Genomic DNA, 226156 nt, shown 5'->3' with positions numbered 1-226156 from the left:
AGGACCTGACCGGGCCGCTCGGCGTGCCCGAGGCCGGCCCGCCGCCCGCGCGCGGCGGGGGCGACCCGGTGTACGTGCTGCGCGCTCAGGTGTTCGGGCGCGAGCGCTCGTAGAGCCGCCGCACCACGTCCTCGATGTCGGGCTCCTCGACGGTGAGGTCGCGCACGGTCGCGCGCTCGGCGACGGCCGCGAGCACCTGCGGCAGGGGCGCGGACAGCTCCAGCCGTTGGCGCAGGCCCCCGCCCTCGCTGGCGAGGTGCCGCGCACCGTCGACCTCGAGATCCGGTGTGGGCCGGTCCAGGTCGAGCACGAGGACGCGCGCGGCGCCGACGGTGCCGACCAGGCCGTCGAGCGTGCCGTCGAACGCGGTCCGGCCGTGATCGACGACGAGGATCCGCTCGCACAGCCGCTCCACGTCGCCCATGTCGTGCGTGGTGAGCAGCAGCGTGAGGCCGCGCTCGGCGCGCTCGGCGATGAGGAACTCGCGCAGCCGCTGCTTGCTGAGCACGTCGAGGCCGATGGTGGGCTCGTCGAGGATCAACAGCTCCGGTGAATGCATCAGCGACGCGGCGACTTCCGCGCGCATCCGCTCGCCGAGGCTGAGCTGTCGCACCGGACGGTCGAGGTAGGCGCCGAGTTCCAGCTGCTCGATCAGCCGGTCCGCCCGCTCCTTCCCGACCGCGTCGGGCAGGCGGTGCACCGCGGCGAGGATCTCCAGCGACCGCCCGGTGGGCAGGTCCCACCACAGCTGCGACCGCTGCCCGAAGACGACGCCGACGCGGCGGGCCACGTCGCGTCGCCGGGCCAGGGGATCGAGCCCGACGGTGCGTACCGTGCCCGACGTGGGCACGAGGATGCCCATGAGCATCTTGATCGTGGTCGACTTGCCGGCACCGTTGGCGCCGATGTACCCGACGGACTCGCCCGGCGTGATCGTCAGGTCCAGGTGGTCGACGGCGGTGGTGACGCTCTTGGTACGCCCGTTCCAGCCGCGCTTGACGAAGGTGCGGGTCAGGTCCCGCGTCTCGATGATGTGCCCGGTCATCCGCCCGCTCCCCGGTAGTGTCGCAGTCCCCAGCGCCACGTCGCGCCGGCCAGGAGGACGACCCACGCGGTGGCCAACGGCAGCGCCCACGCCAGCTCCGGCCGGAACGGTCCATCGCCGGGCAGGCCCAGGATGGACAGGGCCGGAAGGTAGCCGGTGAAGGCGAGCGGGAGCACGAAGCCGAAGGTCACCTTGATCGCGCCCGGCCACACCGACGCCGGTTGGGAGGCGGCGTACCTGCCGCCGTAGACGAAGGAGCTGGTGAACTCGGCGCCGTTGACGAGCACGAACTGCAGGCCCGCGGCGATCACGAAGACCGCCGAGTAGATGATCGGCCCGCAGACGAGCGCGAGCACCAGCATGCCGACGGTGCCGGGACCCCACGCGATCGCGTTGTGGGTGAGGGCGTAGCCCAGCGCGAAGAGGCTGACCGCCGGCCGGGTGAGGCGGTGGACGCGGATGTCGCTGGTCATGAGCTGCAGCAGGATCGGCTGCGGGCGCAGGTAGAAGACGTCGATCGTGCCGGCCCGCACGTACCGGGGCAGCTTGTCGAGGTGCCCGAACAGGATGTCCGCCGCGCAGAACGAGAGGTCGGCCAGCGCGAAGACCAGCAGCACGGCCGAGAACGTGAGGCCGCCGATGACCTTCGCGTTGTGGAACAACAGCCACACCTCGGCGAGCTCGACGAGGCCCAGCAGCAGCGCCGCGACCAGGTCCATCGCCAGCGAGGCGCGGTAGCTCACCTGCGCCTGCACGCGTGAGGTCAGCACCGCGCGGTACGGCGCGAGCGGGTCGGGGCGCGCAGCGGACACGGTGTCAGCCACCCTGCACCTCCAGGCGCCGCCGGCCGGCCCTCGTGAGCAGGGCGCCCGCCGCGAGCACGGCCACCGTCCACCCCGCCTGGATCCCCACGGCCGTGAGGCCCGCCGCGGCGTCGATGCGGCCGGACAGGATGTCGCACGGCGGCATGAGGATCCACCCGAAGGGCGTGAACTCAGCGATGCGCGCCAGCCAGCCGGGGAACAGGCCCACCGGCACGAACATGCCCATGAGGAAGGTTCCCGCGACCATGTGGAACATCTGGATCCCGCGCGTATCCACCACCCAGAAGCCGAGGACCTGCACGCAGTAGAGCAGCGCCTGCGCCAGGACGATCGACAGCAGGACGCTCAGGGCGGCCAGCGGATACGCGGCCGGCTCGCCCGCCCAGGCCATCATCGAGGTCGCGGCGCCGATCGCCACGAGTGGCAGCGCCCGCGGGATGAGCGAGTAGACGGCGCCGCCGAGCACCGTTGCGAGCGTCGCGAACTGGACGTTCACGGGGCGCAGGAAATCGACGGCGATGTCGCCGGTGCGGATTCGCTCGGCCAAAGCGCCGTCACCGCCGAAGGCGCCGATCGCCGTGAGCATGCCCTGCGACAGGAAGATGTAGCTCACCATCAGCTCCGGCGTGTACCCGCCCGCGACCCCTCCCGCGCCGGCGAGCGTCGCGAGCAGGATCGCCATCTTGACGAAGCCGAAGACGGCGTTGGTGAACACGCCCGCGGCCGCCGCGCCCAGATAGGTTGACTGCTGGCGGAAGCCGGCCACTGTCAGGCGGACGTACGGGCGGAGAACGGCGGAGGGGGCGGCACGCCCGGGAGCTGCGGCCGCGGTTGGCGACGACACAGCTACCGGACGTTACCGCCCCCGGTCGCTCGAAGCGAGGTGATTCAGCTCCGCTGCTTGCGGATGTTCTCGAAGACCGTCGGATCCACCAGCGTCGAGGTATCGCCCAGCTCGCGGCCCTCGGCCACGTCGCGCAGCAGGCGGCGCATGATCTTGCCGGAACGGGTCTTCGGCAGCTCGGGCACGATGTTGATCTCGCGTGGCTTGGCGATCGGCGAGATGTCCTTGGAGACCTGCGCGGTCATCTCGGCGATCAGCGTGTCGGGATCGGAGTCGTCGACGCCCTGGCGCAGGATGACGAACGCCGCGATGGCCTGGCCCGTGGTCGCGTCGGAGGCACCCACGACGGCGGCCTCGGCCACGGCCGGGTGCCCGACGAGCGCCGACTCGACCTCGGCGGTCGAGATGCGGTGGCCCGAGATGTTCATGACGTCGTCGACGCGGCCCAGCACCCAGAGGGCACCGTCCTCGTCGTACCGCGCACCGTCGCCCGCGAAGTACCAGCCCTGGTCGGCGTAGCGCGACCAGTAGGTGTCCACGAAGCGCTCCGGGTCGCCCCAGATGCCGCGCAGCATCGCCGGCCACGGCTTGTCGAGCACCAGCAGGCCGGATTCGCCGCGGGGCAGGCTGTTCCCGTCGTCGTCGACGATGTTGGCGCTGATGCCGGGCACGGGCTCCATCGCCGACCCGGGCTTGAGCACCGTCGTGCCGGGGAGCGGCGCGACCATCGCGGCGCCGGTCTCGGTCTGCCACCAGGTGTCGACGATCGGGGCCGTGCCGGCGCCGATGACGTCGCGGTACCAGCGCCAGGCCTCGGGGTTGATCGGCTCACCGACGGAGCCGAGCACGCGGATCGAGCTCAGGTCGTGCGCGTCCGGGATCTCCCGTCCCCACTTCATGAACGTGCGCACCAGCGTGGGCGCGATGTAGTAGATCGAGACGCCGTACTTCTCGATGACCTCGAAGTGGCGGTGCTCGTTGGGCGAGTTCGGCGTGCCCTCGTAGACGATCTGGGTGGCGCCGTTGGCCAGCGGGCCGTAGACGATGTAGGTGTGGCCGGTGACCCAGCCGATGTCGGCCGTGCACCAGTACACGTCCTTCTCCGGCTTGAGGTCGAAGAGGTAGTAGTGCGTGTACGCGGCCTGGGTGAGGTAGCCGCCGGAGCTGTGCACGATGCCCTTGGGCTTGCCCGTGGTGCCGGAGGTGTACAGCAGGAACAGGGGGTGCTCGGCGTCGAACGGCTGGGGGGTGTGGTCCGACGAGGCCGCGCCCACCGACTCGTGCCACCACACGTCGCGGTCGTGCCAGTCGATGTCGTTCTTGCAGCGCTGCACGACGATGACCTTCTGGACCGACGTGGCCTTCGCACCGTCGACGTCCATGTCGAGAGCCTCATCGACGTTGGCCTTGAGCGGGGCGGGCTTGCCGCGGCGGAACTGGCCGTCGGTGGTGATGACGACCTTGGCCTCGGCATCGTCGACACGCGAGCGCAGGGCCGCGGCCGAGAATCCGCCGAAGACGACGGAGTGGGTCAGGCCCAGACGGGCGCACGCGAGCATGGCGACGATGGCCTCGGGCACCATCGGCATGTAGATCGCGACCCGGTCGCCGGGCTCGAGGCCCAGCGAGCTCAGGTAGTTGGCCGCTCGGCTGACCTCGTCCTTGAGGTCGCTGTAGGTGAGGTCGCGGCTGTCGCCGGGCTCGCCGATCCAGTGGATCGCGACGCGATCGCCGTTGCCCGCCTCGACGTGGCGATCGACACAGTTGTACGCGACGTTGAGCTCGCCACCGACGAACCACTTCGCGAACGGGGCGCCGCTCCAGTCCAGCACCTCGCCGAACGGGGTGTTCCAGTGCAGGCGGTTCGCCTGCTCGGCCCAGAAGCCCAGGCGATCCGCTTCGGCACGGTCGTACAGGTCGCGGCCCTGCGTGTTGGCCTGAGCTGCGAATTCTGCGGAAGGCGGGTATGCGGCGGTCGCGGAATCAGTCATGGGTCAATCGTAGGGAGGGCAGGAAGGGGCGGCAGCGGAAAGTCGAAATTCGACGGTGCCGAGGGCGGGTTGCAACGGGTTGCGCTCGGCCGGAGGGGAAAATCACTGGCGCTCGGCGCGCGAGTCGGTTAGCAGTGCTGCCGGTTACCGGGACACAGCGGGCGGGCGGACTTAAAGTGCTGTTCACCGAAACGGCCAACACAAGGCGGAGGTAGTTGTGGGAATACGAAGTAGGCGGTGGCCGGCGGCGCGAGCGATCCTCGCTGTCGCCGTCGCCGCGAGCCTGGCGGTGTCCGGGTGCAGCATGGACGGTGCGAAATCGGCCGATACCAAGGGGCCTGACGCGACCGTCCGGGTGAACTCGACCGAGCCGCAGAGCGGCCTCGTCCCGAGTGACACCAACGAGAAGGGCGGCGGTCAGGTCATCGAGATGCTCTTCGACGGGCTCTACGACTACCGGCCCGACGGTACCCCCGAGCTGGCCAACGCCGAGTCGGTGGAGACCACCGACAACCAGAACTTCCTGGTCAAGCTCAAGCGGGACTGGACGTTCACCGACGGCACGCCGGTCAAGGCCTCGAACTACGTGCGCGCCTGGAACTTCGGCGCCTCAGGGAAGAACCTGCAGAAGCAGCAGGACTTCTTCGCCCCGATCGAGGGCTTCGACGAGGTCAAGGGGAAGGACTCGCCGGCCACCGAGATGCGGGGCCTGAGGGTGATCGACGACTACACCTTCTCGATTCGGCTCGCGGCCCCGAACATCGATTTCAAGCTGGCGCTCGGTTTCTACCCGTTCTCGCCGCTGCCCGACGTCTTCTTCACCGAGGGGAAGGAGAAGTTCGGTCAGAATCCGGTGGGCAACGGCCCGTACAAGCTCAAGCAGTGGCGGCACAACGTCCAGCTCGAGGTCGTGCGCAACGCGGAGTACAAGGGGACGAAGCCGAAGAACGGCGGGATCACCTTCATCATGTACGAGTCCTACGACGCGGCGTACACGGACATCCTGTCCGGAAACCTGGATCTCCAGGACGAACTGCCCGACAGCGCGCTGGGTTCCTTCCGCAAGACCTTCGGCGACCGGGCGATCACCCGGCCGACGGCGCAGACGCAGTCCTTCGTGATCCCGCAGTTCCTCGAGCACTTCGGGCCCGACGAGGAGGGCCGCCTGCGGCGCCAGGCCATCTCCATGTCGATCAACCGGCCGCAGATCATCGAGAAGGTCTTCCGGGGCATGCGTAATCCGTCGGTGGACTTCACCGCGCAGGCGATCCCCGGCTGGCGGGCGGACCTGCCCGGCAACGAGACCGTCAAGTACAACCCGGAGCTCGCGAAGCAGCGCTGGGCCCAGGCGAACGCGATCAAGCCGTGGACCGGAGCGTTCCAGATCGCCTACAACTCGGACGGCGGCCACAAGGTGTGGGTCGACGCGGTGACGAACCAGGTCAAGAACACCCTGGGTATCGAGGCCTCGGGCAAGCCCTACGCCACGTTCAAGCAGATCCGCGACGAGCTGACCAAGAAGACGCTCACCGCTGCGGGCCGCAACGGCTGGCAGGGCGACTACCCGACGCAGCTGAACTTCCTGGTGCCGAACTACGTCACCGGCGGCGGCTCGAACGACGGCGACTACAGCAACCCGCAGTTCGACGCGCTGATCGACCAGGCGGAGAGCACCCTCGATCCGGTGAAGTCGACCGAGCTGGTGAACCGGGCGCAGGAGATCCTGCTCCGCGACCTCCCGATCGTCCCGATGTGGGACTACATCCAGGCCGCAGTGCTCGGCGAGGGCGTCCGCGGCGAGCTCACCTGGAACGGCCGTCCCGACTACCCGAACATGACGAAGGAGTAGGCCCATGGCGAGATATCTGCTGAGCCGCCTCGGGCAGCTCGTGATCGTCTTCTTCGGGGCGACGCTGCTCATCTACGCGCTCGTCTTCCTCGTGCCCGCCGACCCGATCGCCGCGCTCGGCGGTGACCGCAAGTTGCCGCCGGAGATCGTCGAGGGCCTGCGCGCGCAGTACCACCTCGACCAGCCCTTCCTGGTGCAGTACTGGTACTACATCAAGGGCGTGTTCTCGCTCGACTTCGGCACCTCGTTCTCGGGCCAGCCGGTGTGGGACGTGATGAAGCGGGCCTTCCCGGTCACGGTGAACCTCGCGCTCATCGCGCTCGCGGTCGAGACGATCCTGGGCATCTTCTTCGGCGTGATCGCCGGCCTGAAGAAGGGCAAGCTGTTCGACACGTCGATCCTGTTCGTCTCCCTGATCATCATCGCCGTGCCGATCTTCGTGCTCGGCTTCGTCGCGCAGTTCGTCTTCGGCATCAAGCTGGAGTGGTTCCCGGTCACCGTCGGCGGCAACCTGGACTTCTACCACCTGCTGCTGCCGGGCATCGTGCTCGGCCTGGTGTCCTTCGCCTACGTCGTGCGGCTCACCCGGTCGCAGGTCTCGCAGAACCTGACCGCCGACTACGTGCGGACCGCGACGGCCAAAGGCCTGCCGCGCTCGCGCGTCGTCCTGGTGCACGTGCTGCGGAACTCGCTGATCCCCGTGGTCACGTTCCTGGGCGCCGACATCGGGGCCCTCATGGGCGGTGCGCTCGTCACGGAGGGCATCTTCAACATCCCCGGCGTGGGCGGCACCATCTACCAGGCGATCATCCGCGGCGAGGCCGCCACGGTGGTCTCCTTCGTGACGGTGCTCATCGTCATCTACCTCATCTGCAACGTGGTGGTCGACCTGCTCTACGCCGCCCTCGACCCGAGGATCCGCTATGCCTGACATTCACACCTACCCCGGACAGGAACGTTTCGTCGCCGCGGCCGACGACGTCGTGGTCGGCGCGATCGACGCCGTCGACCAGGACGCGGAGCCCACGGGCTTCTGGAAGACGGCGTGGTTACAGCTGAAGGTGCGCCCCCTGTTCTGGGTCTGCATCGCGCTGCTCGCGCTCATCCTGCTCGTGGTTCTGTTCCCCAGCGTCTTCGCCTTCGGCAAGGACCCGCACTACGCGACCCTGGAGCGGTCCATGCTCCCGGTGAGCGGCGAGCACTGGTTCGGCACCGACATGCAGGGCCACGACATCTACGCCCGGACCGTCTACGGCGCACGGGCATCGGTCATCGTCGGGGTACTCACCACGGCCGCGGTGGTCGTGATCGGCGGACTGCTCGGCGCCACCGCAGGCTTCTTCGGCGGCTGGCTCGACTCGCTCATCGCGCGCCTGTCGGACGTCTTCTTCGGCGTGCCGCTCATGCTGGCGGCCGTCGTGGTCATGCAGATGGTCACCTCGCGCACCGTCTACTCCGTGGTGCTGGTCCTCGCGATCTTCAGCTGGCCGCAGATCGCCCGCATCGCGCGGTCGGCGGCCATCTCCATCCGCAACGAGGAGTTCATCGACGCCGCGAAGTCCCTGGGTGCCTCCAAGATCCGCACGCTGTTCACGCACGTGATCCCCAACTGCCTCGGGCCCGTCATTGTGGTCGCCACCGTCGCGCTGGGCGTGTTCATCGTCACCGAGGCCACGCTGTCGTACCTCGGGATCGGCCTGCCGGAGAGTTCGATCTCCTGGGGCATGGACATCGCCTCGGGGCAGCCGCGTCTGCGTGAGGGCAGCCCCATCCTGTTCTTCCCCGCGGCCGCTCTGGCGATCACCGTGCTCACGTTCATGATGCTCGGTGACGTCCTGAGCGACGCACTCGATCCGAAGGCGAGGAAGCGCTGATGTCCGACGAGCACAAGCACGGCCTGAGCAAGGTCAAGGACAAGGTCGCCTCGGCGCTCGGCAAGACGCCGTCGCCGCTGCTCGAGATCCGCGACCTCGTCGTGGAATTCGACGTCCAGGGCAAGCCCGTCCCCGCGGTCCGGGGCGCCAACCTCACGGTCTACCCGGGCCAGACGGTGGCGATCGTCGGCGAGTCGGGCTCGGGCAAGTCCACCACGGCCGCGGCCGTGATGGGCCTGCTGCAGGGCACGGGCAAGGTGGCGAGCGGGAAGATCGTCTTCGACGGTCAGGACCTGTCGAAGGCCTCCGAGAAGGACTTCCAGAAGATCCGAGGCAACGGCATCGGCCTGGTTCCCCAGGATCCGAACACCAACCTGAACCCGCTGTGGCGCGTGGGCTTCCAGATCCGGGAGACCCTCAAGGCCAACAACGCCGAGGAGGGCGACGCCAAGAAGCGGGCGATCGCGCTGCTCGCCGAGGCCGGGATGAAGGAGCCCGACAAGCGGGTGAACCAGTACCCGCACGAGTTCTCGGGCGGCATGAAGCAGCGCGCGCTCATCGCGATCGGCCTGGCCTGCCGGCCGAAGCTGCTCATCGCCGACGAGCCGACGTCCGCGCTCGACGTCACGGTGCAGCGGCAGATCCTGGATCACCTGGACACCCTGACCTCCGACCTCGGCACCGCGGTGCTGCTCATCACGCACGACCTGGGGCTGGCCGCCGAGCGCGCCAGCCACCTCGTGGTGATGTACAAGGGTCGTGTCGTGGAATCCGGTCCCGCGCTGGAGATCCTGCAGGATCCGCAGCACGAGTACACCAAGCGGCTCGTCGCCGCGGCGCCGTCGCTGTCGGCGCGGCGGTCCGAGATCCCGCCGGTCGCGGCCGCGGTGACGGACGTGATGGAGTCGGGCGTCGGCGGCTCGGACGTGGCGCTGGAGACGGTCAAGGGCGAGCTCAAGGACTCCGCAGCGAAGGGGCCGGCGGAGGTCGTGGTCGCCGCGAACCTGGTGAAGGACTTCCCGATCCGGGGCTCGCTGCCGTTCCAGAGCAGCGACTTCCGTGCGGTCGACGACGTCAGCTTCACCATGCTGCGGGGTACCACCACCGCGGTGGTGGGCGAGTCCGGCTCGGGCAAGTCGACGGTGGCCCGCATGGTGCTCGGCCTGCTCGAGCCGACCAGCGGCACCGTCGAATTCGACGGGAAGGACGTGACCACCATCCGCGGGGCGGAGGCGAAGGAGTTCCGGCGGCGGGTGCAGCCCGTCTTCCAGAACCCTTACGGCTCTTTGGATCCGATGTACTCGATCTACCGGGCGATCACGGAGCCGCTGGTGGTGCACGGCATCGGCGACAAGGCGTCGCGGGTGGAGCGGGCGAAGGAACTGCTCGAGATGGTGGCGCTACCGGTGGACACCATGCACCGCTACCCGAACGAGCTGTCGGGCGGTCAGCGGCAGCGCGTCGCCATCGCGCGGGCGCTGGCGCTCAATCCCGAGGTGATCGTGCTCGACGAGGCGGTCTCCGCGCTCGACGTGCTGGTGCAGGCGCAGATCCTCACGCTGCTCGAGGGGCTGCAGCAGGAGCTGGGCCTGACCTACCTGTTCATCACCCACGACCTGGCGGTGGTCAAGCAGATCGCGCACCAGACGCTGGTGATGGCAGGCGGCAAGGTCATGGAGCAGGGTCCGACGGACCAGGTGTACGACAACCCGTCGTCGGATTACACGCGCAAGCTGATCGACGCCATCCCCGGCGGTTCGATCGAGCTGGCGGGCTGACCCGCAGGGACTCGCGGCGAGCGGGCTAGGGTGGGGCGTGTGAACGACCCGCTGAGCCCGCTCGTCGCCGTCCCCGCTGTCGCGGAGGCGGCGGCCGCCGCGCGGGAGGCGCTCGCCAAGGTGCACCGCCATCCCGCGAACCGGCGGGAGTGGCGGGCGACAGCGACGGAGTCGTCGTTGCGCGGCGCCCGCGCCTCGGCGGCCCTCGACGGCGCGGCCGTCGCGCTGAGCCGTGACGAGCTGATCAACGATCCGGTGCTCGCCGGCTCGATGCGCGCCTATCAGGCGATCGACGGCGACCTGCTGGACGCCTCGGTCGGTGTGTGGCGGCGAGCGCCGCTGCAGGTGCTCGCTCGGTTGCACACGCTGGCCGCCGCGGATCTCGTCGACGGGGACGACTCCCGCCTCGGCCGGCCCCGGCCCGGGACGGGGGAGCGGCTCGGGCTGCTCGCCCAGCTCGTGACCGGCGGCACGGAGGCGCCCGCGCCCGTGGTGGCCGCGATCGTGCACGGGGAGTTGCTCTCGCTGCGGCCGTTCGAGGTCGCCGACGGCGTGGTCGCGCGCGCCGCCTCGCGGCTGGTGACCGTGGCGTCGGGTCTTGATCCGCACGCGCTCGGCATCCCGGAGACCACGTGGTTGAAATTCGCGCCGAGCTACGCGGACGCCGCGGACGCGTTCGGGATGGGCGAGCCCGACGGGGTGGTGGCGTGGGTGGTGCTGTGCTGCCAGGCGCTGGAGGCCGGCGGGCTGGAAGCGCTGGCGCTCGCGGAGCGCTGACGGAGGAATTCGCCTGCGGCGGTGGATGTCCGGCACACTTCGTCCGGACATGCGCAACGGCGACCCGGCCTGAGCTGAGGAAGGGGCACTCTGGGTGCTTTCCTCAGAACGGGTCCGAATCGCCGTTCGCTAGCACGGATCCCGGTTACCAAGCGTGCGTGAGGGTGGGCTGTATTACGGCCTCGGCGTGCACCGGTGGAGAGATCCACTATCCGCGGATCTTGTGCTGACCACTGAAGTTCCCCGGTGACGCAGGCTCACAGCGCTTTCCGCCATAGGTGGCGAGCTCCGCGTGGGTGCCTGGTGTCCGTGCTGGGAGCCTTGACGCTCAGGAACCCTCGACCTTCTCTTCCGGTGGGGGTTTGGCTTTGCGCCGCTCCGTGACTCCTTTCTACCCTGTGAGCGCCATCACATCAAGGGGTAGGCCGGAAAATTCTCGGATCTCTTGCTACCGGCGAGTATCAGTGCTTCTTGCGGTGCAGCACAAGGTAAGTCGCCACGCCGGCGCCGGCGGCGACCACGCCCAGGCCGGCGCTGGCGAGCACGGAATTGCGCGACGGTGTGGGTATCCGGTCGCGCAACGGTGTGGGGTTCGAGAACGAGACGACGGGCCAGCCGCGCTCCGCGGCCTCCTTGCGCAGGCCGCGGTCGGGATTGACCGCGGTGGGGTGACCGACGGCGGCGAGCATCGGCACATCGGTGATCGAGTCCGAGTAGGCGAAGCACTGCTCGAGGTCGTAGCCGTGCTCGGCGGCGAGCGCCTCCATGGCGACGACCTTGTTCTCGCCGTAGCAGTAGAACTCGACCTCGCCGGCGTACTTGCCGTCCTCGACCTTCATCTTCGACGCCACCGAGTAGTCGGCGCCCAGCATCTCCGCGATGGGGCGCACCATCTCCTCGCCCGAGGCGGAGACGATCACCACGTCGTGCCCGCGCGCGTGATGGCCCGCGATCAGCTCGGAGGCTTCCGCGAACACCAGCGGGTTCACGACGTCGTGCAGCGCCTCGCGCACGATGGTCGAGACCTGCTCCACGTTCCAGCCCTCGCACATCTGCGTGAGGTGGTCGCGCATGCGTTCCATCTGGTCGTGGTCCGCGGCCGTCAGCATCATCAGGAACTGTGCGTAGCTCGACTTGAGCACGGCGCGACGGTTGAGCAGGCCCTCGTCGAAGAAGGGACGCGAGAAGGCCAGCGCGGACGATTTCGCGATGATCGTCTTGTCCAGGTCGAAGAAGGCGGCGACCCGGCGCACCGGGGCCTCGTCGGGCGCGGTAGGGCTCACGGGAATCAGCCTACCGGTGCCACACGGCTTCGCACCCCGCAAGAGCGGACACCGGATTCCTCCACAGCTTTCTCGAATCGGACACCTTCCTCCACAGGTGGCCGGCGGATCGGGCGAACCGGACACGGTCGTAGGCGACGCTGGTGCCATGCAGGGGATCGAGATCGGGATGGCGGTGGCCGACGGGGCCCTGGCCGACGACGTACGACGGGCCGCGGCCGCCGCCGCACGGTCGGTCACGGTCATCGACCGTGGCCGACCGCGCGCGTGCTGGGCCTCGGCTGCGGGGTTGGTGCTCGATCTCGGCGCTGCGACCGCGATGGCGGAGGCGGCGCGAGCGGGCGGCCTCCCACGTCGCGACGGGGTGGCGATCGTCGCGGCCGAGGCGGGGATGGCCGAACTGGCGGCGGCCGTCGAGGTCGGCGCGGCACAGGTCTTCGTGCTGCCCGCGCAGGTCCGTGAACTGGCACGATTTCTCGCGGCCCGGGAACAGGACGACGGTGCGCGGTCCCGCGTGGTCGCCGTCCTCGGCGGGCACGGCGGAGCCGGCGCCTCCGTCCTCGCGGCGGCCGTCGCCGTGACGGCGCCCGGCCGCGGGATCACCGCGCTCGCGGTCGACGCCGACCCGTGGGGCGGCGGTCTCGACCTGCTCCTCGGCTGCGCGGACATGCCCGGCCTCCGCTGGGGCGACCTCGCGCTGCGCGGCGGGCACGTGCCGTCCGACGCCCTGGTCGCGGCGCTTCCGGGGCGTGCCGGGGCCGTCGCGGTGCTGTCGGCGGGCGGGGCGGTCGCCGGGACGAGCGACGCCGTGGGCGGGGCGTCGCCGCCCGAGATCCCGGTCGAGGGCCTGCTCGCCGTGATCGACGCGGGCCGCCGCAGCGTGGGCGTCACCGTCGTCGACCTGCCCCGGCGGGACGACCCGGCGACCTCCGCATGCCTCGAAGTCGCGGACGTGGTGCTCGTCGTCGTCGGCGCCACGGTGCGGGGGTGCGTCGCCGCGCGTTCCGTGATCGACGGGGTGGCGCGCCGCGCGCGACGGGTCGGGCTGGTGGTGCGCGGTCCCGCGCCCGGCGGGCTCTCTGCGCGCGACGTCGAGCGGGCCGTCGGTGCGCCGCTGCTGGTATCGATGCGCCCGCAGCCGGGCCTCGCCTCCCAGCTCGACGACGGTGGGCTGCGGCTGCGGCGGGGAACGCCGCTGGCCGTCGCGGCCGGGCGTGTGCTCGACGGCGTGCGGAGGGGAGCGGCATGACGTCCCCGGACGGTGACCTGCTGGCGCGAGTGCGGGAGCGGCTCGCGCACACGGCCGCGGTCCTCACCCCCGATGTCATGGCGGCGGCGCTCCGCGCGGAATGCGGAGGGGTCCTGGGGGATACGGACCTGCTCGACGGCCTGGCCTACCTCGAGACCGAGCTGGTCGGAGCCGGCCGGCTCGAGCCGCTGCTCGCTGACCCGGATGTCGCGGACGTGCTCGTCTGCGGCCCGCGCACGGTGTGGGTCGACCGCGGCGCGGGTCTCGAACCCGCTGGCGTCCTCTTCGAGGACGACGATGCCGTGCGGCGACTGGCCGCGCGCCTCGCGTTGGCGGCCGGGCGGCGGTTGGACGACGCGCAGCCCTGGGTTGACGGCCACCTGCCCGCCGGGCCCGGCGGCCGCGCGGGAAGCGGGATCCGGTTGCACGCGGTGCTTCCTCCCCTCGCGCACGGCGGCACGTGCATCTCGCTGCGCGTACTGCGGCCCGCCACCCAGACGCTCGACTCCCTGATCGAGGGCGGTGCGGTGCCGGCGGAGGTCGCCGGCCTCGTGCGCCGCGTGGTGGCGGCGCGGCTCGCCTTCCTCGTGGTCGGCGGCACGGGCAGCGGTAAGACGACGCTGCTCAACGGTCTGCTCGGCGCGGTGGATCCGGCGGAGCGGGTGCTGTGCGTCGAGGATGCGCACGAGCTCGATCCGGTGCACCCGCACGTCGTCTCCCTGCTGGCGCGGGGCGCCAACGTCGAGGGCGTCGGCGAGGTGACGGTGCGCGATCTGGTGCGGCAGGCGCTGCGGATGCGGCCCGATCGGATCGTCGTCGGCGAGGTCCGTGGCGCCGAGGTCGTCGACCTGCTCACGGCGCTGAACACCGGTCACGACGGCGGTGCCGGCACCGTGCACGCCAATTCCCCGCGCGAGGTGCCGGCCCGGCTCGAGGCACTGGCGGCGCTCGGCGGCCTGGGGCGGGAGGCGCTCCACGCCCAGCTGGCCGCCGCCTTCTTATCTGTAGCTATCGGTTCGGTGTCCCACTCTGTAGCGGACGGTGTTCTGGGGTCGTGCTGTGTTCGTCTGCGTCAGTGTTATCTGGGCTGTAGCGGATGGTGGGGTTTCAGTCGATGCCGAGTTGGTGTTCCCAGCGGTCCCAGTCGTCGCCGGCGGGGTGGCTCTCGCCGCGGGCTTTGCGGTGGCGTGTGCGTTCCTGAGCGAACCAGGCTTCGACCCAGGGCGGCAGCACAGTGACTCCGTCGTAGAAGTCGTCCCGGATGTCGCTCTCGGTGCCGTCGGGTAAGTCGCGATTGGTGCTCACTCCTATTGGGACGCATCGGCTCGGTGATCGGTTCCCTGCCTTCTCCTCAAATCGGTCGGAGCCGTCGAGTTCGATGGTTGCGCTGCGGCGTGTCCGAACGTCAGGATCGTTACCCCCTCTGCAAGATGGACAGCAAGTTTGGTAACGATTTCTGGGGAGGCGTCATGGTGCGGATCGAAGGGCTGCGTCCGAGGGCGCCGCGAACGCAGGCATTGCGAATGCTGCGGCCGCATATGGTGCCGATCGCTGCGATCGCGCTCGCTGCGGATGAGGCGTGTGCGCAGTTGTGTGAGGCGTTGTACCTGGATCCGGCGTCGCGACGTCGGTACGACTCGAAGTCGCGGGGGCTGCTGACGGCGATGGTGTGGTCGGAGGGGCTGCGCGAGTGGACCAACGCGGTGAACCCGCCGCACGTGCGGCTGCACGAGCCGCACAACTGGACCGAGCTGATCGTGCACGGCAACCTGCACGTGAAGGTCGAGCGGGACACCCCGTGGCGGCAGGTCTCGCAGAGTGAGCGCCAGCGGCTGCGCAAGCAGCAGTGCCAGGACTACACGCTGCCGTTCGACGTGGTGAGCACCGCCGAGTTCGCGGTGACCAACGTCGACCTGTCCGGAACGCTCAACGACGCGAACCGGATCATCGGAGTGCAGGCCCGCACCCGCCTCGGCGAGCGGTACCTGTGGGCCCCGCACGAGGTGGACATCGAGTCGGCGCGCCGCATGCTGGTGGCCTGGCGGCGCCGCAGGGTGCCGTGGCTGATGACTTCCGAGCGGGCGTTGGTGCTGGCCGCAACGGACGAAGCCCGTGAGGAAGCGGCCCGCCTGCGTGCCGAGAATGAGGACCTTCAAGACCGCCTCGCCCGCGCTGAGGCCGACATCGCCGTCCTCGCCCGCAGTGCCGGCCTGGCCGCGGAGCGCAGCCGCTTCGAGGTCCCCACCAACCCGAACGCCGCCGAGGATGCCGAAGCGGACGAGTAGAACCCCAACGGCCGTTCCTCCTCCGTGGTGCGGGTGTGACGGTAGGGATTACCGGTGATCGGGGAATGATTGCGTGGTGTTCGGCACGTCAGCGTGATCCGTGAGGGTGGGAGGGTCTAAGATTTTGGCCATGGGAACGGTGACGGATCTTGATTCGCGGGCGTCGCGTTCGCCGCTGTCGACCGACCGCTGCGCGGTGGCCGCCACATTGAGCGCCACCCGTGAGCGCCGCGGACTGACGGCCAAGCAGGTTGCTGATGCCTTGGGGCGTTCCCCGAGTTACGTCTCGCGCGCTGAGAGCGGCGACGGATCGGTCAGTGGTGCGGATCTGACGTTGTGGGCGCAGGTGCTCGATGTGACCGAGGAGCTGCTGTGCACGGTGTTGCCGCAGGAGCCGCCCGAGGGTGTGCACTTCCGTAGCCAAACTGTCACTAAGCGGTTGCAGGACAGGTTGATTCAGCATGCGAACTTCGCCGGTTGGATGCTCAACCGGTTGCATGAGGACACGTTGGCGACCGCGGTGCATCCGCGGTCGGTGCCGCAGCTGGATGTGGACCTGCTCGATGAGGGGTCGGAGGAGGCCGCGCAGCTGGTGCGGCAGGCGTGGCGCATCCATGGCCCGGTCTCCGACATCGCCGGCCTGCTCGAGAGCGCCGGGATCATGATCTTGCCGATGCCCGCCGATGTGGACAAGGTCGACGCGATCAGCGTCCGCACCACCGGCCCGGTGACCGCTGTGATCCTGCTCAACCCCCACGCGCCGGAGGATCGGCAGCGGCACACCCTCGCCCACGAGCTGGGGCACCTGGTGATGGATGAACTGTCGGGTGTGTCGTTGGGGCTCAAGGAGATCGAGAACCGGGCGGATCGGTTCGCCGCGGAGTTCCTCGCCCCATACGGGTCGTTGCGCGACGAGCTGCGGGGGATCACCCCGGCCCGGATCGACACCCTCGACGATCTGCGGCGCCGGTGGGGGGTAAGCCTGTCGGCGCTGGTGCGCCGCGCGCACGTGCACGCCGACATCACCGAATCGCAGTACCGGTACTGGTTCCGCACCCTCAACGCCCGGAACCTGCTGCGGGACAAGCGGCGATCGACGTACCCGGTCCGGCCGCAGGCGGCCGCGGAGTTCTTCGCCTCACTGCGGAACAGTCGCTACGCCGTCGCCGATATCGCTGCGATCACCGCGACCAGGCCCCGGGAGTTGCAGGACGTGTTCGGCGACTCGTGGCCGTTCCCGCGGCTGCGGCCGCAGCTGAGCAGCGTCTAACCCCGTCCAGGTCGCTGTGCGGGCTATCCGCCGGACGTGGCGTCCGGCGCCGCTTCCACCGGACGCGGTGCATTCGGCCGCAGCCACGCTGCGTGAGCACCAAACCGAGCAGGACGTCGCCGCCGGCGGCGAGGTGCGCCGCCGCGTCGTCTGCGACGACGGCAGGGTCGCGCTCGGCCGCGTCAAGCTCAACCGTCGCCGAAAGGCCCGCCGCACCTACGCGTTCCTGATCTGGCGTGAACACGGCGAGCGTCGTGAGCTGATGCTCGGCGAAGCGACCGCTCGCACCTTCCCGGCCAACCTACGCGCCGCCTGGGATCTGGTGCACGCGCACCGGCTCACCACCGCCGAAGGACGACGCACCTGGCCGCAGACCCGCCACCAGCTCCATGCCCAGGCCGTCCATGACCGCAACGGGAGCGAAGGGCCGGACTGCGCAACGCCCCGCGAAACGCACTCGTGATAGCCACCTACGCCGAGTTGCGGGTGGCGCCGCTGAACACGATGCTCCGTCGGCCCGGGACATCGAGCCGGGCTGTCCGGCCGGCGATCATGCCGACCGGGATCTCGTCCAGTCGGTCCGCGAAGGGTGATCGCGAACGCGTGGCCGTGGCTTGCCTCCTACTTCTTGGCCCGGTCCAGGCCGAGTACGTCGGTGATGTAGAAGAACGGGTCGGTCTGGTCGGTGACGCCGACGACGTTGGCGGCGCCGGGGCCGTACGCGGCGATGCGGACCTGGCCGCCGGTGTGCTGCTCCTCGCCCGGGTCGAGCGACGTGCCGTAGTTGACCGTGAGCAGGCCGCCGTCCTTGGTGTTGAGCGTGCGGGTCAGGCCCGGGGTGACGGAGCCGGTCTCGACGATCTGGCTGGTGTGCGCGTGATCGCCGGTGACGATGACCAGGGTGTCCTTGTCCTTCTTCGCGAAGTCGAGCGCCGCGGTGACGGCCTCGGACAGCTGGACGGTCTCGCCGATCTGGCCGCACGGGTCGGCGTCGTGGTTGGCCTTGTCGACGGAGCCGGACTCGACCTGCAGGAAGAAGCCCTTGTCGCCCCCCAGCAGGTCGATCGCCTTCTTGGTCATGGTCTCGAGCTTCGGGGTCGCGGCGAACTCGGGGTTCGGCGAGCAGGTGACGGCCGGCTCCTTGCCGCCCTCCTTGGTCGCGGTGGCCTTGCCCCACAGGCGGGGCAGGTTGCCGTCGGCGAAGACGCCGAGCAGCGGCTTGTCCTGGCCCGCGTCCTTGACGGCGTCGAGCTCCTCACCCGAGCGGACCATCTGGTAGCCGCGCTCCTTGGCCTGCACCTCGAGCGTCTTGCCCGCGTACTGGCCGGCGCCGGCGACCTCCTGGAAGGTCTTGAAGCCGCCGCCCAGGGTGACGTCGGCGCGGGCCGCCAGCAGCTGCTCGGTGATCGACCCGAGGCCGCCGTTCTCCAGGGCGTCCGACGCGCACTTCTCCTTGGTGGCGACGGGGCCGTAGCACTTGCGCTGCGCGACGTGCGCGACCTGCACGGCCGGGGTCGCGTCCTGCAGCTCGGTGGTGGTGACGTTGCCCGTCTTGCGGCCGTTGGCCTTGGCGATCTCGAGGATCGAGCGCTGCGCCTTGCCGTTGACGTCCACGCCGACGGCGCCGTTGTAGGTCTTGGTGCCGGTGGCCCACGCGGAGCCGGAGGCGGCGGAATCGGTCGTGTAGTCGGGCTTCTTGGTGTTCTTGTCCAGCGCGTACGTGGTGTAGTCACCCGACAGCGGCAGCTGGTCGATGCCGGGGATCTGGCCGCCGGCGCCCCACTGGTAGTCACGGGCCAGCGTGAGCTCCTGGTTGGCGGTGCCGTCACCGATGATCAGGATGACGTTCTTCGCCTTCGACCGCTGGATCGAATCGGCGATCGCCTGCGTCTGGTCGCCGGCGAGGCGCTTCGCACCCCCGTGGGCGGTGATGTCGCCCGCCGCGGACCGGGTGATGTCCACCTTCGACGCGGTGTCGCCCGAGACCCCCGGGCCCCCGTCGTTACTGGCTCATCCCAATCGGGGGTGTAGGAGTTGGGGTCTGAAGCCGCCGGTCTCGAGCAGGCTTCGGGCGATGTAGTTGGTCAGGTTGCGGAACCCGAGTGCGGAGCCGCGCAGGTGTTCGAGCCGTCCGTTGAGCGCCTCGGTCGGCCCGTTGCTGGTGCCGGGTCGTTCGAAGTAGGCGAGCACGTCAGCGGCTCGCTTCTTCAGGGTCCGGCTCAGGGTGGTGAGCTCGGTGAGCACCTTGGGGACGCCGGCGCTGAGGTCGGTGATCAGCTTCTCCATGAGCTCGCGGCCACGTTGCCGGTCCTCGTGGCGATAGGCGGCGATCATGCGCTGGTAGACACCCCAGGTCGCCTCGACCTCGACGTGAGCGTCATCAACGAACAGCGCGCGTAGCCTGTCGCTCTGCTTGTCGGTGAGCAGGTCCGCGCCGGTGTGCAGCGTGCGCCGCGACTTGTAGAGCGGGTCGTCCCTGAACCCACGGTGCCCGTGGATCGCGAGTTGGACCCGGCGCCGGCACCTGTCGAGGGCGTCACCGGCCAGGCGCACGACGTGGAAGGGATCCATCACCGTGACCGCGTCCGGGATCTCCTCCGCAGCGGCGGTCTTGAACCCGGTGAAGCCGTCCATCGCGACCACCTCGACCGCGTCACGGAAGGCGTCGTCGCGGTCGGCGAGCCAGGTCTTGAACGCCGCCTTCGACCGGCCCTCGACCATGTCCAGCAGCCTTGCTGGGCCGGCGCCATCGCGGACCGGGGTGAGGTCGATGATCACGGTGACATACTTGTCGCCACGCCTGGTGTGGCGCCAGACGTGCTCATCGACGCCAATGACCTTCACGCCCTCGAACCGCGTGGGGTCGTTGATCAGCAGCCGCTTGCCTTCAGCCAGGACCGCGTTGTTGGCGGTGTCCCACGCGACCCCGAGTCCCTCGGCGACACGGGCGACGGTGAGGTGTGCGACCACGATCCCTTCCAGCGCCCACCGCAGCCCGGTGCGCGAGAGCTTCGCGCGTGGCTCCGCAGCGGCGCTGGTGTCTTGGCGCCACACGTGTCCGCAGTCGGCACAGCGGTAGCGGCGCACTACAACTTCCAGCACGGTCGGTCGCCAGCCCAGCGGCTCGTGGGCCAACCGCCGGATCACGGTGTCACGAGCAGCGCCTTCGCTGCCGCACCGTCGGCACCACTGATCTGGTTCCACCACGCGGCACGCTAGGACCGCACGATCCGGTTCAAGTCGTTGTCCGGTCACGCTCAGACCGAGGCCGTCGAGTCGAGCGAAGGCGGTGAGGTCAGGGCGGCCGAAGCCGGCCGGCGGGGTTGTGTCGGTCACGTCGAGGTCTTTCGGATGGATGGCGTAGGAACCTCCGTCGTCGGGAGACCTCGACGTCTATCTGCGGACCGACGCGCCCGGCCGACCTACACCGGCATCTGAGAAGACCCCTGAAACGTCTTCGACGAAGACGGGACCGGCGAGGAGGAGGGCGCGGTGAGCTAAAAGAATGGAGCTTGCTCGGCTTCGACGCCGCCGCAAGCTCCGGTGAAACGGTCGGTACTAGTCGGTCGTCGTCGGTCACCACCGGATGGCGGCGTCCCCCACGCTCGGCGTTCGCGCAGGTCAGCGGCTCGTTCGCCCAGTGGGCGCATCAGGCGATAGACGCAAAGCCGACGTGATTAGGTCGTCGGTTCGATTCCGACAGGCGGCTCCGGCGAACAGCCCCTGACCTGCGGAAACGTAGGGCAGGGGCGGTTCGGTTCTGATGGTCGCGCGATGCGCTGGCCTCACGGCTCTGCCCGACACCCGACGTCGCTCTCCTCTGCGACGGACCCCTCGCCGGATGAACGCTCGGACATCCTGTCCGTGTGCCGATAGGCCTCGCACCGCTCGGCAACGCAGCGTGGCGCTGCGTCGCGACCTGGCGACGGCTCGGCGGGGCGCGATCGTCTCGTGCGTTGGCGGACTACGGAAGCTTGGACGCGAGGACGTCGGCCGCCAGGATCTCGGGTGCTGCGCCGAGGAGGTGCTGGTTGGCCATCAGGGCTGCGACGATGGCGCCGTTGGCGTGGGCGTCGCGAGCGGCCTCGTCGGGGAATGCATCGAAGATCCAGAAGGTGTCGGCGTGGGTCCTGACCGCGAACCAGACAATCGTTCCTACTTCTTCGTTGGCGAGCGCGACAGCGCCGGCGAGCAGATCGGCGAGCGCGTCGTGCTGTCCATCGGCCGCGACGATCTTGGCGACGAAGGCATACGGAAGTGATGCGGGTGTGGACATGAGGGGTTCTCCTAGGTGTCGAGGTTTCTTGGTGAAGCGAGTTCAGCGTATGACGAGCAAGGGCATGTGAGAAGTGGCGTATACGGCAGTATTGCTATTGTTGGCGCCATGCGTATCGGACTGATCGCGATCGACGGCTGCTTCGGTTCGGCTGTCGCGTCGATCATCGACATCGTGCGGGTGGCCGACGGAGCCCGCAGCGATGTCGACCCGCGGATCGACGCGATCGAACTCGCCATCCTCGGACCGAAACGGCGAGTGACCACGACGGCATCGATGACCCTGTCGGTGGACCACCCGCTGTCGGAGTCCGGAGAGTTCGACGTGGTCGTCGTCCCTGCGCTTGGAACCCTCACGGCCGCCGCGACCCACGACGCCCTCCAGAGCCGAGATGCTCGTTCGGTCATCGCCTCGCTCGGGCGCCTCGACGAGGCGACCACCCGGATCGCCGCGGCGTGCACCGGCGTGTTCGCTGTCGCCGAGACTGGACGGATGCATCATCGGCGGGCGACGACCAGTTGGTTCCTGGGGCCGGAGTTCCTGAAGCGCTATCCGACCGTCGCCCTCGATCTCGACACCATGGTCGTGGTCGACGGGAACCTCGTCACCGCCGGCGCCGCGTTCGCCCACATCGACCTCGCGCTCTCACTCGTGCGATCGATCAGCCCCGACCTGGCCCAACATGTCGCCAAGCTCCTCATCATAGACGAGCGTCCGTCGCAGGCGGCCTTCGTCGCCTACGAACATCTCCGGCACGAGGACCCGATCGTCGTCGAGTTCGAACGCTTCGTGCGCGCCCGCCTGGACGAACCGTTCAACGTCGCCTTCGTCGCGCAGTCGCTCGGCACCAGCCGGCGCACCCTCGAACGACGAGTCCGTGCGGCGCTCAACCTCACTCCGCTCGGCTTCGTCCAACGGCTTCGCATCGAACGAGCTCGGCACCTCTCAGCAACCACGGACCTCACCTCCGCCGAGATCGCGCTACGGGTCGGCTACGCGAACGCCGAGACTCTGCGCTCCCTCCTGCGCAGGGAGCGACGCCGTTCCTGACCTATCGCCATGCCTGTAGCCAGTGTCCTAGCGCTCGGTTGGAACCACCTCTCAGCACGTCGCGTCGACGCTCCTGCGTCGCCCCTGGACGACCCACTCGACACGCCCGCAGCACAGGCCGTGTGACGTGCCCCAGCTTCCCGGACGGTCGGGGTTGGGTGGCTGTGATGTCGCTGCGTTCTCGTCGAGGGGGTCAGCAGACCCGATCAGGGTCGATTGGGATGAGCCGCGAAGGCGGTGAGGTCAGGGCGGCCGAAGCCGGCCGGCGGGGTTGTGTCGGTCACGTCGAGGTCTTTCGGATGGATGGCGTAGGAACCTCCATCGTCGGGAGACCTCGACGTCTATCTGCGGACCGACGCGCCCGACCGACCTACACCCTCATCTGGGAAGAGCCTCGTTACTGCCGCACGCCGCCACGACACCGAGCACCGCCACCACGCTGACGGCCGCCGCGACGCGCGTCTTTCCACCATCGATCTTCGTCATTGCAGCATGGGATCACACGTCCTTGAACGATCCTTACTGTCGAGGTGAACACTCTGTGCCGATGTCGAGTTGAACTGGCGAGATGCCAGATCGGATTGACCGCAGTCGCCATGAGCCGAAATGGTGCAGGTCCGGTAACGCCAAGGCGTGCACTTGTCCTGCGGTCCATCACGGGGCCGCAGGTGTGTCACTGTGTACCGGAGTACCGGAGGGTGGTCATCATGCCCATCTCCATGTGATAGATGTTATGGCAATGCAGGGCCCAGCTGCCGGGGTTGTCCGCGTCGAGGTCGACCTCGACCGAGCCCATCGGTTTGAGGAGCAGGGTGTCCTTGCGCAGGCCTCTGCTGCCGGGCAGGGCCCAGGTGTGGCCGTGGATATGCATGGGGTGCAGCATCATCGTTTCGTTGGTGATCTGCATCCGCAGGCGCTGGCCTTTCCGGACTATCAACGGTTTGTCTTCGCCGTGCTTCTTGCCGTTGATGCCCCACGCGTACGGGTCCATCTGGCCGTTGAGCGTGACCTTGAGCGTCGAGTCCGGTTCGCGGTCGGGTAGGCGCGCGGAGTCGGCGGCGGTCAATTCGGACGCCCCGAGCAGGACGGGGCCGTCCAGTTCAGCGGGGCGAACGTCGGCAGCGGGTGCGTCGCCGGATCCGGTGCGCAGGACCGCCAGTGCCTGACCCTTCTTGCCTTCCGCGGCGGCGACGAGAGGGAACGCGCCGGCGCCCGCGGTGACGGTCACGTCGTACCGTTCGCCCATGGCGACGAACAGTGCCCGAGCTTGCTTGTCATTGACCCGGTGTCCATCGGTGTGGGTGACGGTCATGGTGTGGCCGCCGAGGGCGACCCGGAAGACAGTGTCGGAGCCGGCGTTGATGATCCGTAAGCGGATCCGCTGTCCTGGTTTGGCGCGGAACTCGGTCGGCGCCGCGGGGATCCGGCCGTTGATGAGGTAGTGCGGGTAGATCACGTCGCCGGCATCGCCGAGCGGTGAGCTGCTCATGCCGGGCATCGAGGAGTGATCCATGCCACCCATATCCATTCCGGGTTTGAGTGACCCGGTCTTGGCCTGGAAGTCGGCCAGGATCTGGTCGGGGTTCTTGCCGACGCCGTCGGTCCAGTCGTCGAGGACGACGATCCACTCGTCGTCGTAGGCGCCGCGTTCGGTGGGATCATCGATGATGATCGGGGCGTAGAGGGCGCGGTCGAGTTGGGCGCCGACATGCGGATGGAAGTAGTGGGTGCCCGGGTCCGGTGCGGTGAACTCGTAGACGAACCTTCTTCCGGGACGGATCGCGTCCTGGGTGACGCCGGGAACACCGTCGGCTTCGTTGCGGAGCCGGATCCCGTGCCAGTGGATGGTGGTGTCGGCGGGAAGCTTGTTGTCGAGGGTGACGCGCAGGAAATCGCCGGCCTTGGCGCGGATGACTTTGCCCGGTAGGGCGTCGTCGTACGCCCAAGTCCGGGCGGTAATGCCGCCGAGGTCGACGGTGCTCTCCCGCGCGGTGAGCGTCGTTTCGACGACCTTCTGCCCGGCCTGGGGTGTCGCCTGCAGCGGCGGGCCCTGTATCGATCGCGAGCCGCCGCCCGGCTTGCTGGTGCTCGTGCCGCCGCACGCGGCGAGTACCCCCGACCCAACCAGGCCCAGGCCAGCCGCAATCACCGCGCGCCGTGATGCGTACACCATATAATCGCACCTCTCGTAGATAACCCGATGATACCCCATGGGGGTATCATCAGGTGGGGGTTCCATTCGGGGATGTTCGCTCGGACGTTAGGCGCAGCAGGACAGCTTCGAGACGTCGGTGACAAAGGACTTGGCGGCGATCTGGATGCCTTCGGCCATGGTCAGGTAGGGCGTCCAGGCGTTGGCGATCTCGGTGACGGTTTTGCCCAAGATGTGAACGCCGGTGGCGACCAGTTCTCCTGCGTTCTCGGCGACGGTGGTCAGGCCGAGGACCTCGCCCGTGGCGGCGTTGGTGACGATCTTTATGAACCCTCGGGTGTCCCGGTTCACCACCGCGCGGGGCACGTGGTCGAGCGGCAGGACGCGACAGGCGCAGCGGATCCCCGCTGTACGTGCCTGCTCTTCTGTGATGCCGACTGTGCCGATCGCCGGGTTGGTGAAAGTCACTCGCGGCAGTCGAGTGTAGTCGACGGACTTGGCGGCGCCTGCGAGTGAGTTGTCGGCGACCAGGGTGCCGTGGCGGGCGGCGACGTAGACGAACTGCGGATGGCCGGTGACATCGCCTGCGGCCCAGACCCGGGGGTTGGACGATTGCAGGTGGTCGCTGACGAGGATCTGTCCGGAGTCGCCGGTGTGGACTCCGACCGTGGCGAGGTTCATTGCATCGGTGGCGGGGCGGCGGCCGAGGGCAACGAGAATCTGGTCGGCGCGATCTTCCTGCAAGCGTCCGGACACATCGCTGGTGACGGTCACCGTGCCGTCTGCGGTGCGGGTGACATGGAGGGGTACCGCTCCTCGTTTGACTTGGATCCCTTCATCGGCGAAGACCTCGGCCAGCGTCCTGGAGACCTCTGGTTCTTCTTTCGACGCTAGTTGCGACCGGGCCAGCAGCGTGACCTGCGATCCTAGGCGGGCGAACAGCTGTGCCTGTTCCAAGGCGACGTAGCCGCCGCCGAGCACTAGCAGTGACTGGGGAAGCTGTGTCAGGTCCATTGCCGCGGTCGAGGTCAGATACCCCGCCTCGTCCAGCCCGGGTATCGGTGGTGCCCAGGGGCGGGCGCCGGTGGCGATCAGGTAGTGCTCGGCCGTGACGGTTTCGACGTTGCCGTCGACGTCGGTGATGTCGAGGACCGGCGCATCCGGTGTGCCGGCGAATGACGCGAAGCCCCGCCGGGTCTGCCACCCGTAAGAGTCGGCGATCTCGGCGTATTTCGCGGTCCGCAAGATGTCGACCAGCGACTGCTTTCCGGCGACTGCCGTGGGCATGTCCACCGGCCCTGCGGCCGTTGTGATGCCTGGGAACCGGCCGGGAGCGTCGGCAGCGGCGTGCCGTGCTGCGGCGGCCGCGATCAGGGCTTTGGACGGTACGCAGCCGGTGTTCACGCAGGTCCCCCCAAGCGTGCCGCGCTCGATCATCACCAGCGACTTCCCGAGTGTGCTCGCGCGGATTGCGGCAGCGAACGCGCCGCCGCCGGACCCGATGATCGCGAGGTCATAGTTGGTGGGCATGGTTGCTCCTGTCGCCGCGCGGGGCTTCTCGTCTGGTCTTATCCATACCCCCGTCTACGGCTTGCGTGTCGCAGTCGGCAGGTGCAGACCGGGCGGCGCGTCGGCGTTGGTCGTCGAGCTTGTCGTCGATCAGCGGTGGATGGCTTGCGCGACTAGGGCGCCAGCGTGGCCGGGTATCCGAGTTCGGTGATGGTGGTGATCACGTCGTCGGCGGTGGTGCGTGTGGGGTCGAGGTCGACGGTTGTCTCGCCCTTTTTGCGGGAGGTGGTGGAGGTCAGCACGCCGGGGAGGTCTTCGAGGGTGTCGTCGATCAGCAGTGAGCAGCTGCCGCAGTGCATTCCGGTGACGCTGATGGTGATGGTCGTGGGCATCGGGTCGATACCTTTCGTTGGACAGTGGGGTGAGACGGGAAGTTAGACGATGGTGAGAGTGCCGGTGTACATGCCCATGCCACACACGTACGGGAGGGTGCCGGGGGTGAGGGCGCCGAGGTCGAGGCGAGTGTCACCGGTCGCGGGGAGAGTCTTCTCTTCGCCGCGGCTGGGGATGGTGAACGTGCGGGTGCAACCGGCGTCTCTGCTAGCGCGGAGGATCAAAATGGTGGGGATTCCGGCTTTGATCTGCACGTTCTTCGGGCTGTAGCCGGCGGAACTGGCGGTGATGACTACCTGCTGTTTGCCGTCGGTGATGGTCGCGGCGGTGGTGTCGGCGGCCGCGGCGCTCAGGCCGATGTTGCTGCCGATGCGGCTGGCGGCCCACGGGGATCCGGCGAGCTCGAGGCCCCCGTTGAGGGTGAACAGGCCGAGGGCGACGACGACGATCCCGGTCGCGACAGCGAGGCGGTTGTTCCAGACGCTGGCGGCTTTGCGCGCTGCGTAGCCCAGCACGGCGAACAGTGGGCTGGTGCCGACGACGAAGACGGCCATGATCGCCGCGCCTTGGACCGCTGCCCCGGAGGCGAGGGCGAGCGCTTCGACGGAGAGTGTGACCCCGCACGGGATGAGTACGGTGGCGACGCCGAGCAGTGCGGGTGCGAACGCTTGGCGCGAGCGGGCCCGGCCGCGCACGAAGCTGGCCCACGAGGCCGGGGGCTCGATGACGATGCCGCGGAATCCGGGGACGCCGAGCTGGGCGAGGCCGAGCACGATGATCAGCACGCCGGCGCCGATCTGCAGCCACGTCCGCGCCCCGACGGACAGCTGCACGACTGAGCCTAAGGCGCCGAGGAGGGCGCCGAGCACGGTGTAGGCGAGGAGTTTCCCGGCGAGGAAGCCACCGACGGGGGTCAGGTCCTCACCGAGAGTGGCGAGCACAGACTGCCGCGGGCTGCGGCCGCTGCTCGGAGTGGTGGCGTGGGCGCGTTGCCGGGTGATCAGGCCGGTCAGAAGGCCGCCTTGCACCGCGGCGCACGAGACGCCGCCGGCGAACAGGCCGGTGATCAGGACAGCGGTGAGGTTCACGGTGTTGCCTCTCGAGAAGAGTCGGGTGTTATCGGTATGGACGTCGGTGCAGGGGACGGCGCGGATGCTGGCTCGGTCATGGGTTGCGGCGTCCGGCGATCAGGAATCCGACGATCGCACCGCCGAGGCCGATGATCCCGCCCAGGCTCAGCAGCAGCAGGGCCGGCGCGAGGTCGCCGAAGTCGATGTCGCGGACCGTGAGAGCGCCGACGGCCAGGGCGATGATGACTGCGAGGACGACCGCGACGAAACCCAGCAGCGTGCGCCGCCCGGTGGGGCGGGACCTTCGCTGCGGCCCGCCGGTTTCCACGGCGGTGATGGAGCTGCGGAAAGTGCGCAGCCGCAGGCTGTTGGAGACGACGAAGACGCTGGAGAACGCCATGGCGGTGCCGGCGACGAGCGGGTTGAGCAGCCCAAGGGCGGCGAGCGGTATCGCGGCGATGTTGTAGGCGAATGCCCAGAACAGGTTGCCTTTGATGGTGCGCAGGGTGCGGCGGGCCAGTCGGATGGCATCGACCGCCGCACGTAGGTCCCCTCGGACCAGGGTGAGGTCGCTGGCCTCGATCGCGGCGTCGGTGCCGGTGCCCATCGCCAGGCCCAGGTCGGCTTGGGCGAGGGCGGCGGCGTCGTTGACGCCGTCACCGACCATGGCGACGACGGCCCCGTCGCGCTGCAGCGCGGTCACCACGTCGACCTTGTCCTTGGGGAGGACGTCGGCGATGACGTCGGCGATACCCACGTCGGCGGCGACCGCGCGGGCGACCCGCTCGTTGTCGCCGGTCAACAGGATGGGCCGTAGGCCCAGCCGGCGGAGCCCGGCGATGGCCTCGGCGGAGGTCGGCTTGACGGTATCGGCGATCACCAGAACCGCGCGAGCGAGGCCGTCCCAAGCGACGACGACGCAGGTGCGGCCACCGGATTCCGCAGCTTCCTTGTGCGAGCGAAGGTGCTGCGGCAGATCGATGCCGAGATCGGCGAGTAGTCCGGTTCGGCCGACGACGACGGTATGCCCCTCGACCGTGCCGGTGACTCCGAGGCCTTCCCGGTTCGTGAAGTCCTGCACCGCGGGCAGCTCACCGAGGCGGTCACGGGCACCGGCGGCGATGGCGCGGGCGATCGGGTGTTCGGAGGCGTCCTCGAGCGCGCCGGCCAGACGCAGCGCCTGCTCCTCGGTGACGCCGGCGACGGTGTGAACGCCGACCAGACTCATCTTGCCCGTGGTAACAGTGCCGGTCTTATCGAGCACGACGGTGTCGATCCGGCGGGTCGATTCGAGGACTTCCGGTCCTTTGATCAGGATGCCCAGCTGGGCTCCGCGGCCGGTGCCCACCAGCAGCGCTGTCGGTGTCGCCAGCCCGAGCCCGCACGGGCAGGCGATGATCAACACGGCGACCGCGGCGCTGAACCCGGCGGCGGCGCCGTATCCGGCGCCCCACCAGAATCCGAGGGTCGCCAGCGCAAGCAGTATCACAATGGGCACGAACACCGCGGATACCCGGTCGGCGAGACGTTGGATCTCCGCTTTCCCGTTCTGCGCATCCTCGACAAGCCGGGCCATCTGCGCCAGCTGGGTGTCTGCGCCGACACGGGTGGCCCGCACTACCAGTCGGCCGCCGACGTTGACGGTGGCGCCGGCGACCAGGTCACCGGGTGCGACCTCGACCGGGACGGATTCTCCGGTCAGCATCGCGGCGTCGACAGCAGAACTGCCTTCGGTGATCTCGCCGTCGGTGGCGATCTTCTCGCCTGGGCGCACCACGAACAGGTCCCCGACCGCCAGCTGATCGGTCGGGATGCGCTCTTCGCGGCCATTGCGTAGGACCGCGACGTCCTTCGCGCCGAGCTCGAGCAGGCTGCGCAACGCCGCACCGGCGCGGCGTTTGGAGCGAGCTTCGAAGAACCTGCCGGTCAGGATCGCCGCGGTCACTCCGGCGGCGACTTCGAGGTAGATGTTGCCGGTGGCGCCGCCGCGGTCTACGACCAGACCGAAGCCGTGCCGCATCGCCTTGTCGCCGGCGGTGCCCAGGAACAGCGCGTACACCGACCAGGCGAAGGCTGCGCTCACACCGACCGAGATCAGTGTGTCCATCGTCGCCGTGCCGTGCCGTGCACCGCCCACGGCTGCGCGGTGAAACGGCCACGCACCCCACACCACGACCGGCGCGGCCAGGGTCAGTGAGAGCCACTGCCAGTAGTCGAATTGGAGTACTGGGATCATCGCGAACGCGATCACCGGAACCGCCAGCGCACCACAGATAACGGCCCGCTGGCGCAGCGACTGCGCGTGCTCATCACGGTCCGGGCCATCGCCCCCCTCGCTACTGTCCACTGGGTGGGTGGGGGGACCGACGAGGGCGGCCGTGTAACCGGCTGCTTCGATCACGTGGGTGATCTCGGCGCTCGGCATCGCAGCCGGGTGTTCGACGAGCGCCTTCTCCGTCGCGAAGTTGACCGTCGCATGCACGCCGTCGAGCTTGTTTAGTTTGCGTTCGATGGTCGCGGCACACGACCCACAGGTCATGCCCCCGATCACCAGCGTGAGCTGCTGCGAGCTGCCGGTGATCGGGTCACCGTCGTGCAGGTCTGTACTCATCGTTCGCTCTTGTCCTTCGCCGTCGATGTCGAGGTGTGCCCGCCGGGAGGAGCCTGCGGTTCCGACCCGTGGCCGGCATCAGGGATCGCCGGATGCGGGTTCGGCCGTGCCGCAGGGCCCACTGACAAGTCGCCGCCTACCGTCGGCGCCACCACCACGATCGGCGGCACCTGCACGGGGACGGCTCCGCTGCCCGTACCACCGCCGGGCACCACGCCTGCCGCTCCTGAGGCCACTGGGACCGCCGGGCCACCCGGAGCGGCGGAGGCAGATCCAGTCGGGGCCGCGACCGCACTCACCACCGTGCCCGCGCCGTCACCCGTGCCCGTGTCAGGCGTCGGTGCAGGCCCGGTCGCCGAAGGCGGTGCAGGCGGTGCGGGTGCACCCGACAGCCCTACGAACGGCTGTCCCACCGGCAGCGGCGCCGAGACCGGCAGCCCAGCAAGGGTCGGCGACGGCGTCCCGCCGCGTGATTGCCCGGCCGTCGCTCCACCGACCGTCGGCGACGGCGGGGCACCCGCGGCCAGGGGCACCGTCACGGCCGCGGGTGGAGCTGCGGCACGGTGGCCCGATGCCGCTCGTTCGTGTGATGACGCGCCGGTCACCGGACCCGAACCGGCCGGGCCTGGGCCGAAGATGCTGCCGAGCCACCACGCTGCCGCAGCGACCATCGCCGCGATGACGCTGAAGCCCACCAACCTGCTCGCTGTGCCCATACCGATCCAGCTGCCTTCCACATTTCTGACTCCACACTCAGACCGTGCTCTGGCGTGGCGCCGGACAAGGTGGCAGACCATCACCGCATCGCCCGGGCACCACCCATCGTGAACCTTCCAGTAAGGTGGAAGGTCAAGGAGGCGTGATGAAGATCGGCGAACTCGCCCGTCAGAGTGGCATCGCAACCAAGACACTGCGGTTCTACGAACACAGTGGGCTACTCCCGGAACCGGCCCGCACCACATCCGGGTACCGTGACTACGAACCGGAATCGATCGAACGACTCCACTTCATCCGCAGCGCCCAAGCGGCAGGCCTGACACTGCGCGAGGTCCGCGAAATCCTGAACCTCCACGACCAGGGACTCACCCCCTGTGACCAAGTGGTCAGATTGCTCACCGAACGACTCGCCCACGTCCACAACACCCTGCAGGAACTGCGGTCGCTGGAGGGAACACTGACCTCGCTGCTCGACCGCGCCCAACGCGGCGGCCCCGCGCAGGACGCCGGGGTGTGCTGGATCCTTGAACCGGAGATTTCCTGACGGATTCGGGGCGAACCACACCATGGCGCCAGACGGGGACTGTCTCTTGCCGGCGTGATCGACCTGACACCGACGACGATCGGGTGCGCCCGACGAGCATGCGCCCCGACGACGCGGCGCCGACCAGCACCGGTGGGAGGTCGACTCCGGGACGCGGTGAGCTGGAAACAACGCGTGCGCCGTGCCACGGCCGGGGTGCGAAGTCGCCGCCGCTTCCACCCGACGGAGCTACTATGGTGCGTAGTAGGAGCGGGTGGATGGGTTCGACTTCTCGGGAGGCCGAAAGATGGATGTGCGATGGCGAGCTGCGCCGATACCGACGGCGGCGGTGCGTGGGCCCGCTCGCGGGGGCAATCATCATGTCGGACGCCGCAAGGGTGATGTCGTACGGTCTCGGTCTCGGCCCGGTCGTGGTGCGCGCGGTAGCGAAGGCTTGGGCGCGCGGCCTCGACCCGAACGGCCGAGCCTCGCCCGGTGGGCTGCTCCACAGCGGTGCAGCGCGTGAGGTCCCGGAGACGGATGCTAGGTGTCATCCTCGTGGCCGCATTCCTGCTGGGTGGTTGTGTCCAGTACAGCGACCAGGCCCCCAAAGGAGGGGTCATCGCCCCCGCTGGCAAGCTCACGCAGTTCTACCCGCCAGCTGAACGCAGCGTGGTCAGTGATCTCAAGGGACGCAGCGTCACTGATCCGAACGTGAGCGTGTCCCTCGCGGACTTCCGGGGCAAGATAGTGGTGATCAACGTCTGGGGATCGTGGTGCGCGCCGTGCCGAATCGAGGCACCCGAACTGGAGAAGGTCTACCGCGCCACCAAAACCAAGGGAGTGGAGTTCCTCGGCATCAACGTCCGTGAAACCGCCGGGGACGCCGCCGCTCGCGACTTCATCTCCGCGAACAAGCTGAGTTACCCGTCGATCTACGACCCTCCGGGAAGGACGCTGCTCGCGATCGGCGAGCAGTACCCGACCACGGTCGTACCGATGACTTTCGTCCTCGACCGACAGCGCAGAGTGGCCGCGAGCTTCCTGACCACCGTGGGTGAGAAGGATCTCACCGGGGCCATCGACAAGGTTCTGGTGGAGCGCTGATGGGGCAGGCATTCGCAGACGCGGCCGTCTCGGGACCGCTACTGATTGCGCTCGCCGCGTGCGCGCTCGCCGGCTTGGTCTCATTCGCCTCGCCGTGCATCGTGCCGCTGGTCCCCGGGTACCTGTCGTACCTCGCGGGCCTGGTCGGCGCTGAGGCGCCGGCGGCCGCTGTCGAGGAGGCCACGGCCGGCGCTCGTGCAGGGCGCTGGCGGGTGATGGGGGCCGCGGCGCTGTTCGTGGCCGGCTTCACCGTCGTGTTCTTGTTGATGACGATGTCCGTCTTCGGGCTGGTCAGCTCGATTCGTCTCAACTCCGAGGTGCTGATGCGGATCGGTGGCGTGGTCACCATTGTCATGGGCCTGGCGTTCATCGGCCTGGTGCCGGCTCTCGAGCGCGAGGTACGGTTCGCGCCACGGCAGTGGACCACCCTCGCCGGGGCTCCGTTGCTGGGCGGAGTGTTCGCGCTGGGATGGGCGCCGTGCATCGGGCCGACGCTGGCCGGGATCCTCTCGATCGTGGTCGGCACCAACGCGGACCCAGTACGGGGCGCAGTGCTCATCATCGCCTACTGCGCCGGACTGGGCCTGCCGTTCGTGATCCTGGCCCTGGGCTCGACGGTGGCAGTTCGCGCCGTCGGATGGCTCAGCCGCAACTCACGTCGCATACAGGTATTCGGCGGAGCTCTCATGGTGCTCGTCGGAATCGCCCTCGTCACCGGCTACTGGGCGGTGTTCGTGGACCTGGTTCGCCGCCTGTTCATCACCAACACGGTCATGCCGATCTGATAGCTGCCTACCGTACGGTTGCTCGTGTGATCCGACCTCGCGCACAACCGCCTTTGCCGAGGAGGAAATGTCGCTTTCGCTGGATGTTCGGGCAGAGCGAAGGGGCGTGATCGCGGAAGCGAGAACTGCGCTGATCGCGACGTTTGGTGGGGAATACCGTCGACATCGGTACGGCCGCGCCACGCGTAAGTCAGAGCCTGCGGTGGCAGAAGTGTTTCGTGCTCACGGCGTCGCAGCTTCAATGATTTGGAATGGTTCGGTCCAGCTGGTCGCCGGTTGATGGGCGTTGATCGTTAGGCGGTGGGCGCTGAACTGATCGATGAGACTGAAGTGGCTCTTCCCAAGCGAGAGTGCATGAGCGGGTCCGCCGCTGACGTGGCGCGGCACAAGATGTAGAGGGCCCCGGGGTGTGACGATGAAGGTTCCTACGCCATCTCGATCACACTCCGAGGACCTGTGTCTGAGCCTACGTCGTCTCTGCTTGCCGATACCATCTGCCGTGCCATCGATCTGGGGGTCAGCGTCGTCGACGCTGCCACCGCCGATGACGTGACGCACCTGTGGTGCGAGGTCCTCACGCCTGACCTGGAATGCCCGGGCTGCGGCGAGGTCTCGGCGTGGTGCGCGATCACATCGTCCGCGAGCTGGTGGACCTGCCGGTCTGCGGTGCCCGTTCGGTGCTGCACGTGGCCCGCAGCATCTCACGGGTGTTCGGGAACTCGGCGTTGATGAGCACAAGTGGAAGCACGTCCGCGGCAACGGCGATTCCTCGTGGGTGACGGTCCTGGTGGATCTGACCCCCGTGCGTGAGGGCACCGGTCCCGCCCGGCTGCTGGACATGGTTGCCGGCCGCTCCGCGCAAGCCCTCCGCGGCTGGCTTCAAGAGCGCGATCAAGCGTTCCGGGACCGGATCAAGGTCACCGCGATGGACGGGTTCGGCGGCTACCACACCGCCGCAGCGCAGGTACTCGCCGCAGCGCGAACGGTGATGGACCCGTTCCACGTCATCCACCTGGCGGCGGACAAGGTCACCGGCTGCCGGCAGCGGCTGCAGCAGGCGATCTGCGGGCACCGCGGCCGCTCCGGGGACCCGCTCTATGGGATTCGCCGGATCCTGCTCACCCGGCCTGCTCTCCTCGCCGACAAACAGCAGGTCAAGCTCGATTCGGCGTTGGCTGCTGATGAGCGTCACGTCGCGGTCGAGGTCACCGCCCAGGTGTATCAGGATCTGATCGCCGCCTACGAGCACCCTGACCGACGGGCAGGGAAGATCGCAATGTTCAAGACTCTCAAACGAATCCACACCGGAGTCCCCGCCGGGCTCGACGAACTCGCACAGCTCGGCCGCAGCCTCTTGAAACGCCGCCGAGAGATCCTGGCGTACTTCGACACCGGCGTCAGCAACGGCCCGGTCGAGGCAATCAACGGACGACTCGAGCACCTGCGTGGCATCGCCCTGGGCTTCCGCAACCTCGAGCACTACATCTTGCGGTCGCTACTGCACTCCGGTCAGCTCGCCGACCGGGTCAACGCACTCTGAAATGAGAAGAGCCACTGAAGTGCCCGGGTGAGGTATGGCGGTCGTCGGCCACGCCGCAGGCAGGGCTTGGTGCTTGATGATCGTCATTGGTGTGGATCCGCATAAGTCGACGCATACGGCGACGGCGGTCGATTCGGGAACAAACAAGGATCTGGGGTCGCTGAGGATCTCCGCCGACCTGAACTCCTATCGCGAGTTGATTAAGTGGGCGGGGCAGTGGCCGGAGCGGATCTGGGCGGTGGAGAACGCGTCCGGGTTGGGGCATCACCTGACGCAGTGGCTCGTGAGCCAAGCGGAGGCGGTGGTGGATGTGCCGGCGACCGCCACAGCCCGGGTGCGGGAGCTCTCCCGAGGCGGGCGTCGAAAGAATGATCGAATCGACGCGGCCGCGGCGGCGTGCGTCGCCTTCTCGCAAGGCGACTTCCGGCCGGTGGGCGCCGAGAAGCATTCGGATGGGTTGCGGGTCCTCGATGAACGCCGGATTGACCTCGTGCGGCACAAGGGGAGGCTGACGAACCAGCTGCATGCTCTACTGCGGGAACTGCTGCCGGGCGGTTTGGATCGGGCGTTCACGACGGAGGAGGCATCGGATGCGCTCCGCAGGCTTGCGCCGGCTTCGGGCGCGGATGCGATGCGCAAGGAGGTGGGGCTGGCGATCGTCGGTGATCTGCGCAGGCTGCGCTTTCAGATCGATGACATCACCACCAGGATCGAGGTCGAGTTGAAGGCCTCGGGGACGAGCCTGTTGGAGATTGAGGGCGTCGGGACGGTGACGGCGTGCCGGATTCTGTCCCGGACGGGCGACCCGGCTCGGTTCCGGGATCAGTCGGCATTCGCTTCCTATGCTGGGACCGCGCCAATCGAGGTGGCCAGCGCCGATAAGCAACGACACCGGGGCCTACCCCTTGAGGGCGACAGATCTTTGAACGCGGCGATCTACATCGTTGCCGTTACCCAATCCCGGATGGCGGGCAGCGCTGGTAACGCGTATTACCGGCGCAAGCTTGACGAAGGCAAGACGTCACGTGAGGCGATCCGATGCTTGAAGCGACAGATCGCGAAACGCTTGTGGCGCACAATGATCAGCGATGCGGGAGAGGCCGCGGATGGATATTGTAGCGTGAGTGCGTGCTGATCGGTGCGGCCGGTGAGATCGGCAGCTTGAGCGACCGATGGGCGCAGCGTTCGGAGATCGACCTGCGATCGACAACGTTTGTTCCCGACTAAACGGGACTCTACGGCTTGTTCGATTTGGCCGCGCAGTCCGCTGTCATTCCCAGTAGGCGCGCCAGTCGAGTTCTTCGCGGATCTTTTCTTGGTGCAGCTGTTGAGATGCGGGTGTGAGCGCGACGTCGGGGTGTGGTTCGGCGAAGAAGTTGCCCTGGCCCCGGGCTGATTCGTGGGCTCCGGTATCGATGTAGCAATAGCCTTGCCCTGATAGAGACGCTGGGGATTCGGCGAGCCCGAGGTAGTGCAGTACGTTTTGGGCCACGGCGGCGGCGCCGTTTTTGGCGAAGATGGCGGCCTTAGGGAGGGGCCTGTTCGTGGGGGAGGTGACTGCGGAGAGGTCGCCGATCGCCCATACGCCGTGGTGTTCGGTGAGCATTGAAGCTCGGTCGACTGGAATCCATCCCGGTGTGTCCAGGGTCAACGCGGGTTCGTGCGGCGGGACGAAGACCAGCAGGTCGAAGGTGTCGTGCACGCCGTTGGTGAAGTGCAGGGTTTTGGTCTGATGGTCTACTCGCTCGACCTGGTGTAGTGGATGCAGGTCGATTCCCGACGCTCTGACGCGGTTCGCCAGTTCCATGCCGACGTCGGGCCCGGCGGAGGGCATTGGCTGCGGTTCCGGGGTGTATACGGCGATATCTGTATGGTCCCGCACGCCGCGTTCGGTCAGGAGATCTGCCGCGAGAAAGGTGCCCTCGTAGGGGGCGACGGGGCAGCGGAAGGGCATCGATGCGACGAGGAAGACCAGTCGGCCGCCCTCGAACGCGGTCAGTGCCCGGTGGGCACGTGCGGCGTCGGCGGTGGCGTAATAGTGCACGGCGACGCCTGCGTCGGCCGCCTCTTGGAGGCCGGGCACTTGCTGCGTTGCATTGCGGGCTCCCAGCGCGAGTACGAGCGCGTCGTAGTCCACGTGCGCACCGTCGTCGAGGATGACGGTGCTGTTGGCGGCGTCGACACCGGAGACAGAGCCGCGCACCGTCCGAATTCCAGCGAGGCTCTTCTCGGACGGGCGGATCGGGACGCTCTCTGGAGTGCGCCAGCCCCGCATGACCCACGGCAGAGTGAAGCCAAGGTAGTGCTCGAAGTTTTCGTCGATCAATGTGATGTCGGTGTTGTCGAGGGGAGTGCCGGATTCGCGCAACTCTTTGATCACGCTGAGTCCGCCGATTCCGGCGCCGGCGATGACGATTCGTTTGCTATTCATGATCTCGATTTGCTCCGTTCTCAGAGGTGAGCTGCTACAGGGTGTGGAAACCGTTGTACGGATGCGAAGGTCTTGACGGTGGCGAGTGTTTCGAGAGCGGTGAGAAGGTCGCGTGCGGCGGTGGGAGTCGGTATCGCGGTGAGCACGGGACCGTGGAAGACGGTCTCGCCGATCCCGATCAGGGGGCTTCCTGCGCTTTCGCCCGCGGCTTCTTGACTGAGCGAATGCGCGTCGCGCACCGCGACGTCGAAGGTCGGGTCGTCGATGCTCGAGATGTGGTGTGCGGGCAGGTCGAGCTCGAGTAGCATTTCGCGCACTGACTGACCGTCGATCGTGCCGCCGTCTCGGTGGTACTGGTCGCTGAACGTGCGCAGGGCCTGCCACATCCGCTCGCTGTCTAGTTCGCGCTCCAGCGAGGCGAACAGTCTGCCCGCCGCTCGGGAATCCTGCATCCGCTTGCGGGCACGTTCGGGCAGTTCGCGTCCCTCGTTGAGGAGGGCCAAACTCATCAGCTTCCACTGTAGTTCGTTGGGATTGCCGACAGTGGCTAGCAGCCACTGTGCGGTGGTCCACGAATACGGGCACACCGGGTCCAGCCAGATCGTGAATGCGGGCCGTTGGTTCACTCGTAGCTCCTTCCGTCGTTTCCACTGGATTGATCGCTGATCGCATCAAGTCCGTCCGTAGCGGCCTACCTAGAATGCCCTTCCCGATTGCAGTCCCATCTTCTTGAGAAGTACGGCGGCGGGGCAAAGTCCGGTGATGCTTGATTGGATCAGGTTCAGTGAAACAAGCCCCGATAGGAGGGCCCAACAGGGTGAGACGGTGACGCTGAGGGCGACTCCGGTGAGGTTCAGTGTTCCGGCGAGGAGCAGGACGGCTTGGTCGATGTTGGGTTTGCGCATGCGGTGAGATCGTTTCGTGTCTTCAATGTACACGTCGGGGATCGCTTTGCGCAGGTCACGGTGCTGCGGTTGGAGTCGCCGCAGGGTGTCCGCTCCTGATTCGGTGGAGTGATCGGGTGCTGTGGTTTCGGGCTTGTCGGTCATGGTTGTGCTCCTGTTTTCACGGGTTAGTCGTGGGCGAAGCTGATGTTCGGCAGTATCCGGGCGAGCCACGCGGGACAAGCCCACGCTGCGCGTCCTGCCAGGCGTAGTGCGACGGGGAGCAGGACCAGCCGGATAAGGAAGGTGTCGAGGAGAACAGCGACGCCGAGGATGACGCCCATCTCCTTCGGGGGCAGTGGCCCGGACAGGGCGAAGGTGAAGAAGACGGCGACCATGACGCCGCCGGCGGCGAAGATGACGCGACCGGAGTGGGCGACGGCTCCGATCATCGCTTCTTTCGGGTCACCGGAGCGTTCCCAGTGCTCCTTGGCGGAGGAGAGGAGGAACACGGTGTAGTCCATAGCGATCGCGAAGATCATCGCGAAGAAGAACACCGGCGCCCATGCATCGAGGAAGCCCTGCGGTTCGAAGCCGAACAGGTTCGCGCCGATACCGTCCTGGAACACCAAGCGGGCGACACCGAACGCAGCAGCAGTCGACAGCAGGCTCACCACGGTGCCGATCAGGGCGATCAACGGTGCACGCAACGCGACCAGCAGCAGCGCGAAGCCCAACAGGAGGACCACAGCGATCACCATCGGGGTGGAGGTGTCGAGTTGCGCCTTCAGGTCGAGATTCTCCACCGCCGCGCCGCCGACCAAGGTGCCGTCTGGAAGGTCGGAGCGGAGCCGGTCGACTGTCGCGCTCAGGCTCGGGTCGGAGGGATCGACCTTCGGGATCGCGGAGATCAGCGACAAGCCGCTGTCGTCGGTTGCTGCGGCGGGCGGCATCGCGCCGGCGATTCCCTCGTCAGCGGCCAGCACCTGGTGCGCCTGCGAGGCGGCCGAGGACGGGGTGATGATTTGCAGTGTTCCGGGAGCGCCGGGGCCGAAGGCCCGCTTGACCTGGTCGTAGCCGACTCGCGCGTTGGCATCGGACGGTAGCACCGCGATCGAAGGCATCGCGGTCTTCAGTCCCGCCAGGGGGATCGACAGCGCGATCAGGATCGCCAACGCAGCGGCGCCCCACGCGAATGGGCGCTTCCACAAACGCTGCCCCCATCGCTCGAAGGCTGGTGAGCGGTGTTCACCGACTCGGGCCCACGGCAGCGCCAGCGCGTTGATCCGCTTGTCGAGCTTGACTAGCACCAGCGGCAGCAGCGTCAGCGTTGCCGCGAGGACGAACACGACAGAGAGCATGATCCCGCCAGCCATCGACCGGAACGACGGCGAAGGCACGAGCATCACCGCGGACAGGGAGATCAGCACGGTCGCCCCGGACAGCAACACGGCCTTACCGGCGGTGTTCATAGTCTGCGCGATCGCCTCCCGCGGCGACACGCCGTGCCCGAAGCGCGCTGCCCGGTACCGCACCACCAGGAACAACGCGTAGTCGATACCCAGCGCGAGGGAGAACATCATCGCGAAGTTCATCGCCCAGATCGACACGGGCACGATCTCATTGATCAAGACCAGCGCACCGGCCGAGGCCACCAGCCCGGCCAAGGTGAGAAGCAGCGGCAGGCCGGCAGCGACCAGGGTTCCGAAGGCGATCACCAGAATCGCGAGAGTCACCGGCCACGACAGCATCTCCGAGGTGAGCATCGCCTCCAGGTTCGCCGCGTTGAAGTCCGACCACAGCACCGACGAGCCGGTCGGATTCACCGACACCGCATCCGTCGAGAGCGCACTCAGTGGCCCCTTGAGATCGGTCGCCGCCCGAACCATCTCGTTCGTACCTGCCCCGGCACCGGCGAGGACGATCGCCGTCTTACCATCGGCGCTCAAGGTCACGCCCGGCTGTGGCGCGACGACCTGGGCGATCCGCGGATCCGCCTTCAACTCCGAGGTCACCCGCTCGAGGATCTGAGGCCCCTGGCCTTCGGTCAACGCCGCAGTGTCGCTATGCACGACCACCTGGATCGCGTGACTGGCGTTGCCACCGAAGTGCTTCTGCGCCAGCTCCCGCACCTGCACCGACTGCGAACCGTCGGCCTGCCAGCCCGCGCCGGAGAGATTCTTCTCCACAAACGGCGCGAAGATCCCCAGCCCCACAACCAACAGCACCCACACCGCCGTGACAACCCGGCCGTGCTCGCTGACCCACACGCCAAGGCGCCCCAACGCGCCGGTCAACGACGAACTCGTTGCACCGGCTGCGGATTTCGGCGCGTCTCCGACTGTCTCTGCCATGTCTTCACTCCTCACCATTAACCCCCCAGGGGGATCGGATGCAGCGAACCTAGCATCCCCCCAGGGGGTTGTGCAATACTGGGTGCACAGCCTCCTCGGGTATCGAAGAAGGATGAGTCAATGAACGAATTCACGATGACCAGGTCACTCCCGACGCCGTATGCGCAGGCTGTGGCGCAGGTGCGGGAGGGGTTGGCGCGCGTGGGATTCGGGGTTCTCGCGGAGATCGACATCGCAGCCACCCTCAAGGCGAAGCTTGATGTGGATGTGCCGGCGAAGTTGATCCTCGGCGCGTGTCGGCCGCAACTCGCCCATCAAGCGCTACAGGCGGATCCGCGGGTTGCCTCCCTGCTTCCGTGCAACGTGGTCGTCAGCGCAGACGGCGACGGCTCCGTCGTTGAGATCATGAACCCCGACGTGATGCCGGGATTCACCGGCAATCCCACGCTCACGGCTGTCGCTACAGAGGCCCGGGAGTTGCTGACCGTTATGCTCGACGCGCTCACCGACGGCGGCGCCGAGTGAAGATTCCAGAGCAAGCTGCCAAGCCGATCCTCACCAGGCTCAAGCGCGCACACGGACACCTCGCCACCGTCATCCGGATGCTCGAAGACGGCGACGACTGCGAAGACGTCCTCACCCAACTCGCCGCCGTCAACAAGGCCCTCGGACGCAGCGGCTACGCCCTCGTAGCCACCGGCCTTCAGCACTGCATGGCAACCGAAGGCCCCGACAACGTCGACCAACAGAAGCTAGAAAAACTCTTCCTAGCCCTTGCCTAGGCTGCGCGGACGCCGTGTCGGTTCATGATGTCGGCAGAAGCGTCGAGACAGGACGTCCCAGGCGCTATTTTTTTTCGAGTTCGGCAGGCTGTTGACAAACACACAGGAACCCTCCGCTATGGCAGGATTTTCCCGTCGTGCGGGGAGGCGCAGGGCGATGAGCGCGGCGAGTAACGCACTGACCACGGCGCTGGCGAGAAATACCGCGGACATCGCCGCGGTATAGGCGTGCGCGCTGGCAGCGGCGAGGTCGTCTCCGGCCGGTCCGGGCAGGTCCGCCGCGATGAGTTGTGCGGCGGCGATGCCCTCGCGGGCTGCGGCGGCTACTGGTGCGGGTAGGCCGGTCAGATGCGGGTCGAGGTCGCGGCCGTAGGTGAGATTGAGCAGTGTGCCGAGGATGGCGACGCTGAATGCGGCGCCGATTTGCCGGATGGCCATGAGAAGCCCTGAGCCTGCAGCGCTGCGGTGTTCGGGAAGGGTTGCCATGACCGCGTCGACTGCCGGTGCCAGGGCGAGTCCGGCTCCTAGCCCCACGACGGCTAGGCAGGCGGCGATGAAGCCGTACTCGGAATCTGCGGTGATGCGGGAGGCGAGGACGAAACCCATTGCGGTGATGAATAACCCGGCGACGATCGGGATCTTCGCACCGATGCGGGTGACGATGCTGTCGACGGCGGCGGCCGCGACGAGGATCGCCAACACCAGCGGGACGAGTCGCAGTCCGGTGCCGAGAGCGTCGTGGTGGCGGAGGATCTGCAGGTACTGGGGAAGAACGAACAGCACACCGACGAGGGTGAATGTTCCCGCGGTGGCCGCGAGGGTGGGCCAGGTGAATCCCGGATTGGAGAATAGTCGCAGATCGATCAACGGATGGCTGGCCCGTCGCTCCCACACCAGGAATCCCGCGATGAGCACCACTCCCGTACCGAGGGTCGTCAACACAACAGGGTGAGTCCAGCCGTCGTCGGGAGCCTGGATGACCCCGAACACGAGGGCCGCTGTTCCGGTCACAGCGGTGACAATGCCCGGCCAGTCCAGCGGTGGTGCGTCAGGGTCGGAGGACTCGGGAAGTAGTGCAATACAAGCGATGAGGGCGGCAACACCGACCGGGACATTGATCAGGAACACAGAGCCCCACCAGAAATGCTGCAGGAGCCAGCCGCCGACGATCGGGCCCAGGGGCAGGCCGATGCCCAGAGCGCCCACCCACACTGCAATCGCGCGGCGCCGCTGGTCGGGTGGGAACAGGATCGGCAGAATTCCCAGCGATAGTGGCACGATGATCGCGGCGCCGACACCCATGACTGCGCGCGCGGCGATCAAGGCGCCTGTGGTCCCGCTATACGCAGCCCACGCCGACGCGGAGACGAACGCCACGAGGCCGAACAGTAGGAGTCGTTTACGGCCGTACCGGTCCCCGAAACCGCCAGCGGGTAACATCAGCGCGGCGAATACGAGGGTGTATGCGTTGACGATCCACTGCAGTTGGGTGGTGCTAGCACCGAGGTCCTGCGCCAGGGTGGGCAGGGCGACATTGAGGACCATCAAGTCCAAGCCGACGGTAAGCAGGGCGATGACCAGCGCTGCCAACCCGGCCCAGCGCCTGATCGGGGGCAGCTCAGCGCTCAGGTGAGTGTGCTCGCTCATCGGAACTCCTCGATACGGTGAGGGTGATCAAGATGGCAGCGCCGCTGACGATGAAAGTGTCAGCGAGATTGAACGTCGGCCACCAGCCGGTGTGCAGATAGTCGGTGACGACCCCATCGGGGAACCGATCGATGAGGTTGGCGCTTGCCCCACCGAGTATCGCTGCCAGCCCCAGCCGCCCGAGGCGCCCGGCGCTCGGCGCCATCCGCCACGCGATGGCCGCAACGGCGAAGGTGATAACGCCGGTGACTGTGAGCAGCACCCACGCCGGGGCATCGGCGGCGAGCGAAAACGCCGCACCCGGATTGAATGCCAGCCGCAGCTGCACCAGCCCAGTTCCGATGACTGTGTCGCCCGCCAGCGCACTAGCGGCCCAGGCCTTGATGGCGAGATCGGTGGCCGCGAGTCCGGCGGCGATGGACAGCAGCCCGCACCGCCGCGCGAGGCGTGCGCGACCGGTCGCCGCCGCCGGAACCGTCGCGGTGATCACTGACCGACCGCCACCATGGTCGGAGTCCGCTGGCCAGCACCGCTCCCCGCCTGGGCAAGCGCCCTGATTCGCCCGGCGCGGACGCCGTTGGCGATGACGACGATCTCGGCGAGTTCGTGGACGGCGACGACGGCGGCGAGGCCGAGGATCCCGAACAGCGCGAGGGGGATGAGGATCGCGATCAGCCCGAGGGATAGGCCGACGTTCTGCAGCATGATGGTTCGGGCTCGGCGGGCGTGGTCGAGTGCTTGGGGGAGGGTGCGGAGGTCTTCGCCCATGAGGGCGACGTCGGCGGTTTCGATCGCGACGTCGGATCCCATGGCGCCCATGGCGATGCCGAGGTCGGCGGTGGCCAGGGCGGGGGCGTCGTTGACGCCGTCGCCGACCATCGCGGTGAACGAATCCTGGCGGAGGTCGCCGATGATGCGGGCCTTGTCCTCGGGGCGCAGGTCGGCGTGCACATCATCGATGCCGGCGATCTTCGCCAGGGCGGTGGCGGTGGCGGTGTTGTCGCCGGTGAGCATCGCGACAGTGGCGCCGCTGCGGTGCAGATGGGCGATCACCTCGCCGGCTTCGGGACGCAGCTCGTCGCGGACGGCGACCGCCCCGATGACCTGCCCGTCGTATTCGACCAGCACGGCGGTGGCGCCGCCGGCCTGCATCGCCGCGACCCGCTCGGCGAGGGGGCCGGGTTCGATCCAGCCGGGACGCCCAAGCCGTGCGGGGCGGCCGTCGACGAGACCGGTCAAGCCGGCCCCGGGAACGGCCTGCACATCGACCGCGGCGGTGGTCTGGCCGTGGGCGGCGAGGATCGCGCGGGCGAGGGGGTGTTCGCTGTGCGCTTCGAGCGCCGCTGCGACGGCGAGCACCCACTCCTGCCCCGGAGAGCGGCCACCGTTGTCGGTGCCGCCCGGGCCGCTGCTGTCGACGCTGGGCGCAGCGGTGTCGGTGGTGGGTTCGGTGGTGGCGATGTCGACGACGGTGGGCCGGTTCGCGGTCAGGGTGCCGGTCTTGTCGAGGGCGACGGTGCGGATGCGGCCGAGGGCTTCGAGGGCGGCGCCGCCTTTGACGAGGACGCCGATCTTGCTGGCGGCGCCGATCGCGGCGACCACGGTCACCGGTACGGAGATCGCCAGCGCGCACGGGGAGGCGGCGACGAGCACGACCAGTGCCCGTTCGATCCAGGTGGCCGGGTCGCCGAGGAGGGATCCGAGGATGGCGATGGCGGCGGCGAAGATCATGATCGCCGGCACCAGAGGTTTGGCGATCGTGTCGGCGAGGCGTTGCGCGTCGCCCTTGCGGGACTGTTCGGCCTCGACGATCTGCACGATCTTGGCCAGCGAGTTGTTCTCCGCGGTGGTGGTGACCTGCACGGTCAGGGCGCCGGTGCCGTTGATCGACCCGGCGTACACCTGCGTGCCGGGTCCGGCTTCGACGGGCACCGATTCGCCGGTGATCGCGGAAACATCCAGCGCGGTGCGGCCTTCGGTGATGAGGCCGTCGGTGGCGATCCGCTCACCGGGTTTGACCAGCATCAAGTCCCCGACGGCCAGCTCGTCGGGGGAGACGACGGTCGGGGTGCCGTCGCGCAGGACGGTCGCGGTGTCCGGGACCAGGTTCAGCAGCGCTCGTAGGCCGCGGCGGGTGCGGGAGACCGCGTACTCCTCGAGGCCTTCACTGATGGAGAACAGCACAGCGAGCATCGCCGCTTCGCCGACCTCGCCGAGGATCACCGCGCCGACCGCGGCGATCGTCATCAGGGTGCCGACGCCGATCTTGCCCTTCGCCAACCGGCGCAACGTGGAGGGGACGAACGTCCACGCCCCGATCAGCAGCGCCACCCACTCCAAGGCGAGGGCTATCGGTTCGGGGCCGCCGGTCCAGCCGACGATGTACGCGGCGAGCAGAAACACTGCGGCCGCGGCGGCGGCCTGCAGCTCCCGCACCTGCCACCAGTGCTCCGGGGCCTGCTCGTCCTCACCGGCGGGTTCGTCGTGCCCGCAGCCGCATGCGTCGCTCATCGCCGCACCGCCTTCGCCGCCGAAGCTTCCTCGGTCCCGGCCGCGGTCGTGCCGTCGCTTCCGCAGCACGGTACGGCGGTGTCGGTGCCGTAGTTCGGGCACAACGCCACGGCGTTGCCCGTCGCCGCCAGCAGCGTTTCCGCCGCTGCGAGTAGATCCATCAACTCCGGCCGGGCCAGGCTGTAGAACACCTGCCGGCCTTCCGGGCGGCCCTCGACGAGCCCGCAGTCCCGCAGGCACGCCACGTGCGCCGAGACGGTCGACTGCGCCAGGCCCAACTCGGCCATCAGGTCCGCCACCCGGGCTTCGCCGCCGTGGGCGAGGCGGGTCGCGATCGCCAGCCGGGTGCCGTCGGAGAGACTGTGGAACAACGCCACCGCCGGATCGAGGTCCGCCCCGGTCGCCACCGAACACTCATTCATCGTCATACGACGATGATACCTGTATTGGTCGGTGTAATCGAGCCCCCTCGAACGATCCGGGAGTGACAGCATTGAACGCTCGGTACAACAGACTGGAGGCTGGCGCTCATCAAGCCGACTGCGACCAATGTCCTGCTGTTGCTTAGGCAGGCAGGCCCAGGCGGCGGCTGATCCAGTCGAGTTCAGCCGTGAGACCTCGCGACCAGACGGTGAAGTCGTGCCCGCCCGGCAACCGAAGGGTCCGCACGTCCATGCCCGCGCGGGCAGCCGCAACGGCCACGCGCTGTGCGGCGGCGGTCGACGCAGCATCATCGGTGCCGGCGACGAGAACGCCAGCAGTGTCGGGGAACTTGCGCCAGGACAGCAACGTCATGGGATCGGCGCGGGCGTAGTCTCCTCGGTCGCCCGCGAAGGCCTCCCGGAGGGTGCGCTCGCGCCCTCCGCCGAGGTCGGGCTCGGATTCCGGCGACAAGGCGAGGAACGTGCGGAAGACGTCTGGAAACCGCGTCACCAACTGAAGGGCGCAGGTGCCGCCGTACGAGTAGCCGCCGACCGCCCACGCCCGCGCCGCCGGGGCGACGGACAGGTTCTGACGTACCCAGGCGGGTACGTCCTCCGCGAGGTAGGTGGCCGCGCGCGTGCGCCGGGTATCGGCGCATAGTGGATTCTCGAACTGACCACCTGTCGCGTCCGGGACCACCACGACGGGTGTGACGCCGCCTTTGCGCTGCGCGTAGGTGTCCATGATCCGTGCGAGCCTCCCGCCCGAAAACCAGTCACGGGGCGCGCCGGGCTGGCCGTGCACGAGCATCAGGACCGGCAACTGTTCGCGGGCGCCGGATAGGTACGCGGGCGGCAAGTACACCAACGCCTGCCGAGCGGCGAAGCGGGACCGGACGGAGGGGATGTTCGTCCTGACCACCACCCCGCGCTGGACTGTCGAACCGGGGGATGGCTTGGGCATCGTTGCCGGGTAGTCAACAGGAAGGAGGTCCTCCACCGACGGGTAGGCCGAGTACAACGAGTTGACCTGACCGGCCCCCATCAGCATCACGACACCGACAGCCGCGCTACTCAACCCGGCGGACCGCCACGACGGGGCGCCCGCCACACGCGCTCCTGCCAGCAGCAGCGCCAACACTCCGAGAGCGATCCACAGCAACACCAGCGGGTCGAGGCGATCCGGGAAAGGTTTCCACACGAACTCCACGAGGTAGTCCACCACCGCCGTCACAACGAGGGCGGCGCCGACGCAGGCGAGGACGATCCGTGCAGACCCCGTGCGACGGGACGCGCCGATCAGGCCAGCGAGAGCAGCACCGCCCGCGACGAGCAACAGAAGGGGTACGGGACCTGCCGTGAGCTGCAGATTCCGCAGAGGATTCACCGTCTGCACTCCCGTTCGCGCACGCGCCCCAGGAGAGGCGTCTTCAGTGAGGCAGATCTGAGGGCAACATCGTCCGGACTAATGACGGTTTGGCGATCGCACCGAGCCGCAACAAACCTGACTCTCATCGTTCGTGGACGATGATAGCGGGATTCTGTGGTGTAATCGAATCGTCACGAAGAATTCCCGGGTCACACTCCGTGGCCGGGCGAGCATGGTGGGAGCTGGTGGTATGCCGTCGATGTCGACGATCGAATCCTGGTTCTGCCGCAGCACCCCGTGGGAAGCGGCGACCGGCCGGTGGGTGCTGCCATGGGCGCTGCAGGGCGTCAGCCCCCGCGGGCGGGTCCTCGAGATCGGCGGCGGGGGCGGTGCGATGGCCGCACAGATCCTCACCGCCAGCCCCGGCGACGTGGAGGTGACGGTCACCGACTTCGACCCGGTGATGGTCGCCGCCGCCGCTGACCGGCTCCAGGGCTTCGGCGATCGTGCCCACGCCCAGGTCGCCGACGCCACCGCCCTGCCGTTCGACGACGGCACCTTCGACACCGTCGTCTCGTTCATCATGTTGCACCACGTCGTCGACTGGGAACGCGCACTCGCCGAGGCCGCCCGGGTGCTCGCGCCCGGCGGAACGCTGGTCGGCTACGACCTGCTCGGCAGCGCCCCGGCGCGGCTGCTGCACCACCTCGAAGGCGCACCGCACCGGTTCATCACCCGCGGCGAACTCCACCCGCACCTGGCGTCCCTGCCGCTGGCCGACGTCACCGTCCGCGAGAACCCGATCATCACGCGGTTCCGTGCCCGCCGCGGCGGTGGCCGATGATCACGCCGCCGCCGCACGGGCATCATCACGGTGACCGGGCCGACGAGCTCGCCGGGCTCGATCGGTGTGAGGTGGCGGTGGCGTTCGTCGACCTCGCCGGATACAGCGTCCTGACCGAGATGTGCGGCGACCAGGAAGCCGCGGAACTGGCCATCCGGTTGGCCGCTCAGGCCCGCCGGGCGCTGCAGCCGGGCACCCGGCTGGTCAAGACCATCGGTGATGCGGTGATGCTCACCGCCGACACCCCCGAGGCGATGCTCGCCACGATCACCGCCCTCGCCGACGCGGCCGCCGGCCAAGACGGATTCCTCGCCCTGCGCGCCGGGATCCACTACGGCAGTGCGGTCGGCCGCGACGGTGACCTGTTCGGGCACGCCGTCAACGTCGCCGCCCGCATCACCGCCCTCGCCGGCGCCGGCCACGCCGTGATCACCGACCCGATCCTGCCCGCCACCACCGGCGCCGGACTGACCGCCACCGCGATCGGGGAACGCAACCTGCGCAACATCAGCACCCCGATACAGCTCCACACCCTCGACCTCGCGGCACCACCGCACCCGGCCGACCCGGTGTGCGGGGTCCGCGTCGACCCGGCGACCGCGCCAGCGCACCGAATAACCGCCGGCGGCCAGAGGTGGTGGTTCTGCTCGACCGACTGCGCCGACCGGTTCGACCCGACCCTCGCAGGAGGTCCGCGGTGATGCTGTCATCCGTTCTACAAGCCATCGGCCTGTTCGTGGCCACCAATATCGACGACATCATCGTGATCTCGCTGTTCTTCGCCCGCGGCGCCGGCCAGCGCGGCACCACCGTCAAGATCACCGCGGGCCAATACCTGGGATTCGCGGGCATCCTGGCCGTGGCCGTGCTCATCGCCCTCGGCGCCGGCGCGTTCTTGCCGGTGTCCGCGATTCCGTACTTCGGTCTGGTCCCGCTGCTGCTCGGACTGCGGGCGGCGTGGTCGGCCTGGCGGAGCCGCGACGACGATGACGACGGCGACGGAACCGGGGCGGGCAGCGGCAGCCGGATCGGTGTCCTCGGCGTCGCGGGCGTGACCTTCGCCAACGGCGGCGACAACATCGGCGTCTACGTGCCGGTGTTCGTCAGCATCAGCGGCCAAGCGATGATCGCCTACTGCGTGGTGTTCCTCATCCTCGTCGGTGCCCTGGTCTTCGTCGCCCGGTTCGTCGCCACCCGCCGCCAGGTCGCCGAGATCCTCGAGCGGTGGGAAAGCGTGCTGTTCCCGCTGGTCCTGATCGGCCTCGGCGTCGTCATCCTGGTCTCCGGCGGCGCGTTCGGCCTATGACAGCTCGCGAGCAGAAAAGATCCATCCTGGTCGGGGTCGTTTCGCAGAATCCACTACCACCCGGCAGCGGCGAGCGGCATCGCAATGGTCGCGAACCGGGCCGCGATTGCGGGGACGATCCCGTTTCGAGTCAGTTGAACCTAGGAGAGCCGATCATGGAACACCGATCTGGGCTCTCCCCCGCCGTCGAAGACGTCGACGACGGGGTTGGGAACACCGCCCGCCCGGTGTCGGGGCCGCGGTTCGGGAGGGCGCACGCTGTTGTGGCGCTGTTGTCGATCGTCACGCTCGCCGTCACCGGGGCCGGATGGTGGATGCTCGGCACGGCGATCGGCGGATTCTCGTTGTCCTCGGCGATCGAGCGGGCCGGCGGCCAGCGTTCCAGCGATGGTGGCGAGAACATCCTGCTGATGGGCCTCGATAGTCGTAAAGATCGCAACGGGCAGCAGCTTCCCGCCGCGGTCCTGTCGCAGTTGCACGCGGGCGACGGCAGCCAGGGCGGTTACAACACGAACACGCTGATCGTGGTGCACCTGTCGGCGGACAAGTCGAAGGCAGCCGCTGTGTCGATTCCGCGTGACGATTACGTGCCAGTCACCGGCATCGCTGACAACGACCACGTCAAGATCAAGGAAGCTTACGGGCTGGCGAAGGCGCAGGCAGAGGCGTCGGCGCGAGCCGACGGAGTCACCGATCTCGCACAGCTCGAGAACATGGGTCGCGAGGCCGGGCGGACGGCCACCATCAAGACGGTGGAGGCCTTCCTCCAGATCCCCATCGACAGGTTCGCCGAGGTCTCGCTGGTAGGCTTTTACGACGTGGCCAAGGCGCTGGGCGGCGTCACGGTATGCCTGAACAGTGCGGTCCGAGACTCCTACTCTGGCGCTCGGTTCCCCGCGGGTGTACAGCACCTCAATGCTACGCAGGCGTTGGCGTTCGTGCGGCAGCGCCACGGGCTCGACAACGGCGACCTGGACCGGACCCACCGGCAGCAAGCTTTCCTGGCGTCAGTCATGCACGAGCTGCAACAGGACGGAACGCTGTCGAAGGCGGGCACCGTGCAGCGGTTGCTCGCCGCGACGAAGCAGGACGTGGTGCTCTCGTCAGGGTGGGATCTGGTGGCGTTCGCGCAGCAGATGAGCGATTTCCGCCTCGGCGGACTGCGCTTCACCACCCTCCCTGTGAGGGCCTACTCGACGATCGACGGGCAGGCAGTGAACCTGGTGGACACTGCCGCCGTGCGGGCCGCGGTGCGGCAGGCCTTCGAGTTCCAGACACCAGCACCGGCGACAGTGGGCAGCCGCAACACCGGTTCGCGGGCCGTGCCGCTGGGGAAACCGGGTGTGACCGGCTCAGCGGGACGGGCGTCAGTGCAGGTAGCCGCCGACGCGCCCGCCCCGGATACCGGAACCGGTGTCGGGGCCGGTGGTGTGCCCTGCGTCAATTGACGCGATGGTCACGGCGGGTTGACCAGCTGTGGATGTGCGCGCCGTCGCGGGACCTGGACGGCCAGACCGCGATCGCCTACCTCGTCGGCAGCAATAGTCCCCTGGGGGTTCGGTTCAGTCCGGGGACAGGTCGTCGATGACGCCGTGCAGCCGGGCGATCGTCGCTTCGAGGGCCTTGACTTGACCGGTCAGTTCCGCGATCGTGGCGTCCTTCTGCCGGATCCGCAGATGCAGCGCCGCGGCGACTCCGCGCGATGGATCCACCCCAGCATCGGATGCGGCAGTGCCCTGCCCGGAGGCGGCGTGATCAGAAGGCACGGCGGTTGCGGTGCGGCGCTGGCGGTGGATCTGTCCGAGCAGATCCTTGTGCCGGTAGACGGTGGTGCGGGCCAGCCCGGCCCGCCGGGCCACGGCCTGGACGTTGATGGCTTCCCCGTTGCGTCGCATCGCCTTGAGCGCCTTGTCGATTCTGCGTCGCGACGCCTCGGACCGGATCTCCGCGCTCTCGGCGAGCGCAGCGAGGGAGGCGTCGTTGGCCGTCACGACGCACCACCGCCCGCGCCGGCGCTGTGTGCGGCATCGCCATCCCCACCGGTGCCCGCAGCAGTGCCTGACGCGGCGCCTGCCGTGGTGCCTGCAGTGGTGCCTGCTGCGGTGCGCAGGGCTGATTCGTGGCTGCCGCGGGTCTGGATCTGCAGGATCGGCAGCCGATTCGCGGCGCCGGCACCGGTCACCGCCCCAGCGGCGCTCTGGCCCGGTTCGCCGCCCGGCTCTTCGGCGGTGAGGCGGGTGATGATCTGCTCGAGGGAGTGCAGCTCCCGCAGCCGTTGGTGCACCCAGATGTTGTCGTCGGTCAGCGTGCGGCCGGTGCGGGCGTGGAACTGCTCTCGGCGGGCCTGCAGCAGCGCGGTGGTGGCCGCATGCTGCGCGCGGAGCTCGTCGAGGTGGGTGGCGTCGGTGGCGAAATGCCCACACGAGAGGCAGGCGTTGCCCTTGTCGCAGGTCTTCACCGGCGGCAGCAGGCACACACCGTTGGGCAGGACCCGGTCGGTGCGCTTGGCCAGCTGGGTCATGTCGTAGATGTCGCTGGGGCTCAGGGCGATATCGACGCCGCCCGCGCCGATCTTCTTGTGCTTGAGGAACTCCGCCTCCGAGGTCGCGGCCAGGGTGGCGGCGTACCGGAGGGTCATCTCGGGGCTCTTGTGCCCGAGGTAGCGCTGCACCACGTGCAAGGGCACGCCGTCGTTGAGCAGCTCGGTGGCGCGGGTGTGCCGCAGCCGATGGGTCTGGGTGAACCGCAACGGCCGCCCGGTGGAGTCGGTGAGCCCATGGATCCGGTCGAGGCCACTGAGGGCTTGCCGGTAGCTGTTGTAGGGGCGGTGCCGGCGGCCCTGGTGGTGATCGCGCAGCGGCACGAACAGGTACCGCGGCGACCAGTCCGGGTGCGCCGCGGCGAGCCAGGCCTGCTGCTCGGCGATGACGTTGACCACGGCCTGCTCGATCAGGATCGTCGGGATCACCCCGTCGACCTTGGTCTGCTGGTACCGCAACTTCGCCACGAACACCCCGCTATCCTCGCCGTCGCCTGCGTCGTCGCTGGCCACAGCCTCCGTGCCAACCCCGTCCCCAACCCGGCCCTCAACCCCGCCGGTAACCCGGTCGTTAACCCTGCTGGTAACCCTGTTGTCGGCCCTGTTCGCGGGGTGCTCTGCCGGGGCTGTGGGTGGGCGTTCGAAGCCGGGGATGGGCTCGATCGGGTCGACGTCGAGCATGAGGATCTCCGAGGCCCGCCGGCCGGTGAGCGCCTGCAGCAGCCAGATCCGTGCCGCCTGCGGGTCCCCGAGGCCGGCGACGAGGGAGACGGTGCCGTCGGGGTGGGTGAGCGTGACGTGGCGGCCGCGGTCGGCGGCGAGGACGTCGAGGTAGCACAGCATCCGCTGCAGATCGCCGGTGCTGTACCAGGTCAGTTCGCGATTCCTCGGTGCGGCGCGGCGGCGGAACGCCGGACCCCACAGGCGGGTGTGCGCCGGGCCGACCTCGCCCCAGCGGGCGATGCCGGTCGCGGCGGCCGCCTCGGGGGCGTGGTCGACCATGAACGTGTAGAACACCTGCGTCTGGGAGACGGTCGCTTCGATCGCCGAGCCGGTCAGCCGCCGGTCCGGGCGGGCGGAGGCGGCCGGGCTGCGCAACCACGCGGCGAACTCGGTGAAGATCATCCGCAGCCGGGCGGGATCATCGGCGAGGACAGGGTCGTCGGTGTGTCCGGTGTCGGTGAGGAACCGCCCCAAGTGCCGGGTCGCCATCCTCGAGCGTTCCACCGCGGAGGACCAGCGCAGCAGCTCCGCCGTGATGGACACGCGCAGCCAGAACCGCACTCCTTCGCGCAGCCACGCTGGTTCGATGCCGCCGAGGCGGGCGCACATGTCGTGGCTGGGTTCGTGGTCGCGTTGCGGGATCCGTGGATCGACCCGCAGGTCCCAGATGTCGTGTTCCCACCAGGAGCGGTCGGTGCACCGCACCGACAGGTACAGGTGCAGCTGTTCGATCAGGTGGGTGATGCTGCGGCGGGTATTCACCGGCGGGAGCCGCTTGTTGCGGGCTTGGTACGCGAGCAGGGCGTGCCGCACCAGCGCCGCCGAGGTGAGGTCGGTGATCGACACCGGTGGGTGCCCATGCTCACGGGTGTAGCTGTGGGTGGCGAGGGAGATCGCCTCGCAGCACCACCGCAGGTACGCCGGTTCGATCTTCGCGATCTGGTCGGTGGCGCACAGCCACACGTACCAGGCCACCTCCCGGGCGAAGCGCGGCGGACACCCGGGCGGGGTGAAGTCGAGACGGCGGCCGAGGTAGCGCGAGTTCTGCCGGAACACCTGCCGGTGCTCGGGGGCGTCGATCTGGTAGATCGGCTCGCGCCATGCCGCTGGCACTAGGGCCGCCTGGGCCTGCCAGGTGAACGCGGTCGCCGCCGCCGCCGACAGTCGTGGCGTGTGCTCAGGGGTGGTCATCGTGCAGGCCTTTCCATCCGGCGACGTAGTTGCGCCACTGCGCGATCGACCGCATCTCGGCGTCCTCGGTGACCCACCCGTACGTCGACAGGGTGGTCTGCACATCCGCGTGACCGAGCCTGCGCATCACCACATGCGGCGCGACACCGGAGAGCAGCAACGCCGTCGCGTGGGTATGGCGCAGCCAGTGCGGCGTCCACCCCGGCTGCAGCACCCGCTGCCCAGGCTCTGTATCGGTGTGGGTGGCTGTGTCCGGGGCGTGGTGGTTGCAGCGGCGGGTGATCGACCGGACCGCCGCGTACACCGTTTCCGGCCGTATCGGCGCGAACCGTGTGCCGTGGGTGAGATTGACGAACACGAAATGCGTACTGAAACCAGGCACTTCCAGGTCGGCGCCGTCATCGATCAACGCCCACACGTACTCCGAGTACAGGGCGGCGAGATCATCGCCGACGTAGATCCGCCGCGGCCCGGTCTTGCATCGCACCTCGTGCGGGTGGTCCTGGCGACCGGCGACCTCCACATACGGGGTACCACCGCCACCGATGTGGAAGTCGTGATGCCGCAACGACAACGCCTCACCGAGCCGCATCCCGGTCTCGGCGAGGATCGCGAACAGCAGCCGGTTCCGCAACCCGGGACCGGCTCCGGACCAGCGGGTGCCGTCATGGGTGGCGCACGCGTTGAGGATCGCCGCGACTTCCCGGGGCAGCAGCACCGGGGTGGCGGACCGGTTGGGTTGCCGTACCCGGTAGATCGGGTGATCCGAGGGTTGGCTGGGGCCGACACCGTCGAGGAACCCGACGTACCGGGACCGGCGTCGCCACTGCCTGTGCGAGGTGAACAGCTTCTCGTACGGGCCCAGCAGATGATGCGCATCCGCGTGGAACCGGTAGAAGCTGAGCACCGCGGTCGCCCGCAGCTGCACCGTCGCCGTCGACGACCCGCCGAGCACCTCGGGGCCGATCCGCCGGGTTCCGGGCAGATCCCCGGTCCGCAGGAACGTCAGGAACTGCCCGAACAAGGTGGTGGGGAACTCATCCCACCGGTGCCCGCTGTGCTCGAGCACCGTCCACCACTGCGCTAACCCTGCTGCGTACGCGCGAATTGTGTTCGGCGACGCCGCGCTCGCGGTCAGGAACCGCAGGTACTCGCGGGCCGGTGCGATCGGCCGGTCCAGCTCGTCGACCACGATGAAGGTGCCCGGCCGGTCCGGGTACCGCACCCGCTGCACCTTCGCCACCGACTCGCGCCCCTTCGCTGTTCGTTCCGGGTCAGGCTCGCCGGGAGCGTTGCTGGAACCGACGGAAGTCGATCACATCCGCTGAACCGTCACCGGCGCCCCGATCCCCGGCCCGCGCACCCGCAGCCGTATCGGCCGCCGGGGCGGACGACGACGCCGTGGACGACGTGGTGGGGGCGGGGCGTTGCCCGACCAGGAAGTCCGCGAGGATATCGCCGGGGAAGATCAGATCGTAGGTCGCCAGCAACTGCGGTGACTGCACCGAAAAGCCCAGCTCGATCCACTTGCTCAGCAACCGTGGCCGTTCCACGACACGGTCGTTCCACCCCGGCTCGGTCCGACCCCAGGTCCGCCCGGTATCTGGGTTGACCCGCTGGTAGAGCTGCTTTTGCAGACTGCGGAACCGGTCGTCGTCGAGGACACCGCCGGTGTGCAGATGCCGCAGCAACGCACCGATCGAGATTCCCCACTTCTGTTTGACCGGCACCAGCGACATCAGCGACGGAGTCGCCGTCACCTCCTTGCGCACCTGCGCCAGCGGAGCAAGCAACTCCGAGGCGAACCTCGACGCCTGCTCCTCCTTGTCCTCAGTAACATCGCCGCTCCAATGCAAACTCAAGTGCCCCAGCTCATGGGCGAGAGTCCACCGCGTCCGCTCCCACGACGTCGACTGACGCACCACGATCAACGGCCGCGCCTTGAACTCACCGACCCTCGTCGAATACCCCAGATGCTTCTCCGACGCCGCCGCACCGGCGTCGCCGTCGCGCAGCGTCGCGGCCGCGAACATCCGCCGCATCACGATCGGCACACCCGCGTGCTCGATGTTGTGGGTCAGGTAGTCGATCGGCTCATCCCGACCCACACCGAGCGCATCACGTACCCGCCCAGCTGCCTCCGCGACCGGCACCGACGGATCGACCATCGGGACCTTCACCGCTGGCAGCTGCCACCGCGAATGCAGCTCATCGAGGAACTCACCGATCATCGACGCGAAATCAGCCAGGTACTCCTGCTCGGTCTTCGTCGTCGACTGCGGAGCCCGAAACAGCAAGTCCGACGCATGGATCCGCATCGGCGGCTCCGTGATGAAAAACCGCGGAGGGAACCGCAGAATCGTCGTCAACGCCTCCAACTCATCAGTGCCGATCTCGCTCGTGATCGACTTCTCCAAACGCGTGAGCCGCGCAGCTGACGGCCAATTCAACTCAGCCGCCAACGCTTTCGCGGTCATCTTCCGCATGATCCGGGCTTGACGCACCCGGCGTCCGTATACGTTCACCGTCGCCCTCATTGCCCATCCGATTCAACGCTGCAGGTCCCCGCATCCCAGTTTCCCCCTGCCGTGACGGCTACGCAGGCGTGAACTCCGGCCCGTCGTCGTCCTCGTCGCCCGTACCCTGAACCGGCTTGTCGTAGCTGCCGAAGTCGTCTGCCGGGGGCGCACCGACGGGCTTGGCCGCCGGAAGCCCGTAGAACGGGGACTCCTCCGCCGACGGGAACGGCACCACCGCCAAGATCTCCGCACTGGCCGGGTTGTCCACCCCGCGCACCACCGCCAGGTGAAGCGACTCCAACGTGGTGTTGTCCGTCGTCGACCACAACGCGAAGATGCCGTCGTGCTCGCGTTGCTCCTCGTCGTCCACGCTGGCGCTGCGCTTCGCGGGCTTGGGAATCCGGCCCGGGCCGGCGAACAGATTCATCTGCTCCGCCTGCAACCCGCCGCTCGCGATCGCCTGCTCGGCCTCCGGCGGCAGCACCACCTCCCGGTCGATCGCCGCCTGCAAGTGCTTGGACAGGAACTTCCGCAGCCGAAACTCCGTACCACCCAGATCGGAGAACACTGCGCCGCCGCCCTGGCCGCGACCGCACCGCAGATTCATCCCAGGCTGGTCGTTGCGGTCGTTCCTCCAGATGTCGCGCATCGTATGCCGAACCGCCGAGCAGAACGCATCGCCGGACACCTCCACCGGATCCGCGTGCCGAGGCGACCACATTTTCCCGACCTCGGTGATTGCCGTCGGCAGATCGAGACGAACCGTCGCCAACGCCGCGCGATGCTGCTCGACGAACACCTCGAGCGTCTTCTGAAGCTCCCCATGGAGTGCCATAGCGAAATAATTGCACGGAAACCCTCCACTCGCAACAGGCCCGCCGACCACCGTGTCTCACGGTAGATCCGACCACTGACATGCATCTAATCCTACATGTAGCGAATGAATAAACCAGTTCTGGCATGCGGATAGATGCGTGTTAGACGCACCAATTACTGATAAATCTCCCAGGTGGTGTTCGCGGTGCACCGCTGGCCGTCGGGGCGGCGCGGCCTGCGCAGTATCGGCGTCGTCGATCGCGGTGGTGACGGCTACGTGCGGGTGCTGCCCGCGTGGGACCGCGACGGCGGGTTCACGGCGGAGGTGGAGCGCGTGCAGGCGCTGCTCGCGGAGCGAGGTGTCCCGTGACCGCGGCGATAGTCCTGCTCGCGGTCGCCGCGTTGGCCTGGCCCGGCGGTCCCGCCGCAGCGCGACTCCGGGCGTCGCGGGCGTCCGCAACCTCGCCGGTCGCGCTGCGCTGGGGCTGGCTGGCCGTCGCGGTGCCGGTCGGCGCGCTGCTCATCGGACCGGGTCAGGCGCTGGCCGCGGCGCTCGCGGCCGGCACCGTCCGCGATCTCCGGGCGCGGAACCGCGCGGCGCAGCAGCGGATGTCCCGGCTCTCGGCGATCCTGGCCGGCGTCGACGCGATGGTCGCCGAACTGTCCGTCGGAGCGCACCCCGCGGCCGCCTGCACCACCGCGGGCCGCGACGCCGAGGACCCGCACGTCCGCGCCGTCTTCGCGGAGATGGCCGGCCGGGCCGAGCTGGGTGGCGACGTGGCCGCGGGCCTGCGGACGCACGCCGGGGAGAGCGCCGCGTGGTCGCGGATCGCGGCGGCCTGGGAGGCGGGCACGCGGCACGGCATCGGCATGGGCGAGCTGCTCGCCTCCGTCCGCGAGGACCTGCGGGCACGCGAGCGGTACGAGCGGCGGGCGCACTCGTCGCTGGCCGGGGCCCGCGCGACCGCGCAGGTGCTCGCCGCGCTCCCGGTGCTCGGCGTCGCGATGGGCCAGCTGATCGGCGCCGACCCGCTCGGCACGCTGCTGGGCACCGGCGCGGGCGGTGTCCTGCTGGTCGTCGGGACGTGCCTGACCTCTGCCGGGCTGCTCTGGTCCCGTGCCATCGCCGACGGTGCCGCCGGCCGCGGATCGGACGAACGGTCGTGAGCGGGCACGGTCCCCTCGCCGCGGCGCTCGCGCTGCTGGCGGCGGCGCTGCTCGTGCTCCCGGTCGCGGCCCGTTCTGCGGTGGCGGCCACCGCGTGCGGGGAGCCGGCGCGGCTGCGCGGGATGCGGCTGCCGCGGCGGGCCGCCTCTCCGGACCCGTTCGAGGCTGCCGCGGCCTACGACCTGTTCGCCGTCTGCCTCCGCGCGGGGATGCCGACCGCCGATGCGGCCCGCGCCGTCGCGGTGGGTGCGCCGCCCGCGCTCGCGGAGGTGCTGACCCGTGCGGCGGAACTGCTCGCACTGGGCTCCGACGCCGAGACCGCGTGGCGGACGGGATCCGTGGACCCGCAGGTCGTCGGGCTCACCCGCATGCTCCGACGGTCCGCCCGCGCGGGCTCGTCGCCCGCCGCCGGGCTTTCGGACCTCGCGCGCACCGAGCGCGCGCAGGCGGAGGACCGCGCGGTCGCGGCGGGCGAGCGGGCCGGCGTCGCGGTCGCGGGACCGCTCGGGCTGTGTTTCCTTCCGGCGTTCGTGTGCTTGGGCATCGTGCCGGTCGTGATGGGACTCGCGGGCACAGTGCTCGGGGAGGGGCTGCTGTAGCGGCTCGACGGAAGGGGGATGGAATGTGGATTCGATTGCGATGCAGGATGACCGAGCTGCTGCTGGAGGACGACGGCATGTCGACGGTGGAGTACGCGATCGGCACCATAGCGGCGGCCGCGTTCGGCGCCGTGCTGTACGGGGTCGTCACCGGCGACAACATCGTCAGCGGCCTGACCGACATCATCGGCAAGGCGCTGGGCACCTCCACCGGCTAGCCGGCGAGGCGGGCGCGGTCACCGTGGAGGCCGCGTTCGCCGTCGCCAGCCTCATCGCCGTGCTGGTGCTCAGCGTGGGTGCGGTCGTGGGCGTCACCGCACACGTGCGGTGCGTGGACGCCGCCCGCGAGGCGGCCCGCCTCAGCGCCCGCGGCGACGACGCCCGGGTGGCGAAGGCCGTCTCCGAGGTGGGGCCGCCGGGCGCGACGTCGACGGTGAGCCGGGACGGGGACACGGTGACGGTGGTGGTCCGGGCCCCGGTGGCGCTCCTGCCCGGGCTGACGGTCTCCGCTTCGGCGGTCGCCGCCGTCGAACCGGGTACTGCGCCGTGACCGCGAAGGCGCGCGCCGGCCCGGCAGCCGGGCGGACCGGTCCGCCCTGCTGCCCGGGGCGCCGCCCGGGAGCCCTCTCCCGGGCCGGGCGCGAGGACGGCGTGGCGACGGTGCTCGCCGCCGTGATGGTCGCGGCGATCGTCGTGGTCGCGATCATGGTGATCGACGTCGGCGCTGCGGTCTCCGCCCGCCACCGCGCGCAGGCCGCAGCAGATCTGGCGGCGCTCGCCGGTGCCGCGAGCGCGATCGACGCGGAGGAGGCCTGCGGGGCGGCGGACCGTCTGGCCCGCGCGAACGCCGGATCGCTCCGGGCGTGCGGCGTGGACGGCTTCGAGGTGGCGGTGCGCGTGAGCGTCCCGGTCTCCTTGTCGGTCTTCGGATCCGACGAGGCTGTCGCGGTCGCCCGGGCCGGTCCGGAGTGAGCGAACTCAGCCGGCTAGGAAGCCCCAGTCCGGCGCCAGCTCCGTCCACGGCCCGATCGCGGCGATCCGCCCGTCGACCAACACCACCACCCGGTCGGCCCGGGCCAGCGCGGCCCGTTTGGACGTCGCCCCGATCACGGTGGCGCGGCGCTCGCGCAGTGCCTTCCACAGCTCGATCTCGGTGGTGGCGTCCAACGCGCTCGACACGTCGTCCGCGAGCAGCAGTTCCGCGTCGGTCGCCAGCGCCCGCGCGAGGGCGAGCCGCTGCACCTGGCCGCCGGAGAGCCGAACGCCCCGGTGCCCGACCAGTGCGTCCCGGCCGCCCGCTGCGGCGACGTCCGATCCGAGGCGGGCATCGGCGACGGGTTGGTCGAAGGCGCGCTGGTGCCCGAGCCGCACGTTATCGGCGAAGGTCCCGGACAGGACCCGGGGCACCTGGGCGATGTGCGCCACCTGTCCGGGGCGCAGGAAGACCTCCGCGTCGGAGACCGGGCGGCCGTTCCACAGGATCTCGCCGCGGTGCGCGACCAGGCCGGCCAACGCCGCCAGGAGGCTCGACTTGCCCGAGCCGACCTGGCCCACCAGCAGCACCAGCTCGCCCGCCGAGACCCGCAGGTCGACGTGCTCGACGCCGATGGTTCCGTCGTCGTGGACGGCGGCGACGTCCCGCAGCACCACCTCCTCCAGCCGCACCCGGGCCGCCGTGAGCGGCGCCGGCGCGGCGCCGGTGACCAGGTCGACGCCCGGCGGCACGGTCATCAGGTCCACGCCGCCCGCGAAGCGGCTCGTCTCCGCCTGCCAGGCCCGGGTGCCGGGGGCCTCGGTGACCACGCTGCCGGCGACCCGGCCGAACCAACCGAAGCCGCTGACCGCGTTCGCGACGAGCAGTGCCGTCGACAACTCCCAGAGCCCGCCCGCGTACGCCGCCCAGGCGGCGACCACTCCGGCACTGACCATCACGACGGGGACACCCTCGAGCGCCGCCTGGATCCGGTGCTCGGTGACCGCGGCGTCGACGCGTCCCGCGTCGACCCGTCGCAGGTGGGCGAGCACCGACGGGGTCGTCGCGGCGAGCTTGATCGTGCGGGCCGATTCCAGGGCCGACACCAGTGCCCGCCCGAACCGGGCCCGCGCGCTCGAGGCGGCGGCCGCGGACCGTCCGGCGAGGGGACGTCCGACGCTCGATGCCACCGCCGACGCGACCAGGACGACGAGGAGTACCGCACCTGCGAGCCACGTGCCGCCGAGGACGGCCGTCGCGGCGGCGATCACGATCCCGTTACCGAAATCCACCCAGCGGTCGGCGTACCGGGCGAACCTGTCCGCGTCCATGGCCCGGGCGACGACTTCGCCGGCCGGTGTCTTCGCGAGCCGGCGCGGCTGCGTCTGACCTCGGAGGACGGCCATCCGCACCCGCAGCATGACCTCGATCCACCACCGCGGATACCGACGGAAGGCCTCCGCTATCGCGAACGGTGCGGCCATCAGCGAGATCACCACCCCGAGCAGCAGCCACCCCGGGCGCTCGCCCGCGCTGACGGCCTGGACGGTCTCGCCCCACACGAGGCCGGTCACGGCGCCCTGCGCGCCAGTCAGCGCGGCGAGCAGGAAGAGGACCGCGCCGAGCACGCCCCAGGCCGGCATCACCAGCAGCGCGTGCACGATGCCGCGGGTCAACGTCGGCCCGTCGCCGACCTCCCGGAGTGCCGGCGCTGGCCCCGTCCGGCGTCGCCCGCCGACGCCGGCGCTCGGCGTCGCGGGGAGCGCCGCAGGGCTCGATTGTGCCGCGGACGCCGGACGACCGCGTCCGGAGGTGGGACCCCGACCAGCCGCAGCGGCACCGTCGGACTCCGTCCGACCGGCGGCGAGGAGAGCGGCGAACGGCCCGGGCGCCGCGGCCACTTCGTCGCGCGGACCCTGCTGCACGATCCGCCCGTTGTCGAGCACCGCCACCAGCGGCGCCCGCTCGATGGTCGTGAGCCGGTGCGCGATCAGGATCCCGGTGCGGCCCGTCAGCAGGCGGTCCGAGGCGGCGATCACCAGCCGCTCGGTGAGCGGGTCCATCCGCGCGGTGGCTTCGTCGAGGACCACCACGTCGACGTCGCGGACCATGAGGCGGCAGAACGCCACCAACTGCTCCTCCCCGGCCGACAGGGTGGTCCCGCCCGGGCCGAGACGGCTGTCCAGGCCGGCGGGCAGGCCGTCGACCCACGAGCGCAGTCCGAGCCGCTCGATCGCGTCCCTGATCCGCTCCGGGGTGATCGCCGGATCGAACAGGGCGATGTTGTCCGCCAGCGAGCCGATCAGGATCTCGGTGCGCTGCGTGACCACGCCGACCCGCGACCGCAGTCGCTGCAGGTCGATGTCCATGATGTCGCGTCCGCCGACGAAGACGGTGCCGCGCGGGGGATCGACGGCCCGCGAGAGCAGCGATGCCAGGGTCGACTTGCCGGAGCCGGTGCGCCCGACGAGCGCCACGGTGTGCCCCGCGGGGACCGTCAGGTCGATCCCGGTGAGAGCGAACGGGCCTTCCGCATAGGCGAAGTCGAGGCCGCGGATGTCGATCTCGAGCCCGGACACCGAGCCCGGGCTGGACGGGACGTCGTCGCCGCCCTCGGGCTCCGGGGGAGCGGCGAGCATGTGCCGGATCCGGATGACGGCACCCATCCCGGCCTGCAGATCGGGGAGCTGCTCCGCCAGCTGCGCGACCTGGCCGACGAACATCGACGTCACCAGGAACAGGGTGACCAGGCGGGCGACCGACATCGAGCCGTCGATCGCGAGGGCGACGCCCGCGACCGCGATCGCGGCGAGCAGCGCGTGCAGCAGCACGCCCGCCCGGCGGGCCAACCGCGATTCCACCTGGATGACCGCGAGGAACCGCGAGTGAATGACGGCGGACAGTCCTGCCAGCCGGGCGATCACGTGCGATTGTCCGAGGCTGGTCCGCAGGTCGTCGCGCCCGGCGATCCCTTCCTCCAGCGCGGCGGCCTGGTCCGTCCACGCGATCTCCTCGATCACCTTGCGGCGGGCGATCTCCCCGAGCAGGCGCCGGATCGCGAACCAGGTGATGATCGCCAACGTCGGGAACAGGATGGCCGCCGGCCACCAGGCGACAGCGGCCACGATCCACATCGGGAGGCTCGACGAGACGGTGCGGAACAGACCCCACAGCTGCCAGCGGGCCAGATTGCCGATCTCGTGCGTATCGTCGTCGACGCGATCGAGGATCTCGCCGACCGCCTGTTCGTTCAGTGCGGCGAGGGGCTGACGCATCGCCGCCTGCAGCACGTCGTCCCGCAGCCGGCCCTCGGCGCGATCGACGACGGCGACCCACGCGATCTTGCCCACCGACTCGATCACCGCGGCGCCGATCAGGCAGAGCGCGAGAACGCCGATCAGCCCGCCGGCCGGATCCTGTGCCACCCGTCCGGCGACCACGGTCCCCGCGGTGGCCCCGATCGAGGCCACGCAGACGGCCGCGATCGCGCCGAGAGCCACGGGGCTGCGGAGCCGCCGCCAGGTCACCCGGCGTTCGGGGCCGGTCGGCGGCAGCGGTGGCGTCGGAGCCGGCGCGTCGGACAGGGTCGAACTGGACATCGTGCTTCACGGTAGAGCGCGCCGGTGACCGCTGTCGCGTCCTTTTCCGGCCGGTCGGGCGTCTGTCGCGCGGCCCTCGCCGCCTTCGCGGTCGGCGGTGAGGTCGCTCAGTCCTCGATCAGACCGTCCGCGTACCGGCGTGCTGAGATCCGGTAGCGGGGGAGATGGTTCGCGAGGGCGTGGATCGTGGCGGTGAGAGCCTCCCGGTCGCGCCCCAGATCCGCGAGCATCAGCGCGCGGAACACGACGACGGCGTCGTCGAGCCCGTCCCCGCGGTCGATGTCGAGGGCAGCGAGCAGTCGGAGGCCCTCGTCCGGTTCTCCGAGATTGCGCAGGGAGCTCGCGAGCTGGATCGTCGCCTGGCGCGCGCGGTGGTCGTCGAGTCCGGCCTCCAGCGCCGCCCGGTAACCCGCTACGGCGAGGTCGGGGTGGTCCAGTGCGTCGTGCGCCCCGGCCGTCTCGAACAGGCGAACACCCTCGGGAACGTCGGTGCCGGCGACGGCGCGTTCCATCCGGGCGAGGAACGCGCCGGGCTCGTCGGTGTCCACGTGTCGCCAGACCGCGTCGACGTCGTCCTCCCACGCCATCCGACCAGTCGTCACCCCGCCACCGTAGTTCCCGATCGCCGGCGACGTGCTGCGCGCCGCGGAAGACCGGCGCACACTGGGACGATGGCGTACGACGAGGGGCTGGCGGACAGGATCCGGGACGCGATCGACGGGCAGCCCGGCGTGGTGGAGAAACGCATGTTCGGTGGGCTGGCGTTCCTCGTCGACGGGCACATGGCGATCGCCGCGAACAGCAAGGGCGAGGCCATGGCGCACCTGGACCCGGACGTCGCAGAGGAACTGCTCGGGCCGCACGTGACGCGCACCGTCATGCGGGGGCGGGAGATGCGGGGCTGGCTGGATCTGGACCAGGAGGCCACCGCCTCGGACACCGAGCTCGCCGAGTGGGTGCGGCGCACCGTCGACTACGCGCGGTCCCTGCCGCCGAAGTGACCGGGCCCGGGGCTCAGCCCGCGGCCACAGCGGCGAGCACCAGGTCGAGCACGAGAACCGCGCCCTCCTTGTCGAGCGGGTCGTTCCCGTTGCCGCACTTGGGCGATTGCACGCACGACGGGCAGCCCGACGGGCACTCGCACGCGGCGACGGCGTCGCGCGTCGCCACGAGCCACGTCGCCAGCGATTCGTAGCCGCGCTCGGCGAAGCCCGCGCCGCCGGGGTAGCCGTCGTAGACGAAGATCGACGGCAGGCCGGTGTCGTCGTGCAGCGCCGTCGAGAGCCCGCCGATGTCCCAGCGGTCGCACGACGCGACGAGCGGCAGCAGGCCGATCGCCGCGTGCTCGGCGGCGTGCAGCGCACCCGGCCACCGCTCCGGGACCAGACCGGCGCCCTCCAACACCTCCGGCGTCAGGGTGAGCAGGGCGGCGCGGGTCGCGAGTGTGGTCTCCGGCAGGTCCAGCTCGACGGCGTCCATCACCTCTCCGCTGCGCAGCGTCCGCAGGTAGCCGACCACGCGGCTGGTCACCTCCACCGAGACGAACCGCGCCGTGACGTCGCCGAGCACCTCCGTCGAATGCACCGCGGTGACATGCACATCCAGGTCCTCGCGCGCCGACGTCGTCCACTCCGGCTCCTCCGCGTGCACCAGCGCCAGCCCGTCGTCGAGGTCCAGCTCGTCCACGACGTACGACTCGCCCTGGTGCACGTGCACCGCGCCCTCGTGCACCGTCGACAGCGCCCGCGTGAAGTCGACGGTCCCCAGCAGCCGGCCGCTCGCCTCCTCCACGATGAGGATCTCGCTGCCCGCGCCGCCCCGGATGTTCACCCCCGCATGCGGATCGATCCCGGCCGCCAGGAAGTAGCCCGCGGGCCGCTCGCGCAGCAGCCCGTCGGCCACCAGTCGGCCCACCACGTCCACGGCCCCGAGCGTGCCGACCTCCGCTCTGGTGAGCGGGATCTCGCTCGCCGCGCACAACAGCTGCGGCCCCAGCACGTACGGATTCCACGGATCGGTGATCGTCGCCTCCACCGGTCGGCCCAGCAGCGACTCGGGGTGGTGAACCAGGTAGGTGTCCAGCGGATCGTCGCGCGCGATCAGCAGGATCAGCGAGCCCTGCCCGCGCCGCCCGCTGCGCCCGGCCTGCTGCCAGAACGAGGCGACGGTGCCGGGGAAGCCGGCCATGAGCACCGCATCGAGCCCCGCGATGTCCACGCCGAGCTCCAGCGCGTTCGTCGTGGCCACGCCGAGCAGCGCACCGTCGGTCAGCCCCTGCTCGAGGCGGCGCCGGTCCTCCGCGAGGTATCCCGCCCGGTAGGCGGCGATGCGCTCGGCGATCTCGGGCGTCGCCTCGGCCAGCATCCGGCGGGCCGAGAGCGCGACGGTCTCGGCGGACCGTCGGGACCGGACGAAGGCGAGCGTGCGCGCTCCCTCGACCACCAGGTCGGCGAGCATCCGCGCCGCCTCGGTGGTGGCGGCGCGCCGGACGGGCGCCCCGTTCTCGCCCTCCAGGTCGGGCAGCAGCGGCGGCTCCCACAGCGCGACGGTCCGCGGCCCGTGCGGGGACGAATCCTCGGTGACGGCAACGCAGTCCGCGCCGATGAGCCGCGACGCCGCTCCCGCCGGATCGGAGGTGGTGGCGGAGGCGCAGATCACCGTGGGCGTGCTGCCGTACTTCGCGGCCACCCGCAGCAGTCGGCGCAGGACGAGGGCGGTGTGCGAGCCGAAGACACCGCGGTAGTGGTGGCACTCGTCGACCACCACGTACTGCAGGCCGCGCAGGAAGCGCGCCCACTTCGCGTGCCGCGGAAGCAGTCCCACGTGCAGCATGTCCGGGTTGGTGAACACCCAGCGGCTGTCGGAACGCGCCCAGCGCCGCATCTCCTGCGAGGTGTCGCCGTCGTACATGGCGGGGGAGGCGTCGGCGGGGCCGTACTCCGTGGTCAGGCGGACCGCGGCGCGGTGCTGGTCGGTGCCGAGCGCCTTCGTCGGCGACAGGTACAGCACAGTGGCCCGCGGATCCTCGGCGAGCGCCGCGAGGACCGGCAGCTGGTAGGCCAGCGACTTGCCGGAGGCGGTGCCCGTCGAGATCACGACGTGTCGGCCCGCGCGGGCGTGCTCGGCGGCCTCCGCCTGGTGCCGCCAGGGCTCCTGTACGCCCTCGTCGACGAGCCCGTCCCGCACGCGGGCCGGAATCCAGGTCGGCCAGGGGGCGAATTCCGCTCGGCGTGACGGGATGTCCGCCACGTGGGTCAGGCTCTCGGCGCCGGACCCCGAACCGGCCATGACACGGTCCAGCAGTTCCCTGCCGAAGGTGTTGTGCTCCACCGTGATAGCCCCCGAATCGACCCGGCGTCCGCGCGGCCGAAGGGGCCGCGGACGCGCCGATCGTCCAGTCTAGCGGCGACGGTAACGGACCGTCGTCCGGTGGGACGGCGGGTGAACGGAAGGCGAAATCGCTCCGCCCGCTGTCGCTCGATGGGAAATCGTGATTGACTGTATGCGGTCGCAGCTCCCGCCGGGGGTCCGTCAGGGACCATCGGGGGATCGATGTTGCGGGCGTGGTACTGAAGGTTTTTGTGTGCGGTCTCCGCAAACGGCTCCAGAAAGTATGGCGGCCGGAACCGGCCAGGAGTCGCGCCCCACTCGGGGAACGGTTCCTACACCGGTAGAAAGACAAGTTAGGAAACATCTCAATGGCACAGGGAACTGTGAAGTGGTTCAACGCGGAGAAGGGCTTCGGCTTCATCGCACCGGCCGACGGCTCGGATGACGTGTTCGTCCACTACTCGGAGATCCAGGGCAACGGCTTCCGTACCCTCGAGGAGAACCAGCTCGTGGAGTTCGAGGTCGGCCAGGGCACCAAGGGCCCGCAGGCCACCGGCGTCCGCGCTCTCTAAGAAACCCCGCACCACGCGATAAGAGTTTCTCGCAGCACCCCTCCGCCTTCTCGGCGGAGGGGTGCTGTGCATTTCACAGCCCGTTCGACGTGTCGACGGTGTCGCGCCGCACCACGGCCCTCTAGGCTCATCACGTGTCCCAATTGTCACTCTTCTCCGCCGAGCAGACCGAGCCGTCGCCCCGCGACCTCGCCGGCCTGCTCGCTTCGACGGGGCAGATCGTGCAATTGGGCGGGAGCGCGCGGGTCTCGGTGGTCGTCGCCGATCAGTGGCGGGCCGAGGCGATCGCCGTGATGATCGAGGAGGCGGGCCTGCGCGCCCAGCTCGACACCTCGGAGGAGGGGAATCCGCTGGTCCGGACCCTCGCCTCGCCGGAACTTCAGCCGATGGCCGTCGCCTGGACGCGCGGCGCGGCGAAGGCGGCACCGTCGACGTGGGTCCCCGGCCCGCGTGCGCTGCGCGCCTGGGCGCTCGCCGGTGGCGACGTGGACGGCGTGCACTACCTCCTCGCGCTCGACCAGCACGCGCCGGAGAGCGCGCCCGTGCTCGCGACGGCCCTCATGCGCGCCGGCGTGGCGCCCACCTTGGTGGGCACGCGCGGGACGAAACCGGCGCTGCGGGTGTCCGGGCACCGTCGCCTCCTGCGCCTGCGGGAGAGCATCGGCGACCCGCCCGCGCACCCCGACGCGGCCGCGCACTGGCCGCAGCCGTAGATCTGGCGGCCGCGCCGCGCCGATGGGTCCGCCGCAACCACAGCACGATCGCGATCTCCGCGGCGAGGTACACGGCCCCGCTGACCAGCGCCAGGGTGTGGTCCGCCGGCGTGTGTCCCCACATCCGGATCGGGGCCGACCAGCCGTAGGTGAGGAGTCCCGCTGTGATCACCGCCAGGCGGTGGCGGTCCGCCCACTGCGGCGACGGTGCCCACCGGGCGAGAGCGATCACGGCCACGACGTTGCCGGCCGTCATGGTCACCAGGCCGGCCGCGGTCGGGAGGCGCACACCGCCCAGCAGTGCGGCACCGCAGGCGAGGAAGAGGGCTAGGGCGATGCCGGGCGAGGGCGCCCGCGCAGCGTCGGGCCTGCGGACCGGCAGGCAGAGGGCGAGGATGACGAGCGCCACCGCGACGACGGCGGTACCGGCGAGGCGCGGCCACGTGGCGACGAAGTGCCCCCACGTGTGGTACGCCGTCGAGAAGGTGACGACCGCTCCGACCAGGAGCAGGGCCGTGCACACGAGGATTCCGCGGCGGCGCAGCAGAGGTCGATGGGGCTCGCCCATGCCGAGCTCGACGATCGCGATCGGCAGGCAGATGCTGAAGGCGACGTGGATCGCGAGGACGAAGACGGTCCACGTCGCGCCGATGCCGAGCCCCGGCAGGAAGCCGTGGTCGAGCAGGTGCGCGTCGGCGTAGCCGGGGTTGAACAGCGACTGCCCGAGCAGGCCTTCGCCGATCAGCGCCCACGCGAGAGCGAGGAGCGCGATCGTGGGCCAGCCCCGGCCTCGCCGGCGCGCGACTTCCCGGATCAGGAGCGCGCCCGCGCCGTACCAGGGCGCGAGCACCACGATCAGCGGAAGCAGCACGAAGGGGAAGTCGCCCAGGAAGAACTCACCGATGAGCGGGGGGAGGACGTACAGGGCCAGTGCGGGACTCCTGATAATCTTAGTCACTCATATAACTTAGCAACTAAGATGATCATCCGCTGAGATAACATTGCGCCATGTCGGAACCGACGCAGGGTGAGCTGCTGGGACGCGAGTTCATCACCGCCGTGGTGATGTTCCACGAGGCGGTCGGGCGCTCGATGGGGTTGACGGCCGTGGAGCGCAAGACGCTGGACGTCCTGCGGCGCCTCGGTCCCGTCTCGGCCTCGCAGCTGGTCGAGCACACGGGTCTCACCTCCGGCGCGGTCACCGGCCTCGTCGATCGGCTCGTGCGGCGGGGCTTCGCGGTGCGCGAGCCGGACCCGCAGGATCGTCGGCGGATCGTGGTCACCCTGGCGCCCAATCCGACCCTGGACGCGCACGTCGCGGAGGTCTTCGGTCCCCTCGGCGTCGACATGGCCGCGATGCTCGACGAGCGCTTCACGCCCGAACAACAGCGGGTGATCGCCGACTTCCAGCGTGCGACCACGGACGTCCTGCGGCGGCACACCGCGCGGGTGTCTGGGATGGGTGAGACGCACTGACTGCGCGAATTCCGGGAGGCGTGCAGTGGACCCTGTATATAAGGTGGGGCGAAAGGTGCGGCAGAATGAGCACCCGAGTGACCACCGACGTCGCAAGTGACGCGAGGGGTCGAGGTGGTGACGCAGGTGCCACCGGAACAGATCAGGAGGGTCCATGGCGGCACGAGGGAAGGCAGCAGCTGGAGACGGCCTGCATCGTCTGGTGATCGTGGAGTCCCCCGCCAAGGGCAAGAAGATCGGCGACTTCCTCGGCCCGGACTACACCGTCCGCGCGTCGATGGGCCACATCCGCGACCTCCCCAGCCGCGACAACCCGCTGCCCGAGGCCGACCAGGGTAAGCCCTGGGCCCGCCTCGGCGTCGACGTGGACCACGAGTTCGAGGCCCACTACGTCACCTCCGCCAGCAAGCGCTCCACCGTCTCCGAGCTGAAGTCCCTGCTCAAGCAGGCCGACGAGCTCTACCTCGCGACGGACGGTGACCGCGAGGGCGAGGCCATCGCGTGGCACCTGCAGGAGGTGCTCAAGCCCAAGGTCCCGGTCAAGCGGATGGTCTTCCACGAGATCACCCAGCAGGCCATCCAGGCCGCCGCGGAGGAGCCGCGCGAGCTCGACATGAACCTCGTCGACGCGCAGGAGACCCGCCGCATCCTCGACCGCCTCTACGGCTACGAGGTCAGCCCCGTGCTGTGGCGCAAGGTCAACCAGGGCCTGTCCGCCGGCCGCGTCCAGTCGGTCGCGACCCGCATCATCGTCGACCGGGAGCGCGAGCGCATCGCCTTCCGCACCGCCGGGTACTGGGACATCGCCGCCCAGCTCGACGCCGGCGCCGAGGCCACGCCGCGCACCTTCGGCGCGCGCCTCGTGACGGTCGACGGCGACCGCGTCGCCACCGGCCGCGACTTCGACGCGCAGGGGCAGCTCAAGAAGCCCGCCGGGATCACCGTGCTCGACGGTGCCCGGGCGAACGCCCTGGTGGCGGGCCTGCAGGGCGCCAGCCTGACGGTGACCTCCGTCGAGGAGAAGCCCTACACCCGCAAGCCCTACGCCCCGTTCATGACGTCGACCCTGCAGCAGGAGGCGAGCCGCAAGCTGCGGTTCAACACCGACCGCACCATGCAGATCGCGCAGCGCCTCTACGAGGGCGGCTACATCACCTACATGCGTACGGACTCGACCACGCTCTCGGAGACCGCCATCGCCGCGGCCCGTGACCAGGCGCGCCAGCTGTACGGCGCCGAGTACGTGCACCCGACCCCGCGGCAATACACCCGCAAGGTCAAGAACGCGCAGGAGGCGCACGAGGCGATCCGCCCCGCGGGCGAGACCTTCCAGACGCCGGGCGCGCTGGCGTCCGTGCTGAACAGCGACGAGTTCCGGCTCTACGAGCTGATCTGGCAGCGGACCGTCGCCTCGCAGATGGCCGACGTCAAGGGCACCACCCTGAGCCTGCGGATCGGCGGCGCCGCCTCGACGGGCGAGAGCGTCGAGTTCGCCGCCTCGGGCCGCACCATCACGTTCCCCGGCTTCCTCTCCGCGTACGTCGAGACCGTCGACGACCAGGCGGGCGGCGAGGCCGACGACGCCGAGTCCCGGCTCCCGCAGCTCACCAAGGGCCAGGCCATCACGGCCGCCGAGCTCAGCGCGGCCGACCACGTCACCAGCCCGCCCGCGCGGTACACCGAGGCCTCGCTGGTCAAGACCCTCGAAGAGCTGGGCATCGGCCGACCGTCGACCTACGCCTCGATCATCAAGACCATCCAGGACCGCGGCTACGTCGTGAAGAAGGGCAACGCCCTCGTGCCGCAGTGGGTGGCGTTCGCGGTGATCGGCCTGCTCGAGGGCCACTTCGGCGGCCTCGTCGACTACAACTTCACCGCGTCGATGGAGGACGATCTCGACGAGATCGCCGGCGGCCGCGAGGGCCGCGTCGACTGGCTCACCCGCTTCTACTTCGGCGACGGCGGGCCCGAGGGCGACGGTGCCGGGGTCGCCGGTGCCGACGGCCCCGGCCCGGACAGCCCCGGCCTGAAGAACCTCGTCGCCGCGAACCTCGACGCCATCGACGCCCGCGCGGTCAACTCGATCCCGCTCTACACCGACCCGGACGGCAACGTCGTCTACGTGCGCGTGGGCCGCTACGGCCCGTACCTCGAGCGCACCGTCGGTCCGAAGGACGGCGAGGCGGGGGAACCCCAGGTCCAGCGCGCCAACATCCTGGCGTCGATGACCCCCGACGAGCTGACCGAGGAGGTCGCGGAGAAGCTGTTCGCGACCCCGCAGGACGGCCGCCCGCTGGGCATCGACCCGGCGACGGGCAACGAGATCGTCGCCAAGGAGGGCCGCTTCGGCCCGTACGTCACCGAGATCCTGCCGGAGCCCGAGAAGGACCCCGACGCGGAGGACCTGGACGCCGAGGCCGCGAAGCCCAAGTCGCGGAAGAAGAAGGCCGACGCGCCCAAGCCGCGCACCGGTTCGCTCCTCAAGACCATGGACATCGAGACCGTGACCCTCGAGGACGCGCTGCGACTGCTGTCGCTGCCCCGCGTCGTGGGCGTCGATCCCGAGTCCAAGGAGGAGATCACCGCCCAGAACGGCCGCTACGGGCCGTACCTCAAGAAGGGCACCGACTCCCGGTCGCTGGCCACCGAGGACCAGATGTTCACGGTGACCCTCGAGGAGGCGCTCAAGCTCTACGCGGAGCCCAAGCGGCGGGGCCGCGGCGCCGCCGCCGCGCCGCCGCTGCGCGAGCTGGGCAACGACCCCGTCTCGGGCACCGCGATGGTGATCAAGGACGGCCGGTTCGGCCCGTACGTCACCGACGGCGAGACCAACGCCTCGCTCCGCAAGGGCGACGAGGTCGCGACCATCACCGACGAGCGCGCCTCCGAGCTGCTCGCGGATCGTCGCGCGCGGGGACCGGTGAAGAAGAAGGCCACCAAGAAGGCGGCGGCCAAGAAGGCACCCGCCAAGAAGACGGCCGCGAAGAAGACGCCGGCGAAGAAGGCCGCCGCGAAGAAGACCACGGCCGGCAAGAAGACCGTCGCGAAGAAGACCACGGCGGCGAAGAAGGCTCCCGCGAAGGCCGTCGAGGCGCCCGCGGACGAGACTGTCTGATCAGTCGTCGACGGGGCGCGCCAGCCGGGTGAGCTGGCCGCGCCCCCGCAGCTCGATCGCCTCGCCGAGCACCCACAGGGCCTGCTCGGCGGGCGTCGCGGCCTCGACGGCCCGTCCGGCCGCCAGCAGCGACGAGGGCTCCGACTTCGCGATCTCGGTGATCCGCGCCGCCTCGTTCACCGGATCGCCGATCACGGTGTACTCGAACCGGGCCTTCGCGCCGATGTGCCCGGCCACCACCTGGCCGGCGGAGACGCCGATGCCGAAGCCGGTGCCGCCCAGGACGTCGCCGAGCTGGATCCGCATCTCGCGTGCCGCGGCCAGCGCGGCACCCGCGGCGTCCGGGTGGGGCAGCGGGGCGCCGAAGATGGCCAGCGCCGCGTCGCCCTGGAACTTGTTGACGAAGCCGCCGTGCAGGTCGACGAGGTCGACGACCACCTTGAAGAAGTCGTTGAGCAGGTCCACCACGGCCGCGGGCTCCTCGGTGACCGCGATCTTCGTCGACCCCACCAGGTCGACGAAGAGCACGCTGACCTCGTTGATCTCGCCGCCCAGGTGCGTGCCGTGCTCCAGCGCCTGCCGCGCGACGTCCTGACCGACGTACCGGCCGAACATGTCGCGCATCCGCTGCCGCTCCGCCAGGTCGTGCACCATGTCGTTGAAGCCGGCCTGGAGCAGCCCCAGCTCGCTGGAGTCGTAGATCTTCACGGAGGCGGTGAAGTCCCCGTCGCGCACCTTGCGCTGCGCCTGGAACAGGTCGCGGATCGGGTCGCCGATCGACTTCGCCGCCCGGACCGTGCCCAGCAGGCCCGCGCCCAGCGCGACGACCGACAGCAGCAGCACCGGGTTGACCAGCGTCGGGGCGTCGGGATCGATGACCCCCGACTCCTGCGAGACGACGACCATGATGATGCCGACGATCGGCGTGGCCGTGCCGAGCACCCAGCTGAGCAGGATGCGGGTGGTCACGGACAGGCCCGCGGAGCCCTGCGGCTCCTGCGCCAGCGCCGCGACCGTGATGGGCCGGAGCACCCGCTCCGTCTGCATGTAGCTGAGCGCGCACGTCGTGATGGCGCCCAGCAGCACCGTCAGGGCCACCACCACGCGGATGCCGCCGGGCGAGTTGAAGTTGATCACCACGAAGATGGCGCCGCCGATGAGCCAGAAGATCGCCTGCATGAGCGCCATGCGCAGCGGAATGGCGAGCGCCCGGCGGGAGATCTCGGGGTCGTACGGGGCGCTGCGACGGTGCCAGCGCAGGACCGGCAGCACGAGGCGGAGCCCGATCAGCATGCCGAGCACGCTCGCGGCGACCAGATAGGTGATGAAGACCAGCAGGTTGACGCCGCTGATCTCCTGCAACTGCACCGACTGCTGCACGGGCAGCGCGAACCGCAGGAAACCGAAGACGAAGACCGCGCCCAGGATGTTCGACCGCAGGATGTCCAGCGCGAAGATCGGCCAGGGCGTCTTGGCGAGCCACCGCGCCAGTCGCAGTGCGCGACTGAGTCTGCTCTTCGGTGCTGCCACCGCTCCAACTTAGCCTGCGCTCGGCGTCGGACGGGAGGGCTAGGGTGTGGGGGTGAGCTCAGTGTTCGATCGCCTGGTGGGGCAGGAAGCGGTGGTGGTGGGCCTGCGGGCCGCCGCGGACGCCGCGCGGGAGGTCGTCGCGAGCGGGGGCACGGTCGCCGATCTGGCGGGATCGTCCATGACGCACGCCTGGCTGTTCACCGGACCGCCCGGCTCGGGGCGGTCCGTCGCGGCCCGGGCGCTCGCCGCGGCCCTGCAGTGCGACGATGCCGACGAGCCCGGCTGCGGCCGCTGCCGAGCCTGCACGACGGTGCTGGCAGGCACCCACGCCGACGTGCGGTCCATCGCCCCCGACGGCCTGTCCATCGCCGTCAAGCAGATGCGCGAGGTGGTGGCCGACGCGTCGCGGCGGCCGTCCGTCGGGCACTGGCAGATCGTGCTCATCGAGGACGCCGACCGGCTCACCGAGCAGGCCGGCAACGCCCTGCTGAAGATGGTCGAGGAGCCGCCGGGGCAGACGATCGTGCTGCTGTGCGCGCCGACCGTCGATCCCGAGGACATCTCGGTGACGCTGAAGTCCCGGTGCCGGCACGTGCCGCTCGTCACACCGTCGGCGCCCGCGATCGCCGCGGTGCTGGAGCGGGACGGCATCGAGGCCGAGCGCGCCGCCTGGGCCGCGGGCGTTTCCGGTGGCCACGTCGGCCGGGCCAAGCGCCTCGCCACCGACCCGGAGGCGCAGAAGCAGCGCAAGCAGGCGCTGGGCCTGGCGCGGGCGGCCACGTCGGAGGGCGTGTACGGCGTCGTCGAGCAGTTGCTGCGCGACGCGGAGAGCACGGCCAAGGAGCTCAACGCCGACCTCAACGAGCGGGAGACCGAGGACCTCAAGACGGCCCTCGGCGCCGGCGGCGTCGGCCGCGGCACCGCGGGCGTCATGCGCGGCTCGGCCGGGCAGCTCAAGGACCTGGAGAAGCGGCAGAAGGCGCGCGGCACCCGCGCGGTGCGCGACGCCCTCGACCGCGCCCTCATCGACCTCGCCGCGCTCTTCCGCGACGCGCTCGTGCAGGGCGCGGGCGCGCAGGTCACGCTCATGCATCCCGACGAGGCCGAGCAGACCCGCCGGCTCGCCGGCTATGCGCGGCCCGAGGGCCTGCTGCGCTGCGTCGAGTCGGTGCTGGAGTGCCGCGAGGCGATCGACCTCAACGTCAAGCCCGTCGTCGCGCTGGACGCGATGGCCGCGGGCGTCTCGTCGGCGCTGCGGGAGAACCGCCGCTAGTCGCCCTTGAGCTGCACCTGCTCGAGGGTCGTCGACCACTGGCCGTTGTCGACCTTGACCAGCCCGGTGATCCACACCAGCACGTACCTCGACGACGGTGCGTCGCTCGCGGTGAATTCCGTGTCGCCGTTCGACAGCGTCCCGCTCCACACCCGCTGCGTGTCGTCGATCGAGCTCGGCGACGCCGAGTCGGCGATCCGGATCTCGACCGTCGAGCCGGAGCTCGGCGACGCGATGGTGCCGGAGGTGATGCGCGTGGCCTTGTCGAGGGTGATGAGCAGGCCCGTGCCCTTCTTGAGACCGCCGAAGCCGGGGCCGGAGAAGTAGTAGTCCGTGCGCCACGAGGGCTTGTCGCCGGTGAGCACGTTCGCGGCGCTCGAGGACTTCTCCGCGCCGCCCTGGAAATACACCTGCTTGACCGAGGAGGCGGTCACCGTCGAACCTCCCCCGGATCCGCCCAGGTCGCCGATCGTCGGCTTGACCAGGTAGAAGACTCCCGCGGCGAGGGCGACGATGACGACGGCGGCGAGCGCGGCCACGGCGCGGCCCCACTTGCGGGGCTTCGCGGGCGGCGGCGCGACGGGCGCGTCCTGCCGCGCGGACGCGGGCAGCTGCTCGGCGCGGGTGGGCGCGGGCTGGGCGGCGGTGTGCGGGCCGGGGTACTCGCCGGTCGGGACGTACTGCCCCGTCGGCGGACCCGGGTAGGGCGCGGTGCCGGGACCGGCGTGGGCGCCCGTGTGCTCGCCCGTGTACGCGGGCTGCTGGGCGGTGCCGGCGGGCATCGACGACGGTGCCTCCCCGCGCAGCCCGGCGACGAACTCGGCGCACGTGGCGTACCGGTCCTCGGGCCGCTTGGCGAGGGCCTTGCGGAAGACGGCGTCGAGGTGGCCCGGCAGCGACGGGTTGCGCGCGGTGATCTTGGGCGCGGGCTGGTTCAGGTGCGCCGCGATGACGGCGGCGGGGGAGTCGCCCGGGAAGGGCGGCTCCCCCGTGAGCAGCTCGAAGACGGTGCAGCCGAGCGAGTAGAGGTCGGCCCGGTTGTCGAGGATCTTGTTGTCGAAGGCCTCGGGCGACATGTACGCCATGGTCCCGACGGTGATCCCGGTCGACGTGACGCCGACCGCGTCGCCGGCGGCCTTGGCGATGCCGAAGTCCGCGAGCTTGACCTGCGGCGCACCGTCGGAGTCGAAGGCGACGAGGATGTTGGCGGGCTTGACGTCGCGGTGGGTGATGTTCGCGCGCCGGTAGGCGTAATCGAGCGCGGCGCCGGCACCGTCGGCGATGTCGATGGCGAGGGACAGCGGCATCGGGCCACGCTCGGCGACCATGCGCGCGGTGTCCGGCCCGGCGACGTACTCCATGGTGATCCACAGGCGGCCGTCGACCTCGCCGCGGTCGTACAGGTGGATGATGTTGCGGTGGTTGAGCTGCGCGAGCACGTAGGCCTCGCGGTCGAACCGCGCCTTGTACTGCGGATTGCTGCTGACTGAGGTGTGCAGCAGCTTCAGCGCGTCCTGCCGGGGCAGGCGCGGGTGCTGGACGAGGTACACCTCGCCCATTCCGCCGCCGCCGAGCTTGCGGACCACCCGGTAGCCCGCGATCTGCTGCTCGTTCATCCGCTCCCTCCGCCGCGGCCGGGAAGTCGACCGCATCGAGTCAACGGTAGCGGCAGATGCCGGTGGTGCCACGTTTGCGCTGGTCCGCGCCGGATGAGCGCCTAGCGAACGGGGTCGATCACGAGGACCACGCCCGGGCCGCCGGCGCGTCGCCGACGGCCCAGCAGCAGCGTCGCGCGGAAGACCACGTACTGGAGGCCGTACTTGCGGCGCAGCGCGCGACGGGCCCGCCCGGCGGCGGGCCCGTCCACGATGCTCGCCCGGCCCGCGGACCACGGCCCGAGCGCGGTGCCGGCGAAGTCGGCGTCGGCCGTCTCGACCCGCGGCTCGGCGCGGACCCGCCGCGCCTTGCCCGACCGCGCGGGCGTGAGCACGTACCGGCGCCCGTCGAGCTCGACCGACCACACCGGCGTCACGACGCCGGTCCCGTCCGACCGGAACGTCCGCAGCGCCAGGAACCAGCCCGGCGCCGGGCGTTCGTCGAACCGGAGCAGTCCCATCGGGTCAGACGGTGACCTTGGCGTGCTTGCTGGAGCTCAGGCGCAGCCCGGACTCCTCGCCGAAGGAGAGCTCGCTGTTCAGGCGCTTGGCGTCCTCGAAGTAGCTCATGGACATGCGCCAGTCGTCGGCCTCGCCCTGGCGGGGGAGCTCACCCAGCGCGCGCTGGACGTAGCCGGCCTCGAAGTCGAGGGCGGGGCGCGTCGCCATGTCGGGATCGGCGACGGCGACCGCGGTGTCCAGGCCCTGCGCGTCCATCGTCGCGATCAGCTTGGTGACGTACTTCCACAGCATCCCGATCTTGAGCGTCCACGACGAGTTCGTGTAGCCGATGGCGAGCGCCGCGTTCGGGACGCCGGAGAGCATCGCGCCGCGGTGGATGACGGCGTTCGGCACGTCGACGTCGCGGCCGTCGACCGACAGGGTCACGCCGCCGAGCAGCTTGAGCTTGAGGCCGGTCGCGGTGACGATGATGTCGGCGTCGAGGTGCTCGCCGCTCGCCAGCTCGATGCCGGTCTCGTCGAACGTCGCGATCCTGTCGGTCGCGACGTCCGCCTTGCCCGAGCGGATGGCCTTGAACAGGTCGCCGTCGGGGACGGCGCACAGGCGCTGGTCCCACGGGTTGTACGGCGGGTTGAAGTGCACGTCCACCGGGTAGCCCTTGGGGAGGCGCTTGGCGTTCTCGTTGCGGATGATCTTGCGCGCGAGGTCCGGGAAGCGCTGCGCGAAGACGTACACGCCGCGCTGCTGCCAGATGAAGCGCTTACGGCTCAGGTCGTGGCCGATCTTGTGGCCGAAGACGCGGTGGAAGACGTTGGTCAGGGGGTCCTGCTTGGGCACCGGCATGATGTACGTCGGCGTGCGCTGCAGCATCGTGACGTGCCCGGCCGGCTTGTCGCTGGTCAGCAGCGACGGGACCAGGGTCACCGCGGTCGCGCCGGAGCCGATGACGACGACCTTCTTGCCGCTGTAGTCGAGGTCCTCGGGCCAGAACTGCGGGTGGACGATCTGCCCGGCGAACTTCTCGCGGCCCGCGAACTCGGGCGTGAAGCCCTGGTCGTAGTCGTAGTAGCCGCTGCCGAAGAGCACCCAGTTCGCGGTGAGCGCGATGCGCTCGCCCGCGTGGTCCACCTGCACGGTCCAGCGGCCGTCCTCGCTCGACCAGTCGGCCGAGACCACCTGGTGGTCGTAGCGCACCTTGTCGACGAGGTCGTTCTCGACCATCGTCTCCTGCAGGTAGTCGAGGATCTTGTGCGCGTCGGCGATGGAGTCCTTCGCCTCCCACGGCTTGAACTCGTAGCCGAAGGTGTGCAGGTCGGAGTCCGAGCGGATGCCGGGGTACTTGAACAGGTCCCACGTGCCGCCGAAGGTCGCGCGCCCCTCGAGGATCGCGAAGCTCTTCCCGGGCAGCGCGGTGGTGATGTAGTGGCCGGCGCCGATGCCGGAGATGCCGGCACCGATGACGATGATGTCGAGGTGCTCGGGGGTGGTGCTCGTCATGCGTGTCTCTCCTGGTCCGAGGGCTCAGTGATAGAACCGATGACCTACTCTCTCGCTCGGCGGGGGCGTGCGGCCAGCGCAGAATGCACCCGGTTGCTCCCCGCTCTGGTGCAGATCGTCACGCGGGGCCGTCGGGGCCCAGCCAGCGCAGCACGTCGAGCGCGACGGCCACGCCGGTGGGGTTGTCCGCGAGGGGGCGGGGCAGCAGCTCGTCCGCCCTGGTCAGGCGGCGGATCACGGTGTTGCGGTGGGTGTAGAGCCGCTCGGCGGTGCGCGACGTGTTGAACTGCTCGTCGACGTACGCCGCGACGGTCTCCCGCGTCTCCTGGTCGGCCGTCAGCAGCTCGCCGAGGGTGTCGCGGACGAACTCGTCGGCCTTGCCGGTGTCGCTGGTCACCAGCGAGATCAGCGCGATGTCGTCGTACCGCGCGACCCGCCGCCGGGTCTGCAGGCGCGTCATCAGGCGCTGCGCCGTGCCGGCGTCGAGGTGGCTGCGGCGGAAGCCCTCCAGGTCGTCACCGGGCCGTCCGATCGCGACGCGCACCTCGGGGTGGTCGGCCAGTTCGCGGGCCAGGTCCCCGGAATCCAGGACGACGGTGCCGGGGAGCCACAGCCACAGGGCCGAGGCGCTCGCGACCACGGTCAGGGGCCGCGGGGTGCCGGCGTGCCGCGCGAGCGCGTGGGCCGCCGCGTCGAGGTCGCCGACCGCGCCGGTGGTCCAGATGACCGCCGCGGTGTGCGGGCCGGTCAGGCGGTAGCCGAGCTGCTGCTCGGCGCGGGGTCGGGTGATGGGGGCGCCCTCGAGGATCAGCGAGACCGCGGCCAGACGGTCCGCGTTCGTCCCGGTGGTCAGCTGCTCGCGTTCGCCGGCCATGCGAATCGTGATGGCGTCGATGGTGTCGTCGACGTAGGTCGACATCGACGCCCACGTCACGGCCAGCAGCTCCCGCAGCTCCGCGGGGTCGTCGGTGAGCTCGAAGCAGACGTTCATCCACAACGTCCAGGCGGTGTTGAGGCCCTTGCGGTAGGTGTCGATCCCGTGCAGGTCGAGGCCCCGTCGGACCAGGTCGCGCGCGACGGCGAGGGCGTCCGCGGAGTCGATGTTGGGCGGCACCCGGCGGCCGGGGTGGGCCAGGTTGTGCGCCGCCCAGTGCAGCATGACGGCGGTGTCGGAGTTGCGGACCAGCTCCGCGAGGGTCGGGTCCGCGGCGATCGGGGAGAGGATGACTCCGGTCAGGGTCGCGTCCTGCAGCGAGGTCACCCACTCCTCGGGGGCGTTGCTCGCGAACTCCGCGGCGCGCCGGATCAGCTCCTTCACCCGGTCCGAGGGTTCGGGCCAGCTCTGCTCCGTCGGCGCACCCATGGGTGGAACCCTACTGACCCTGGTGCCGAACTAGGGTGTGCGCGTGACGGGAATGCGGTCGGCGGCCGGCTGGGCGGAGGCCCATCAGGTCCCGCTGTACCTCGCCGGACTGGTTCTCGGGGCCGTCCTCGGGCTCGCCGTCCCGACGGTGGCGGGCCCCGCCGAGGCCGTCATCAACCCGGTGCTCTCGCTGCTGCTGTACGCCACCTTCCTCGGCATCCCGTTCGCGCGGATGGGCGAGGCCCTGCGGGACGTGCGCTTCCTCGGCACCGTGTTGGCGGTGAACTTCGTCGCGGTGCCGGTCGTGGTGTTCGCTCTGTCGCGGATCGTCGCGCACGACCGGGTGCTGCTCGTGGGTGTGCTGTTCGTGCTGCTCACGCCGTGCGTCGACTACGTGATCGTGTTCAGCGGGCTCGCGGGCGGTGCGAAGGACCGGCTGCTCGCCGCCGCGCCGCTGCTCATGCTGGTGCAGATGGTGCTGCTGCCCGTGTACCTGTGGCTGTTCGTCGGCGCGGACGTGGTGCGGACCGTCGAGTACGGGCCGTTCGCGGAGGCCTTCGTGTGGGTGATCGTGGTGCCGCTGCTGCTCGCGGGGGCGACGCAGTGCGAGGCGGACCGGACCCGATGGGGCGCTGCGCTGGCAGCGGGAGTGGCCGGCGCGATGGTGCCGATCATGGTGCTCACGCTCGCGGTGGTCGTCGCCTCGCAGATCGCGGGCGTGCGCGACCAGCTCGCGTCGCTGCTGCTCACGGTCCCGGTGTACGTGCTGTTCGCGGTGGTGATGACGCCCGTCGGCGCGGCCGCGGGGCGACTCGCCGGCCTGGACGTGCCGAGCCGGCGGAGCGTGGTGTTCAGCGGCGTCACGCGGAACTCGCTGGTGATCCTCCCGCTCGTGCTCGCCCTGCCCGCCGCCTACGCGCTGGCGCCGCTGGTGGTGGTGACGCAGACCCTCGTCGAGCTGGTGGTGATGGTGCTCTTCGTCCGCCTGATCCCGCGATTTATCCGTTAGCCGAGATTCGCCGACCGCTATCCTGACGTGATGGGTGCGGATTCCGGTCAGATCGTTGCGCGGCGGGCGACGCCCCTCGGCGTGGTCGGCGCGGTTCTTGCCGTCCTCGTCGCGATCGAGGTGCTCGCGTGGCTGTGGGGACAGACCGTCGGCACGGACATGCTGTGGCAGGCGTTTTCCCTATTGGCCGGCGGCGTGCTCGTTGTGGCGTGGCTCATCTACCTCGTGACCTGGGCGGCCCGCCGCAAGCGGTTCGCCTGGCACCTGCTGATCATCCCGGCGATCGGCCTGCTCGGGATCGCCGCCGCGTTCACCGGTCTGCCGCACAAGGCACGGTGGGCCTACGACGAACCCCGGCTCACCGCAGCAGCGCAAACGGCGCTGGCCGATCCGCGGACGGAGTTCAATGATCCGAGCGACCGGAGGATCGGCAGTCAGGACGTGTACTCCACCAGTAGGTCCGGCGGGGCCGTCACCTTCGCCGTCCACGGAGGAGGATTCATGACAATCACGACCCTTGTGTTTCGCCCGGACGGGAGCCGTCCGGAGCGGTGCGCCGAAACCTGGTGCCGGCGTCTGTCCGACGACTGGTGGCTCGTCCTCATCGACTAGTCATCGCCGTGCGACGCGGATCGGCAGCGACGAGAGTCCGCGCACGTTGAGCGAGTGCACCCGCTCGACGTTCTCGAAGTCCACGTCGTAGCCGCGCACCGTCGATACCACCTCGCCCAGCGCGATGTCCGCCTCGAGTTTCGCCAGGTGCGAGCCGAGGCAGAAGTGGCTGCCGAAGCCGAAGCTCACTGAGGCGGAGGTGTCGCGCCCGATCCGGTAGGCGGCGGCATCGTCGAACACCCCCTCGTCGCGATTCGCGGACGCCACCAGCAGTAGCACCCGATCCCCCTGGGGGATCACGGTTCCCGCGAACTCCACGTCGACGGCAGCGCGCCGCAACAGCATCTGCGTCGACGTGTCGTAGCGCAGGGTCTCCGCCGCCCAGTCCGGCACGGCCGACGGTGCGCCGAAGGGCTTCGCGCCCTCGTCGGGATGTCGTGCACCCCAGTAGATCGCGTTGCCGAGGAGTTTCGTGGTGGTCTCGTTGCCGGCCACGATCATCAGGATGAGGATGCCGACGATCTCCGCATCGGTGAGTGATTCCCGTGCGCCGCTCTCGTTCTCGACTTGGGCGGCGATCAGTGCGGAGATCAGGTCGTCGGTCGGCCGCGCGCGACGTGAGGCGACCAGGTCGACGTAGTACTGGTACAGGCCGAAGAACGCCTCGGCCGCGGGCTGCGGCACGTCGAAAACCCCGTCCTCCCTGTGGATCAGGACGTCGCCGAGGCGGCGCAGCTCGTCGCGGTCGGCGATCGGGACGCCCATCATCTCGGAGATCACCTCCATCGGTACCAGCGCGGCGAAGTCGGCGACGAAGTCGAACTCGGTGCGGTCCAGGCACGCGGCCCAGTGCTCGCGCACGCGTTGCTCGATCCACGGCCGCAGCGCGGCGACGCGTTTCGGGGTGAAGGCCTTGGCGACGAGCCGGCGGATCCGCATGTGCCGTGGGTCGTCCATCGCGAGGAAGCTCATCGCGTACTCGGCGTCGGGCGTGTACGCCGCGGGCTCCAGCGTGACGCCCCACGCGCTGGAGAGTCGCTCGGTGTCCCGGAAGGCGGCGCGCACGTCGGCGTACCGCGACAGTGCCCAGAAGTCGCGCTCGGCGTTGAAGTACACGGGCTGCTCCGCGCGCAGCCGCTCGAAGACCGGGTACGGGTCGTCGTGGAAGGCGTAGGAGTACGGATCGAGAGTTGGACTAGACATGTGTCCAGACATTAGTCCAGGAGTGTCCGGAAGGGAACAGGTTCTTCGGTCAGTGCGACATCATCAGGTCGACGGCGCGCGTCAGCGCGGCCTTCGAGGACGCGAGGTCGAGGTACCCCATGCCGGCCTGGACGAGCGCGCCGGAGTACGCGAGCTCGACCGACTCCACCAGGCCCGACGGTGCGCGGCGCCCCAGGGCGTCCGTCAATCGGGCGCGGAGGAGCAGGCCGACCCGCAGCCGCGCGGCCTGCGCGTCCGCCTCGTGGCCGAGGAGGGCCGTGTTCACCGCGGTCGCGAACTGCGGATCGGTCAGCACCAGCTCGACGAGGCCGGTGAGCACCTGCAGCACCCGGTCTCGAGGCGTGGCGCCCGGGTCGGGCTCGACGAGCTCCGCCTCGACCCGTCGCGCGAAGACCTCCGCGATCAGGTGGTTCTTCGACGAGAAGTACGTGTACGCCGTCGCCGGCGAGACGCCCGCGGCCCGCGCCGCCAGGCGCACGGTGAACCCGTCGACGCCGTGCTCGGCCAGCACGGCCGGCACCGCGGCGCACAGCTTGGACACCGTCTCGGCTTGGGCGGGGGACAGTCGCCTGCGGGGGAGTTCCGTCGGCTTGGACATGGGTCCAGACGTTAGTCCATCCTGACCCGGGACCCGGAGACGACTCAGGCCGGGTGGAGGACCCGGCCTGATCTGGAGAAATGGAGCCGCCTGGGGGAATCGAACCCCCGACCTTTTCATTACGAGTGAAGCGCTCTACCGACTGAGCTAAGGCGGCGTGGCCCCACACGGTGCAGGACCGAGGACCAAGTGTACTGACCGGCCCGGCGACCACCAAATGCACCGCTCAACTGGGGCCTTAGCGCCGGGGCGGGCCGCGTTCCCGCCCGCCCCGGCACCGTCGACCTACTTCCCCGAGATCCACGCCGGGATCACAGGACCGGGCACGTCGAAGGCCTTCGCGAGGTCCGCGAGGATGTGGTACGCGCCCTGCACGCTCACGGCGCTCATCCACTCGGCGTCCTTGACCTCCACGGTATTCGGCTCGAGCGGCGCCCACAGCGGGTTCTGCCGGTACGTGTTGAGCGAGTCGGTGCCCTTGTCGCCGTTGGTGGTCACGAAGATCTTCGTGCCGTCGGCGGCGGGGATGCGCTCGGCGCTGATCTCGGTCATGAACTCGTCGATGTTCTGCGACTCCGGCCGCGCGAGCCCGGCGTCCTGCAGCACGATGCCGGAGAAGGACTTCTTCGCGTAGAGGCGCGTGGGGCCGTCGAGGAAGCGGACCACGGAGATGGTGGTGTCGGGCCCGGACTTGGCCTTCACCGCGTCACCGACCTTCTTCGCCTGCGCCTCGTACTCGGCCAGGCGCTGCTCCGCGAGGGTCTCCTTGCCGAGGGCCTTCGCCAGCAGGCGGATGTTGTCCTTCCAGGTCGGGCCGGTGGTCTCGCTGAAGACGGTCGGCGCGATGCCGCTCAGCTGCGCGTACTCCTTGGCGTGCCGCACCTTGGCGCTCACGATGAGGTCGGGCTTGGTCGCGATGATCTTCTCCAGCGACGGCGCCGCCAGCTTGCCCACGCTCTGCGCCTCGGCGCCGTAGTTCGTCGCGGACGCCCCGAGGTAGTCGGGGAGCTTGCTCCCCAGGGTGTTGTACTCGGTGAACGCGACCACCTTGGTGTCGAGCATCAGGGTCGCATCGGTGAACGAGGCGTCCAGCGCGGCGACGCGCTGCGGCTGGCTCGGGATGGTCGTGCTGCCCATCGCGTGCTCGACGGTCCGCGGGAACGCGCCGCCGGCGGTGCTGCTGCTGGTCGTCGTGTCCGACGGTGCGCCGCTGCCGCACGCCGTGAGCGCGCCGATCGTGAGCGCGGCGAGCGTCACGCGCGCCAGGGAGAGCTTCATGGGTTCCGGGTTTCCTTCCTCCCCGCGGGCACCGCGGGGATCGCAAGGGAAGGTTACGCTGGCCTTACCGTCGGAGCCAACAGTGATTAGCGCTGGTCAGGGTTTGCAGGAGGCCGTCCAGGGCCCCGCATCGGCCGCGCCTTCTGCGGCATCCGGCCCGCGTCGTCGAGCGCCCGGCGCAGCAGGAACTCGATCTGCGCGTTGACGCTGCGCAGATCGTCCGCGGCCCATTTGGCGAGCGCCTGGTAGACGGCGGGATCGATCCGGAGCGGGACCGCCTTGCGGCCCCGCTCCGGTCGGTCGCCCGCGGCGGGGCGCTCGGGGGAGTCGGTCGAGCCCACTAGCTGTACAGGCTCCCCGTGTTCACGACGGGCGTGGTGCGGCTGTCGGAGCACAGCACCACCAGCAGGTTCGACACCATCGCCGCGCGCCGGTCGTCATCGAGCTCGACGGTGCCGTTGTCCTCGAGCCGGGTGAGGGCGTTCTCGACGATGCCGACCGCGCCCTCGACGATCTTCTCCCGCGCCGCGAGCAACGCGGAGGCCTGCTGCCGCTGCAGCATCGCCTGGGCGATCTCGGGGGCGTACGCCAGCGACGAGATGCGGGCCTCGAGGATCTCCAGGCCGGCCAGCTCGACCCGGGCGGCCACCTGCTCGGCCAGCTCCGCGGCCACCTGATCGGTGGACCCGCGCAGCGAGGTCGCGCCGGCGACGGCGTCGTCGGCGTCGTACGGGTGGCTCGTGGTCACGTGCCGCAGTGCCGATTCCGCCTGAGAGATGATGAATTCCTCGTAGTCCTCCACGGCGAAGGTGGCCCGCGCGGTGTCCGCGACCTGCCACACGATGATCGACGCGATGTTGACCGGGTTGCCGGTCGAGTCGTTGACCTTGAGCTCGGCGGTCTCGAAGTTGTGCACGCGCACCGAGACCCGCTGCCGGGTGGTCAGGGGCAGCACGAGGCCGAGGCCCTGGGTGCGGACGGTGCCGACGTACCGGCCGAAGAGCTGCACCACGAGGGTGTGCCCGGGCGCGACGATCACGACCATGCTGACGAGCAATAGTGCCGCGATACCGAGTAGCACGCTCAGCACGATCAGGGCCGGCGTCTTCGCCGCGATCGAGAGCACCACGAGGCCGACGGCCCCGGCGACGAGCACGAGGAAGCCGAAGAACGCGCCCACCGCGGCGCCGGCCCCGGCGTGCCACGCCGCTCGCTCCGTGATCGCCACCTGGGTGTCCTCGGGTTGAACGATGCCTGTCATCACCCCTCCTTATTCTGATATCACTTAACTAAGTGATATCAGTTTTCCGTTCGCGACGTCAAGGACGCGTCAGGGTCCCGTCAACACCTCTTCCGGGCGGCGCGGGCCGGTCATAGCGTTCCGGTCCATGACCTTCCTGCTGATCGTGACGGGTGTGCTGCTGCTTCTGCGCCTGGTCAACGAGCTGTACTACCGTCACGCCGATCGCCTTCCGATCGAATCGCTCTGAACCGAACGCTTGACCTCAACCGGGGTTGATAAGCGAGCCTGGAGGCATGGCTGACGACCTCTCGCGGGAGCCCATCCGCGACCTTCCGGACATCCTCGGCGACGGCGCACCCGGTGACGCCGCGGCGATCGTGGACTTCGTCGTCGAGGTGCTCGAGGCGCAGCGCGCCGGCAGCGTTCCGCGCGTGCGCTCGCTGTTCCGCGACGACGCGGTGTGGACCACGGCGCACGGCCGCCGGCTGCACGGTCGCTCCGCGATCGACGCCTTCCTCGCGCGCACCGTGAGCGGCTCGATGGCGCGCGGCGCCGCCGACTACGTCGTGGAGCGGGTCCTGTTCATCCGCCCGGATGTGGCCGCAGTGAGCGTCCGGGTGCGGCCCCTCGGGCCCGACGGTGCGCCGCACCCCGCGGTCCCCGACGCGGCGCCGTTGTACGTCCTGTCCAAGGACGACGGTGCCTGGCGCATCGCCGCCGCGCAGTCCACCGCCGTCTTCGACGATCCCGCGGTGCAGCACCGGCGGGCCGGGTAGCCTTCGGTCGTCCTCCGGCGGTGACGCGCCGCTCGCGCAATCGCGCGATCGGGTCCCGCGAAAAATGGAACGTGTTACAGTTCTGCCCACGAGACCGTGAGCGTCGAGTTGTCCTGCCTGGGCTTTTCCGACGGCGCTGCGGGAGAGGGGTAGCACCATGGCGACATCACAGCCCGAGACCGACGACGTGACGGCCGAGGCGGTCGACGAGCCCGACACGGGCGCGAGCGGGTCCGAGGCGGCAGGATCCGAGGCGTCCGAGACCACGGCGAAGATCACCACCGCGAAGGCGTCCAGGCCCGCGCCGAAGGCCGCGAAGCCCCGGCCGGCGGAGGAGGCCGACGAGGCCGCGCCCGGCGGCATCGTCGTCACGCCGCTCATGCTGGCCCTCTCGGCCGTCGTCGTGCTCCTCGCGGTGGCCGCCACCGCCTTCGGCTTCCTCTGGCAGTCGGCCGCGTCCGACCGCGACGACGCCCGCGATCAACTGGCCGCCGTCACGGAGACGCAGGAGACGAACGCCCGCGCCGAGGACATCGCGAAGAAGTACGCGATCGGCGCCGCCACCATCGACTATCAGAACCTGGCCGGGTGGCGCACGGCGCTCACCGCGGGCACGACGGACGAGCTCGCGAACCAGCTGCGCGAGGCGTCCACGCAGTTCGAGCAGGTCGTCGTGCCGCTGCAGTGGCAGTCCACCGCGACGCCGCTCGGCACCATCGTCGCGTCCAACAAGGACGGCCTGATCACGCTCAACGTCTTCGTGAACATGGTCACCAAGAGCACGCAGCGCCCCGAGGGCATCCCGTCAACGGCCACCTACACGCTGACGATCGACACCAAGCAGGACTGGAAGATCAGCGACGTGCGCGGCATGGACGCCGCTCTGTCCGGCAAGTAGCGGCTCCACGGGAAACGGCGCGGACCTGCGGGTCCGCGCCGTTTCGTCGTATCAGGGGCCGCTGGTCAGGGCTGGCCGGGCAGGAGCTGCACCATGAGGCCCTCGCCGTCGGCGAGGAGAGTGCCGTCCTCCTCGGTGAGGCGCGCGGTGATGAACGTCTTCCGTCCGTCCACGCGGTCGACCTTGCCCTCGATGACGAGCGGCACGTCCAGCGGTGTCACCTTGCGGTAGTTGACGTGCAGGTACGCGGTGCGGCTGATGGGCCGCTTCGCCGCGTAGACCACGTTGCCGAAGTTGTCGTCGAAGATCAGGGGCAGCACGCCGCCGTGCGCGACCCCGCCGCCGCCCAGGTGGTAGCGCCGCAGCACGCCGCGGGCGACGACGGACTCCTCGTCGAACTTCTCCACGCGGAAGGGCGGCATCAGCAGGCTGCCGCGACCGGGCAGCGACATGCTGCGGTTCGCGGGCCCCTTGCCCTCGCGCGCGGCGTGGGGCGCCAGCAGTTCGACGAGCTCGGCGGCCCGGTCGCGGGCCGCGGCGTACACCTCGTCGGGGGCGTCGACGCTGACCGCGAGGTCCTGCAGCCGCCGCATGTTCTCGACGAACTCGCCGAACGCGGGCGGCGGTGTGGCCTCCCTGAAGCGCGGGATCTCGCTCCGCAGGTCCACCTTGTCCGCATCCGACTCGCTCATCCGTCAGACCTTACTCAGTACCAAACCGCTGGTCGGAACCCCGGTCCCGGCGGTGACCACGGCGCGCGCGGCGCCCGCGATCTGGTTGGCCGCCGTGCCGCGCAGCTGGCGCACCGCCTCGGCGATGCCGTTCATCCCGTGGATGTACGCCTCGCCCAGTTGCCCGCCGTGCGGGTTGAGGGGGAGGGCCCCGTCGAGCTCGCAGGTCCCGGCCGCCAGGTACGACGGTGCCTCGCCCCGCCCGCAGAAGCCCAGCTCCTCGAGCTGCATGAGCACGTACGGGGTGAAGTGGTCGTAGAGCACGGCCAGGTCCATGTCCGACGGTGCCATCCCCGCCTGCGCCCACAGCTGCCCGCCGACGACGCCCATCTCGGGCAGCCCGGTGAGGCCGTCGCGGTAGTAGCTGGTCATCACGTACTGGTCGGGGCCGCTGCCCTGCGCCGCGGCGGCGATCACCGCGGGGGTCTGCTTCAGGTCGCGGGCGCGCTCGGCGCTCGTGATCACCAGCGCCACACCGCCGTCCGATTCCTGGCAGCAGTCCAGTAGGTGCAGCGGTTCGGCGACGAACCGCGACGCCTGATGCTCCTCCAGTGTGATCGGCTTGCCGTAGAACCAGGCCTGCGGGTTGGTCGCGGCCCGCGCCCGGTCGAGCACGGCGACGCGGCCGAAGTCCTCGCTCGTGGCGCCGAAGTCGTGCATGTAGCGGCGCGCGGCCATGGCGACGGTGGCCGCCGGCGTGGCGATCCCGGCGGGGTAGTGGAAGGCGTTGTCGATGCCGTTCGTGTTCACCTGCTGCGCGGCGGCGTTGGAGACCTGGCCGAACCGGTGCCCGGACCGCTCGTTGAAGGCGCGGTAGGCCACCACCACGTCGGCGACGCCGGTCGCGACCGCCATCGCCGCCTGCTGCACCGTCGCGGCGGCTGCGCCGCCGCCGAAGTTGATGCGGCTGAAGAACTTCAGCTCGGGGATCTGCAACTCGCGGGCCACAGCGATCTCGGAGTTGGTGTCCATCGTGAAGGTCACCAACCCGTCGACGTCCTGCGGCGTGAGCCCGGCGTCGTCGAGCGCCGCGCGGACGCACTCGACGGCCAGGCGCAGCTCGCTGCGACCGGAGTCCTTCGAGAACTCGGTGGCGCCGATCCCGGCGATCGCGGCCCTGCCGCTCAGCCCGCTCATGCCGGCAACACCACGGTCGCGGTGCCCGAGATGTGGTCGCCCAGGCTGTCCTTCGCGGTCACGGCGATGGTGACGGCGGCACCGTCGACCGCGGTGACGGAGCCCGCGAAGTGCAGAGTGTCGCCCGCGTAGCAGGGCGCGCCGAGCCGGATGGAGATGTTCCGCACGAAGGCCTCCGGGCCCGCCCAGTCGGTCACGTACTTCTGGACCAGGCCGTTGTCGGTGAGGATGTTGACGAAGATGTCCTTGCTTCCGCGCGCGTGCGCCGCGTCGCGGTCGTGGTGCACGTCCTGGAAGTCGCGGGTCGCGATGGCGGTGGTCGCCACGAAGGTGGTGCTCGCGTGGATCGTCATGGGCGGCAACGCGGTGCCGACGGCGACCGCGCCAGCGCGCAGGGTGGTGGGGTACGTCATCGTGCCTCCCAAGCGGGCAGGGTGAGGTCGTCGTCAACGCGGAGGAACACACTCTGCACGGGCATGCCGATCTCGACACCCGCGGGGTCCACGTCGATGAGTTCGCCGAGTACGCGCACGCCCTCATCGAGTTCCACGAGTGCCACCACGAAGGGCAGGCGCTTGCCGGGGACCTTGGGGTGGTGATGCACCACGAAGCTGAAGACGGTGCCGGTGCCGGGGGAGACCGCGTAGTCGGGGACGAGCCCCAGGTCGCCCCCGGGGTCCATCGGCCCCGGCGGGTGCCGGAGCGTCTCCCCCCAGCGCTGGATCCGCAGCTCCCCGAGCTTGGCGCCCTCCCAGTAGAAGGCGGTGTCGCGCGACATCACCGGCCGCAGGACGCCTCCCGCGTAGGCGGGGGCGTCGACGATGCGGCCGCTCGGCCCGGCGTCGGGCACGGTGGCCTCAGGCGCATCGGCCGACGGCGGGCGGAACTTGAGGATGCGGAAGACCATCTCGGCCACCACCTCGTCGCCCACGCGCCACAGCGTGCGCGTCGTGAAGAACCAGCCCTCGCCGAGCCCGGTCTTCTTGGGGCCCACGACGTCCTCGAGTCGTGACGATGCGGTGATCTCCTCGCCGGGCCGCACGTGCCGGTGGTAGGTCTGATCCGAGTTGGTCGCGACGACCGAGGTGAAGCCGAGATCGTCCAGCGCTTCGGTCATGAGGCCCAGCGGGTCGTCGCCGGCGCGCTCCCCGTGCAGGCCGCGCATCGACCACACCTGCGCCATCGCGGGCGGCGCGACGGGCCCGCCGAACACCGACTGCTCCGCGAACGCCGGGTCCGCGTACAGCGGGTTGGTGTCGCCGATGGCCTCGGTCCAGTTGTTGATCATCGGCTGGTTCACCGGGTCCCGGCCGGCGCGCGGCGCGGAATCGCCGAGCGCGCGGATCCGTTCCGCCGCGGCGAGCACGGCCGCGGTCGTGTCCGGGGCGGTCATCGCGGCACCCGCGGCAGCTGCAGGCCCATGAGGGCGATGAGCTCGCGCTGGATCTCGTTGACGCCGCCGCCGAAGGTCAGCACCAGGTGCCGCTTGGCCTGCACGTCGAGCCAGTGCAGCAGCTCCGCCGTGGCCGGCTCGGCCGGATCGCCGTGCGTCCCGACGGTCTCCTCGAGGAGGGCGGTGAGGCCCTGGATCCGGTCGGACCCGAAGACCTTGGTGGCCGAGGCGTCCGCGACGTCGACGGGCCCGCCCGCCTCCGCGGCCGCGACCTGCCAGTTGAGCAGCTCGTTGATGAGCTCGGCCGCCCGCACCCGGGCGAGCGCCTCGGCGACATCGGGCTCGCCGAGCAGCTCCTGCTCGTGCGCCCAGGCGTCGACGCGGTCGTACAGCGCGCCGATCCGGCCCGACGGTCCGAGCATGACCCGCTCGTGGTTGAGCTGGGTGGTGATGAGCTTCCAGCCCTCGTTCTCCACCCCGACGAGCATGTCGACCGGTACCCGGACGTCGTTGTAGTAGGTGGCGTTCACGTGGTGCGCGCCGTCGGCCGTGATGATCGGCGTCCAGCTGTAGCCGGGGTCCTTGGTGTCGAGGATGAGGATCGAGATGCCCTTGTGCTTGGGCGCATCGGGATCGGTGCGGACGGCCATCCACACGTAGTCGGCGTCGTGGCCGCCGGTGGTGAAGATCTTCTGGCCGTTCACCACGTAGTGGTCGCCGTCGCGGACCGCGGTGGTGCGCAGCGAGGCGAGGTCGGTGCCCGCCTCGGGTTCGGTGTAACCGATCGCGAAGTGCACCTCGCCCGAGAGGATCTTCGGCAGGAACTTCGCCTTCTGCTCCTCGGTGCCGAAGGCCTGCAGCGTCGGCCCGACGGTCTGCAGCGTGACCGAGGGCAGCTGCACATCGGCGCGGGCCGCCTCGTTGACGAACAGGTACTGCTCGATCGGGCCGAAGCCCTTGCCGCCGAACTCGGTGGGCCAGCCGACGCCGAGCCGGTCGTCGCGGCCCATGCGCAGCACCACGTCCCGGAACACGTCGCCGTGCCGTTGCACCAGCATCGCGGTGCGCTCCTCCGGCGTCATCAGGGTCGAGAAGTAGTCGCGCAGTTCGGCCTGCAGAGCGCGCTGCGCGGTGGTCAGCGCGAGGAACCGGCCCGACTCGTCCGCGCTCGTCGCGTCGTCGCGGTGCGCGGTCGCCAGAGCCCGCACCGTCTGCGGGACGCCGCCCACGAACCGGGTGAGGTCCTTGATCGCCGAGTAGAACCGGTGCAGCGGGTACGTGGCGTCCACGCCGATGCCGCCGTGCAGGTGGTGGCAGGTCCGCACGGCCGACGGTGCCTCCGCGGCCAGCCAGTGCGCCGCGAGCGCGGTGGCCTCCTCGGCCGGCGAGCCGGTGCCGATCCGCCAGGCGGCCGAGGCCGCCGCCAGATGCAGTGTGCGGGAGGCGATGTAGACGTCGGCGACCTGCTGCGCCACGGCCTGGAAGGCCCCCAGGGGGCGCCCGAACTGCTCGCGCTTGCGCAGGTGGTCGACGGTCAGGGCGAGGGCGCCGGCGAGCGCACCGTCGGCGACGGCGGCCGCGCCGGCCAGCCCGCACTCCCGCACGAACTGCGCGACGGTCCCGTCGGTCGACCCGCCCAGCACGGCCTCCGCCGGTACCTCGACGCCCGCGAGGTCGACGGTGCCCTCCGGCGCGCCCGTCGACGTGGGGCTGGGCGCGACGCTGACGCCGGGCGCGGACGCGGGCACCACGAAGACGGCGGCGCCGTCGTCCGTGGCGGCGCTGACCAGCAGGTGCGCGGCGTGCTGCGCGTAGCCCACGGCGACCTTCCGACCGGTCAGCGCCCAGCCGCTGGCCGTCCGCACCGCACGGGTCGACGGGGCCGCGGGCACGGCGGCCCCGGCCTCGCCCAGCGCACCCACGATGAGCTCGTCCCCGGTCAGGGCCGCGGGCAGGAGTCGCTCGCGCTGCTCGGCGGTGCCGTGCGCGGCGACGGGCAGGACGCCCAGCGCGAGGGCGGGCAGCACCGGCGCGGCGATCGCGAGCCGGCCGGCCTCGGTGAGCACCGCGGCCACCTCCTCGGCACCGAGCCCGGCGCCGCCGAGGCTCTCGGGCGCCGGGAGGCCGAGGAGGTCGGCCCGAGCGAGGTCCGCCCAGGTCGTGCGCCAGGCGTCCCCGGTGTCGGCGCCTCCGCTCTCGCGCGCGGCGGCGTGCCCGAGCACGTCGGCCGCGAGGCCGGCGACGGCCACCTGGTTCTCGTCCGGACGGAAGTCCACGCGCACTCCTGATCTCGATACCGCGTACAAACGGTGAAACGTGTTCTATTTTTAGCAAGTGGAGTGAACGCTCGCAAGCAGTTCGACGAAAGGGTGACCATGCGATTCACGTACGCCGAGGCGATGACGGATCCGTCGTACTACGTCCCGCTCGCGCAGGCGGCGGAGGAGGCCGGCTACCACAGTATGTGCGTCGCCGACAGCATCGCGTATCCCGAGGTCTCCGATTCGACGTACCCGTACACGCCCGATGGGAGCCGGGAGTTCCTCGACGGCAAGGAGTTCGTCGAGACCTTCGTGCTGGCGTCGGCCCTCGCCGCGTCCACGAAGACCCTCCGTTTCACGCCCTTCGTCCTGAAGCTGCCGATCCGCCCGCCGGTGCTGGTCGCGAAACAGGCGGCGTCGCTGGCCTCCCTGAGCGGGAACCGCTTCTCGCTCGGGGTGGGCATCAGCCCGTGGCCCGAGGACTTCGAGATCATGGGCGTGCCCTTCGCGCGCCGCGGCAAGCGGATGGACGAGTGCATCGAGATCATCAAGGGCCTGTCGACGGGTGAGTACTTCGAGTACCACGGCGAGTTCTTCGACATCCCGTCGATCAAGATCTCCCCCGTGCCCACGGAGCCGCTACCGATCCTGGTCGGCGGCCATGCGGACGCGGCGCTGCGCCGCGCGGTGCGGCTGTGCGACGGCTGGATGCACGCCGGCGGCGACGGCGAGGAGCTCGACCGGATGCTCGCGCGGATCGACGAACTGCGCGCCGAGCACGACAAGAAGGAGTTCGAGATCCACGTGATCTCGCTGGACGCCTACACCGTGGATGGCATCAAGCGACTCGAGGACAAGGGCGTCACCGACGTGATCGTCGGCTTCCGGCTGCCGTACCAGGTGGGGCCCGACACCGAGCCGCTCCAGCCGAAGATCGACCACCTGCGCCGCTACGCCGATTCCGTCATCAGCAAGTTCTAGGAGGGCTCATGAAGGACGATCACCCCGCAGTCCTGGCCGGCCGCGCCTCGCAGGCCGCGGCGAGCGGCCGCCGCAAGGAGGAGTGGCTCGACCTGTTCGCCGCCGACGGCGTGGTCGAGGACCCCGTCGGCCCCTCCGGCTTCGACCCCGAGGGCAAGGGGCACCACGGTCGCGAGGAGATCGCGGCCTTCTACGACAAGACCATCGGCGTCGCGGAGTCGCTGGAGTTCCTCTTCGGCGACGGCTTCGCCTGCGGCAACGAGGTGGCGTTCACCGGCCTCATCCGCACCGTCATCGGCGGACACGTCATCGACGCCGAGGGCGTCTTCACTTACAAGGTCGATGACGCGGGGAAGATCGTGGCGCTCCGCGCCTTCTGGGAGGTCGACCGCGCCATGGCCACCGCCCGCCCTGTCTGAACGCCCGGCCCTCGGTCTGTGAATCCACGGCTCAGCTCGACAGGAGGCCGGATCTGGCCGTCTGTTCACCTCAGCCGTGGATTCACGGAGCCGGTCATGACACAGCACGAACCGATCGGGGGACTGCGATCCGGCATCGCCGTGGGGCGCTACAGCCGGCTCAGCGCGCGGTGAACACCGCGTCCGCGAGCACCGGAGCGGCGCGCTCGACAGACTCCGCGGTCACCAGGTGACGATCGCCGTCGCGCCAGATCCGCACGCGCAGTGTCTCGCCGGGCAGCATGATCCCCGCGAACTTGGCCGACCACGAGCCCACCGCGGAGGCGTCGCCGTCCAGCACGGCATCGGTCACGGCCTTGGCGACGATCCCGTAGGTGCACAGCCCGTGCAGGATCGGCGCGTCGAAGCCTGCGGCCCGGGCGAACGCGGGATCCGAGTGCAGCGGGTTGCGGTCGCCGCACAGCCGATACAGCAAGGCCTGCTGGGGCAGCGTCGGCACGTCGATGGTCACGTCGGCGTCCCGCGCGGGCAGCTCGATCTTCTCCGACGGTCCGCGCTCGCCGCCGAAACCGCCTTCGCCGCGGGCGAAGATGGACGACCGCGCGGTCCACAGCGGCTCTCCGGCCCCGTCGACCACCTCGGTCTCCTGCCAGATGACGGCGGCCTTGCCCTTGTCGTGCACGTCGCTGATCCTGGTGCGGGCCACAGCGGTTCCGGAGGTGGGCAGCGGCCGGTGCGCGGTGACGGACTGGCTGCCGTGCACGACCTTGGCGAGGTCGATCTCGACGCCGGGGAACGAGACCTTCGGCGGCTCGGTGGCGTGGAAGTTCTGCGCCACGGTGGCGAAGGTCGGCAGCACGACGGTGTCCTGCTCCGTGGCGTAGCGCAGCTCGCGGGCCGACAGCGGGTCGGCGCCGGCGCCCAGCGCCAGTTGGTAGAGCAGCACGTCCGAGGAACTCCAGGAGAACTCGGCGGTGCCGAGCTCGGCACCGATCGCGACCGACGGGTCGATGGGCATGGGACTCCCTCAGCAGTGGGCCGTCGTGGGACGGACTATTCGTAGGTGATGTGCACGGCCTGCGTTCGGCGCATCGACTGGCAGGCCAGGATGAGGCCGTCGTCGAGGTCCTCCTGGTCGAGCACCTCGTTGTGGGCGAGCTCGACCTTCCCCTCGACGAGGCGGCAGGCGCAGGCGCTGCACGCGCCCTCGCGGCACGAGTAGGGCGCGTCGAGGCCTGCTTCGAGCATCACGTCCAGCAGCTTATTCTCGGCGGGCCAGGCGAGCTCGGTCGTCGTCCCGTCCAGCTCGACGGTGACGGTGCCCCCGTCGTCCGCGGGAGCGGGGGTATCGGCGGTGGGCTCGGGGAGGTCCTCCGCCTCGGCGATCGCGGCCTTCTCCTCCGCCTCCTCCTGCGCGGCCTCCACCTCGAAGGGGTTGCGCGGCAGGGAGCGGAACTTCTCGATGTGCACCTCGCGCCGACCCTTGCCGAGCGAGGTCATGGCTTCGGAGACCGCGTCCATGAACGGACCGGGGCCGCAGACGAAGACCTCGCGGGAGGCGTAGGGCGCGGCGAGCGCGGCGAGGTTCGCTGCGCTGGGCAGGCCCTGCACCGATTCGAGCCAGTGCACCACGACGAGGCGCTCCGGGTACGTCCGGGTCAGCTCGGCGAGCGCGGAGGCGAAGATGACCGACTGCGCATCGCGGTTGGCGTAGATCAGCGCGACGGACCCGGTGCCAGTCTCCAGCACCGAGCGCAGGATCGAGAGGATCGGCGTGACGCCGCTGCCGCCCGCGAAGAGCAGCATGTCGACGTCCACCGACTTCGGCGTGAAGATGCCCGCGGGCACCAGCACGTCGACCTCCATGCCGGGGGTGGCGTTGTCGCACAGCCAGTTCGAGGCGTAGCCATCGGCGGTGCGCTTGACCGCGACGCGCAGCGGGCCGCCGTCGTGGGGCGCGCTGCACAGCGAGTAGCACCGGGCCACCGACCCGGTCTGATCGCTCGGCACGCGCAGCGTCAGGAACTGGCCCGGCTTGTAGGTGAACTTCGCCGCCAGGTCATCGGGCACCTCGAATTCGATGGAGTGCGCGTCGTGCGTCTCCGCGACCACCTTGGCGACGAGTAGTCGGTGGATGCTCACTTCTTCTGCTTCTCCTGGTCGGTGTCCGGCGGGGCGACGTCCGTCTGGACGGGTACCTCGCCGAGTTTGGCGGCGCGCGTGATCGATTCCATCAGCCGCGGGCAGGTGGCGCGCAGGGCGGACCCGGCGCCGTCGGTGGCGAAGACCTCGCACTCGCGCGCGGAGCCGCACCACTGGATCGAGGTGTGCTCCCGGCTGTTCTTGCGGACCTGCACCGCGACGCCGCAGGTGCCGCAGTTCAGCGGGGTGAAACCGTCGGTGAGGAAGCCCTCCCGATCGGACACCGTCGACGGCAGCGTGACCGGTTCGCCGAACATCGTCACCGTGGGGGACATGGGGTCAGGCCTTCGCCGTCTCGTCGGAGGACGCCTGAGCGGAGGCCTTCTCGGACTCCTGGCGCGCGATGTTCTGTGCGACCTCGGCCTCCCACGCCTCGACGGCGTGGGTGGTGTCGATCTCGAACTCGAAGCGCTGGGTCATGTCCTCGGAGACCTCGGCCGCGTCGACGTAGAACTGCTCGTACCAGCGGCGCAGCTGGTAGACGGGGCCGTCCTCCTCGCAGAGGAGGGGATTGTCGATGCGGGTCTTGTTCTTCCAGATCTCCACGTCCTGCAGGAAACCCAGGCCCACGTTCTTGGCGAACTTGCCGGCGAGGTAGTCGGACTTCTCGTCGTCGAACCCGGGCAACTTCTTGACCTTGACGCCGTACATGAGCTTGAACGAGTGCTGATCGATCGGGTAGTGGCAGTTGATCAGGATGTTCTCGATCTGGAAGCCCTTGTAGTCGTTGTGCAGGTAGTTGATCATGTACGACGGCCCGAAGTAGTGCGCCTCGGACTTGAGCAGCACGTCGTCGCCGCCGGAGAGCCCGATGTCGGTGACGTCGTTGCGGCCCTTGGTATCCAGGTACTGCGAGGCGATGTGCCCGTCGAAGACGTTCTTGAAATACGTGGGCAGGCCGTAGTGGATGTAGAAGAAGTGCGGCATGTCGACCACGTTGTCGACGATCTCGCGGCAGTTGCTGCCCTCGATGATGATCTCGTTCCACACCCAGTTGGACCACTCGGGTCCGTCGACGTCCCCGTCGATCTTCGGGATGTCCAGTTCCGCAGGCGGCTTGGAGTTCTCGACGTCGTGCCAGATGAAGAGCTGATCGTTCTCGATCATGGTGGGCCAGGTGCGGGTCCGGGCCCGCAGCGGCACGCGCTTGGCGTACGGGATGGCCTTGCACTTGCCGTCGCCGCCCCAGCGCCAGTCGTGGAACGGGCAGGCGATCTCGTTGCCCTTGACGGTGCCCTGCGTCAGGTCACCGCCCATGTGCCGGCAGTAGCCGTCGAGGACGTTGACCTTCCCGTCCTCGCCCGCGAACACCACGAGCTTGGTGCCGAAGGCCTCGACGGAGTGGGGCTTCCCGTCGGCGAAGTCCTTCAGCAGGCCGATGCAGTGCCAGCCGCGGGCGTACCGGGTCGGCGCGGTGCCGCTGTCGATGAGGCGGGCTGTCGCCTCGGTGGTGGTGCTGCTCATGCGATCTCCTCTTCCGCGCGGGCGGGGGCTGCCGCCGCGGGGGCTGATTCCTTACCGGCCATGTCCTCGACCGCGAGGTAGGCGAACACCATGGCGGGCCCGATGGTGGCGCCGGGGCCCGCGTAGGTGTGGCCCATGACGGGCGAGCTGGTGTTCCCGGCGGCGTACAGGCCGTCGATGACGGTGTCGTCGGCGCGCCGGACCCGGCCCGCGACATCGGTGCGCAGGCCGCCCTTCGTGCCGAGATCGCCGGGGACCATACGTGCAGCGTAGAACGGTCCGGTGGTCAATTCCGCGAGACTGGGATTCGGCTTGTTCCGCGGATCGCCGTAGTAGTGGTCGTAGGCGCTCTCGCCGCGGTGGAAGTCCTCGTCGCGTCCCGCGCGGGCGAAACCGTTGAACCGCTCGACGGTGCCGGTCAGGGCGTCGGCCGGGACGCTCATCTTCTCCGCCAGCTCGGCCAGGCTGTTCGCGCGCACCAGGTTGCCGGACTCGTACCAGCGCTTGGGCAACGGCTGGCGCGGCGGCTGGCCGGCGAACATGTACCGGTTGCGGTAGCGCTGGTCGAAGACCAGCCAGCACGGCACGTTCTCGCCGGGGCCCTCGCCCTGGCCGTTCTCGCCGCCGTACATGGCGTGCACGGCCTCGACGTAGGGCGCGGACTCGTTGACGAAGCGCTCACCCGCGGTGTTCACCATGACGCTGCCGGGGAGCGAGCGCTCGGACAGCGCGAACCAGGCCATCTTGGGCAGCTGGATGGACGGGCCCCACCAGGCGTCGTCCATGAACTCGAGTGCGCCGCCCACGGCCGCGCCGGCGCGGATCGCGTCGCCGGTGTTGGCGGGCACCCCGTTGGTCCACTCGATGCCGATGGGCTGGCGCTGGTACTGCGCGCGCATCTCCGCGCTCGACTCGAAGCCGCCGGCCGCGAGGATCACGCCGCGCCGGGCGGTGAGCCGCAGCTCGGTGCCGTCCCGCTCGACGGTGACGCCGGTGACCCTGCCTCCCTCCTCGGTGAGTCCGACGAGCGAGGTGTTCAGCCACAGCGGGACGTTCGCGCGCTGAAGGCCGACGCGGAGCGCGGCGATGAGCGCCTGGCCGCGGCCCAGCAGGTGCTTGCCCCGAGCCTTCGCCGCGTAGAAGCGGCCGCCGACGCGCAGCGCGCGCACGATCCCCTTCGGGTGCCGCATGATCAGGTTGAGCCACTTGAAGTCGGCCTGCGTGACCACCAGGTTCATGGGGGCCTTGGTGTAGTCGGGCTCGAGGTTCTTCAGCTCGTCGCCCAACTGGTTGCCGTCGAAGGGCTTCGGCTCGCAGGAGCGTCCGTGCGCCCGGCCGCCCGGCGCCTCGGGGTAGTAGTCGGAGTACCCCGGCACCCAGGTCAGCTCCAGCGGGCTCATCCGGTGCACCATCGAGATGACCTCGGGGCCGCGGTCGATGTAGGTGTCGATCCGCTCCGCCGGCACCACGTCGCCGATGATGGCGTGCAGGTACTTGCGCGCCTCGTCGGGGGTGTCCTGGATGCCCGCCTTGACGAGCGACTCGTTGCCGGGCACCCAGACGCCGCCGCCCGAGCGGGCCGTGGACCCGCCGTAGTGCGCCGCCTTCTCCACGACCAGGACGCTGAGCCCGGTGTCCGCCGCCTTGAGCGCAGCGGTCATGCCCGCTGCGCCGCTCCCCACCACGATCACGTCGTATTCGGTGGTCTCCGCCGTCATCGACTCTCCTCGCTGATGAAACAAGTTCTCTAGCCTCACCTGCGCCGATGGGCAGCAGGTACGCGCTACAACTGCAGCATAGACTAGAACAGGTTCCACTTGCCAGGGTTCGGCGGTGATCGGGCCACGGCGCCGTGCGTGCGCCGTCGCCCAGGGGGCGAGCTTCAGGTGCTCAGCAGGGGAGGGTGATCCGCTCGTACGTGCCCGTGCTGGGGCGGAAGACCCACTTCGGCTGCGGTGTGCACCGCCGTGTGGCCGGCGCGGTGGTCGTGACCCGTGGTGCGGTCCGGACGGGCGCCGTCGTGGTGGGTTCGGGCGGTGCGACGGTGGTCGTCGGCACGGGCGCCGCGCTCGTCGAGGGCGTGCCACTCGCGGTGGCGGAGGTCGACGGTGCCGTCGTGGACGGGGTGATGCTGCTCGGGACGACCTCGGTCGACGGGATCGAACCCGACGGTGCCACGACGGGGCGGGGGTCGGTCGACGGGCCGCTGCACATGCTCACGGTGACGGCTATCGCGGCGACGCAGAGCGCGGTGGCCGCGGCGATGGCGAGCACGCGGCCGGTGAAGCCGCCGATGCGCGCGGAACTCGAGGAATTCACCCGGTGGGTCATCCCGCGCACCCGCTCCGGTCGGTCGCGGGCGCGGCGGACGCTGTCGCAGTCATGCCCTTCATCTTCGCAGTCCGCTCTCCTTTTCGGGAGAACCGGTACCACCACGAGTGTGATTGGCGCACAGCGAATTCGATGCCGTGTCCGTGGTCCGCGGAAGCGGATCTGCGGATTCGTTCGTGATCGCGACAACGGCCAGGTGAGAGCGCGCCGAAGCAGTGAGTTACTGCAAATCCAACGACTGTTCGGTTGCGGCGGACACGCCGGCGCGTCGGCCGAAGAAGCTCCCGTCGCCGAGGCTGGTCCCGCTGGCGTAGCCGCCCGCGCACACGCCCGAGGTGCACCGGCCGGCGGCGAACAGGCCGGGGATCGGTGCACCGTCGACGTGCAGCACCCGGGAGTCGGCGTCCGTGCGCAACCCGCCGAGGGTGAACCCGGCGGTGAAGCCCCGCATGTCCCAGGCCGCGACGGGGCCGTCGAGCGGACGCACCCACTGCGGCTTCTTGTGCAGCAGGGGATCGGCGCCGTCGGCGGCGTGCCGGTTGTACGTGTCGACGGTGCCCGTCAGCGCCCCGGCCGGCAGGCCCATGTCGGATTCGAGCTCCGCCACGGTCTCTGCCGCCCAGGTCGGCGGCTGCCGGAAGTACGGCGTCGAGGTCTCGGTGGCGAGCGCCTCCTCGTGCGCCTCCATGTCCATGACGAGGTAGGCGGCGTTGTCCTGCTGGATGAGCACGGCCTGGCCGATCCGTCCGCCGTAGGTGTCCTCGGCGATGAACCGCTGGCCACGGCCGTTGACCAGGATCCCGCGGGCCATCATCTGCGGGTCGCCGAAGAAGGCGACCTCCGTCGCATCCATGTGGGCCAGGGCCGCGCCCACGGCCTGCGCCATGAGGATCCCGGCCCCGTCGTGCTCCTCGATGGCGGCGGCCGGCCGGCCGAGCAGCCGCGGCGCGTAGGTCTCGATCATCGCGGCGTTGTAGGCGAAGCTGCCGGTCGCGAGGACCACGCCCCGTCGGGCCCGCACGTGGACGTCCTGGCCGAACCGCCGGGCGACGACGCCCTCGACGCGCCCGTCCGGACCGGTCACCAGGGCGTGTGCGCGGATGTCGTACTCGGCGCGGACCCCGAGCGCCTCCGCAGTCTCGACCAGCGGTTTCATCAGCATGTACCCGGCGCCGCGCACGCCGGTCCGCTTGTCGGCCATCTGCGGGACGTGCCCGCGCGGCGCCGGCGTCGCGACGGTGTTGAAGGGGGCGGCGTTCTCGCCGCCGGAGTAGCCGAGGCCCTCGTCGTGCGGCACCTCCCACCCCGGCTCGCCCCAGAACTCCTCCTTGAAGACCACGCCGCAGCCGGTCAGCCAGTCGTAGTGCTCCGTGCTGCCGTGGGCGTACGCGTGGATCTTCGCCGCGTCGACGCCCGGGCCGAGCGCGGCGGTCAGGAAGGTCTCCATGTTCTCCGCGGTGTCCTCGAAGCCCAGCGCGCGCTGAAGCGGTGTGCCGCCGCCGAGGTAGATCCATCCGCCGGAGAGGGCGGCCGCGCCGCCCCACCCGCCGGTGCGGTCGAGGACCAGGACGTCGGCGCCCGCGCGGGCGGCCTCGATCGCGGCGCACACCCCCGCGATGCCGTAGCCGGCGATCACCACGTCCGCCTCGAAGTCCCAGGTGGAGACGGTGGCGGACGGGACGGGGCGGCGGCTCTCGGGCATGGCTCTCCTCGGGCGGTCTCGAAACCGGTTACATCAGCAAGATAGGTCGATCCGAACCTTTGATGTAGCGTTTCGCGTCAGAAAATGAGAACGTGTTCTAGTATCGATCCAGCGGCGGGCTTCGGGGTTCGCCAGAGGGTCTTCAGGAGGCGAGGAAAGATGAGCGATCAGAGCGTCGACACGGTGCTGGCTGAGGTGGCGGAGCTACTGCCCACACTCCGGGACCGGGCGCAGGAGACCGAGGACGCGCGCCGGATCCCGGCCGAGTCCATCAAGGCGCTGCAGCAGAGCGGCTTCTTCCGCCTGCTGCAGCCCAAGCGCTACGGCGGCTTCGAGGCCGACCCGGTGGCGTTCTACACCGCCGTCAAGATGCTGGCCGGCGCCTGCGGCTCCACCGGGTGGGTCTCCTCGATCCTCGGCATCCACCCGTGGAACGTCGCGCTGTTCGACGACCGCGCGCAGCAGGAGGTGTGGGGCGAGGACCAGGACACGCTGATCTCCTCGTCGTACGCCCCGATGGGCAAGTCGGAGATCGTCGAGGGCGGCTACCGTCTGTCGGGCAAGTGGAGCTTCTCCTCCGGCTGCGACCACGGCACCTGGGCACTGCTCGGCGGGCCCGCCTTCAAGGACGGCAAGCCGGTCGACTTCCTGACCTACCTCGTGCCGATCAGCGACTACACGATCAACGACGTGTGGCGCACCGTCGGCCTGCGCGGCACCGGCAGCAATGACATCGTGGTCGACGACGTCTTCGTCCCGGAGCACCGCGCGCTCAGCTTCCAGCTGGTGAGCAAGTGCAAGGGCCCCGGCCAGGAGGTCAACACCAGCCCGCTCTACAAGCTGCCCTTCGGCTCGGTGCACCCGTCCACGATCACCGCCCCGATCATCGGGATGGCGCAGGGCGCGTACGACGCCCACGTGGAGCACCAGCGCAAGCGCGTCCGCGCCGCCTACGCGGGCGAGTCCGCGAAGGAGGACCCGTTCGCCATGGTCCGCGTCGCCGAGGCCGGTAGCGAGATCGACGCGGCCTGGCTCCAGCTCATCTCCAACATCAACGAGGAGTACGCGCTGGTCAAGGCCGGCGAGAAGATCCCGTTCAACCTGCGCCTCAAGGTCCGTCGCGACCAGGTGCGCGGCACCGAGCGCGCGATCTTCGCCGTGGACCGCATGTTCGAGAACTCGGGCGGTCGTGCGCTGGCCGAGGGCACGCCGATCCAGCGGTTCTGGCGGGACGCCCATGCGGGCCGCGTGCACGCCGCGAACGATCCCGAGCGCGCCTACAAGATGTTCGGCACCGGCGAGTTCGGCCTGCCCGTGATGGACGGGATGGTCTAGCCGTGACCGACCTCGACGTGGACATCCTCAAGGAGGGGAAGTTCGCCACCACTGCCGCGGGTCTCACGCTGCACTATCACGAGGCCGGCGAGGAGAACCGCGCCAACGGCACCGTCGTGCTGCTGCACGGCAGCGGCCCCGGCGTCTCCTCGTGGAGCAACTTCGGGCGCAACATCCCGGTGCTGGCGCAGCGCTTCCGCGTGCTCGCCGTCGACCAGCCGGGCTTCGGCCGGTCCGACAAGCCGACCGAGCACCCGCAGTACTTCGTGCACAGCGCTACCGCGCTCGCCGGACTGCTCGACACGCTCGGCATCACCGAACGCGTGCACCTGGTGGGCAATTCGCTCGGCGGCGGCACGTCGGTGCGGTTCGCCCTCGACTTCCCGGAGCGCGCGGGCCGGCTCGTGCTCATGGGCCCCGGCGGCCTCAGCGTGAACACCTTCGCGCCGGACCCCACGGAGGGCCTGCGCACGCTGCAGAAGTTCTACGCCGCACCCAGCAAGGAGCGGCTCGAGGACTTCCTGCGGATCATGGTCTTCGACCAGAAGATGATCACCCCCGAGCTCGTCGAGGAGCGCTTCGAGCTCGCGCTCGATCCCGAGGCGATCGCCGCGTTCAAGGCCATGGGCAAGTCCTTCGCCTCCGCGGACTACGAGAAGGGCATGCTCTGGCGCGACGCCTACAAGCTGCGCCAGCCCGTGCTCATGATCTGGGGGCGGGAGGACCGGGTCAATCCGCTCGACGGTGCCCTCCTCGCGCTCAAGCAGATCCCGCGCGCGCAGCTGCACGTCTTCGGGCAGTGCGGCCACTGGGCGCAGTTGGAGAAGTTCGACGAGTTCAACCGTCTCACCGCCGATTTCCTCGCCGGCTGACAAGGAGAAGTAGGTACATGGCGATCAAGGCGCTCGGGTACATGCGCATCGAGGCCACCGACATGGCGGCCTGGCGCGAGTACGGGCTGAAGGTGCTCGGAATGATGGAGGGCACGGGCAACGACCCCGATTCCCTCTACCTGCGCATGGACGATTTCGCGGCCCGCCTGGTGATCGTGCCCGGGGAGAAGGACCGGCTCCTGGTCTCCGGCTGGGAGGTCACGGACGCCCTCGGGCTGCAGGAGCTCCGCGACACCCTCACCGCCGCGGGCGTCGCCTTCGACGAGGGCACCAAGGACGAGAAGGCCGAGCGCCGGGTCGAGGGCCTGATCCGCTTCCAGGACCCGGCCGGCAACACGCTCGAGGCCTTCCACGGCGCGCAGTACCTCGGCCGCCGTTTCGTCAGCCCGTACGGCCACAGGTTCGTGACCGGCGAGCAGGGCCTCGGGCACGTCGTGCTCACGTGCACGGACGACGCTGCCGCGCAGGAGTTCTACCAGGGCGTGCTCGGCTTCCGGCTCCGCGACTCGATGCGCCTGCCCCCGCAGATGGTGGGGCGTCCCGCGGACGGCGACCCAGCGTGGCTGCGCTTCTACGGCTGCAACCCGCGCCACCACGCGCTCGCCTTCCTGCCGCTGCCGAACCCGACGGGGATCGTGCACCTCATGGTCGAGGTGGAGAACTCCGACGACGTCGGCCTCGCCCTCGACCGCGCGAACCGCAAGAAGGTCAAGATGTCCGCCACCCTCGGCCGGCACATCAACGACAAGATGCTGTCCTTCTACATGAAGACGCCGGGCGGCTTCGACATCGAATTCGGCTGCGAAGGGCTGGAAGTCGAGAACGACGACTGGATCGCGCGGGAGTCGACCGCGGTCAGCCTCTGGGGCCACGACTTCTCCATCGGCTTCAAGGAGCAGTGATGACCGCCCCCGTGATCGAACCGCTGGACTACCGCACCGCGATGGGACACTTCTGCACCGGCGTCACGGTGATCACCGCCGCCGACGAGGAGGGCCCGGTCGGCTTCGCCTGCCAGTCCTTCTCGGCGCTGTCGCTCGATCCGCCGCTGGTCCTGTTCTGTCCCATGAAGACCTCGGGCGCGTGGCGCACCATCGAGCGCACCGGCCGGTTCGCCGTCAACGTGCTCGGCGAGGGGCAGCAGGACGTCAGCTCGGTTTTCGGCTCCCGGCACCCGGACAAGTTCGGGGCGGTCGCGTGGAAGCCCTCCCGCAGCGGTTCGCCGCTGCTCGACGGTGCGCTCAGCTGGATCGACTGCGCTGTCGAGGCGGTGCACGACGGCGGCGACCACCACATCGTCATCGGACGGGTGCTCGAGCTCAGCGCGCCGAATGCGGGACGGCCGCTGCTCTTCTACAAGGGCCGGTACACGCAGACGGTGACCGATCCCGGCGAGGCGATCCCGCGCGCCCTGTCACTGGACTCGTTCCTCACCTGGCCCGTCGGCGACGACTGGATCTGACCCGAACCCGCCGTGGCGCAGTGCCCTTCCTGGTAATCAGGAAGGGCACTGGCGTTCGTACGAGGAGATGACATGACGGAGCGGATCACCGCGCTCGACCTGCCCGCGGGCGAGCTGAGCGAGGGCACGCGGAAGTACTTCGAGGTCTGCCGCGAGAAGCTCGGCATGGTGCCGAACGTCCTGCAGTCGCTGACATTCGACGAGGCCAAACTGCGCGCCTTCAGCGACACCTACAACGACCTCATGCTCGGCGACTCGGGGCTCAGCAAGCTGGAACGCGAGATGATCGCCGTGGTGGTCTCGTCGGTGAACAAGTGCTTCTACTGCCTCACTGCGCACGGCGCCGCCGTGCGGGAACTGTCCGGTGACCCCGTGCTCGGCGAGATGCTGGTGATGAACTTCCGCGCCGCGGAGCTCCCGCCGAAGCAGCGGGCCATGCTCGAGTTCGCGGAGAAGCTCACGGAGGCACCGTCGAAGATCGACGAGCCCGACCGGCAGCGGCTCCGCGACGCCGGGTTCACCGACCGGGACGTCTACGACATCGCCAACACCGCGGCCTTCTTCAACATGACCAACCGGCTCGCCTCGGCGATCGACATGCGGCCCAACCCGGAGTACCACTCCGCCGCACGGTGACTCAGCCGGCGGGCAGCGCCGCGGTGAAGTAGCCGATCGTGTCGGCCATGAGCGACGCATCCGCGGGGACGGTGTCCTGCACGCCGTAGCTGCGGCCCAGTTCCACCGGGTTCCCCGCCCGGGTGACCGTCCACCCCTGCGCGGTGAGGAATTCGGCCGGATCGGAACGGTCCTCGTCGGCGACGAACAGCGAGGTCACGTCGAAGTCGCCGAGGGGATTCCCCTTCTGCGAGTACTTCGCCGTGATCGCGCGGAAGCCGTCGAGGTCGAGCGGTCCGTTCTGGCCCTCCACAGCAACCCGGCTCCCCGGCGCGGAGAGTTCGACGATCCGCTCGAAGAGCAGTACCTGCGCTGCGGCGGGCAGATAGGGGAGCAGGCCCTCGACCAGCCACGTCGTGGGCGCGGCATCGTCGAATCCGGACGACCGCAACGCGGCAGGCCAGTCGTCGCGCAGGTCGACGGGGACGTGCCGCAGGCCCGCCACGGGTGTCGCGCCGCGCGCCGCGAGCGTCTCCTCCTTGAACGCCAGGACCTCCGGCTGGTCGAGCTCGTACACCACGGTGCCGGCGGGCAGGTCGAGGCGGTACGCGCGGGAATCGAGCCCGGCCGCGAGGATGACGATCTGCCGCGCACCCGCGGTGACGGCGCCGCGGACGAAGTCGTCGAAGAACCGCGTGCGCACGCCGAGGTGGCGGGTCGCGGCCATGGGATTGCCGGCGCCGTCGCCGGCGTCGGCCAGCGCGATGGCGCGGGGATCGCCCGCCGCCTCGAGGAAGACCCGCGCGAACGGGTCGTGGGCGAGCGCGTCGGGACGTTCGTTCTCCACGGCCCGCGCCGCGGCGACCAGCAGGGCGGTGAAGCCCACACTGGTCGTGATCGTCCAGGTATCGCCGTCCGTGCGCGTGCTGTCCGTCATCCGCGTTCCCTTCACAAGTAGTTCGCCTACGAAAGTACCGCGCCGGAGGACGCCCGGCAAGAACATGTTTCAGGAGTGGATGAGCTCGCGGCGGGCGAGGTGATGCGCCGGATCGCCGAACAGCTGCGACGACGAGTGCGCGCGCTTGAAATACAGGTGTGCGTCGTGCTCCCACGTGATGCCGATGCCGCCGTGCAACTGGATCATCTCCGCGGCCACGGCACTGAACGACTCGGAGCAGTAGGCCTTCGCCGTGGCCACCGCGATCGTCGCGTCGTCGTCGCCGCGGTCGAGCGCCTCGCCCGCCGCGAGGGCCGCGGAGCGCGCGGACTCGACCAGGACGAACAGGTCCGCCATGCGGTGCTTGAGTGCCTGGAAGGAGCCGATCGGCCGGCCGAACTGCACCCGCGAGCCCGCGTACTCGACGGTGACCGCGAGGGCCTGCGCCGCCGCGCCGGCCTGCTCGGCGGCGAGGACCGCGCACGCGACGTCGAGCGCGCGCTGGAGTGCGGCGGCGGCACCGTCCCGGACGAGCCGGGCGGGTGCACCGTCGAGGACGATCTCCGCGAACCGCCGCGTCGGGTCCATCGACGGGGTGTGCCGCCGAGCCGCCGCGGCGCCGTCGACGAGGTGGAGCCCATCCCCGGCGACGACCAGGAGGTCGTCCGCGAGGTCGCCGTCGAGGACGAAACGCGCCGTGCCGGAGAGCCGCCCGTCGACCACGGTGACGGGGCGGTCGGCGAAATCGGCGCCGGCGAAGGCGACCGCCGCGATCCGCGCGCCGCTCGCGAGGCCGGCCAGCAGCTCCGCCTCGTCCGTCTCCGCGAGCAGGGTCGTCGCGAGCACCGCGGAGCCCAGGAAGGGCGACGGGATCAGGTGCCGCCCGAGCTCCTCAGCGACGACCTGCAGCGCGCGCACCCCCGCGCCCACGCCGTCGTGCTCCTCGGGGACGGCGAGCGCCGCCACCCCGACCTGCTCGCACAGCACGGACCACAGTCCGCGGTCGAAGCCGTCGGGCGCGTCGATCGCGGCGCGGAGCGCGGCCGGCGACCACCGCCGGTCGACGACGCTGCGGACGGCGCCCGCCAGATCGTCCAGTTCCGAGGTCATCGCGCCGCCTTCCGGATCGCGTCGAGCACCGTCGCGCGGTGCTCGGCCTGGGTTCCCCAGGCCGACTGCAGCGCCCGGACTTTGGTGATCCACAGTCCCAGGTCGTACTCCGCGGTGTAGCCGATCGCGCCGTGCACCTGGAGTGCCGTCCGTGCCGCCAGGTAGGCCGCGTCGGCGGCGGCGACCCGCGCCGCCGCGACGTCGCGCGCGGGTTCGAGATCGACGCCGCGCGAGGCGCTCCCGGACAGGGCCACTGCCGCGCCGCTCAACAGCGGCGCCGCCAGTTCCAGGCGCGTCGCCACGTCGGCGAGGAGGTGCTTGATCGCCTGGTACTCGCCGATCGCCTTCCCGTATTGGGCACGGGCTTTCGCGTACTCGACGGTGTCGTCGAGCAGGCGCCGCCCTGCGCCGAGCAGCTGCGCCGCCACCGCGAACGCCCCGGCCACCTCCGCCGATTGAACACCGTTCACGGCAGCGCGACCTGGGCTTTCTGTGTCAGGAACAGTGTTCAATTCCGTGGCGAAGAGGCGGCGGGTCCGGTCGACCGAGCCCAGAGGGGCGGTCGACGGTGCGGGAACCTCCGCGATCGCCCCACCCGGGTTGACCACGAAGCGGAGGTCCGCGACGTCGGCGTCGAGCAGGTACGGCGTGCGCGGAGCCAGCGCGACGGTGCCGATCGCACCGTCGGCGAGGGCCCGGAGCCGGGCGGCGTCGCCGAGCAGTGCGGGCAGCACCGCGATCGACTCCACGACGGGGCCGGGCACGCCGTGGTAGCCCAGCGCCTGGAAGGCGACGGCGAGGTCCATGGCGTCGCCGCCGACGCCTCCGTGCTCCTCCGCGATCGCGAGGCCGGTGACGCCGAGATCGGCGAGCGCCGCCCAGACCTTCCGTCCGGGGCCGCTGTCGCCCTCCGCCCAGGCGCGGGCCGCGGCCACCACGCCGGCCCCCGAGAGCAGGTCGTCGAGCGACTCCGCGAAGGCCTCGTTCTCTTGCGACGGTGCGAATCTCATCGGGCTCCCCGGGGTAGGCCGAGGAGACGCTCGGCGATGGTGTTGCGCTGGATCTGGTCGGTGCCGCCGTAGATGGGGCCCGCCAGTGAGAACAGGTACCCGGCCGGCCAGCGGCCCGCGTCGGGCGCGGCGTCGCCGGTCAGTTCGCCCCGCGGGCCGAGCAGGTCGAGGGCGGTCTCGTGGAGCTCCACGTCGAGATGGCTCCAGAACAGTTTGTTCACACTGGATTCCGGCCCGAGCTCGCCCCCGTCCTGCAGGCGGGTGACGGTGCCGAAGGTGTACAGCTGGTACGCGCGGGCGCCGATCCAGGCGTCGGCGACGCGCTGGGCGTCGGCGCTCGCGGTGTCGCCGTCCTCGCGCTCCCAGAGGTCGACGAGGGCATCGGCGGCCGAGAGGAACCGGCCGGGACTGCGGAGCGAGAGTCCGCGCTCGTTGTTGGCGGTCGTCATGGCGACGCGCCAGCCCTGGCCGGGCTCGCCGATCACGTCGGCGTCGGGCACGAAGACGTCGTCGAGGAAGATCTCCGCGAAGCCCGGCTCACCGTCGAGCTGGGGGATGGGGCGCACCGTCACGCCGGGCGCGCGCAGGTCGAACATGAGGTAGGTCAGGCCCCTGTGCCGCTCCGAGCCGGGTTCGCTGCGGAACAGGCCGAAGGCGCCGTCGGCGAAGGCGGCGCGGGAGCTCCACGTCTTCTGGCCGGAGAGCTTCCACCCGCCTTCGACGCGGGTGGCGGTCGAGCGGAGCGAGGCGATGTCGCTGCCGGCCTCCGGCTCCGACCACGCCTGCGCCCACACCCGCTCGGAGCGGGCCATCGCGGGCAGGATCCGCGCGCGCTGCTCGTCGGTGCCGTGGCTGAAGAGGGTGGGCGCCAGCATGAACAGGCCGTTCTGGTTCACCCGCAGCGGCGCGCCCGCGGCGTAGTACTCCTCCTCGAAGACGACCCACTGGAGCAGGGTCGCGTCGCGGCCGCCGAACTCCGCGGGCCAGGAGACCGCGGCCAGGCCGGCGTCGGCGAGCTTCGACTCCCACACGCGATGCGCGGCGAAGCCCTCGGCGGTGTCGAACGAGGGGAGGGGCTCGGCGGGCACGTGCGCGGCCAGCCAGGAGCGCACCTCGTCGCGGAAGGCGACGGTCGCGTCGTCGAACTCGAGGTCCACTACTCGGCCTTCCGTGCGCCGGATGCCATCGACTTGGCGCTCTGCCCGCCCAGGGAGTCGCCGCCCGAGACCTCGGCGTTGTGGGCGTGAGCGAAGTGGTGCAGGCCGAAGACCGAGTCCATGCCCGCCCGCATGCCCATGAGGTCCTCGCACTGGTTGACGGCTTTCTTCGTCAGCGCCAGGCCGAAACTCGGCATGTCCGCGATCCGCTCGGCGAGCGCGAGCGTCTCCTCCTCGAGCTCGCTGCGGGGCACGACGCGGTTCACCATCCCCCACTCCTTGGCCTGCTGCGCCGAGAAGCGATCGCCCGTGAACAGGAACTCCTTGGCCGCGCGCGGGCCCATGACCCACGGATGTGCGAAATACTCGACGCCCGGGATGCCCATGCGCACCACCGGGTCCGAGAAGAACGCGTCGTCCGACGCGACGATGAGGTCGCAACTCCAGGCCAGCATCAGCGCACCGGCGATGCAGGCGCCCTGCACCGAGGCGATCACGGGCTTCGGGATCTCCCGCCACCGCCGGCACATGCCGAGGTAGACCTCGGACTCGCGGGCGAAGCGCTGGTCGCCGCCCTCCCGGCCCACGTGGTCCCACCACAGGACGGCCTTGTTCTCGAAGTGCTGATCCACGTCGCGGCCCGGCGTGCCGATGTCGTGGCCGGCGGAGAAGTGCTTCCCGTTGCCCGCCAGCACGATCACCTTGACCGCCGGGTCCTCGACTGCGCGCACGAAGGCGGCGTCGAGGGCGTAGGTCATGGCCGAGTTCTGGGCGTTGCGGTACTCGGGGCGGTTCATGGTGACCACGGCGACGGGGCCGCGGACCTCGTAGGTCACCACCTCCGTCTCGGGGGTCGCGTCGGGGGCGGGCGTGCTGTCGGTCATCGCTTCTCTCCTGCTGCAGGGTCGGGCTCGCCGCGCAGGACGCGCTTGAGCACCTTTCCGGTCGCGTTGCGCGGTAGCTCGCTCACGAACTCCACGCTGCGGGGGACTTTGAAGTTGGCCAGGAACTCCCGGCAGTGCTCGATCACCGCGTCTTCGGTCAGCTCGCGCCCGGCGGTGAGCACGACGAAGGCCTTGCCGACCTCGCCGAGGCGCGGCTCGGGGACCCCGACCACGGCGCTCTCCGCGATGCCGGGGATCCGTGCGATCACCTGCTCGATCTCCGCCGGGTAGACGTTGAAACCGCCGTTGGTGAACATGTCCTTGATGCGGTCGGTGATCCGCAGGTTGCCCGCGTCGTCCATCGATCCGGCGTCGCCGGTGTGGAACCAGCCGTCGGCGTCGAAGGCCTTGGCCGTCGCGTCGGGATCCTCGAAGTACTCGGCGATCACGTTGGGGCCCCGGACCAGGATCTCGCCGTCGTCCGCGATGCGTACCTCCATGTCGCGCACGGCCCGGCCGGAGGTCGTGGCGATCACGTCGGGGGCGTCGTCCGCTCGGCACATCGTGACGACGGGGGCCTCGGAGAGGCCGTACGCGGTGAGCACGCGCTCGTACAGTTCCGCGCGCATCCGCTCGATCAGGACGACGGGGATCGTGGCGGCGCCGGTGGTGGCGGCGCGCAGGCTCGACAGGTCGTACCGCCCGCGGTCCGGGTGGTCGAGCATCATCTGGTGCACGGTGGGCACACCGGGTAGGACCGAGATCCGTTCCCTCTGGATGAGTTCGAAGGCCGCCACGACGTCGAAGGTCTGCGCAGGATAGATCGCCGCGCCGCTCTGGAGCGCCGCCAGGATCCCGGCCTTGAAGCCGAAGATGTGGAAGAACGGGCTCAGGATCAGGTAGCGGTCCGCGTCCGTGACGCCCACCAGTTCGGCCCAGTTCGCGGCGTTCGCCAGGGTCTGGGCATGGGTGCTCATCGCGCCCTTGCTCCGACCCGACGTGCCGGAGGTGAAGAAGATGTCCGACGGGTCGTCGGGGATCACCGCGGCAGCCGCACCGTCGAGCTCGGCGTCGGTGATCCGCGCGCCCAGGGCCGGGACCCCGTCCCACTCGGGGAGCCGCAGGACGGTGACGATATCGCCCGGCAGGCCGCCGGCCGTCTCGACGACGAGGTCGAGCCGGTCGACGCCGAGGAACGGGCCCGCCACGACGAAGCCCCGTGCCCGCGTGCGCACCAGGAGGTCGACGATCTCGGGACCCGTGTACCGGGTGTTCACGGGGACCAGCACGGCGCCGATGTACGCGGCGCCGAGGGCGGCCTCGATCCATTCGTGTCCGTTCGGCGCGCAGACCGCGACCCGGTCGCCCCGTCGGATCCCCTCGGCGAGCAGCGCCCGGGCGACGTCGCGGGCGCGACCGTGCAGATCGGTGTAGCTGATCCGCAGGTCGCCGTCGACCACGGCGGTGTGCTCACCGAATCGCTCCGCGGCGTCGCGCAGAGCCGCTCCGATGGTGCGTGACATGCGCAAACCCTTCTGCCTAGCAAGTGCTTGGTAGAACACGTTACAGTGCGAGTCGAGTCTGTGTAACCTGATTCCACCAAGCAACTGCTTGGTGGATGGCGAAGGGAGTGCCGTGGGCACGGCGAGCGGCGAGACGGACGCGGAATTCCGGACGCGGATCCGCGACTGGCTGGCGACCAACCTGTCCGGTGAGTTCGCCGGTCTCCGGGGCGCGGGCGGCCCGGGTCGCGAGCACGAGTTCTTCGACGAGCGCGTCGCGTGGGAGCGCCACCTGGCCGCCGCCGGACTGAATTGCATCGGCTGGCCGGCCGAGAACGGCGGCGGCGGAGCGTCGCTCGCGCAGCAGGTGATCTTCCACGAGGAGTACGCCCGCGCGGGCGCGCCCGCCAAGGTCTCCCACCTCGGACAGGAACTGCTGGGGCCCACGCTCATCGCCTTCGGCACCGACGAGCAGAAGGCCCGCTTCCTGCCCGCCATCCGTGACGTCCGCGAGCTGTGGTGCCAGGGCTACTCCGAGCCCGGCGCCGGCTCCGACCTCGCGAACGTCAGCACCACCGCGCGCCTGGAGGGCGACGAGTGGGTGATCTCCGGCCAGAAGGTCTGGACCTCGCTCGCACACGTCGCCGACTGGTGCTTCGTGGTCGCCCGCACCGACCCCGGCTCCGCCCGGCACAAGGGCCTGTCCTACCTACTCGTCCCCATGGACCAGCCGGGCGTCGAGGTCCGGCCGATCGTCCAGCTCACCGGCACCTCGGAGTTCAACGAGGTCTTCTTCGACGGTGCCCGCACCGCCGCCGCCAACGTGGTCGGCGCGCCCGGCGAGGGCTGGCGCGTCGCCATGGGCACGCTCGCCTTCGAGCGCGGCGTCGCCACCCTCGGCCAGCAGATCGGCTTCCGCCGTGAGCTGCAGGCTCTCACCGACCTCGCCCTCGACAGCGGCGCCGCCGACCGCCCCGAGGTCGCCGACGCCCTCCGTCGCGCGTGGACCGAGCTCGACGTCATGCGGGCGCACGCGCTGCGCACGCTCGGCTCCGCCGAGACGGGCACCGCCGAGGTCGCGAAGCTGCTGTGGGCCAATTGGCACCGCCGGCTCGGCGAGATCGCGATGACGGTGCGCGGTGCCGCCGGGCTGCTCGCGGACCCCGAGCTCGACGACTGGCAGCGCCTGTACCTGTTCACCCGGGCCGACACGATCTACGGCGGCTCGAACGAGATCCAGCGCAACATCATCGCCGAGCGCGTGCTCGGCCTGCCGAGAGAGGCCCGCCCGTGAGCGCCATCCCCGCACCCCCGTACCCCCAGGGACGCAACCTCGTCGAGGACAAGGTCGTCGTCGTCACCGCGGCCGCCGGCACCGGCATCGGTTCCGCCACCGCACGTCGCTGCCTCGAGGAGGGCGCCCGCGTCGTCGTCTCGGACTGGCACGAGCGCCGCCTGGGGGAGAAGCGCGACGAGCTCGCCGAGGAGTTCGGCGACCGCGTGCACGCGATCACCTGCGACGTGACCGTCGAGGAACAGGTGCAGGCGTTGCTCGAGGGTGCCGCCGAGCGGTACGGCCGGATCGACGTGCTGGTCAACAACGCCGGCCTCGGCGGCAGCGTCGCCGTGCAGGACATGACCGACGAGCAGTGGTCCCGCGTGCTGGACGTGACGCTCACGGGCACCTTTCGCGCCACCCGAGCCGCGATCAATCGCTTCATCGCGCAGGGCGGGGGCGGCGTCATCGTCAACAACGCCTCGGTGATCGGCTGGCGCGCCCAGGCCGAGCAGGCGCACTACGCCGCCGCGAAGGCGGGCGTCATGGCGCTCACCCGGTGCTCGGCCGTCGACGCCGCGCCGCACGGCGTACGGATCAACGCCGTCTCGCCGAGCATCGCCATGCACGCCTTCCTCGCGAAGGTCACCTCCGACGAACTGCTCGATGAACTCTCGCGCCGCGAGGTCTTCGGTCGCGCCGCCGAGCCCTGGGAGGTCGCGAACGTGATCGTGTTCCTGGCCTCCGACTACAGTTCCTACATGACCGGTGAGGTGGTCTCGGTGAGCAGTCAGCATGCCTAAGCCGGACCCCTCCGCGCGGCGCGCGGAGGTCCTCGCCCTGAGCGCGAAGCTGTTCGCTGAGAACGGCTACCGCGCGACGACGGTGCGCGACATCGCCGACGCCGCGGGCATCCTCTCGGGCAGCCTCTACCACCACTTCGACTCCAAGGAGACGATGCTCGACGAGGTCCTGCGGGACTTCCTCGACCGGCTCTTCGGTGAGTACCGCGCCGTCCTCGCCGCCGCCGACGCGCCGCGGGAACAGCTGCGCGGCTGCGTCATCGCCTCCTTCGCCGCGATCGACGCGCGCCCCGACGCCGTCGCGATCTACCAGGCGGAGGCCCGCGGGCTCGCGCAGCAGGAGCGCTTCGCCTACATCGCCGACTTCCTGCAGGAGTTCCGCTCCATGTGGCGCGGCATCATCACCCGCGGCATCGAATCCGGCGACTTCCGTGCGGATCTCGACGTCGATGTCACCTACCGCTTCCTCCGCGACACCGTCTGGGTCGCGGTCCGCTGGTACCGGCCCGGCGGGCAACTGCCCGTGGGCGCGGTCGCCGACCAGTACCTCACGATCCTCGAGCACGGGATCGCCAGCCCCGAGAAGGAGCAGCCATGACCGACCTCGCCCCCGGCGCCTACATCCTCGACGCCGTCCGCACCCCGTCCGGCAAGCGCGGCGGATCGCTGTCGACGGTGCATTCCGCGGACCTGGGCGCGCACGTCCTGCGCGCCTCGGTCCTGCGCTCCGGCGTCGACCCGGAGCTCGTCGACGACGTGATCATGGGCTGCTGCGACACCATCGGCCCGCAGTCGGGGAACATCGCCCGGACCTCCTGGCTCGCCGCCGGCCTGCCCGAGCACGTCCCCGGGGTCACCGTCGACCGGCAGTGCGGTTCGAGCCAGCAGTCGGTCCACTTCGCGGCGCAGGCGATCCTCTCCGGTACCGCCGACGCGGTGGTCGCCGCGGGCGTGCAGAACATGAGCGCGATCCCCATCAGCGCCGCCATGCTCGCCGGCCGCGAGTACGGCTTCGACGACCCGTTCTCCGGTTCGGTCGGCTGGCGCGAGCGCTACGGCGACGTCGAGGTCTCCCAGTTCACCAGCGCCGACATGATCGCCACCAAGTGGGGCGTCTCCCGCACCCGGATGGAGGAGTTCGCGCTCGCCAGCCACGAGCGGGCGATCGCCGCGATCGACGAGGGCCGGTTCGCCGCGGAGATCGCCCCGGTGGAGGACTTCGCGGCCGACGAGACGCCCCGTCGGGGAACGACGCTGGAGAAGATGGCGGGACTCGCGCCGCTCGCCGAGGGATCCGCCATCACCGCCGCCGTCGCCAGCCAGATCGCCGACGGTGCGGCCGCCGTCATGGTGGCGTCGGCGGACTTCGTGCAGCGCCACGGGCTGCGACCCCGGGCACGGATCCACCACATCTCGGTCCGCGCCGCGGACCCGGTGTGGATGCTCACCGGTCCGATCCCGGCCACGCTGTACGCGCTGCAGAAGACGGGGCTCACGGTGGACGACATCGATCTCTTCGAGTGCAACGAGGCCTTCGCCTCCGTACCGCTGGCATGGATGGACGAGCTCGGAATCCCGCACGAGAAGGTCAACGTCAACGGCGGCGGCATCGCCCTGGGTCACCCGCTCGGCGCCACCGGCGCCAAGCTCATGACCACCCTGCTGCACGAGCTCGAACGGCGGGGTGGCCGGTACGGACTCCAGACGATGTGCGAGGGCGGCGGCACCGCCAACGTCACGATCATCGAGCGGATCTAGCGGAGCACGTAGCCGAATCCCCGGACGCTGTGCACGTGGCGCCACGCCGGGGTATCGATCTTCCCGCGCAGGCGTTGGACCGCGTTGTCCACGATCCGTGACTTGCCGTGGAAACCGTGCCCCCACGCGAGAGTCAGCAACGACTCGCGCGACTGGGGCACGCCGCGCCGCTCCGCGAGCGCGATCAGGAGCCGGAACTCGGTGGCGGTGAGGGGGATCTGCTCGCCCTCGCGAGTGACCGTCTGCCGGCGGGCGTCGATGCGGAGGCCGCTGGGCTCGACGACGATCTCGGATCCGGACGCCTCGTGGGTGCCGCAGCTCAGCGTGCACGCGGAACCGGTGGTCCGCGACCGCCTCAGGATCGCGCGCAGGCGCGCGTCGATCTCGCGCGCCGACACAGGAAGTGCCACGACGTCGTCCGCGCCGACCGCGAGATCGGTGATGGTGTCGACCTCGTCGTGCCGCGAGGCGAGGACCAGCAGCGGGGCGCCGGTCGCCCGTCGGACCTCGCGACACGCGTCGGTGCCGGCCGCGCCGTCGGAGGCGACGACGACGGCGTCCGCGGCTGCGAGCGCCGGGGCGGCGGCCGGCGACGACAGTGTCGACTCCGTGACCTGATGTCCGAGCATGCGGAGGGCGTCGGCGCCTCGTCGCGCCTGGTTCCCCGCCGGCGGCGTGAGGAACAGGATCTGCACAGGAAACCCCCTCGTTCTATGCGGGATAGCAAAGTGACTATACCCGGGTTACCTGCGTTGCTCGCCAGCGCAACACCGTTGCCGCAGGATCGAGGGGGTATCGGTTGTCACTGGGAGTCGCCTGAGTGCGCCTCATCGAAGTGAGCAGGTGTTCTCTCGGGACGAAGGTAAACATGCAGCACACCGCCGCAGTAGGCGATGTCTGCCGAGGATGTCGATTGCGTGAAGTTTGTCGCAGAATCGTCGCGGACAGCGCGCTTCTGTCGCAAGGTTCGGCACTGGGGATGATTCGGGTTGGTGAATATTCCGTCGAAGTGCTTCGGTGGGGCAACTCGATCGAGTTGGACATGAAGGAGTCGAACAGTGAGACGTATCAGCGTCGTTGCAGCGGGGGCGGTCATGGCGACCGCGATGATGTCGGCGGCCGTCGCCGGTCAGGCCACCGCGCAGATCACCCCGCAGAACCCGTCCGGGCCGGTGAAGGGCGCGACCCAGAACCTGAGCTCGCCCGAGGGCCTGCGGGCGAAGATCGCCCTCAAGGACCTCAAGGCGAAGCTGTTCCCGCCGCTCGCGGGCGACAACAAGTCGCGCCTCGCGTACGTCGACGGCAAGGCGGAGGCGACGATCCTGGCGAGCGGCGCCGGCGCCGAAGCCGCCTCGGTCGAGGTCGGCTACGTCGTCGCGTGCGGGGTCAAGGACGGTGGATTCGAGTCGTGGATCGGGAGCAACCAGACCATCGGCGCCGCCGGAGCGCTCGCGGGGAGCATCCCTGCGGCGGGCGCCGCGCTCGTCGGTGTCGGCGGGTCGCTGGGCCTGACCCAGAATCAGGTCATCAAGACGGCGCCGGGTGCCATCGTCTACCTCCCCGTGGGGACCAAGGAGATCCAGAAGCCGAAGGCGGACGAGGCCTTCGGCGTGCGCTTCGGTGAGAAGCGGGTCAGCATCGAGGGCTGCATCGGCAGCGTCGACGCGGTGGCGTACGCGACGCTGAAGGTGTCGTCGCGGACGTTCGACGATTCCAAGACCGTGTACAGCGAGGTCATGCGCTTCGCCTGAGGGTGAGAAGGGGCCGGCGGCGGGATCCTCCGCAGAATCCGCCGCCGGCCCGCGTCCCTGTCCCCGGCCGCGACGCCATGGCCGGGGACGGGTTCAGGCGCGCAGCCGCGCGAGTTCGTCGAGCCGCTGCTCCGCCTCGGCGACGATCCGCTCGATGAGCTCGGCCACCGTCGGGAGGTCGTCGATGATGCCGGCCACCTGGCCCGAGGCGAGGACGCCGGCGTCGGTGTTGCCCTCGACGAGTCCGGCGCGCAGCAGCATCGGCGTGTTCGCCGACATCATGAGCTGGCTCCACGTGCGGTCGCCGCCCTTCTTCATGGCCAGCCCCTCGCTCACGAGGCCCTTCCACGAAACGCCCGTGAGGGCCTGGAAGCGGACGGTGTTCACGGCCGCGTGCGCGAGCGTGGACACGCCGTGCGAGCGCTCGAGGGCGTCCACCAGGGCGGTGCGCAGGACCCGGTGCGGCATCCCGTCGACCTTGGTGGTGACGACCGTGTCACCGAGCCCGCGCTGCAGGTACTCGGCCTTCACGGATTCGGGGACCCGGCTGTCGCGCGTGAGCAGGAAACGGGTGCCCATGGCGACGCCGGCGGCGCCGTAGGCGAGCGCCGCGGCGAGGCCGCGGCCGTCGAAGAAGCCGCCGGCGGCGACGACCGGGATGTCCACGGCATCGAGGACCGACGGCAGGAGCAGCGTGGTGGCGACGCCGCCGGTGTGGCCGCCGCCCTCACCGCCCTGCACGATCACGGCGTCGGCGCCCCACGAGGCGACCTTCTCCGCGTGCCGGGCCGCGCCGACCGACGGGATCACCGCGAGCCCGGCGTCCTTGAGCTTGCCGATCATGTCCGGCTTCGGGGCGAGCGCGAACGAGGCCACCTTCACCCCCTCGCGGATGAGCAGGTCCACCCGCTGCGGCGCGTCCTCCGCGTCGGCGCGGAGGTTCACGCCGAAGGGCTTGTCGGTGCGCTCCTTGGTCTTGTGGATCGCGGCCTCGAGCTCGGGGTACGTCATGGTGGCGGACGCCAGGATCCCGAGGCCGCCCGCGTTCGCGGTGGCCGCGGTCAGGTGGGCGCCGGAGACCCAGCCCATGCCGGTCTGCACGACGGGGTGCTCCACCCCGACCAGTTCGGTGAAGCGGGTCCGCAGCGTCATGCCGGGACCTCCTTGCTGCGCAGCCCCTTCGGGTCCACCACCGTGCGGATGAGGTCGAGCTCCTCGGCGGTCGGCACCCGCGTCTCGGGAACGTCGGTGCCGGCCAGGGCGAACCCGGTGGCCTCCCGGACCTGGTCCGCGGTGACGCCCGGGTGCACGGACAGGAGCGTCATCGCCCCGTCGTCGCCGAAGCCCAGCACGGCGAGATCGGTGACCACACGGTGGATGTCGTGGAACCGCGACGCCGACGGCCCCGCCGCGTGGGCGCGGTCGTAGCCGACGCCGCTGACGACGTCGACCGACTCCACGAAGACCCGCGTCGAGTGCTTCGGGATCCAGTACGAGGTGCGGTTGTTCACGGTGTTGCCGGGCCCGCCGCGCACCCCGAGCAACTGGCGCGACGGTGCGCGGTGCTCACCGATGGCGGAGATGTTCTGGTTGCCGTACCGGTCGATCTGGCTGGCGCCCATGATGACGTGGCGCTTGCCGTTCGGGACGACGACGTCGAGCACCTTCTTGAAGGGCTGCCAGCCCTCGATGCCCGCGGACGGGTTCGCGGCGTCGGCGATGAGGTAGGCCTCACCGTCCGAGAGCAGCAGGTCGGGCGCGAAGGTGAGCCGGGCGAGGCGCCCGCCGAGCGACGGGATCAGCCCCATCGGGCTGGCGGTGATCTCGCCGTCGCTGCGGAACAGGTCGGCGATCGCGGTCACGCAGACCTCGGCGCGGGTGATGTCGGTCATTTCGCCTCCTGGGCAGCCGATTCGGAGGCCCAGGCCGCGACCTGGGACTGGTAGTGAGCCTCGTCGCCGGAGAGGAACCGCTGCTCGAACTCGGCCCAGGCGGCGGGGTCCTTGGCGCTCGCGGCGTAGTGCCGCTGGAACTTCTCGTCGCGCCCGTAGTCCGGGACGGCGGTGGTGAAGTGCGCGCCGTTCGGCGTCTCGACCACGCCGGTCACGGCACTGCGGTTGATGAGCAACGACTGGACGGGGCCGCCGGCCACCAGTTCCTCGGTCGGCACGATCCGCTCGCACGAGACGTAGCAGCGGTCGGCAGCGAGCGCGAAGTCGTCGTCGAAGTAGGGATCGGGACCCAGGTACTGGGCGTTGCCGCGCGCGTCGGCGCGGTTCATGTGCACGAGCGCGACGTCGAGGCGCAGCGCCGGAACCGCGACCAGCTCCTCGCCGTCGGCGTAGGGCGAGACGACGGTGCGGAGGTCGGGGTTGACGTCCATGACCGACGAGCCGAGGCCCGCGCGGATCGGCTGGAAGGGCAGGCGCTGCACCGCGGCCTTGAGGCCGGCGGCGAACATCCCCTCGTCCCACTCCGCGACCTCGATCGCGCCGGACTGCCGGGCGCGCGCGAAGTTCGGGTCGATGGGCACGGTGTCGAGGGTGACGAAGCCGAAGACCAGCTTCCGGATCTTCCCCGCCGCTGCGAGCAGACCCACGTCGGGCCCGCCGTAGGACACCACGGTGAGGTCCCGGAGGTCGGAGCGCAGGATCGCGCGGACCAGGGCCATCGGCTTGCGCCGCGAGCCCCACCCGCCGATGCCCAGCGTCATGCCGTCCTCGAGTTCGGCGACCACCTGCTCGGCGGTCATGGTCTTGTCGCTCATGCGTTCTCCTGTGCTGCGTCGTCGGAAACAGGTCGCCCGCTCGGTCCGCTCCCGGCGCCCGACGCCTCGCCGACCGTGCGGCCGGTGGAGACGAACTCGCGGCGGTGCTCGTCCGAGTAGCCCGCGAGATTGAGTTCGAAGGTGAAGCCCTGCTCGAACCGGTAGCTGGTGTGGACGTTCACCGGGTCGATCCCGTTGATCGCCTCCTTCGCCCTGCGGATCACGCGGGTGTCCTTGGCGGCGATGGCGCGTGCCACCTCGAGGGCGGCGTCGTCGAGCTCGGCGCGGGGCACCACGCGGTACACCGAGCCGAAGTGATGCAGTTGCTGGGCGGTGATGGTCCCTGCGGTGAAGTACAGGGTGCGCATGAGGTGCTGCGGCACGAGCCGGGCGAGGTGCGTCGCGGCGCCGAGCGCGCCGCGGTCCACCTCGGGCAGGCCGAAGGTCGCGTCGTCGGACGCCACCACCACGTCCGCGTTGCCCACGAGGCCGATGCCACCGCCGAGACAGAAGCCGTTGACCGCGATGATCACGGGGACCGCGCAGTCGTAGACCGCGGAGAAGGCCGCGGCGCACCCCTGGTTGGCCCCGATGAGGGCGCCGTAGCCGTCGCCGGCCGCCTGCGCCGCGTCGATCTCCTTGATGTCGACACCGGCGTTGAAGCCGCGGCCCACCGCGCGGACCACCACGACGTGGCACGACGGGTCGCGGCCGGCCTCGGTGATCGCGGTCGCGAGATCGAACCAGCCCTGCACGGTGAGGGCGTTGACGGGCGGCGCGTCGACGGTGATCGTATGGATCCCGGGCTCGTCGACGGTGGTCGTGATCGGTGAAGGCACACCGACTCCTTCGAGGTAGACAGGTAGAACGTGATCTAAACCTAGCAATTGCTTGGTACGCTACCACCGAAGCCCGGTCAGCCGGAATGGGAAGTGGGGATTCTTGTGTCGAACGCACCTGCAGGGCCTGGTCTCGGACTCGACGGCGCGGTGGTGCTCGTCACCGGCGGCGTCCGGGGGATCGGTGCGGGCATCGCCCGGGTCTTCCTCCGGCAGGGCGCCACCGTGGTGGTGTGCGCCCGGCGCGAGCCGGAGCGCCCGGTGGAGGCCGACGGTGCCGTCGCCGAGTTCGTCGCCGCCGACGTCCGCGAGCCCGACCAGGTCGAGGTGTTGGTCCGCGGCATCGTGGAGCGGCACGGCCGACTCGACGTGCTCGTGAACAACGCCGGCGGCGCGCCCTTCTCGGACGCGGCGACCGCGTCACCCCGCTTCCACGACAAGGTGGTCGGGCTCAACCTGCTCTCGCCGCTGCTGGTCGCGCAGCACGCGAACGCCGTGATGCAGGAGGCGGGAGCCGGGGCGATCGTCAACGTGTCCAGTGTCAGCGCCACGCGCCCGTCGCCCGGCACCGCCGCGTACGGGGCCGCGAAGGCCGGACTCGATTCGCTCACCGGCAGTCTCGCGGTGGAGTGGGCGCCGGCCGTGCGGGTGAACGCGCTCGACGTGGGCATGGTCCGCACCGAGGCCGCGGAACAGCACTACGGCGACGATGCCGGGATCGCTGCGATCGGCGCGACCGTGCCCCTCGGCCGGCTCGCCGACCCCGAGGAGGTGGGAGCGTGCGCCGCCTTCCTCGCCTCGCCGCTCGCGTCCTATGTCACGGGCGCGACCCTGCTCGTCCACGGCGGTGGCGAGCGCCCCGCCTTCCTGGCCGCGGCGACCGCCTCGCGCGGCGCGCGGTAGACCCGAACCACGAACGAGGAGAAGAACAATGACAGGAATCGTCGACGGCCGTGTCGTCATCGTCACCGGCGCGGGCCGCGGTATCGGCCGAGCCCACGCACTCGCCTACGCAGCGGAGGGCGCCGCCGTCGTGGTCAACGACTACGGCGTCGGGCTCGACGGCGCGGACGCCTCGTCGGGCCCCGCGCAGCAGGTCGTGGACGAGATCCGCGCCGCCGGGGGCCGGGCGATCGCGAACGCCTCCGACGTCGCGGACTGGGACGGAGCACAGGCGTTGGTGCGCAGCGCGATCGACGAGTTCGGCCGGCTGGACGTGCTCGTGAACAACGCGGGCTTCCTGCGCGATCGGATGCTGGTGAACATGTCCGAGGCCGAGTGGGATGCGGTGACCCGCGTGCACCTCAAGGGGCACTTCGCCATGCTGCGGCACGCGGCCGCCTATTGGCGCGACGAGTCCAAGGCCGGGCGGCAGCCCGACGCCCGGGTGGTCAACACCAGCTCCGGCGCCGGCCTGCTGGGCAGCGTCGGCCAGGGCAACTACGCCGCCGCCAAGGCGGGGATCGCCGAGATGACGATCCAGGCCGCCGCCGAGATGGGCCGCTACGGCATCACCGTCAACGCGATCGCGCCCGCCGCCCGGACCCGCATGACCGAGGTGACCTTCGCCGACGACATGGCCGCTCCCGAGGGCGGCTTCGACGCGATGGCCCCCGAGAACGTCTCGCCGCTGGTGGTCTGGCTCGGCAGCACCGAGTCCGCCGACGTGACGGGCCGCGTCTTCGAGGTCGAGGGCGGCAAGGTCTCCGTGGCGCAGGGCTGGAGGCACGGCCCGCAGCGCGACAAGGGCGCCCGCTGGGCCCCGTCGGAGCTGGGTGAGGTGGTGCGCGGACTCCTCGACGAGGCGCAGGCGCCCGAGCCCGTGTACGGGGCCTGACCCGGAAACGACGATGCCGGCCGCACGGGGAGGGGATCTCCGTGCGGCCGGCCGCGTCTCGGCGAGGGGAGGTGCCGAGTCGGTGGGGTCAGGCCTTGGCGCCGAGCCGGCCGGATTCCGCGAAGAAGCGCACCAGTTCGGTGGCGGTCGTCGCCATCGAGCGCGGTGCGTAGCCGAGTTCGTTGCGCGCCTTGCTGATGTCGACCAGGGGCGACGCGAACAGCGGGCCGAGTGCGGCCTTCGAGAGGACGTCCGAGCCGAGGCGCGCATTGATCGGCTCCAGCACGGGCATGATCGCGGCGAGCGCGCCGATCGGCACCGCCACGCGCGGTCCCGCCTTCCCGGCGGCCTGCGCCGAGAGCCGCATCGCGTCGATGATCGGCGCGAACTCGCCGCCCAGGAGGTAGTTCTCGCCCGTGCGCCCCTTCTCGGCGGCGAGCATCACGCCCGTCGCCACGTCGCGCACGTCGACCAGGTCGAAGCCGGCCTTGGAGACGAACGCGGGCATCCGGCCCCGGGCCGCGGTGTGCGCGAGCCGGTTCAGGCGCGAGAGCGCGGCGCCGTGATCGGCGGGACCCCACACGCCCGTGGGGTTGCAGACCGTGGCGTCCAGGCCGTCGTCGACGACCTTGCGCAGCTCCTGCTCGCCCGCCCACTTGGACCGGTCGTAGACGGGGATCTCGGGTCGCTCGGACCGCGGCGCAGTCTCGTCGATGACGTCGACGAGGTCCTGGTCGAAGGCGTGGATGGAGCTGAGGTGCACCATCTTCCGCACTCCGGCATCCAGGGCCGCGCGTGCCACGACGCGTACGCCCTCCGTGTTGAGCCGCCACGCGGCCTCGTCCTGCATCCGCAGCGTGATCATGGCGACCAGGTGATAGACCACCTCGACGCCGTCGAGTGCCGCGCGCATCTCGCCGGGCTCGAGAACGCTGGCCTGCACCCAGCGCACGCCGTCGGGGGCGTGCGGCGAGGAGGTGCGGTCGATCGCGACCACCTCGTGCCCCTGCTCGACGAGCTGTTGCAGGAGGTTCCCGCCGACGAATCCGGCCGCGCCGGTGACTGCTACGCGCATCGTGTCAGATCCGCTCGATGATGGTGCCGGTGGCCATCGCGCCGCCGCAACACATCGCGATGAGGGCGGTCGACGCGTCGCGGCGCTCCAGCTCGTGCAGCGCGGTGGTGATGAGGCGCGCGCCGGTGGAGCCGACGGGGTGGCCGAGCGCGATCGCGCCGCCGTTGACGTTGACCTTGTCCGGATCGGGGCCGATCACCTGCTGCCAGGACAGGACGACGGAGGCGAAGGCCTCGTTGACCTCGAACAGGTCGATGTCGCTCAGCGCGCGGCCGGAGCGCTCGAGCACGCGCTCGGTCGCGCGGATCGGGCCGTCGAGGTGGTAGTAGGGCTCGCCACCGACGAGGGCCTGCGAGACGATGCGGGCCCGCGGAGTCAGGCCGAGCGCGGCGGCGCGGTCGGAGTCCATGAGCAGGACGGCGGCGGCACCGTCGGACACCTGCGAGGAGGTCCCGGCCGTGTGCCGGCCCCCGTCGAGCATGGGCTTGAGCTTGGCGAGCCCCTCCGCGGTGCTCTCGCGCGGACCCTGGTCGCGCGAGACCTCGATCGTCTCGCCGGTCGGCGCACCGTCGGCCATGGCGGGCGCCTTGAGTGACACGACCTCGCGGTCGAAGCGACCCTCCTGCCAGGCCTGCAGGGCCTTGCGCTGCGATGCGAGGCCGAAGGCGTCGATGTCCTCGCGGGTGAGGCCGCGGCGCTCGGCGATCCGCTCGGCGGCGAGGAACTGGTTGGGCATGTCGATGGTCCACGACGGGGGCCGGGAGTTGCCGAGGCCCTCCGGCCGGTTCGCGCCCAGGGGGATGCGGCTCATGGACTCGACGCCGCACGAGATCCCGACCTCGATCGCGTCGGTGGCGATGAGGCCCGCGATGAGGCCCGTGGCCTGCTGTGCGGAGCCGCACTGCGCGTCGATGGTGGTGGCCCCGGTCATTTCGGGCAGGCCCGCGTTGAGCCAGGCGGTGCGCGTGATGTTGCCGGCCTGCTCGCCCGCCTGCGTGACGTTGCCGCCGATGATCTGCTCGACCCGGTCGGGATCGACACCCGCGTGGTCGAGGAGCGCGGACACGGTGCCGCCGAGGAGTTCGGCGGGGTGCAGTCCGCTCAGCCAGCCGCCCCGCTTGCCGATGGGGCTGCGGACGGCGTCGACGATGACGGGGATGCCCATATCGATCGTTCCTCACATTCTCGGCTCGTCCCGATTGGGTAGAGCACGTTCTCGATTGTGGCGCCGATCTCCGGCTCTGTCGAGCCTCATCGGGTGGCGCCCCGACTGATTCGTCCCTGTGTAACTGCTGTGCTGCCAGCGTCCTCCGCAATCTAGCTCACGAGCGGACGGTGTGTGCTTCAATGAGTAGAACATGTTTCAGATACGCCTGGCCAGAGACCGGGTGGAGACGCTTGAGGAGGCGGCGTGAGCGTGCACTTCCCCGCGGGGTTCGATTTCACCAGCCCCGACCTGTGGTCGGAGCGGCGGCCCGAGGCCGAGTTCGCCGAGCTGCGGCGATCGGCGCCGGTGTGGTGGCAGGACATCCCGCCCGGCACCACCGGGTTCGACGACGGCGGCTTCTGGGTGGTGTCCAAGCTGGAGGACATCAAGGCCATCTCCCGGAACCCGAAGCAGTACTCGAACTGGGAGAACGGCGCCATCGTCCGCTTCGGACCGGAGATCGAGCGCGAGCAGATCGACATGCAGCGCATGCTGCTGCTCAACATGGACCCGCCGCAGCACACCAAGACACGGCGCATCATCTCGCGTGGTTTCACGCCGAAGGCGGTGCAGTCCCTGCACGACGCGCTGGCGGAGCGGGCCGAGCAGATCGTCCACGAGGCCCGCAAGGCCGGCGGCGGTGACTTCGTCGAGCAGGTCGCCTCCGAGCTGCCGCTGCAGGCGATCGCCGAGCTGCTCGGTGTTCCCCAGGAGGACCGCAAGAAGCTGTTCGACTGGTCGAACTCGATGATGGCCTACGACGACCCGGAGTTCGAGGGCGACTACCTCACCGCCATGACCGAGTTCACCGGATACTCGTGGAACCTCGCGGAGGAGCGCCGCAAGTGTCCGATGGACGACATCGTGACCACCCTCGTGCAGGCGGACATCGACGGCGACGGGCTCGGCAGTGACGAGTTCGCGTTCTTCGTGCTCCTGCTGGCGGTGGCCGGCAACGAGACCACGCGCAACGCGATCAGCCACGGCATGAAGGCCTTCGTCGACTACCCGGAGCAGTGGGAGATCTACAAGGAGCAGCGGCCGCGCACCGCACCCGACGAGATCGTGCGCTGGGCGACGCCGGTGTCGGTGTTCCAGCGGACCGCGCTCGAGGACGTCCAGCTCGGTGAGCAGACGATCAAGAAGGGCCAGCGCGTGGCGCTGTTCTACGCCTCGGCGAACTTCGACGAGGACGCCTTCGAGGATCCCTACACCTTCAACATCCTGCGCGATCCGAACCCGCACGTCGGTTTCGGCGGTTCGGGCACGCACCACTGCGTGGGCGCGAACCTCGCCCGGCTGGAGATGGACCTGATGTTCAAGGCGATCGCCGACGTCATGCCGAACCTGCGCGAGCTGGAGCCCCCGCAGCGCCTGCGGTCCGGCTGGCTCAACGGCATCAAGCACTGGAAGGTCGCCTACGAGTAGGCGCACATCCTCTGCGAAGCCCCCGGGACGTCCCGGGGGCTTCGTCGTGTGCGGGGCGCCGCGTTATCCGGTGGCGCTCGCCGGCGGCCCGGGGCTAGCGTGGCCGACGTGAGCACGCCGGAATCGCATGAGGTCGGGGTCGCCGGTCCCGCCGTCGGCCCCGTGCAGAGCCGCGCCGTCGTGCGCTGATCCGCCGGTCCGAGTCGGCCGCGGCGACCGGAGACGATGTCCTCGTTTCCCTCGTCCCAGGAGTCCTCCGTGCCCCGGCTCGTCCTGTTCCTCGCCCTCGCCGTCTTCGCGATGGGTACCTCCGAATTCATGCTCGCCGGCGTGCTGCCGGCACTCGCGACCGACCTATCGGTCGCGCCGTCCGCCGCGGGGAGCCTCGTCTCCGCCTTCGCGGCCGGGATGGTCCTCGGTGCCCCCGCGACGGCCACGTTCGCCCGACGGTGGCCGCCCCGCGCCGCCCTGCTCGGCTTCCTCGCGGTGTTCGCGGCGGCGCACGTCGTCGGCGCGCTGACCGCGTCCCTCCCCGTGCTGCTCGGGACCCGCGTGGTGGCCGCGTTCGCCAACGCCGGCTTCCTCGCCGTCGCGTTCACCGTGGCGGCCGCGGCCGTCGGTCCCGAGCGGCGGGCGCGGGCGCTGTCGCTGCTGCTCGCGGGCACCACCGTCGCCATGGTCGCGGGCGTCCCCGCCGGCGCTCTCGTCGGCGCCGCCGCGGGGTGGCGCGCCCTGTTCTGGTCGGTCGCGGCGCTGTGTGTGCCGCCCTTCCTCGCGATCCTCGCCGCCGGCCCGATCGACCCCGGCGGCGGCGAGCGACCCTCTCTCCGTGCCGAACTGGTCGCGCTGCGCGCCGGACGGACGGCGTCGCTGCTCGGCCTCACGGCGCTGGTGAACGCGGGCACCTTCGGGGCGCTGACCTTCCTCGCGGTCCCGGTGGAGGAGGTGCTGTCGGCGGGGTGGATCCCGTTGGTGCTGATGCTCTTCGGTGCCGGGGCGTGTGCCGGTGTGGCGCTCGTCGGTAGGGTCGCCGACGCGAGCCCGTGGGCCCTTCTCGTCGTGTGCGCCCCGCTCCTGCTGAGCGCGTGGACGGCGCTCGCCGTCGGCGGTGGCGACGCGATCGTCCTGCCGGTGATCGTGCCCGTCGCCGGCCTGCTCGCGTTCGCGGTCGGCGGGACCCTGATCACCCTCGCGATCGGCTCCGCGGCGGACCGTGCGCCCACGATGGCCGGGTCCTACGCCACCGCGGCCCTCAACGTGGGCGCGGTGGCGGGTCCCGTCGGCGCGGGCGTCGCTCTCGACCGGTTCGGTGGGATCGCGGGTCCCGCCGGATTCGCCGCGGTCGTCGTGGCCGCGGCGATCCTTGGCGGCGCGGTGCTCCGCCGACCGGGGGCCCGAGCGCTCGCGCTCCGCCGGTCAGCGGACGGGCGCGCCCGGGCCGAGCGGGATTCCGAGCCCCCACCACACGAAGAACAGCGCGGTCCAGGACACCGTCATGGCGATGGCGAGGGGCAGGGTGTACGACGCGAGGGTGCCGATACCCGCCTTCTTGCGGTACTGCTGCAGGAAGCCCAGCGCCATGATGAAGTACGGGCTCATCGGTGTCACGGCGGTCGATCCCGAGTCGGCGATGCGGAACAACGCCTGGGTTGTCTCCGCAGGGATCGAGACCAGCATCAGCATGGGAACCAGCACCGGCGCGGCGATGGACCACATCGCGGAGCCGCTCGTGACCATGATGTTGACGACGGTCAGGAGACCGAGGACGAGGAGGAAGACGACCGCCACGGGGACACCGCTGTTCTTGATGAGCTCCGCCGCCTCGACGGCCAGCACGTCGCCGATGTGTGTCCAGTCGAAGTACGCCAGGAACTGGGCGATCGCGAAGAACAGCACCAGGACCGGGGCCATCTGCTTGACGCCCTGCGCCATGAGGGCGGGGACGTCGGCGGGCTTGCGGATCGTGCCCGCGATCACGCCGTAGACCACGCCGGTGGCGCCGAAGAGGACCGCGACGAAGCCGGCGATGCCCTCCATGAACGGCGAGTCGGTGATCGAACCGTTGTCGCCGCGCAGCGGGGACCCCGCGGGCAGCATGATCAGCGCCGTGATCAGGAGGATGCCGACCAGGGTGGCGCCGGCCAGGCGCAGTGCCCGCCGCTCGGCGGGTTCGAGCGCGAGCGTCCCCATGTCGCTGAGGTCCGCGTCCGGATCGGCGTCCAGGTCGGGGCGCTTGGCCAGGACGAGCTTGGTGACCAGGGTGATCACGATCGCGAGCAGCAGCGAGGATCCGATGTTGAAGTACCAGTTACTCACCGGCGTGACCACGGCATCGGGGTCGATGACCCGCGCCGCCGCCTGCGTGATGCCCGCGAAGATCGCGTCGTTCGGGGTCGGCACCGGGCTGGCGTCGTAGCCGGAGGCGATCGACGTGTACGCGACGACGATGCCCAGGATCGGCGACTTGCCGACGGCGCGGAAGGCGAGACCGCCCAACGGCACCAGGATCACGTACGCCGCCGCCGACGCGACGTGCGAGACCGTGCCGGTGAACGCGACGGCGAAGATGACCCACGAGGCGGGGACGCGGGAGACCCCCGCCTTCATCCCGGTGGCGAGGAAGCCGCTCCGCTCCGCGATCGCCACGCCCATGATGACCACGACGATCGTCGCCATCGGCGGGAAGCCGGCGAAATTCTCGACCATCGTCGACGCGGCCATGGCGAGGCCGTCGCCCGAGAAGAGGTTGCGCACCACCACCTCCTTGCCGTCGGCGGGGGAGACGACACTGACGTCCAGTGCTGCCATCACAGCGCTGACCACGCCGAGGATCGCGGCGAGGATCCAGAACAACCAGAACGGGTGCGGCAGTGCGTTGCCCACACGCTCGATGACCCCCATCGCCCGGATGATCCGGGGGAGGCGTTCCGGCGCGACGGGCGGCTGCTCGAGGGAGTCGGGCGCGGTCATCGGATTCCTCCGTTCGACGGGGCGAGGCGCTTGTTCTCGAAGAACGACCAGGCGAGGGTGGTGGCCCGGACCGACTGGGTGACGTAACCGCCGCCGCTGTAGGCGAGGGCGCCGGGCCAGGTGTGGCCCCCACCGCGCACCGTGATCATCTCGACGGGAGTGTTCCCGCATCCGCGGTACCGGGTGAGCAGGACGTCCTCGGCGAGGTTCTCGGTCCGGGGCTCCGCCGCGCAGGCGGCCCGCGCGGCCCACTGACCGGCCCAGCGGTCGATCGCCGGGAGGCCCCGATCGGCGTCGCCGCCGTACGGGATCGTGGCATCGGCGTCACCGTGCATGATGAGGACGGGTTTCGGCGTGGCCCCGTCACATCCGGCGTTCGCGCCGGGGTACACCGCGGCGGCGACGGGCGCGATCGCGGCGAGTCGGTCGGGCAGTCGGCACGCGAGCAGGTTGACGAGGCCGGCGCCGTTGGACTTGCCGGTGGCGTAGATCCGGTCGCGGTCGACGCACGCGCGCCGCTCGATGTCGTCGAGCAGGTCCCGGGTGAAGGCCACGTCGTCGACGCCCGGCGCCGCGTACGGCGCGCCCTGCCAGGCCTGGCGTTCGCCGCCGCCGGTGCCCACGACGCCCTCGGGGAAGACGGCGATGGCGGGGAGAGCCGAGAGGCCGGAGTACTCCTGGAGCTCGGCCCCGGTGCTGCCGCGGCCGTGGTAGGCGACAACGACCGGGAGCGGGGTACGGCCGTCGGAGCCCTGCGGGACGTGGATCCGGTAGCTGCGCAACCGATCGCCGCTCGCGACGGTCCGTACGGCGGTGGTGCCGGGCCGGACGTCGCCGGCACCGTCGCACCGCGGCTGGTGGGCGGGGCGCGGCGCCGAGGCGGGTTGCGCACCGGCGGGAGCGGAGACGGTGGCGACCGCCGCCGCGGCGAGGAGGGCGGCCCAGCGTGTGGTTCGACGGTTCTGCATGGTCTTCCGTTCCGCGCGACCGGGTCTCGGGCGCGCTCGTCCGACGTCCGGCGGCGGTCGCCGGGCGTGTGGGTGGCTGATCGGGGGAGGGCTAGGCGCGCCACTCCCGGACGAGACGGGTGAGGTTCGCGACGGACTCATCGATGATGCGTCGTCCGTCCTCGGCGCTGACGCGGGTCGGGTCCCCGAGGACGCCGTTGGGACTCAATCGCTCCCAGGCGAGTGCGAGATTGAAGTCGGGCGTGCGGGACAGGCGCGCGACGGGCTCCATCTGCGCGAGGGTCGTGGTGCCGGGCTCGAGGAGCTCGGACCGGACGAGATCGGGTGCCACGTGGAGCATCTGCGCCGTCTCGGACTCGCCGCAGTGGCCGTGGACCTCGCTCACTCCGAGGCGCGCGACCGCGTCCTTCGCCAGGGCGGACACGCCGACCCAGGCGAGTTCGACGTCCGGATGGGTGCGGAGCAGGTCCTGGGCGGTCGTGCCGAGGACGGCGTTGTTGCCGCCGTGCCCGTTGACCACGAGGAATCGACGGAATCCGTGGTGGGCGAGGCTGTCCACGTACTCCGTGAGGACCGCGGCGAAGGTCGCGGTGGACAGCGTCATGGTGCCGGCGAACCCGCGATGGTGCGGCGAGACGCCGACCGGGATCGTCGGGCCGACGACGACGGCGTCGCCCAATTCGTCCGCAACCCGCGCGGTGACGGCCTCGGCGCGGACGGTGTCCGTACCCAGCGGCATGCCCGGCCCGTGCTGTTCGAGCGCGCCGGCGGCGAGGAGGACGACGGGGCCGGCGGCTGCCGCGTGCCGCGCCTCGGCGGAGGTCATGGAGGCGAGTCGGTTGGTCATCGGCCGGCCTCCTGCGCGGCGAGGGCGTCGGCGACGGCATTGCGGATGTGCTGCAGGTGGTCGCGGGCGAGGCTCTCCGCGAGGTGCTCGTCGCGGTCCCTGACGGCGTTGACGAGGCCGAGGTGTTCGGCGTGGTCCCGGGGACGGTCGGCGTACTGGTGCCGGATCTCGACCTGGTCCAGGCGGCGGCTCTCGAGGAGCGACTCGATGGTCTCGCCGAGGAGCCGGTTTCCCGAGGCCTGCGCGAGGACGACGTGGAAGTGCAGGTCGGGCGAGGCGACGCCGGCCGGTGGCCGGAGCGCGTTGTCGGTCGCCGCGGCGAGTCGCGCGAGGTCGGCATCGGAGCGATGCCGAGCCGCGAGGGCGGCGATCGACGGTTCGAGCGCCAGGCGGGCGTCGGCGAGTTCCAGGGCGGCGCGGAGGTCGCCGCGCGGGGCGTGCGGGTTTCCGATCACGCGCCGGCGGACGCCGTCGCCGACGTAGGTGCCCGAACCGTGGCGGAAGCGCACCACGTCGATGGCCTCGAGTCGGCGGAGCGCCTCGCGCACCGTCGGCGTGGTCACGCCGAAGCGCTCTGCGAGCTGCCGCGAGGACGCCAAGGCGTCGCCCGGTTGGAGCTCCTCGGTGCGGACGATCTCCACGATGCCGTCCGCGATCCGCTCGGACAGGGACCCCGTCGTCTGATTCATAAAGTGACTAAATCACTTAGTCGGAGGATGTGTCAAGGGTCACATCGGCGAGCTCCGTACGCGGCGGCGGCCGCGGGGGTGTCAGGCGGGCTTGTCCGCACCCACCAGCCCATCGGGGGATAGGGGGAACGCTGCCGGGCGTCAGGCGGGCTTGTCCGCACCCACCAGCCACATCGAAAAGTATTGCGATCCGCCGCCGTAGGCGTGGCCGAGGGCTTTCCGCGCACCGTCGACCTGGTAGTCCCCGGCGCGGCCCATGACCTGCTTGGCGGCCTCGGCGAACCGGATCATGCCGGACGCGCCGATGGGGTTGGACGAGAGCACGCCGCCTGACGGGTTGACCGGCAGCGTGCCGCCGATCTCGGTGCCGCCCGACTCGGTGAGCTTCCACCCCTCGCCCTCGGGGGTGAAGCCGAGGTTCTCCAGCCACATCGGCTCGAACCAGGAGAAGGGCACGTAGATCTCGGCGGCGTCGACCTCGCGCAGTGGATCGGTGATGCCGGCGTCGCGCCACAGCGCGGCCGCGGCGTCCTGGCCCGCGCGGGGGCTCACGTGCTCGCGGCCCGCGTAGGCGAGGGGCTCGGTGCGCATGGCGGTCGCGAGGACCCAGCCGACCCGGTTGCCGGTCGCGGCCTCCGACGCGGCGGCGGCCTCCTCGTCGCCGAGCACGATGGCGCAGGCACCGTCGGACGACGGGCAGGTCTCGTCGAATCGGATGGGATCCCAGAGCATCTGGGACGCCTGCACGGACTCGAGCGTGATGTCGGGCTGGTGCAGATGCGCGAAGGGGTTGCGTGCGCCGTTGCGCCGGTCCTTCACCGCGACCATCGCGCCGACGTGGTCGGGCGCGCCGGAGCGCCGGATGTAGGAGCGGACGTGCGGCGCGAAGTAGCCGCCCGCGCCGGCGCCGACGGGCACGGTGAACGGGACCGGGATCGACAGCGCCCACATGGCGTTCGACTCCGACTGCTTCTCCCACGCCACCGTGAGCACCCGCTTGTGCACGCCCGACTTGACCAGGGCGGCAGCGACGGCGGCCGTGGACCCGCCGACCGAGCCCGCGGTGTGCACGCGCAGCAGCGGTTTGCCGACGGCGCCGAGCGCGTCGGCGAGGAACAGCTCGGGCATCATGACGCCCTCGAACATGTCCGGCGCCTTGCCGATCACGATGGCGTCGATGTCGGCCATCGTGGTGCCGGCGTCGAGCAGCGCGGCGTCGACGGCCTCGCGGATCATTCCGGCCATCGAGACGTCGGTGCGCTTGGCGCGGTGACGGGTCTGGCCCGTTCCGAGTACGGCGGTGGGCTTAGCCATCACTTGGCCTCCATCACGGCGATCAGGTTCTGCTGCAGGGCGTGCCCGCCGGTGGCGTGCGCGAGGACGCGTTCCGCGTCGCCGTTCCACACGGCGCGGGCTGCCTCGCCGATCCGGGCGAGACCCGCGGAGAACATCGGGTTCCCCACGAGTGCACCGCCGGACGGATTGATCCGTACGTCGTCGCCGAGCCCGATCGCGCTGCGCAGGATCAGTTCCTGGTGCGTGAACGGTGCGTGCAGCTCGGCGAGCTGCACTCCGTCCGCCCCGGCGGCGCGCGCCGCGGCGGTGGTCGACGGCGACCGGGTGAGATCTCGTGAGCCCAGTGCGGGCGAGTCGATCCGGTGCTCGAGGCCCGTGATGAACGCGGGGTTCTCCCGGATCTCGCGCGCCCGGTCCGCCGAGGCCAGGATCGCGACCGCGGCACCGTCGGTGACGGGCGCGATGTCGTGCCGGCGCAGCGGATCCGCCCACAGCGGTTCCTCCAGCAGGGTCTCCGCGTCGACGGTGCGCGACACCTGCGCCGCCGGATTCGCGGTCGCATCGGAGAGGTTGCGCGCGGCGACCGCGGCCATATCGGCTTCGGTCCACGCGCCGGAGTCGATGCCCGCGCGGGCCTGAAGGGCGGCGACGGACACCGAGTCGGGCCACAGCGGCGCGACGGTGTACGGGTCGAGCTGCATGGTCAGCGTCCGTCGCAGCACGCCGGCCGAGGACTTGCCGAAGCCGTAGACGAGGGCGGTGTCGATCTCGCCGGTGCGGATCTTCACCCACGCCTCGTACAGCGCCCACGCGGCGTCCATCTCCACGTGCGACTCGTTGATCGGCGGCACGGCGCCGATGGAGTCGATCGCCGCGATGAACGAGAAAGCCCGTCCCGCCAGGTAGTCCGACGAGCCGGAGCACCAGAAACCGATGTCGGACTTGGTGAGACCGGTCTGGGCGAAGACGTCGGCGAACAGCGGGATCAGCATCTCCACGCCGTTGGTGGTGGTCTGGGCGGCGCGCAGCCACGGGGTGGCGGCGTAGCCGACGACGGCGACGGAGCCGTCCGGATCGGTGCAGGTGCGTGTGCTCACAGGTGCTTCTCGTAACTGGAGTAGGGGGCGTCCGGCTCACCGGTCGGTTCGAAATGCGAGATGTTGCCGGGACTCTCGGTCCACTCCTCGCGCGGCTTCCACACGGCCCGCACCCGCATGCCCATCCGCACCTCGGACGGATCGCAGCCGAGGACGAGGTGGAGGAACGGGATGTCGGCGCCGTCGATCAGCACGTAGGCGGCGACGTACGGGGGCTTGATCCGCTGGCCCTGGAAGGGCACGTTGACCACGCAGAAGGTGGTGACCACGCCGGTGTCCGGCAGGTCGACCTCCTCGGTCGTGGGGATGCCGTCGATCGGGCAGGCGTTGCGCGGCGGCACGTAGACGTTGCCGCACGTCCCGCATCGCTGGCCCAGCAGCCGGCCCTCGGCGAGGGCCTGCAGGTACCGGGTCTCCGGCACGGAGGCCGAGTGCTCGAGCCGCAGCGCGACCGGGGTGACGAGGACCTCGATGGGCTCGCCCGACGGTGCGGCGACCTCGGGGACGCCGTCGCCCTCGCCGGGCACGAAGTGCGTGATGTCGCCGATCGCGCCGGTCGTCTCGGCGGCCCAGCGGGCGTGCACCCGCATGCCGGTCGAGATGTCCTCGGGGCCTGCGACGTCGACCGCGTGCAGGAGAGCGGTGTCGGCACCGTCGAGCCTGATGAGGGCGTACGCGAAGGGCCGGTCGAAGGGCTGTCCGTCGACGGGGTGCGCGTTCCAGCTCCAGCTGGTCACCGTGCCTGTGTCGGAGACCGGCACGATCTCCGTGAGGGCGGCCGTGGTGTCGGGATCGAACTCCAGCGGAGGCACGTGCACCCGCCCGGCAGCGTCCCGGGTGCCGACGATGCGGCGCTCGCGGAGGTTCGTCATGAACGCGCCCAGGACCGGTCCGAGCGACCGGGTGTAGTCGAAGGACAGGTGCATCGGCGCCGAGAGGGTCTGCGTTTCTGCGGTCACCTCACGAGTGAAACATGTTCTAACTTTTTGGCGCAAGGGTATCCCGGAAACGGCGGTCAGCCCTTACCGTGGAAAAAGTTCCCACCGCGTTACGCGCGGGTATTCCGCAACGATCCACGAGGTGTTCCATGGACGATCTGCACCGCGAGCCGCTGGCCGGAGACATCCTGCTCGGCTCCCTCGCCGCCTATCCCGACCGCGTCGCCGTTCACGTCACCGGTGCTGACGGTGACTCCGTGCTGAGCTACGCGCAGGTGCGCGATGAGGTCAGCCGCTACGCGCAGGCGTACGCCTCCGTCGGGCTCGGCGTGGGCAGCCCCGTCGCGATGCTGTCGGGCAACCGGCACGAGGTGCTGATCGCCCAGTCGGCCAACCTGATCACCGGCGTCCGCTTCGCGGCGCTGCACCCGATGGGCTCGCTCGACGACCACGTCTACGTGATGGAGGACGCGGGGATCGAGACCCTGATCTACGACCCGCGGCTGTACGAACAGCGGGCCGCGGAGCTGCGGGAACGGGTACCGGGACTGAAAACCCTGCTGTCGCTGGGGCCCACGGAGACCGGCGTCGACCTGACCGCCGTCGCGGCCGGCTTCGAGCCCGGACCACTCGCGGCGCACACCGCCGACCCGTCGTCGACGGCGAGCCTCGCGTACACCGGCGGCACCACCGGCAAGAGCAAGGGCGTCATGCTCAGCTACTCCGGCGGCGCGGCGCTGCTGCGCATCCAGCGCACGGAATGGGAATGGCCGGAAGAGATCCGGTTCCTCGTGTGCGCACCGCTGAGCCACGCCGGCGGAGCCTTCTGGAACCCGACATCGATGTCCGGCGGCTCGATGGTCGTGCTGCCCCGGTTCGAGCCGGAGGCCGTGCTCGCGGCGATCGAGAAGTACCGGATCACGGCGACGATGCTGGTGCCCACCATGATCTACGCGCTGCTGGACCACCCGAAGTTCGACGAGTACGACCTCTCCAGCCTGGAGACCGTCTTCTACGGGGCGTCCGCGATCTCGCCGACCCGGCTGACCGAGGCGATCGACCGGATCGGCCCCGTGTTCTTCCAGTTCTACGGCCAGGCCGAGTGCCCGATGACCATCTCCGTGCTGCGTCGCGGCGACCACGATCCGTCGAAGCCGGAGCGGCTGGCGAGCTGCGGCAAGCCCGTCCCGTGGGTGAACGTCGCCCTGCTCGACGACGACGGGCGCCCCGTCGAACCCGGTGCGCCGGGGGAGATCTGCGTGCGCGGGCCGCTGGTGATGCAGGGGTACCTGAACAAGCCGGAGCAGACCGCCGAGGCCACCGAGCACGGCTGGCTGCACACCGGCGACGTGGGGCGGTTCGACGACGAGGGCTACCTCTACATCGTCGACCGGAAGAAGGACATGGTGGTCACGGGCGGCTTCAACGTCTTCCCGCGCGAGGTCGAGGACGTGATCTCGACGCACCCGTCCGTCGCGTCCGTGGCGGTGATCGGCGTGCCCGACGACAAGTGGGGCGAGGCCGTCAAGGCCGTCGTGGTGCCGCGCGCCGGCGCGACCGTCGACGTCGAGGAACTGCGCGACCTGGTCCGCGACCGGAAGGGCGCCGTCTACACGCCGAAGACCGTCGACCTCGTCGAGTCGATCCCCGTCAGTCCCCTCGGCAAGCCCGACAAGAAGGCGCTCCGCGCCCAATACGCCTGATCATCCCGATTGAACACCGTTTCTGTTCGGAGAAACCGCAGGTCGGGGTGAACAGAAACGGTGTTCAATTGCAGGGTCAGCGGCCTTCGAAGACCGGGGTGCGCTTTTCGGCGAAGGCGCGCGGGCCCTCCTTGGCGTCGCGGGAGAGGAAGACGGGCAGGCCCTCCTTCGCGTCGACCTTGAAGGCCTCCTCCTCGTGCATGCCCTCGGTGGCGCGCATGGTGCGCAGCATCGCCTGCACGGCGAGGGGGCCGTTCGCGTTGATGAGCTCGGCCAGTTCGAGGGCCTTGTCGAGCGCGCCGCCATCGGGCACGACGTGGCCGATCAGCCCGTACTCCTTGGCCTCCGCCGCGGTGATGTGCCGTCCCGTGAGCAGGAGGTCCGCCGCGACCGTGTACGGGATCTGCCGCGGCAGGCGGACTGCCGAGCCGCCCATCGGGTAGAGGCTCCACCTCGCCTCGGAGACGCCGAATTTCGCGCTCTCGCCGGCGACGCGGATGTCGGTGCCCTGCAGGATCTCCGTGCCGCCCGCGATGGCGGCGCCCTCGACCGCCGCGATGAGCGGCTTCCCCGGGCGGCGGCCCTTGATGAGGCCGGGGATCCGGGCCGGGTCGAAGGCGCTGCCCTCCTTCATCGCCTCGCCCGGGTTCGACTTCGCCATGTTCTTCAGGTCCGCGCCGGCGCAGAAGGCGCCGCCAGCGCCGGTCAGGACGGCGCTGCGGATCTCCGGATCGTCGTCGATGCGGTCCCAGGCGTCGCTGAGGATCTGCAGCATCTCGCCCGTGAGCGCGTTCTTGCGCTCCGGCCGGTTCATCGTGATGAGCAGCGTGTGGCCGCGCTGTTCGACGAGGGCGTGCGGGGCGTCGGTCATGGCCTGAGGCTCCTTCGGTCGAGGACCTCGCCGAAACGAGGATCGGCAAATGCGGGAATCCGCTTCCGAAGAACAGTAACAGGTTCTAGTTTGGAGGAAAGAAGTCTTCAGGAGGATTCATGCGCACACCCCTGTGCGAGGACCTGGGCATCCAGTACCCGGTCATCGCCTTCACCCCGTCGGAACACGTGGCCGCGGCGGTCTCCCGGGCCGGCGGCCTCGGCGTCCTCGGCTGCGTCCGGTTCAACGACCCCGACGAGCTCGACGCCGTCCTCGACTGGATGGACGCCAACACCGACGGCCGGCCCTACGGCGTCGACATCGTGATGCCCAACAAGGTGCCCACCGAGGGCAGCGCGGGCGATCTCACCGAGCTCATCCCCGCGGAGCATCGTGCCTTCGTCGAGCGGACCCTCCGCGAGCTCGGCGTGCCGGAGCTGCCCGACGGTGCCGCCGGCGCGGGGGTGCTCGGCTGGCTGCACTCGGTGGCCCGATCGCACGTCGACGTCGCACTCAAGCACCGGATCTCGTTGATCGCCAACGCCCTCGGCTCGCCGCCGAAGGACGTCATCGACGCCGCACACGAGCACGGCGTCAAGGTCGCCGCGCTCGCCGGCCGCGCCAAGCACGCCCGCGCCCACGTCGACAACGGCGTCGACATCGTCATCGCGCAGGGCTACGAGGCGGGCGGCCACACCGGCGAGATCGGCTCGATGGTGCTGCTGCCGGAGATCGTCGACGAGGTGGGCGGCGACGCGACCGTCGTCGCCGCGGGCGGCATCGGCTCCGGCCGACAGATCGCCGCGGCCCTGACCCTCGGCGCCGAGGGCGTGTGGATGGGCTCGTACTGGCTCACCACCACCGAGTACCTCGAGACGCACACCAAGTCGCAGACCATGCAGGACGCCCTGGTCGCCGCGACGAGCGCCGACACGGTGCGCACCCGGATCTTCTCCGGGAAGCCCGCCCGCCTGCTCAAGACGCGGTGGACGGAGGCGTGGGAGCAGCCCGGCGCACCGTTGGCCCTGCCCATGCCCCTGCAGAACCTGCTGGTGGGGGAGGCGCACAGCCGGATTCACGCCTCGGGGGATCCCTCGGTCGTCGCGATGCCGGTCGGCCAGATCGTGGGCCGGATGAACGCGGTTCGCCCGGTCGCCGAGATCATGGCCGAGCTGGTCGGCGAGTTCGAGGATGCCGTCGACCGACTGAACCTGGCACGCTGATCCCATGGGAACCAATCAGCGCGGCCAGATCCAGATGACCGAGGCGGAGATCGAGGACTTCCTCGAGCGCAGCCGCACCGCCACCATCGCCACCCTGGGCGCGAGCGGGGCGCCGCACCTCGTCGCCATGTGGTACGCCGTGATCGACGGCGACCTCTGGATCGAGACCAAGGCCAAGTCGCAGAAGGTCGTGAACCTGCGCCGCAACCCCGTGATGAGCGCGTCGATCGAGGCAGGCCAGTCGTACGACCAGCTCCGCGGCGTCACCGTTGAGGGCACCGCCGAGATCGTCGAGGACGAGGCGACGGTGCGCGCGGTCTGCGAGCAGGTCTACGAGCGCTACTTCGGCCCGTACTCCGATGAGCTCAAGCCCGCCATCGACGAGATGATGAAGAAGCGCGTCGCCGTGCGCCTGCGCGGCGACCGCGTGCGTTCCTGGGACCACCGCAAGCTCGGCATGCCCGGGCTCCCCGTCGCCGGAAGCACCGCGGCGTACCTCTAGGGGCGGACGATGCCCGGATCGCACGCGCAGCCCGAGGATCCCGAGGGATTCGTCGAGATCAGCCCCTGCGTCGGGGGCCTCGTCCGCACCTGGTCGGACGACGGCGCCACCCGACTCTGGTCGGTGCCCGACGATGCGTGGCTCCGCGAGGTCCAAGCGACCGGCCGGATCGGCCGCGTCTCGCGCAAGGAGGGCCGGTACCGCGAGGCGGCCCGGCTGTCCGAGGCCGACGGTGCGCTCCTCGTGCGGCCCCGCGTCCCGCTCCGGGCGGACGACGGGAGCCTGACGATGGAGGCCCAGTCCATCGCGCTCGCGCCGGAGAAGCGGCCGTCCCGTTCCACCTTCGAGGACTTCCGCGAGGTGCTCACCCGGGCCGTCGAGCACTGCGCCGCCACCGACGAGTACCTCGTCGTGGAGCGCGGCGCGCGCGACGCCGGGCGCGAGCCCTTCTGCCTGTTCGCCGTGCTCCCCGCGGGCGCCGAGCCGGGCGTCTTCGTCACCGTCGTCGAGACGGCGCCGCCGCCGCGGGAGTCCGACCTCTGGGCGCCCTACGTCGACGAATGGGACCGGACCGCGACGATCAGCGCACCGTCGGGCCCCGAGACCGTGGCGACCGCCCCGACCGTGATGATCGAGGCGATCAGCCGGTGGGACGCCGATCCCTGGGACCTCGCCTTCACCTTCGGCCGACGGTGACGGTCAGCCCCGGGCGGCTTCGACCAGCGCGCGCAGCGTGGGCTCGTCGCGAACACCGCTGAACAGCACCGTCGTGACGGGGGAGTCCCGCCATAGCGCGAGCCGCTCGGCGATCCGGTCGATCGGCCCGAGCAGGGCGATGGAGTCGGCGAGCTCGTCGGGGACGGCGGCGATGGCGCCCGCGCGATCGCCCGCGAGGAACTTCTCCTGCACGGCGACCGCAGCGTCGGCGAAGCCGAGCCGGCCGATGAGGTCGAGGTGGAAGTTCGTGGACTTGTGCCCCATCCCGCCGATGTAGAAGGCCAGCGGGATCTTCGCCTGCGTCAGCGCCGCGTCGAGGTCGTCGGAGACGATCACCGAGACCGTCGCGGCGATCTCGAAGTCCGCGGATCGACCGGCCAGGGACGCGCCGAAGACCGCCTCGACCTGCTGCGGATCGACGAACAGGGGCAGCCAGCCGTCGGCGATCTCGGTCGACAGCGCGACGTTCTTCGGCCCCTCCGCGCCGAGGAAGATCGGGATCCGCGGCCGCACGGGCAGGGCGATGGACTTGAGCGGCTTGCCCAGCCCCGTGCCGCCCGGCAGCGGCAGCGGGTAGTGCGGGCCGGCACTGGTGACCGGCTCCTCCCGGGCGATCACCTGGCGCACGATGTCGACGTACTCGCGGGTCCGGGCGAGCGGTTTGGGGAACGGATTCCCGTACCAGCCCTCGGCGACCTGCGGCCCGGACGCGCCGAGGCCGAGCACCATGCGGCCGCCGGACAGCCCGTCGATCGTCAGGGCGTGCATCGCGGTCGCGGTGGGTGTGCGCGCGGGGATCTGCGCGACGGCGGTGCCGAGTTTGATCCGCTTCGTTCGGGATCCGTACCAGGCCAGCGTCGAGAAGGCGTCGGAACCGTACGCCTCGGCGGTGAAGACGTAGTCGTAGCCGAGCTCGTCGGCGGCGACCACCGCCGCGGTGTGGTCCTCCGGCCCACGGGTCCAGTAGCCGAGGTTGATGCCCAGATTGAGATCGTTGACCATTCCTCGAATCTAGAACAAGTTCTAGGGTTTGGGTTACAGTTCGGTATGGCTTCGCCCACGCAGATCGACAGCACCCTGCCCGCGCGCGTCACCGACGAGCTGATCGAGCGCCTCACCGCACTGGTGGTGGCCGACGGCAGTCGCGAACCGTTCACGATGAGCGAGGTGTTCACCGGCGCCGCCACCGGCGCGCTCCCGCAGTCCACCCCGAGCGACGTGGTCGCGGCCTTCGCCACCGCCCGGGAGGCCCAGCGGCAGTGGGCCCAGCGGCCCCTCGAGGAGCGCCTCGCCGTCTTCCGGCGCCTGCACGAGCTGATCCTCGAGAACAACGAGCTGCTCGTGGATCTCATCCAGAGCGGCACCGGCAAGAACCGGCGGATGGCCTTCGAGGAGTCCTGCGACGTCCCGATGGTGATCAGCCACTACCTCAAGTCCGCCCCCAAGCTGCTCCGCTCGCGCCGCCGCGGCGGCCCTGTCCCCGTGGTGAGCAACTCGGTGGAGCTGCACCGCCCCAAGGGCGTCATCGGCGTGATCGCGCCGTGGAACTTCCCCTTCGCGATGGCCCTCTCCGACGCGATCCCGGCCCTCATCGCCGGCAACGGCGTCGTCCTCAAGCCCGACAACAAGACCGCGCTCGCCGCGCTGTACGGCGTCGAGCTGCTGCGCCGCGCCGGCGCGCCCGAGGGCCTGTTCCAGGTGGTCTGCGGGCAGGGGCCGGACGTCGGCCCCGCCCTCATCGACGAGTCGGACTTCGTCATGTTCACCGGTTCCAGCGCCACCGGCGTCACCGTCGGCGAGCGGGCCGGGCGCAACCTCATCGGGTGCAGCCTCGAGCTCGGCGGCAAGAACCCGATGATCGTGCTCGACGACGTGGACCTCGACGAGGCGATCCCGTCGGCGATCTTCGCGGTCTTCGCCAACGCCGGCCAGGCGTGCATGCACATCGAGCGGATGTACGTGCACGAGAGGATCTACGACGAGTTCTCGCGACGGTTCGTCGCCGCCGCGGGCGCCCTCAAGCTGGGCGCGACCTACGACTTCGAGCCGGACATGGGCTCGCTCGCCTCGCCCGACCAGCTGCGCCGCGTCTCCGCGCACGTCGAGGACGCGCGGGCGAAGGGCGCCACGGTGTTGTGCGGCGGGCGGGAACGCACCGACGTCGGCCCCGCCTTCTACGCGCCGACGATCCTCACCGGCGTCACGCCGGACATGCACCTCGCGTCCGCCGAGACCTTCGGGCCCGTCGTCGCGCTGTTCCGGTACTCGAGCGACGACGAGGCGATCCGCCTCGCCAACGACACCCGCTACGGCCTCAACGCCAGCGTGTGGGGCAAGGACCTGCGCCGCGCCGCGCGGATCGGCGCGCAGCTCGAGGCGGGCAACGTCAACGTCAACGACGGCTTCGCCGCGTCCTTCGCGAGCAAGGGCACCCCGTCGGGTGGCTGGAAGGCCTCGGGTGTGGGCGTGCGCCACGGCGACGCGGGTCTGCTCAAGTACACCGACACCACCAACCTCGCGACCTTGAAGCAGCAGGTGTACAACCCGCGCCCGGGGCAGAGCTACGAGCAGTACGCCCAGCAGACCAAGCAGGTCCTGCGCTGGATGCGCAAGCTGCGCATCCGCTGATCCGCCCACCGCGAGGGCGGGCCGGCGGCCCGGCCGCGACTACGCTGGCCGGGTGCACGACGGCAACGCCCATGATGACGCGGCGATGATCGGCGTCCTCGGACCGGTCGTCGCCGGCGGTCGGCCCGTGCCCGGGGTACGGGCCCGGCGGCTCCTCGTCGCGCTCGTCCTCGCCGACGGTCGGCCCGTCAGCGCCGACCGCCTCGTCGACGAGGTGTGGGGCGACGCGCCGCCCAAGTCGCCGCACGCCGCACTGCACACCCAGATCTCGCGTGTGCGCGCAATCGTCCGCCCCGCGGCGCTCGAGGCCGTGGCCGGCGGCTACCGGCTCGACGCGGACACCGACCTCGCCCGCGCCGAGGCGGCGCTGCGCGATGCGGGCGACGAGGCGGACGCGCTGCGGCTGTGGCGCGGCGTCCCCGGCGACGACCTCGACGACGGCGGACCGGCGGACGAGCTCGCGCGGCGCGCGGCCGCCGTCTTCGACCGGCTCGAGGCGAGGGTGGCCGCCGCGGCGCTCACGGCGGGGGACTACGCCGCGGCCGCCGCGATCGCCGAGCGACGCATCGCCGCCGACGCCCTCGACGAGCCCGCCCGCGTCGTCCTCATGCGGGCCCTCGCCGGGGCCGGCCGGGTCGCCGAGGCCCTCGCCGCCTACGCCGACCTGCGGCGCACGTCGATCACGGAGCTCGGAACCGAACCGGGCGACGAGGCGACGCGGCTGCACCGCGACCTGCTCGACGACGCGGCGCCGGCACCGTCGACCTCGGGACGGGCCGCCGCCGTGGGGATTCCGGCCGAGATCACGCCGCTCATCGGCCGCGATACCGAACTCGCCGAGCTGGTGCGCCTGGTCGGAGAGGTACGGGTCGTCACCGTGCTCGGCCCGGGCGGTGTGGGGAAGACCCGCATCGCCGAGGCCGTCGGCGCCGCCGTCGCGGATGCGGGAACGGCGGTCTACTACGTGCCGCTCGCCGCGGTCCGCTCGGCGGAGGGCGTACTGCCCGCGATCTCGCGCGTCCTCGGCCTGGCCGAGTCGGACCTCGGCGCGGACGGCATGCCGCGCAGGACGATCCGGGACCTGGGTGCGCGCGTGCTGGAGACGCTCGGCCGCCGGCGCTGCCTCGTGGTGCTGGACAACTGCGAGCAGGTCGTGGACGCCTGCGCCGACGTGGTCGCCGACCTGGTCGCCGGCGCGCCCGGCGTGAGCGTGCTCGCGACCAGCCGCTCGCCTCTGCAGATCCGGGCGGAGCGGGTGCACCCGCTGCCCGTCCTGGCGACCGCCGGCGCGAGTTCCGCCGCCGTCGAGCTGTTCGTGCAGCGCGCCCGCGCCGTGCGTCCCGGCGTGCCGCTGCCCGAGGCCGCCGTCGCGGAGCTGTGCCGGCGGCTCGACGGCCTGCCGCTCGCGATCGAGCTGGCCGCCGCCCGCGTACGCACCCTCAGCGTGGAGGAGATCACCGACCGGCTGGAGCAGCGGTTCGCCCTGCTGCGCTCCACCGATCGCTCCGCGCCGGACCGCCACCGCACGCTGCACGCCGTGATCGACTGGAGCTGGGAGCTCCTCGAACCCGACGCGCAGCTGACCCTGCGGCGGCTGTGCCGGTTCCCCGCCGGCGTCGACGCCGCCGCCGCGGCCGCGGCGACCGGACTGGATTCGGTCGCCCTGGACGATGCGCTGATCTCGCTCGCGAACCAGTCGCTGGTGCACGTCGCCGAGAGTGGTGGCCGTACCCGGTACCGGATGCTGGAGACGGTGCGCGAGTTCGGCGAGGAGCGCCTGAGCGAGGCCCCGCCGGCGGCGGACGGGACGCCCGAGGGCACCGTCGTGGACCGTGCGATGGCGTCGTGGGCGGCGACGCTCGCGGCCGGGATGTGGCGCGAATACCGCTCCGTCGGAGGGCACGCCGTGATCGGCCGACTCGCCGAGGACCTCGAGAACCTGGCCTTCGTGCTCCGCGGCGCCGTCGACGCCCTCGTCGCCGGTGACCGCGCCGCGCTGTGGACCGTGATCCGCGTCTTCCCGCTCCTCGCGGGCCTCTGGTCCATGCGGAGCCTGCATGCGCAGGTGCAGGAGCTGGGCATCCGCATCGTGGACGCCCTCCCCGACCCGCGGGCCGCGCTCGCCGCGGGGCTCACCGACGAGGATCGGGAGCTGTGGCAGGCGACGGTGCTCGCCGCGTGCGCCGCCCCCGGGGCTGATCCGAAGGCACGACACGTCGTGCGCGGCCGCACCATGATCCGCCGCTTGCACCGGCCCGAGCGGACGCTGCTCGACGCGGTGGACTACTTCTGCGCCGCGTTCCTCCAGTCCTCGGTCTTCGGCCTCCTCCGGCTGGTGCTCGCGGGGGTGACCGCACCCGCGGACGACGTCCGCCTGCACGCCCACGCGGCGCGGATGAACCTGCGGGAGAACGGCGGCGATCTGTCCGGGGCACTGGCGGACTCGGAGGCGATCGCCGCGATCGGCGGGCCGGGTGACGCCTGGACCGAGGCGATGCTCGCGATGAGCACCGCGAGCATCTTCGGCCAGCAGGCCCGGTGGGAGGAGGCGGAGCGGCGCTACCGCACGGCAGCGGAGAAGCTGGCCTCGATCGGCGCGGACGAGGACGCGAAGCAGGCGACCGCGTACCTGGTGGCGAGCCTGTGCTCCCTCGGCCGACTCGACGAGGCGGAGGCACTGCACCGCACCCTGCAGGGGCCGTGGGCACCGTCGGACCCCGACCCGGACGGAGGCCCCGAAGCCGTGGCGGCGATGATGATCGGCACCGCCGAGCTGGCGCGGCTGAGGGGTGCGCCCGACGCCGGGCTGTACCGCCGGGCGGGGGAGCTGCTGGTGCGCCGGATCCCCAACGGCAGTAGGGATCCCGGCGGCGAGATGCTCGTCGCGATCGCGTTGCTCGGCGTCGTGGCGTGCGGTGCCCCCGAGACGGGCGGCGAGCTCGTGTCCGCGTTGATCGCCGGCGACGAGGCGATGTTCGGGGTCACCGGCTACTGGGACCTGCCTCAGGCGGCGACGATGGCCCTCGCCGTCGGAGCTCGGCTGGCGGCCGTCGACCCCGCCTCCGAGGAGGCCGCGACCATGGTGGGGCTCGCCCGCAGGCTCGGTGCGCGCCAGGACTATCCGGTGATGTTCGAGACGATGCGACGGCTCGCCGTCCCGCCCGCGGGCGCCTCCGCCGAGGCCTGGCGGGCGGAGACCGAGCGCATCGCCGGCCTCTCCCGATCGCGTGCGGTGAGTCTGCTCCGCGACACCACCGCCGCGCTACGCCGGAGGGCGTAGCGCGGCGGGTGCGGGGCTGCGTCGGCGACGCGGGGTCAGCGGGCGTTGCGGATGTAGGCCCGCACGGCGAGCGGCGCGAAGATCGCGATGATCACCAGCGCGCCGACCAGGCTCCACACCACGTGCACGCCGGCGTGGCCGGAGTTGCACAGCTCGCGGATCGCCGAGACCAGGTGGCTGATCGGGTTCACGTTCACGAAGGCCTGCAGCCAGCCCGGCATGGTCTCGACCGGGACGAAGGCGTTGGACAGGAACGTCAGCGGGAACATGATCATCATCGAGACGCCCTGCACCGCAGTGGCCTTCTGCATGAGGCAGCCCATGAGCGCGAAGATCCAGGACACCGCGAAGCTGCAGAACAGGATCAGCGCGGTGGAGGCGAGGACGCCGACCGGATCAGGGCGCCAGCCCATCGCGATGCCCACGATGAACGTGATGATCGTGGCGATGAGGTAGCGCACGACGTCCGCGAGCAGCGCGCCGGCGAGGGGGCTGATCCGGGCGATGGGCAGCGACCGGAATCGGTCGAAGACGCCCTTGTTCATGTCCTCGCGGAGCTGGGTGCCCGTGACGATCGAGGCGACGATCACGGTCTGCACCAGGATGCCGGGGATGATGACCGGCAGGTAGCTGTGCACGTCGCCGCTGATGGCGCCGCCGAAGATGTACGTGAACATGAGCGTGAAGACGACCGGCTGCAGCACGACGTCGAAGAGCTGCTCCGGGTTGTGCCGGATCTTGAGGACGCCGCGCCAGCCCATCGTGAAGGACTGGCGGACGGTCTCGGCGAGGCCGATGTGATCGGGGGCCGCGCGGTCCGGCGTGCGGCCGGGGGCGCGGGTGAGGGTACTGGTGGTCATGACGCCTCCTGGGCGGAGTCGGTGGTGGCCGCGTCATCAGGGCGGCCGGTGAGGGTGAGGAAGACCTCGTCGAGGCTGGGCTTGGAGACGGTGATCTCCTCGATCGCGACACCCTGCTCGCGCAGGGCGATGAGCAGGTCGGGCACGAGGTCGGGGCGGTGCAGCGGGGTGGTGACGCGGGCCGCCTCGGGGCTGAACGCCGCCGTCTCGGCCAGGACCTTCTCGACGGTGCGCGCGACGATCGGCGCGTCGGCGCGGTCGGCGGGGGTGAGCTGCAGCGTGGAGGAGCCGACCGAGGCCTTGAGCTCGTCGGCGGTGCCGTCGGCGATGACGAGGCCGTGGTCGATCACCGCGATGCGGTCGGCCAGCTGGTCCGCCTCGTCGAGGTACTGCGTGGTGAGCAGCACCGTCGAGCCCTGGGCGACCAGATCGCGGATGGTGTCCCACATCTGCGAGCGGGTCCGCGGATCGAGGCCCGTGGTCGGTTCGTCGAGGAACAGCAGCGGCGGCGTGTCGATGAGGCTGGCGGCCAGGTCGAGCCGCCGCCGCATGCCGCCGGAGAACTCCTTGAGCGGGCGGTTCGCCGCGTCCTCCAGGCCGAAGGCGCCGAGCAGTTCCTCCGCCCGCGTCCGGGAGGCGGCGCGGCTCTTGCCGAGGAGCCGGCCGAAGAGCACGAGGTTCTGCCGGGCCGTGAGGTCCTCGTCGACCGAGGCGTACTGCCCCGTCACGCCGATGAGCGAGCGCACGGTGGTGGACTCGGCCACCACGTCGTGGCCGAAGACGCGGGCGCTGCCGGCGTCGGGCCGCAGCAGTGTGGCGAGCATGCTGATCGTGGTCGTCTTGCCGGCGCCGTTGGGGCCGAGGACGCCGTAGACGGTGCCGGTGGGCACCTGGAGGTCGACGCCGTTGACCGCGCGGGTCGCACCGAAGTGCTTGACCAGGCCGCGGGCGTCGATCGCGAGGTCGGTGGGGGAGGACGGGCTCTGGCCGGTCCTCATCTGGGTGATCGTCATGGCCACCACGATGCATCGCCCCGCTGTCGTGGGACTGTCGTGACGCTGGCGCGGTCTGTCGCCGCCGGTCGTGCCGCACCTGTCAGGGGTGTGCGCCACAATGACGGGGTGCTGTTCGTCGAGGTCGTCGTCGTTTCCGCCGAGGTCGCGGGCACGCGATCGCGCACCGCGAAGGTCGCCACGCTCGCCGCGGTGATCCGCGCCGCCGGGCCGGGGGACGTGCGCCCCGTCGTCGCCTGGCTGTCGGGGGAGTTGCTGCAGGGCCGCCTCGGCGCCGGGTGGCGCACCGTCGCGCGGACCGTCGACGCTCTCGAAGCCGCCGCGGAGCCGTCCCTGACGGTGGAGGAGGTCACCGCCGCACTCGACGAGCTGGCCGGGACGTCGGGCGCCGGGTCCGTCGCCCGACGGGACGCCGTCCTCACCGGGCTGTTCGGGCGCGCGACCGCGGCGGAGCAGCGGTTCCTCGTCGGACTCGTCACGGGTGAGCTGCGCCAGGGCGCCCTCGCGGGCGTGGTGACCGATGCGGTGGCGCGCGCCGCGGAGGTGCCGCTGGAGACGGTGCGCCGGGCGGCCATGCTGTCCGGATCGCTGCCCGACACCGCCGCGGCGGCCCTGCGCGGCGGGGCCGAGGATCTCGCCGGCTTCGGGCTCGAGGTGTTGCGCGGCGTCTCGCCGATGCTCGCCTCGCCGGCGGACGGCGTCGCCGCCGCGCTGGCCGACCTGGGACCGGAGGTGAGCGTCGAGTTCAAGCTGGATGGTGCCACCTGTGGTTTGTGACTCAAGTCCTACATACCCAATGTGACCTGCTGTTATGTCTGAGTTTACGTCGGTCGTGACGTGCCGTCGCCGGGCTACTGCACGTAGAAACCTTGCTCGCGCAGGCGGCGTTTCTGCAGGGCACGCGCGGAGAGCTCCCGGCGCTTCGTGGCGCCGTCGCGGGGGTCGCCGTCCCGTCGGCTCTGGGCCGTCTTCAGCGCGTGGTGCCGATCGCACAGCAACTGGAGGTTCGAGGGCCGGTTGTCGCCGCCGTCGGCGATCTCCGTGATGTGGTCGACCTGGTGCGCCGGTGCGCCGCACTCTGCGCAGACGTGCCAATCCCGCTCCCGGATGTGGTCCTTCTCGGCCGTCGTGAGCGGCTTGATCCGACGGCGCCGGGCGCGCTGGTTGGCGTCGAGGTTCTCTTTCACGGGGTGCTGCTCGCACCGGTAGTCGCGGCCCCGGTGCTCGACGGCCTTCCTAGGGCACGGGCCGCGCCCGTACGGGGTGTCGATGATCTGTGAGCACGTTTTCGGGGCTCGTCCGGTCATGGTCGTCTTCCTCCCTAGTTCTGTACGAGGCCCGAGTACCCGAGATCGTTGTACCGGTCGTTGCCGGTGCCGACCTTGAAGGCCAGTGTGTCGCTCTCGTGCACGAGCTGGCCCTTGACCAGCATGGGGTTGAGCTGCCGCCACTCGGCGGCCGTGCGCGTCGGGATGATCGCGCCGATGTTCGTCGCCATCTACTTGCCCTTCCCGAGATCCGGGGCAAGCCACGCGGAGAGCCGAGCAACGGCCTCGTCGTGGTCGAGCTGCTCGTCCCATCGCACGAGGGCCGTGAGGCCGTTGGCGGGGTCGCCGTCGGCGTCGATCGCTGTGCCGTGCTCGTCGGCGAGGAACACCTCGGTGTGCTGCGCGGTGTAGAAGTCAGCGCACAGCACCGCGAAGTGCTGGCCGTCGTCGGCCCGGTAGAGCTTGGTCACCGGGCACCACCAATCGAGATCCGCGACGTGCTGCATCGTTGCTCCGTTCATCATCGGTAGAAGACCCACAGGACACCGGCCGCGCCGAGGCCCGGCGTGCCGTCAGAGCCAAACGCGCCATACTTGGCCCCGGCGTTGCCGCCTGCCCCGCCGGGGAAGCCGCCGTTGCCGCCGTTGCCGCCGCTCGTCTCGCCGAGACTGTTTCGGCCGGACGCGCCGCCACCGCCACCGGCGCCCCCGCACTTGGTCGGCACGGAAGCGTCGACCGAGGCGCCGGGCTGCCCCGAGGCGCCCCGCGAGAGGCCCGGCGACCCACCGACCGCGAGCGGCGTGCTCTCGCCTGCGGTCCCGGGATTGAACTGGGAGTCGTTCGGGAGACCTCCGAGACCGCCGTTGCCGGGCATCGACGAGGTCTGCGAGTAGCCGAACTGCGTGGCAATGCCACCCGCGCCGGGCGTCGTCTGGAAGTCGGTGTGGAACTTCGTCGGGTTGCCGTTCGTGCCGATCACGACGGCGACCGACGTGGGGAGGCTCGCGGGGTCGTAGGCCTTCGTGAGGAAGCCACCGCCGAGCGGGGCGACGGCGTTGCCGACGGTGCCGTTCTTCCCCGATCCGATGCCGACCACGACCAACTCCATGAGGGTGCCCGTGGGCTTGGCCCAGTTGCCGGAACTCGTGATCGTCTCGACGGTGTACCCGTTGAGGATCGCGGTGCGGATCGCCTGCATGGTGTCGAACACCTCGCCGTTGCTGGTGCCCGCTCCGGCCCAGCCGTCCACCACGCCCACGACGATCTCGTCGGCGGTGCCCTGGGCCGCCACGGCCTTCGTGTCGGCCGTGATCGCGGTGGCGTTCGCGGTGTCAGCCGTGCTGCGGAGACCCGCGACGTCGTCGAACAGGTCCGCGAGGCCCGCGCCGACGACGGGGATGCCCCGGATCGCCTGCACGATCTTCTCCAGGATCGCCTGCGCGAAGCCCTGCACGCCCGACACGACTCCGCGTAGGCCGTTGTCGAGGGTCGGGAAGATGCCCGAGCCAACGGTGCCGCCGGAGAGGATCGTCTTCAACTGCCCGGCCCAGGACTGGAGGTCGGCGATCGTGGTGCCGATCTTGCCTGTGAGCTTGTCGAAGAAGTTCCCCATTGCCTCCACGGCGGCAGCGATCCCGGCCCCGAGGTCGCCGAGCGCAGACACCAGGCCCGCGACCATGCGCTGCGGCAGGTTGCCGTACTTCGTGACGCTCAGGTCGTCCCAGTTGATCGTGCCGCCGGTGACCGTGGCGGCCACCTCGATCTGAAGGCGGATCTTCGCGGCGCCCTCCGGCACGGTGTACGTGCCGAGTAGCCCCGTCCACGCCTGCGCGCCGGACGGCGAGTCGATCGACGCAACCACGGTCTCGCCGACGTGGGAGTCATCGGCCGCGTAGGCCACCGCCGAGAGCTTGAAGGCCCCCGCGCCGCCACCGGTGAGCATGGACCACGTGACGAACCCGCCCACGTCGAACTGCTGCCCCGGCGTGCACAGCACCGCGTTGGACAACAGGACCCGCCGCGTGCCCTTGCCGGTCGTCTGCGCGCTGCCCGGCTTGGTCCGACCGATGGCGGGGTTGAAGGTCCACCCCTCGGTCTGCTCAATGGGGTCGTCCCCGTCGAAGCTGCCGTTCTCCAGCAGGTTCGGGCTGGCCTCGCCGATGTGGGAGAGCGGGATGAGCGGCAGGCGCGACGGGTCGATGATGCCCGTGGCGAACCGGCGGATCGTCCCCACCACGGTCTGAATCGCGTTGAGGGCGGGGTCCGTGCCGACGTACTCGCCCGCGATGGCTGCGCGCAGGTCGTCGAAGTCGAACATGTCCTGCCAGTGCTCCAGGTCGAACCCGAAGAGCGCCGCGATCTGGCCCGCGATCTTCAGCACCTCGTCCGGGGACGAGATGTCCCGCTTCAGTGCTAGCTGCCCGCCCGCGTCGAGTAGCTCCCGGGGCGTGTGCCGGTTGGCGGCGTGGACGTCGAACGGGGCCATGTGCGGGGATGCCTAACTACGCGATGGTGGACCTCCCCGGTCCCGGGCGGGTGCCCGGCGCTTGCGTCCATGATCCCACAGCCGGTCAAAACTCCGCTCAGGCGTGGAACCCGAAACCCGTTGGTGTGCTTCGCTTGACACCATTCCTGACGTCTACCCGTGTGAGGCCGGAGCCGGTGAACGGCGGCCGGTTACGGCGTGTCCTCGTGGTCTGCCCGCGCTTGTGGTCGCCGCGCACGATCACGAGCGGGCGCGGGGCATCCTCGTCATCATCCAGCCCGAGATCCGTCTCGACGGGGAGTGTCTCGCTGGTCAGCTCGTACGCCGGGCCGTCGTCGAAGTCGGTCTCGGAGGCCTCCCCGGCGTCTCCGAGACCGATCTCGACGGCCACGATCTCGTAGCCGAAGATCAAAAGCGCTAGGCGCACGGGGAAACCTCCGAAGTCGCGGGGCGATCCTGGGTTTCGCGCGAGCTCTGGCGAGCTTCAGAGGTTCGTCCCCCACGATACCCGCTCATACCGCGACCCCGCCTCGTGCGGCCGTCATCGCGGCCCGGATCGCGGCCCGGATCGCGGCCGTCGCGGCGTTGGCGTCCTGAGCGCGCTGCTCTCGGCGGGCTCGTGCATCCTTCAACTCCAGCTCGTCGAGCTCGGCGGCGATGCGGGCCGTCTCGGCGGCTTCCCGCTCGTCCTGTTCGGCCTTGCGCGCGGCCTCCCGGGCGGCGCGCAGCTCCGGCGTGGGGTCCGGGTCGCAGAAACCCCACCCCGACGCGAACTCGACGCGCGTCCACCACCCCGCGCCGGTGGGCCACGGCTCCGCACGGCGCGAGACATGGCCGGTGCCGCACGGCTGCCGCATGAACTCGCCCTCGTCGAGGATCTCCGGCGGCACGGGGGCGGCGGCGCTCAACCGGTAGTGCGCTCGGTAGCAGTCCTCCCGGAGGCACCGGATGCACTCGACGCCGCCGGGCACCGTCTCGCCGTCGACTACGCGGGTCGTGACGTGCACCGTGCGCGCCGTGAGCTCGTGCTCACGGCGGCACGCCGCCGGAACTCGCACGAGCGGGTCAGCGATCGGGAACGGCCCCGCCGCGACGTGCGCGTGGTCGCGAGCGTGTGCCATGAGTGCCTCCTGGTCGTCGTGCCGGTTCTGCTCTGCCAGCTCGTCCCGTTTCCGCCGGGTGTGGACCTTCGCGGACTCGGCGCGACCCGCTCGTTCTCGTTCCCGCCGGGCGGCGAGGTGGTCCTCCCACTTGCCGGATTCCCGTTTGCGTTCGACGGCGCGGCGCTGCGCCTCCGCTGCACAGGCGCGGCACCGTAGCTGTCGGAAACTACCGTCCGCGTTGCGGTCGATCCGCGTGTTCATCTCCGTGAACTCGTGGCCGCCCTTGCAGTGCGTCGGCCGCTCCCGCGTGGTGCCGAGCGTGGTCATGCGGTGATGCCACGCGGGATGTAGCTGAAGAACCGCCGGTGCGGCCGGAGGTGTCGCTCGATCGCGGCCCGGTGCTCGACCCGGCGTAGCGCGGCGTGCGGCCACACGAACTCGCACGGCGCGAACGGCCGGAATCCATCGCCGTCCTCGCCCGCGAACGGGTTGAGCACCCCACCGCGCTCCAGGTCGTCCGCGCGTAGGCCCAACGTCTCCAGGACGGCCGCGAGCTCGTCCTCGAAGGCGGGGACCGGGGCCGCCGGTGCGGTGCGGGTGGCCCGCTGTGGGCGGGGCTGCGCCTCGTGCTGCGCGCGCTTGATGCGGCGTCCCATTACGTGTTCCTCATCCGTCGACCGCCTGCGCTGCTGTGCTTCGGTGCGGGGCGCGGCATGGCGACGACGTTGCCGCCGTCCGTGCCGGTGGCGCGGGGCTTGTACTCGCCTCGGAACCCCTTGGGCGTGCCCGGCTTGGGCCCCGTGGTGCTGGTCGCGGGCTCGATCCCGCTCGTCGCGGCAAGGCGCCGGTCAAGGGTCGCGATGATCTTCCCGAAGTCCTGCACGAGCCCCCGGTGTAGCGCGACGGCCGGGTTGGCCTTCGTGTCGCCGGTGACGGCCGACTTGACCAGCGGGCCGTTGCGCTCGATGTCCTTCTCCAGGATGAGAATCTCGTCGGCGATGACGGCGAGGCGGTCGATGAACGCACGGTCGGCGTCGTCGAGCTCGAACCCGTCCTCGCCCCGCTCGTCGAGCTCGTCATTGAGCCGCTCGACCTCCGCGTCGTAGTGCGCGCGGAGCTGCGCGCTCGTAACCTTCGCGGGCATCCCGCGCCGGGCGGCCATCGTCAGTCCGCGATCGTCGCGAGGGTCGCGTGCAGCTGGGCGAGGGCCACGTACTGGTCGAACAGACCGAACTTGCGCTCGGCCAGTCCGGCCTCCGCTGCGGTGAGGTGCTGCTCGGCCTGGGTCTTGTGCTCTGCGGCGGTTGCCATGTCGTCTCCCGTGGTCGTGCCCGCGAGGGGCGGATGAGTGACCGGCGGGCCCGGGGGACCGATGTTCTTGGGAGGTCAATCGAAGACACCCCGGGCTCGCCGATGGCTCTAGTAGAGCACGCGGAGTCAAATGTTCCGACGACGAATCAGGCTGTGATGCAAGGATTTACGTCAATACGAACGTTCGGGTCGGCGTCAATTCTGACGAGGCCGGCGGCGCAGCGGCCTGCCGGTTCCCGCTGGTCAGACCTACCGGGTGTTGCGACGGGGACGCGGGCGGATCTTCTGAGGTGGGACCGGGGCGCCGATGCCGAACACGCGCCATTGCCCCATCTCCGCGCCGGGGAGGTCGTCCAGGTCGGGGCACCGCTGCATCGTGGCGTAAATGGTGTCGTCCGGGAGCCGAATCTCGTCGGTCGCGCGAAGGTTGACGCCGGGATCTGGTGGCAACTTCAGGTGTGCGATGTCGGGCGATGCGTAGTCCGGCCGCGTAGTGATTCCCCGATTGAGAACGTTCTCCCGGAGCCATGCGAGGTCCCGGCGGAATGCCTTCAGCGTCTCGGGGACGACGACGTAAGGCAGCAACTCGTGCGCGTTCGGTTGCTCCAGCACCGTGACGAAGGACGAGTAGGCCGCGAAGATCCCCCTGTTGCCCTCATCCTCGATCTGGGCGAACGATCGTTCCTCGGAGCCCTCTAGGTAGCCCTCGCCCCACTCGTGCGTGAACGTGAGCGCGGCGAGGGCCTCCGCTGGCTTTCGCACGTCGAGGCCGGGGTACTCGATCGCCAACACCGCCTTGTCGCCGCTCACCAGGATCGCCGCCTGTGCGTCCTGGAACAGGGCCACGAGGAAGTTGTCGTCCGGGTCGGTGCACACGTGCGGGGTCTCGTTCTCGGGCCGGTCGTCGACCATGTCGGCGAGCAGCGTGAGGGCGTCGACGAAGTCGCGGACGTCGTCGAGGGTGAGCCACCGGCGGAACTTCTCCCGCGCGAGGCGCGTCTCCAGCTCGTCGAGTAGGTGCGGTGACACCACGAGCCGGACGCGGCCCTGTCGGGCGAGTTCGACGAGCTGTGCGCACGTCCCGCTGGGGCTGATAGCTGCGCTGATGTAGGTGTTCGTGTCCAGCACGAATGTGATCGCCAACGGAGGGGAGACCTACCAGGTCCGGGCGTAGGCGCCGTGACGGCGTTCGTCCCGGATCGCCTTGGTCTCGGCGGCGGCGACGGCGAAGGCCTCGCCCTCGGAGACCTCCCCGCGCTCGCGGACCTTGGCGGCCACGTCGGCCAGTGCAGCCCCCGCGAGATCGGTCTCGGTGCCGCGATCTCCGTAGCGCGCAGACAACCGCTTCAGTGCTGCGGCGCGCCGATCTTGCGTGCTCATGCGGTCCCCTTCCCGGTGCTGCGGTGTCCATCCAGCCTACTCGCCGCGCGGCGAGTAATGTAGTGGTTGGCGTCAACCCCGACTGTGCCTGTGCCGGTGTGCTGTGCGCTGGGCGGCTCTGGGAGGGCGTGGGCGCGATCCCCGCGAGGCGTCCCGCTGGTGCCCGCGAAGGGCGGATCTGGAATCGACTGCGCGGGAACGGATCTCGTGCTCTATCCCGCGACTGGGGGCCGTGGATGGCGCGCGCCGTGGACCGCTCCGGGCTCGCCCGCGTCCGGCGCTGACGGTAAAACCGCAGGCCAGGGGCGTATTCGACCCTCCGGCTTGCTGTATCGAAGGATTTAGTTAGGTGAACGAATCATTCCAGACAGCACGATGGGGGCTCCCTCGTGGCCGTGGGGGAGGGGCCCACCCCCCGAGTGTCTGCTCGTCCGTCGTCCTCCGTGCTGGCGTGCGTGCTGCCACGCCCTCACGTCCACGCTGAGCGATCGGCACGCCTTCGGCGCCTCCGTGTCCGTCTGGCGGCCCTCGATGGCGCATAGGGCTCTTGTGCTGGCTCTGCGCTGCCCTCTTGGTGCTGGTATCACCACCTGATACCAGGTATCACCACCGATTCGGGGATGTGATACCACTCAAAAACCATTCTTGAACTGCATAAATAACGTCAACTCTCACATTTGGTATCAGTGGTATCACCTGTTTTGTCGCTCTTACGGAATCCCTTGGAATCGGACATGGTCAACACAACCCCTCATGTCCACTATGTCCGTTTGGACCCCTGCGTTGAGGGGAGAATAGGGGTCGAGCTGATACCTGATACCAAACGAGGGCCGATAACGCTCTGACCTGCGGTGATATGTTGGGCATCTGGTATCACCACTCACCTGTTCCTGGTGATACCAGCTCTAGACCCCTGGGTTATTAGGGACCCCTATGTGCGTGTTCACGCTAACCCCTATTGCTATCTCACACACCATTCACGCCAACACTGACATGCACCCGGCTACACCCGTACCGCACATAGGCCCCTCCTGTGTGCAGACCCCTCCTGTGCCCGTGCCGCCTCATGTCCTCGTGCGCGTGCAGACCCCTGCCCCCGTGCTGTGCCCCGGACACGAAGCAACCCCGCACCGGAGCGGTACGGGGTTGCGGATCGAGCGGGTCAGTACACGGGGATTCCGAGCCGACGATCTAGGCGATCGGTCGCACGAGCGTCCGCGTCCGCGAGGCTCTCGTCGTCCGCGTACTTGTCGTAGATCGCCGCGAGCTGCCGGTGGACGTCAGCGTGAAGCTCCAGTAGCTGCGCCTCGGCGGCGTCCACCAGGTCCGGCGTCACAACGTGCATGTGCTCGACGTAGCGGGAGTCAGCGGGCCGGATCTCGCACTCGTCGTAGTCGTAATAGACCGGGGTCGCACCGGCGAAGTCGCCGTGCTCGTTTCGTCTGGGGGCCCAGCCGATCACTGGCGTCTGCACGACTCTGGGCTTGGTGCTGCTCTCGGCGTTCGTGAGGTACACGACGACAAGTCCGGAATCGCGGTCGATGGTGAGGGACATGTGGGTTTCTCCTACTTCTCGGTGGGGTTGACGGCCGGGACGAAGATCTTGTGCGAGGGCTGGGCCTTCTGCTTGGCCTTGCGGGGGTTGTCGGTGCGCCACTGCTCCAGGTGGTCCGTCGAGATCCGCGTGGGCTCGTCGTCGGCCTCGATCCGTCGGGCGCCGGTGTCCTCGTCGGCCGTGAGGCCATAGACCCGCGTGTGGACGCTCCGGCCGCCGCCGGGGATCTTCCCGCGCACGTCGTCGATGCGGACGCCGCTGTGCCTGCTGAAGTGCGCGAGGATCTGCGCTCGGAGCTGGTTCGCGTTCTTCACGCCGACGGCCCGCGCGCCGCCGGTCTCGTCGCACTCCGCGAGATCATGCACGAAGGCGTGGATACCGGCGAGGCTCAGGATCGGCCCGTCGACCTCGTCGGGGCCCAACGGCCGGAAGTGCGCAAGGGCCCGCCCGATGAACGACGAATGCGACCAGAGCTCGTCGGTTGCCGCTGCCAGCTCAGCGGGAATCTGGAGCGGGTCGGGGGTGGCAAGCTGCATCCCGGCCCGGACCTCGTCGAGGGCGTCGAGGTACAGATTCAGCACGCCGGGCCCCTCGCTCGCGAACAGCGCGTTGAACTTGCCGGACGTGTCGGCGTCGGCCGCGCCTGCGCCCCCACTGACCCGGAAGTCGTAGCCCCACGGGAGCTCGACCGCGACGACGCGCCTCCGGACACCGGAGTCCTGCTTGCCGAAATTGAGGTCGTCGTCGTTGGTCATGAACGTGACCAGCGGGCGAGGGGCCTTGCGCGGCTTCCCGCCCTTCGGCTCGACGTCCATCTCCGCAGAGCCGACAAAGCCCTTGTAGAAGTCGGTATCAACCATCGCGTCGTGTCCCAGGCTCTCGTCCACGACGGCAAGCCCGGCGCCCTCCATGTAGTGCGCGAGGTTGCCCCGGTGCTTCCCGGCGGCACTCTTCTTCTCGAAGTAGCCGCGCTGCATCTCGACCACGAGCACAGGGCCGAAAACAGCGCGCGGCAGATCAAGGCCAAAGGTGCCCTTGCCGGACCCGGCGGGCCCGTGCATCGCGAGCGATCGTTGCACCGTCGAGCACACCGCCGGTACCTGCGAGGCGACGTGGAACCGGCGCACGAAGCGGGCGTACTGCTGTCCCCGCGCGAGGTCGGGCGTGCCGTCGTCGTTCCTCGGCGCCATCGCCCCGGACATCCACGCCTCGATGCTCGGCGCTGTCGCACCCGCGACGAAGTCGACGGCGAACCGCTTGGTCACCAGGTCGGCCGCAGTGTACGGGCGAAGGGAGCGTGTCACGGTGTCGAGAATGCCGTTCGCGCAAGGCCACTCGTTCTCGGGAAGGTTGTCGAAATCGCGGAGCGACGATGCAAGGGCGGCCTTCTCCTGCGCGGACTCGATGACGTGCTTAGCAGTCGCGAGGGACCCCGGGACCGGGATCACGGCGCCGTCGCCGCTGAGACACGTGAGGGTCCGGGACTTGCGCAGCTCGTGCCAGAGCGCGCGCACCCTCGGATGCGGGACGCCGAGCGTCCACGCCTGCGCGGTGTCGTCGTACTCGGCCCACTGCTCGGTGTCGGTGAGCCAGCGCAACCGGTCGCTGTAGGCGTCCGCGAAGATCTCCGCGAGGTCGGACTCGGACGCCCCGACGGTGCCGTCGACATGGCTGGGGCCCTCGGTGTCGGTGTTCATCAGGTCCTCCCGCCTAGCGCGGATCGTCTGGAGATGGTCAAGAAACACGCGCGGATCAACCTCGAAGCTCTGGGCGTCGAGGCCGATAGGGGAGAGCTGCCGGAGGCCGTTGTCCAGCTCCGCGCGGAGCTTCTCGATGTCGTCTGTGAGCGAACGATGCCACTCGCCCTCGGCCGTCGTCGTGTCGCGCCGGGCCTCCCCGTCGTTGGCGCCGAGCACCTCCTCGAAGTAGATCCGGCGGGCCTGCTCCAGAGCAAGGCCGGTCCCCTCGTGGCCCTCCGCGCCGAGACGCACGATCTCGTGCACGGCGAGGATCATCGCGTCGTACGCGCCGCCGATCACGTTGTCGGAGAGCTTGCGCACCACGCTGTCGAGCACGGGCGTCATCGGCTCGCGGAATCCGTGCACGGTGGCCTCCAGCCACTCCAGCGCGGCCGTGTCATCGGCGAACTCGACCACGTCGAGCGCCGCGACGGCGTCACCCTTGCGCAGGCCGTCCTGCCACTCCTCGGGCAGCACCGCGAGGGCGGCGACGGGCGGCGGATCGCACGGGGAGCCGTCGGGCGCGTACCACTGATAGACCCTCGGCGGCTCGACGGGGCCCTTGTCCCAGGTCACGACCGACGGCCACGCGACGGCGTAGCGGTGGGTCCGCTGGATGATCTCGATGTCGGGGCCGGGCTTGCCGACCCACTTCTTCCCGGCCGGGACGAGGAAGAACCGGATGCCGCTACCGGTCGCGGGGTCGCGCGAGGTGGACATGTACGTGTCGGGCAGCGGCCCCCACTTCGCCACGAGCTCGCGGAGGGTGTCGGCGCCGGTCTTCGCGTCGTAGTGGTCGACGTCAACGCCGATGACCTCGTGTGGCACTCCGTGGATGTCGGCGACGGGCATCCTCAGCGCGAGGTTGTCCCGCTCGTCCGCGTCGGCCCAGAGCGCGCCGAGCCCTTCGCGGGTGGGGTACGGCTTATTGCCGGTGGTGTCGTCCGGGGGAGTCGCCTTGCGGCCCTGCGGAAGCGGAAGCGGCGAGGTCCATCCTCGGTCGACATAGATGCTCGCCGCATCCTGTGCGCGCGTGGTACTCTCGGGACTGGGTTTCCCGTTGTTGGTCGCCAAAAAAAGCTCGGACTCAGCCTCATCGCTCGCAGCGGTGGGGCTGTTTTCGTGGTCTGACATGCGGTTTCGCCTCTGTGAGTCGAGCCAACCATCCCGCCTCCCCAGGCAAGGCCGCCGTAGCTGGCCGGGACGGCTGGCTCTCGTTGTTGGTGCTCGCGGAGCTACCCGCGCGACACCGTCACCATAGCATCGAATCTTCGAACGAAGACTCGAATACTGTTACGCCACTTGCTGATTGACGCCAATCGGAACGTCCCGCTCGGGCGTCACGAACGCGAGGACGACGTCCTCGGCGATCTCGCCGACGATGCGCGAGCACCGGCTCGACCAGTGGGCGACCCCGTCGGGCCGGGTCTCGACCCACACCCGCCCGCCGACCGGCGCGAAGCACCTCGCGCACGTCGCCGTGGTAATCACGAGGCATCCCCGCCGAACTCGTCGCGCCACGCCTTCTCGATCGCGGCCTCGTCGCCGGTGAGCGGGTCGATCGGCGCGCCGTTCTTGCTGCCCCACGCCTCGCCCTCGTATCGGACCGTGCCCGCGTCGATCGACTCGCGAATGCGCTGGCGCCGGAGCTGGGCGAGCTGTTCCCGCTTCTCGTTCGCGGCCGTGGTGGTGGGGTCGAGGTACCGGCCCACGCCGCGCTTGTAGCCGGGCGTGGCGCGGCGCTGCGCGTCGGTCTGCTCGCCGCTCAGGTACTTGCCGAAACCGTTGTTGCTCATGTGTTTCTCCGTTCTGTGAGTGGTGTTACCGGCCGACCAGCAAGTCCGTCGCCGCGTCGGTGGCGTTGAGGTCCTCGATCCACTGATCGAGCAGCTCCCAGGTCGACGAGATCCGCTCCGTATCGAGGCCCGCCTTGCCGAGCTGGTCGGGGGAGCCACCGGCCAGCACGTACTGGAAGCCGTCGGCGCAGGCCCGGTGCACGAACCGGGCGGACGCCGCGACGGTGAGGAACCGCTCCCGGAGGCCCTCGCGGGCACCCCACGCGATGACGGCCGACTCGCCCCGGCGGATCGCGGTCTCCGCGTCGGTGATCCCTTCCAGCGCGCGGGCGAGCTGGTGAGCCTGGGCGACGACCTCGCGCAGGTCAGCCTGCACGGCGGCGAACAGGTCGCGCTTCTGGTCCTGCGCGAGGCGGGTGAGTCGGTCGGCGACCATGCTCCCCGCGAGCTGGAGGCCCGCGCGGTTGGCCTCCGTGAGCGCGTCCCGCTGCTCGACCCGCGCGAGCTGCTCGCCGAGATCCTCCGGGATCGCCTCCCTCTTGCGGCCGCTCTCCAGCGCGGCGGTGAGGATCGCCTCGCGGGTCTGCCCGGCCTCGCGGGTCCCGTCGAGGCGGGAGCGGACGCGGGAGAACGCGCCCACCTCGCGGGCCCTGATCGGCTCCCAGAGCTCCGCGACCCGGCCGGAGGCCACGGCCTTCAGGTGCGGGCGCGTGGGCGGTCGTTGGGCCTGCGCGGCCTGCGCGCTGAAGTTCGTCTCCTGCGCGATCTTCGCGGTGCGGGCGTCCTGGTTCTGCCGCTCGATCCTGGCGTTCCGGTCGCGGCTCTCCTTGCTCGCGAAGTGCTCCGGCATGGTGCCGGGCTCGTAATCGAGACTCGCGGGCGGCGCCATCGGGTCAACGGGGCCGCCGGTGCCGGGGGTGGTCGTGATCTTCATGGTCATGTGAATGTCCTTCTCTAGCTGGTGTTTCAGGGGACGAACGAGATCATCTCGGCGAGCTCGTCGGTGAGCGCGCCGTGGGCCTTCAGGAACTCGACGTCGGCCGGGTGCGGCTGCTCGCGGCAGCAGCAGGCCATGCGGACGCGGATCTGGGCCGCGTGGATCTCGTCGGTGGTGGTGCTGTGGTGGTGCATTGAGGACTCCCGTTTCGGGCTGGTCCTCCCCGGGCCCGCCTCGGCGAGGCGGGGTGTGAATCAGGTGGTTACGGGGCCGGTGCGGCGCCCGGCTCGTCGGCGAGCAGGTCTCGCCATTGCCCGGCGGCGTCCGCGACCTGCGCGAGCAGGGCCGGGAACACGATCGCCGACGGCACGCCGGACGGTGGATCGGCGGTGAGCCGCACGCCGACGAGGGAGAGCAAGTTCACCGCGAGCGACCGCGCGGCCTCGGTGTCCAGCGTCATCACCTGGTCGCCGAAGCTGGCCTCGATGAGGCCCACCGGCGTGAGGTTGACGACAGGAAGGATGTCGGTGTCGTGGTTGTGGCTCACGCGGCGGCCCTCCGTGAGGTCGGCTGGCACACCGGCCGCGCGGCGAAAGCTGCGCGGATGAGGGCCCGCTGCTCGGGCGAGAGCGGCGGCGCGCCCTCGGCCGCCCTCGCACCGGCCGCGCGGATCTCGTCCCGGGTCATCGTGCGCCCCGGACCTTCAGGGACGCGACCCAATCGTCGATGTCCTCCGGGGCGAAGTAGTGGCGGCCCGCGATCTCCAGGTGGGGCAACTCGCCCTCGTGGGTGGCCCGCTTGATCGCACGAAGGCCGACGGGCATACCGAGCGTGTCGCGCAGGTAGGCGTGGACGTTGCTGAATCCGCGCAGGTGGCGGGGCCCGGTAGTGGGCGGTGATGGCATAGCGGTCTCCTGTGGAAGAAGACCACCGCTTAGCCGGGGCGCGTGGCCCGCAGACTCTCGTTCGTCCCGCTCAGCTTGTGCCGCACGGTATCCGATGGTGTCGGCTCGTTACCGACAAGAAGAACTGTATCGGACTGTTCTGCTCCGTGCCAGAGTGTGCGACAAAGTGCCTGTTCGGCGTGGGGCTCGGAATCTGTTGAGTCATGCCAGAATTGGCGATCAAAGCCACTCGATGTCGACGCACTCCGGCTTGAACGTGCGCTTCACGCCCTTCACGGTCATCTTGTGAACCGTCACCCGCGCAAGGGATTTGATGAGCCGGGCGCGGGTGTCCACGTGCAACCCGTTGGGGCCGTCCCATGCGGCGCGGATGTCATCGGCGCGGAGCAACTCGGCCAACTCCGGGTCTGCCGTCGCCGCGTCAAGCTGCGCGTCGATCGTGTCGAGCTGGGCGCGCAGGTCGGCCGTGATCTCGGTGAGCTGCGCGCCGGTGATCGCGCCGGACGAGAACAAGCTCGCCGCCTCCCGGAGACGGGCGTCGAGGGCCTCCCGTTGCCCGCTCAGGCCGCGAGTATCGACCTCCGGGGCCGCGAGCAGCTCCCGGGCGTCCGGCTGGCCCAGGCGGGCACACACGGCCGCGCTCACGTACTCGTCGAGATCCACGGCGACCACGGACGCGCACCCCGCCGTGCGGGCAGCGGGACGGTAGACCGGCGTGGGGTTGGTCCCGCTGCTCTTGGTGCACACCATCGGGTCGCCGGTGTACGCGTCGATGTAGACGCCCGCGCCCTGCCACCGTCGCTGATTCCCGGGGCTCACCCGCCGCGCGGGGTTGGCGAGCACGGCCCGCACGGCGAGCAGCTCGTCCACGGTCACGATCGCGGGCCACTGCGCATCCGCGACCGGCTCGCCCTCGCGCTCGACCTTGCCCGCGTTGCGCCACCGCGTGAGCACGTTCCGCACGCCCGGGAGCGACCACTCGCGCCCGCTGGAGGTGCGGATCTCGGCGGCGTTGAGCTCCCGCCGTACGGCGCTGATCGTCTTGCCCGCCGTCACGTCGGCGATGGCGCGGCGGATGATCGCCGCTTCGTGCTCGCGGATCGTCATCCCGTCGCGCTCGTAGCCGAACGGGCGCATCCCGCCCCGGTACCCGCCCGCTGCGGCCGTCTGCGCCTTCTGGGCCTTGATCCGGGCCGTCGTGTGCTCGACCTCCTGCTGCGCGACGGCGCCAAGAATCCGGGCGGTCATCCGGCCCGACGGTGACGCGAGGTCCACGGGGCCGGATTGCACCGTCGCCACCTGCGCGCCGGTGCGCTCGACGATGTCGAGAAACGGCTCCAGCTCCGTATTGCGCCGGTGCAACCGGTCGCTGTGCCACGCGATAACCGCCGACGCTTCGCCGGACTCCAGTGCGGCGAGGGTCCGCTCATAGCCGGGGCGCCGCTTGCCTGAGTACGCGCTGATGTCGTTGTCGGATTCGACGCGCAGCACGGTCCAGCCGAGCCGCTCGGCGAGGGCGCGGCAGTCCTCGGCCTGGCGCTCGACGCCGAGCCCCGCGCCTGTGCGGTCCTTCGAGATGCGGGCGTAGATGATGGCGTTGGCGCTGGTCATGGCGCCAAATACTACATGAGTCATGACCAACTATTGGCTGGCGCCCGGATCCAGGTCCACCGGCTCGGCGACGAGGTGCGCGTCTACACCCGCACGCTCCGCGACATCACCGACGCCGTGCCCGAGATCGTCGCGCTGGCGCGGGAACTCCCGTGCCGGTCCGTCGTGCTCGACGGGGAGTCGCTGGCCCTGACCGATGCCGGCCGGCCGCGGCCCTTCCAGGAGACGATGAGCCGGTTCGGATCGTCGGAGTCCGGCGAGACGGTGCTGCGGCCGTACTTCTTCGACTGCCTGCATCTCGACGGCCGCGACCTGCTGGACGAGCCGCTGTCGGTCCGGCTCGACGCGTTGCAGTCGGTGGCGGGCGGGCTGCGCATCCCCGCGCTGGCCCGGCCCGCCCCGGACGAGGCCGCCGCCCACTACGAGGCCGCCCTCGCCGCGGGGCACGAGGGCGTCATGGTCAAGGCGCTCGCCTCGCCTTACGCCGCGGGCCGCCGCGGCCGCGCGTGGCAGAAGGTCAAGCAGACCCACACGCTCGACCTGGTGGTGCTGGGCGCGGAGTGGGGCTACGGCCGGCGCACCGGGATGCTGTCGAACCTGCACCTCGGCGCCCACGACCCGGACGGCGGCGATCCCGTCATGGTGGGCAAGACCTTCAAGGGGCTCACCGACGCGCTGCTGCGCTGGCAGACCGAGGAGTTCCCGCTGCACGAGCGAGCCCGCGACGAGCACACCGTGTACCTGCGGCCCGAGATCGTGGTCGAGATCGAGCTCGACGGGGTGCAGGTCTCGCGCCGGTACCCCGGCGGCGTCGCCCTGCGCTTCGCCCGCGTGCTGCGCTACCGGCCGGACAAGACCGCCGCCGAGGCGGACACGATCGACGCGGTGCGGGCGCTACTGCCCGGGTAGCGGTGCGGTGACGTCGATCCCGTCCGCGACGAGGGCGCGGCGGAGCACCTTGAACGACGGGGTGCGCGGGAGCTCGTCCACGATCCGCCAGCGGCGCGGGTGCTGTCGTGGGCCGAGATCCGGCTGCGCGCGCAGGAAGGCGGCGAGCTCCGCGGGGTCGAGCTCCGCGCCGGGCGCGAGGACGAGCGCCGCCGCCACCTGATCGCCGACGCGATCCGGCAACCCGTAGACCGCCGCGTCCGCGACGGCGGGATGGCGCAGCAGCGCCCGCTCGATCGGTGCGACGCCCAGGTTCTCCCCGCCCACCCGCATCCAGTCGCCGGTGCGGCCGGCGAAGTGGACGTAACCCGCGTCGTCGACGTACGCCAGGTCGCCCGTGCGGTAGACGCCGCCGTCCGCGCGCGCGGCGTCGGCGGCGGGATCGTTGTAGTAGCCGGAGAATCCGCCGGTGCCGGCGGTGTTCACCAGCTCGCCGATCGCCTCGTCGGCGTTGAGCAGGGTGCCGTCCGGGGCGGTCTCGGCACGCGGGCACTCGATCGCCGTGCCGGGCCTCCAGACGGCGACACCATCGGGCAGGGGCCCGAGCGCGCCGGACGGGGTGTCCGGGGTGCGGGCGATGGCGACGCCGTTCTCCGACGAGCCGTAGCCGTCCTGGACGTGGCAGCCGAAGCGCCGGGAGAAGGCGGCGATGTCGTCGGCGCGGCCCTCGTTGCCGTACAGGACGCGCAGGGGATTGTCGGCGTCGTCCGGGCGTTCCTCGGTGGCGAGGATGTACGACAGGGGCGTGCCCACGTAGTTCGCGTAGGTGGCGCCGTACCGCCGCACGTCACCGAGGAAGCGTGAGGCCGAGAAGCGTTCGGCGAGAGCGATCGTCGCCCCGGCGGCGAGCGCCACCGCCCAGCCCGCGAGCAGCGCGTTCGAGTGGAAGAGGGGCATCGCGATGTACGCGGTGTCGGCGCCGCTGAGGTCGAACCGCTGCGCCAGCATGATTCCCGCGCCGGTGAACTTGCCGTGCGTGGCCCGCACGGCCTTCGGTTCGCCGCTGGTGCCGGAGGTGAAGACGAGGGCGAGCAGGCTGTCCGCGGTCACCTCGGCACTCGGGAGCGGGGCGCCCGCGTGTGCGCCGAGGAGCGCGGCCCACCGCGGACCGTCGAGGTCGATCACGGGTACGCCGAGGTCGAGCCGGTCGACGAGCGCCGCGTGCCCGCCCTGCGTGAGCACGACGCCGCAGTCGGCGAGCGCGGCGTCCCGGGCGAGGGCCTCGCCGCGGCGGGTGGGATTGAGCCCCACGACGACCGCCCCCGAGAGCGCCGCGGCGCCGAGCAGCAGTGAGAACTCGGGGACGTTGTCGGCGAGCACGCCGACGTGCGGCGGCGCGCCGTCGGGGAGGAGCTCCCGCAGGACGGATGCGCGGACCGCGGACGCCGCGACGTGCTCCGCCCAGCTCCACGTCCGGTCGCCGGCCCGCAGGCCCGCACCGGGATCGTCGGCGCGGGCGCGGAGCAGGTCGGCGACCGTCGGGAGCGGAGCCGTCATATCAGGCGCCGAGGAACCGCGCGCACATCTCGCCGATCATGTACGACGGCGCGTTGGTGTTGCCGCCCGTGATCGACGGCATGATCGAGGCATCCGCGACGCGCAGACCCTCGACGCCGATGACCTTGAGCTCCGGGTCGACGACGGCGCGCTCGTCGGTGCCCATCCGGCAGGTGCCCACCGGGTGGTACACCGAGTGCACGCGGTTCGGGAGCTCGCGGCGCAGCGCGGCGTCGTCCATGTAGGCGGCGCCGGGGGTGAACTCCTCGCTGACCATCGGTGCGACCGACGGGTGGCGCATGACCTCGCGGATCATGCCGATGCCCTCCATGAGTACCTCGGTGTCCTGCGGATCGGAGAGGTAGCCGGGGTCGATCAGTGGCTGCTCCAACGGATCCGCCGAATTGAGGCGCAGCTCGCCGCGGCTCTGCGGGTAGATCAGCGTGGGCAGGATCGTCAGGCCCGGGCGGGGGTCCACCATGTGCAGCTTGTCGGCGTCCTGGTTGGGCGTCGGGTAGTTCCACGGCAGGCAGTGGATCTGCAGGTCGGGGATGTCCTTCGCGTAGGACGTGCGCACGAAGGCGGCGGCGTCGAAAACCGTGTTCGCCATGAAACTCTCACCGGGACTGCGCCACTCCTGCGCCAGGCCCTTCGCGAAGTAGGCGGGAGTGCCCTTGTGCACCGCGTCCTTCATCAGGAAGGTCAGCGGGACGAAGAGGTGATCGTGCAGGTTCTGCCCCACGGGGAGGTCTGCGTGGACGTCGATCCCCTTCTCCCGCAAGTGGGCGCCCGGCCCGATGCCGGACAGCATGAGGATCTGCGGGGTGCCGATGACGCCGCCGGAGACGATGACCTCGCGATGCGCGCGGATGGTGGTGACGGAGTTCCCGTCGAGCACCTCGACGCCCGTGGCGCAACCGTTCTCGATCACGACCCGCTTGACGTGCGCGTTCACGTGCACGCGCAGGTTCGGCCGCGCGCCGCGGAGGTAGCCGTGCGCGGAGCTGAACCGCGTTCCGCCCGAGGCACTCTGCTGGAAGACGCTGACGCCCTCCTGGGAGGGGCCGTTGTAGTCCTCGATGACCGGTGTGTCCAGCGCGGAGGAGAGGGCCTGCATGTACGACCGGGTCGCCGCCGTGAGGTGTTGCTGGCGCGTGACCTCGATGGGGCCGCCGGTACCGCGGAGGTCGGTCGCGCCGTCCTCCCAGTTCTCGAGCCGCTTGAATGCCGGGAGGACGCCCTCGTAGTCCCATCCGGTCGCACCCTCGGCGGCCCACGAGTCGTAGTTCGCGCGGTTGCCGCGCACGAAGAGCATGCCGTTGATCGAACTCGAGCCGCCGAGGATCTTGCCGCGCGTCATCGGGATCCGGCGATCGTTGGCGAACTTCTGCGGGACCGAGTACTGCTTCCATGCGACCCGGGCCTTGAGCTGCGGCACCGTGTGCACCATCGAGATCATCCCCGGTACCTGGGCGAGCCGGGTGTTGTCGTTGCGGCCGGCCTCGAGCAGCGCGACGGTGGCACCGGTGTCGGCCAGCCGGCCGGCCACCACCGAGCCGGCGCTGCCGGAACCGATGACGATGTAATCGACGGCCTCGTTCGGCGCGAGCGCGGTGGTCGCGGTCTTGTACGACTTGCGGATCATGCGGGGTTCCTTCCGGCGAGGGTCGCGCCGAGGGCGCGGAGATGGGCCGTCGCGCCGCCGAGCGCGAACTCCGCGCGCTTGGCCGCCACGAAATAGCGATGGGTGGGGTGATCGGTGTCGATGCCGACGCCGCCGTGCACGTGGACGGTGGTGTGCGCCACCCGGTGTCCGGCCTCGGCGGCCCAGAACTTGGCGGTGGCGATCTCGGCGACTGCATCGAGTCCCTCGGACTCGCGCCAGGCCGCCTCGAGCACGGTGAGGCGGACGGCCTCGACATCGATGTAGGCGTCGGCGAGACGCTGCCGCACGGCCTGGAAGCTGCCGATCTGCTTGCCGAACTGCTCGCGGGTGCGGGCGTAGTCGGCGGTCATTTCCAGGGCCCGCTCGGTGATGCCGGCCTGCAGGGCGCACCAGCCGATGGTCGCGAGGCGGCGCGCGCGGGCAGGAGCGCCGTCGCCCGCGAGCCGGGCTTCGCGCGGCAGCGGTACGGCGGCGGCCTCCACGAGCGCGGCGTCGGAGCTGTTCACCACGTGCTGCCGGGTGATGCTGATGCCCTTGGCGTCTCGGGGGAGCACGAACAGCGCGGGTCCCTCCGGCGTGGTCGCCTCGATGAGCAGGGTATCGGCGAAGGCGGCGGACGAGACCGCGGTCTGGGCGCCGTTGAGCCGCCACCCGTCGGTGGAGTTCGTCGCGGTGAAACCGGTGTGCTCGTCGCCGAAGACGACCGCGATGGTGTCCTCGCCCCGCAGGACGGGGACGAGCCACGTCTCGATCTGCTCGGGCGTGCCGTACGCGGCGAGGGTCTCGGCGCCGACGAGGACCGTGTCGAGGTACGGCGCGGGGGCGACGGTGCGTCCGAGCTCGGCGAGCACCGCGGTGTGCGCGGTGACGCCGAGATCGCCGCCGCCGACCGACGCGGGCAGCGCGGCATCGAGGACGCCGGACCGGGCGAGCACGGCCCACAGCTCGCGGGAGAAGCCTGAATCGCCGGGGCTGGGATTCTTGGCGGACCAGTCCTCGGCGATGCGCCGGGTGAGGGCCGCGAGGTCGGTCTGTGCCTCGGGAACGGTGAAGTCCATGGGTGCCTCCTTCGCTCAGCGGCTCACGGGCAGGTGCAGTCCCGCACCCGCGATCAGGTCGCGCTGGATCTCGTTGGTGCCGCCGCCGAAGGTGAGGATCAGCGAGCTGCGGTGGAGCCGCTCGATCCGGCCCCGCAGCAGCGTGCCCGGCGACTTCGCGCGGACGATGCCCGCGCTGCCGAGCACCTCCATCAGCAGCCGGTACCCCTCGGTGGCGTACTCGGTGCCGAAGACCTTGGTGGCGGAGGCGTCGGCGGGGCCGAGCTCGCTGTGGTCGGCCGCCCAGGCGATCTTCCAGTTCCGCAGCTTGAGGTACTGGGCGTGTGCGTAGACGCGGGCGAGGTGGGTCTGCACCCATTCGGCGTCGATCACGCGCGTCCCGTCGGCCAGCTTCGTGTTCTGCGCCCAGTGCCGCACCTGCCGTTCCGAATCGAGCAGGGGCGCTGCGGAGGTGAGGGCGACGCGCTCGTGGTTGAGCTGGTTGGTGATGAGCTTCCAGCCGCCGTGCAGATCGCCGACGACCGAGGTGACCGGCACCCGGACGTCCTGGTAATAGGTGGCGGAGGTGCCGGGGCCGGCGACGGTGTGCACCTTCGTCCAGGAGAATCCCTCGACGTCGGTGGGCACGACGAGGATCGAGACCCCGCGGTGCCGCTGCGCCTCGAGATCGGTCCGCGCCGCGAGCCAGATGTAGTCCGCGTACTCGATGAGCGAGGTCCACATCTTCTGGCCGTTGATGACGAAGTCGTCACCGTCGCGGACCGCGCGCGTGCGGAGCGCGGCGAGGTCGGTGCCGGCCTCCGGCTCGGAGTAGCCGATGGAGAAGTGGGTCTCGCCGGCGGCGATGCCGGGCAGGAGCTCGGCCTTCTGCTCCGCGGTGCCGCCGGCCATGATGGCGGGGCCCACGGTGTTCACCGTGAGGAACGGCACGGGCACGCCGGCGACGGCGGCCTCGTCGGTGAAGATCAGCTGGTCGAGCATGGGCCGGGCCTGGCCGCCGAACTCCTCGGGCCAGCCGATGGCGAGCCACCCGTCCTTGCCGAGGGTGCGGGTGATCTCCTTGTAGACCTCCCCGTCGCCGTACTCGCCGCCCGGCCCGAGGAGCGCCTCGCGGCGCTCGGGCGTCATCAGCTGGGCGAAGTACGCGCGCAGCTCGGCGCGCAGCTCCTGCTGTTCCGGCGCATAGTCGATCCGCATGGCGTCACTGTAGAACAAGTTCTAGAAAAGTGGAACGAAACCGCGCTCTCGGCAGTATTTTCCTGTGGAGAGGGAGCGCATGCTCCGCAGTGAACAGGTTCTTACATCGAAGGGTGGCACATGACGCAGGCAGAGGTGGCGAACCTGGACGGCAAGGTGGCGATCGTGACCGGTGCGGGGGCCGGCCTGGGTCGCGCCGAGGCGCTGGCGCTCGCCCGTGGCGGCGCCGCCGTGGTCGTGGGCGACGTCTCGCCGGCGGCCGAGGAGGTCGTCGCGCAGATCCGGTCCGACGGGGGCCGCGCCGAGCTCGTGCTCGGTGACTCGGGCGACCGGGAGACGGCCGACGCGCTGATGGCCGCCGCCGACGGCCTGGGCGGGCTGCACATCGTGGTCAACAACGCGGGCTTCTGCCGCGACAAGATGATCTTCTCGATGACCGATGAGGAGTTCGACTCGGTCGTGCGGGTGCACCTGCGCGGGCACTTCCTGCTCTCCCGCAATGCGTCGGCGTACTGGCGCGACGCGGCGAAGGCGTCGGGCGGCGAGGTCTACGGCCGCGTGATCAACACCTCGTCGGAGGCGTTCCTGTTCGGCTCCGTCGGGCAGCCCAACTACGCCGCCGCGAAGGCCGGCATCGCCGCGCTCACCATCGCCACCGCACGCGGCCTCGGCCGGTACGGCGTCCGCGCCAACGCCATCTGCCCCCGCGCCCGGACCGCCATGACGGAGGGCGTCTTCGGCGACGCCCCCGATGGTGCCGTCGACCCGCTGTCCGTCGACCACGTCGCGCGCTTCGTGCGGTTCCTCGCGGGGCCCGAGGCCGAACGCGTGAACGGGCAGGTCTTCGTGGTGCACGGCGGCATGGTCGCGCTGATGGCGCCGCCGAGCCTGGAGGCCCGCTTCGACGCCGACGGCGGCCAGTGGGACGAGGCCGGCCTCGCCTCCGCTGTTGGGGGCTACTTCGCGGACCGCGACGACCGCATGTTCGTCGCAGCACAGTTGGAAGGCTAGGAGTTTCGCATGGCACGACTGCAGGGGAAGCGGGCGCTGGTCACGGGCGCCGCACGCGGGCAGGGCGCCGCGGTCGCGCGGCGCTTCGTCGCGGAGGGCGCGCAGGTGCTGCTCGGCGACGTCCTCGACGAGCAGGGCGAGGCGCTCGCCGCCGAGCTCGGGGACGCCGCGGTGTACCGGCACCTCGACGTGACGAGCGAGGACGACTGGGCCGCCGCGGTCGCCGCGGTGCAGGACGGTTTCGGAGGGCTCGACGTCCTCGTCAACAACGCGGGCGTGCTCTTCTTCTCGGCGCTCGAGCAGACCGCCCTCGCCGACTACGAGCGGGTGATCCGGATCAACCAGTTCGGCTGCTTCCTCGGCATGCGCGCCGTGGTCGAGCCGATGAAGGCCGCGGGCGGCGGGTCGATCGTCAACACCTCCTCCGTGGAGGGCCTGGGCGGCATGCCGTACCTGACCGCCTACACCGCCAGTAAGTTCGCCATCCGCGGGATGACCAAGTCCGCGGCGATGGAGCTGGGGCAGTACGGCATCCGCGTCAACTCGGTGCACCCGGGCATGATCGACACCGCGATGGTGGCGGATGCACTCGGCGGGAACGAGCCGCCCACCGACTGGCTCAAGCAACGCCTGCCGATCGGGCGGCAGGGCAGCGCCGACGAGATCGCGGCACTGGTGCTCTTCGTCGCGTCCGATGAGGCGAGCTACAGCACCGGCGCCGAGTTCGTGGCCGACGGCGGCGCCACCGCGACGCACGCGCTGAAGCTGTAGATGCCCGGCACGGAAGCGATCCGGCGGGTGGTGGAGGCGTCCCCCGCCGCGGTAGCCGCGCACGACAAGGACGCCTGGACAGCGCTGTTCGCCCGCGATGGTGCCGTCCACGACCCGGTGGGACCGCCGCCGCAGACGGACCCGGCCGCGATCGCGCGGTTCTACGACATGTTCATCGCGCCCAACCGGATCGTCTTCGAGGTGGAGCACGACCTGATCGTCCCGGGCGAGGGCACCGGCCTCATGATCCGCGACCTCACGGTGCACACGACGATGAGCACCGGCGTCACGCTGCACATCCCGATGCACCTGCGGTACAACGTGACCGACGGTCCCGACGGCGCCGCCATCACCGGCCTGTACGCGCATTGGGAGCTGCGCGGCATGATCGCGGCGCTGCTGCTCGCCGGCCCGCGTGGGCTCGCCGCAGGGACTCTTCTCGGGCCGCGGCTGTTCCGCACCCTCGGTGCCCGCGCAGCGATCGGCTTCCTCGGCGGGGTGCGCGGCGTCGGCGCCGCAGGCCGCCGCCGCGCCGCCGACCTGTTGCACCTGCGCGGCCTGCAGCTGGGGAAGGTCCTCGCCTCGGGCCGGACCGTGACGGCCACCGTCTACGACGGCGACCGCCGCGGCCTCGCCGTCGTCGACTTCACCGGCGCCGGAGAACCGGATCTGGCCCTGCACTTCTGACCGTCTCGCTCAGCAGCGGGCGCAGGGGAAGGGACGGGGGCGGCGGTAGCGGCGAGTCGTCGGAGACGGCGAAAGCGCGCAGGAGTTGCCCGGCCAAGCGCGCGGAGGCGGACCGAGGTACGGAGCCCCGGGCCACGAGACCGGCGTTCGCCAGGAACGCGAGGGTGACGTCGGCCGCGGTGACGTCCCGTCGCACCACTCCTGCGTCGCGGCATCGGTCGACGAGCGCTCTCAGGGCGCGCTCGGCCTCGTCGAGCTTCGAGGAGCCCGCGGTGTGGGGATGGCGATCGAGGAAGGCCTGCGTGAATCCCCGATCGCCGGCCTGCAGCGCGAAGACCGTGTGCACCAGAGCGCTCAGGCCGCGCCACGGGTCGGGATCGTCGATCGCCTTCTCGAGCGCGTGCGTACAGGCGCCGAACTGCTCACCGAAGGCCTCTGCCACGAGGTGGTCGCGCGTGGGGAACCTGCGGTGCAGGGTCGCGACGCCGACTCCGGCGCGCCGCGCGACCGCGGCGAGCGGGGCGTCGATGCCGCGGGCCGTGAACACCTCGCGGGCGGCGCGCACGATGCGCTCCCGGTTGCGCCGGGCGTCGGTCCGCAGGATGCGATCGCTCCCGGCGAGATGAGACCGATCGGCGTTCATGTCTCTCAGTTTATCGGCGGGCGGAAGCCGCACGGGATGGCCGACGGTTGTCCCGGACATGACACACGACGAAACCTCCATGCGTGCTGCCCTGTTCGATCGCTACGGTCCGCCCGAGGTGCTCTACGAGGGAAGGGCGCCGATCCCCGCGATCGGTGACGACGAGCTGCTGGTGCGCGTGCGCGCCGTCTCGGTGAACGGTGGCGAGCTCATCGTCCGCTCGGGCGGCCTGCCGTCGTGGCTGATGCGCGGGCCGTTCCCCCGGCGCACCGGGCTGGACTTCGTCGGCGAGGTCGCCGCGGCCGGCCCCGCGACGTCCGGACATGCTGTGGGCGATCAGGTGTGGGGCCTGCTGAGCGAGAAGCCCGATGCGTCGGGGCAGGCGCTGCGCAGCCTGGCCGACTACGTTGCCGTCCGGCCCGATCAGATCGCCGCCGCACCGCGGTCGTTGTCGCCCGTCGAAGCAGTGACCCTCCCGGTGGGCGGGCTCACGGCGCTGCTCGCCCTGCGTCGCGAGGCGGGCCTGCGCCCGGGCGAGAGCGTATTGGTGCGTGGCGCGGCCGGCGGGGTCGGCAGTGCGGTCGTCCAGGTCGCGAAGGCGCTCGGTGCGGGCCCGGTGACGGGGCTCGCCGGCGCGGGCGCCCTGGACTTCGTGTCCGGTCTCGGTGCCGATCTGGCCGTCGACTACCGGCGGACCGGGCCCGACGACCTCGGCACGTTCGACGTCGTGATCGACACCGTCGGCACCGATCTGCGCGATTTCCGGCGATTGCTCGCGCCGGGCGGACGCATGGTGGCGGTGCGGTTCGATACCGATCGCACGGTTCGGAGCCTGGGGACGATCGCCGCGTCGGCGATCCACGGTGCCCGCCGAATCCGCTTCTTCCGTGGCGCGCCCGACCCGGCCCTCCTCGCGGAGCTCACGCGGATGGTCGACGGCGGAGCACTGCGACCGGTCCTCCACGCGACGTACCCGCTCGCGGATGCCGCCGGTGCGCATCGCCGGTTGGAGGAGGGCGGCGTTCTCGGCAAGGTCGTCGTCGACGTGGACGGGGCCTAGTCGCGCGCTCCCGCGACGCGGGAGAGGGTGAGGGCGGCGGCGCGGACGGCGGGGCCGACGCGCTCCGGGCGCATGCGATTGCTCCAGCCCGCCACGGAGATCGCGGCGACGGGCGCACCGTCGGCGTCGAGGATGGGGCAGGCCACGCAGACGGTGCCGGTGCCGGACTCCTCCCGCTCGTACGCCACGCCCTCGTCGCGGATCCGCTGCAGCTGCCGGCGCAGGATCACGGGCGAGGTGATGGTGCGGAGGCTCACCCGCGGCAGGCCCGCAGCGACCACGCCGTCGACGACGGCATCGTCGGCGAACGCGAGGATCGCCTTGCCCACACCGGTGGCGTGCGCGGGCATGCGGCCGCCCACGCGGGACGGCAGATCCGGCGCGTCCGGGCCCGGCAGGACCTCGAAGTAGACGACCTCCGTGCCCTCCAGTCGTGCGAGGTGGACGGTGTTGCGGGTCGCGGAGCGGAGGTCGGCGAGCACCGGCCGCGCGGCGTCGACGAGATCGCGGTGGCCCGTGGCGAGTTGACCGATCTCGAACAGTCGCACACCCAGCCGCAGGCCGGTCCCCGACCGCTCGAGTAGCCCGGCGGCCACGAGGTGTCCGGTGAGGCGGTGCACCGTCGACTTGGGCAGGTCCGTACGCCGCGCCAGCTCGGACACCCCGAGCCCGCCGTCGCCGGGACGGTAGGCCGACAGCAGGGCGGAGATCCGGTCGACGGTGGCACCGTCGTTCCGCTCAGCGGGACACATGCGCCCAGTGTGCCAGTCTCGGGCCCCGCCGAGCGGCTATCCGTCGACGATCGGACCGACGAACCGGACGAGGAGCTCGTGCTCGTACGCGGCGCTCGCGCCGGGGTGCCCCAGGAGCCCGACGATGACCCGCACGACCCAATCGAAGACCTGCGGATCGGCGAGCTCAGGAAGGTCGGTCGCGACGCGGGAGCCCGACGCCGCCGCGGCGAGCGCGCCCGCGTGCTCGGCGAGGACCGGGCCCACGGCGAAGTCCTCCGAGGCGAACCACGCGAGCAACTCCGGCCGGTCCCGCACGTAGCCCACCGCCGCCTCGATGACGGCCACGAGCCGCTCCGGGGCGGATCCCGACGGCGGCTCGGTCGACGCGAGGTGGTCGAGGGCCCGGGACATCTCACGGAGCACGTACGCGGACCGCAGGAGCTCGCGGTTCGCGAAGTACCGGTAGAGCGTGGCCCGGGAGCAGCCCGCGGCCCGCGCGATGTCGTCCATGCCCACCGCGGCGACGCCGTGCTCGGCGAAGAGCGCGGCCGCGGCGTCCAGGATGCGCTCCGCAGCCCCGGACCGGGCGGCTGCGGCCCAGCTGTTCGGCGCGGCGGAGGTCATGGCGGTCATCCTACGGAGATCGGCACCGTCGTCGGGCGGCGCACGTACGCGCCCGGCGCCCAGCGCACCCCGTCGAGATCGACGGCGAATTCCGGGATGCGGGCGAGCAGCTCCTCGAGGGCGACGCGCGACTGCATCCGCGCGGCGGCCGCGCCGAGGCAGTGGTGCGCCCCCTGCGCGAAGGTGAGGATGTTGCGCGGGTTCCGTGTGACGTCGAGCTCGTCGGCGTCGTCGCCGAAGACCCGCTCGTCGCGGTTCGCCGAGCCGTAGAGCAGGAGCACGCGCCGGTCGGCGGGGATCGTGGTTCCGTCGACGTCCACCGGGCGGGTGGTGGTGCGCCCGAGCCCCTGCACCGGCGACGTGAGCCGGAGGAACTCCTCGACGGCGCCGGGGATCAGCGCCGGGTCGTCGGCGAGGAGCCGCCGCTGATCGGGGTGCCGGTGCAGGAGCTGGGCGGCGCCGCCGAGCAGGCCCGTCGTGGTGTCGTTGCCGCCGGCCACCATGGTGAACGTGAAGCCGAGGATCGAGACGACGCCCGCCGGATCCCCGTCCGCGCCGACGCCGGCTGCGACCAGGTGCGAGACCACGTCGTCCTCGGGCTCAGTGCGCCGACGCTCGATCAGCGCCGCGAAGTAGGCCATCAACTCGCCGACCGCGTCGGCCGCGGAGGCGACGACCGAGGCGAGGTCGCCGCCGCCGGAGTTCGCGGCGACGATGCTCTCGGTCCAGCCGTCGAACCGCCCGCGGTCCGCGGCGGGGACGCCGAGGTAGTGCGCGACGACCATGGACGGGAGCGGCTTGAACAGTTCCTGCACGATGTCGCCGCCGCCCTGGGCGCGCAGGCGCTCGACCCGTTCGACGACGAAGGCGCGGACGTCGGGTTCGATCGCCGCGACCTGTCGCGGGGTGAAGCCGCGCGCGACGAGGCGGCGGAACTCCGTGTGCACCGGCGGATCCTGCATCACCATCGGCGGGTTCTCCTGCAGGCCGATCTTCTCCAACTCGCCGTAGTGCAGCGTGAGCCCCTGCGCGGACGAGAAGTCGCCGGGCTCCCGCAGCGCGCGCCACACGTCGGCGTGCCGGGGCAGGACGTAGTACTCGAGCTCCTCCCCGTCGAGCGGCTCGGCCCGGTGTACCGCGTCACCGGCGCGCAGGTGGCGGTACAGGGGGAACGGATCCGCCCAGGTGTCGGCGGAACGCGGGGTGAAGACGGCGGTGGGCATGGAACGCTCCGATGATGAGACAAAAATGAATATATGTATCGAATCTAAGACGGCAGCAATCCTTCGTCAAGCCTTCACGGAATCCTCGGGCCGTCCCGCTGAGCGGAACGCAGGCGTGGACGCGTCCGCGCGCCGCGGTCGACGATGGCGGTATGACGGAGAAAGTGACCGCGGCCATCGTGGGCCCGGGAAACATCGGCACGGACCTGCTGGCCAAGCTGCGCCGGAGCGAGCACGTGGACGTGCGCTACATGGTGGGCGTCGACCCGGAGTCGGACGGCCTCAAGCGCGCCGCGGATCTCGGGCTCGAGACCTCGGCGGAGGGGGTGGACTGGCTGCTCGCGCGGCCCGAGCCGCCGCAGCTGGTCTTCGAGGCGACGTCGGCGAAGGCGCACCGCGCCAACGCGCCTCGCTACGCGGAGGCGGGCATCGTCGCCGTGGATCTCACGCCCGCGGCCGTCGGCCCGCTGGCCTGTCCGGTGGTGAACCTCGAGGCCCAGCTGGACGCGCCCAACGTCAACATGATCACCTGCGGCGGGCAGGCGACGATCCCGATCGTGCACGCGGTCAGCCGCGTGACGCCGGTCAGCTACGCGGAGATCGTGGCGTCGGTGTCCTCCCGCTCGGCCGGACCCGGGACCCGCGCCAACATCGACGAGTTCACCGAGACCACGGCCCGCGCGATCGAGGAGGTCGGCGGCGCTGCCAAGGGCAAGGCGATCATCATCATCAACCCCGTCGAGCCACCGATGATCATGCGCGACACCGTGTTCTGCGCCATCGACCCCGATGCGGACCGCGACGCGATCACCGCCTCGATCGAGAAGATGGTGGCGGATGTCCAGGTGTACGTCCCGGGCTACACGCTGAAGGCGCCACCGCAGTACGACGAGCCGCGGCCCGGCTGGGAGGGCAAGGCGCGCGTCGCGGTCTTCCTGGAGGTCGCGGGCAACGGCGACTACCTGCCCACCTACGCGGGCAACCTCGACATCATGACCGCCGCCGCCGCGCGCGCCGGCGAGCTGCTCGCGCAGCGCATCCTGGCAGGAGTGAACGCATGACCGGCATCAACGGCGACCTCTGGAGCGACCCGAACCGGGACGTGCGCATCGTCGACACGTCGCTGCGCGACGGCAGCCATGCGATGGCCCACCAGTTCACCGAGCAGAACGTGCGCGACACCGTGCGCGCGCTCGACGACGCGGGCGTCTCGCTCATCGAGGTGACCCACGGCGACGGCCTCGGCGGCAGCACCTTCAACTACGGCTTCTCCCTGGTCGACGAGCGAAAGCTCATCGCCGCTGCGGTCGACGAGGCGCAGCAGGCGAAGATCGCCGTGCTCATGCTCCCGGGGCTCGGCACCGTCGAGGACATCCGCGTGGCGGCCGATCTCGGCGCCGGCGCGCTGCGGATCGCGACCCACTGCACCGAGGCGGACGTCTCGATCCAGCACTTCGGCGCCGCACGGGAACTGGGCCTCGAGACCGTCGGCTTCCTCATGCTCTCCCACATGTCCACGCCCGAGGCGCTGGCGAAGCAGGCGCGGATCATGGCCGACGCCGGCTGCCAGTGCGTGTACGTCGTGGACTCCGCGGGCGCGCTGATCCTCGAGGACGCCGGCGACCGCGTCGCCGCGCTGGTCGCGGAGCTCGGCGAGGACGCGCAGGTGGGCTATCACGGCCACCAGAACCTGAGCTTCGGCGTCGCCAACTCGGTGCTCGCCCACCGAGCGGGCGCGAAGCAGATCGACGGCTCGCTGCTCGCCCTCGGTGCGGGCGCGGGCAACTCGCCGACCGAGGTCCTCTCGGCCGCGTTCGAGAAGCTCGGCGTGCGGACCGGCACCGACAAGGACGCGCTCATGGCCGCCGCGGAGGACGTGGTGAAGCCGTACATCACGCGCCTGCCGGTGATGGACCGCAGCTCGATCGTCCAGGGCGCGGCGGGTGTGTACTCCAGTTTCCTGCTGCACGCGGAGCGGGCCGCGGAGCGCTACGGCGTGCCGGCGTACGAGATCCTGTACGAGTGCGGTCGCCGCGGCTATGTGGGCGGCCAGGAGGACATGATCATCACCATCGCCGTGGAGATGTCCGCAGCGCAGAAGGTCTGACGGGCGGCCCGACGGTGCCCGGGCGGCACCGTCGGGCCACTACCCCTGACTTAACAGCGTTAGCCCATACCGTCACCTGCGGGTTCGGTATGGGCTAACGCTGTTAAGTCAGGGGGGGTCAGTCCTCGATGCGGATGGCCTGGGTGGGGCACTGGCTCGCGGCGTACTCGATGTCCTCGCGGTCGGCGTCGGTGAGGCCCTCGTCGGTGGCCTCGGCGAAGCCCTCGTCGTTGACCTCGAAGACGTCGGGGCGGATGCCCTCGCAGACGCCGAATCCGGTGCACGCGTCGCCGATGATGATCTTCATGATGTTCTCCGTTCGGGTCGGTCAGGGGGCGAGGACGGCCGTCACGGAACCGAGCGGTCCCATGTCGGCGACGACGATGTCTCCGGCGCGCACCGGCTCGGCGCGCGTCATGGAGCCGGGCAGCACGACGTGTCCCGGCTCGAGGGCGGTGCCGAGCGGGCCGACGGTATTCGCGAGCCAGACGAGGGCGTTGATCGGCGAGCCGAGGACGGCGCCGCCCGCGCCCGTGCCCACCTGCTCGCCGCTGATCCGGAAGGTGCACCCGACGGTGCGCAGGTCGACGTCCGTCAGGCGCGTGGGCCGGCTGCCCAGGATCACGCCGCCCGAGGAGGCGTTGTCGGCGACGGTGTCGACGATGGAGATGTTCCAGTCCTTGATCCGCGAGTCGACCACCTCGAGGGCGGGGACCACGAAGTCGACGGCGCGAATCGCGTCGGCCACGGTGACGCCGGGCCCGCGGAGCTCGCGACCGAGGACGAACGCGATCTCCGGCTCGATCCGCGGCTGCATCCACGAGGAGGTGTCGATCGGCATCTGCTCCAGGTGGAACATCGAGGCGGTGAGGTGCCCGAAATCCGGCTCGTAGACGTTCATCTGCCGCTGCATCGCGAGCGAGGCGAGCCCCACCTTGTGGCCCTTCACCACGTCGCCGGAGGTCTCCCAGCGGCGCACCTGCTCCTGCTGGATCCGGTACGCGTCGGTGATCGTGGCGTCGGGGAACATGCCGATGATCGGGTCGATCGGCGCGCACGCGGCGTACGCGCCGAGCAGCGCGTCGGCGGCGGCGGAGACAGCGGAATCGTCCATGCTCGAATACTAGAACAGGTTTCAGTCGTGCGGTGCGGAACGACTCAGGAGCGGGGCAGACCGAGGAGCTGCTCCGCGGCGACGTTCCGCAGGATCTGCGAGGTGCCGCCCGCGATGGACAGGCAGCGCGTCAGCAGGAACTCGTAGCGCGCGTCCGCCGGATCCTCCGGGCCGGCGACGGCACCGTCGGGCCCGAGGCGCCGCAGGCAGGCCTCCGCGACCGCCTGACGGTGCTGGACGCCGACCAGCTTGCGCACGCTGGACGCCGCACCCGGGTCCTGGCCACCGAGGCTCGCGATGACGGCGCGCAGGTCGAGCAGCGTGCAGGACGCGGCCTCCGTGACGAGGCCGCCGAGGACGGCCAGGTCGGGCTCCGGGCCGGGGTCGGCGAGGAGGCCCTCGAGTCGCGCCCCGAGGCCGGAACCGCTCATCGCGACCCGCTCGTTGGCGAGCGTGGTGCGGGCCAGGCGCCAGCCGCCGTTGATCGCGCCCACGACGCAGTCGTCGGGCACGAAGACGTCCTCGAGGAAGACCTCGTTGAACCGCACGTCGCCGGTGATCTCGCGGAGCGGCCGCACGTCGATGCCGTCGGAGAGCATGTCGACGAGGAAGTAGGTGATGCCCTTGTGCTTCGGCGCATCCGGGTCGGTGCGTGCCAGGCAGATCGCCCAGTCGGCCTCGTGCGCCAGGGAGGTCCACACCTTCTGGCCGGAGAGCGACCACCCGCCCTCGACGCGCGTCGCCTTGGTGCGCAGCGAGGCCAGGTCGGATCCTGCCTCGGGCTCGCTGAACAGCTGGCACCAGCTGATCTCGCCGAGCAGGGTGGGCCACACGAAGCGCTCGGCCTGCTCGGGCGTCCCGTGCTCGAGGATCGTCGGGGCTGCCCAGGCGCCGATCACGAGCGTGGGGCGTTCGATCCCCGCCGCCTCCAGCGCACCGTCGAGAACCAGCTGCTCCGCGGGTCCCGCACCCCGGCCGTACGGCGGATCCCAGTGCGGCACCAGGAGGCCGGACTCCGCGAGAGTGCGGCGCTGCTCGTCCGCCGTCATCGCGGCGATCCGCTCGGCCTCGGCGGTGGCGGCGGCGTGGTCGCCGTCCACCTCGTAGTCGAGTCCACGGCGGACGCCGGCGAGTGCGAGTTCCGCAGCGCGAGTGCGCCATCCGGGGGTATCGCCGAGCAGCAGCCGCAGCGTGGTGGCGCGCCGCAGGTACAGATGCGCGTCGTGCTCGAAGGTGAAGCCGATGCCGCCGAGCACCTGGATCGCGTCCTTGGCGTTTTCCACGGCGGCGTCGAGGGCGCCCGCCGCGGCGACCGCGGCGGCCAGGTGGTGCTCCGCCCCGGCGCCGACGGATCGTGCCGCGTCCCAGGCCAGCGCCGCGGACTGCTCGGCGCGGCACAGCATGTCGGCGACGATCTGCTTGATCGCCTGGAAGGATCCGATGGGCTTGCCGAACTGCACCCGCACCTTGGAGTACTCCGCGGCGGTGTGCAGCGTCCACGCGGCGACGCCGGCGGCCTCGGCCGCGGCGAAGGTCGCGAGCGCCGCACGGACGTCGTCGGCGTTCAGCCCCGGGATCTCGGTGGTCGCGTCGAAATCCGGACCGTCCAGGTGGATCCTGGCCAGCGGCCGCGAGGTGTCCAGGCCGGGCAGCGGCTCGACGGTGACGCCGGCAACGCCGGGCGGGAGCAGATGCCAGGCGCCCGAGGGGGACTCGACGAGCAGGTGCGACTGCGGGGTGGCATCCGGTGCGAGGGAGCCGTCACCGTCGACCACGAGCGCCGCCCGTGCCTCGCCGGCGGCGAGTTCCGCCCGCACCACGGCGAGCCCGTCCGTGCCGCCGAGGTAGCGCTCGAGTAGGACCCCCACCGCGACCGTGCCGGCGACCGGGCCCGGCGCCAGGACGGAGGTCGCGGCCTCGACGGCGGCGGCGGCATCGTCGGCAGTACCGCCGAACCCGCCGAGGTCCTCGCTCAGCGTGATGCCGAAGACACCGATGTCCGCGAGTCCGCGCCAGGCCTTCTCGACGGCGCCGGTGTCACCGGAGCGGACGGCGTCGACGGGGTGCGCGCGTTCCGCCCAGTCGTGGATCGACTCGACGAGTGCGGTCTGAACATCGGTGAGCGCGAGGGCCACGGTTCTCCTTCGGCCCGCGTCAGCGGGGCTGCGCGGGGGTGCTGGACGGTGCGGTGCGTGCGGACGGGGCCGCGGGCTTCGAGCTCGAAGCCGCTGCGCCCGAGGGTTTCGCGGCGGAGGGCTTCGCCGACGACGGGCTCGCGGGGCGAGTGTCCGACGGCGCCATCCGCAGGGTGACGGCGCCGGAGCGCCCGCGGACCGAGGCCAGCGCGGTGTCGAGCAGCTGGCCTCCGTTGATGGTGGACAGCGGCTCGGCGATCGCGCGGACCGACGGGAGCATCAGCTCGGAGAGGTACTGCACGCTCGGCGCGGCACCGTCCTCGAAACCCTGGATCACCTTGAACAGCTCAAGCATGCCGTCCCGGATGACGTTCGGGTAGTCGCCCTCGCTGATGTAGGAGACGGAGTACGGCGCCATCTCGCCGTAGCCCTTGCCGAAGCTGCGCAGCGGCTGGTCGAGGCTGAGCAGCAGCGCGCCCACGTCGCCGGCGCGTGGCGTGATCGAGTTGAAGGACTGCAGGAGGTCACCGACGTCGGGCAGCTGGCGCAGGATCGAGGTGGCCGTGAGGACCGCTCCGGCGTCGATGGTCGGCACCGTCTGCTCGCCGTTCGGCAGGGCGTCGTCGGCGCGGGCCAGTAGGCGCTGCACCGTGCCGGGGTCGAGCTGCTTCATCAAGCGCGACAGGGAGCTCGACAGCGCGCCGACGGTGGAGTCGGCGGTGTCGACGACGCCCTCGAGGCGCGCGCCGTCGGGCACGGCGGCGCCGTCGCCCTGGGCGATCGTCAGATAGGTCTCACCCAGGCCCGAGAGGTTCTGCACGCGGACCTTGGCACCCTGCGTGATCCGGGTGTCCTTGGCGTAGCCGACCTCGACCTCGACGCGGTCGGCGTCGACGGTGAGGCCGCGCACCTTGCCGACCTCGACACCGCGGTCGAGGACCCGCGAGCCCTCCTGCAGGCCGTTGGCGTCGGTGAGCCGGATGTACGCGACGCGCTCGTCGGAGGGCGAGAACCACTGCACGCCCTGATTGCCGAGCAGCAGCATGGACACCACGACCAGCGCGATGAGGCCGAGGGTGGAGGCGAGTCCGGAGCGGGTCATCGGGCCTGTCCGATCAGTCGCAGCACCTTGAGTGCGCCGGGGGAGACGTCCTGCCCGGCGGTATTGGTCACCGAATCGACCTTCACCACCGGCTTCTTCAGGAACGGGGCGAGATTCTTGTTCACCAGGATCGAGCCGCCGTGGATCGCGGATCCCAGCGACACCATGTCGGCGGTGAGCAGCTCGAACAGGTCGGACGACGAGTTCATCAGCGGGATCAGCCAGGAGCCCTGCTGCAGCATGCCGCCGACGGCGGGCAGGAGCACGCCGATGTTCGACATCAGCTTGCCCTGGTTCGACCAGTACTTGAGATGGTACGGCGACAGGATGTCCTTGAAGTTCTTCTCCTGCTTGGCGATCCGGTCGGCCATCTCGGTCGCGGAGTCGAGCAGGCGGTTCACCTCGGAGGTGTTGGCGCCGATCCCGGTGACGTCGCGGTTGAGTTGCGTGGAGAGCAGGTCGAACTGCGGGCGGTCCTTGGGCAGCGCGGTGTTCAGGCGCGTGATCGTCTTGCTGACGTCCTGCACCGAGCCGCTGCCGAAGTAGTCGGCGAGGATGGTGAGCGTGCTCTCCACCGAGCGGGGCGGGCTGGTCTGGCTCAGCGGGAGCACCGCGCCCGCGCGGAGCGGCGCCGCGGTGCCGGTGGACTTCTCGGGCGTCTCCAGTCGGACGTAGGCCTCACCGAGGAGCGTGTCCTGCAGGACGGAGGCGTGGATGTCCGAGGGCAGCGAGACGGTCTTGTCCACGCGGACGGTGACCGTCGCGGCGTCCTCGCCGAGGGCGACGGCCTTCACCCGGCCGACGGTCAGGCCGCCGAGCGAGATCCGCGCGCCGATCGGCAGGTTCAGCACGTCGGCGAACTGGAGTTGCACGTCGTACTGGTCGCCGTCGCCGAGCGGATTGCGCATGTCCATGTTGGCGGGGCTCACGCCGCAACCGGCGAGCACGACCGCCGCGCCGATCACGATCGCGGCGGACACGCGCCGCGGGAGCCAGCGCACGGCGCTACGGGTGCGGTTCATCAGCGGCCTCCCTGGAACGGCAGTTGCGCGAGGTCGACGGTGGCGGTCTGGGCCTTGCCCGCGACCACCGTGCAGGCGCCCGGCGCCTGCGCATTGATCTGCGCGCACAGGGCGTTCGGGTCGCGGGTGGCGACCGTGGTGACGGGCACGCCCGCGATGGCGGCGGGCGCCTCGTCGCCGCCGCGGGGGAGGTAGGGCGCGATCTGCGAGCCGAAGACCGGCAGCATGCGGGCGAGCGCCTCGTTGGACTTGACGCCGGTCGCCGCGAGCTTGACCGCGTCCGCCGCCATCGTGCCGCCGGGCTTGAGGATGTGGCCGTAGCGGCGCATCATGTCGTCGCCGACGAGGAAGAAGACGGGCAGCGTCTGGAAGATCTCGGACACCGCGGGGAAGGTGAGCTTGCCGTACTGGTCGAGGACGTTCCCCACGTGCTGCAGGGTCAGCAGCATCTCGCCCCACTGCTGGTCCATGCTCTGCATCAGCGGCCGGACGTTGCTCACCACGGTGGTCACGTCGCCGAGGAATCCGGCCGGATCGCTCAGCAGCGTCGACAGATTCGTCAGCGAGCGGGCGGCCTGCGGCGGCACCGACGGTCCCACCTCGGTGTCGAGCCGCGTGAGCAGCCTCCCGAGGTCGGCGGAGGCGCCGCCCTCGGTGACGGAGTCGACCAGGCGGGTCGCCGCGGACGTGGTCTCGGAGATCGACTTCGGCGTCGCCGAGTTCTCCCGCGTGATGCAGGTGCCCGGGTTGAGGGTGGCGCCCGTCGAGTAGTTTCCCACGAGCTCGAGCGAGCGGTCCGCGAGGATCGACGTCGAGCGGCTCACGGCCTTGACCGTGGCGGGCAGCGTGCGGCCGGCGACGTCGAAGGTGACCTTCACGCCGTCGCCGGAGGGCTCCACCTTCCGGACGGAGCCGATCTTCACGCCCATCTGGGTCACGTCGTTGTCGGGGTAGAGGCCGATGCCGTCCGCGAGGTAGGCGCACTGGGTGCTGGACGCGGCTGCGGCCGTGCCGATCGCGGACGGCACGAGCGGCGCCAGCAGCGCGGCCGCCGCGGCGAGCAGGGAGATCCTCGTGGGGCGCATCAGCAGCTCACCGTCGCCGTCGGGAAGCAGAGGCGGCTCGCGAGCACCGTGTCGGGCGACATGGGCTTGCCCTGCTTCTCCAGGCTCGCCTGCATGGTGTCGATGCCCTTCTGCAGCTCGCTGATCATCGCGGGGATCGTCACGTTCGTCGTCTTCAGCGCGGTCTCCATCTTCGCGAAGGCGTCGCCGAGGGTGTCGCGGTACTTCCAGTACAGGTCGAGGAAGGGCTTGATCTTGCCGAACATCCCGGCGAGGCCCTGGTAGGCGATGCCGAAGTTGGTGGCGGTCTGGTCGAGCGTGACGATCGCCAGCGACGCCTTGTGGATCATGTTCATGATCGTCTCGCGCTGCTCGGCGAAGCCGGTCGCGTACTGGGTGCTGATGTTGATGATTCGGCCGACCTGGTCGCGCTGCTCGGTGAGCTGGCCGAGCAGCGAGTTCACGCCCTCGACGATGTTGTCGACCGAGCCCGGGTTGGAGTCGAGGCCGGTGCTCAGCGCCTTGATCGACGTGGCGAGCTGGGTGCGGTCGACGGGCTCGAGCTTCTCCGGGGTGTCCTGGAGCAGGTCGCCGATGCTGTACGGCAGGCTCACCCGGTTGCGGGGGATCGGCTTGTCGCCCAAGGCGGCCCGGCCGGCGGAGGACACCGCCACGTAGAAGCCGCCCGCGACGGTGAGCATGCGGACCGCGACGGAGGTCTGGTCGCCGACGAAGACCGAGTCGTCGATGCGGGTGGTCACCTGCACGTCGTCCTTGCGGAGCTCCACCGAGGAGACGGAGCCGATGCGCACGCCCGAGGCGCGCACCTCGACGCCGGGCTTGATCAGCGCGGCGTCCTGGGTGACGAAGGTCAGTTCCTTCTGGCCCGGCGGGCGCAGGTAGACGAAGGCCAGCACGGCCGTGATGACCAGCGCCACCGCGACGGCGATCGCGCCGAGCTTGGTGCTGCGGTTGACGAGGCCGCGCCAGGGCGGGCGTCCGGTGAAGATCATTTCAGGCACACCGTCACATTCGTTCCGCCGGTCAGCACGGTCACCTTGTTCGGCAGTGGCGCCGATCCCTTGGAGCAGGGGGTGGGCGGCGCGCCGAGCAGCGCCGCGACGCCGGTGAACAGGCCGGGCAGCTTCCCCATCGCCTGCACCGCGGCACCCGGATCCTGGAAGGCGGTGCGCATGAGCTTCTCCACGTCGAGGTCCTTGGACAGTCCGAGTGCGGTGAGCACCCGGTTGGTCGCGGCGCCGAAGCCCGGACCGTAGGTGGCGGTGCGCCGGAACTCGTCGAGGTTCTCGAGCACCTTCGTCAGCAGCAGGTCGAAGTTGAGGATGAACTCCACGACCTGCGGGGAGTAGTCGTTGATCATGTTGGCGACGCGGGTGACGTTGTCGATCAGCGTCTTGATGACGGTCTGCCGGTCCGCCAGGTTCGACGTGATCCTGTCGATGGCGCCGAAGGTCTGCGCGGCGGTCGTGTCGTCGCCCTGCAAGAGGCCCAACAGGTTCCGCGTCAGCTCGTTGACGTCCTCGGGGCTGAGCGTGCGGAGCACCGGCGCGAGGCCGTTGAACAGAGTCGTGATGTCGAACGACGGGGTGGTGCGCGACATCGGGATCGACGTGGTGGGCGCACCGCCCGCGGAGCTGCCGGGCTGGATCTCGATGAACCGCTCGCCGGTCAGGTTGCGGTACTTCACCGCGAGCCGGGTGGTCGACGTGACGGGGTGATCGTCCTGCGCGGAGAAGCCGATGACGGCCTCGTTGCCGTTCCCGTCCGCGGTGCCGCGGACATCCACCGCGGTGACCTTCCCGATGAGCACGCCGCGCAGGCGCACGTCGCTGCCCACGCGGAGACCGGACGCGTCGGAGAGGTGCGCCTCGTAGTCGCGGGTCTCACCGCCGGCCGGGTTGCGGAGCGCCGCGAAGATGCCCGCCGCGATGACCAGCGTGATGATCAGGGCGATCGCGAGGGTGATGGTGGCGCGGGTGTTCTTGGCGCGCATGTCATCGACCCCCTTCCAGGACGGACGCGGCGCCCGGGAGTCGGTCGGCGACGACGTTCATACGCAGTGCGGTGCCCTCCGGGACGGTGATGAAGGCGCTGTTGACGCCCGTGATCAGGGGAACGATCTGGCGCGGGACGCTCACGGTGCGCATCACCTTGGTGGTGCTGTCCATGATGACCCGCAGCATGACGGTGCCCGGCGTGAACTCGGTCTCGTGCGAGCCGAACATGTCGGCGAGCGGCGTGAAGAAGCCGGTGCCCAGCAGGGTGGTCGTCTTGTCGATCTTGTCGTAGTTGTTGACGGTGTAGTCGAGCGTGCCCGCGACCTCGCCGCCGCGCATCTGCGGGATGAACCAGCCCTCGAAGGCGCCCTCGACCAGGCCCGGCGCACCGTCGAGCGTGGTGCGGACGGCGCGCAGCGTGGTCCCGATCGGCACCTTCACCGACCGCGCGTTCTGCTGCTCGACGGAGAACGCCACCTGCAGCAGCGGCGTGATCGCCTGGGTGTACTGGGTGGCCTTCCTGGTCACCTCGATCAGCTTCGGCGTCATGACGCCGGACACGGAGACCGCACTGCGCGTGAGCAGGTCGGAGATCGTGTCGTTGCTCGAGCGCGGGCGCAGGGTGCTGCCCGAGCGGAGGTCGGTGCCGCCCTGCCCGGGGATCAGCGCCATCTCGGTGACGCCGAAGTAGTTGCCGGGCTGGTACCGCACCGACAGGGCGTCGGTGAGGCCGCGGAGGCTGCCGCGGTCCAGGCGGACCGCCACACGGGCCTGGCCCGCGCGGGGGATCACGACGGACTCGACCTCGCCGACGGGCACGCCGCGCAGCGTGACCCGGGTGCCGGACTTGACGCCCGGGCCCACGTCGGTGGACTCGACGGTGAGCGCGAGCCGCGGGTCGGACGCGGGGATGCGGGAGGAGACGACGCCGGCGAGGACGGCGATCAGGATCACGGCGATCGTCGCGACACCGACGGTGAAGAAGACGCGTTGTTGGCGGCCGGGTGTGCCGCCGAGCAGTTCGTACATCGTTTCCCCCTAACCCTTGAAGATGATCGTGGGGGTGATGCCCCAGAACATGATGGTCAGGATGAAGTCCAGCGTGAGCACCGTGACCAGGCTGGCGCGCACGGCCCGGCCGCTGGCGAGGCCGACTCCCTCCGGGCCGCCCTTGGCGAAGAACCCGTAGTAGCAGTGGATGATCGTGACGGCGGCGCAGAAGACCACGGCCTTGAGCGTCGACAGCGCGATGTCGCCCGGGCTGAGGAACTGCTCGAAGTAGTGGTTGTAGGTACCCAGCGCCTGGCCGTGGAAGACGACCACGATCAGCTTGCAGGTGAGGAAGGCGAGTAGCAGCGTCAGCATGTACGCCGGGATCACCACGACGATGCCGGCGATGAGGCGCGTGCTGACGACGTAGGGGATCGAGCGGATGCCGAGGGCCTCGACGGCGTCGATCTCCTCCGCGATCCGCATGGAGCCGATCTGCGCCGTCATGCGGCAGCCGGCCTGCGCGGCGAAGCCGATACCGGCCGAGATGGGGATCATCTCCCGGATGTTCGCGAGCCCGCCGATGACGCCCGTGAGCGGCCCGAAGCCGATGAGGTTGAGGCCGGCGTAGGCCTCGATGGCGACGGCCGCGCCGCTCGCCGCGCCCAGGATGACCATCATGACCACGACGCCACCGTCGACCACGACGGACCCGCGGCCCCAGGCGAGCTGCTTGAGCACGCGCGAGGTCTCGCCGCGGTACTTCATCAGCGCGACGGGCACGAGATAGATGGACTGGGCGACGAAGACGACGGCCTCGCCGATCCGCGCGATCAGGCTCGCCGGCTTCGAGTCGAGGGTGCCCTTCTTCGCCTTCGCCGGTGCGGGCGGGTTCGTGGTGGTCATCAGGCCACCTGACTCGGGAAGAACATCGTCTGCAGCTGGGTGAGGCCGAGGAAGGACAGGAAGATCAGGGTGATCGACAGGACGACCGAGGAGTTCACGCCGTCCGCGACGCCGCGCGGGCCGCCCGAGGCCTCCAGGCCGCGCAGTCCGGCGACGAGGCCCACGATCATCGCGCCAGTCTCGGCCTTGAGCACCGCGAAGGCCAGGTCCGACGGGGCCGAGAAGGCGCCGAAGGAGGACCAGAAGCCGCCGGAGCTGAGCCCGAACTGCCACACGGACACGGTGAGGGCGACGATCATGGCGACGGCCACGATCGCGACCAGCAGCATCGGCGCGATGATCATCAGCGCGAGCATGCGGGGCGCGATGAGGCGGGCGATCGGATCGACGCCCATGACCTGCATGGCCTGCAGCTCCTCGCGGACCGTGCGGGAGCCGAGGTCGGCGGCGATCGCCGAGGCGCACACGCCGCCGAGCAGCACGCCCGTGGCGAGCGGTGCGCCCTGCCGGATGATGCCGATGCCGGAGGCGGCGCCGACCAGGGAGTTCGCCCCGACCGTGTCGACGAGGGCGCCGACCTGGACCGAGACGACCGCGCCGAACGGGATGGCCACGAGGACGGCGGGCAGCGTGGTGACCCGCAGCAGCGTCACCGACTGCGTGATCATCTCGCCGACCGCGAAGTTCCGCTTCAGGACCCCGCGGAACGTCCACGCGATGATCTCGCCCGCGAGAACCACCGAGCGTCCGATCGTGGACAGGCTCTTGGTGACGATCGCGGCCAACCGGTACAACCGGTACAGCGCCGCGGCCCTCACGCCCGGCCTCCGAATACCACCATCGGGTGTCCTCTCCTCATTTTCGAGAGGAGCGTATCAACTACCGGAGCAAAACTAGTACGTGTTTCAGTTTTTCCTCGGTCTACCCGATGTGACCTGCGGTGTTGTCAGTCCTTGATGAGGAGATCGACCGCCACGGAGAGCCGCTTCTGCACCTCGGTGGCCGAGGCGCGGTGGGTGACCCACGCGACCAGGTTCGCCATCCACACATCGGCGATCAGGTGGAACGTATCGCGCTGGCGCTCGTCGGGATCCTCCACCCCGAGCGCGTGGGCGAACATGTCCTCGAGGAGGCGGCCCACCCGCTCGACCTCGGCCGCCGCCGTGGCGTCGGCGAACATGAACGCCCGGACCATGGCCTCGGTGAGCAGCGGAGCCCGCTGCAGCGCCTCGGTGTTGCGGTCCAGCACGAACATCAGGCGCTCGGCCGCGGTATCGCCCGGGATCTGCACCTTCCCGATCCGCTCACCCGCGCGCTCGAACTGGCTCACCAGGCCGGCGACCAGCAGGTGCACCTTCGACGGGAAGTACCGGTAGAGGGTGCCCAGCGCCACGTCGGCCTTCTTCGCCACCGCGCGCATCTGCACCGCGTCGTAGCCACCCTTGCGGGCCAGCGCCAACGTGGCTTCGATGATGCGCTTGCGCCGCTCGCGCTGGCCCGCGGTATCGAGGTCCTCCCGGGACGGGGAGGGCGCGGGGGCGGTGGCGGTAGCGGCGGGGGTGCCTTCGGGCGGCATGGGTGGTCACCTCGGAATCTCTTCGGCCGCCGGCGGGTGCCCGGGCGGTCGGGTCGCATGTTGATGTCGCGACAATTGAAACAGGTTTTCGCGCCGGACCTGTGCGTTCCGCGGCGGTTCGGTCGAAGATCACACGATCCGGGCTCGTCAGGACGAGGCTTCGCGCCGCGCGTAGGCCGCCTCGACGCCCGCCTTGCCGGGCTCCCACCACGCCCGGTTCGCCCGGTACCAGTCGACGGTGGCGCGCAGCCCGGCGTCGAGATCGGCGTGCGCGGGCGCCCAACCCAACTCGCGCCGGAGCTTGCTCGAGTCGATGGCGTAGCGCAGGTCGTGCCCGGGCCGGTCGGCGACGGTGTCGAAATCGTCCGCCGGGCGGCCCATGACCGCGAGCAGGGTGCGGAGCACCTCCCGGTTGGACCGCTCACCGTCGGCGCCGATCAGGTACGTCTCGCCGATCGCGCCCCGTTCGAGGATCGCCCACACGGCGTCGTTGTGGTCGTCGACGTGGATCCAGTCGCGCACGTTGGCGCCCGCGCCGTAGAGCTTGGGCCGCTCGCCCGCGAGGATGTTGGTGATCTGTCGCGGGATGAACTTCTCGACGTGCTGGTACGGGCCGTAGTTGTTGGAGCAGTTGGAGATCGTGGCCCGCACGCCGAAGCTGCGGACCCACGCCCGCACCAGGTGGTCGGACGACGCCTTGGACGCCGAGTACGGGCTCGACGGCCGGTACGGGGTGTCCTCGGTGAACCGCTCGGGCGTGTCCAGCGGCAGGTCGCCGAACACCTCGTCGGTGGAGATGTGGTGCAGCCGGACGTCGTGCCGGCGCACCGCGTCGAGGAGGACGGCCGTGCCGCGGATGTTGGTGTCCAGGAAGGGCCACGGATCGCTCAGCGAGTTGTCGTTGTGCGTGTCCGCGGCGAAGTTCACCACCGCGTCGGCGCCCGCGACCACGTCGTCGACCGCCGACGGGTCCGCGATCGAGCCCTTGACGAAGTCGATCCGCTCGCGCAGGTCGTCGAGCGAGGACTCGTTCGCGGCGTAGGTCAGCGCGTCGAGCACGGTGATCCGGACGTCCGGGCGGGTCGCGACGGTGCGCCGGACGAAGTTCGCGCCGATGAAGCCGGCGCCGCCGGTGACCACGATGTGCATGGGATCAGGTTAGTGGGGTTGCAAGGGCGCGTCGAACCAGCGCAGGAGTCGCAGCGGAGACCCGGCCTCCGCCTCGGCCAGCGCGGACCAGGCGCTGGCCGCGAGGCCGCGTGCGCGCGCGCCGATCCAGTCCGGCGGCAGCAGCTCGGGCGGCAGCAGCGGATCGGGCTCGTGGGCGCGGGTGAATTCGGCGACGAGGCCGACCGTCAGCGCGAGCCGCTCGGCGTGCGTCGCATCCGGCGTCCGGCCGAGGGCGTCCTCCGCCAGGTCCGCGAGTCGACGGTGCCCGTCCGCGAGTGCGTCCAGGGGCCACAGGCGAGCCGCGGCCGCGGCGCCGCTCTCGCCGCCGACGTCGAGATCGGTGCAGCTCAGCGTGGTCAGATAGGCCTCGGTTCCGGCGGCCCGGGCGATGTCGCGCAGCGCCGTCTCCCAGGCGTGCGCGGAGGCGTACAGGCCGCCCTGTACGGGCGCGCCGCCGAGCGCGAGGATGGCGTCGCGGAGCGCGCCGCGCGCCTCCCGCTGCGCCTCCGGCACGGCGAATCCCGCGAGGTGCCAGACCCCGTCCCACGGCGCCTCGCCGCGGTCCTGCGCGTACATCAGCCGGACGTGCGCGCGATCGGGCTCGATGCCCGCGCGGGTGGTGTCGGTCGCGGTGAGGACCGCGCCCCGGCCCCGCCCGTCGACGGTGAACCGCCCCTCCGCCACGAGCCGCTTGATCGCCAGCCGCACCTGCTGATCGCCCATGCCGAGAGCCTCGGCGACCGCGTACAGCTCACCCGCATCGATCGTCGCGTCCTCGCGGAGCATGGCCTCGATGAGCGCGCGTGTGGAGATCAATCCGTCAGCCATCCGGCCTCCTCCTCGATGATCACGCGCGTGCCCGGAAACGCTACCGCGAGATCCGCGAACAGCCGCGGACCGTCCAGCACGGCGTCGGGCGGGTGCACGCCGGGCCGGCGGACCGCGGGGAGCTGCGCCGTCGCGAGCGCCGCGGGGACGCCGGTGACGGCGGCCATGTCGTGCAGCACAGCGCCGTCGGTCTCGAGTCGCGCGCAGACCCGGACGGACCGCCCGTCGACGGTGCCGTCCGCCGCGGCGAAGAAGGCCGGCAGCGCGCCCGGGCCGGGGCGGGTGAACGCCCCGGGCAGGGACCGGAGCACCCGCGAGGGGGACGGGGGTTCGAGCAGGGCCGCGGCACCGTCGGGAGTGATCCGTCCGGCGTCGATGTCGCGGCGCAGCACGTCGAGGTACGCGGCGGTGGCGGGCCGGAGCAGCATGAGACAGGCCGATTCCCCCGACGGTGCCACCGTCCGGTGCAGCGTGACCGGCTCGGGATGTCCCACGGTCCAGCCGGTCCCGTCCCGGCCGCCCGGGAGCCGCAGGGCGACGGGGCGCAACGGAGCCCGGCGGACAACGGCGCCCCCGGAGAGTTCGGCGACCTCCCCGCTGCACTGATGCATCCAGTGGACGCCCGCGGCGCCGGCCATCGCCGGGTCCGCGGACGGGGGTGGAGTCGCGGCGTCCACGGGCCAGGCGGTGTAGAGGTCGCGCACCCGGTCCAGGCGCCCGGCGGCGGCGCTCGCGAGCAGCGTGCTCAACCCGGGGCTCGCGCCAGCACCGACGACGGCGCAGACCCCGGCCGCGCGGGCGGCACCGTCGAGCTCGAACGACTCCAGCGTCGGCTCCCAGTCGTCGCAGATGTCGACGTAGTCCGTGCCGGTCGCGATCGCCGCGCGGAGTACGCCGGCACCGAACCGGTAGAAGGGGCCGACGGTGGTGAGCACGGTGTCGACGTCGGCGAGCGCGGCGCGCAGGCCGGAGTCGTTGGTGACGTCGACCCGGTGCGCGGTCGCGCCGGGCAGGGCGGCGGCGAGCTCCGTGGCCGCGTCCGGGTCGCGGTCCGCGACGACGAGCGCGTCGACGCCGGGGAGGCCGGCGAGGGTGCGGGCGGCGCGGGCGCCCATCGCTCCCGCACCGAGGACGGCGACCCTCATCGCGCGGCTCGCTGTCGCGACGCGAAGTCGGTGAGCGCGTCGAGGTAGCCGGGCGCGTAGATGTCGCGCGGTGCGACGACCGCCTGGGCGATCACCCATGGATCCTCGCTGCGGTACTCGATGTCGTCGCGGGTGAGGCTGTGCGTGGCGCCCGGGAAGGTGCGCTCGGTGAGCAGTCCGGGCCGCATCGTCTCCGCGTAGACGCGCGCGGTCTCGGCGGTGTCCACGTTGCGGTCGGCGCCGCCGAGGAGCAGCAGGGTGGGCACGGCGATGCGCGCGAGAGAGGGCGTGACGTCGGCGCGGAAGTTGCGCAGGACGAAGCCGTAGCGGTCCTGCGTCATCGGCGTCGCGTCCACCTTCGCGGCGAGGTAATCGGGGTAGCTCGCGCCCCGTTCGAGGACCGCGACGTTCGCGGCCTGCGCCCGCAGGGCGCGCTGCCTCTCCTCCTCGGAGGCGTCGCGGAGGCCCGCGAGGGTGTGGTACTCGCCCTGGCGGAGCCAGTTGATCGCCGGGCCCACCAGTACGAGGAAGGAGATGTCCGGGCGCCGCGCGGCGAGCGGCGGCAGCACCCATCCGCCCTGGCTGATGCCCCAGGCGCCCATCCGTTGCGTGTCGACCTCGGGCCGCGTGCGGGCCCAGTCGAGGGCGGCGGCGACCTCGGCGCCGCGGTCGGCGAGCGATTGGTCGAGCCAGTTCCCCGGGGAGCCGGCCACGCCAGCCTTGTTCCAGGAGAGGGTGGCGTACCCCGCGCGCGCGAACGCCTCCCAGAGGGGGAAGTACGCGTCGTCGCGGGTGGCGTTCGCGGCGCCGTCGCCGTGCACGAAGACGATCAGGCCGTGCCGGCCCGTGCTGCCCTTCGGGGTGGTGAGCACGCCGTCGAGGCGGCCGCCGGTGTGTGCATCGGGGGTGGTTCCGCCCGCTGCGACGGCGTCGGTGACGGGGATGCTCACGCGGTGCTCGTCGAAGGCGAAGGTGTTCGCCACGGCGATCCGGACGCCCAGGGGCACCACGAGGGCGGCGACGAGTGCGACGGCCACGAGGGCCCATGTCTTCTTGCTCATAAAACGATCGTAGCAACAACGACCGTTTCAAGAAAGATAGTTATGTGATCCGATAGAGTCGGCTCATGCGAGGGATCATCCTGGCCGGCGGCACGGGCAGCAGGCTCCACCCGATCACCGTCGGCGTCAGTAAGCAGCTGCTCCCCGTCTACGACAAGCCGATGATCTACTACCCGCTCTCCACCCTGATGCTCGCGGGCATCCGCGAGGTGCTCGTGGTGACCACGCCGGGCGACGCCGAGCAGTTCCGGCGGCTCCTCGGCGACGGCTCGCAGTTCGGGATCCGGATCGAGTACGTGGTGCAGCCGCGCCCCGAGGGGCTGGCGCAGGCCTTCGTCCTCGGCGCGGACTTCATCGGCGACCAGACGGTCTCGCTGATCCTGGGCGACAACATCTTCTACGGCCCGGGGCTCGGCACGCAGCTGCGCCGGTTCGACGGGGTCGACGGCGGCGCGGTCTTCGCGTACCGGGTCGCCGATCCCCGCGCCTACGGTGTCATCGAGTTCGACGGTGCCGGGCGCGCCGTGGGCTTCGAGGAGAAGCCGGAGCATCCCCGGTCCCCGTACGCGGTGCCCGGCCTGTACTTCTACGACCCGTCGGTGGTCGAGGTCGCGCGGAACCTGAAGCCCTCGCCGCGCGGCGAACTCGAGATCACCGACGTCAACCGGCACTACCTGAACGAGGGGCGGCTGACCGTCGAGGTGCTGCCGCGCGGCACTGCCTGGCTCGACACGGGTACCTTCGACGCCCTCGCCGACGCCACCGGCTACGTCCGCGCCGTGGAGCAGCGGCAGGGCACCAAGATCGGGGCGCCCGAAGAGGTGGCGTGGCGATGCGGCTTCATCGACGACGCGCAGCTGCGCGCGCACGCCGACCGGCTCCGCAAGTCCGGCTACGGCACCTATCTGCACGGACTTCTCGAGGAGAGCCGATGAACGTCGCGCCGCTGCCCATCGCCGGCGCCTTCGTCCTGGACCCGCGGGTCTTCCCCGACGAGCGAGGCGAGTTCTTCGAGCTGTTCAAAGCCTCGGCCTTTCGGGAGGCCACCGGCCACGACCTGTCCGTCGCACAGACCAACGTCTCCGTGAGCCGGCGCGGCGCGATCCGCGGCATCCACTACGCCGACGTGCCCCCGGGGCAGGCGAAACTGGTCGCCTGCCTGCACGGCGCGGTGCTCGACGTGATCGTCGACCTGCGGGTCGGCTCGCCCACGTTCGGTGCGGTCGAGACCGTCCGCCTGGACAGCGCGACGCGGCGCACCGTCTACTTGGCGGAGGGTCTGGGGCACGGCTTCTGCGCCCTGACCGACGACGCCGTCGTGGCCTATCACGTCTCGTCCGAGTACAACCCGTCCGCCGAGCACGGCGTGGACCCGCTCGACCCGGAGCTGAACATCGCCTGGCCCGCCGAGGTGCCGCCGATCCTGTCCGAGAAGGACACGGGCGCACCGTCGCTGGCGGAGGCGCGCGCCGCGGGCGCTCTGCCCGTGTGGCGGGAGTCGTGACGAACCGACACGTTTGAGGGCCGTCGCGGCCCCCTCCCGGCACGCCGGCGTCGATCTCTCAGTCGTGGCGGTTCCCGCGTGCCCGGCGCTCGAGGAGCGTGCGCTCGCCCGCGTTGCGGGTGCGGCGCGCGGCCTCGTCGAACTGGTTCGCCGCCTCCGCATGCCGCCCCGCCCGCTCCAGCAGGTCGCCTCGGACGCTCGGCGCGAGGGGCGCATCGCCGAGCCCGGCCGGGTCGACGGCGTCGAGCACCGTCAGGCCCGCATCCGGGCCGAACGCCCGGCCGTGCGCCACAGCCCGATTGACCTCCACCACCGGACCGGGCGCGGCCTGGGCCAGCGCGTCGTACAGCCGGGCGATGCGCGTCCAATAGGTGTCGGCGGGCGTCGCCGCGCGGGCGTGCTGCGCGGCGATCGCGGCCTGCAGGTAGTACCGGCCCACCGGGATCCCGCGGGCGGCGAGCTCCTCGGCCCGGCGGATCGCGGCCAGGCCCCGCCGGATCAGGAGCCGGTCCCAGCGGTCCCGGTCCTGGTCGTCGAGCAGGACGGGGGCGCCGTCGGCGTCCGTGCGGGCGTCGATGCGGGAGCCCTGCAGCTCGACCAGGGCCTGCAGTCCGTGGGCTTCGGGCTCGTCGGGCGCGAGCTCGGCGAGCATCCGGGCCAACCGGATGCCCTCCCGGGCGAGGTCCGGGCGCATCCAGTCGTCGCCCGCGGCGGCGGAGTAGCCCTCGGTGAAGATCAGGTAGATCACGGCCATCACGTCGTCGAGGCGGCGGATTCGGTCCTCCCCGACGGGCAGTTCGAACTCGGCGCGGGCGGTGGTGAGCGTCTTCTTCGCGCGCGAGATGCGTTGGCCCATGGTCTTCTCGGGGACCAGGAAACCGCGGGCGATCTCGGCGGTCGTGAGCCCGCCGACGACGCGGAGGGTGAGGGCGGCCCGCGACTCGGGCGTGAGTGCCGGGTGGCAGGACAGGAAGATCAGGCGCAGCGCGTCGTCCTCGATGAAGTCGACCTGCGCGTCGAGGTCGGGCATACCGTCGTCCTCCCGCAGGCCGCGACCGATCTCCTCGGTCTTGCGGCGCAGGTTCTCGGCGCGGCGGATCGAGTCGACGCCGCGGCGCTTCGCGGTGGTCATGAGCCACGCGGCCGGGTTGTTCGGGACTCCCGTCTCCGGCCACTGCTCCAGCGCGGCGACCAGCGCGTCCTGCGCCAGGTCCTCCGCGAGCTGGATGCTGCGGGTCATGCGGGTGAGCGCGCCGACGAGGCGCGTGGATTCGGCCCGCCAGGTGGCGGTGATCGCTTCGGCGGTGGTCCCGGCTGGCACGTCGACCAGCGTAGGCGGGACCACCGCCGATGCGTCAGTCGTCCGCCGGGGTGGGCGGCTCGTCGGCGATCTGCCGGAGCGTGGAGACCATGTTCAGCTCGGGCCAGTGGGTGGCGTGCAGCTGCGCGAACTCCTCCGATGCGGCGATCGCCTCCTCGACGGTGTCGTACTGCAGCAGCGACCAGCCGCCCACGATCTCCTTCGACTCGGCGTACGGGCCGTCGACCCGCGTGATCTCGCCCTTGCGGACGACGAAGTTGATGGCGTCCTCCGAGCCGTACAGGCCGCCGCCGTCGAGGAAGTGGCCCTTCGCCGCCTGCTCGCCGATGTAGACGTCCATCGCGTCGAAGAGGGCCTTCGGCGGCGCGCCGACCTCGGGGCCCTCCGCCATCCGTACGAATCCCATGAAACGAGGCATATCGATCAGTCCTTCTTCTGTGGTGGTGAGCGTGTCTCGTACAGGCGTCGAACGGGACGACCCCGTTTCGACATCGTCCCCACAGAAAGTTTCCGCCGCCTCTCGGGCGGGCGGGCCGGATCGGCTCAGAGAGCCGTGAGCACCGGCAGCGGCGGCAGCGCCGTCTCGTACAACCAGGTGCGCCACAGGGTGCGCAGCGGCTCGGGGCTGTACTTCGCCGCGAGGGTGATCAGGTCCTCGGTCGTCACCGACTGGTGCGCGAACTCCGACGTCCACTCGTGGAGCATCGTGAAGAACGCCGGATCGCCGAGCGCCACCCGCACCGCGTGCACCGTCAGCGCGCCGCGCTTGTAGACCCGGTCGTCGAACATCAGGTCCGGGCCGGGGTCGCCGACGACGATGTCGTTCGGCGAGGCCGCGAGCTTCGCGTAGTAGCGCGCCGCCATCTGCTGCGTGGTCGCCTGGCCGCACTCCTGCGCCCACATCCACTCGGAGTAGCAGGCGAAGCCCTCGTGCAGCCAGATGTCCTTCCAGCGCGTCAGCGTCAGCGAGTTGCCGAACCACTGGTGCGCCAGCTCGTGCGCGACGAGCCGCTCGGCGTGCCGCGTCCCGTCGCAGTGGTTGGCGCCGAAAATCGAGACGGTCTGCGCCTCGACGGGGATCTCCAGGGTGTCGTCCGTGACGACGACGGTGTACTCGGGGAACGGGTACGGGCCGAACCAGCGGGTGAAGGCGCGCATGATGCGCTCCTGGTTGCCGAAGCTGCGCTGGAAGTCGGACGTCAGGCGCGCGGGCACGGCCGCCCGGATGGGTACCGGCTTCTCGGCGACCTTGAGCAGGTCGTAGCTGCCGATCTGAATCGTGGCGAGGTACGAGGCCATCGGGGCGGCCTGCTCGTAGACCCACGTGGTGTGCGCGGCCGAGACCTTGCGGGAGACGAGCCGGCCGTTGGACACCACCCGGTACGGCGAGTCGGTGGTGATCGCGATGCGGTACGAGGCCTTGGAGGCTGGGTGGTCGTCGCAGGGGAACCACGACGGTGCGCCGCTCGGCTGCGAGGCGACGATGACGCCCTCGGACAGCTCCTCCCAGCCGACCTCGCCCCACGTCGAGCGGATCGGCTTCGGGGTGCCCGCGTACCGGATGGAGATCGTCATCGCGGCGCCGGCGGGGACCTCGTTCGCCAGGGTGAGCTCCAGCTTGCCGCCGCGCTGGGAGTAGCGCTGCGGGCGGCGGCCGTTGATCGCGATCTTGGAGGCGGTCAGCGCGTCGGAGAGGTCGATCGCGAACCGCTTGAGCGGCTCGTTCGCCGTCGCCGTGATCTCGGCCTTGCCGTCGAGGCGGTTGCTCTCGACCTTGTACGTCAGCTCGAGGTTGTACCTCGACACCCGGTAGCCGGGATTGCCGTGGCCGGGGATGTACGGATCCACCGCGCGGGCGTGCTGCGGATTCGGTGCTGCGACGAGCTTCGGCCTGGCCGACTTGCGCACCACGGATCCACTTCCTTCTCGCTCGGGGTCGGGGGTTTACCTTACCGGCTTGCGCAGCGTCACCGTCGCTATGCCGCCGTGCGGCGCGGGCTCGGGTTCCGAGACGACGTAGCCGGCGCGCTCGTACGTCCGGATGTTGCGCTCGCTACCGGCGCCCGTGAACATGATGAACTCCTCGGTCCCCTCGGGGGCGAGGGACTCCATGAGGGCGATCAGCTCGGTGCCGAGGCCACGGCCCGCGAGGTCCGGTGCCACCATGATGCGGCCGATGTGCCACCGGTGATCCGCCTCCGCCCGGCCGCGGACCGCGCCGATCAGTCGGCCGTCGAGCCGCATGACGAACGTCGCCCACTGCGACGCCCACAGCAGGATGTCGTCGTGGGTCTCGGTCAACGGCGGGACGGCGAGGCTGTCGTTCGCGATGGCCTCCTGCACCCAACAGCACCGCTGCAGGACGAGCAGTTCCGCCACGTCGCTCGGCTGGAACGGGGTGATCTCGAGCCCGTCGCTCACGGGGGACCTTTCGTCGGGGATGTCGGTGCCCACCCTAGTGGGCGGGGCCGGCATCGTCGGGTCAGTCGCGCTTGCGCTTGCCCTCGTTGAACACCCACGGGGAGATGGGGTTGCCCTGCCACTTGGTGTTCGCGGGCACCGAGTCGCCGCGCATGACGAGTGACGCCGGGCCGACGGTGGCACCGTCGCCCACGGACGACGCCGGGAGCGCGACGCAGTGCGGGCCCAGCGTGGCGCCCTTGCCGAGCACCACGGTGTCCATCGCCATGATCCGGTCGTGGAACAGGTGCGTCTGCACGACGCAGCCGCGGGAGACGGTGGCGGCGTCGCCGAGGGTCACGAGGTCGGCCTCGGGCAGCCAGTACGTCTCGCACCAGACGCCGCGGCCGATCTTCGCGCCCAGCATCCGCAGCCACAGGTTGAGGATCGGGGTGCCGGTGGCGGCGTGGGCGAACCACGGCGCGGCGACGCACTCGACGAAGGCGTCGGAGAGCTCGTTGCGCCACACGAAGGAGGACCACAGCGGGTGCTCCTCGCGGCCGATCCGCCCGACCACCAACCACTTCGCGGCCGCCGCGACGCAGCACGCGACCGCGCCGGCGACGAGCAGCGTGACGCCGGAGAGCAGCGCCGCGAGCCACCAGCCCACGTTGATCACGAAGTAGTTCAACGCGACCAGTGTCGCCAGGCCCAGCCCGAAGCTGACGAAGACCGCCAGCAGGCGCGCCGTCTCGACCGAGCCGCGCGCGACGCGCAGCGCGAACGACGGGTTGTAGGTGAACGTCGAATCGGTGTTGCCGGCGGTGCGGCGCAGGCGAACCGGGGGAGAGCCGAGCCAGGAGCTGCCGCTCTTCGCCTTCGACGGGGTGGCGCTCAGCACGGCCACCAGGCCGTCCTTCGGGACGCGACGGCCCGGCCCCGTCATCCCCGAGTTGCCGAGGAAGGCGCGCTTGCCGATCTTGGCCTCGTCGATGCGCATCCAGCCGCCGCCGAGTTCGTAGCTGCCGACCATGGTGTCGTCGGCGAGGAACGAGCCGTCGCCGATGGTCGTGAACTTGGGGATCACCATGGCGGTGGAGATCTCGGCGTCCTTGCCGACCTTGGTGCCCAGCATGCGGAACCAGATGGGCGTCAGCAGCGAGGCGTACAGCGGGAAGAGGAAGGTGCGCGCGGCGTCCATGAGGCGCTCCGTGGCCCACACCTGCCAGCCGACGCGGCTGCGCACCGCGTGGTACCCCGGCTTGAGGCCGATCGCGAGGAGGCGGACCGCGATGAGGGTGAGCAGCGCGTACACGGTGAGGGAGATGATGACGGCGATGGGCAGCGCCGGAAGTGCGTGCAGCGCCGCCTCCTTGAGGTTGGAGTCGTCGCGCACGATCCAGCCGAGGAGCGCGAGCCCGGCACCGATCGCGACCATCGGCAGGCCCGCGAGGAGCACCGAGCTGACGCCGTAGACGAACACCCAATAGGGCTTGCGCGGTGGATGCTCCGCGGGCCACGGGTGCTCCGCCTTGCCGATCTTCTCCGCGGGGGAGCCGGCCCAGTGCTGCTTCGCCTTGACCTTGCCGAAGACCGCGGAGCCGGGGCCGACCTCGGCGCGCTTGCCGATCTTCGCGCCGGGCAGCAGCGTGGACCGCGCCCCGATCGAGGCCTCCTCGCCGATGCTGATCGCGCCGATGTGCAGCTCGTCGCCGTCGAGGTAGTGCCCGGCGAGGTCGACCTCGGGCTCGACGGACGCGTGGTCGCCGAGCTCGAGCATGCCCGTGACGGGCGGCAGTGCGTGCAGGTCGACGCCCCGGCCGATCGTTGCGCCGAGCGCGCGGGCGTAGTAGATCATCCACGGTGCGCCGGAGAGGTTCTCGGCGCCCGACGCGGCGGTGAACCGCTCGGCGATCCACAGCCGCAGGTGTTCCGGCCCGCCGCGGCGGTACACGCCGGGCTTCAGCCCGCCGAGCAGCAGGCGGCACGCGACCACCGACAGTGCCATGCGGCCGATCGGGGTGATGAACACGAGGAACAGCGCGAGCACGACCCACCAGTTGAGCGTGGGCAGCAGCGTCGATCCCGTGGCCCACGCGAAGACGTTGTTGGCGATCGCCATCCACGTGAGCCACTGCAGGCCCGTGAGGGTGGTGAGCGGCACCGACAGCAGGATCTGCGCGATCCCCGTCGACCGCGGCGTCGGCCGCACCTCGCGCGGCTCGGCGACCTCCGCGGGCCGCAGCGAGTCCAGGTACGCGGCGAGCGAGCCGAGCCGCGGGTGGTCGTACAGGTCTGCGACGGTGACCGACGGGTACTGCTCGCGCAGCGCCGTGACCAGCTGAGCCGCGCTGAGGGAGCCGCCGCCCTCGGCGAAGAAGTCGGCGTCCTCGCTGGTGATCGACGCGCCGAGGATGCCGGACCAGCGTTCAGCGACCCACGCCGCGGTGCCGTCGAGGTCGCCGGTATCGGTGTCGTCGGAACCGGGCAGTGGCCAGGGCAGAGCATTGCGGTCGACCTTGCCCGAGGTGCGGGTGGGCAGCTCGTCCATCAGCGCGAGGCGGGGGACCAGCGCGGCCGGCAGCTCCTTGGCGAGCAGCTCGCGGGCCGCCTTGAGGTCGAAATCGGGGTCCGTGGAGGCGAGGTAGCCGACCAGCATGGAGGTGCCGGCGGAGTTCTTCCGCACGGCCGCGGCCGCGCCGGAGACGCCGGGGAGGTTCTGCAGTGCGTTGTCGACCTCGCCGAGCTCGATGCGGCGGCCGCCGACCTTCACCTGGTCGTCGGCGCGGCCCTCGAACAGCAGGCCCTCGGGCTCGAGGCGCACCAGGTCGCCCGAGCGGTAGGCGCGCTCCCAGCCCAGAGTGTCCATCGGCGCGTACTTCTCGGCGTCCTTGGCAGGGTCGAGGTAGCGGGCCAGGCCCACGCCGCCGATCACCAGCTCGCCGGACTGCCCCACGGCCACCGGCAGCGACGTCGCGGGGTCCACGACCGCCAGATCCCAGCCCTCCAGCGGCAACCCGATCCGGACGGGGCCCTTGCCGTCGAGGGGCGCGGCGCACGCCACGACGGTGGCCTCGGTGGGGCCGTAGGTGTTCCACACCTCACGGCCGTCGACGGCGAGCCGCTGCGCCAGCTCGGGCGGGCAGGCCTCTCCGCCGAAGATGAGGAGCCGCACGGCCTCCAGGGCTTCGGCCGGCCACATGGCGGCCAGCGTCGGCACCGTCGACACCACGGAGATGTCGCGCGAGACCAGCCAGGGCCCGAGGTCCATGCCGGACCGCACGAGCGAGCGGGGCGCGGGCACGAGGCAGGCGCCGTGGCGCCATGCGAGCCACATCTCCTCGCAGGAGGCGTCGAAGGCGACGGACAGGCCGGCGAGCACGCGGTCGCCCGGACGCAGCGGTTCGTTCTGGAGGAACAGGCGCGCCTCGGCATCGACGAAGGCCGCCGAGTTGCGGTGGGTGACGGCCACGCCCTTCGGGGTGCCCGTGGATCCGGAGGTGAAGATGATCCAGGAGTCGTCGTAGGGCACGGGCAGGCGGTTGCCGGGCTCGACGGTGCCGGCCTCGATCGCGGCCGCCCGCTCCTTCGTCGACGGTGCGCGCCACAGCCCGTCGCCGGTGAAGATCGCCGCGGCGTGGGCCTCGCCGAACACGAGGTCGGCGCGCTCCTGCGGGTCGTCGGCGTCGACGGGGACGTACGCGGCGCCGGCGGCGAGCGTCGAGAGGATCGCGACGTACAGCGAGCGGTGCCCCGACGGCATGCGGATCCCCACGCGGTCGCCGGCCTGCACGCCGCTGCGGCCGAGGAAGTCGGCGCCCTCGAGCACCTCTTCCCACAGCTCGGAGTAGGTGAGGACGACGTCGCCGTCGTCGATCGCGGGGACCTCGGGGTAGGCATCGACGGTCGCCCGGAGGATGTCGATCAGGGTCCGCGACTCGGGGGCCGAGGCGGACAGCAGGTACTGCGGGGGGATCTCGTTCGGGACCACGGTGGCCGACTTCCTCCGGTTATGCAGATGGGCACGACAGAGAACACAGAACTTCGCGTTGATTGTGTCAGGTCACAGGAATGCCGCAGCACGGACCGGCAGGGCTAAGCTGGAAGCATAGATTACTGGCCAGTAACAAGGAGTGCTCGACATGGCCGTCATCGCCCATCGTGGCCGCAGTGTGCGTGCCCTGATCGTGCTGTGGTTCGTCCGGATCGTGATGAAGACGGTTTTCCGCGTCTTCCCGATGAGCGATCGGACCCTGCCGATCCTGCGCGCCGCGGAGCCCTACCTCAGCCGGGTGCCGCAGTCCGTGCGCGGCGTCCGGATCGAGAAGATCGTCCTCGGCGGCGTGCCCACCGAGCGCATCGTCCCCGACGGTGACGCCGACCCGCACCCGCGCGCGGCCCTCGTCTACTACCACGGCGGCGCCTTCATCGGCTGCAACCTCGACACGCACCGCCGCATCGCGGTGCTGCTGGCCCGCGGACTGCGCGTGCCCGTCTACAACGTCGAGTACCGGCAGTACCCCGACGGTGGCGTGGGGACGTCCGTCGCGGACGGCTTCGCCGCGTACCGCGAGCTGCTGGAATCGGGGGACTTCGACCGGATCCTCGTCGCGGGCGACTCCGCCGGCGGATTCGTGTGCGCCAAGGTGATCCAGTACGCCGCCGAGGCGGGTATCCAGGGGCCGACGGCGTTCGCCGGCTTCTCCCCGTTCCTGGACATCAGCGCCGGGCTGCCGCGGTCATCGCGGCACGACGCGATGCTGCCGCTCGGCAAGATCCGCAAGCTGCGCACCGTGCTGGGCCGCGGCCCGGAGGAACTGCGCGGCCCGGAGGACATGACCACCGACGCGACCGCGCGTTACTTCCCGCCGAGCATCCTGTTCGCCGCGAGCCGTGAGGCGCTGGAGCTCGATTCGCTGGAGCTGCACGCCGCGCTCGATCGCGCCGGCGTGGAGAACGAGGTGCACGTCTACGACGGACAGGTTCATGCCTTCGTCGTCAGCGCGGGCCTCACGCCGGAGTCCTGGGCCGCGTACAAGACGGCCGTCGCCTTCCTCTCCGAGCACCTCACCGAGGCCGAGGAGTCGCGCAGCGAGGCCGCCTGAGCCGGCCCGTCAGCGGCGGCGATCGATCTCTGCGACGACGGCGTTCTGCCCGCGCGCGACGGCGTGCTGTCGCGCCGTGACGCCCTGCCGGTCGGCGAGATCGGGGCGGGCGCCCGCGTCGAGGACGAGGCGCACGGTCTCCACGTGGTCCGCGTCGCCGTTGCCCAGGATCACCGCCTCGAGGAGGCAGGTCCAGCCCGAGTCGTTGATGTGGTCCACGTCAACGCCGGCGGCGATGAGCAGCTTCACGTTCTCGACGTGCCCGTGCTCGCACGCCGGGATCAGCGCCGTCCCGCGGTAGCGGTTGAGGCTGCGCACGTCGGCGCCGTGCCGCAGCGTCGACGCGAGGATCTCGGTCATCCCCTCCGCTCCGGCGTAGAGGTACGCGGAGTCCTGGATGTCGTCCTTGGCGTTCGGGTCCGCGCCCGCGTCGAGGAGGGCCAGCGCGACCTGCGTGTGCCCGGCCTTCGTCGCCGCGACCACCGCCGTCCGGGCGCGGGTGATGCGGACCTCCAGGTCGGCGCCGTCGGCGATGGCGGTCCGGGTCGCGGCGAGGTCCCCGTCGGTCACGGCCCGCACGAGCGCCCGGGTCGCCTCCGGGGTCGGGGCGGGGCGCACCGTCGACGACGGGGCCGCGACCGGGCCCGACGGGGCCGCTGACTTGCTCGAGGGAGCCGGCGGGAGCTCGTCGACGGAGCAGCCGGCGAGCAGGATCGCGGTACCGACCGCGGCGAGGCGCCTCACGCGTCGACGCCCGCCGCGCGGGCGTGCAGGATGCGCAGCTCGTCGGCGAGGGAGGGCTCCGGGCCCGCCACCGGCACCGTCGGCGCGACGGCGTGGATCGGCAGCGGCGCGACCGGGGACGGGGCGACGCCCCATTCCGCGTGCCAGGCGACCAACTGCTCCGTGCTCCCCGCATAGACGATGCGGCCGAGCCCTACCCAGGCGTGCGCGGCGCTGCACATCGCGCAGTGCTCGCCCGACGTGTAGGTCACCGCAGCGGCGCGCTCCGCGGGCGCAAGATGCTCGGCCGCCCAGCGAGCGATCTCGAACTCGGGGTGCCGCGTCGCGTCGCCGCCCGAGACCCGGTTGCGGTCCTCGAAGACGATCCCGCCCTCGTGGACGAGCAGCGAGCCGAAGGGCTCGTCCGCGTCGTCGAGGGCGGCGCGGGCGAGGTCGACGCAGCGGCGCAGGTACGGCAGATCGGCGGCGGTGGGGGCGGAGACGGTCATCGCTCGACCGTAGCCCGCCGCGCCGGACTTGACCCTCCCCTCGGGGGGGAGACCCCATACTCGATCCGTGACCATACCGGGCCTCATGTCGATCGGGATGTTCTCGCGCGCAACCCTGCTCTCCGTCAAGCAGCTGCGGCGCTACCACGAGCAGGGCGTGCTGGTGCCCGCCGCGATCGACCCCGCGACGGGGTACCGGCACTACGACGCGGCGCAGGTGCACGACGCCGCGGTGCTCACCCGGCTGCGCGACCTCGACGTGCCACTGGCCGCCGTCGCGCGCGTGCTCGAGGCCCGCGACCCCGACGTGACCCGCGAGATCCTCGCCGAGCACGAGGCGACGCTCCGCGAGCGCCGCGCCGGCCTGGAGCGGGCCATCGTCGCGCTGCAAGACGCGACCGCCCCAGTCGCGCACACCCCGACCCACCTGCGCGAGTTCGAGGCGGTCGACGTGTTGGAGATCGCGGGCACCGTGGAGCACGCCCGCCTCCCCGCGTTCCTCGACGCCGCCTACTCCGAGCTGGAGGCGTGCGCCGCGGCGTCGGGCCTGACGGTGACCGGGCCCTCGCTGGCCGAGTACCCGTCGCAGGTCGCCGAGGTCGAGCAGGTGGCCGCGCTGATCCCCGTCTCCGGCCCCGGCGCGGTGACGGGGCGGGTGCGCAACCGGAGGCTGGGGCGCGCGCTCTGCGCCGTCGCCGTGCACCACGGCTCCTACGAGCGGTTCGACGAGACCTACGGCCAGCTCGGCGCGTGGGTGGCGCGTAACGCGACCGACGCGCGCGGCTCGATCATCGAGCGCTACCTCGTGGACCCCTGCGCCGCCGCGAATCCCGCGGACCTGCGCACCGAGATCTGGTGGCCCGTCGAGGCCGCCGCGACGAAGGAGAACTGACATGGCCCTCACACTGCAGATGATCAACCTCGACTGCGCCGACGTCGCCGGACAGGCGGCGTTCTGGTCGCAGGCGCTCGGCGTGCCCGTCGACGAGAACGACGGTAACGCCTTCATGCGCACCATCGGCTACGCGAATCCCGCTCTGCCGCGGATGATGTTCCTCGCCGTGCCCGAGGGCAAGACCGTGAAGAACCGTCTGCACCTGGACCTCGTCGCGGACGACCGCGCCGCGGAGGTCGCCCGCCTCGAGGGGCTCGGCGCGTCGACGGTGCGCGAGCACGACGAGTGGGGCTTCCAGTGGACCGTGCTGCAGGACCCCGAGGGCAACGAGTTCTGCATCGCCGCCGCCGCGGGGCACTGAGGCCGGGCCTCAGGCCGCCTGGTCGGCGAACTGCGTGCGGTAGAGCTCCGCGTAGCGTCCGCCGCGCGCCAGCAGGGCCTCGTGCGTGCCGCGCTCGACGATGCGGCCCTCCTCCAGCACGAGGATCTGGTCGGCCGCGCGGATCGTCGAGAGGCGGTGCGCGATCACCAGCGACGTGCGGTCCGCCAGGGCCTCGGCGAGGGCCGCCTGCACGGCGGCCTCGGACGTCGAATCCAGGTGCGCCGTGGCCTCGTCGAGGATGACGACGGAGGGCTGCGCGAGCAGTAGTCGCGCGATGGTGAGGCGCTGGCGCTCGCCGCCCGACAGGCGGTAGCCCCGCTCGCCGACGACGGTGTCGAGGCCGTCGGGCAGGTGCCCGATCAGTTCGTCGAGGCGGGCGCGGCGCAGCGCGTCCCGGATGTCCGCCTCGGACGCGTCCGGGTTCGCGAGCAGGAGGTTCGCGCGGATGCTGTCGTGGAACAGGTGGCCGTCCTGCGTCACCAGGCCGACGGCGGAATGCAGGCTCCGGGCGGTGATGTCGCGCAGGTCCACGCCGTTCAGGGTGATCGCGCCCGCGTCGGGATCGTAGAGGCGGGTGGCGAGCTGCGCGATCGTCGACTTGCCGGCGCCGGAGCTGCCGACCAGCGCGACCATCGAGCCCGGCTCCGCGGTGAACCCGATCCCGTGCAGCACCGTCTCGCCGCCGCGGGTGTCGAGCTGCGCGACCTCCTCCAGCGATGCCAACGAGACCTTCTCGGCCGAGGGGTAGGCGAAGTCGACGCCGTCGAACCGCAGCTCGGTGGGGCCCTTCTCGATGTCGCGCGCGTCGGGAGCGTCGCGCACCATCGGCTCCAGGTCCAGCACCTCGAAGACCCGCTCGAAGGAGACCAGCGCGGTCATCACCTCGACGCGCGCGTTGGCGAGCGCGGTCAGGGGCACGTACAGCCGGGTCAGCAGCAGCGCGAGGGCCACGACGGCGCCGGCCTGCAGATCGCCGCGGATCGCGTAGAAGCCGCCGAGGCCGTAGACCAGCGCCAGAGCCAGCGAGCTGACCAGCGTCAGAATCGTCACGAACGTCATGCGCCACATCGCCGTGCTCACGCCGATGTCGCGGACCGCCCCGGCGCGGGTGGCGAAGGCCCGTGACTCGATCTCGGGCCGGCCGTACAGCTTCACCAGGGTCGCGCCGGGCGCGGAGAAGCGCTCGGTCATCTGGTCGCTCATGGATGCGTTGTGCCGGGCGGCGCGCCGTGACATGGCGGCGATCCTGCGGCCCATGCTGCGCGACGGGATGATGAAAACCGGCAGCAGCACCAGCGCGAGCAGCGTGATCTGCCACGAGATGCTGAGCATGACGCCCAGCGTGAGCGCCAGCGTCACGACGTTGGTCACGACGCCGGCGAGGGTGTCGGAGAAGGCGCGCTGCGCGCCGAGCACGTCGTTGTTGAGCCGGCTGACCAGCGCGCCCGTGCGGGTGCGGGTGAAGAAGGCGACGGGCATCGTCTGGACGTGGTCGAAGACCGCGGTGCGCAGCTGGTAGATGAGGCCCTCGCCGATGCGGGAGGAGAACCAGCGGGACAGCAGGTCGACGCCGGCGCCCACGACCGCGATGACGGCGATGAGGATCGCGATCTCGACGACGGTGCTCGTCGGGCCGCCGCCGACGATCCGGTCGACCACCCTGCCCGCGAGCAGGGGAGTAGCGACCGCGAGCAGCGCGGAGACGACGGAGAGCAGCAGGAACGCGGTGAGGCGCCAGCGGTGCGGGCGGGCGAACGGGCCCATGCGGCGCAACGTCTCGCTCGGGCGGCGCGACGGCGCGTCGAGCGACCGATTCCCTTGATACAGCGTGCTCCACGCGACCGATTCCATGCTCATGCATACAAGGCTATGACCTCAAGTTACGTTGATGTCCAGTCCGTTCGCCCTGGGCGAATACCGGCGGGAGCACAGTCGCAGCCTACGGCTCGCTCACTGAAGCTTCTTTTGCACGATTTTGCGCCAGGTAGAAACGGTCAGGGCGTCTCGCTCGCTTACGATGCGCATATGCGCTATTCGGTTGCGGATCGGGAGAATCTCGTTTCGCATCTTGGTCCATAGAAAGGCCTCAATCCCGAGTTCTCCGAGGCTCCTAGCCTCTCGCAGGTCTAGTAGTTCGCTTGTTGTCAACCACTCCAGTGGGTCACGCAGATCTTCGACGCGTTCGGCTCTCGGGGCGGCGTCTCTCTTGGCACGTGCCACCAATTCTTCCTCGGAAACTCCATTTACTGAGGCTGAACGCCAGTTGTTCGCGTACTTGGCTATTAACGCGGTCCGAAAGACATTCCGCACCTGTCGTTCTATGAACCACAGGTCGACGAACGCATCTGATAGCCATTCGGAGGATGTAGCGTGCGTTGACGCTGCTGTTGCGACCGCGCTGCGAAACATTTTCCACCGGCTGGATATCGTCCAGCTGGGTTTTCCCGAATCGACGACTTCGATAAGGCCTGAACTTCGTAGGGCCTCGACATCCACGGGTGTAAGATTCTCAATTGTCTCATTTGGGCTCAACCCCAGATCCCAGATTAGTGACCCAATGTCAACAACGGTTCCAGTGCTTAGCTCGTTTACACACTGAATGAGCAGTTGTTCGAGGTCGCCCGCCGGCCAGTCTGGGTGTGAGATTGAGTTCTCGGCAGGGGATGTTCCTTGGTCGCTATCCGATTTGATGAAGCAATGCTTAGCGTTGGTTAAGAGGTCGCTGCCGATGGTTCTGGGAAACGCCGATCTTGCGCGAGACGAGATCAATACAATCCTTTTGGAGTTCTCGTCGACGTCTGTCATGACCCTTGACCTTAGATCGCCAAGACGCAACTTCTTGTTCTCGATACATCGCTCGATCTGATCAATGATGAGTAGGGACTCTTCGCCGCAACCACTGGTGCCATCGAGGTAGTCGTCCACCGTCACGAGCGCAGCGCCGGTGGATTCAAGGTCGGCTCTACAAGAAGCGAACGCGGCGCCGAGATGGAGGAATACGATTGAGTACCGTCGGGCGTCACGAGCTACGCCGTCGAACCAGCTGGTCGTATCTGTCATCGGAGATCCAATATTGAGCTGCCTTCGAACTTGCCGTTGTGCTCTCTGAGAAGGCCCAGGCTCGCGAGGTGATGAATTGCCCGGTCTTCGGTAGAAGCGATCGTGGCGAACTCGTCTGAAGATTCGACCAGCATTTCCAGAAGTACTGCCTCTGTCGGATAGTATCGTTCTAGGTGGCCGAATATCTCATCGAGATTGCCTGCGATAGATCGTTTCCATGGAATGAGCTTTCGTAGGACGTCTGATTGGCGCATTATTCGCCGATAAGTTATGACCGGAAGTTCTGATACGACCGCGGACGCAAGGTTTCGATAAAGGTATGCGTGTCCCCCGGATCCATCGTAGAGCGCTGCGAGGGCTCCCGGCTCCAGCTCAATTCCCATCTGTGCGCCAACCGCAGTAGCGAGCTCATCTGCTTCGGATCGAGACAACGGACCTATGTAGCGGGCCTTGGCCCAACTGAATAGCGGGTTCGGGCGGCCGTACAAGCGGCCGTTCTCGAGTATTTCGTTTGTCAGTCCGGACAGAATGAAGGTGAAGTTGCTTGTTTCTTGTACTAGACTGCGCAGGACGCCAAGAGTCTGCGCAACTCCTGAGAAGGAGCCTTCGGCTACGTCAATCTGATCTGTCGGCGTAAGGAATTCGATCTCGTCCAGCAGTAGCACGAGTCTTGTTTGGGATATTGCCAAGTTCTCAAGCACGCGGGACAGTGCGAGGTGTAGGGATTCAGGGCGTGGATTTGCCATTACATCGTCGATGTGGACTGAAGGTATCTGAGCTTGCCGTAGGCGGGCGGCGATCTTCTGCGCAATATTCGATACGAACGTTGAGGTGGGGTCTTCTGGTGGTGAGGGAAGGACCTCGAGATCGATGAAGACAGGAAGTATCGATTCTGATTCAATGAGGCCTGAAAGCTGTTGAAGGATACTCGTCTTGCCGCTCTTGCGGAGACCGAAGACCCCTGACACGCGCTGGTTGATTACGTCGTCCTTCAGTTCCTGAAGTATCGACTTTCGCCCGAAGAATCGGTCTCCGCTGACGGGTGTCGTCTCGTAGAACAGGTCTCTAGCATACACGTGGTCTCGGAGGAGACGGACTATCTCGATCGGTTCGTCCGACAGATCTTTTGCTAGAGGAATCGCGGTAAACTCTATTCCTGACCAGTCCTCAAGCTTGATTGTAAGCCGATCGTCGGGAGAGCTGAAAAATATTAGGTCGGGAGTGGCTTCGCGCGAGGCCTTCGATAGCTGCGCGAGAACCTCTTTGCATTTGGTGAATGTTCGAATTTGGAGGTCATAGTATGGCGTGTAGAAGAACATGACTTCTCGCGTAATTCCGAACGCTGACTCAATGGCGCCGCTGAATCTCGCCAGCGCGTACGCAAGTCGCTTGCCGTCTTTTAGGCGAATAATATTGGAATAGAAGAATTGCGACCCAAGAGACTGGAGCATCCTTCTGTGCTGGGAGGCTACAGGGAACTCGGCTTCTAGTTCCAGGATATTTTTCGTGGTGTCGTGATTGATGGGCGCTTTGACGGGATTGGCTTGCCATGTGTAGGTCGTAGCCGGAGTATTGTTTGAAATCGACCCGCGAGCGTCGGCATGAACTGTTGACCGCAAGTGTTCCGCATGAGTAAATTTGTTGATCGCATCCGACGCTGCAGTGTCTGAAACGGTGCTACTTGCCGACATCACAGACTCTCCCTGCGAGCGGAGGTAGGAAATTACGTTCTGAGGCGTCGTTCCGGTCATTCTGGCGATATCAGTTACTCGGTACCCCACCTGTCCTCCATCCTCCGATGGCCCCATTTTAATAGGGAGGCGGCACTTTTGTGTGACAAAGGTAGAAATTTGTGTCGGCCGATGGGGTTTCGGATGCGCACGGTGGGCTCGTGACGGCTGGCGTCGTGGTGTCGATCCGGGCTCGACGCGTTCCTGGGCGCGCCGACCACGTCCTGCGCTTGACAACCCTCGATCTTTACTTGAGTCTCAGTAGTCACAACAGTCACGTCAGCCCCACGTTGCGTGGCCGACGACGAAGGAGACCCGAGGATGCCCGTGTGGATCGACGGCGGCCCCCGGCGGTCGCGGCGCAGTCGTGTCGCCCGCGCCGCGCTCGTCGCGGCGGTGCCCGTCCTGGCCATCGGCGGAGTCCTGGCGGGAACGGGCGCCCTGCCCGAGACGACGCTGGTCGACGCACCGGGCGACGTCGCCCCGGGCGCCTCCGGCGGCCACGGCCGCGGCATGAGTCAGCTCGGCGCGCTCACCTACGCCAAACAGGGGTGGGACGCGCAGCGCATCCTGGCCTACTACTACCCGGGCACGAGCCTTGGGACCGTGCACACCGGGCTCCCGGTCACCGTCCGGCTCAGCGAGCGCAACCGCGTCGACGTGCTCGCGCCCGCCGGCGCCCTCGTCGGGGGCAAGCAGGTCGCGCCGGGGCAGGCCGTCAGCATCGACGGGACCACCGCGACGATCCGGCAGGGCTGCGGCGGGCAGGTGCTCGGCACCGTCGAGGCGCCGGACAGCACCGTCGGACCGCTGACGGCCGACCAGGGGGTCCCCAAGGACCAGGTCCTGCGCTTCTGCGGCGACAACGCGGGCTACCGGGGCAAGCTCGTGGCCCGCGGGGGCAACGTGCTCAACGTGGTGGGCATCGAGGACTACGTCCGCAGCGTGGTCCCCGTCGAGAACTCGCCCGGTTGGGCGGACCAGGGCGGCGTCGCCGCGCTGCAGGCGCAGGCGATCGCGGCGCGCTCCTACGTGCTCGTCCGCGGCGCCGAGCGGGGCGAGACCTTCGACGACACCCAGGCCTCCCAGGTGTACGGCGGCGTCGACAAGGAGGACCCGCGCACGGACGCCGTCATCGTCAGCACCTACGGGCTGGTGATGGCGAAGGACGGCCGCGTCTTCGAGACCGAGTACGGCGCTTCCCGCGCCGACGATCCCGCCGCCCGGTAGGCGGTCGAACGCCGTTACCGTCGGCGAACTCCCAGGTCGCCGCGCACTCTCACGGCGCCCGATCGGACGCAGTAGTGTGAGTCACATGGCGAAGTTGCAGCTGGGGTACAAGGCATCGGCGGAGCAGTTCGGGCCCCGCGAATTGGTGGAGATCGCGGTCGCGGCGGAGGCCGCGGGCATGGACTCGGTCGCGGTGAGCGACCACTTCCAGCCGTGGCGCGTGAACGGCGGCCACGCCCCGTTCTCCCTCGCCTGGATGGCCGCCGTCGGCGAGCGGACCGAGCGGGTGAAGATCGGCACCTCGGTGATGACGCCGACGTTCCGCTACAACCCCGCGGTGATCGCGCAGGCCTTCGCGAGCATGGCGTGCATGTACCCGGACCGCATCTTCCTCGGCGCCGGCACGGGCGAGGCGCTCAACGAGTACGCCACGGGCTTCCAGGGCGAGTGGCCCGAGTTCAAGGAGCGCTTCGCGCGGCTGCGCGAGTCCGTGCGGCTCATGCGCGAGCTGTGGTCCGGCGAGATCACGAATTTCGAGGGCGACTACTACCACACCAAGGATGCCGTCCTCTTCGACATCCCGGAGAAGCCGGTGCCGGTGTACATCGCGGCGGGCGGCCCCGTCGTGGCCAAGTACGCGGGCCGCGTGGGCGACGGCATGATCTGCACGTCCGGCAAGGGCATGGAGCTCTACACCGACAAGCTCATCCCGGCCGCACAGGAGGGATCGGGCCTCGCGGGCCGCGACTTCGACGCGCTCGACAAGATGATCGAGATCAAGATCAGCTACGACCCGGATCCCGAGCTGGCGCTGGAGAACACGCGCTTCTGGGCGCCGCTCTCGCTCACCGCGGAGCAGAAGCACTCGGTGAACTCGAGCGCCGAGATGGAGCGCCTCGCCGACGAGCTGCCCATCGAGCAGGTCGCCAAGCGGTGGATCGTCGCCTCCGATCCCGACGAGGCAGTGGCCGCCGTGAAACAGTACGTCGACGCCGGGCTCAACCACCTCGTCTTCCACGCCCCGGGCCACGATCAGCGTCGGTTCCTGGACAACTTCCAGCGCGATCTCGAGCCCCGCCTGCGCGCGCTCGGCTGAGCCGCGGCTGCGATAGTAAACCCCATGGCCGCGGATCGAGCACCGAAGACGACCAGCATCTACATCGCCTCCCCCGAGGGCGACACGGGCAAGTCCACCATCGCGCTCGGCGCGATGAATCTCCTCACGTCCACCGGGTGGACGATCGGCGTGTTCCGGCCGATCCCCCGCTCGACGGGCGAGCAGCGCGACTACATCCTCGAGTTGCTCATCGAGCAGGCCACGGCCGAGCTCGACTACGAGGAGTGCGTCGGCGTCAGTTACGAGCAGGTGCACGAGGATCCGGACGCCGCGATCGCCGAGATCGTGAACCGGTTCCACGCCGTCTCGGACAAGTGCGACTTCGTGCTGGTGCTGGGCTCCGACTACACGGACGTGACCACGCCGACGGAGCTGTCGTTCAACGCACGCATCGCCGCCAACCTGGGCTCGTCGATCCTGCTCGCCGTGAAGGCGCTCGACCGCACGCCCGAGCAGGTCGTCGCCGTCGCCGAGCAGTCGATGGCGGAGATCCGGGCCAACCACGCCCACACGGCGTCGATCATCGCGAACCGGTGTGCCCCGCAGCAGCTCGAGGCCGTGTGCGAGGCGCTCAAGGCCGACACCGGCCTGCCCGTGTGGGTGCTGCCCGAGGAGCCGGTGCTCACCGCGCCCACGATGGGCGAGCTGATGGAGGCGATGGAGGGCAAGCTTCTCTGGGGCGACCCGGAGCTGCTCTCCCGCGAGGCCATGTCCGTGCTCGTCGCGGGCATGACCGCCGAGCACAGCCTGGAGCGGATCACTGAGGGCGTGGCCGTGATCGCCGCGGGCGACCGCTCGGAGGTGCTGCTCGCGATGGTCACCGCGCACCGGGCCAACGGCTTCCCGTCGCTGGCCGGGATCATCCTCAACGGCGGGTACATGCCGCACCCGATGACCGCGGCGCTGGTCGACGGCCTCAAGCCCAACGTGCCGATCATCGCCGTCGAGCACGGGACGTACGAGACGGCGCGGCTGGCGGCGAAGACCCGCGGCCGCGTGGGGCCCGGCTCGGAGCGCAAGGTGGACCTCGCGATCGCGCTCACCGAGAAGTACGTCGTCTCGGACGCGCTGCTGGAGGCCCTGCAGGTCTCCAATCCGGGCGTCGTGACCCCGCAGATGTTCGAGTACAACCTCATCGCCCGGGCCCGCGCCGACCGCAAGCGCATCGTGCTGCCCGAGGGCGGCGACGACCGCATCCTCCGCGCCGCCGGCCGCCTGCTGCAGCGCGAGGTGGCCGACCTGACGATCCTCGGCCAGGAGTCGCGCGTGCGGGCCCGCGCCGCCGAGCTGGGCGTCGACCTCGGGAACACCGCCGTGATCGACCCCAAGCGCGCGACCGACCTCGTCGACAGGTTCGCGCAGGCCTACTACGAGCTGCGCAAGCACAAGGGGATGACGCTCGAGCGCGCCGCCGAGGCCGTGGTGGACGTCAGCTACTTCGGCACGATGATGGTGCATCTCGGCATGGCCGACGGCATGGTCTCGGGCGCGGCGCACACCACCGCGCACACCATCCGGCCGTCCTTCGAGATCATCAAGACCAAGCCGGGGGTCTCGACGGTGTCGTCGATCTTCCTGATGTGCCTGGCCGACAAGGTGCTCGCCTACGGCGACTGCGCCGTGGTGCCCGACCCGTCGGAGACGCAGCTGGCCGACATCGCCATCTCCTCGGCGCAGACCGCCGCCCAGTTCGGAATCGATCCGCGGGTCGCGATGCTCTCCTACTCGACGGGCGAGTCCGGCACCGGCGCCGACGTCGACAAGGTGCGCGCCGCCACCGCGCTCGTCCGCGAGCGATCGCCGGAACTGTTGGTGGAGGGCCCGATCCAGTACGACGCGGCCGTCGATCCCGGTGTCGCCGCGTCGAAGATGCCCGACTCCGCGGTCGCCGGCAAGGCCACGGTGCTGGTCTTCCCCGACCTGAACACGGGCAACAACACCTACAAGGCCGTCCAGCGCTCCGCAGGCGCCGTCGCGATCGGCCCGGTGCTGCAGGGCCTCAACGCCCCGATCAACGACCTCTCGCGCGGCGCGCTGGTCGAGGACATCGTCAACACCGTCGCCATCACCGCGATCCAGGCCCAGGCCTTCGCGGCGGAGCGCGCCGCGGGAGAGGGGCGGGCATGAGCGCCGTCGCGGGAACCGTCCTGGTCCTCAACTCCGGCTCGTCGTCGCTGAAGTACCAACTGCTGCACCCGGAGACGGGTGAGGTGGTGCACGGCGGCATCGTCGAGCGGATCGGCGAGACCGAGGTGCCCGACCACAAGGCCGCGCTGCGGCAGGTCTTCGAGGAGTTCGCCGGCCGCGGGCTCGACCTCACCGACGGTGCCGGCAGCCCGGCCGGGATCGCCGCCGTCGGCCACCGGGTCGTGCACGGCGGCCGCTCCTTCCACTCGCCCACGCTCATCGACGATCACGTGCTCGCCGAGATCCGGCGCCTCAGTTCGCTGGCGCCGCTGCACAACCCGGCGAACGCGCAGGGTATCGAGGTGGCGCGGGAGCTGCTGCCGGGGGTGAAGCAGGTGGCGGTGTTCGACACCGCCTTCTTCTTCGACCTCCCGCCCGCGGCCGCCACGTACGCGATCGACCGGGAGCTCGCCGCCGAGCACGCACTGCGCCGCTACGGTTTCCACGGCACGTCGCACGAGTACGTCTCGCAGCAGGCCGCGGCCTTCCTCGGCCGGCCGACGTCCGAGGTGGACCAGATCGTGCTGCACCTGGGCAACGGCGCCTCCGCCTCGGCGGTCCGCGGCGGCCGCGCCGTCGACACGTCGATGGGCCTGACGCCGCTCGAGGGCCTCGTCATGGGCACCCGCAGCGGCGACGTCGACCCGGGACTGGTACTGCACCTGGGCCGCTCGCTCGGCATGAGCATCGACCAGATCGACGACCTGCTCAACCGCCGCTCCGGGCTCAAGGGCCTCGCCGGGGAGAACGACTTCCGCGCGCTGGGCGCCCTCATCGAGCAGGGCGACGAGCACGCGAAGCTCGCCTACGACGTGTACATCCACCGCCTCCGCCGCTACATCGGTGCCTACCTCGTCGACCTCGGCGGGGCCGACGCGATCACCTTCACCGCCGGTGTCGGCGAGAACGCCGCGCAGGTGCGGGCCGACGCCCTCGCCGGACTGGAGCGCTTCGGCATCGTCGTCGATCCCGCGCGCAACACCGGTCGCGTCACCGAGCCCACCCGCATCTCGCCGGACGAGGCCCCCGTGGCCGTGCTCGTGGTCCCGACCAACGAGGAGCTGGCGATCGCCCGCGAGGCAGCGGCACTCTGATGCCCCTCGGGCGCGCGGTCGGGATCGAGGGCGACGGGGCCGATTACGGCTCCCCGCTCCTCGGCACCCGCACCGAGGGCGCCCGGGAGCGCAGGACCCGCACCGTCGCGCTGATCGCGTTCAGCTCGTCGGCCGCGACGCTCCTGGGCGGCGGCTTCGCTGCCATGCTCATCGTGGTGGGCATCCCCGAGCCCTCCGTGCAGCGGCCCGAGTTGCAGACCGTCAACACCGTGGCCGTGCCGTCGTACATCGCCGCGGGGCTCGTCATGGGGCACCTCTACACCTTCTGGCTGGTCTACCGTTCGCTGCGGTGGACCGGCGGCGAGGACCCGCCGACGCAGCAGGAGGCCGCCGATGCGCTGGCCCTGCCGCGGCGCCTGTACTGGTTCGAGATGCTCGCCTGGCTGTGCGCGGCGATCCTGTTCGGCTGGTTGTACGGCCGCGTCGACATGGATCTGGTGCCGAAGGTCTCGCTCGTCGTCCTCGGTGCCGGCCTCATGACCTCGGGCGTCGTGCGGGTCCTCACGGAGTTCAGCATGCGCCCGGTCACGGCGATCGCACTGCAAGTCACCCGTCCGGAGCCGCGGCACCAGAGCCTGCAGGGCCGGTCGCTGCGGCTGTGGCTGCTCGGCTCGGGGCTGCCCTTCCTCGGCGTCATCACCGTCGCGCTGTTCGCACTGTTCGAGCCCGCCGCCACGGTGCCCGGTATCGCGGTGAGCATGTGCGCCCTCGCGGCCGGCGGCTTCTTCTCCGGCATGACCTTCAACCTGCTCTCGTCCTCGCGGGTCTCCGCGCCGGTGAAGAGCGTGACCACCGGCATGCGCCGCGTGTCCGAGGGCCGCTACGACACCGAGGTCGTGGTCTACGACGGGACGTCGCTGGGGGACCTGCAGTCCGGGTTCAACGCCATGGCCGCGGGCCTGCGCGAGCGGGAGCGCGTGCGCGACCTCTACGCCCGGCAAGTGGGGGAGCAGGTCGCCCGCGCCACCATCGAGAGCGAACCCGAGCTGGGCGGCGTCGAGCAGACCGTCGCCGTGATCTTCATCGACCTCGTCGGCTCCACCGCCCTCGCCGCCGAGCGTCCCGCCGCCGAGGTCGTGCAGATCCTCAACCGGTTCTGCGGTGTCGTCGTCGCGGAGGTGAACAGCCGCGGGGGCCTGGTCAACAAGTTCGAGGGCGACGCGGTGCTCGCGATCTTCGGCGCGCCAGCCCCGCTGACCGACCCCGCGGGCGCCGCGCTCTCGGCGTCGCGGGCCATGATGCGGCGCCTCGCCCGCGAGGTGCCCGAGGTCCGCGCGGGCTGCGGCGTCACGTACGGCACCGTCGTCGCGGGATACGTCGGCGCCGCGGATCGCTTCGAGTACACCGTGATCGGCGACCCCGTCAACGAGGCCGCCCGGCTCTCGACCTACGCCAAGGCGGACCCGACGGTGCCGTGGGCGTCCGGCTCGGCCTTCGACGCCGCCGAGCCCGCCGAGCGGCGGCACTGGCGCGAGGGGCCGACCGAGGTGCTCCGGGGCCGCAACCAGCCGACGTGGATGTTCCTGGCCACGAGCTGATCCCGGGCGGGCGGTCAGGCGGTCAGGCGAAGGCGGGGAGCCGCGGGGGCAACTGCTGGAGCACCCACTCGATGGTCACCGGGTTCGGCATCGACATGGCGTTGCCGATGGTGCGGTCGATGGTCGTGACCCGGTTCTCGCGGCTCACGGCGAGGGAGCGGAACGCGGTGTCCTCGGCGACCTTGGTGCCGTAGTCGAGGTAGACGAGCGCGTCGAGGTCGAGGACGTTCACGCGCTCGGCGGGGATCTCGGCGAAGAACTTCCCGGTGGGGATCAGCGAGGACACCGCCTCGGGCAGGGTGAAGCCGAGCATCGTCAGCACCTGGCCGCGGCCGTCGCTGGTGGCGTAGGCGTAGAAGCCCCCGTCGGACTTGGGCAGGACGGTGGCGGCCGTCTTCCCGCGGTACTGCGGGTGCTGCTCCTGGGTCCGGCGGATCGTCGCCTGCGTCTTGGTGACCAGCGCGTCGCCCTGCGCCGCCCGGCCGACCCCGCCGGCGATCGCGCGGACCTGGTCCTCCCAGGGCACGCCCCAGGCGGAGAACTGCGCGGGCCGTCGGATCACGGGCGCGATCGCCTCGAGGCGCGAGAAGGTGGCGTCGTCGAAACCGGAGTTCACGGCGACGATCACGTCGGGCTTGGACGCGGCGAGGGTCTCGATGGCCTTGGTGTCCAGCTCGGTGCCGGTGCCCAGCAGCATCTGCGGGTTCTTGCCCTGCAGCAGCGGCTTCGCCCACTCGCCGACGGGCTCCTTGGCGTCCTGCGCCCACGGCGCGACGATCACCGGCACCACGCCGAGCGCGAGGAGCGTGTCCACGTCGCCCAGGCCCAGCGAGGCCACCCGCTGGGGCGCGGCCGGCGCCTCGCTCGCCGAGCTCGAATCGGAGCCCGACCCGCACGCCGCGAGGGCGAACGAGAGCAGAACCGCGAGCATTGCCGAGACCAGACGCATACCGCCCCTTCCTTGGAATGAAGGGCAGCCTATCATTACGGTTGTGACCCTATCTGCGACTGAGGAGGCCCCGTCCGGGGGCACCCCGCCCGGGCGGCCGGAATCGACCTCCGGCGCCGCTCGGCGCAAGCGCCGCCTGTTCGGGCTGGTCCTGCTGCTCGTGCTGCTGGCGGTGACCGTGATCGCCTCGCTCGCGATCGGCTCCCGCAGCCTCGCACCCTCGCTGGTGTGGGACGGCCTGTGGCACGACTACACCACCGGGCCGAATCCCGCGGATCCCGAGCTGAACCAGGCCGCGATCATCATCCAGACGCTGCGCGTGCCGCGGACCCTGCTGGCGCTCATCGCCGGCGCGGCGCTGGCGCTCGCCGGCGCGCTGATCCAGGGGCACACCCGCAATCCCGTCGCCGATCCCGGCTTCCTCGGCCTCACCCAGGGCGCCGCGTTCGCCGTGGTCTGCGCGACCTTCCTCGGCGGCCTCACCCAGCCGATCCAGTACGTCTGGTTCGCCTTCCTCGGCACCGCGCTCACGGCGATCCTCGTGTTCGGGCTCTCCAGCCTGGGGCGCGGGGTCGGCTCCCCGCTGACCCTGGTGCTCGCCGGCATGGGCGTGGCGATGTTCCTCAGTTCGATGACCTCCGCGATCGCGCTCAGCGACAACGCCTCGCTCGACACCCTCCGGTTCTGGAACGCCGGCGCCGTGGTCGGTCGCGGCTTCGACGTGATCGGCGTGGTCGTGCCGTTCATCGCCCTCGGCATGCTCCTCGCGCTCGCCAACGGACCGGCCGTGAACCTGCTCAACATGGGCGACGACGTCGCGAAGGGCCTGGGCCTGAACATCGGTCTCGCGCGCACCGTCGGCATCGCGTCCGTGACCCTGCTCGTCGGCGGTGCCACCGCGGCCTGCGGCAGCATCTCCTTCCTCGGGCTCATGGTGCCGCACATCGTGCGCTACTTCACCGGCCCCGACTACCGCTGGCTGCTGCCCTACTCGGCGCTCATGGGCGCCTGGCTGCTGCTGGCCGCCGACATCGTGGGCCGCGTGGTCGCGCGGCCCGGCGAGCTCGAGGTCGGCATCGTCGTGGCGCTCTTCGGCGCGCCCTTCTTCGTGGCTCTCGTCTGGTGGCGGAAGGCGGTCAAGGTATGAGCACCACCCTCGACACGGTCGACGAGCAGAGGCCGCCCATCCGGCCGGGCCTGCGGTTCGGGAACGTCGTCTCCTTCGTGTGGCGGCCGTGGCCCGTGGCCGTCACCCTGTTCCTCGCGCTGGTCGCGTTCGTCGCCTTCTGCGCGAGCATCCGCCTCGGCGCCTTCCCGATGACCTTCGGCGAGGTCCTCCAGGCCCTCGTCGGCACCGGCGACTCCACGACGCACTTCATCGTCATGGAGCTGCGCATGCCGCGCGCCCTCGTCGGGCTCCTCGTCGGCGCGGCTCTCGGCATGTCCGGCGCCATCGTCCAGTCGATCGCGCGGAACCCGCTGGCCAGCCCCGACATCCTCGGCGTCACCGCCGGCGCGGGCGTGGCCGCCGTCTTCCTCGTCACCTCGACCGGCACCCTCGCGGCCACCCTCAACAACGACGTCGGGCTGCCCGTCGTCGCGGTCACCGGCGGCCTCCTCACCGGCGGGCTGGTCTACCTCCTCGCCGTCCGCGGCGGCGTCGACGGCATGCGGCTGATCCTCGTCGGCATCGCCATCACGTTCCTCATGCGCGCGCTCGTCGACTGGATGCTGGTGCGCGCCGACATCCGCGACGTGGCCCGCGCGCAGACCTGGCTGGTCGGCTCGCTCGAGAGCCGCGACTGGTCGGACGTGTGGACCGCGGTCGGCCTCGGTGCGCCCGCCGCGGCGCTCGCGCTCGCCGCGGCCTTCCCGCTGCGGGCCGTCCAGCTCGGCGACGACGTGGCCCTCGGCCTCGGCGTGCGTCTCGGCCGCAACCGTGCGGTGCTGCTCATCGCTTCGGTGCTGCTCGCCTCCGCCGGCGTCGCCGCCGCCGGGCCGATCGGCTTCATCGCCTTCGTCTCGCCTCAGCTCGCGATGCGCCTCACCCGGCTGCCCACGCCGCCGCTGATCCCGTCGGCGCTCATGGGCGCGGCGCTCCTGTCCTGCGCCGACCTCGCCGCCCGCACGATGTTCTCCGTCGCGCTGCCCGTGGGCATCATCACCGCCGCCGTCGGCGGCCCGTTCCTCGTCTATCTCCTCGTCCGCCAGAACCTCAAGGGGGCCAAGTGACCACCACCGACACCGCGACGACGGCACCGTCGCGCCTGGGCGCCCGCAAGGTCACCTCCGGCTACGGGCAGGTGACGGTCCTCGACGACCTCGACCTCGACATCCCGTCCGGCGTGGTCACCACGATCATCGGACCCAACGGCTGCGGCAAGTCGACGCTGCTGCGCACCCTGGCCCGGCTGATCAAGCCCTCGTCCGGGCACGTGGTGCTCGACGGGAACGACATCGCCAAGCTCAAGTCGAAGCAGATCGCCACCACCATGGGCCTGCTCCCGCAGAGCCCGCTCGCGCCGGAGGGGCTCACCGTCGGTGACCTCGTGGCCCGGGGCCGGCACCCGCACCAGTCGTGGCTGCGGCAGTGGAGCTCCGACGACGCCGAGGTCGTCGACGCCGCGCTCGAACAGACCGGGGTGCGGGACCTCGCGGACCGCGCCGTCGACTCCCTCTCCGGCGGCCAGCGGCAGCGCGTGTGGATCTCCATGACCCTCGCGCAGGGCACCGACCTGCTGCTCCTCGACGAGCCGACCACCTACCTCGATCTCTCGCACGCGCTCGACGTGCTCGATCTCGTGGACGAGCTCAGCAGCCAGGGGCGGACCGTCGTCATGGTGCTGCACGACTTGAACCTCGCGATCCGGTACAGCGACAACATCATCGCCATGAAGGACGGTGCCGTGGTCGCCCAGGGCGCGCCGGCGGACGTCATCAGCGAGGAGATGCTGCGCGAGACCTTCGGGCTCC

Annotated in this window: 209 protein-coding genes, 1 tRNA gene and 5 pseudogenes (2 of these 215 running past the window's edge); 82 read left to right on the top strand and 133 right to left on the bottom strand. The window is 70.4% G+C overall.

Going from position 1 to position 226156, the window contains the following annotated elements; genetic code table 11:
- Positions 1-113, top strand: the end of a protein-coding gene (locus BLW32_RS25560; protein WP_068742498.1) for a nuclear transport factor 2 family protein. 412 nt of this gene lie to the left of the window's left edge; the window shows 113 of its 525 coding nt (coding positions 413-525); its start codon lies off the left edge, out of view; its stop codon occupies positions 111-113.
- Here the strand turns inward: BLW32_RS25560 and BLW32_RS25555 are convergent.
- From BLW32_RS25555 to acs, 4 genes are read right to left on the bottom strand one after another with little or no spacing between them, the layout of a single operon-like run.
- The gene (locus tag BLW32_RS25555) at positions 86-1045 is read right to left on the bottom strand and encodes an ABC transporter ATP-binding protein (protein ID WP_068742366.1); all 960 of its coding nucleotides are present in this window, start codon (positions 1043-1045) and stop codon (positions 86-88) included. The genes BLW32_RS25560 and BLW32_RS25555 overlap by 28 nt on opposite strands.
- The gene (locus BLW32_RS25550; protein ID WP_068742365.1) at positions 1042-1869 is read right to left on the bottom strand and encodes an ABC transporter permease; all 828 of its coding nucleotides are present in this window, start codon (positions 1867-1869) and stop codon (positions 1042-1044) included. The genes BLW32_RS25555 and BLW32_RS25550 overlap by 4 nt, the downstream gene beginning before the upstream one ends.
- Positions 1862-2713: an ABC transporter permease gene (locus BLW32_RS25545; RefSeq protein WP_068742364.1), complete on the bottom strand. Its 852-nt coding sequence runs from the start codon at positions 2711-2713 to the stop codon at positions 1862-1864. The genes BLW32_RS25550 and BLW32_RS25545 overlap by 8 nt, the downstream gene beginning before the upstream one ends.
- Before the next feature lie 44 nt (positions 2714-2757).
- Complete coding sequence (gene acs / locus BLW32_RS25540; RefSeq protein WP_068742363.1) at positions 2758-4704, bottom strand: acetate--CoA ligase; 1947 nt, start codon at positions 4702-4704, stop codon at positions 2758-2760.
- A 304-nt stretch (positions 4705-5008) separates the two neighbouring features.
- Here acs and BLW32_RS25535 point away from each other — a divergent pair, with 304 nt between their 5' ends.
- From BLW32_RS25535 to BLW32_RS25515, 5 genes are read left to right on the top strand one after another with little or no spacing between them, the layout of a single operon-like run.
- The gene (locus tag BLW32_RS25535; protein WP_082791498.1) at positions 5009-6553 is read left to right on the top strand and encodes a peptide ABC transporter substrate-binding protein; all 1545 of its coding nucleotides are present in this window, start codon (positions 5009-5011) and stop codon (positions 6551-6553) included.
- A gap of 4 nt (positions 6554-6557) precedes the next feature.
- Positions 6558-7484: an ABC transporter permease gene (locus tag BLW32_RS25530; protein ID WP_068742362.1), complete on the top strand. Its 927-nt coding sequence runs from the start codon at positions 6558-6560 to the stop codon at positions 7482-7484.
- Complete coding sequence (locus BLW32_RS25525) at positions 7477-8427, top strand: ABC transporter permease (RefSeq protein ID WP_068742361.1); 951 nt, start codon at positions 7477-7479, stop codon at positions 8425-8427. Before BLW32_RS25530 ends, BLW32_RS25525 begins: the two co-directional genes overlap by 8 nt.
- On the top strand, positions 8427-10205 hold the full coding sequence (locus BLW32_RS25520; RefSeq protein ID WP_068742360.1) for a dipeptide ABC transporter ATP-binding protein: 1779 nt from the start codon (positions 8427-8429) through the stop codon (positions 10203-10205). The genes BLW32_RS25525 and BLW32_RS25520 overlap by 1 nt, the downstream gene beginning before the upstream one ends.
- A gap of 39 nt (positions 10206-10244) precedes the next feature.
- Entirely contained in the window at positions 10245-10982 is a 738-nt protein-coding gene (locus tag BLW32_RS25515) for a Fic family protein (protein ID WP_068523103.1), read from the top strand.
- Between the two features lie 461 nt (positions 10983-11443).
- On the opposite strand, the gene BLW32_RS25510 is transcribed toward BLW32_RS25515, so the two are convergent.
- A complete protein-coding gene (locus BLW32_RS25510; protein ID WP_139286357.1) occupies positions 11444-12274 on the bottom strand; it encodes an HAD family hydrolase in 831 nt (276 codons plus the stop codon).
- A gap of 139 nt (positions 12275-12413) precedes the next feature.
- On the opposite strand from BLW32_RS25510, the gene ssd reads away from it, so the two are divergent.
- The 5 genes from ssd to BLW32_RS25485 all read left to right on the top strand — a co-directional run bounded on the left by ssd (position 12414) and on the right by BLW32_RS25485 (position 17532).
- The gene (gene ssd, locus BLW32_RS25505; protein ID WP_074851086.1) at positions 12414-13514 is read left to right on the top strand and encodes a septum site-determining protein Ssd; all 1101 of its coding nucleotides are present in this window, start codon (positions 12414-12416) and stop codon (positions 13512-13514) included.
- On the top strand, positions 13511-14752 hold the full coding sequence (locus tag BLW32_RS25500) for a TadA family conjugal transfer-associated ATPase (RefSeq protein WP_231857414.1): 1242 nt from the start codon (positions 13511-13513) through the stop codon (positions 14750-14752). Before ssd ends, BLW32_RS25500 begins: the two co-directional genes overlap by 4 nt.
- A 156-nt stretch (positions 14753-14908) precedes the next feature.
- On the top strand, positions 14909-15799 hold the full coding sequence (locus tag BLW32_RS25495) for a hypothetical protein (protein ID WP_156486420.1): 891 nt from the start codon (positions 14909-14911) through the stop codon (positions 15797-15799).
- A 130-nt stretch (positions 15800-15929) separates the two neighbouring features.
- On the top strand, positions 15930-17069 hold the full coding sequence (locus BLW32_RS25490) for a helix-turn-helix domain-containing protein (protein WP_139184147.1): 1140 nt from the start codon (positions 15930-15932) through the stop codon (positions 17067-17069).
- 67 nt (positions 17070-17136) lie between these two features.
- On the top strand, positions 17137-17532 hold the full coding sequence (locus tag BLW32_RS25485) for a hypothetical protein (RefSeq protein ID WP_068564987.1): 396 nt from the start codon (positions 17137-17139) through the stop codon (positions 17530-17532).
- A gap of 158 nt (positions 17533-17690) precedes the next feature.
- Here BLW32_RS25485 and phoA read toward each other — a convergent pair.
- The 3 genes and pseudogenes from phoA to BLW32_RS25470 all read right to left on the bottom strand — a co-directional run.
- Positions 17691-19058: pseudogene (phoA, locus tag BLW32_RS25480) on the bottom strand (alkaline phosphatase); the annotation flags it as partial.
- A 21-nt stretch (positions 19059-19079) separates the two neighbouring features.
- Positions 19080-20405: an ISL3-like element ISPfr2 family transposase gene (locus BLW32_RS25475; protein WP_068568956.1), complete on the bottom strand. Its 1326-nt coding sequence runs from the start codon at positions 20403-20405 to the stop codon at positions 19080-19082.
- A 628-nt stretch (positions 20406-21033) separates the two neighbouring features.
- Positions 21034-21345 (bottom strand): putative quinol monooxygenase, encoded by a 312-nt coding sequence (locus BLW32_RS25470; RefSeq protein WP_003941073.1) that lies wholly within the window; start codon positions 21343-21345, stop codon positions 21034-21036.
- Positions 21346-21453: 108 nt separating this feature from the next.
- On the opposite strand from BLW32_RS25470, the gene BLW32_RS25465 reads away from it, so the two are divergent.
- Positions 21454-22395 carry a GlxA family transcriptional regulator gene (locus BLW32_RS25465; protein ID WP_068568955.1) on the top strand — a complete coding sequence of 314 codons (942 nt, stop codon included), beginning with the start codon at positions 21454-21456 and terminating at the stop codon, positions 22393-22395.
- A gap of 673 nt (positions 22396-23068) precedes the next feature.
- Here BLW32_RS25465 and BLW32_RS25455 read toward each other — a convergent pair.
- From BLW32_RS25455 to BLW32_RS25435, 5 genes are all read right to left on the bottom strand, one after another.
- Positions 23069-24568, bottom strand: coding sequence for a multicopper oxidase family protein (locus BLW32_RS25455; protein WP_068741256.1), 1500 nt, complete (start codon positions 24566-24568; stop codon positions 23069-23071).
- Positions 24569-24655: 87 nt separating this feature from the next.
- Complete coding sequence (gene merA / locus BLW32_RS25450; protein WP_068741257.1) at positions 24656-26077, bottom strand: mercury(II) reductase; 1422 nt, start codon at positions 26075-26077, stop codon at positions 24656-24658.
- Between the two features lie 152 nt (positions 26078-26229).
- Entirely contained in the window at positions 26230-26448 is a 219-nt protein-coding gene (locus tag BLW32_RS25445; protein WP_068741258.1) for a heavy-metal-associated domain-containing protein, read from the bottom strand.
- Positions 26449-26490: 42 nt separating this feature from the next.
- On the bottom strand, positions 26491-27537 hold the full coding sequence (locus BLW32_RS25440) for a sulfite exporter TauE/SafE family protein (protein ID WP_068741259.1): 1047 nt from the start codon (positions 27535-27537) through the stop codon (positions 26491-26493).
- A gap of 76 nt (positions 27538-27613) precedes the next feature.
- Positions 27614-30130, bottom strand: coding sequence for a heavy metal translocating P-type ATPase (locus BLW32_RS25435; RefSeq protein WP_082791346.1), 2517 nt, complete (start codon positions 30128-30130; stop codon positions 27614-27616).
- An 862-nt stretch (positions 30131-30992) separates the two neighbouring features.
- On the opposite strand from BLW32_RS25435, the gene BLW32_RS25430 reads away from it, so the two are divergent.
- From BLW32_RS25430 to BLW32_RS25410, 5 genes and pseudogenes are all read left to right on the top strand, one after another.
- On the top strand, positions 30993-31391 hold the full coding sequence (locus BLW32_RS25430) for a heavy metal-responsive transcriptional regulator (RefSeq protein WP_068741643.1): 399 nt from the start codon (positions 30993-30995) through the stop codon (positions 31389-31391).
- Positions 31392-31928: 537 nt separating this feature from the next.
- A complete protein-coding gene (locus BLW32_RS25425) occupies positions 31929-32477 on the top strand; it encodes a TlpA disulfide reductase family protein (RefSeq protein ID WP_231707033.1) in 549 nt (182 codons plus the stop codon).
- Positions 32477-33262 carry a cytochrome c biogenesis CcdA family protein gene (locus BLW32_RS25420; RefSeq protein ID WP_068741261.1) on the top strand — a complete coding sequence of 262 codons (786 nt, stop codon included), beginning with the start codon at positions 32477-32479 and terminating at the stop codon, positions 33260-33262. The genes BLW32_RS25425 and BLW32_RS25420 overlap by 1 nt, the downstream gene beginning before the upstream one ends.
- Positions 33263-33718: 456 nt before the next feature.
- A pseudogene (locus BLW32_RS25415) lies at positions 33719-34802 on the top strand (ISL3 family transposase).
- A 76-nt stretch (positions 34803-34878) separates the two neighbouring features.
- On the top strand, positions 34879-35937 hold the full coding sequence (locus BLW32_RS25410; RefSeq protein WP_068568408.1) for an IS110 family RNA-guided transposase: 1059 nt from the start codon (positions 34879-34881) through the stop codon (positions 35935-35937).
- A gap of 135 nt (positions 35938-36072) precedes the next feature.
- Here BLW32_RS25410 and BLW32_RS25405 read toward each other — a convergent pair whose 3' ends face one another.
- The 4 genes from BLW32_RS25405 to BLW32_RS25390 form a co-directional block, all read right to left on the bottom strand.
- Positions 36073-37233, bottom strand: coding sequence for an NAD(P)/FAD-dependent oxidoreductase (locus BLW32_RS25405; protein WP_068568406.1), 1161 nt, complete (start codon positions 37231-37233; stop codon positions 36073-36075).
- Positions 37234-37253: 20 nt separating this feature from the next.
- Positions 37254-37859 (bottom strand): DsbA family protein, encoded by a 606-nt coding sequence (locus BLW32_RS25400; protein ID WP_074850837.1) that lies wholly within the window; start codon positions 37857-37859, stop codon positions 37254-37256.
- Positions 37860-37928: 69 nt separating this feature from the next.
- Entirely contained in the window at positions 37929-38282 is a 354-nt protein-coding gene (locus BLW32_RS28235) for a YgaP family membrane protein (RefSeq protein ID WP_231707035.1), read from the bottom strand.
- A 23-nt stretch (positions 38283-38305) separates the two neighbouring features.
- Positions 38306-40471 (bottom strand): MMPL family transporter, encoded by a 2166-nt coding sequence (locus BLW32_RS25390; RefSeq protein ID WP_074850833.1) that lies wholly within the window; start codon positions 40469-40471, stop codon positions 38306-38308.
- Positions 40472-40591: 120 nt separating this feature from the next.
- On the opposite strand from BLW32_RS25390, the gene BLW32_RS25385 reads away from it, so the two are divergent.
- Both BLW32_RS25385 and BLW32_RS25380 read left to right on the top strand, forming a co-directional pair.
- Complete coding sequence (locus tag BLW32_RS25385) at positions 40592-40996, top strand: DUF302 domain-containing protein (protein WP_068568400.1); 405 nt, start codon at positions 40592-40594, stop codon at positions 40994-40996.
- The gene (locus BLW32_RS25380) at positions 40993-41253 is read left to right on the top strand and encodes a metal-sensitive transcriptional regulator (protein ID WP_068568398.1); all 261 of its coding nucleotides are present in this window, start codon (positions 40993-40995) and stop codon (positions 41251-41253) included. Before BLW32_RS25385 ends, BLW32_RS25380 begins: the two co-directional genes overlap by 4 nt.
- Here the strand turns inward: BLW32_RS25380 and BLW32_RS25375 are convergent.
- The 5 genes from BLW32_RS25375 to BLW32_RS25355 all read right to left on the bottom strand — a co-directional run bounded on the left by BLW32_RS25375 (position 41239) and on the right by BLW32_RS25355 (position 47067).
- Positions 41239-42900 (bottom strand): MFS transporter, encoded by a 1662-nt coding sequence (locus tag BLW32_RS25375; RefSeq protein ID WP_082756876.1) that lies wholly within the window; start codon positions 42898-42900, stop codon positions 41239-41241. The genes BLW32_RS25380 and BLW32_RS25375 overlap by 15 nt on opposite strands.
- Positions 42872-43390, bottom strand: coding sequence for a signal peptidase II (locus tag BLW32_RS25370; RefSeq protein ID WP_068568396.1), 519 nt, complete (start codon positions 43388-43390; stop codon positions 42872-42874). The genes BLW32_RS25375 and BLW32_RS25370 overlap by 29 nt, the downstream gene beginning before the upstream one ends.
- Complete coding sequence (locus BLW32_RS25365) at positions 43387-45411, bottom strand: heavy metal translocating P-type ATPase (RefSeq protein WP_068568394.1); 2025 nt, start codon at positions 45409-45411, stop codon at positions 43387-43389. Before BLW32_RS25365 ends, BLW32_RS25370 begins: the two co-directional genes overlap by 4 nt.
- Positions 45408-45839: an ArsR/SmtB family transcription factor gene (locus BLW32_RS25360; RefSeq protein ID WP_068568392.1), complete on the bottom strand. Its 432-nt coding sequence runs from the start codon at positions 45837-45839 to the stop codon at positions 45408-45410. The genes BLW32_RS25365 and BLW32_RS25360 overlap by 4 nt, the downstream gene beginning before the upstream one ends.
- Positions 45840-45975: 136 nt before the next feature.
- Positions 45976-47067 carry an alpha/beta hydrolase gene (locus BLW32_RS25355; protein ID WP_231857357.1) on the bottom strand — a complete coding sequence of 364 codons (1092 nt, stop codon included), beginning with the start codon at positions 47065-47067 and terminating at the stop codon, positions 45976-45978.
- Between the two features lie 394 nt (positions 47068-47461).
- On the opposite strand from BLW32_RS25355, the gene BLW32_RS25350 reads away from it, so the two are divergent.
- The 4 genes from BLW32_RS25350 to BLW32_RS25335 all read left to right on the top strand — a co-directional run bounded on the left by BLW32_RS25350 (position 47462) and on the right by BLW32_RS25335 (position 50800).
- Complete coding sequence (locus BLW32_RS25350; protein WP_231857358.1) at positions 47462-48046, top strand: class I SAM-dependent methyltransferase; 585 nt, start codon at positions 47462-47464, stop codon at positions 48044-48046.
- Complete coding sequence (locus BLW32_RS25345; RefSeq protein WP_068567312.1) at positions 48043-48747, top strand: adenylate/guanylate cyclase domain-containing protein; 705 nt, start codon at positions 48043-48045, stop codon at positions 48745-48747. Before BLW32_RS25350 ends, BLW32_RS25345 begins: the two co-directional genes overlap by 4 nt.
- The gene (locus BLW32_RS25340; RefSeq protein ID WP_068567310.1) at positions 48744-49352 is read left to right on the top strand and encodes a cadmium resistance transporter; all 609 of its coding nucleotides are present in this window, start codon (positions 48744-48746) and stop codon (positions 49350-49352) included. Before BLW32_RS25345 ends, BLW32_RS25340 begins: the two co-directional genes overlap by 4 nt.
- Before the next feature lie 155 nt (positions 49353-49507).
- The gene (locus tag BLW32_RS25335; RefSeq protein ID WP_082756685.1) at positions 49508-50800 is read left to right on the top strand and encodes an LCP family protein; all 1293 of its coding nucleotides are present in this window, start codon (positions 49508-49510) and stop codon (positions 50798-50800) included.
- A 114-nt stretch (positions 50801-50914) separates the two neighbouring features.
- Here the strand turns inward: BLW32_RS25335 and BLW32_RS25330 are convergent, their stop codons facing one another.
- The 5 genes and pseudogenes from BLW32_RS25330 to BLW32_RS25310 form a co-directional block, all read right to left on the bottom strand.
- Positions 50915-51343 carry a DUF6262 family protein gene (locus BLW32_RS25330; RefSeq protein WP_068567308.1) on the bottom strand — a complete coding sequence of 143 codons (429 nt, stop codon included), beginning with the start codon at positions 51341-51343 and terminating at the stop codon, positions 50915-50917.
- Positions 51344-51450: 107 nt separating this feature from the next.
- Positions 51451-53805, bottom strand: a pseudogene (locus BLW32_RS28230) (tyrosine-type recombinase/integrase); the annotation flags it as partial.
- Positions 53792-55048 (bottom strand): tyrosine-type recombinase/integrase, encoded by a 1257-nt coding sequence (locus BLW32_RS25320; protein ID WP_068567306.1) that lies wholly within the window; start codon positions 55046-55048, stop codon positions 53792-53794. The gene BLW32_RS25320 and the pseudogene BLW32_RS28230, both read right to left, overlap by 14 nt.
- 31 nt (positions 55049-55079) lie before the next feature.
- A complete protein-coding gene (locus BLW32_RS25315; protein WP_068567304.1) occupies positions 55080-56342 on the bottom strand; it encodes a helix-turn-helix domain-containing protein in 1263 nt (420 codons plus the stop codon).
- Between the two features lie 58 nt (positions 56343-56400).
- Positions 56401-57159: a hypothetical protein gene (locus tag BLW32_RS25310; protein WP_068567303.1), complete on the bottom strand. Its 759-nt coding sequence runs from the start codon at positions 57157-57159 to the stop codon at positions 56401-56403.
- A 177-nt stretch (positions 57160-57336) separates the two neighbouring features.
- On the opposite strand from BLW32_RS25310, the gene BLW32_RS27285 reads away from it, so the two are divergent.
- Genes BLW32_RS27285 through BLW32_RS25285 form a run of 6 tightly spaced genes read left to right on the top strand, consistent with a single transcriptional unit; the run spans position 57337 to position 59878 of the window.
- Entirely contained in the window at positions 57337-57510 is a 174-nt protein-coding gene (locus tag BLW32_RS27285; protein WP_175546310.1) for a hypothetical protein, read from the top strand.
- Positions 57507-58307 (top strand): type II secretion system F family protein, encoded by an 801-nt coding sequence (locus tag BLW32_RS25305; protein WP_068741265.1) that lies wholly within the window; start codon positions 57507-57509, stop codon positions 58305-58307. The genes BLW32_RS27285 and BLW32_RS25305 overlap by 4 nt, the downstream gene beginning before the upstream one ends.
- Positions 58304-58906 (top strand): type II secretion system F family protein, encoded by a 603-nt coding sequence (locus BLW32_RS25300; protein ID WP_068741266.1) that lies wholly within the window; start codon positions 58304-58306, stop codon positions 58904-58906. The genes BLW32_RS25305 and BLW32_RS25300 overlap by 4 nt, the downstream gene beginning before the upstream one ends.
- A 23-nt stretch (positions 58907-58929) precedes the next feature.
- Positions 58930-59124 (top strand): DUF4244 domain-containing protein, encoded by a 195-nt coding sequence (locus BLW32_RS25295; RefSeq protein ID WP_068523081.1) that lies wholly within the window; start codon positions 58930-58932, stop codon positions 59122-59124.
- 23 nt (positions 59125-59147) lie between these two features.
- Positions 59148-59456, top strand: a complete 309-nt coding sequence (locus BLW32_RS25290; RefSeq protein ID WP_068741267.1) for a TadE family type IV pilus minor pilin — start codon at positions 59148-59150, stop codon at positions 59454-59456.
- Positions 59453-59878 carry an Rv3654c family TadE-like protein gene (locus tag BLW32_RS25285; RefSeq protein ID WP_231857359.1) on the top strand — a complete coding sequence of 142 codons (426 nt, stop codon included), beginning with the start codon at positions 59453-59455 and terminating at the stop codon, positions 59876-59878. Before BLW32_RS25290 ends, BLW32_RS25285 begins: the two co-directional genes overlap by 4 nt.
- A 6-nt stretch (positions 59879-59884) precedes the next feature.
- Here BLW32_RS25285 and BLW32_RS25280 read toward each other — a convergent pair whose 3' ends face one another.
- Complete coding sequence (locus BLW32_RS25280; protein WP_068741269.1) at positions 59885-63478, bottom strand: ATP-binding cassette domain-containing protein; 3594 nt, start codon at positions 63476-63478, stop codon at positions 59885-59887.
- Positions 63479-63585: 107 nt separating this feature from the next.
- On the bottom strand, positions 63586-64080 hold the full coding sequence (locus BLW32_RS25275; RefSeq protein ID WP_197467597.1) for a tetratricopeptide repeat protein: 495 nt from the start codon (positions 64078-64080) through the stop codon (positions 63586-63588).
- Between the two features lie 69 nt (positions 64081-64149).
- Here BLW32_RS25275 and BLW32_RS25270 point away from each other — a divergent pair, with 69 nt between their 5' ends.
- Complete coding sequence (locus BLW32_RS25270; RefSeq protein ID WP_068523078.1) at positions 64150-64479, top strand: TfoX/Sxy family protein; 330 nt, start codon at positions 64150-64152, stop codon at positions 64477-64479.
- A 13-nt stretch (positions 64480-64492) separates the two neighbouring features.
- Here BLW32_RS25270 and BLW32_RS25265 read toward each other — a convergent pair whose 3' ends face one another.
- Positions 64493-66766 (bottom strand): DEAD/DEAH box helicase, encoded by a 2274-nt coding sequence (locus tag BLW32_RS25265; RefSeq protein WP_068741644.1) that lies wholly within the window; start codon positions 66764-66766, stop codon positions 64493-64495.
- Between the two features lie 410 nt (positions 66767-67176).
- On the opposite strand from BLW32_RS25265, the gene BLW32_RS25260 reads away from it, so the two are divergent.
- The 4 genes from BLW32_RS25260 to topA all read left to right on the top strand — a co-directional run bounded on the left by BLW32_RS25260 (position 67177) and on the right by topA (position 72684).
- Positions 67177-67380 carry a cold-shock protein gene (locus tag BLW32_RS25260; RefSeq protein WP_068523077.1) on the top strand — a complete coding sequence of 68 codons (204 nt, stop codon included), beginning with the start codon at positions 67177-67179 and terminating at the stop codon, positions 67378-67380.
- A 134-nt stretch (positions 67381-67514) separates the two neighbouring features.
- Positions 67515-68093: a hypothetical protein gene (locus BLW32_RS25255; protein ID WP_068741271.1), complete on the top strand. Its 579-nt coding sequence runs from the start codon at positions 67515-67517 to the stop codon at positions 68091-68093.
- 1008 nt (positions 68094-69101) lie between these two features.
- The gene (locus BLW32_RS25250) at positions 69102-69569 is read left to right on the top strand and encodes a MarR family winged helix-turn-helix transcriptional regulator (RefSeq protein ID WP_068523075.1); all 468 of its coding nucleotides are present in this window, start codon (positions 69102-69104) and stop codon (positions 69567-69569) included.
- A 154-nt stretch (positions 69570-69723) separates the two neighbouring features.
- Complete coding sequence (gene topA, locus BLW32_RS25245; RefSeq protein ID WP_068741274.1) at positions 69724-72684, top strand: type I DNA topoisomerase; 2961 nt, start codon at positions 69724-69726, stop codon at positions 72682-72684.
- On the opposite strand, the gene BLW32_RS25240 is transcribed toward topA, so the two are convergent.
- A complete protein-coding gene (locus BLW32_RS25240) occupies positions 72685-74214 on the bottom strand; it encodes an adenylate/guanylate cyclase domain-containing protein (protein ID WP_068523073.1) in 1530 nt (509 codons plus the stop codon).
- Positions 74215-74266: 52 nt separating this feature from the next.
- On the opposite strand from BLW32_RS25240, the gene BLW32_RS25235 reads away from it, so the two are divergent.
- Positions 74267-75487, top strand: coding sequence for a DNA polymerase III subunit delta' (locus BLW32_RS25235; RefSeq protein ID WP_068741275.1), 1221 nt, complete (start codon positions 74267-74269; stop codon positions 75485-75487).
- Here BLW32_RS25235 and BLW32_RS25230 read toward each other — a convergent pair.
- From BLW32_RS25230 to BLW32_RS25215, 4 genes are all read right to left on the bottom strand, one after another.
- Entirely contained in the window at positions 75484-77103 is a 1620-nt protein-coding gene (locus tag BLW32_RS25230; protein WP_068741276.1) for a serine/threonine-protein kinase, read from the bottom strand. The genes BLW32_RS25235 and BLW32_RS25230 overlap by 4 nt on opposite strands.
- A 101-nt stretch (positions 77104-77204) precedes the next feature.
- Positions 77205-77603, bottom strand: a complete 399-nt coding sequence (locus tag BLW32_RS25225) for a PPOX class F420-dependent oxidoreductase (RefSeq protein ID WP_068741277.1) — start codon at positions 77601-77603, stop codon at positions 77205-77207.
- A gap of 4 nt (positions 77604-77607) precedes the next feature.
- A complete protein-coding gene (locus BLW32_RS25220; RefSeq protein WP_068741278.1) occupies positions 77608-79101 on the bottom strand; it encodes a flavin-containing monooxygenase in 1494 nt (497 codons plus the stop codon).
- 118 nt (positions 79102-79219) lie between these two features.
- Positions 79220-80464 carry a PucR family transcriptional regulator gene (locus BLW32_RS25215; protein WP_068741279.1) on the bottom strand — a complete coding sequence of 415 codons (1245 nt, stop codon included), beginning with the start codon at positions 80462-80464 and terminating at the stop codon, positions 79220-79222.
- Positions 80465-80516: 52 nt separating this feature from the next.
- Here BLW32_RS25215 and BLW32_RS25210 point away from each other — a divergent pair, with 52 nt between their 5' ends.
- Positions 80517-81473 carry an arsenic resistance protein gene (locus BLW32_RS25210; protein WP_068741280.1) on the top strand — a complete coding sequence of 319 codons (957 nt, stop codon included), beginning with the start codon at positions 80517-80519 and terminating at the stop codon, positions 81471-81473.
- Positions 81474-81503: 30 nt separating this feature from the next.
- A complete protein-coding gene (locus tag BLW32_RS25205) occupies positions 81504-82085 on the top strand; it encodes a hypothetical protein (RefSeq protein ID WP_139286317.1) in 582 nt (193 codons plus the stop codon).
- Here the strand turns inward: BLW32_RS25205 and BLW32_RS25200 are convergent, their stop codons facing one another.
- From BLW32_RS25200 to BLW32_RS25175, 6 genes are all read right to left on the bottom strand, one after another.
- Positions 82086-83288 carry a cytochrome P450 gene (locus BLW32_RS25200; RefSeq protein WP_082791348.1) on the bottom strand — a complete coding sequence of 401 codons (1203 nt, stop codon included), beginning with the start codon at positions 83286-83288 and terminating at the stop codon, positions 82086-82088. It abuts the gene before it with no gap.
- A gap of 49 nt (positions 83289-83337) precedes the next feature.
- On the bottom strand, positions 83338-83907 hold the full coding sequence (locus tag BLW32_RS25195) for a TetR/AcrR family transcriptional regulator (RefSeq protein WP_068741283.1): 570 nt from the start codon (positions 83905-83907) through the stop codon (positions 83338-83340).
- Between the two features lie 81 nt (positions 83908-83988).
- Positions 83989-84064 (bottom strand) — tRNA-Thr (locus tag BLW32_RS25190).
- A gap of 128 nt (positions 84065-84192) precedes the next feature.
- A complete protein-coding gene (locus BLW32_RS25185; RefSeq protein WP_068741284.1) occupies positions 84193-85185 on the bottom strand; it encodes an ABC transporter substrate-binding protein in 993 nt (330 codons plus the stop codon).
- 86 nt (positions 85186-85271) lie between these two features.
- Positions 85272-85526 carry a type II toxin-antitoxin system antitoxin gene (locus BLW32_RS25180; protein ID WP_068741285.1) on the bottom strand — a complete coding sequence of 85 codons (255 nt, stop codon included), beginning with the start codon at positions 85524-85526 and terminating at the stop codon, positions 85272-85274.
- Positions 85526-86446 (bottom strand): SPFH domain-containing protein, encoded by a 921-nt coding sequence (locus tag BLW32_RS25175; protein ID WP_068741286.1) that lies wholly within the window; start codon positions 86444-86446, stop codon positions 85526-85528. Before BLW32_RS25175 ends, BLW32_RS25180 begins: the two co-directional genes overlap by 1 nt.
- A gap of 275 nt (positions 86447-86721) precedes the next feature.
- Between BLW32_RS25175 and BLW32_RS25170 the strand changes: the two genes are divergently transcribed.
- Both BLW32_RS25170 and BLW32_RS25165 read left to right on the top strand, forming a co-directional pair.
- Entirely contained in the window at positions 86722-87204 is a 483-nt protein-coding gene (locus tag BLW32_RS25170) for an SgcJ/EcaC family oxidoreductase (RefSeq protein ID WP_068523054.1), read from the top strand.
- A 157-nt stretch (positions 87205-87361) separates the two neighbouring features.
- Positions 87362-88102 carry a hypothetical protein gene (locus tag BLW32_RS25165; protein ID WP_068741287.1) on the top strand — a complete coding sequence of 247 codons (741 nt, stop codon included), beginning with the start codon at positions 87362-87364 and terminating at the stop codon, positions 88100-88102.
- Positions 88103-88167: 65 nt separating this feature from the next.
- Here the strand turns inward: BLW32_RS25165 and BLW32_RS25160 are convergent, their stop codons facing one another.
- Genes BLW32_RS25160 through BLW32_RS25140 form a run of 5 tightly spaced genes read right to left on the bottom strand, consistent with a single transcriptional unit; the run spans position 88168 to position 93639 of the window.
- Complete coding sequence (locus tag BLW32_RS25160; protein WP_068523052.1) at positions 88168-88794, bottom strand: PaaI family thioesterase; 627 nt, start codon at positions 88792-88794, stop codon at positions 88168-88170.
- A 3-nt stretch (positions 88795-88797) separates the two neighbouring features.
- A complete protein-coding gene (locus BLW32_RS25155) occupies positions 88798-89970 on the bottom strand; it encodes a lipid-transfer protein (RefSeq protein ID WP_068626494.1) in 1173 nt (390 codons plus the stop codon).
- Complete coding sequence (locus BLW32_RS25150) at positions 89967-90383, bottom strand: MaoC family dehydratase (RefSeq protein WP_068523050.1); 417 nt, start codon at positions 90381-90383, stop codon at positions 89967-89969. The genes BLW32_RS25155 and BLW32_RS25150 overlap by 4 nt, the downstream gene beginning before the upstream one ends.
- Complete coding sequence (locus BLW32_RS25145; protein WP_068741288.1) at positions 90380-91363, bottom strand: bifunctional MaoC family dehydratase N-terminal/OB-fold nucleic acid binding domain-containing protein; 984 nt, start codon at positions 91361-91363, stop codon at positions 90380-90382. Before BLW32_RS25145 ends, BLW32_RS25150 begins: the two co-directional genes overlap by 4 nt.
- Positions 91360-93639 carry an acyl-CoA dehydrogenase family protein gene (locus BLW32_RS25140; RefSeq protein ID WP_068741645.1) on the bottom strand — a complete coding sequence of 760 codons (2280 nt, stop codon included), beginning with the start codon at positions 93637-93639 and terminating at the stop codon, positions 91360-91362. Before BLW32_RS25140 ends, BLW32_RS25145 begins: the two co-directional genes overlap by 4 nt.
- 99 nt (positions 93640-93738) lie before the next feature.
- On the opposite strand from BLW32_RS25140, the gene BLW32_RS25135 reads away from it, so the two are divergent.
- Positions 93739-94605 (top strand): TIGR03619 family F420-dependent LLM class oxidoreductase, encoded by an 867-nt coding sequence (locus BLW32_RS25135; RefSeq protein ID WP_068523048.1) that lies wholly within the window; start codon positions 93739-93741, stop codon positions 94603-94605.
- 8 nt (positions 94606-94613) lie between these two features.
- On the top strand, positions 94614-95024 hold the full coding sequence (locus tag BLW32_RS25130; RefSeq protein WP_068741289.1) for a nuclear transport factor 2 family protein: 411 nt from the start codon (positions 94614-94616) through the stop codon (positions 95022-95024).
- A gap of 160 nt (positions 95025-95184) precedes the next feature.
- Here BLW32_RS25130 and chsH3 read toward each other — a convergent pair whose 3' ends face one another.
- From chsH3 to BLW32_RS25095, 7 genes are all read right to left on the bottom strand, one after another.
- On the bottom strand, positions 95185-96042 hold the full coding sequence (gene chsH3 / locus BLW32_RS25125; RefSeq protein ID WP_068741290.1) for an enoyl-CoA hydratase ChsH3: 858 nt from the start codon (positions 96040-96042) through the stop codon (positions 95185-95187).
- A 35-nt stretch (positions 96043-96077) separates the two neighbouring features.
- Complete coding sequence (locus tag BLW32_RS25120; protein ID WP_068741291.1) at positions 96078-97166, bottom strand: ferredoxin--NADP reductase; 1089 nt, start codon at positions 97164-97166, stop codon at positions 96078-96080.
- Positions 97163-97501 (bottom strand): hypothetical protein, encoded by a 339-nt coding sequence (locus BLW32_RS25115; protein WP_197467073.1) that lies wholly within the window; start codon positions 97499-97501, stop codon positions 97163-97165. Before BLW32_RS25115 ends, BLW32_RS25120 begins: the two co-directional genes overlap by 4 nt.
- Positions 97502-97505: 4 nt before the next feature.
- On the bottom strand, positions 97506-98690 hold the full coding sequence (locus BLW32_RS25110) for a 3-ketosteroid-9-alpha-monooxygenase, oxygenase component (protein ID WP_068523044.1): 1185 nt from the start codon (positions 98688-98690) through the stop codon (positions 97506-97508).
- Entirely contained in the window at positions 98687-100408 is a 1722-nt protein-coding gene (gene kstD, locus BLW32_RS25105; RefSeq protein WP_068741292.1) for a 3-oxosteroid 1-dehydrogenase, read from the bottom strand. The genes BLW32_RS25110 and kstD overlap by 4 nt, the downstream gene beginning before the upstream one ends.
- A 172-nt stretch (positions 100409-100580) precedes the next feature.
- Positions 100581-101009 (bottom strand): hypothetical protein, encoded by a 429-nt coding sequence (locus BLW32_RS25100; protein ID WP_139286316.1) that lies wholly within the window; start codon positions 101007-101009, stop codon positions 100581-100583.
- A gap of 232 nt (positions 101010-101241) precedes the next feature.
- A complete protein-coding gene (locus BLW32_RS25095) occupies positions 101242-102723 on the bottom strand; it encodes an FAD-dependent oxidoreductase (RefSeq protein ID WP_068741294.1) in 1482 nt (493 codons plus the stop codon).
- A 159-nt stretch (positions 102724-102882) separates the two neighbouring features.
- Here BLW32_RS25095 and hsaA point away from each other — a divergent pair, with 159 nt between their 5' ends.
- The 5 genes from hsaA to BLW32_RS25070 all read left to right on the top strand — a co-directional run bounded on the left by hsaA (position 102883) and on the right by BLW32_RS25070 (position 107049).
- A complete protein-coding gene (gene hsaA, locus BLW32_RS25090) occupies positions 102883-104058 on the top strand; it encodes a 3-hydroxy-9,10-secoandrosta-1,3,5(10)-triene-9,17-dione monooxygenase oxygenase subunit (protein WP_068523040.1) in 1176 nt (391 codons plus the stop codon).
- 2 nt (positions 104059-104060) lie between these two features.
- Complete coding sequence (gene hsaD / locus BLW32_RS25085) at positions 104061-104930, top strand: 4,5:9,10-diseco-3-hydroxy-5,9,17-trioxoandrosta-1(10),2-diene-4-oate hydrolase (RefSeq protein WP_068741295.1); 870 nt, start codon at positions 104061-104063, stop codon at positions 104928-104930.
- A 17-nt stretch (positions 104931-104947) separates the two neighbouring features.
- Positions 104948-105853, top strand: coding sequence for an iron-dependent extradiol dioxygenase HsaC (hsaC, locus tag BLW32_RS25080; RefSeq protein WP_068523038.1), 906 nt, complete (start codon positions 104948-104950; stop codon positions 105851-105853).
- On the top strand, positions 105853-106413 hold the full coding sequence (gene hsaB, locus BLW32_RS25075; RefSeq protein ID WP_068741296.1) for a 3-hydroxy-9,10-secoandrosta-1,3,5(10)-triene-9,17-dione monooxygenase reductase subunit: 561 nt from the start codon (positions 105853-105855) through the stop codon (positions 106411-106413). Before hsaC ends, hsaB begins: the two co-directional genes overlap by 1 nt.
- Before the next feature lie 72 nt (positions 106414-106485).
- The gene (locus BLW32_RS25070) at positions 106486-107049 is read left to right on the top strand and encodes a peroxidase-related enzyme (protein WP_068741297.1); all 564 of its coding nucleotides are present in this window, start codon (positions 106486-106488) and stop codon (positions 107047-107049) included.
- Between the two features lies 1 nt (position 107050).
- Here the strand turns inward: BLW32_RS25070 and BLW32_RS25065 are convergent, their stop codons facing one another.
- The 6 genes from BLW32_RS25065 to BLW32_RS25040 all read right to left on the bottom strand — a co-directional run bounded on the left by BLW32_RS25065 (position 107051) and on the right by BLW32_RS25040 (position 113649).
- Entirely contained in the window at positions 107051-107965 is a 915-nt protein-coding gene (locus tag BLW32_RS25065) for an SAM-dependent methyltransferase (RefSeq protein ID WP_068741298.1), read from the bottom strand.
- A 69-nt stretch (positions 107966-108034) separates the two neighbouring features.
- A complete protein-coding gene (locus BLW32_RS25060; RefSeq protein WP_068741299.1) occupies positions 108035-109075 on the bottom strand; it encodes an acyl-CoA dehydrogenase family protein in 1041 nt (346 codons plus the stop codon).
- A complete protein-coding gene (locus BLW32_RS25055) occupies positions 109072-110085 on the bottom strand; it encodes an acyl-CoA dehydrogenase family protein (RefSeq protein ID WP_068741300.1) in 1014 nt (337 codons plus the stop codon). The genes BLW32_RS25060 and BLW32_RS25055 overlap by 4 nt, the downstream gene beginning before the upstream one ends.
- Positions 110082-111242: an acyl-CoA dehydrogenase family protein gene (locus tag BLW32_RS25050; protein ID WP_068741301.1), complete on the bottom strand. Its 1161-nt coding sequence runs from the start codon at positions 111240-111242 to the stop codon at positions 110082-110084. The genes BLW32_RS25055 and BLW32_RS25050 overlap by 4 nt, the downstream gene beginning before the upstream one ends.
- Entirely contained in the window at positions 111242-112126 is an 885-nt protein-coding gene (locus BLW32_RS25045) for an enoyl-CoA hydratase (RefSeq protein WP_068523031.1), read from the bottom strand. Before BLW32_RS25045 ends, BLW32_RS25050 begins: the two co-directional genes overlap by 1 nt.
- Complete coding sequence (locus tag BLW32_RS25040) at positions 112123-113649, bottom strand: FadD3 family acyl-CoA ligase (protein ID WP_068741302.1); 1527 nt, start codon at positions 113647-113649, stop codon at positions 112123-112125. The genes BLW32_RS25045 and BLW32_RS25040 overlap by 4 nt, the downstream gene beginning before the upstream one ends.
- 112 nt (positions 113650-113761) lie before the next feature.
- Between BLW32_RS25040 and BLW32_RS25035 the strand changes: the two genes are divergently transcribed.
- Genes BLW32_RS25035 through BLW32_RS25020 form a run of 4 tightly spaced genes read left to right on the top strand, consistent with a single transcriptional unit; the run spans position 113762 to position 117465 of the window.
- Positions 113762-114922, top strand: a complete 1161-nt coding sequence (locus BLW32_RS25035) for an acyl-CoA dehydrogenase family protein (RefSeq protein WP_068741303.1) — start codon at positions 113762-113764, stop codon at positions 114920-114922.
- Positions 114919-115707 carry an SDR family oxidoreductase gene (locus BLW32_RS25030; RefSeq protein ID WP_197467598.1) on the top strand — a complete coding sequence of 263 codons (789 nt, stop codon included), beginning with the start codon at positions 114919-114921 and terminating at the stop codon, positions 115705-115707. Before BLW32_RS25035 ends, BLW32_RS25030 begins: the two co-directional genes overlap by 4 nt.
- Positions 115700-116305 (top strand): TetR/AcrR family transcriptional regulator, encoded by a 606-nt coding sequence (locus BLW32_RS25025; protein ID WP_068523028.1) that lies wholly within the window; start codon positions 115700-115702, stop codon positions 116303-116305. The genes BLW32_RS25030 and BLW32_RS25025 overlap by 8 nt, the downstream gene beginning before the upstream one ends.
- Positions 116302-117465, top strand: coding sequence for an acetyl-CoA C-acetyltransferase (locus tag BLW32_RS25020; RefSeq protein ID WP_068741304.1), 1164 nt, complete (start codon positions 116302-116304; stop codon positions 117463-117465). The genes BLW32_RS25025 and BLW32_RS25020 overlap by 4 nt, the downstream gene beginning before the upstream one ends.
- Here BLW32_RS25020 and BLW32_RS25015 read toward each other — a convergent pair.
- The gene (locus tag BLW32_RS25015) at positions 117462-118160 is read right to left on the bottom strand and encodes a response regulator transcription factor (protein ID WP_068523026.1); all 699 of its coding nucleotides are present in this window, start codon (positions 118158-118160) and stop codon (positions 117462-117464) included. The two genes, BLW32_RS25020 and BLW32_RS25015, sit on opposite strands and share 4 nt — an antisense overlap.
- 363 nt (positions 118161-118523) lie before the next feature.
- Between BLW32_RS25015 and BLW32_RS25010 the strand changes: the two genes are divergently transcribed.
- Positions 118524-119216, top strand: a complete 693-nt coding sequence (locus tag BLW32_RS25010; RefSeq protein WP_225535625.1) for an MspA family porin — start codon at positions 118524-118526, stop codon at positions 119214-119216.
- A gap of 93 nt (positions 119217-119309) precedes the next feature.
- Here the strand turns inward: BLW32_RS25010 and BLW32_RS25005 are convergent, their stop codons facing one another.
- From BLW32_RS25005 to BLW32_RS24990, 4 genes are read right to left on the bottom strand one after another with little or no spacing between them, the layout of a single operon-like run.
- Complete coding sequence (locus BLW32_RS25005; RefSeq protein WP_068523024.1) at positions 119310-120368, bottom strand: NAD(P)H-dependent flavin oxidoreductase; 1059 nt, start codon at positions 120366-120368, stop codon at positions 119310-119312.
- On the bottom strand, positions 120365-121108 hold the full coding sequence (locus BLW32_RS25000; RefSeq protein ID WP_068741305.1) for a CoA-transferase subunit beta: 744 nt from the start codon (positions 121106-121108) through the stop codon (positions 120365-120367). The genes BLW32_RS25005 and BLW32_RS25000 overlap by 4 nt, the downstream gene beginning before the upstream one ends.
- Positions 121105-121983 carry a CoA transferase subunit A gene (locus tag BLW32_RS24995; protein ID WP_068741306.1) on the bottom strand — a complete coding sequence of 293 codons (879 nt, stop codon included), beginning with the start codon at positions 121981-121983 and terminating at the stop codon, positions 121105-121107. Before BLW32_RS24995 ends, BLW32_RS25000 begins: the two co-directional genes overlap by 4 nt.
- Positions 121980-122822, bottom strand: coding sequence for an enoyl-CoA hydratase family protein (locus BLW32_RS24990; RefSeq protein WP_068741307.1), 843 nt, complete (start codon positions 122820-122822; stop codon positions 121980-121982). The genes BLW32_RS24995 and BLW32_RS24990 overlap by 4 nt, the downstream gene beginning before the upstream one ends.
- A gap of 105 nt (positions 122823-122927) precedes the next feature.
- On the opposite strand from BLW32_RS24990, the gene BLW32_RS24985 reads away from it, so the two are divergent.
- Together BLW32_RS24985 and BLW32_RS24980 are read left to right on the top strand one after the other, a co-directional pair.
- Positions 122928-123725 carry an SDR family oxidoreductase gene (locus BLW32_RS24985; RefSeq protein ID WP_068741308.1) on the top strand — a complete coding sequence of 266 codons (798 nt, stop codon included), beginning with the start codon at positions 122928-122930 and terminating at the stop codon, positions 123723-123725.
- 28 nt (positions 123726-123753) lie between these two features.
- Entirely contained in the window at positions 123754-124659 is a 906-nt protein-coding gene (locus BLW32_RS24980) for an SDR family oxidoreductase (protein WP_068741309.1), read from the top strand.
- An 88-nt stretch (positions 124660-124747) separates the two neighbouring features.
- On the opposite strand, the gene BLW32_RS24975 is transcribed toward BLW32_RS24980, so the two are convergent.
- Both BLW32_RS24975 and BLW32_RS24970 read right to left on the bottom strand, forming a co-directional pair.
- Positions 124748-125734 carry an NAD-dependent epimerase/dehydratase family protein gene (locus tag BLW32_RS24975; protein ID WP_068741310.1) on the bottom strand — a complete coding sequence of 329 codons (987 nt, stop codon included), beginning with the start codon at positions 125732-125734 and terminating at the stop codon, positions 124748-124750.
- Positions 125735-125738: 4 nt separating this feature from the next.
- The gene (locus BLW32_RS24970) at positions 125739-126899 is read right to left on the bottom strand and encodes a steroid 3-ketoacyl-CoA thiolase (RefSeq protein WP_068741311.1); all 1161 of its coding nucleotides are present in this window, start codon (positions 126897-126899) and stop codon (positions 125739-125741) included.
- Positions 126900-127145: 246 nt separating this feature from the next.
- Here BLW32_RS24970 and BLW32_RS24965 point away from each other — a divergent pair, with 246 nt between their 5' ends.
- Both BLW32_RS24965 and BLW32_RS24960 read left to right on the top strand, forming a co-directional pair.
- Positions 127146-128369, top strand: coding sequence for a cytochrome P450 (locus BLW32_RS24965; RefSeq protein ID WP_068741312.1), 1224 nt, complete (start codon positions 127146-127148; stop codon positions 128367-128369).
- A 258-nt stretch (positions 128370-128627) separates the two neighbouring features.
- Positions 128628-129734, top strand: a pseudogene (locus BLW32_RS24960) (MFS transporter); the annotation flags it as partial.
- 51 nt (positions 129735-129785) lie between these two features.
- On the opposite strand, the gene BLW32_RS24955 reads toward BLW32_RS24960, so the two are convergent.
- The 7 genes from BLW32_RS24955 to BLW32_RS24925 all read right to left on the bottom strand — a co-directional run bounded on the left by BLW32_RS24955 (position 129786) and on the right by BLW32_RS24925 (position 137162).
- Complete coding sequence (locus BLW32_RS24955; protein WP_068741314.1) at positions 129786-131339, bottom strand: AbgT family transporter; 1554 nt, start codon at positions 131337-131339, stop codon at positions 129786-129788.
- On the bottom strand, positions 131336-132307 hold the full coding sequence (locus BLW32_RS24950; RefSeq protein ID WP_068741315.1) for a CE1 family esterase: 972 nt from the start codon (positions 132305-132307) through the stop codon (positions 131336-131338). The genes BLW32_RS24955 and BLW32_RS24950 overlap by 4 nt, the downstream gene beginning before the upstream one ends.
- A 91-nt stretch (positions 132308-132398) precedes the next feature.
- Positions 132399-133154: a creatininase family protein gene (locus BLW32_RS24945; protein WP_068741316.1), complete on the bottom strand. Its 756-nt coding sequence runs from the start codon at positions 133152-133154 to the stop codon at positions 132399-132401.
- Positions 133151-133843 (bottom strand): FadR/GntR family transcriptional regulator, encoded by a 693-nt coding sequence (locus tag BLW32_RS24940; RefSeq protein WP_068741317.1) that lies wholly within the window; start codon positions 133841-133843, stop codon positions 133151-133153. The genes BLW32_RS24945 and BLW32_RS24940 overlap by 4 nt, the downstream gene beginning before the upstream one ends.
- Positions 133844-133984: 141 nt before the next feature.
- Positions 133985-135157, bottom strand: coding sequence for a thiolase family protein (locus tag BLW32_RS24935; protein ID WP_068741318.1), 1173 nt, complete (start codon positions 135155-135157; stop codon positions 133985-133987).
- Complete coding sequence (locus BLW32_RS24930; protein ID WP_068741319.1) at positions 135157-136236, bottom strand: thiolase family protein; 1080 nt, start codon at positions 136234-136236, stop codon at positions 135157-135159. Before BLW32_RS24930 ends, BLW32_RS24935 begins: the two co-directional genes overlap by 1 nt.
- Positions 136233-137162 carry a Zn-ribbon domain-containing OB-fold protein gene (locus tag BLW32_RS24925; RefSeq protein WP_068523306.1) on the bottom strand — a complete coding sequence of 310 codons (930 nt, stop codon included), beginning with the start codon at positions 137160-137162 and terminating at the stop codon, positions 136233-136235. Before BLW32_RS24925 ends, BLW32_RS24930 begins: the two co-directional genes overlap by 4 nt.
- 161 nt (positions 137163-137323) lie before the next feature.
- Between BLW32_RS24925 and BLW32_RS24920 the strand changes: the two genes are divergently transcribed.
- Positions 137324-138877, top strand: coding sequence for an AMP-binding protein (locus BLW32_RS24920; RefSeq protein WP_068741320.1), 1554 nt, complete (start codon positions 137324-137326; stop codon positions 138875-138877).
- A 76-nt stretch (positions 138878-138953) separates the two neighbouring features.
- Here BLW32_RS24920 and BLW32_RS24915 read toward each other — a convergent pair whose 3' ends face one another.
- Entirely contained in the window at positions 138954-139748 is a 795-nt protein-coding gene (locus tag BLW32_RS24915; RefSeq protein ID WP_068741321.1) for a crotonase/enoyl-CoA hydratase family protein, read from the bottom strand.
- 119 nt (positions 139749-139867) lie between these two features.
- Here BLW32_RS24915 and BLW32_RS24910 point away from each other — a divergent pair, with 119 nt between their 5' ends.
- The 3 genes from BLW32_RS24910 to BLW32_RS24900 are packed head-to-tail and all read left to right on the top strand — an operon-like array spanning position 139868 to position 142169.
- A complete protein-coding gene (locus tag BLW32_RS24910; protein ID WP_068741322.1) occupies positions 139868-140971 on the top strand; it encodes an NAD(P)H-dependent flavin oxidoreductase in 1104 nt (367 codons plus the stop codon).
- Between the two features lie 4 nt (positions 140972-140975).
- On the top strand, positions 140976-141473 hold the full coding sequence (locus BLW32_RS24905; RefSeq protein WP_068523005.1) for a pyridoxamine 5'-phosphate oxidase family protein: 498 nt from the start codon (positions 140976-140978) through the stop codon (positions 141471-141473).
- A gap of 9 nt (positions 141474-141482) precedes the next feature.
- A complete protein-coding gene (locus BLW32_RS24900; protein ID WP_068741323.1) occupies positions 141483-142169 on the top strand; it encodes a hypothetical protein in 687 nt (228 codons plus the stop codon).
- A 3-nt stretch (positions 142170-142172) separates the two neighbouring features.
- Here the strand turns inward: BLW32_RS24900 and BLW32_RS24895 are convergent, their stop codons facing one another.
- Positions 142173-143192 carry an LLM class F420-dependent oxidoreductase gene (locus BLW32_RS24895; protein ID WP_068741324.1) on the bottom strand — a complete coding sequence of 340 codons (1020 nt, stop codon included), beginning with the start codon at positions 143190-143192 and terminating at the stop codon, positions 142173-142175.
- 45 nt (positions 143193-143237) lie between these two features.
- Here BLW32_RS24895 and BLW32_RS24890 point away from each other — a divergent pair, with 45 nt between their 5' ends.
- Both BLW32_RS24890 and BLW32_RS24885 read left to right on the top strand, forming a co-directional pair.
- The gene (locus BLW32_RS24890; RefSeq protein ID WP_068741325.1) at positions 143238-144818 is read left to right on the top strand and encodes a succinic semialdehyde dehydrogenase; all 1581 of its coding nucleotides are present in this window, start codon (positions 143238-143240) and stop codon (positions 144816-144818) included.
- A 52-nt stretch (positions 144819-144870) separates the two neighbouring features.
- Positions 144871-148098: an ATP-binding protein gene (locus BLW32_RS24885; protein WP_139286315.1), complete on the top strand. Its 3228-nt coding sequence runs from the start codon at positions 144871-144873 to the stop codon at positions 148096-148098.
- 35 nt (positions 148099-148133) lie between these two features.
- On the opposite strand, the gene BLW32_RS24880 is transcribed toward BLW32_RS24885, so the two are convergent.
- The gene (locus BLW32_RS24880; protein ID WP_068741327.1) at positions 148134-148958 is read right to left on the bottom strand and encodes an ABC transporter permease; all 825 of its coding nucleotides are present in this window, start codon (positions 148956-148958) and stop codon (positions 148134-148136) included.
- Positions 148955-149971: an ATP-binding cassette domain-containing protein gene (locus tag BLW32_RS24875; protein ID WP_139286314.1), complete on the bottom strand. Its 1017-nt coding sequence runs from the start codon at positions 149969-149971 to the stop codon at positions 148955-148957. Before BLW32_RS24875 ends, BLW32_RS24880 begins: the two co-directional genes overlap by 4 nt.
- A gap of 108 nt (positions 149972-150079) precedes the next feature.
- Here BLW32_RS24875 and BLW32_RS24870 point away from each other — a divergent pair, with 108 nt between their 5' ends.
- Positions 150080-150748, top strand: a complete 669-nt coding sequence (locus BLW32_RS24870) for a hypothetical protein (RefSeq protein WP_082791349.1) — start codon at positions 150080-150082, stop codon at positions 150746-150748.
- A 74-nt stretch (positions 150749-150822) separates the two neighbouring features.
- Here the strand turns inward: BLW32_RS24870 and BLW32_RS28225 are convergent, their stop codons facing one another.
- The 21 genes from BLW32_RS28225 to BLW32_RS24785 all read right to left on the bottom strand — a co-directional run bounded on the left by BLW32_RS28225 (position 150823) and on the right by BLW32_RS24785 (position 166061).
- A complete protein-coding gene (locus BLW32_RS28225) occupies positions 150823-151278 on the bottom strand; it encodes an HNH endonuclease (protein ID WP_068741328.1) in 456 nt (151 codons plus the stop codon).
- Positions 151279-151292: 14 nt separating this feature from the next.
- Positions 151293-151469: a hypothetical protein gene (locus tag BLW32_RS28220; RefSeq protein WP_156486397.1), complete on the bottom strand. Its 177-nt coding sequence runs from the start codon at positions 151467-151469 to the stop codon at positions 151293-151295.
- Positions 151470-151745, bottom strand: a complete 276-nt coding sequence (locus BLW32_RS24860) for a DUF7572 family protein (RefSeq protein ID WP_068741329.1) — start codon at positions 151743-151745, stop codon at positions 151470-151472. It abuts the gene before it with no gap.
- Positions 151746-151759: 14 nt separating this feature from the next.
- Positions 151760-153724, bottom strand: a complete 1965-nt coding sequence (locus BLW32_RS28390) for a carbohydrate binding domain-containing protein (protein WP_068741330.1) — start codon at positions 153722-153724, stop codon at positions 151760-151762.
- Between the two features lie 97 nt (positions 153725-153821).
- Positions 153822-154115: a hypothetical protein gene (locus BLW32_RS24850; protein WP_139286313.1), complete on the bottom strand. Its 294-nt coding sequence runs from the start codon at positions 154113-154115 to the stop codon at positions 153822-153824.
- A gap of 121 nt (positions 154116-154236) precedes the next feature.
- Complete coding sequence (locus BLW32_RS24845) at positions 154237-155154, bottom strand: hypothetical protein (protein WP_068741332.1); 918 nt, start codon at positions 155152-155154, stop codon at positions 154237-154239.
- The gene (locus tag BLW32_RS24840; protein WP_068741333.1) at positions 155151-155483 is read right to left on the bottom strand and encodes a hypothetical protein; all 333 of its coding nucleotides are present in this window, start codon (positions 155481-155483) and stop codon (positions 155151-155153) included. The genes BLW32_RS24845 and BLW32_RS24840 overlap by 4 nt, the downstream gene beginning before the upstream one ends.
- A complete protein-coding gene (locus BLW32_RS24835; protein ID WP_068741334.1) occupies positions 155483-155989 on the bottom strand; it encodes a hypothetical protein in 507 nt (168 codons plus the stop codon). Before BLW32_RS24835 ends, BLW32_RS24840 begins: the two co-directional genes overlap by 1 nt.
- Before the next feature lie 2 nt (positions 155990-155991).
- Positions 155992-156138, bottom strand: a complete 147-nt coding sequence (locus BLW32_RS27850) for a hypothetical protein (protein WP_156486398.1) — start codon at positions 156136-156138, stop codon at positions 155992-155994.
- Between the two features lie 249 nt (positions 156139-156387).
- Entirely contained in the window at positions 156388-157266 is an 879-nt protein-coding gene (locus BLW32_RS24830; RefSeq protein ID WP_170181022.1) for a putative toxin-antitoxin system toxin component, PIN family, read from the bottom strand.
- Between the two features lie 27 nt (positions 157267-157293).
- Positions 157294-157518 carry a hypothetical protein gene (locus BLW32_RS24825; protein WP_068741336.1) on the bottom strand — a complete coding sequence of 75 codons (225 nt, stop codon included), beginning with the start codon at positions 157516-157518 and terminating at the stop codon, positions 157294-157296.
- A 1162-nt stretch (positions 157519-158680) separates the two neighbouring features.
- Positions 158681-159073 (bottom strand): hypothetical protein, encoded by a 393-nt coding sequence (locus BLW32_RS24820; RefSeq protein WP_068741337.1) that lies wholly within the window; start codon positions 159071-159073, stop codon positions 158681-158683.
- Between the two features lie 11 nt (positions 159074-159084).
- Positions 159085-161946, bottom strand: a complete 2862-nt coding sequence (locus BLW32_RS24815; protein WP_082791350.1) for a bifunctional DNA primase/polymerase — start codon at positions 161944-161946, stop codon at positions 159085-159087.
- Positions 161947-162105: 159 nt separating this feature from the next.
- Positions 162106-162252 carry a hypothetical protein gene (locus BLW32_RS24810; protein WP_170181021.1) on the bottom strand — a complete coding sequence of 49 codons (147 nt, stop codon included), beginning with the start codon at positions 162250-162252 and terminating at the stop codon, positions 162106-162108.
- Positions 162253-162299: 47 nt separating this feature from the next.
- Positions 162300-162608: a hypothetical protein gene (locus BLW32_RS24805; protein ID WP_068741340.1), complete on the bottom strand. Its 309-nt coding sequence runs from the start codon at positions 162606-162608 to the stop codon at positions 162300-162302.
- Positions 162609-162633: 25 nt separating this feature from the next.
- The gene (locus tag BLW32_RS24800) at positions 162634-163548 is read right to left on the bottom strand and encodes a hypothetical protein (protein ID WP_068741341.1); all 915 of its coding nucleotides are present in this window, start codon (positions 163546-163548) and stop codon (positions 162634-162636) included.
- A 26-nt stretch (positions 163549-163574) separates the two neighbouring features.
- Complete coding sequence (locus BLW32_RS27845) at positions 163575-163739, bottom strand: hypothetical protein (RefSeq protein ID WP_156486399.1); 165 nt, start codon at positions 163737-163739, stop codon at positions 163575-163577.
- A gap of 68 nt (positions 163740-163807) precedes the next feature.
- Positions 163808-164092 (bottom strand): hypothetical protein, encoded by a 285-nt coding sequence (locus BLW32_RS24795; RefSeq protein WP_068741342.1) that lies wholly within the window; start codon positions 164090-164092, stop codon positions 163808-163810.
- Positions 164089-164232 carry a hypothetical protein gene (locus BLW32_RS27840; protein WP_156486400.1) on the bottom strand — a complete coding sequence of 48 codons (144 nt, stop codon included), beginning with the start codon at positions 164230-164232 and terminating at the stop codon, positions 164089-164091. The genes BLW32_RS24795 and BLW32_RS27840 overlap by 4 nt, the downstream gene beginning before the upstream one ends.
- Positions 164229-164450, bottom strand: coding sequence for a helix-turn-helix domain-containing protein (locus BLW32_RS24790; RefSeq protein WP_074850831.1), 222 nt, complete (start codon positions 164448-164450; stop codon positions 164229-164231). The genes BLW32_RS27840 and BLW32_RS24790 overlap by 4 nt, the downstream gene beginning before the upstream one ends.
- 219 nt (positions 164451-164669) lie before the next feature.
- On the bottom strand, positions 164670-166061 hold the full coding sequence (locus tag BLW32_RS24785; RefSeq protein ID WP_068741343.1) for a recombinase family protein: 1392 nt from the start codon (positions 166059-166061) through the stop codon (positions 164670-164672).
- 33 nt (positions 166062-166094) lie between these two features.
- Here BLW32_RS24785 and BLW32_RS24780 point away from each other — a divergent pair.
- Positions 166095-166970: pseudogene (locus BLW32_RS24780) on the top strand (ATP-dependent DNA ligase); the annotation flags it as partial.
- Here the strand turns inward: BLW32_RS24780 and BLW32_RS24775 are convergent.
- From BLW32_RS24775 to BLW32_RS24760, 4 genes are read right to left on the bottom strand one after another with little or no spacing between them, the layout of a single operon-like run.
- Positions 166956-168506, bottom strand: a complete 1551-nt coding sequence (locus BLW32_RS24775; protein ID WP_068741344.1) for an AMP-binding protein — start codon at positions 168504-168506, stop codon at positions 166956-166958. The pseudogene BLW32_RS24780 and the gene BLW32_RS24775 sit on opposite strands and share 15 nt — an antisense overlap.
- A gap of 1 nt (position 168507) precedes the next feature.
- Positions 168508-170151, bottom strand: coding sequence for a GMC family oxidoreductase (locus tag BLW32_RS24770; RefSeq protein WP_068741345.1), 1644 nt, complete (start codon positions 170149-170151; stop codon positions 168508-168510).
- Complete coding sequence (locus BLW32_RS24765) at positions 170148-171230, bottom strand: acyl-CoA dehydrogenase family protein (protein WP_068741346.1); 1083 nt, start codon at positions 171228-171230, stop codon at positions 170148-170150. The genes BLW32_RS24770 and BLW32_RS24765 overlap by 4 nt, the downstream gene beginning before the upstream one ends.
- Positions 171231-171245: 15 nt before the next feature.
- Entirely contained in the window at positions 171246-172427 is a 1182-nt protein-coding gene (locus BLW32_RS24760; protein WP_068741347.1) for an acyl-CoA dehydrogenase family protein, read from the bottom strand.
- A gap of 120 nt (positions 172428-172547) precedes the next feature.
- On the opposite strand from BLW32_RS24760, the gene BLW32_RS24755 reads away from it, so the two are divergent.
- The 3 genes from BLW32_RS24755 to BLW32_RS24745 are packed head-to-tail and all read left to right on the top strand — an operon-like array spanning position 172548 to position 174896.
- Entirely contained in the window at positions 172548-173438 is an 891-nt protein-coding gene (locus BLW32_RS24755) for a 3-oxoacyl-ACP reductase (protein ID WP_068741348.1), read from the top strand.
- Positions 173439-173447: 9 nt separating this feature from the next.
- Complete coding sequence (locus BLW32_RS24750; protein WP_068741349.1) at positions 173448-174209, top strand: glucose 1-dehydrogenase; 762 nt, start codon at positions 173448-173450, stop codon at positions 174207-174209.
- Positions 174210-174896 carry a nuclear transport factor 2 family protein gene (locus BLW32_RS24745; protein ID WP_068741350.1) on the top strand — a complete coding sequence of 229 codons (687 nt, stop codon included), beginning with the start codon at positions 174210-174212 and terminating at the stop codon, positions 174894-174896.
- Here BLW32_RS24745 and BLW32_RS24740 read toward each other — a convergent pair.
- On the bottom strand, positions 174856-175539 hold the full coding sequence (locus BLW32_RS24740) for a TetR/AcrR family transcriptional regulator (protein ID WP_068741351.1): 684 nt from the start codon (positions 175537-175539) through the stop codon (positions 174856-174858). The two genes, BLW32_RS24745 and BLW32_RS24740, sit on opposite strands and share 41 nt — an antisense overlap.
- A 79-nt stretch (positions 175540-175618) precedes the next feature.
- On the opposite strand from BLW32_RS24740, the gene BLW32_RS24735 reads away from it, so the two are divergent.
- Positions 175619-176599: an NAD(P)-dependent alcohol dehydrogenase gene (locus BLW32_RS24735; protein WP_068741352.1), complete on the top strand. Its 981-nt coding sequence runs from the start codon at positions 175619-175621 to the stop codon at positions 176597-176599.
- On the opposite strand, the gene BLW32_RS24730 is transcribed toward BLW32_RS24735, so the two are convergent.
- From BLW32_RS24730 to BLW32_RS24720, 3 genes are read right to left on the bottom strand one after another with little or no spacing between them, the layout of a single operon-like run.
- Entirely contained in the window at positions 176596-177351 is a 756-nt protein-coding gene (locus BLW32_RS24730) for an IclR family transcriptional regulator (RefSeq protein WP_068741353.1), read from the bottom strand. The genes BLW32_RS24735 and BLW32_RS24730 overlap by 4 nt on opposite strands.
- Positions 177352-177387: 36 nt before the next feature.
- Positions 177388-177957 carry a TetR/AcrR family transcriptional regulator gene (locus tag BLW32_RS24725; protein WP_068741648.1) on the bottom strand — a complete coding sequence of 190 codons (570 nt, stop codon included), beginning with the start codon at positions 177955-177957 and terminating at the stop codon, positions 177388-177390.
- A gap of 5 nt (positions 177958-177962) precedes the next feature.
- Positions 177963-179180 carry a cytochrome P450 gene (locus BLW32_RS24720; RefSeq protein WP_068741354.1) on the bottom strand — a complete coding sequence of 406 codons (1218 nt, stop codon included), beginning with the start codon at positions 179178-179180 and terminating at the stop codon, positions 177963-177965.
- A gap of 152 nt (positions 179181-179332) precedes the next feature.
- Between BLW32_RS24720 and BLW32_RS24715 the strand changes: the two genes are divergently transcribed.
- Both BLW32_RS24715 and dmpG read left to right on the top strand, forming a co-directional pair.
- On the top strand, positions 179333-180241 hold the full coding sequence (locus BLW32_RS24715) for an acetaldehyde dehydrogenase (acetylating) (RefSeq protein WP_068741355.1): 909 nt from the start codon (positions 179333-179335) through the stop codon (positions 180239-180241).
- Positions 180238-181287, top strand: a complete 1050-nt coding sequence (gene dmpG / locus BLW32_RS24710) for a 4-hydroxy-2-oxovalerate aldolase (protein WP_068741356.1) — start codon at positions 180238-180240, stop codon at positions 181285-181287. The genes BLW32_RS24715 and dmpG overlap by 4 nt, the downstream gene beginning before the upstream one ends.
- Before the next feature lie 118 nt (positions 181288-181405).
- Here dmpG and BLW32_RS24705 read toward each other — a convergent pair whose 3' ends face one another.
- The 16 genes from BLW32_RS24705 to BLW32_RS24630 form a co-directional block, all read right to left on the bottom strand.
- The gene (locus BLW32_RS24705; protein ID WP_068522985.1) at positions 181406-181594 is read right to left on the bottom strand and encodes a ferredoxin; all 189 of its coding nucleotides are present in this window, start codon (positions 181592-181594) and stop codon (positions 181406-181408) included.
- 21 nt (positions 181595-181615) lie between these two features.
- A complete protein-coding gene (locus tag BLW32_RS24700; RefSeq protein WP_068741357.1) occupies positions 181616-182401 on the bottom strand; it encodes a 2-keto-4-pentenoate hydratase in 786 nt (261 codons plus the stop codon).
- 44 nt (positions 182402-182445) lie between these two features.
- A complete protein-coding gene (locus BLW32_RS24695) occupies positions 182446-184536 on the bottom strand; it encodes an acyl-CoA dehydrogenase family protein (RefSeq protein ID WP_068741358.1) in 2091 nt (696 codons plus the stop codon).
- Positions 184537-184555: 19 nt separating this feature from the next.
- Entirely contained in the window at positions 184556-185638 is a 1083-nt protein-coding gene (locus tag BLW32_RS24690) for an MlaD family protein (protein WP_068741359.1), read from the bottom strand.
- Entirely contained in the window at positions 185635-186660 is a 1026-nt protein-coding gene (locus tag BLW32_RS24685) for an MlaD family protein (RefSeq protein WP_068741360.1), read from the bottom strand. The genes BLW32_RS24690 and BLW32_RS24685 overlap by 4 nt, the downstream gene beginning before the upstream one ends.
- Positions 186660-187745, bottom strand: a complete 1086-nt coding sequence (locus BLW32_RS24680) for an MlaD family protein (RefSeq protein WP_068741361.1) — start codon at positions 187743-187745, stop codon at positions 186660-186662. Before BLW32_RS24680 ends, BLW32_RS24685 begins: the two co-directional genes overlap by 1 nt.
- A complete protein-coding gene (locus BLW32_RS24675; RefSeq protein WP_068522979.1) occupies positions 187745-188737 on the bottom strand; it encodes an MlaD family protein in 993 nt (330 codons plus the stop codon). Before BLW32_RS24675 ends, BLW32_RS24680 begins: the two co-directional genes overlap by 1 nt.
- Positions 188734-189738: an MlaD family protein gene (locus BLW32_RS24670; protein WP_068522978.1), complete on the bottom strand. Its 1005-nt coding sequence runs from the start codon at positions 189736-189738 to the stop codon at positions 188734-188736. Before BLW32_RS24670 ends, BLW32_RS24675 begins: the two co-directional genes overlap by 4 nt.
- Position 189739: 1 nt before the next feature.
- Positions 189740-190771 carry an MlaD family protein gene (locus BLW32_RS24665; protein WP_068741362.1) on the bottom strand — a complete coding sequence of 344 codons (1032 nt, stop codon included), beginning with the start codon at positions 190769-190771 and terminating at the stop codon, positions 189740-189742.
- Between the two features lie 9 nt (positions 190772-190780).
- Positions 190781-191638, bottom strand: coding sequence for an MlaE family ABC transporter permease (locus tag BLW32_RS24660; RefSeq protein ID WP_068741363.1), 858 nt, complete (start codon positions 191636-191638; stop codon positions 190781-190783).
- On the bottom strand, positions 191638-192456 hold the full coding sequence (locus BLW32_RS24655) for an MlaE family ABC transporter permease (protein WP_082791354.1): 819 nt from the start codon (positions 192454-192456) through the stop codon (positions 191638-191640). Before BLW32_RS24655 ends, BLW32_RS24660 begins: the two co-directional genes overlap by 1 nt.
- A gap of 128 nt (positions 192457-192584) precedes the next feature.
- The gene (gene kstR / locus BLW32_RS24650; RefSeq protein ID WP_068741364.1) at positions 192585-193214 is read right to left on the bottom strand and encodes a cholesterol catabolism transcriptional regulator KstR; all 630 of its coding nucleotides are present in this window, start codon (positions 193212-193214) and stop codon (positions 192585-192587) included.
- 147 nt (positions 193215-193361) lie between these two features.
- Positions 193362-194363, bottom strand: a complete 1002-nt coding sequence (gene rfbB / locus BLW32_RS24645) for a dTDP-glucose 4,6-dehydratase (RefSeq protein WP_068522973.1) — start codon at positions 194361-194363, stop codon at positions 193362-193364.
- Between the two features lie 9 nt (positions 194364-194372).
- On the bottom strand, positions 194373-195212 hold the full coding sequence (locus tag BLW32_RS24640) for a DNA-binding transcriptional regulator (protein ID WP_068741365.1): 840 nt from the start codon (positions 195210-195212) through the stop codon (positions 194373-194375).
- Positions 195197-196357: a saccharopine dehydrogenase family protein gene (locus BLW32_RS24635; protein WP_068741366.1), complete on the bottom strand. Its 1161-nt coding sequence runs from the start codon at positions 196355-196357 to the stop codon at positions 195197-195199. The genes BLW32_RS24640 and BLW32_RS24635 overlap by 16 nt, the downstream gene beginning before the upstream one ends.
- On the bottom strand, positions 196354-197418 hold the full coding sequence (locus BLW32_RS24630; protein ID WP_068741367.1) for an alpha/beta hydrolase family protein: 1065 nt from the start codon (positions 197416-197418) through the stop codon (positions 196354-196356). The genes BLW32_RS24635 and BLW32_RS24630 overlap by 4 nt, the downstream gene beginning before the upstream one ends.
- 65 nt (positions 197419-197483) lie before the next feature.
- Between BLW32_RS24630 and rfbA the strand changes: the two genes are divergently transcribed.
- The gene (gene rfbA, locus BLW32_RS24625) at positions 197484-198353 is read left to right on the top strand and encodes a glucose-1-phosphate thymidylyltransferase RfbA (RefSeq protein WP_068741368.1); all 870 of its coding nucleotides are present in this window, start codon (positions 197484-197486) and stop codon (positions 198351-198353) included.
- Positions 198350-198922: a dTDP-4-dehydrorhamnose 3,5-epimerase gene (rfbC, locus tag BLW32_RS24620; RefSeq protein WP_068522969.1), complete on the top strand. Its 573-nt coding sequence runs from the start codon at positions 198350-198352 to the stop codon at positions 198920-198922. The genes rfbA and rfbC overlap by 4 nt, the downstream gene beginning before the upstream one ends.
- 58 nt (positions 198923-198980) lie before the next feature.
- Here the strand turns inward: rfbC and BLW32_RS24615 are convergent, their stop codons facing one another.
- From BLW32_RS24615 to BLW32_RS24595, 5 genes are all read right to left on the bottom strand, one after another.
- On the bottom strand, positions 198981-200243 hold the full coding sequence (locus tag BLW32_RS24615) for an RNA polymerase sigma factor (protein WP_068741649.1): 1263 nt from the start codon (positions 200241-200243) through the stop codon (positions 198981-198983).
- Positions 200244-200277: 34 nt separating this feature from the next.
- Entirely contained in the window at positions 200278-200649 is a 372-nt protein-coding gene (locus tag BLW32_RS24610; protein ID WP_225535623.1) for a YciI family protein, read from the bottom strand.
- A 137-nt stretch (positions 200650-200786) separates the two neighbouring features.
- Positions 200787-202151 carry a M1 family metallopeptidase gene (locus BLW32_RS24605; RefSeq protein ID WP_068741650.1) on the bottom strand — a complete coding sequence of 455 codons (1365 nt, stop codon included), beginning with the start codon at positions 202149-202151 and terminating at the stop codon, positions 200787-200789.
- Positions 202152-202187: 36 nt separating this feature from the next.
- Positions 202188-202664 carry a GNAT family N-acetyltransferase gene (locus BLW32_RS24600; protein ID WP_068741651.1) on the bottom strand — a complete coding sequence of 159 codons (477 nt, stop codon included), beginning with the start codon at positions 202662-202664 and terminating at the stop codon, positions 202188-202190.
- A gap of 61 nt (positions 202665-202725) precedes the next feature.
- On the bottom strand, positions 202726-206634 hold the full coding sequence (locus BLW32_RS24595; RefSeq protein ID WP_175546309.1) for a Pls/PosA family non-ribosomal peptide synthetase: 3909 nt from the start codon (positions 206632-206634) through the stop codon (positions 202726-202728).
- A 151-nt stretch (positions 206635-206785) separates the two neighbouring features.
- Between BLW32_RS24595 and BLW32_RS24590 the strand changes: the two genes are divergently transcribed.
- Complete coding sequence (locus BLW32_RS24590; protein ID WP_068626542.1) at positions 206786-207748, top strand: alpha/beta hydrolase; 963 nt, start codon at positions 206786-206788, stop codon at positions 207746-207748.
- 9 nt (positions 207749-207757) lie between these two features.
- Here BLW32_RS24590 and BLW32_RS24585 read toward each other — a convergent pair whose 3' ends face one another.
- Both BLW32_RS24585 and BLW32_RS24580 read right to left on the bottom strand, forming a co-directional pair.
- Entirely contained in the window at positions 207758-208492 is a 735-nt protein-coding gene (locus tag BLW32_RS24585; RefSeq protein ID WP_068741370.1) for an ankyrin repeat domain-containing protein, read from the bottom strand.
- Entirely contained in the window at positions 208489-208980 is a 492-nt protein-coding gene (locus tag BLW32_RS24580; protein ID WP_068522958.1) for a nucleoside deaminase, read from the bottom strand. The genes BLW32_RS24585 and BLW32_RS24580 overlap by 4 nt, the downstream gene beginning before the upstream one ends.
- 67 nt (positions 208981-209047) lie before the next feature.
- On the opposite strand from BLW32_RS24580, the gene BLW32_RS24575 reads away from it, so the two are divergent.
- Positions 209048-209872, top strand: coding sequence for a MerR family transcriptional regulator (locus BLW32_RS24575; protein ID WP_139286311.1), 825 nt, complete (start codon positions 209048-209050; stop codon positions 209870-209872).
- A gap of 1 nt (position 209873) precedes the next feature.
- A complete protein-coding gene (locus BLW32_RS24570) occupies positions 209874-210236 on the top strand; it encodes a VOC family protein (RefSeq protein ID WP_068741371.1) in 363 nt (120 codons plus the stop codon).
- Positions 210237-210245: 9 nt separating this feature from the next.
- Here BLW32_RS24570 and BLW32_RS24565 read toward each other — a convergent pair whose 3' ends face one another.
- From BLW32_RS24565 to BLW32_RS27275, 3 genes are all read right to left on the bottom strand, one after another.
- On the bottom strand, positions 210246-212114 hold the full coding sequence (locus BLW32_RS24565) for an ABC transporter ATP-binding protein (RefSeq protein WP_068741372.1): 1869 nt from the start codon (positions 212112-212114) through the stop codon (positions 210246-210248).
- 93 nt (positions 212115-212207) lie between these two features.
- Positions 212208-213317, bottom strand: coding sequence for a hypothetical protein (locus BLW32_RS27280; RefSeq protein WP_139286310.1), 1110 nt, complete (start codon positions 213315-213317; stop codon positions 212208-212210).
- Complete coding sequence (locus BLW32_RS27275; RefSeq protein WP_139286309.1) at positions 213314-215068, bottom strand: nSTAND1 domain-containing NTPase; 1755 nt, start codon at positions 215066-215068, stop codon at positions 213314-213316. Before BLW32_RS27275 ends, BLW32_RS27280 begins: the two co-directional genes overlap by 4 nt.
- A 300-nt stretch (positions 215069-215368) precedes the next feature.
- Between BLW32_RS27275 and BLW32_RS24560 the strand changes: the two genes are divergently transcribed.
- From BLW32_RS24560 to BLW32_RS24540, 5 genes are all read left to right on the top strand, one after another.
- Positions 215369-216277, top strand: a complete 909-nt coding sequence (locus tag BLW32_RS24560; RefSeq protein ID WP_068741373.1) for a SpoIID/LytB domain-containing protein — start codon at positions 215369-215371, stop codon at positions 216275-216277.
- A gap of 85 nt (positions 216278-216362) precedes the next feature.
- Positions 216363-217373 carry a glucose-6-phosphate dehydrogenase (coenzyme-F420) gene (fgd, locus tag BLW32_RS24555; RefSeq protein WP_068741374.1) on the top strand — a complete coding sequence of 337 codons (1011 nt, stop codon included), beginning with the start codon at positions 216363-216365 and terminating at the stop codon, positions 217371-217373.
- 24 nt (positions 217374-217397) lie between these two features.
- Positions 217398-219521 carry a phosphate acetyltransferase gene (pta, locus tag BLW32_RS24550; protein ID WP_068741375.1) on the top strand — a complete coding sequence of 708 codons (2124 nt, stop codon included), beginning with the start codon at positions 217398-217400 and terminating at the stop codon, positions 219519-219521.
- The gene (locus BLW32_RS24545; protein WP_068741376.1) at positions 219518-220675 is read left to right on the top strand and encodes an acetate kinase; all 1158 of its coding nucleotides are present in this window, start codon (positions 219518-219520) and stop codon (positions 220673-220675) included. Before pta ends, BLW32_RS24545 begins: the two co-directional genes overlap by 4 nt.
- Complete coding sequence (locus BLW32_RS24540; protein ID WP_068741377.1) at positions 220675-222234, top strand: adenylate/guanylate cyclase domain-containing protein; 1560 nt, start codon at positions 220675-220677, stop codon at positions 222232-222234. The genes BLW32_RS24545 and BLW32_RS24540 overlap by 1 nt, the downstream gene beginning before the upstream one ends.
- Positions 222235-222256: 22 nt before the next feature.
- On the opposite strand, the gene BLW32_RS24535 is transcribed toward BLW32_RS24540, so the two are convergent.
- Positions 222257-223183, bottom strand: a complete 927-nt coding sequence (locus tag BLW32_RS24535) for an ABC transporter substrate-binding protein (RefSeq protein ID WP_170181099.1) — start codon at positions 223181-223183, stop codon at positions 222257-222259.
- Between the two features lie 43 nt (positions 223184-223226).
- Between BLW32_RS24535 and BLW32_RS24530 the strand changes: the two genes are divergently transcribed.
- The 3 genes in view from BLW32_RS24530 to BLW32_RS24520 are tightly spaced (each overlapping or abutting the next) and all read left to right on the top strand, a layout consistent with a single transcriptional unit that may run on beyond the window.
- The gene (locus BLW32_RS24530) at positions 223227-224330 is read left to right on the top strand and encodes a FecCD family ABC transporter permease (protein WP_068522948.1); all 1104 of its coding nucleotides are present in this window, start codon (positions 223227-223229) and stop codon (positions 224328-224330) included.
- Positions 224327-225415, top strand: coding sequence for a FecCD family ABC transporter permease (locus tag BLW32_RS24525; RefSeq protein WP_068741379.1), 1089 nt, complete (start codon positions 224327-224329; stop codon positions 225413-225415). The genes BLW32_RS24530 and BLW32_RS24525 overlap by 4 nt, the downstream gene beginning before the upstream one ends.
- Positions 225412-226156, top strand: the 5' portion of a protein-coding gene (locus tag BLW32_RS24520; protein ID WP_068522946.1) for an ABC transporter ATP-binding protein. 83 nt of this gene lie beyond the right edge of the window; only the first 745 of its 828 coding nucleotides appear in the window; it begins with the start codon at positions 225412-225414; the stop codon falls past the right edge of the window. Before BLW32_RS24525 ends, BLW32_RS24520 begins: the two co-directional genes overlap by 4 nt.

Source organism: Tsukamurella tyrosinosolvens, from assembly GCF_900104775.1.
GTDB lineage: Bacteria > Actinomycetota > Actinomycetes > Mycobacteriales > Mycobacteriaceae > Tsukamurella > Tsukamurella tyrosinosolvens.
This window is presented reverse-complemented; position numbering and strand designations above follow the sequence as displayed.

Excerpts from the sequence above, each read along its gene's own strand:
- BLW32_RS25135 (WP_068523048.1), top strand. The coding sequence starts at position 93,739 with ATGCGATTCACGTACGCCGAGGCGATGACGGATCCGTCGTACTACGTC.
- BLW32_RS24935 (WP_068741318.1), bottom strand. The coding sequence starts at position 135,157 with ATGGCTAAGCCCACCGCCGTACTCGGAACGGGCCAGACCCGTCACCGC.
- BLW32_RS24610 (WP_225535623.1), bottom strand. The coding sequence starts at position 200,649 with ATGGGATTCGTACGGATGGCGGAGGGCCCCGAGGTCGGCGCGCCGCCG.
- BLW32_RS28390 (WP_068741330.1), bottom strand. The coding sequence starts at position 153,724 with ATGGCCCCGTTCGACGTCCACGCCGCCAACCGGCACACGCCCCGGGAG.
- topA (WP_068741274.1), top strand. The coding sequence starts at position 69,724 with ATGGCGGCACGAGGGAAGGCAGCAGCTGGAGACGGCCTGCATCGTCTG.
- BLW32_RS25025 (WP_068523028.1), top strand. The coding sequence starts at position 115,700 with ATGCCTAAGCCGGACCCCTCCGCGCGGCGCGCGGAGGTCCTCGCCCTG.
- BLW32_RS24740 (WP_068741351.1), bottom strand. The coding sequence starts at position 175,539 with ATGAACGCCGATCGGTCTCATCTCGCCGGGAGCGATCGCATCCTGCGG.
- BLW32_RS24815 (WP_082791350.1), bottom strand. The coding sequence starts at position 161,946 with ATGTCAGACCACGAAAACAGCCCCACCGCTGCGAGCGATGAGGCTGAG.
- dmpG (WP_068741356.1), top strand. The coding sequence starts at position 180,238 with ATGACCGGCATCAACGGCGACCTCTGGAGCGACCCGAACCGGGACGTG.
- hsaB (WP_068741296.1), top strand. The coding sequence starts at position 105,853 with ATGACCGCCCCCGTGATCGAACCGCTGGACTACCGCACCGCGATGGGA.
- hsaA (WP_068523040.1), top strand. The coding sequence starts at position 102,883 with ATGAGCGATCAGAGCGTCGACACGGTGCTGGCTGAGGTGGCGGAGCTA.
- BLW32_RS25490 (WP_139184147.1), top strand. The coding sequence starts at position 15,930 with ATGGGAACGGTGACGGATCTTGATTCGCGGGCGTCGCGTTCGCCGCTG.
- BLW32_RS25020 (WP_068741304.1), top strand. The coding sequence starts at position 116,302 with ATGACCGACCTCGCCCCCGGCGCCTACATCCTCGACGCCGTCCGCACC.
- BLW32_RS25525 (WP_068742361.1), top strand. The coding sequence starts at position 7,477 with ATGCCTGACATTCACACCTACCCCGGACAGGAACGTTTCGTCGCCGCG.
- BLW32_RS25095 (WP_068741294.1), bottom strand. The coding sequence starts at position 102,723 with ATGCCCGAGAGCCGCCGCCCCGTCCCGTCCGCCACCGTCTCCACCTGG.
- BLW32_RS25535 (WP_082791498.1), top strand. The coding sequence starts at position 5,009 with ATGGACGGTGCGAAATCGGCCGATACCAAGGGGCCTGACGCGACCGTC.
- rfbA (WP_068741368.1), top strand. The coding sequence starts at position 197,484 with ATGCGAGGGATCATCCTGGCCGGCGGCACGGGCAGCAGGCTCCACCCG.
- BLW32_RS24765 (WP_068741346.1), bottom strand. The coding sequence starts at position 171,230 with ATGGACTTCACCGTTCCCGAGGCACAGACCGACCTCGCGGCCCTCACC.
- BLW32_RS24700 (WP_068741357.1), bottom strand. The coding sequence starts at position 182,401 with ATGGACGATTCCGCTGTCTCCGCCGCCGCCGACGCGCTGCTCGGCGCG.
- BLW32_RS25220 (WP_068741278.1), bottom strand. The coding sequence starts at position 79,101 with ATGACGAGCACCACCCCCGAGCACCTCGACATCATCGTCATCGGTGCC.
- BLW32_RS27275 (WP_139286309.1), bottom strand. The coding sequence starts at position 215,068 with ATGACCGGAACGACGCCTCAGAACGTAATTTCCTACCTCCGCTCGCAG.
- BLW32_RS24750 (WP_068741349.1), top strand. The coding sequence starts at position 173,448 with ATGGCACGACTGCAGGGGAAGCGGGCGCTGGTCACGGGCGCCGCACGC.
- BLW32_RS24760 (WP_068741347.1), bottom strand. The coding sequence starts at position 172,427 with ATGCGGATCGACTATGCGCCGGAACAGCAGGAGCTGCGCGCCGAGCTG.
- BLW32_RS28220 (WP_156486397.1), bottom strand. The coding sequence starts at position 151,469 with ATGGCGACGAACATCGGCGCGATCATCCCGACGCGCACGGCCGCCGAG.
- BLW32_RS25410 (WP_068568408.1), top strand. The coding sequence starts at position 34,879 with ATGATCGTCATTGGTGTGGATCCGCATAAGTCGACGCATACGGCGACG.
- BLW32_RS25310 (WP_068567303.1), bottom strand. The coding sequence starts at position 57,159 with ATGGCACTCCATGGGGAGCTTCAGAAGACGCTCGAGGTGTTCGTCGAG.
- BLW32_RS24895 (WP_068741324.1), bottom strand. The coding sequence starts at position 143,192 with ATGGTCAACGATCTCAATCTGGGCATCAACCTCGGCTACTGGACCCGT.
- BLW32_RS24905 (WP_068523005.1), top strand. The coding sequence starts at position 140,976 with ATGGGAACCAATCAGCGCGGCCAGATCCAGATGACCGAGGCGGAGATC.
- BLW32_RS24675 (WP_068522979.1), bottom strand. The coding sequence starts at position 188,737 with ATGATCTTCACCGGACGCCCGCCCTGGCGCGGCCTCGTCAACCGCAGC.
- BLW32_RS24565 (WP_068741372.1), bottom strand. The coding sequence starts at position 212,114 with ATGAGCATGGAATCGGTCGCGTGGAGCACGCTGTATCAAGGGAATCGG.
- BLW32_RS25040 (WP_068741302.1), bottom strand. The coding sequence starts at position 113,649 with ATGTCACGCACCATCGGAGCGGCTCTGCGCGACGCCGCGGAGCGATTC.
- BLW32_RS24880 (WP_068741327.1), bottom strand. The coding sequence starts at position 148,958 with ATGACCACCAGTACCCTCACCCGCGCCCCCGGCCGCACGCCGGACCGC.
- ssd (WP_074851086.1), top strand. The coding sequence starts at position 12,414 with ATGCAGGGGATCGAGATCGGGATGGCGGTGGCCGACGGGGCCCTGGCC.
- BLW32_RS24745 (WP_068741350.1), top strand. The coding sequence starts at position 174,210 with ATGCCCGGCACGGAAGCGATCCGGCGGGTGGTGGAGGCGTCCCCCGCC.
- BLW32_RS25160 (WP_068523052.1), bottom strand. The coding sequence starts at position 88,794 with ATGAGCGAGTCGGATGCGGACAAGGTGGACCTGCGGAGCGAGATCCCG.
- BLW32_RS25225 (WP_068741277.1), bottom strand. The coding sequence starts at position 77,603 with ATGGGACTGCTCCGGTTCGACGAACGCCCGGCGCCGGGCTGGTTCCTG.
- BLW32_RS25195 (WP_068741283.1), bottom strand. The coding sequence starts at position 83,907 with ATGTCCAAGCCGACGGAACTCCCCCGCAGGCGACTGTCCCCCGCCCAA.
- merA (WP_068741257.1), bottom strand. The coding sequence starts at position 26,077 with ATGCCCACCAACTATGACCTCGCGATCATCGGGTCCGGCGGCGGCGCG.
- BLW32_RS25230 (WP_068741276.1), bottom strand. The coding sequence starts at position 77,103 with ATGAACGAGCAGCAGATCGCGGGCTACCGGGTGGTCCGCAAGCTCGGC.
- BLW32_RS24945 (WP_068741316.1), bottom strand. The coding sequence starts at position 133,154 with ATGACCAACCGACTCGCCTCCATGACCTCCGCCGAGGCGCGGCACGCG.
- BLW32_RS24755 (WP_068741348.1), top strand. The coding sequence starts at position 172,548 with ATGACGCAGGCAGAGGTGGCGAACCTGGACGGCAAGGTGGCGATCGTG.
- acs (WP_068742363.1), bottom strand. The coding sequence starts at position 4,704 with ATGACTGATTCCGCGACCGCCGCATACCCGCCTTCCGCAGAATTCGCA.
- BLW32_RS25260 (WP_068523077.1), top strand. The coding sequence starts at position 67,177 with ATGGCACAGGGAACTGTGAAGTGGTTCAACGCGGAGAAGGGCTTCGGC.
- BLW32_RS25005 (WP_068523024.1), bottom strand. The coding sequence starts at position 120,368 with ATGACGCTGCGGACCCGCTTCACCGAACTGGTCGGGGTGGAGCACCCC.
- BLW32_RS27840 (WP_156486400.1), bottom strand. The coding sequence starts at position 164,232 with ATGACCCGGGACGAGATCCGCGCGGCCGGTGCGAGGGCGGCCGAGGGC.
- chsH3 (WP_068741290.1), bottom strand. The coding sequence starts at position 96,042 with ATGCCCATCGACCCGTCGGTCGCGATCGGTGCCGAGCTCGGCACCGCC.
- BLW32_RS27850 (WP_156486398.1), bottom strand. The coding sequence starts at position 156,138 with ATGGCAACCGCCGCAGAGCACAAGACCCAGGCCGAGCAGCACCTCACC.
- BLW32_RS24630 (WP_068741367.1), bottom strand. The coding sequence starts at position 197,418 with ATGAGCAAGAAGACATGGGCCCTCGTGGCCGTCGCACTCGTCGCCGCC.
- BLW32_RS25390 (WP_074850833.1), bottom strand. The coding sequence starts at position 40,471 with ATGGCAGAGACAGTCGGAGACGCGCCGAAATCCGCAGCCGGTGCAACG.
- BLW32_RS25530 (WP_068742362.1), top strand. The coding sequence starts at position 6,558 with ATGGCGAGATATCTGCTGAGCCGCCTCGGGCAGCTCGTGATCGTCTTC.
- BLW32_RS25265 (WP_068741644.1), bottom strand. The coding sequence starts at position 66,766 with ATGGCCGGTTCGGGGTCCGGCGCCGAGAGCCTGACCCACGTGGCGGAC.
- BLW32_RS25060 (WP_068741299.1), bottom strand. The coding sequence starts at position 109,075 with ATGACCTCGGAACTGGACGATCTGGCGGGCGCCGTCCGCAGCGTCGTC.
- kstD (WP_068741292.1), bottom strand. The coding sequence starts at position 100,408 with ATGACGGCGGAGACCACCGAATACGACGTGATCGTGGTGGGGAGCGGC.
- BLW32_RS24805 (WP_068741340.1), bottom strand. The coding sequence starts at position 162,608 with ATGAGCAACAACGGTTTCGGCAAGTACCTGAGCGGCGAGCAGACCGAC.
- BLW32_RS25335 (WP_082756685.1), top strand. The coding sequence starts at position 49,508 with ATGGAACACCGATCTGGGCTCTCCCCCGCCGTCGAAGACGTCGACGAC.
- BLW32_RS24955 (WP_068741314.1), bottom strand. The coding sequence starts at position 131,339 with ATGACCGCGCCCGACTCCCTCGAGCAGCCGCCCGTCGCGCCGGAACGC.
- BLW32_RS24860 (WP_068741329.1), bottom strand. The coding sequence starts at position 151,745 with ATGCAGCACGTCGCGGATCTCGATTGGTGGTGCCCGGTGACCAAGCTC.
- BLW32_RS24705 (WP_068522985.1), bottom strand. The coding sequence starts at position 181,594 with ATGAAGATCATCATCGGCGACGCGTGCACCGGATTCGGCGTCTGCGAG.
- BLW32_RS25250 (WP_068523075.1), top strand. The coding sequence starts at position 69,102 with ATGTCGGAACCGACGCAGGGTGAGCTGCTGGGACGCGAGTTCATCACC.
- BLW32_RS25110 (WP_068523044.1), bottom strand. The coding sequence starts at position 98,690 with ATGAGCAGCACCACCACCGAGGCGACAGCCCGCCTCATCGACAGCGGC.
- BLW32_RS25555 (WP_068742366.1), bottom strand. The coding sequence starts at position 1,045 with ATGACCGGGCACATCATCGAGACGCGGGACCTGACCCGCACCTTCGTC.
- fgd (WP_068741374.1), top strand. The coding sequence starts at position 216,363 with ATGGCGAAGTTGCAGCTGGGGTACAAGGCATCGGCGGAGCAGTTCGGG.
- BLW32_RS24820 (WP_068741337.1), bottom strand. The coding sequence starts at position 159,073 with ATGTCCCTCACCATCGACCGCGATTCCGGACTTGTCGTCGTGTACCTC.
- BLW32_RS25345 (WP_068567312.1), top strand. The coding sequence starts at position 48,043 with ATGATCACGCCGCCGCCGCACGGGCATCATCACGGTGACCGGGCCGAC.
- BLW32_RS24685 (WP_068741360.1), bottom strand. The coding sequence starts at position 186,660 with ATGAACCGCACCCGTAGCGCCGTGCGCTGGCTCCCGCGGCGCGTGTCC.
- BLW32_RS24635 (WP_068741366.1), bottom strand. The coding sequence starts at position 196,357 with ATGAGGGTCGCCGTCCTCGGTGCGGGAGCGATGGGCGCCCGCGCCGCC.
- BLW32_RS24580 (WP_068522958.1), bottom strand. The coding sequence starts at position 208,980 with ATGACCGTCTCCGCCCCCACCGCCGCCGATCTGCCGTACCTGCGCCGC.
- BLW32_RS25270 (WP_068523078.1), top strand. The coding sequence starts at position 64,150 with ATGGCGTACGACGAGGGGCTGGCGGACAGGATCCGGGACGCGATCGAC.
- BLW32_RS25435 (WP_082791346.1), bottom strand. The coding sequence starts at position 30,130 with ATGAGTACAGACCTGCACGACGGTGACCCGATCACCGGCAGCTCGCAG.
- BLW32_RS24785 (WP_068741343.1), bottom strand. The coding sequence starts at position 166,061 with ATGACCAGCGCCAACGCCATCATCTACGCCCGCATCTCGAAGGACCGC.
- BLW32_RS24670 (WP_068522978.1), bottom strand. The coding sequence starts at position 189,738 with ATGCGCGCCAAGAACACCCGCGCCACCATCACCCTCGCGATCGCCCTG.
- BLW32_RS25185 (WP_068741284.1), bottom strand. The coding sequence starts at position 85,185 with ATGAAGCTCTCCCTGGCGCGCGTGACGCTCGCCGCGCTCACGATCGGC.
- rfbB (WP_068522973.1), bottom strand. The coding sequence starts at position 194,363 with ATGCACATCGTGGTCACCGGCGGCGCCGGCTTCATCGGCGCGAACTTC.
- BLW32_RS28235 (WP_231707035.1), bottom strand. The coding sequence starts at position 38,282 with ATGACCGACAAGCCCGAAACCACAGCACCCGATCACTCCACCGAATCA.
- BLW32_RS24790 (WP_074850831.1), bottom strand. The coding sequence starts at position 164,450 with ATGCCATCACCGCCCACTACCGGGCCCCGCCACCTGCGCGGATTCAGC.
- BLW32_RS24640 (WP_068741365.1), bottom strand. The coding sequence starts at position 195,212 with ATGGCTGACGGATTGATCTCCACACGCGCGCTCATCGAGGCCATGCTC.
- BLW32_RS24910 (WP_068741322.1), top strand. The coding sequence starts at position 139,868 with ATGCGCACACCCCTGTGCGAGGACCTGGGCATCCAGTACCCGGTCATC.
- BLW32_RS24950 (WP_068741315.1), bottom strand. The coding sequence starts at position 132,307 with ATGCAGAACCGTCGAACCACACGCTGGGCCGCCCTCCTCGCCGCGGCG.
- BLW32_RS25445 (WP_068741258.1), bottom strand. The coding sequence starts at position 26,448 with ATGCCCACGACCATCACCATCAGCGTCACCGGAATGCACTGCGGCAGC.
- BLW32_RS25465 (WP_068568955.1), top strand. The coding sequence starts at position 21,454 with ATGCGTATCGGACTGATCGCGATCGACGGCTGCTTCGGTTCGGCTGTC.
- BLW32_RS24665 (WP_068741362.1), bottom strand. The coding sequence starts at position 190,771 with ATGTACGAACTGCTCGGCGGCACACCCGGCCGCCAACAACGCGTCTTC.
- BLW32_RS25365 (WP_068568394.1), bottom strand. The coding sequence starts at position 45,411 with ATGAGCGACGCATGCGGCTGCGGGCACGACGAACCCGCCGGTGAGGAC.
- BLW32_RS24690 (WP_068741359.1), bottom strand. The coding sequence starts at position 185,638 with ATGACCCGCTCCGGACTCGCCTCCACCCTCGGCCTCATCGCGCTGGTC.
- BLW32_RS24800 (WP_068741341.1), bottom strand. The coding sequence starts at position 163,548 with ATGACCATGAAGATCACGACCACCCCCGGCACCGGCGGCCCCGTTGAC.
- BLW32_RS25350 (WP_231857358.1), top strand. The coding sequence starts at position 47,462 with ATGTCGACGATCGAATCCTGGTTCTGCCGCAGCACCCCGTGGGAAGCG.
- BLW32_RS24975 (WP_068741310.1), bottom strand. The coding sequence starts at position 125,734 with ATGCGCGTAGCAGTCACCGGCGCGGCCGGATTCGTCGGCGGGAACCTC.
- kstR (WP_068741364.1), bottom strand. The coding sequence starts at position 193,214 with ATGCCGCCCGAAGGCACCCCCGCCGCTACCGCCACCGCCCCCGCGCCC.
- BLW32_RS25470 (WP_003941073.1), bottom strand. The coding sequence starts at position 21,345 with ATGTCCACACCCGCATCACTTCCGTATGCCTTCGTCGCCAAGATCGTC.
- BLW32_RS25280 (WP_068741269.1), bottom strand. The coding sequence starts at position 63,478 with ATGTCCAGTTCGACCCTGTCCGACGCGCCGGCTCCGACGCCACCGCTG.
- BLW32_RS24920 (WP_068741320.1), top strand. The coding sequence starts at position 137,324 with ATGGACGATCTGCACCGCGAGCCGCTGGCCGGAGACATCCTGCTCGGC.
- BLW32_RS24560 (WP_068741373.1), top strand. The coding sequence starts at position 215,369 with ATGCCCGTGTGGATCGACGGCGGCCCCCGGCGGTCGCGGCGCAGTCGT.
- BLW32_RS25115 (WP_197467073.1), bottom strand. The coding sequence starts at position 97,501 with ATGTCCCCCACGGTGACGATGTTCGGCGAACCGGTCACGCTGCCGTCG.
- BLW32_RS25170 (WP_068523054.1), top strand. The coding sequence starts at position 86,722 with ATGGCTGACGACCTCTCGCGGGAGCCCATCCGCGACCTTCCGGACATC.
- BLW32_RS24725 (WP_068741648.1), bottom strand. The coding sequence starts at position 177,957 with ATGACCTCCGCCGCGCCGAACAGCTGGGCCGCAGCCGCCCGGTCCGGG.
- BLW32_RS24735 (WP_068741352.1), top strand. The coding sequence starts at position 175,619 with ATGCGTGCTGCCCTGTTCGATCGCTACGGTCCGCCCGAGGTGCTCTAC.
- BLW32_RS25215 (WP_068741279.1), bottom strand. The coding sequence starts at position 80,464 with ATGGGTGCGCCGACGGAGCAGAGCTGGCCCGAACCCTCGGACCGGGTG.
- BLW32_RS24570 (WP_068741371.1), top strand. The coding sequence starts at position 209,874 with ATGGCCCTCACACTGCAGATGATCAACCTCGACTGCGCCGACGTCGCC.
- BLW32_RS25055 (WP_068741300.1), bottom strand. The coding sequence starts at position 110,085 with ATGAGATTCGCACCGTCGCAAGAGAACGAGGCCTTCGCGGAGTCGCTC.
- BLW32_RS25155 (WP_068626494.1), bottom strand. The coding sequence starts at position 89,970 with ATGAGCGGGCTGAGCGGCAGGGCCGCGATCGCCGGGATCGGCGCCACC.
- BLW32_RS24915 (WP_068741321.1), bottom strand. The coding sequence starts at position 139,748 with ATGACCGACGCCCCGCACGCCCTCGTCGAACAGCGCGGCCACACGCTG.
- BLW32_RS25420 (WP_068741261.1), top strand. The coding sequence starts at position 32,477 with ATGGGGCAGGCATTCGCAGACGCGGCCGTCTCGGGACCGCTACTGATT.
- BLW32_RS25385 (WP_068568400.1), top strand. The coding sequence starts at position 40,592 with ATGAACGAATTCACGATGACCAGGTCACTCCCGACGCCGTATGCGCAG.
- BLW32_RS24680 (WP_068741361.1), bottom strand. The coding sequence starts at position 187,745 with ATGCGCCCCACGAGGATCTCCCTGCTCGCCGCGGCGGCCGCGCTGCTG.
- BLW32_RS24940 (WP_068741317.1), bottom strand. The coding sequence starts at position 133,843 with ATGAATCAGACGACGGGGTCCCTGTCCGAGCGGATCGCGGACGGCATC.
- BLW32_RS25360 (WP_068568392.1), bottom strand. The coding sequence starts at position 45,839 with ATGACGATGAATGAGTGTTCGGTGGCGACCGGGGCGGACCTCGATCCG.
- BLW32_RS28225 (WP_068741328.1), bottom strand. The coding sequence starts at position 151,278 with ATGACCGGACGAGCCCCGAAAACGTGCTCACAGATCATCGACACCCCG.
- BLW32_RS25145 (WP_068741288.1), bottom strand. The coding sequence starts at position 91,363 with ATGACCGCCCCGGACACGACCGCGGCCGTGCTCGCCGCGGCGGAACGG.
- BLW32_RS24825 (WP_068741336.1), bottom strand. The coding sequence starts at position 157,518 with ATGAGCACGCAAGATCGGCGCGCCGCAGCACTGAAGCGGTTGTCTGCG.
- BLW32_RS25205 (WP_139286317.1), top strand. The coding sequence starts at position 81,504 with ATGGGTGCGGATTCCGGTCAGATCGTTGCGCGGCGGGCGACGCCCCTC.
- BLW32_RS25375 (WP_082756876.1), bottom strand. The coding sequence starts at position 42,900 with ATGAGCGAGCACACTCACCTGAGCGCTGAGCTGCCCCCGATCAGGCGC.
- BLW32_RS25045 (WP_068523031.1), bottom strand. The coding sequence starts at position 112,126 with ATGACCGACAGCACGCCCGCCCCCGACGCGACCCCCGAGACGGAGGTG.
- BLW32_RS24845 (WP_068741332.1), bottom strand. The coding sequence starts at position 155,154 with ATGACCACGCTCGGCACCACGCGGGAGCGGCCGACGCACTGCAAGGGC.
- BLW32_RS25315 (WP_068567304.1), bottom strand. The coding sequence starts at position 56,342 with ATGAGGGCGACGGTGAACGTATACGGACGCCGGGTGCGTCAAGCCCGG.
- BLW32_RS25520 (WP_068742360.1), top strand. The coding sequence starts at position 8,427 with ATGTCCGACGAGCACAAGCACGGCCTGAGCAAGGTCAAGGACAAGGTC.
- BLW32_RS24660 (WP_068741363.1), bottom strand. The coding sequence starts at position 191,638 with ATGACCACCACGAACCCGCCCGCACCGGCGAAGGCGAAGAAGGGCACC.
- BLW32_RS24970 (WP_068741311.1), bottom strand. The coding sequence starts at position 126,899 with ATGGGCATCCCCGTCATCGTCGACGCCGTCCGCAGCCCCATCGGCAAG.
- BLW32_RS24925 (WP_068523306.1), bottom strand. The coding sequence starts at position 137,162 with ATGCACCTGTCCTTCGACTACACCCGGTCGCTCGGACCGGTCCTGGGC.
- BLW32_RS24720 (WP_068741354.1), bottom strand. The coding sequence starts at position 179,180 with ATGCCCACCGCCGTCTTCACCCCGCGTTCCGCCGACACCTGGGCGGAT.
- BLW32_RS24995 (WP_068741306.1), bottom strand. The coding sequence starts at position 121,983 with ATGAGCGACAAGACCATGACCGCCGAGCAGGTGGTCGCCGAACTCGAG.
- BLW32_RS25175 (WP_068741286.1), bottom strand. The coding sequence starts at position 86,446 with ATGACAGGCATCGTTCAACCCGAGGACACCCAGGTGGCGATCACGGAG.
- BLW32_RS25295 (WP_068523081.1), top strand. The coding sequence starts at position 58,930 with ATGTGGATTCGATTGCGATGCAGGATGACCGAGCTGCTGCTGGAGGAC.
- BLW32_RS24545 (WP_068741376.1), top strand. The coding sequence starts at position 219,518 with ATGAGCGCCGTCGCGGGAACCGTCCTGGTCCTCAACTCCGGCTCGTCG.
- BLW32_RS24840 (WP_068741333.1), bottom strand. The coding sequence starts at position 155,483 with ATGGGACGCCGCATCAAGCGCGCGCAGCACGAGGCGCAGCCCCGCCCA.
- BLW32_RS25200 (WP_082791348.1), bottom strand. The coding sequence starts at position 83,288 with ATGTCTAGTCCAACTCTCGATCCGTACTCCTACGCCTTCCACGACGAC.
- BLW32_RS24835 (WP_068741334.1), bottom strand. The coding sequence starts at position 155,989 with ATGGCCGCCCGGCGCGGGATGCCCGCGAAGGTTACGAGCGCGCAGCTC.
- BLW32_RS25065 (WP_068741298.1), bottom strand. The coding sequence starts at position 107,965 with ATGACGGACAGCACGCGCACGGACGGCGATACCTGGACGATCACGACC.
- BLW32_RS27845 (WP_156486399.1), bottom strand. The coding sequence starts at position 163,739 with ATGCACCACCACAGCACCACCACCGACGAGATCCACGCGGCCCAGATC.
- BLW32_RS24535 (WP_170181099.1), bottom strand. The coding sequence starts at position 223,183 with ATGCGTCTGGTCTCGGCAATGCTCGCGGTTCTGCTCTCGTTCGCCCTC.
- BLW32_RS25405 (WP_068568406.1), bottom strand. The coding sequence starts at position 37,233 with ATGAATAGCAAACGAATCGTCATCGCCGGCGCCGGAATCGGCGGACTC.
- pta (WP_068741375.1), top strand. The coding sequence starts at position 217,398 with ATGGCCGCGGATCGAGCACCGAAGACGACCAGCATCTACATCGCCTCC.
- BLW32_RS25210 (WP_068741280.1), top strand. The coding sequence starts at position 80,517 with ATGCGGTCGGCGGCCGGCTGGGCGGAGGCCCATCAGGTCCCGCTGTAC.
- BLW32_RS25150 (WP_068523050.1), bottom strand. The coding sequence starts at position 90,383 with ATGACGTACCCCACCACCCTGCGCGCTGGCGCGGTCGCCGTCGGCACC.
- BLW32_RS25000 (WP_068741305.1), bottom strand. The coding sequence starts at position 121,108 with ATGACCGACATCACCCGCGCCGAGGTCTGCGTGACCGCGATCGCCGAC.
- BLW32_RS24540 (WP_068741377.1), top strand. The coding sequence starts at position 220,675 with ATGCCCCTCGGGCGCGCGGTCGGGATCGAGGGCGACGGGGCCGATTAC.
- BLW32_RS24730 (WP_068741353.1), bottom strand. The coding sequence starts at position 177,351 with ATGTGTCCCGCTGAGCGGAACGACGGTGCCACCGTCGACCGGATCTCC.
- BLW32_RS24590 (WP_068626542.1), top strand. The coding sequence starts at position 206,786 with ATGGCCGTCATCGCCCATCGTGGCCGCAGTGTGCGTGCCCTGATCGTG.
- BLW32_RS24525 (WP_068741379.1), top strand. The coding sequence starts at position 224,327 with ATGAGCACCACCCTCGACACGGTCGACGAGCAGAGGCCGCCCATCCGG.
- BLW32_RS25165 (WP_068741287.1), top strand. The coding sequence starts at position 87,362 with ATGGCGACATCACAGCCCGAGACCGACGACGTGACGGCCGAGGCGGTC.
- BLW32_RS24980 (WP_068741309.1), top strand. The coding sequence starts at position 123,754 with ATGACAGGAATCGTCGACGGCCGTGTCGTCATCGTCACCGGCGCGGGC.
- BLW32_RS24900 (WP_068741323.1), top strand. The coding sequence starts at position 141,483 with ATGCCCGGATCGCACGCGCAGCCCGAGGATCCCGAGGGATTCGTCGAG.
- hsaC (WP_068523038.1), top strand. The coding sequence starts at position 104,948 with ATGGCGATCAAGGCGCTCGGGTACATGCGCATCGAGGCCACCGACATG.
- BLW32_RS25070 (WP_068741297.1), top strand. The coding sequence starts at position 106,486 with ATGACGGAGCGGATCACCGCGCTCGACCTGCCCGCGGGCGAGCTGAGC.
- BLW32_RS25500 (WP_231857414.1), top strand. The coding sequence starts at position 13,511 with ATGACGTCCCCGGACGGTGACCTGCTGGCGCGAGTGCGGGAGCGGCTC.
- BLW32_RS24715 (WP_068741355.1), top strand. The coding sequence starts at position 179,333 with ATGACGGAGAAAGTGACCGCGGCCATCGTGGGCCCGGGAAACATCGGC.
- BLW32_RS24770 (WP_068741345.1), bottom strand. The coding sequence starts at position 170,151 with ATGATCCGCAAGTCGTACAAGACCGCGACCACCGCGCTCGCGCCGAAC.
- BLW32_RS24890 (WP_068741325.1), top strand. The coding sequence starts at position 143,238 with ATGGCTTCGCCCACGCAGATCGACAGCACCCTGCCCGCGCGCGTCACC.
- BLW32_RS25130 (WP_068741289.1), top strand. The coding sequence starts at position 94,614 with ATGAAGGACGATCACCCCGCAGTCCTGGCCGGCCGCGCCTCGCAGGCC.
- BLW32_RS24875 (WP_139286314.1), bottom strand. The coding sequence starts at position 149,971 with ATGACGATCACCCAGATGAGGACCGGCCAGAGCCCGTCCTCCCCCACC.
- rfbC (WP_068522969.1), top strand. The coding sequence starts at position 198,350 with ATGAACGTCGCGCCGCTGCCCATCGCCGGCGCCTTCGTCCTGGACCCG.
- BLW32_RS25430 (WP_068741643.1), top strand. The coding sequence starts at position 30,993 with ATGAAGATCGGCGAACTCGCCCGTCAGAGTGGCATCGCAACCAAGACA.
- BLW32_RS25455 (WP_068741256.1), bottom strand. The coding sequence starts at position 24,568 with ATGGTGTACGCATCACGGCGCGCGGTGATTGCGGCTGGCCTGGGCCTG.
- BLW32_RS24775 (WP_068741344.1), bottom strand. The coding sequence starts at position 168,506 with ATGACGGCTCCGCTCCCGACGGTCGCCGACCTGCTCCGCGCCCGCGCC.
- BLW32_RS27280 (WP_139286310.1), bottom strand. The coding sequence starts at position 213,317 with ATGACAGATACGACCAGCTGGTTCGACGGCGTAGCTCGTGACGCCCGA.